Annotated in this window: 201 protein-coding genes, 2 tRNA genes, 3 pseudogenes and 1 riboswitch (1 of these 207 cut by a window edge); of the genes and pseudogenes, 97 read left to right on the top strand and 109 right to left on the bottom strand. The window is 64.9% G+C overall.

Annotated elements, in window-relative coordinates:
* Positions 1-85: 85 nt before the first annotated feature.
* Positions 86-1387 carry an SLC13 family permease gene (locus ASE58_RS06405; RefSeq protein ID WP_055818915.1) on the bottom strand — a complete coding sequence of 434 codons (1302 nt, stop codon included), beginning with the start codon at positions 1385-1387 and terminating at the stop codon, positions 86-88.
* A gap of 115 nt (positions 1388-1502) precedes the next feature.
* Between ASE58_RS06405 and ASE58_RS06400 the strand changes: the two genes are divergently transcribed.
* Positions 1503-2396 carry a hypothetical protein gene (locus ASE58_RS06400; protein ID WP_055818912.1) on the top strand — a complete coding sequence of 298 codons (894 nt, stop codon included), beginning with the start codon at positions 1503-1505 and terminating at the stop codon, positions 2394-2396.
* 11 nt (positions 2397-2407) lie between these two features.
* Here the strand turns inward: ASE58_RS06400 and ASE58_RS06395 are convergent, their stop codons facing one another.
* The 11 genes from ASE58_RS06395 to hsdR form a co-directional block, all read right to left on the bottom strand.
* Entirely contained in the window at positions 2408-3262 is an 855-nt protein-coding gene (locus tag ASE58_RS06395) for a serine hydrolase (protein ID WP_235513514.1), read from the bottom strand.
* A 371-nt stretch (positions 3263-3633) separates the two neighbouring features.
* Positions 3634-4374 carry an arsenical resistance protein ArsH gene (gene arsH, locus ASE58_RS06390; RefSeq protein ID WP_055818911.1) on the bottom strand — a complete coding sequence of 247 codons (741 nt, stop codon included), beginning with the start codon at positions 4372-4374 and terminating at the stop codon, positions 3634-3636.
* Positions 4374-5660 carry an arsenic transporter gene (locus ASE58_RS06385; protein WP_055818908.1) on the bottom strand — a complete coding sequence of 429 codons (1287 nt, stop codon included), beginning with the start codon at positions 5658-5660 and terminating at the stop codon, positions 4374-4376. Before ASE58_RS06385 ends, arsH begins: the two co-directional genes overlap by 1 nt.
* Positions 5660-6088: an arsenate reductase (glutaredoxin) gene (arsC, locus tag ASE58_RS06380; RefSeq protein WP_082467715.1), complete on the bottom strand. Its 429-nt coding sequence runs from the start codon at positions 6086-6088 to the stop codon at positions 5660-5662. The genes ASE58_RS06385 and arsC overlap by 1 nt, the downstream gene beginning before the upstream one ends.
* Positions 6089-6099: 11 nt before the next feature.
* Positions 6100-6432 carry an ArsR/SmtB family transcription factor gene (locus ASE58_RS06375; RefSeq protein WP_055818905.1) on the bottom strand — a complete coding sequence of 111 codons (333 nt, stop codon included), beginning with the start codon at positions 6430-6432 and terminating at the stop codon, positions 6100-6102.
* 727 nt (positions 6433-7159) lie between these two features.
* Positions 7160-8407: a type II toxin-antitoxin system HipA family toxin gene (locus ASE58_RS06370; RefSeq protein ID WP_055818902.1), complete on the bottom strand. Its 1248-nt coding sequence runs from the start codon at positions 8405-8407 to the stop codon at positions 7160-7162.
* Positions 8407-8730 carry a helix-turn-helix transcriptional regulator gene (locus ASE58_RS06365; RefSeq protein WP_055818899.1) on the bottom strand — a complete coding sequence of 108 codons (324 nt, stop codon included), beginning with the start codon at positions 8728-8730 and terminating at the stop codon, positions 8407-8409. Before ASE58_RS06365 ends, ASE58_RS06370 begins: the two co-directional genes overlap by 1 nt.
* Before the next feature lie 59 nt (positions 8731-8789).
* Positions 8790-9710: a restriction endonuclease gene (locus ASE58_RS06360; RefSeq protein WP_055764252.1), complete on the bottom strand. Its 921-nt coding sequence runs from the start codon at positions 9708-9710 to the stop codon at positions 8790-8792.
* A gap of 14 nt (positions 9711-9724) precedes the next feature.
* Positions 9725-11191, bottom strand: a complete 1467-nt coding sequence (locus ASE58_RS06355) for a restriction endonuclease subunit S (protein WP_055764249.1) — start codon at positions 11189-11191, stop codon at positions 9725-9727.
* Positions 11188-12669, bottom strand: coding sequence for a class I SAM-dependent DNA methyltransferase (locus tag ASE58_RS06350; RefSeq protein WP_055764246.1), 1482 nt, complete (start codon positions 12667-12669; stop codon positions 11188-11190). The genes ASE58_RS06355 and ASE58_RS06350 overlap by 4 nt, the downstream gene beginning before the upstream one ends.
* A gap of 33 nt (positions 12670-12702) precedes the next feature.
* Complete coding sequence (gene hsdR, locus ASE58_RS06345; RefSeq protein ID WP_200909302.1) at positions 12703-16104, bottom strand: type I restriction-modification system endonuclease; 3402 nt, start codon at positions 16102-16104, stop codon at positions 12703-12705.
* 218 nt (positions 16105-16322) lie between these two features.
* Here hsdR and ASE58_RS06340 point away from each other — a divergent pair, with 218 nt between their 5' ends.
* The 4 genes from ASE58_RS06340 (at position 16323) to ASE58_RS06325 (ending at position 18921) form a co-directional block, all read left to right on the top strand.
* The gene (locus ASE58_RS06340; RefSeq protein WP_055818894.1) at positions 16323-16694 is read left to right on the top strand and encodes a hypothetical protein; all 372 of its coding nucleotides are present in this window, start codon (positions 16323-16325) and stop codon (positions 16692-16694) included.
* A gap of 42 nt (positions 16695-16736) precedes the next feature.
* The gene (locus tag ASE58_RS06335) at positions 16737-17375 is read left to right on the top strand and encodes a hypothetical protein (RefSeq protein WP_055818891.1); all 639 of its coding nucleotides are present in this window, start codon (positions 16737-16739) and stop codon (positions 17373-17375) included.
* A 64-nt stretch (positions 17376-17439) separates the two neighbouring features.
* A complete protein-coding gene (locus ASE58_RS06330; protein WP_055818888.1) occupies positions 17440-18291 on the top strand; it encodes a hypothetical protein in 852 nt (283 codons plus the stop codon).
* 105 nt (positions 18292-18396) lie between these two features.
* Positions 18397-18921 (top strand): hypothetical protein, encoded by a 525-nt coding sequence (locus tag ASE58_RS06325; protein ID WP_156347640.1) that lies wholly within the window; start codon positions 18397-18399, stop codon positions 18919-18921.
* A gap of 1169 nt (positions 18922-20090) precedes the next feature.
* Here ASE58_RS06325 and ASE58_RS06320 read toward each other — a convergent pair.
* Positions 20091-20741: a BON domain-containing protein gene (locus ASE58_RS06320; RefSeq protein WP_055764229.1), complete on the bottom strand. Its 651-nt coding sequence runs from the start codon at positions 20739-20741 to the stop codon at positions 20091-20093.
* Positions 20742-21024: 283 nt separating this feature from the next.
* Between ASE58_RS06320 and ASE58_RS06315 the strand changes: the two genes are divergently transcribed.
* From ASE58_RS06315 to ASE58_RS06305, 3 genes are all read left to right on the top strand, one after another.
* A complete protein-coding gene (locus ASE58_RS06315; RefSeq protein ID WP_055764227.1) occupies positions 21025-21681 on the top strand; it encodes an NAD(P)H-dependent oxidoreductase in 657 nt (218 codons plus the stop codon).
* Between the two features lie 179 nt (positions 21682-21860).
* Positions 21861-22040 (top strand): hypothetical protein, encoded by a 180-nt coding sequence (locus tag ASE58_RS06310; protein WP_055764224.1) that lies wholly within the window; start codon positions 21861-21863, stop codon positions 22038-22040.
* A complete protein-coding gene (locus ASE58_RS06305; protein ID WP_055764221.1) occupies positions 22033-22395 on the top strand; it encodes a hypothetical protein in 363 nt (120 codons plus the stop codon). Before ASE58_RS06310 ends, ASE58_RS06305 begins: the two co-directional genes overlap by 8 nt.
* An 18-nt stretch (positions 22396-22413) precedes the next feature.
* Here the strand turns inward: ASE58_RS06305 and ASE58_RS06300 are convergent, their stop codons facing one another.
* From ASE58_RS06300 to ASE58_RS18430, 5 genes are all read right to left on the bottom strand, one after another.
* The gene (locus ASE58_RS06300) at positions 22414-22824 is read right to left on the bottom strand and encodes a low affinity iron permease family protein (protein WP_055764358.1); all 411 of its coding nucleotides are present in this window, start codon (positions 22822-22824) and stop codon (positions 22414-22416) included.
* Entirely contained in the window at positions 22817-23260 is a 444-nt protein-coding gene (locus ASE58_RS06295; protein WP_055764218.1) for a response regulator, read from the bottom strand. Before ASE58_RS06295 ends, ASE58_RS06300 begins: the two co-directional genes overlap by 8 nt.
* 78 nt (positions 23261-23338) lie before the next feature.
* Positions 23339-23971 carry a response regulator transcription factor gene (locus ASE58_RS06290; protein ID WP_055764215.1) on the bottom strand — a complete coding sequence of 211 codons (633 nt, stop codon included), beginning with the start codon at positions 23969-23971 and terminating at the stop codon, positions 23339-23341.
* Positions 23964-25517: a PAS domain-containing sensor histidine kinase gene (locus ASE58_RS06285; protein ID WP_235513513.1), complete on the bottom strand. Its 1554-nt coding sequence runs from the start codon at positions 25515-25517 to the stop codon at positions 23964-23966. The genes ASE58_RS06290 and ASE58_RS06285 overlap by 8 nt, the downstream gene beginning before the upstream one ends.
* A 123-nt stretch (positions 25518-25640) precedes the next feature.
* Positions 25641-25772 carry a hypothetical protein gene (locus ASE58_RS18430; RefSeq protein WP_268795059.1) on the bottom strand — a complete coding sequence of 44 codons (132 nt, stop codon included), beginning with the start codon at positions 25770-25772 and terminating at the stop codon, positions 25641-25643.
* A 253-nt stretch (positions 25773-26025) separates the two neighbouring features.
* Here ASE58_RS18430 and ASE58_RS06280 point away from each other — a divergent pair, with 253 nt between their 5' ends.
* The 4 genes from ASE58_RS06280 to ASE58_RS06270 all read left to right on the top strand — a co-directional run bounded on the left by ASE58_RS06280 (position 26026) and on the right by ASE58_RS06270 (position 30527).
* Positions 26026-26724 carry a VIT1/CCC1 transporter family protein gene (locus ASE58_RS06280; protein ID WP_055818882.1) on the top strand — a complete coding sequence of 233 codons (699 nt, stop codon included), beginning with the start codon at positions 26026-26028 and terminating at the stop codon, positions 26722-26724.
* 245 nt (positions 26725-26969) lie between these two features.
* The gene (locus ASE58_RS06275) at positions 26970-27884 is read left to right on the top strand and encodes a L,D-transpeptidase (RefSeq protein ID WP_055819581.1); all 915 of its coding nucleotides are present in this window, start codon (positions 26970-26972) and stop codon (positions 27882-27884) included.
* 56 nt (positions 27885-27940) lie between these two features.
* The gene (locus ASE58_RS18560; RefSeq protein WP_443024646.1) at positions 27941-28267 is read left to right on the top strand and encodes a cation-transporting P-type ATPase; all 327 of its coding nucleotides are present in this window, start codon (positions 27941-27943) and stop codon (positions 28265-28267) included.
* Complete coding sequence (locus ASE58_RS06270) at positions 28176-30527, top strand: cation-translocating P-type ATPase (protein ID WP_055818879.1); 2352 nt, start codon at positions 28176-28178, stop codon at positions 30525-30527. The genes ASE58_RS18560 and ASE58_RS06270 overlap by 92 nt, the downstream gene beginning before the upstream one ends.
* Here the strand turns inward: ASE58_RS06270 and ASE58_RS06265 are convergent, their stop codons facing one another.
* Both ASE58_RS06265 and ASE58_RS06260 read right to left on the bottom strand, forming a co-directional pair.
* Positions 30528-31811 carry a glycoside hydrolase family 130 protein gene (locus ASE58_RS06265; protein WP_082467711.1) on the bottom strand — a complete coding sequence of 428 codons (1284 nt, stop codon included), beginning with the start codon at positions 31809-31811 and terminating at the stop codon, positions 30528-30530. It lies immediately after the preceding gene.
* Between the two features lie 145 nt (positions 31812-31956).
* Positions 31957-32511 (bottom strand): GNAT family N-acetyltransferase, encoded by a 555-nt coding sequence (locus ASE58_RS06260; RefSeq protein ID WP_082457258.1) that lies wholly within the window; start codon positions 32509-32511, stop codon positions 31957-31959.
* 281 nt (positions 32512-32792) lie between these two features.
* Here ASE58_RS06260 and ASE58_RS17490 point away from each other — a divergent pair, with 281 nt between their 5' ends.
* The 3 genes from ASE58_RS17490 to ASE58_RS17485 all read left to right on the top strand — a co-directional run bounded on the left by ASE58_RS17490 (position 32793) and on the right by ASE58_RS17485 (position 35242).
* Positions 32793-33005 carry a BON domain-containing protein gene (locus ASE58_RS17490; RefSeq protein ID WP_082457251.1) on the top strand — a complete coding sequence of 71 codons (213 nt, stop codon included), beginning with the start codon at positions 32793-32795 and terminating at the stop codon, positions 33003-33005.
* Positions 33002-34135 carry an AI-2E family transporter gene (locus ASE58_RS06255; RefSeq protein WP_055818877.1) on the top strand — a complete coding sequence of 378 codons (1134 nt, stop codon included), beginning with the start codon at positions 33002-33004 and terminating at the stop codon, positions 34133-34135. Before ASE58_RS17490 ends, ASE58_RS06255 begins: the two co-directional genes overlap by 4 nt.
* Before the next feature lie 147 nt (positions 34136-34282).
* The gene (locus tag ASE58_RS17485) at positions 34283-35242 is read left to right on the top strand and encodes an L-lactate dehydrogenase (protein WP_082457249.1); all 960 of its coding nucleotides are present in this window, start codon (positions 34283-34285) and stop codon (positions 35240-35242) included.
* 501 nt (positions 35243-35743) lie between these two features.
* Here ASE58_RS17485 and ASE58_RS06250 read toward each other — a convergent pair.
* Positions 35744-37690, bottom strand: coding sequence for a site-specific integrase (locus ASE58_RS06250; protein ID WP_156347639.1), 1947 nt, complete (start codon positions 37688-37690; stop codon positions 35744-35746).
* 478 nt (positions 37691-38168) lie between these two features.
* On the opposite strand from ASE58_RS06250, the gene ASE58_RS17870 reads away from it, so the two are divergent.
* On the top strand, positions 38169-38345 hold the full coding sequence (locus ASE58_RS17870; RefSeq protein ID WP_156347638.1) for a hypothetical protein: 177 nt from the start codon (positions 38169-38171) through the stop codon (positions 38343-38345).
* 129 nt (positions 38346-38474) lie between these two features.
* Here ASE58_RS17870 and ASE58_RS17865 read toward each other — a convergent pair whose 3' ends face one another.
* Complete coding sequence (locus ASE58_RS17865; RefSeq protein ID WP_156347637.1) at positions 38475-38717, bottom strand: hypothetical protein; 243 nt, start codon at positions 38715-38717, stop codon at positions 38475-38477.
* A gap of 228 nt (positions 38718-38945) precedes the next feature.
* Between ASE58_RS17865 and ASE58_RS06245 the strand changes: the two genes are divergently transcribed.
* From ASE58_RS06245 to ASE58_RS06225, 5 genes are all read left to right on the top strand, one after another.
* Entirely contained in the window at positions 38946-40568 is a 1623-nt protein-coding gene (locus tag ASE58_RS06245; RefSeq protein WP_055818871.1) for a M28 family peptidase, read from the top strand.
* A 52-nt stretch (positions 40569-40620) separates the two neighbouring features.
* Positions 40621-41403, top strand: a complete 783-nt coding sequence (locus ASE58_RS06240; protein ID WP_082467703.1) for a DNA/RNA non-specific endonuclease — start codon at positions 40621-40623, stop codon at positions 41401-41403.
* Positions 41404-41705: 302 nt separating this feature from the next.
* Positions 41706-41888 carry a hypothetical protein gene (locus tag ASE58_RS06235; RefSeq protein ID WP_235513511.1) on the top strand — a complete coding sequence of 61 codons (183 nt, stop codon included), beginning with the start codon at positions 41706-41708 and terminating at the stop codon, positions 41886-41888.
* 85 nt (positions 41889-41973) lie between these two features.
* Positions 41974-42414 carry a MucR family transcriptional regulator gene (locus ASE58_RS06230; RefSeq protein ID WP_055818861.1) on the top strand — a complete coding sequence of 147 codons (441 nt, stop codon included), beginning with the start codon at positions 41974-41976 and terminating at the stop codon, positions 42412-42414.
* 217 nt (positions 42415-42631) lie between these two features.
* The gene (locus ASE58_RS06225) at positions 42632-43261 is read left to right on the top strand and encodes an SOS response-associated peptidase family protein (protein ID WP_055818860.1); all 630 of its coding nucleotides are present in this window, start codon (positions 42632-42634) and stop codon (positions 43259-43261) included.
* Between the two features lie 38 nt (positions 43262-43299).
* Here the strand turns inward: ASE58_RS06225 and ASE58_RS06220 are convergent, their stop codons facing one another.
* Positions 43300-44196: an SHOCT domain-containing protein gene (locus ASE58_RS06220; protein WP_235513510.1), complete on the bottom strand. Its 897-nt coding sequence runs from the start codon at positions 44194-44196 to the stop codon at positions 43300-43302.
* A gap of 171 nt (positions 44197-44367) precedes the next feature.
* Positions 44368-44562, bottom strand: a complete 195-nt coding sequence (locus ASE58_RS17480) for a hypothetical protein (protein ID WP_082467701.1) — start codon at positions 44560-44562, stop codon at positions 44368-44370.
* Positions 44563-44697: 135 nt separating this feature from the next.
* Here ASE58_RS17480 and ASE58_RS18490 point away from each other — a divergent pair, with 135 nt between their 5' ends.
* Genes ASE58_RS18490 through ASE58_RS18555 form a run of 3 tightly spaced genes read left to right on the top strand, consistent with a single transcriptional unit; the run spans position 44698 to position 45725 of the window.
* On the top strand, positions 44698-45264 hold the full coding sequence (locus ASE58_RS18490; protein ID WP_327196326.1) for a thermonuclease family protein: 567 nt from the start codon (positions 44698-44700) through the stop codon (positions 45262-45264).
* Positions 45265-45274: 10 nt separating this feature from the next.
* On the top strand, positions 45275-45550 hold the full coding sequence (locus ASE58_RS06215; RefSeq protein ID WP_055818857.1) for a hypothetical protein: 276 nt from the start codon (positions 45275-45277) through the stop codon (positions 45548-45550).
* Positions 45540-45725 (top strand): DUF6961 family protein, encoded by a 186-nt coding sequence (locus ASE58_RS18555; RefSeq protein WP_055818854.1) that lies wholly within the window; start codon positions 45540-45542, stop codon positions 45723-45725. Before ASE58_RS06215 ends, ASE58_RS18555 begins: the two co-directional genes overlap by 11 nt.
* A 94-nt stretch (positions 45726-45819) precedes the next feature.
* Here ASE58_RS18555 and ASE58_RS06205 read toward each other — a convergent pair whose 3' ends face one another.
* The 6 genes from ASE58_RS06205 to ASE58_RS06180 form a co-directional block, all read right to left on the bottom strand.
* Positions 45820-47088 (bottom strand): Y-family DNA polymerase, encoded by a 1269-nt coding sequence (locus ASE58_RS06205; protein WP_055818852.1) that lies wholly within the window; start codon positions 47086-47088, stop codon positions 45820-45822.
* Positions 47085-47510 carry a LexA family protein gene (locus tag ASE58_RS06200; protein ID WP_055818849.1) on the bottom strand — a complete coding sequence of 142 codons (426 nt, stop codon included), beginning with the start codon at positions 47508-47510 and terminating at the stop codon, positions 47085-47087. The genes ASE58_RS06205 and ASE58_RS06200 overlap by 4 nt, the downstream gene beginning before the upstream one ends.
* Before the next feature lie 822 nt (positions 47511-48332).
* Positions 48333-49157: a hypothetical protein gene (locus ASE58_RS06195; protein ID WP_055818846.1), complete on the bottom strand. Its 825-nt coding sequence runs from the start codon at positions 49155-49157 to the stop codon at positions 48333-48335.
* The gene (locus ASE58_RS06190) at positions 49154-49426 is read right to left on the bottom strand and encodes a hypothetical protein (protein WP_055818843.1); all 273 of its coding nucleotides are present in this window, start codon (positions 49424-49426) and stop codon (positions 49154-49156) included. Before ASE58_RS06190 ends, ASE58_RS06195 begins: the two co-directional genes overlap by 4 nt.
* A 760-nt stretch (positions 49427-50186) precedes the next feature.
* Positions 50187-50573 (bottom strand): DUF2958 domain-containing protein, encoded by a 387-nt coding sequence (locus tag ASE58_RS06185; protein WP_055818842.1) that lies wholly within the window; start codon positions 50571-50573, stop codon positions 50187-50189.
* Positions 50574-50584: 11 nt separating this feature from the next.
* Positions 50585-51646, bottom strand: coding sequence for a PGN_0703 family putative restriction endonuclease (locus tag ASE58_RS06180; RefSeq protein WP_327196332.1), 1062 nt, complete (start codon positions 51644-51646; stop codon positions 50585-50587).
* A gap of 554 nt (positions 51647-52200) precedes the next feature.
* Here ASE58_RS06180 and ASE58_RS06175 point away from each other — a divergent pair.
* The 8 genes from ASE58_RS06175 to ASE58_RS06150 all read left to right on the top strand — a co-directional run bounded on the left by ASE58_RS06175 (position 52201) and on the right by ASE58_RS06150 (position 63067).
* Entirely contained in the window at positions 52201-53190 is a 990-nt protein-coding gene (locus ASE58_RS06175; RefSeq protein WP_200909301.1) for a HamA C-terminal domain-containing protein, read from the top strand.
* Positions 53187-55811, top strand: coding sequence for a DEAD/DEAH box helicase (locus ASE58_RS06170; protein ID WP_055818835.1), 2625 nt, complete (start codon positions 53187-53189; stop codon positions 55809-55811). The genes ASE58_RS06175 and ASE58_RS06170 overlap by 4 nt, the downstream gene beginning before the upstream one ends.
* Before the next feature lie 13 nt (positions 55812-55824).
* Complete coding sequence (locus ASE58_RS06165) at positions 55825-56115, top strand: DCL family protein (protein ID WP_055818832.1); 291 nt, start codon at positions 55825-55827, stop codon at positions 56113-56115.
* Between the two features lie 292 nt (positions 56116-56407).
* The gene (locus tag ASE58_RS06160; RefSeq protein ID WP_055818828.1) at positions 56408-58483 is read left to right on the top strand and encodes an ATP-dependent nuclease; all 2076 of its coding nucleotides are present in this window, start codon (positions 56408-56410) and stop codon (positions 58481-58483) included.
* Positions 58476-60239: a UvrD-helicase domain-containing protein gene (locus tag ASE58_RS06155; RefSeq protein WP_055818826.1), complete on the top strand. Its 1764-nt coding sequence runs from the start codon at positions 58476-58478 to the stop codon at positions 60237-60239. The genes ASE58_RS06160 and ASE58_RS06155 overlap by 8 nt, the downstream gene beginning before the upstream one ends.
* Positions 60240-60441: 202 nt before the next feature.
* Positions 60442-60753: a hypothetical protein gene (locus tag ASE58_RS17860; protein ID WP_156347636.1), complete on the top strand. Its 312-nt coding sequence runs from the start codon at positions 60442-60444 to the stop codon at positions 60751-60753.
* Between the two features lie 183 nt (positions 60754-60936).
* Positions 60937-61167, top strand: a complete 231-nt coding sequence (locus tag ASE58_RS17855) for a hypothetical protein (protein WP_156347635.1) — start codon at positions 60937-60939, stop codon at positions 61165-61167.
* Between the two features lie 343 nt (positions 61168-61510).
* Positions 61511-63067: an MFS transporter gene (locus tag ASE58_RS06150; protein WP_156347661.1), complete on the top strand. Its 1557-nt coding sequence runs from the start codon at positions 61511-61513 to the stop codon at positions 63065-63067.
* A 365-nt stretch (positions 63068-63432) separates the two neighbouring features.
* Here ASE58_RS06150 and ASE58_RS06145 read toward each other — a convergent pair whose 3' ends face one another.
* Positions 63433-65439, bottom strand: coding sequence for a TonB-dependent receptor plug domain-containing protein (locus ASE58_RS06145; protein WP_055818822.1), 2007 nt, complete (start codon positions 65437-65439; stop codon positions 63433-63435).
* Between the two features lie 122 nt (positions 65440-65561).
* Here ASE58_RS06145 and ASE58_RS06140 point away from each other — a divergent pair, with 122 nt between their 5' ends.
* Together ASE58_RS06140 and ASE58_RS06135 are read left to right on the top strand one after the other, a co-directional pair.
* The gene (locus ASE58_RS06140) at positions 65562-65996 is read left to right on the top strand and encodes a MerR family transcriptional regulator (RefSeq protein WP_055818817.1); all 435 of its coding nucleotides are present in this window, start codon (positions 65562-65564) and stop codon (positions 65994-65996) included.
* Positions 65993-66604: a cation diffusion facilitator family transporter gene (locus ASE58_RS06135; protein ID WP_055818814.1), complete on the top strand. Its 612-nt coding sequence runs from the start codon at positions 65993-65995 to the stop codon at positions 66602-66604. Before ASE58_RS06140 ends, ASE58_RS06135 begins: the two co-directional genes overlap by 4 nt.
* Before the next feature lie 214 nt (positions 66605-66818).
* Here the strand turns inward: ASE58_RS06135 and ASE58_RS06130 are convergent, their stop codons facing one another.
* A complete protein-coding gene (locus ASE58_RS06130) occupies positions 66819-67226 on the bottom strand; it encodes a MerR family transcriptional regulator (RefSeq protein ID WP_055818810.1) in 408 nt (135 codons plus the stop codon).
* Between the two features lie 63 nt (positions 67227-67289).
* Here ASE58_RS06130 and ASE58_RS06125 point away from each other — a divergent pair, with 63 nt between their 5' ends.
* Positions 67290-68057, top strand: a complete 768-nt coding sequence (locus tag ASE58_RS06125) for a MauE/DoxX family redox-associated membrane protein (RefSeq protein ID WP_055818807.1) — start codon at positions 67290-67292, stop codon at positions 68055-68057.
* 425 nt (positions 68058-68482) lie between these two features.
* Positions 68483-68686, top strand: coding sequence for a hypothetical protein (locus ASE58_RS06120; protein WP_055818803.1), 204 nt, complete (start codon positions 68483-68485; stop codon positions 68684-68686).
* 36 nt (positions 68687-68722) lie between these two features.
* On the opposite strand, the gene ASE58_RS06115 is transcribed toward ASE58_RS06120, so the two are convergent.
* From ASE58_RS06115 to ASE58_RS06080, 8 genes are all read right to left on the bottom strand, one after another.
* Positions 68723-69154: a DUF411 domain-containing protein gene (locus ASE58_RS06115; RefSeq protein ID WP_055819568.1), complete on the bottom strand. Its 432-nt coding sequence runs from the start codon at positions 69152-69154 to the stop codon at positions 68723-68725.
* A 59-nt stretch (positions 69155-69213) separates the two neighbouring features.
* Positions 69214-69594: a DUF305 domain-containing protein gene (locus tag ASE58_RS06110; RefSeq protein ID WP_156347398.1), complete on the bottom strand. Its 381-nt coding sequence runs from the start codon at positions 69592-69594 to the stop codon at positions 69214-69216.
* Between the two features lie 96 nt (positions 69595-69690).
* On the bottom strand, positions 69691-70425 hold the full coding sequence (locus ASE58_RS06105) for a PepSY domain-containing protein (RefSeq protein WP_055818797.1): 735 nt from the start codon (positions 70423-70425) through the stop codon (positions 69691-69693).
* A complete protein-coding gene (locus ASE58_RS06100) occupies positions 70416-71570 on the bottom strand; it encodes a copper resistance protein B (protein WP_055818793.1) in 1155 nt (384 codons plus the stop codon). Before ASE58_RS06100 ends, ASE58_RS06105 begins: the two co-directional genes overlap by 10 nt.
* Positions 71567-73516 carry a copper resistance system multicopper oxidase gene (locus ASE58_RS06095; RefSeq protein WP_055818790.1) on the bottom strand — a complete coding sequence of 650 codons (1950 nt, stop codon included), beginning with the start codon at positions 73514-73516 and terminating at the stop codon, positions 71567-71569. The genes ASE58_RS06100 and ASE58_RS06095 overlap by 4 nt, the downstream gene beginning before the upstream one ends.
* A 66-nt stretch (positions 73517-73582) precedes the next feature.
* Positions 73583-74152, bottom strand: coding sequence for an RNA polymerase sigma factor (locus tag ASE58_RS06090; protein ID WP_055818787.1), 570 nt, complete (start codon positions 74150-74152; stop codon positions 73583-73585).
* Between the two features lie 10 nt (positions 74153-74162).
* Complete coding sequence (locus ASE58_RS06085; RefSeq protein ID WP_055818784.1) at positions 74163-74603, bottom strand: periplasmic heavy metal sensor; 441 nt, start codon at positions 74601-74603, stop codon at positions 74163-74165.
* Positions 74600-74866 (bottom strand): hypothetical protein, encoded by a 267-nt coding sequence (locus ASE58_RS06080; RefSeq protein ID WP_055819564.1) that lies wholly within the window; start codon positions 74864-74866, stop codon positions 74600-74602. Before ASE58_RS06080 ends, ASE58_RS06085 begins: the two co-directional genes overlap by 4 nt.
* 126 nt (positions 74867-74992) lie before the next feature.
* On the opposite strand from ASE58_RS06080, the gene copC reads away from it, so the two are divergent.
* Both copC and copD read left to right on the top strand, forming a co-directional pair.
* Positions 74993-75364, top strand: a complete 372-nt coding sequence (copC, locus tag ASE58_RS06075; protein ID WP_055818781.1) for a copper homeostasis periplasmic binding protein CopC — start codon at positions 74993-74995, stop codon at positions 75362-75364.
* A 19-nt stretch (positions 75365-75383) separates the two neighbouring features.
* Positions 75384-76289, top strand: coding sequence for a copper homeostasis membrane protein CopD (gene copD, locus ASE58_RS06070; RefSeq protein ID WP_055819560.1), 906 nt, complete (start codon positions 75384-75386; stop codon positions 76287-76289).
* A 215-nt stretch (positions 76290-76504) separates the two neighbouring features.
* Here copD and ASE58_RS06065 read toward each other — a convergent pair whose 3' ends face one another.
* The 15 genes from ASE58_RS06065 to ASE58_RS06015 all read right to left on the bottom strand — a co-directional run bounded on the left by ASE58_RS06065 (position 76505) and on the right by ASE58_RS06015 (position 95732).
* Entirely contained in the window at positions 76505-77965 is a 1461-nt protein-coding gene (locus tag ASE58_RS06065; protein ID WP_162233508.1) for a TIR domain-containing protein, read from the bottom strand.
* Between the two features lie 364 nt (positions 77966-78329).
* On the bottom strand, positions 78330-79688 hold the full coding sequence (locus tag ASE58_RS06060) for a PIN domain-containing protein (RefSeq protein WP_055818775.1): 1359 nt from the start codon (positions 79686-79688) through the stop codon (positions 78330-78332).
* Between the two features lie 307 nt (positions 79689-79995).
* Complete coding sequence (locus ASE58_RS17850) at positions 79996-80664, bottom strand: hypothetical protein (protein WP_156347634.1); 669 nt, start codon at positions 80662-80664, stop codon at positions 79996-79998.
* Positions 80664-81215 carry a hypothetical protein gene (locus ASE58_RS06055; RefSeq protein ID WP_055818772.1) on the bottom strand — a complete coding sequence of 184 codons (552 nt, stop codon included), beginning with the start codon at positions 81213-81215 and terminating at the stop codon, positions 80664-80666. Before ASE58_RS06055 ends, ASE58_RS17850 begins: the two co-directional genes overlap by 1 nt.
* 68 nt (positions 81216-81283) lie before the next feature.
* Positions 81284-82639, bottom strand: a complete 1356-nt coding sequence (locus ASE58_RS17465; protein WP_082467699.1) for a phospholipase effector Tle1 domain-containing protein — start codon at positions 82637-82639, stop codon at positions 81284-81286.
* Between the two features lie 195 nt (positions 82640-82834).
* A complete protein-coding gene (locus ASE58_RS17845) occupies positions 82835-83398 on the bottom strand; it encodes a hypothetical protein (RefSeq protein WP_156347633.1) in 564 nt (187 codons plus the stop codon).
* A gap of 382 nt (positions 83399-83780) precedes the next feature.
* Entirely contained in the window at positions 83781-84356 is a 576-nt protein-coding gene (locus tag ASE58_RS06045; RefSeq protein ID WP_156347632.1) for a hypothetical protein, read from the bottom strand.
* Positions 84357-84536: 180 nt separating this feature from the next.
* The gene (locus ASE58_RS06040; protein WP_055818763.1) at positions 84537-86276 is read right to left on the bottom strand and encodes a methyltransferase domain-containing protein; all 1740 of its coding nucleotides are present in this window, start codon (positions 86274-86276) and stop codon (positions 84537-84539) included.
* The gene (locus ASE58_RS06035; RefSeq protein ID WP_055818760.1) at positions 86276-87190 is read right to left on the bottom strand and encodes an HNH endonuclease; all 915 of its coding nucleotides are present in this window, start codon (positions 87188-87190) and stop codon (positions 86276-86278) included. The genes ASE58_RS06040 and ASE58_RS06035 overlap by 1 nt, the downstream gene beginning before the upstream one ends.
* A gap of 398 nt (positions 87191-87588) precedes the next feature.
* Positions 87589-88296, bottom strand: coding sequence for a hypothetical protein (locus ASE58_RS17840; protein ID WP_156347631.1), 708 nt, complete (start codon positions 88294-88296; stop codon positions 87589-87591).
* A gap of 189 nt (positions 88297-88485) precedes the next feature.
* Positions 88486-90075, bottom strand: a complete 1590-nt coding sequence (locus ASE58_RS17835) for a hypothetical protein (protein ID WP_156347630.1) — start codon at positions 90073-90075, stop codon at positions 88486-88488.
* A 20-nt stretch (positions 90076-90095) separates the two neighbouring features.
* Positions 90096-92246 carry an AAA family ATPase gene (locus tag ASE58_RS17460; RefSeq protein ID WP_082467697.1) on the bottom strand — a complete coding sequence of 717 codons (2151 nt, stop codon included), beginning with the start codon at positions 92244-92246 and terminating at the stop codon, positions 90096-90098.
* 10 nt (positions 92247-92256) lie between these two features.
* On the bottom strand, positions 92257-92730 hold the full coding sequence (locus ASE58_RS17830) for a hypothetical protein (protein ID WP_156347629.1): 474 nt from the start codon (positions 92728-92730) through the stop codon (positions 92257-92259).
* A gap of 210 nt (positions 92731-92940) precedes the next feature.
* Entirely contained in the window at positions 92941-94011 is a 1071-nt protein-coding gene (locus ASE58_RS17825) for a hypothetical protein (RefSeq protein ID WP_156347628.1), read from the bottom strand.
* A gap of 812 nt (positions 94012-94823) precedes the next feature.
* Positions 94824-95732: an ArdC family protein gene (locus ASE58_RS06015; protein ID WP_055819557.1), complete on the bottom strand. Its 909-nt coding sequence runs from the start codon at positions 95730-95732 to the stop codon at positions 94824-94826.
* Positions 95733-95873: 141 nt separating this feature from the next.
* Here ASE58_RS06015 and ASE58_RS06010 point away from each other — a divergent pair.
* Together ASE58_RS06010 and ASE58_RS06000 are read left to right on the top strand one after the other, a co-directional pair.
* A pseudogene (locus tag ASE58_RS06010) lies at positions 95874-96332 on the top strand (IS481 family transposase); the annotation flags it as partial.
* Between the two features lie 65 nt (positions 96333-96397).
* Positions 96398-97563 (top strand): IS3 family transposase gene (locus ASE58_RS06000; protein WP_156347626.1). Its coding sequence is split into 2 segments (ribosomal slippage): positions 96398-96650 and positions 96650-97563, totalling 1167 coding nucleotides; the frame shifts between segments, so codons are not numbered across the junction.
* 17 nt (positions 97564-97580) lie between these two features.
* Here ASE58_RS06000 and ASE58_RS05995 read toward each other — a convergent pair.
* The 4 genes and pseudogenes from ASE58_RS05995 to ASE58_RS05980 all read right to left on the bottom strand — a co-directional run.
* Positions 97581-97932 (bottom strand): annotated as a pseudogene (locus ASE58_RS05995) (transposase); the annotation flags it as partial.
* Positions 97933-97995: 63 nt separating this feature from the next.
* Complete coding sequence (locus ASE58_RS17455; RefSeq protein ID WP_162233506.1) at positions 97996-99507, bottom strand: site-specific integrase; 1512 nt, start codon at positions 99505-99507, stop codon at positions 97996-97998.
* Positions 99508-99540: 33 nt separating this feature from the next.
* Positions 99541-99708 (bottom strand): annotated as a pseudogene (locus ASE58_RS18550) (DUF6538 domain-containing protein); the annotation flags it as partial.
* Positions 99709-99811: 103 nt separating this feature from the next.
* A tRNA-Gln gene (locus ASE58_RS05980) sits at positions 99812-99886 on the bottom strand.
* Between the two features lie 137 nt (positions 99887-100023).
* On the opposite strand from ASE58_RS05980, the gene ASE58_RS05975 reads away from it, so the two are divergent.
* Positions 100024-100503 carry a pyridoxamine 5'-phosphate oxidase family protein gene (locus tag ASE58_RS05975; RefSeq protein WP_055818742.1) on the top strand — a complete coding sequence of 160 codons (480 nt, stop codon included), beginning with the start codon at positions 100024-100026 and terminating at the stop codon, positions 100501-100503.
* Between the two features lie 55 nt (positions 100504-100558).
* Here the strand turns inward: ASE58_RS05975 and ASE58_RS05970 are convergent, their stop codons facing one another.
* Entirely contained in the window at positions 100559-101791 is a 1233-nt protein-coding gene (locus ASE58_RS05970; RefSeq protein ID WP_055818739.1) for a polyhydroxyalkanoate depolymerase, read from the bottom strand.
* A gap of 217 nt (positions 101792-102008) precedes the next feature.
* On the opposite strand from ASE58_RS05970, the gene ASE58_RS05965 reads away from it, so the two are divergent.
* Positions 102009-103799, top strand: coding sequence for an ABC transporter transmembrane domain-containing protein (locus ASE58_RS05965; RefSeq protein ID WP_055818736.1), 1791 nt, complete (start codon positions 102009-102011; stop codon positions 103797-103799).
* A gap of 182 nt (positions 103800-103981) precedes the next feature.
* Here the strand turns inward: ASE58_RS05965 and ASE58_RS05960 are convergent, their stop codons facing one another.
* The 3 genes from ASE58_RS05960 to ASE58_RS05950 form a co-directional block, all read right to left on the bottom strand.
* Complete coding sequence (locus tag ASE58_RS05960) at positions 103982-105250, bottom strand: methyl-accepting chemotaxis protein (protein ID WP_156347625.1); 1269 nt, start codon at positions 105248-105250, stop codon at positions 103982-103984.
* Between the two features lie 97 nt (positions 105251-105347).
* A complete protein-coding gene (locus ASE58_RS05955) occupies positions 105348-106856 on the bottom strand; it encodes a DUF389 domain-containing protein (RefSeq protein WP_235513506.1) in 1509 nt (502 codons plus the stop codon).
* Complete coding sequence (locus ASE58_RS05950; RefSeq protein ID WP_055819551.1) at positions 106853-109087, bottom strand: ribonuclease R family protein; 2235 nt, start codon at positions 109085-109087, stop codon at positions 106853-106855. The genes ASE58_RS05955 and ASE58_RS05950 overlap by 4 nt, the downstream gene beginning before the upstream one ends.
* A 108-nt stretch (positions 109088-109195) precedes the next feature.
* Between ASE58_RS05950 and ASE58_RS05945 the strand changes: the two genes are divergently transcribed.
* Positions 109196-109651, top strand: a complete 456-nt coding sequence (locus tag ASE58_RS05945; protein WP_055818730.1) for a DUF3597 domain-containing protein — start codon at positions 109196-109198, stop codon at positions 109649-109651.
* 365 nt (positions 109652-110016) lie between these two features.
* Here ASE58_RS05945 and ASE58_RS05940 read toward each other — a convergent pair whose 3' ends face one another.
* A complete protein-coding gene (locus ASE58_RS05940) occupies positions 110017-111549 on the bottom strand; it encodes an aminoacyl--tRNA ligase-related protein (RefSeq protein WP_055818727.1) in 1533 nt (510 codons plus the stop codon).
* A 411-nt stretch (positions 111550-111960) separates the two neighbouring features.
* Here ASE58_RS05940 and ASE58_RS05935 point away from each other — a divergent pair, with 411 nt between their 5' ends.
* Positions 111961-113049, top strand: coding sequence for a helix-turn-helix transcriptional regulator (locus ASE58_RS05935; RefSeq protein ID WP_156347624.1), 1089 nt, complete (start codon positions 111961-111963; stop codon positions 113047-113049).
* A 48-nt stretch (positions 113050-113097) separates the two neighbouring features.
* On the opposite strand, the gene ASE58_RS05930 is transcribed toward ASE58_RS05935, so the two are convergent.
* Positions 113098-113307, bottom strand: a complete 210-nt coding sequence (locus ASE58_RS05930; protein ID WP_055818721.1) for a hypothetical protein — start codon at positions 113305-113307, stop codon at positions 113098-113100.
* 145 nt (positions 113308-113452) lie between these two features.
* Here ASE58_RS05930 and ASE58_RS05925 point away from each other — a divergent pair, with 145 nt between their 5' ends.
* The gene (locus tag ASE58_RS05925) at positions 113453-114349 is read left to right on the top strand and encodes a DMT family transporter (RefSeq protein ID WP_082457033.1); all 897 of its coding nucleotides are present in this window, start codon (positions 113453-113455) and stop codon (positions 114347-114349) included.
* On the opposite strand, the gene ASE58_RS05920 is transcribed toward ASE58_RS05925, so the two are convergent.
* Positions 114346-115200 carry a formate/nitrite transporter family protein gene (locus tag ASE58_RS05920; RefSeq protein WP_082467693.1) on the bottom strand — a complete coding sequence of 285 codons (855 nt, stop codon included), beginning with the start codon at positions 115198-115200 and terminating at the stop codon, positions 114346-114348. The genes ASE58_RS05925 and ASE58_RS05920 overlap by 4 nt on opposite strands.
* Before the next feature lie 84 nt (positions 115201-115284).
* Here ASE58_RS05920 and ASE58_RS05915 point away from each other — a divergent pair, with 84 nt between their 5' ends.
* Positions 115285-116298, top strand: coding sequence for an acyltransferase family protein (locus ASE58_RS05915; protein ID WP_055818715.1), 1014 nt, complete (start codon positions 115285-115287; stop codon positions 116296-116298).
* Positions 116299-116334: 36 nt separating this feature from the next.
* On the opposite strand, the gene gcvPB is transcribed toward ASE58_RS05915, so the two are convergent.
* From gcvPB to ASE58_RS05890, 5 genes are all read right to left on the bottom strand, one after another.
* Positions 116335-117909 carry an aminomethyl-transferring glycine dehydrogenase subunit GcvPB gene (gene gcvPB / locus ASE58_RS05910; protein ID WP_055759018.1) on the bottom strand — a complete coding sequence of 525 codons (1575 nt, stop codon included), beginning with the start codon at positions 117907-117909 and terminating at the stop codon, positions 116335-116337.
* Positions 117906-119264, bottom strand: a complete 1359-nt coding sequence (gcvPA, locus tag ASE58_RS05905; RefSeq protein ID WP_055818712.1) for an aminomethyl-transferring glycine dehydrogenase subunit GcvPA — start codon at positions 119262-119264, stop codon at positions 117906-117908. Before gcvPA ends, gcvPB begins: the two co-directional genes overlap by 4 nt.
* 189 nt (positions 119265-119453) lie before the next feature.
* Positions 119454-119825 carry a glycine cleavage system protein GcvH gene (gene gcvH / locus ASE58_RS05900; protein ID WP_055759012.1) on the bottom strand — a complete coding sequence of 124 codons (372 nt, stop codon included), beginning with the start codon at positions 119823-119825 and terminating at the stop codon, positions 119454-119456.
* An 11-nt stretch (positions 119826-119836) separates the two neighbouring features.
* Entirely contained in the window at positions 119837-121039 is a 1203-nt protein-coding gene (gene gcvT / locus ASE58_RS05895; protein WP_082457010.1) for a glycine cleavage system aminomethyltransferase GcvT, read from the bottom strand.
* A 172-nt stretch (positions 121040-121211) separates the two neighbouring features.
* Positions 121212-121300, bottom strand: a riboswitch (glycine riboswitch).
* 281 nt (positions 121301-121581) lie between these two features.
* Positions 121582-122232, bottom strand: coding sequence for a hypothetical protein (locus ASE58_RS05890; RefSeq protein WP_200909300.1), 651 nt, complete (start codon positions 122230-122232; stop codon positions 121582-121584).
* Between the two features lie 239 nt (positions 122233-122471).
* Between ASE58_RS05890 and ispH the strand changes: the two genes are divergently transcribed.
* Genes ispH through ASE58_RS05870 form a run of 4 tightly spaced genes read left to right on the top strand, consistent with a single transcriptional unit; the run spans position 122472 to position 125489 of the window.
* Positions 122472-123425: a 4-hydroxy-3-methylbut-2-enyl diphosphate reductase gene (gene ispH, locus ASE58_RS05885; protein WP_055759010.1), complete on the top strand. Its 954-nt coding sequence runs from the start codon at positions 122472-122474 to the stop codon at positions 123423-123425.
* Entirely contained in the window at positions 123425-124378 is a 954-nt protein-coding gene (thrB, locus tag ASE58_RS05880; RefSeq protein ID WP_055818709.1) for a homoserine kinase, read from the top strand. The genes ispH and thrB overlap by 1 nt, the downstream gene beginning before the upstream one ends.
* Positions 124375-124827 (top strand): ribonuclease HI, encoded by a 453-nt coding sequence (gene rnhA, locus ASE58_RS05875; protein WP_055818706.1) that lies wholly within the window; start codon positions 124375-124377, stop codon positions 124825-124827. The genes thrB and rnhA overlap by 4 nt, the downstream gene beginning before the upstream one ends.
* A complete protein-coding gene (locus tag ASE58_RS05870) occupies positions 124824-125489 on the top strand; it encodes a hypothetical protein (protein WP_055818703.1) in 666 nt (221 codons plus the stop codon). The genes rnhA and ASE58_RS05870 overlap by 4 nt, the downstream gene beginning before the upstream one ends.
* Before the next feature lie 328 nt (positions 125490-125817).
* Here ASE58_RS05870 and ASE58_RS17820 read toward each other — a convergent pair whose 3' ends face one another.
* The 4 genes from ASE58_RS17820 to ASE58_RS05855 all read right to left on the bottom strand — a co-directional run bounded on the left by ASE58_RS17820 (position 125818) and on the right by ASE58_RS05855 (position 129769).
* Positions 125818-126042: a hypothetical protein gene (locus ASE58_RS17820; RefSeq protein WP_156347623.1), complete on the bottom strand. Its 225-nt coding sequence runs from the start codon at positions 126040-126042 to the stop codon at positions 125818-125820.
* Between the two features lie 24 nt (positions 126043-126066).
* The gene (locus tag ASE58_RS05865; protein ID WP_055818700.1) at positions 126067-127644 is read right to left on the bottom strand and encodes an aldehyde dehydrogenase (NADP(+)); all 1578 of its coding nucleotides are present in this window, start codon (positions 127642-127644) and stop codon (positions 126067-126069) included.
* Between the two features lie 74 nt (positions 127645-127718).
* Positions 127719-128813: an NAD(P)/FAD-dependent oxidoreductase gene (locus tag ASE58_RS05860; RefSeq protein WP_055818697.1), complete on the bottom strand. Its 1095-nt coding sequence runs from the start codon at positions 128811-128813 to the stop codon at positions 127719-127721.
* Entirely contained in the window at positions 128810-129769 is a 960-nt protein-coding gene (locus tag ASE58_RS05855) for an alpha/beta fold hydrolase (protein ID WP_055818694.1), read from the bottom strand. The genes ASE58_RS05860 and ASE58_RS05855 overlap by 4 nt, the downstream gene beginning before the upstream one ends.
* A 47-nt stretch (positions 129770-129816) precedes the next feature.
* Between ASE58_RS05855 and ASE58_RS05850 the strand changes: the two genes are divergently transcribed.
* From ASE58_RS05850 to ASE58_RS05815, 8 genes are all read left to right on the top strand, one after another.
* Entirely contained in the window at positions 129817-130290 is a 474-nt protein-coding gene (locus tag ASE58_RS05850; protein WP_055818691.1) for an A24 family peptidase, read from the top strand.
* Positions 130291-130333: 43 nt separating this feature from the next.
* Positions 130334-131374 carry a Flp pilus assembly protein CpaB gene (gene cpaB, locus ASE58_RS05845; RefSeq protein ID WP_055818689.1) on the top strand — a complete coding sequence of 347 codons (1041 nt, stop codon included), beginning with the start codon at positions 130334-130336 and terminating at the stop codon, positions 131372-131374.
* Entirely contained in the window at positions 131374-133029 is a 1656-nt protein-coding gene (locus tag ASE58_RS05840; RefSeq protein ID WP_082467691.1) for a type II and III secretion system protein family protein, read from the top strand. The genes cpaB and ASE58_RS05840 overlap by 1 nt, the downstream gene beginning before the upstream one ends.
* An 11-nt stretch (positions 133030-133040) precedes the next feature.
* The gene (locus tag ASE58_RS05835; protein ID WP_055818681.1) at positions 133041-133700 is read left to right on the top strand and encodes a CpaD family pilus assembly protein; all 660 of its coding nucleotides are present in this window, start codon (positions 133041-133043) and stop codon (positions 133698-133700) included.
* Positions 133700-134995 carry an AAA family ATPase gene (locus ASE58_RS05830; RefSeq protein WP_055818680.1) on the top strand — a complete coding sequence of 432 codons (1296 nt, stop codon included), beginning with the start codon at positions 133700-133702 and terminating at the stop codon, positions 134993-134995. Before ASE58_RS05835 ends, ASE58_RS05830 begins: the two co-directional genes overlap by 1 nt.
* Before the next feature lie 17 nt (positions 134996-135012).
* Positions 135013-135990 carry a type II secretion system F family protein gene (locus ASE58_RS05825; protein ID WP_055818678.1) on the top strand — a complete coding sequence of 326 codons (978 nt, stop codon included), beginning with the start codon at positions 135013-135015 and terminating at the stop codon, positions 135988-135990.
* 4 nt (positions 135991-135994) lie between these two features.
* Positions 135995-136987 (top strand): type II secretion system F family protein, encoded by a 993-nt coding sequence (locus tag ASE58_RS05820; RefSeq protein ID WP_055818677.1) that lies wholly within the window; start codon positions 135995-135997, stop codon positions 136985-136987.
* Between the two features lie 87 nt (positions 136988-137074).
* Positions 137075-137617, top strand: a complete 543-nt coding sequence (locus ASE58_RS05815) for a hypothetical protein (RefSeq protein WP_055818674.1) — start codon at positions 137075-137077, stop codon at positions 137615-137617.
* A gap of 44 nt (positions 137618-137661) precedes the next feature.
* Here ASE58_RS05815 and ASE58_RS05810 read toward each other — a convergent pair whose 3' ends face one another.
* Positions 137662-138078, bottom strand: coding sequence for a winged helix-turn-helix transcriptional regulator (locus ASE58_RS05810; RefSeq protein ID WP_055818672.1), 417 nt, complete (start codon positions 138076-138078; stop codon positions 137662-137664).
* A gap of 50 nt (positions 138079-138128) precedes the next feature.
* Here ASE58_RS05810 and ASE58_RS05805 point away from each other — a divergent pair, with 50 nt between their 5' ends.
* Entirely contained in the window at positions 138129-138737 is a 609-nt protein-coding gene (locus ASE58_RS05805) for an NAD(P)-dependent oxidoreductase (protein WP_055818671.1), read from the top strand.
* A gap of 45 nt (positions 138738-138782) precedes the next feature.
* Here ASE58_RS05805 and ASE58_RS05800 read toward each other — a convergent pair whose 3' ends face one another.
* From ASE58_RS05800 to ASE58_RS05785, 4 genes are all read right to left on the bottom strand, one after another.
* The gene (locus tag ASE58_RS05800; protein WP_055818669.1) at positions 138783-138986 is read right to left on the bottom strand and encodes a hypothetical protein; all 204 of its coding nucleotides are present in this window, start codon (positions 138984-138986) and stop codon (positions 138783-138785) included.
* Complete coding sequence (gene ppdK / locus ASE58_RS05795) at positions 138983-141643, bottom strand: pyruvate, phosphate dikinase (RefSeq protein WP_055818667.1); 2661 nt, start codon at positions 141641-141643, stop codon at positions 138983-138985. The genes ASE58_RS05800 and ppdK overlap by 4 nt, the downstream gene beginning before the upstream one ends.
* 108 nt (positions 141644-141751) lie before the next feature.
* A complete protein-coding gene (gene glyS, locus ASE58_RS05790) occupies positions 141752-144028 on the bottom strand; it encodes a glycine--tRNA ligase subunit beta (RefSeq protein WP_055818665.1) in 2277 nt (758 codons plus the stop codon).
* Entirely contained in the window at positions 144025-144891 is an 867-nt protein-coding gene (locus ASE58_RS05785; RefSeq protein ID WP_055819546.1) for a glycine--tRNA ligase subunit alpha, read from the bottom strand. Before ASE58_RS05785 ends, glyS begins: the two co-directional genes overlap by 4 nt.
* Before the next feature lie 214 nt (positions 144892-145105).
* On the opposite strand from ASE58_RS05785, the gene ASE58_RS05780 reads away from it, so the two are divergent.
* The 9 genes from ASE58_RS05780 (at position 145106) to ASE58_RS05740 (ending at position 152390) form a co-directional block, all read left to right on the top strand.
* The gene (locus ASE58_RS05780) at positions 145106-145288 is read left to right on the top strand and encodes a hypothetical protein (RefSeq protein ID WP_055818663.1); all 183 of its coding nucleotides are present in this window, start codon (positions 145106-145108) and stop codon (positions 145286-145288) included.
* A 7-nt stretch (positions 145289-145295) separates the two neighbouring features.
* Positions 145296-145496: a helix-turn-helix transcriptional regulator gene (locus ASE58_RS05775; RefSeq protein ID WP_055758951.1), complete on the top strand. Its 201-nt coding sequence runs from the start codon at positions 145296-145298 to the stop codon at positions 145494-145496.
* Positions 145480-145926 (top strand): hypothetical protein, encoded by a 447-nt coding sequence (locus ASE58_RS18115; protein WP_055818661.1) that lies wholly within the window; start codon positions 145480-145482, stop codon positions 145924-145926. The genes ASE58_RS05775 and ASE58_RS18115 overlap by 17 nt, the downstream gene beginning before the upstream one ends.
* Positions 145923-146780: a TraB/GumN family protein gene (locus ASE58_RS05765; RefSeq protein ID WP_055818658.1), complete on the top strand. Its 858-nt coding sequence runs from the start codon at positions 145923-145925 to the stop codon at positions 146778-146780. Before ASE58_RS18115 ends, ASE58_RS05765 begins: the two co-directional genes overlap by 4 nt.
* A gap of 124 nt (positions 146781-146904) precedes the next feature.
* On the top strand, positions 146905-147591 hold the full coding sequence (locus ASE58_RS05760; RefSeq protein WP_055759351.1) for a 50S ribosomal protein L25/general stress protein Ctc: 687 nt from the start codon (positions 146905-146907) through the stop codon (positions 147589-147591).
* A gap of 385 nt (positions 147592-147976) precedes the next feature.
* Entirely contained in the window at positions 147977-148543 is a 567-nt protein-coding gene (pth, locus tag ASE58_RS05755) for an aminoacyl-tRNA hydrolase (RefSeq protein ID WP_055758940.1), read from the top strand.
* A gap of 92 nt (positions 148544-148635) precedes the next feature.
* Positions 148636-149499 (top strand): AraC family transcriptional regulator, encoded by an 864-nt coding sequence (locus ASE58_RS05750; protein WP_055758937.1) that lies wholly within the window; start codon positions 148636-148638, stop codon positions 149497-149499.
* A 106-nt stretch (positions 149500-149605) separates the two neighbouring features.
* On the top strand, positions 149606-151417 hold the full coding sequence (locus tag ASE58_RS05745; RefSeq protein WP_055818656.1) for a sensor domain-containing diguanylate cyclase: 1812 nt from the start codon (positions 149606-149608) through the stop codon (positions 151415-151417).
* Between the two features lie 67 nt (positions 151418-151484).
* A complete protein-coding gene (locus ASE58_RS05740; RefSeq protein ID WP_055818654.1) occupies positions 151485-152390 on the top strand; it encodes an alpha/beta hydrolase family esterase in 906 nt (301 codons plus the stop codon).
* Here the strand turns inward: ASE58_RS05740 and ASE58_RS05735 are convergent.
* Complete coding sequence (locus ASE58_RS05735) at positions 152387-152674, bottom strand: hypothetical protein (protein WP_055818652.1); 288 nt, start codon at positions 152672-152674, stop codon at positions 152387-152389. The genes ASE58_RS05740 and ASE58_RS05735 overlap by 4 nt on opposite strands.
* A gap of 74 nt (positions 152675-152748) precedes the next feature.
* On the opposite strand from ASE58_RS05735, the gene ASE58_RS05730 reads away from it, so the two are divergent.
* The 3 genes from ASE58_RS05730 to ASE58_RS05720 are packed head-to-tail and all read left to right on the top strand — an operon-like array spanning position 152749 to position 155009.
* Positions 152749-153333, top strand: coding sequence for a TIGR02466 family protein (locus tag ASE58_RS05730; RefSeq protein ID WP_055818650.1), 585 nt, complete (start codon positions 152749-152751; stop codon positions 153331-153333).
* 59 nt (positions 153334-153392) lie between these two features.
* On the top strand, positions 153393-154493 hold the full coding sequence (gene ychF / locus ASE58_RS05725) for a redox-regulated ATPase YchF (RefSeq protein WP_055818648.1): 1101 nt from the start codon (positions 153393-153395) through the stop codon (positions 154491-154493).
* 57 nt (positions 154494-154550) lie between these two features.
* Positions 154551-155009: a MaoC family dehydratase gene (locus ASE58_RS05720; RefSeq protein ID WP_055818645.1), complete on the top strand. Its 459-nt coding sequence runs from the start codon at positions 154551-154553 to the stop codon at positions 155007-155009.
* Positions 155010-155018: 9 nt separating this feature from the next.
* On the opposite strand, the gene ASE58_RS05715 is transcribed toward ASE58_RS05720, so the two are convergent.
* The 6 genes from ASE58_RS05715 to petA all read right to left on the bottom strand — a co-directional run bounded on the left by ASE58_RS05715 (position 155019) and on the right by petA (position 159831).
* Positions 155019-155771, bottom strand: a complete 753-nt coding sequence (locus ASE58_RS05715) for a hypothetical protein (RefSeq protein WP_055818643.1) — start codon at positions 155769-155771, stop codon at positions 155019-155021.
* A 179-nt stretch (positions 155772-155950) separates the two neighbouring features.
* Positions 155951-156367 (bottom strand): hypothetical protein, encoded by a 417-nt coding sequence (locus ASE58_RS05710; protein WP_055818641.1) that lies wholly within the window; start codon positions 156365-156367, stop codon positions 155951-155953.
* Between the two features lie 129 nt (positions 156368-156496).
* Positions 156497-157048, bottom strand: coding sequence for an adenine phosphoribosyltransferase (locus tag ASE58_RS05705; protein WP_235513503.1), 552 nt, complete (start codon positions 157046-157048; stop codon positions 156497-156499).
* The gene (locus tag ASE58_RS05700) at positions 157045-157914 is read right to left on the bottom strand and encodes a cytochrome c1 (RefSeq protein ID WP_055818638.1); all 870 of its coding nucleotides are present in this window, start codon (positions 157912-157914) and stop codon (positions 157045-157047) included. Before ASE58_RS05700 ends, ASE58_RS05705 begins: the two co-directional genes overlap by 4 nt.
* A gap of 10 nt (positions 157915-157924) precedes the next feature.
* On the bottom strand, positions 157925-159235 hold the full coding sequence (locus ASE58_RS05695; RefSeq protein ID WP_055758906.1) for a cytochrome b: 1311 nt from the start codon (positions 159233-159235) through the stop codon (positions 157925-157927).
* An 11-nt stretch (positions 159236-159246) separates the two neighbouring features.
* A complete protein-coding gene (petA, locus tag ASE58_RS05690) occupies positions 159247-159831 on the bottom strand; it encodes a ubiquinol-cytochrome c reductase iron-sulfur subunit (RefSeq protein WP_055758903.1) in 585 nt (194 codons plus the stop codon).
* Positions 159832-160081: 250 nt separating this feature from the next.
* On the opposite strand from petA, the gene ASE58_RS05685 reads away from it, so the two are divergent.
* Both ASE58_RS05685 and queA read left to right on the top strand, forming a co-directional pair.
* A complete protein-coding gene (locus ASE58_RS05685) occupies positions 160082-160777 on the top strand; it encodes a peptidylprolyl isomerase (protein ID WP_055819540.1) in 696 nt (231 codons plus the stop codon).
* Between the two features lie 18 nt (positions 160778-160795).
* On the top strand, positions 160796-161824 hold the full coding sequence (gene queA, locus ASE58_RS05680) for a tRNA preQ1(34) S-adenosylmethionine ribosyltransferase-isomerase QueA (RefSeq protein ID WP_055818637.1): 1029 nt from the start codon (positions 160796-160798) through the stop codon (positions 161822-161824).
* Here the strand turns inward: queA and ASE58_RS05675 are convergent.
* Both ASE58_RS05675 and ASE58_RS05670 read right to left on the bottom strand, forming a co-directional pair.
* Positions 161816-163114, bottom strand: a complete 1299-nt coding sequence (locus ASE58_RS05675; RefSeq protein ID WP_055818634.1) for a dicarboxylate/amino acid:cation symporter — start codon at positions 163112-163114, stop codon at positions 161816-161818. The genes queA and ASE58_RS05675 overlap by 9 nt on opposite strands.
* Positions 163115-163182: 68 nt before the next feature.
* Positions 163183-164559, bottom strand: a complete 1377-nt coding sequence (locus ASE58_RS05670) for an FAD/NAD(P)-binding protein (protein ID WP_055818632.1) — start codon at positions 164557-164559, stop codon at positions 163183-163185.
* 91 nt (positions 164560-164650) lie between these two features.
* Here ASE58_RS05670 and ASE58_RS05665 point away from each other — a divergent pair.
* The 4 genes from ASE58_RS05665 to infC all read left to right on the top strand — a co-directional run bounded on the left by ASE58_RS05665 (position 164651) and on the right by infC (position 168431).
* Positions 164651-164724: transfer RNA gene (locus ASE58_RS05665), tRNA-Gly, on the top strand.
* A 218-nt stretch (positions 164725-164942) separates the two neighbouring features.
* Positions 164943-165746 (top strand): hypothetical protein, encoded by an 804-nt coding sequence (locus ASE58_RS05660; protein ID WP_082467683.1) that lies wholly within the window; start codon positions 164943-164945, stop codon positions 165744-165746.
* 75 nt (positions 165747-165821) lie between these two features.
* Positions 165822-167834 (top strand): threonine--tRNA ligase, encoded by a 2013-nt coding sequence (gene thrS / locus ASE58_RS05655; protein ID WP_055818628.1) that lies wholly within the window; start codon positions 165822-165824, stop codon positions 167832-167834.
* A gap of 63 nt (positions 167835-167897) precedes the next feature.
* Complete coding sequence (gene infC / locus ASE58_RS05650) at positions 167898-168431, top strand: translation initiation factor IF-3 (protein ID WP_055758887.1); 534 nt, start codon at positions 167898-167900, stop codon at positions 168429-168431.
* 14 nt (positions 168432-168445) lie between these two features.
* Here the strand turns inward: infC and ASE58_RS18425 are convergent, their stop codons facing one another.
* From ASE58_RS18425 to ASE58_RS05630, 5 genes are all read right to left on the bottom strand, one after another.
* Positions 168446-168568, bottom strand: a complete 123-nt coding sequence (locus ASE58_RS18425) for a hypothetical protein (protein WP_268795058.1) — start codon at positions 168566-168568, stop codon at positions 168446-168448.
* Positions 168569-168603: 35 nt separating this feature from the next.
* The gene (locus tag ASE58_RS05645; RefSeq protein WP_235513502.1) at positions 168604-171300 is read right to left on the bottom strand and encodes a [protein-PII] uridylyltransferase; all 2697 of its coding nucleotides are present in this window, start codon (positions 171298-171300) and stop codon (positions 168604-168606) included.
* An 83-nt stretch (positions 171301-171383) separates the two neighbouring features.
* Positions 171384-171941: a nucleotide exchange factor GrpE gene (locus ASE58_RS05640; RefSeq protein WP_055818624.1), complete on the bottom strand. Its 558-nt coding sequence runs from the start codon at positions 171939-171941 to the stop codon at positions 171384-171386.
* Positions 171942-171957: 16 nt separating this feature from the next.
* A complete protein-coding gene (gene hrcA / locus ASE58_RS05635; RefSeq protein ID WP_055818622.1) occupies positions 171958-172995 on the bottom strand; it encodes a heat-inducible transcriptional repressor HrcA in 1038 nt (345 codons plus the stop codon).
* Between the two features lie 182 nt (positions 172996-173177).
* A complete protein-coding gene (locus ASE58_RS05630) occupies positions 173178-173684 on the bottom strand; it encodes a DUF6438 domain-containing protein (protein ID WP_082467788.1) in 507 nt (168 codons plus the stop codon).
* Between the two features lie 118 nt (positions 173685-173802).
* Between ASE58_RS05630 and rph the strand changes: the two genes are divergently transcribed.
* The 3 genes from rph (at position 173803) to ASE58_RS05615 (ending at position 175475) form a co-directional block, all read left to right on the top strand.
* On the top strand, positions 173803-174519 hold the full coding sequence (gene rph, locus ASE58_RS05625; RefSeq protein WP_055758866.1) for a ribonuclease PH: 717 nt from the start codon (positions 173803-173805) through the stop codon (positions 174517-174519).
* The gene (gene rdgB / locus ASE58_RS05620) at positions 174516-175145 is read left to right on the top strand and encodes an RdgB/HAM1 family non-canonical purine NTP pyrophosphatase (protein WP_055818619.1); all 630 of its coding nucleotides are present in this window, start codon (positions 174516-174518) and stop codon (positions 175143-175145) included. Before rph ends, rdgB begins: the two co-directional genes overlap by 4 nt.
* A gap of 114 nt (positions 175146-175259) precedes the next feature.
* Positions 175260-175475, top strand: a complete 216-nt coding sequence (locus ASE58_RS05615) for a hypothetical protein (RefSeq protein ID WP_055818616.1) — start codon at positions 175260-175262, stop codon at positions 175473-175475.
* Positions 175476-175479: 4 nt separating this feature from the next.
* Here the strand turns inward: ASE58_RS05615 and ASE58_RS05610 are convergent, their stop codons facing one another.
* A complete protein-coding gene (locus ASE58_RS05610; RefSeq protein WP_235513501.1) occupies positions 175480-176043 on the bottom strand; it encodes a CAP domain-containing protein in 564 nt (187 codons plus the stop codon).
* 20 nt (positions 176044-176063) lie between these two features.
* On the opposite strand from ASE58_RS05610, the gene hemW reads away from it, so the two are divergent.
* Positions 176064-177224, top strand: coding sequence for a radical SAM family heme chaperone HemW (gene hemW, locus ASE58_RS05605; RefSeq protein WP_055818612.1), 1161 nt, complete (start codon positions 176064-176066; stop codon positions 177222-177224).
* A 214-nt stretch (positions 177225-177438) separates the two neighbouring features.
* Complete coding sequence (locus tag ASE58_RS05600) at positions 177439-178434, top strand: N(4)-(beta-N-acetylglucosaminyl)-L-asparaginase (RefSeq protein WP_055818610.1); 996 nt, start codon at positions 177439-177441, stop codon at positions 178432-178434.
* Between the two features lie 62 nt (positions 178435-178496).
* Here the strand turns inward: ASE58_RS05600 and ASE58_RS05595 are convergent, their stop codons facing one another.
* The 6 genes from ASE58_RS05595 to ASE58_RS05570 form a co-directional block, all read right to left on the bottom strand.
* Complete coding sequence (locus ASE58_RS05595; protein WP_156347622.1) at positions 178497-181523, bottom strand: TonB-dependent receptor plug domain-containing protein; 3027 nt, start codon at positions 181521-181523, stop codon at positions 178497-178499.
* A 251-nt stretch (positions 181524-181774) separates the two neighbouring features.
* Positions 181775-183448 (bottom strand): N-acetylglucosamine-specific PTS transporter subunit IIBC, encoded by a 1674-nt coding sequence (gene nagE, locus ASE58_RS05590; protein WP_055818608.1) that lies wholly within the window; start codon positions 183446-183448, stop codon positions 181775-181777.
* Positions 183445-185949, bottom strand: coding sequence for a phosphoenolpyruvate--protein phosphotransferase (ptsP, locus tag ASE58_RS05585; protein WP_055818606.1), 2505 nt, complete (start codon positions 185947-185949; stop codon positions 183445-183447). Before ptsP ends, nagE begins: the two co-directional genes overlap by 4 nt.
* Before the next feature lie 62 nt (positions 185950-186011).
* Positions 186012-187139 carry an N-acetylglucosamine-6-phosphate deacetylase gene (gene nagA, locus ASE58_RS05580; RefSeq protein ID WP_055818603.1) on the bottom strand — a complete coding sequence of 376 codons (1128 nt, stop codon included), beginning with the start codon at positions 187137-187139 and terminating at the stop codon, positions 186012-186014.
* Positions 187136-188140: an SIS domain-containing protein gene (locus ASE58_RS05575; protein ID WP_235515898.1), complete on the bottom strand. Its 1005-nt coding sequence runs from the start codon at positions 188138-188140 to the stop codon at positions 187136-187138. Before ASE58_RS05575 ends, nagA begins: the two co-directional genes overlap by 4 nt.
* 85 nt (positions 188141-188225) lie before the next feature.
* Positions 188226-188936, bottom strand: a complete 711-nt coding sequence (locus ASE58_RS05570) for a GntR family transcriptional regulator (protein ID WP_443024645.1) — start codon at positions 188934-188936, stop codon at positions 188226-188228.
* A 505-nt stretch (positions 188937-189441) separates the two neighbouring features.
* Here ASE58_RS05570 and ASE58_RS05565 point away from each other — a divergent pair.
* The 7 genes from ASE58_RS05565 (at position 189442) to ASE58_RS05535 (ending at position 206369) form a co-directional block, all read left to right on the top strand.
* Complete coding sequence (locus tag ASE58_RS05565) at positions 189442-192204, top strand: TonB-dependent receptor (RefSeq protein ID WP_055758838.1); 2763 nt, start codon at positions 189442-189444, stop codon at positions 192202-192204.
* A 139-nt stretch (positions 192205-192343) separates the two neighbouring features.
* On the top strand, positions 192344-194632 hold the full coding sequence (locus ASE58_RS05560) for a beta-N-acetylhexosaminidase (protein WP_156347621.1): 2289 nt from the start codon (positions 192344-192346) through the stop codon (positions 194630-194632).
* On the top strand, positions 194629-197244 hold the full coding sequence (locus ASE58_RS05555) for a beta-mannosidase (RefSeq protein ID WP_055818594.1): 2616 nt from the start codon (positions 194629-194631) through the stop codon (positions 197242-197244). Before ASE58_RS05560 ends, ASE58_RS05555 begins: the two co-directional genes overlap by 4 nt.
* Complete coding sequence (locus tag ASE58_RS05550; RefSeq protein WP_055818592.1) at positions 197241-199823, top strand: glycoside hydrolase family 3 C-terminal domain-containing protein; 2583 nt, start codon at positions 197241-197243, stop codon at positions 199821-199823. Before ASE58_RS05555 ends, ASE58_RS05550 begins: the two co-directional genes overlap by 4 nt.
* Entirely contained in the window at positions 199820-202114 is a 2295-nt protein-coding gene (locus ASE58_RS05545) for a GH92 family glycosyl hydrolase (RefSeq protein WP_055818590.1), read from the top strand. The genes ASE58_RS05550 and ASE58_RS05545 overlap by 4 nt, the downstream gene beginning before the upstream one ends.
* Complete coding sequence (locus ASE58_RS05540) at positions 202111-204474, top strand: hypothetical protein (protein WP_055818588.1); 2364 nt, start codon at positions 202111-202113, stop codon at positions 204472-204474. The genes ASE58_RS05545 and ASE58_RS05540 overlap by 4 nt, the downstream gene beginning before the upstream one ends.
* A complete protein-coding gene (locus tag ASE58_RS05535) occupies positions 204471-206369 on the top strand; it encodes an alpha-L-fucosidase (RefSeq protein ID WP_055758818.1) in 1899 nt (632 codons plus the stop codon). Before ASE58_RS05540 ends, ASE58_RS05535 begins: the two co-directional genes overlap by 4 nt.
* Positions 206370-206444: 75 nt before the next feature.
* On the opposite strand, the gene galA is transcribed toward ASE58_RS05535, so the two are convergent.
* Together galA and ASE58_RS05525 are read right to left on the bottom strand one after the other, a co-directional pair.
* Positions 206445-209336, bottom strand: a complete 2892-nt coding sequence (galA, locus tag ASE58_RS05530) for a beta-galactosidase GalA (RefSeq protein WP_055759338.1) — start codon at positions 209334-209336, stop codon at positions 206445-206447.
* A 21-nt stretch (positions 209337-209357) separates the two neighbouring features.
* Entirely contained in the window at positions 209358-210101 is a 744-nt protein-coding gene (locus ASE58_RS05525) for a copper homeostasis protein CutC (RefSeq protein WP_055758815.1), read from the bottom strand.
* Between the two features lie 380 nt (positions 210102-210481).
* Here ASE58_RS05525 and rplJ point away from each other — a divergent pair, with 380 nt between their 5' ends.
* From rplJ to ASE58_RS05510, 3 genes are all read left to right on the top strand, one after another.
* Positions 210482-210997, top strand: coding sequence for a 50S ribosomal protein L10 (gene rplJ, locus ASE58_RS05520; protein WP_055758813.1), 516 nt, complete (start codon positions 210482-210484; stop codon positions 210995-210997).
* 48 nt (positions 210998-211045) lie between these two features.
* Positions 211046-211423, top strand: a complete 378-nt coding sequence (rplL, locus tag ASE58_RS05515) for a 50S ribosomal protein L7/L12 (protein WP_055758810.1) — start codon at positions 211046-211048, stop codon at positions 211421-211423.
* A 235-nt stretch (positions 211424-211658) separates the two neighbouring features.
* Positions 211659-212753, top strand: a complete 1095-nt coding sequence (locus ASE58_RS05510; protein WP_055818586.1) for a TonB family protein — start codon at positions 211659-211661, stop codon at positions 212751-212753.
* Between the two features lie 15 nt (positions 212754-212768).
* Here the strand turns inward: ASE58_RS05510 and ASE58_RS05505 are convergent, their stop codons facing one another.
* The 3 genes from ASE58_RS05505 to ASE58_RS05495 form a co-directional block, all read right to left on the bottom strand.
* Complete coding sequence (locus ASE58_RS05505) at positions 212769-212996, bottom strand: helix-turn-helix domain-containing protein (RefSeq protein ID WP_055818585.1); 228 nt, start codon at positions 212994-212996, stop codon at positions 212769-212771.
* Complete coding sequence (locus ASE58_RS05500; protein WP_055818583.1) at positions 212996-213517, bottom strand: DUF2975 domain-containing protein; 522 nt, start codon at positions 213515-213517, stop codon at positions 212996-212998. Before ASE58_RS05500 ends, ASE58_RS05505 begins: the two co-directional genes overlap by 1 nt.
* 66 nt (positions 213518-213583) lie before the next feature.
* Entirely contained in the window at positions 213584-214717 is a 1134-nt protein-coding gene (locus ASE58_RS05495; RefSeq protein WP_055818581.1) for a hypothetical protein, read from the bottom strand.
* A 325-nt stretch (positions 214718-215042) separates the two neighbouring features.
* Between ASE58_RS05495 and rpoB the strand changes: the two genes are divergently transcribed.
* The 4 genes from rpoB (at position 215043) to ASE58_RS05475 (ending at position 225647) form a co-directional block, all read left to right on the top strand.
* A complete protein-coding gene (rpoB, locus tag ASE58_RS05490) occupies positions 215043-219188 on the top strand; it encodes a DNA-directed RNA polymerase subunit beta (RefSeq protein ID WP_055818579.1) in 4146 nt (1381 codons plus the stop codon).
* A gap of 80 nt (positions 219189-219268) precedes the next feature.
* Positions 219269-223549, top strand: coding sequence for a DNA-directed RNA polymerase subunit beta' (gene rpoC / locus ASE58_RS05485; RefSeq protein ID WP_055758793.1), 4281 nt, complete (start codon positions 219269-219271; stop codon positions 223547-223549).
* A 190-nt stretch (positions 223550-223739) separates the two neighbouring features.
* Positions 223740-224813 (top strand): DUF5694 domain-containing protein, encoded by a 1074-nt coding sequence (locus ASE58_RS05480; RefSeq protein ID WP_055818577.1) that lies wholly within the window; start codon positions 223740-223742, stop codon positions 224811-224813.
* A 57-nt stretch (positions 224814-224870) separates the two neighbouring features.
* Entirely contained in the window at positions 224871-225647 is a 777-nt protein-coding gene (locus ASE58_RS05475) for a formate/nitrite transporter family protein (protein ID WP_055818575.1), read from the top strand.
* Positions 225648-226022: 375 nt separating this feature from the next.
* Here ASE58_RS05475 and ASE58_RS05470 read toward each other — a convergent pair whose 3' ends face one another.
* From ASE58_RS05470 to uvrB, 3 genes are all read right to left on the bottom strand, one after another.
* Entirely contained in the window at positions 226023-226544 is a 522-nt protein-coding gene (locus ASE58_RS05470) for a hypothetical protein (protein WP_055818573.1), read from the bottom strand.
* Entirely contained in the window at positions 226544-227068 is a 525-nt protein-coding gene (locus tag ASE58_RS05465; protein ID WP_055818571.1) for a hypothetical protein, read from the bottom strand. Before ASE58_RS05465 ends, ASE58_RS05470 begins: the two co-directional genes overlap by 1 nt.
* A 107-nt stretch (positions 227069-227175) precedes the next feature.
* Positions 227176-229380, bottom strand: a complete 2205-nt coding sequence (uvrB, locus tag ASE58_RS05460; protein WP_055818570.1) for an excinuclease ABC subunit UvrB — start codon at positions 229378-229380, stop codon at positions 227176-227178.
* 94 nt (positions 229381-229474) lie between these two features.
* On the opposite strand from uvrB, the gene ASE58_RS05455 reads away from it, so the two are divergent.
* Positions 229475-230686, top strand: partial view of an amidohydrolase gene (locus ASE58_RS05455; protein ID WP_055818569.1) — the 5' portion only. The gene runs 117 nt beyond the window's last position; only the first 1212 of its 1329 coding nucleotides appear in the window; it begins with the start codon at positions 229475-229477; its stop codon lies off the right edge, out of view.

Below are 230686 nucleotides of genomic sequence, written 5' to 3'. Positions count from 1 at the left end.
AGGGCGCGGACGATATAGACGAGAATGCGCATGGCAGGATTCCAAGGGGTGGCGCGGTCGATCGGCGACCGGGCCGCAGCATCGATCAGAACGGAAAGAAGACCGGGATCGTCACGATCGCAACGGCGAAGGTGATCAGGTTCAGGGGCAAGCCGACCTTCACAAAGTCCATGTAGCGATACCCGCCCATCTGGTAGACGATGACGTTGGTCTGGTATCCGAACGGCGTCGCGAACGCGGCGCTGCCCGCCATCATCACCGCGACCAGGAACGGGCGAGGGCTGACGCCGAGGCTCTCCGCCAGCGCGACCGCGATCGGCGTGACCAGAACGGCCACGGTCGCATTCGACAGCAGCTCGGTCAGCACCATTGTCACGCCGTACAGCACGATCAGCGCGGTCAGCGGTCCGAATTCCTGCATCGATCCCACCAGCGCCCCGGTCGCCGTCGCGGCGAGGCCGCTTTGCTCCATCGCCAGCCCGATCACGACCATGCCGGCGATCAGGATCAGGATCTGGGGCCGCAGCCCGCCATAGGCTTCGTCGGCGGTGATGACGCGCAGCAGGATCAGCAGCACGGCCCCGGCAAAGGCCGATGCGGCGATCGGTGCGATGCCCGTGGCGGCCACGGCGATCGCGCCGACGAATACGGCGAACGCGATCGCCGCCTTGACCGGTTGAAAGACGCGATGTTCCGCGAACAGCGTCGGATCGCCGACCTGGGCGTTCGGCACATCGACGTCGCGTCGGTCAGGAACCGGGCTGTCATCGGCGATGCTGCCGCGCATCAGCTTGCCGCTGAACAGGAACAGGTAGATCGCCCCCGCCAGCGCGATCGGCAGACCCACAGGGGTGATCTCGAAGATGCCGAAGCGCGGTTGCCCGGCATTGCGCGCCATGTCGTCGACCAGCAAATTGGTCGACGTTCCGATCAGGGTGCAGCAGCCAGTCAGCACCGTAATGTAGGACAACGGCATCAGATAACGTTTAGGCGGCAGTTTCAGGGCGGTCGCGACATCGCGCACGACCGGCGCACCCAGCACGACGATCGGCGTGCTGTTGAGGAAACAGGACGCGACCCCGATCGCACCCAGCATCAGCCAGATGCCGGCCGACCCCAGCCGCTTGCACATCCTGACCGCAGCCTCGATCGCGCGATCGAGCAGGCCCGATAGTTCGAGGGCATAAGCGATGACGAACAGCGAGGCGAGCGCGATGATCGCCGGACTGGCGAAGGCGCTCTGGACGTCGATCGGCCGCACGACGCCGGCAATGAGCAGGACGGCCGCACCGCTTAGCGCCACGACGTCCGAGCGTACCTTGTCCCAGATCAGCGCCGCGACGACCAGCACCAGCACCAGCAGCGTCAGCACCTGATCGAAGGTCACGCGGCTATCACCCGGGCAGAGGACATACCGCGATCGGGCAGCACGTCCGGGATTATATCGTCGGATGTCATGGCCTTGGGTATGCCAATTTGGCGGGCTTTGCTATCGATGCCGTATGAACGAGCCAACCTTGCGGAACAGCCGGCTTGCGCTGGCAGGCGGTCTGGCGATTGCCCTGGCGGTCGGCGGAACGGGGTTCCTGATCGGGCGGGGCACATCTCCGCGCGAGGTCGTGCCGCCCGCCGCTGCCCCGGTCGCGACGGCACCTGCGGTTGTCCAACCCGCGCCCTCGCTGCCCGACCCGCGCGATATCGTCAAAACCCGTGCCGACCTGATCGCACTGGCATCGCAGGCAGCGGATGCGCTTGCATCGGGCCGTCCCCTACCGAAGGCGGCTGCCGATCTGGCGGGGCAGCGGTTCGAATTGCGGCTTCCCTTCGGATGTCGCGGACCTTCCGATGCGGACAGCGACAGCCCGATGCGCTGGCGCTACGATGCTGAGGCCAGGGCGCTGCGGGTCCATGTCGCGCCGGTCATCTGGAGCGGGGCGGATCTGGGCGCGTCGGAGGATGGATCGGCGACCGGCATGATCGCGGAAGGGTTCTGGATTCCCCGCCCGTGGACGGCGAACGAAACCTGCCCGGCGGCGCAGGACAGCGCCGCACCCACCGGCGCCGATGCGGTCACCCTGCCAGGGCAGACATTGGCGGTCGCCCAATTTGCCGATGGTGCCGTGCAAGGGCTGCGCGACGGAAAGCCCTACGAGACCGTGGTGCGCGCGGCCCCGGACGAGGTGCCCGCCGATCAGGGCCTGCAGCTTCGCCTGCGCGGCAGGATCGGCGGAACGGCGGATCGATCGCCCGTGGCCTGTCGACAACCCGCCGGTCCCGAACAGCGCCCGATCTGCATCATCGCGGTGACGCTGGACGATGTAGCGATCGACAACCCGCGAACCGGCAAGACGCTGGCCACCTGGAGCGCTGACCGGGCCAGCCTGCCCGATCGATAGGGCGTCGCGGGTTACCGGTTGGCCGCGGCGATCACCGCCCGCGTGACATCGCCCATCAGCCGCATCCGCGCCGGAATGGGCTGGCGCGTGCTCGCGATCATCACGGCAAGCGCATAGCGATGCCCGTCCGGCGCCACGAGCAGACCGACGTCGTTATAGCCAGTCGACAATTTGCCGAGATCCTGCCCGGTCCCCGTCTTGTGGGCGAGCGTCCAGCCGGGACGCAGGCCGGACTTCAGGCGTAGCGGACCGGTCTTGCTGGCTCGCATCAGCGTCAGCAGCGATGCGGTCGACCGATCGCTCAGCAGCCGGCCCTGCGCCAGCAACGATAGTCCGAGCGTCACGCCATTGGCCGATGCGCCGTCCAGCGGCGCGTCGAGATAGCGGCGCAGCGCCTTGTCGCGCGCTGCATAGGACATCGCGGCGCGCGCTTGCAGGAACCCCCAGCCACCGGCCCATTCGGGACGCCATGCCAGTCCGGCGGTACGCGCCTGCAACTGCCGCTCACCGGGACCGAAGCAGACGCCGGCAACACCCTTGTCCTTCAACATCCGGTTGACGGCCGCAGGACCGCCGATCCGCCACAGGAGCACGTCGTTGGCGGTGTTGTCGCTGCGCGACATGGCGCCGCGCAGCAGATTGCCGACCGTCGTCTTGTAGCCCGTCTTTCCGACCAGCGTCCGGATCGGCTGGTGGAACAGGGTCAGGTCGGCGCGAGTGACGATCACCGGATCGGCAAGCGACAATCGCCCCTGATCGACCGCATCCATGACTCCGATGGCGACCCATAGCTTGCTAACGCTCTGCTGTGGACGCGGGGTGTCGCCCTGCCAGTCGACGACCCAGTTTTCGTCGATATCGCGCACGCTGATGCCCACCTGGCCCTCGAAACCTGCGCCCAGTGCTTGCACGGCGTTCAGCAGGTCCGCCGATGGCTGCGGCCGGGCGACGACCAACGGTGCTTCGGGAATGACAGATGCGGGAGTACGATTGGCGACCGGGACAGGAGGCGGCGGGGCGGCAGGTCGACCGGCAGGAACGCAGGCGGGCAGGACCGCCAGGACAGAAACTGCACTGGCGCAGCGAAACAACAATCGGATCGTCAACAGGGCTTCCCTTTTTCGGCCTTGTAACGAACTGACGATAAAGCGAAAACCTGCTCAAGCCGCCTTCGACGCAGCCGCCGCTCCGTCCAGCGCAGGGAAGGTTCGTTCCGTTCCGGTAGCAGCCGCCCGCATCAAGGTTTCGTGGCGATACTCGACAGGTCAGTGGCGGTGTCGATCACCGCGCCGGCTTCCTTTCGCTCCGAATAACGATCAACCAGCTGGGCGGTATGCGGGCGCAGCAGGACGGTGAAACGCACCAGTTCCTCCATCACGTCGACGATCCGGTCGTAATAGCTCGACGGCTTCATGCGCCCTGCATCATCGAACTCGGCGAACGCCTTGGCGACCGACGACTGGTTGGGGATCGTCACCATTCGCATCCAGCGGCCGAGAACGCGCAGCGTATTGACGCTGTTGAACGACTGCGATCCGGCCGACACCTGCATGACCGCCAGCGTGCGGCCCTGCGTCGGACGCATCCCGCCCATGTTGAGCGGCAAATGGTCGATTTGCAGCTTCATGATGCCGGTAATCTGGCCGTGGCGCTCGGGGCTGCACCACACCTGCCCCTCCGACCACATCGACAGCTCGCGCAGTTCGTGGACGGCCGGATGATCGTCGCCGGCGTGCTGGTCAGGGAGCGGCAGCGTAGCGGGATCGAAAATGCGCGTCTCACAGCCGAAGAAGCGGAGCAGCCGCGCCGCTTCCTCAATGCACAGGCGCGAATAGGATCGCTCACGAAGCGATCCATAGAGAAGCAGGATACGGGGCGGCGGATCGCCAGCACCCAGCCCAAGGGCGGGCCGATCGAGCACGTAACGCCGATCGAGTGCCGGCAGATGGTCAGGGTCGGTAAGGTCGCGCAGCGGCATCAGGCAATTCCAATTCGCAGCGCGAGCGCCGCCAGCGTGATGAGCAGGACAGGCACGGTCAGCGTGACCCCGACCCGGAAATAATAGCCCCATCCGATCCTGACGCCCTTCTGCCCCAGCACGTGCAGCCACAGCAGCGTCGCGAGCGAGCCGATCGGCGTCAGTTTGGGGCCGAGATCGCAGCCGATCACGTTGGCATAGATCATCGCTTCCCTGACAGCGCCGGTTGCGTGCGTAGCGTCGATCGACAGCGCGCCCACCAGCACGGTCGGCATATTGTTCATCACCGACGACAGAACGGCTGCGATCACGCCCGTTCCCAGCGCCGCGCCCCACACGCCGCCTTGCGCGGTCTGGTCGAGCAGCGTCGCCAGATGATCCGTCAGGCCAGCGTTTCGCAGGCCATAGACGACTAGGTACATGCCCAGCGAAAAGATCACGACCTGCCACGGCGCGCCGCGCACCACCTTACGTGTCTCGATCACATGGCCCCGCCCCGCAATCACCAGCAGCAGGATCGCACTGGCAGCAGCGACGGCGCTAACTGGCACACCGAGCGGTTCGAGTAGGAAGAAGCCCGCGAGCAGCAGCGCCAAGACAATCCATCCGGCGCGGAAGGTTGCGCCGTCGCGGATCGCGTCCGTCGGTGTGCGCAACGCGGCCACGTCATAGTCGGATGGAATGTCGCGCCGGAAGAACAGCAGCAGTGCGCTCATTGTCGCGGCGATCGACACCAGATCGACCGGCACCATTACGGCGGCATATTCAGCAAAGCCGAGCTTGAAGAAGTCGGCCGACACGATGTTGACGAGGTTCGAGACGACGAGCGGCAGGCTGGCGGTGTCGGCGATGAACCCCGCCGCCATGACGAACGCCAGCGTCGCCTTGTCCTTGAACCCCAGCGCCCGCAGCATGGCGATGACGATCGGCGTCAGGATCAGTGCCGCGCCGTCATTGGCGAAAAGCGCGGACACCGCCGCGCCGAGCAGCACGATCAGGACGAACAGCCGGCGACCATGCCCCCCGCCCCAGCGCGCGACATGCAATGCCGCCCATTCGAAGAACCCGGCCTCATCCAGCAACAGGCTGATGACGATGATCGCGACGAACGCGGCTGTCGCATTCCAGACGATGCCCCAAACCACCGGCACGTCGGACACGGTGACGACGCCTGCAAGGAGCGCCACGACGGCCCCGCCCATCGCGCTCCACCCGATGCCGAGGCCCTTGGGTTGCCAAATGACGAGTGTGATCGTCGCGACGAAGATCAGGACGGCAAGGAGCATCAGGCGACGCGCTGGCCCGATGCATCGACCACCTGTTCGCCGTCTTCCTTGGCGAACGCGGCGCGCTGGCCGCTCGGCAGCAGATCGAGGACGGCTTCGGACGGGCGGCACAGCTTCACGCCGAGCGGCGAGACGACCAGCGGCCGGTTGATGAGGATCGGATGCGCCATCATCGCATCGACCAGCGCGTCGTCTGACAGCGCCGTGTCGTCCAGGCCCAGTTCCGCATAGGGCGTGCCTTTCTCCCGCAACAGATCGCGCGACGTGATGCCGGCGCGGTCGATCAGCTCGACCAGCAGTGCGCGCGCGGGCGGCGTCTTCAGATACTCGACCACATGCGGCTCGATGCTGGCATTGCGGATCATGGCAAGGGTGTTGCGAGACGTGCCGCACTCGGGATTGTGGTAGATGACGATATCGACGGCCACGGGAGGTCCTTTCAGCGGCAGGGGGCGAGTTCGGCGATCAGCGGCGCACACAGTTCCGCGTTACCCGCGCAGCAGTCTTTGACGAGGAACAGCGTCAGCGCGCGCAGGCCGTCCAGATCGGCGCGATAGATGATTGACCGGCTATGGCGTTCGGAGCGGACCAGACCCGCGCGGGCGAGAATGCCGAGATGTGCCGACATGGTGTTTTGCGGCACGTCGAGCTGACGGGCGACCTCGCCAGCCGCCATCCCGGCGGGTTCGTGGCGGACCAGCAGGCGAAACACATCGAGACGCGTTCCCTGTGCTAGCGCGCCAAGCGCAGCGATAGCCGAATCGGTTTCCACATATCCAGCATAGTAGATATGCGAGCTAGAACTAGGGTTGATTTGTCTGCCGCAACCGGACCTGCGGCCGGGGCATGACGAACCTGGGCATGATAAAAATGATAGCCGTAAAGCCGGAAACCACCGGCGCCGCATCTGATTCCGTAGCCCACCGAAGCACAAATTACCCGAACGCCATTTGTGCCGGAGGTCAGCATCGCCGATGCCGGGTAGCAAGTCCTCCGTACTAAAAAAACCGAAAACCCGAATAGATATGGCGAACGCAGCATTATGTCCTAAGATTGCGCTTTTGCACAATATTATTTCAGGCATTTTCCCCGATAACCCTAATTTTGCCTCTCCCGTAGCGGTAAATCAGCTCGAAAGGACGCATAGTCTCATTAATTTAAGCCTAAAAATTTTGATATTTTTGTTATTTAGTGTTCTGTTGCTGGAATATAGTTACTTTATAGAGAGTTATTCGGGTTTTCGGGTAAATTTTGACCGCGACCTGTGAACTTTGCTAGGAAAAGGCTGCTTTCTCTAAAAAAACGCCGAAATTAGGGTTATCGGTTTTTTAGGCGCAATACCTACAATCTTACGCGCCCTGCAGCGCGTAAGGTTGTATGCGGCGTCGCCTTCGGCGCCCCTTGGATCGGCACTGCGCGCCGAGATGGCACCGCTCACGCGTTGCCAGCGCTAACGCGGGGGTCGCGGCTCCGCCGCCTCGAGCGGGGCGTGGTCGCCCCTACGCTTTGCGATAGTCCTGCAAGACATAGGGATTGAGGAACTGCCGCCCGCGCATTAGGTCGCGTCCGACAACGGAAAGGCCAGCCTCATCGCAGACGGCGTCATAGCGCTCACCGATAATGGCGATCTGGTGGTCGATGATGGCGTCGGCCGCCTCGCGGGTCAGCAAGAAAGCGCCAGCCGCGTCGAGGCAGAGCCCCAACTGACTGTCGCGGCGCGCGCCATGGATCAGCATCGCCTGGCCCGCCTCGCCGCCCGCGCGGGCTTGCGGACAGATGTCATAGGCTGGCGTCAACGACAGCGAACCGCCGCCCCAGAACGCCGCATGGTTGCGCGCGTGGTCGTCGGTGTTGCCGCACAACACGTTGAAGATCAGGCGGCCGAACAGCTCCCGCAACGTCTCGCGCGGTCTGGCGAAGCGGTGGCGGATGATCTCGGCCAGCACCTCATAACTGGCGTAGCGCGCCATCATCTCGTCGAGTTCGAGCAGCGTCAGCGCCGACACCATCGCTCGGCGCGACAATTCCTCGCCGACGGCCACGCGATCGAAGCGCTCGACCAGCAGCACGTCCTTGCCCTGCGCCTGCACCAGCCGTACTGGCGCGACGTTCAGTCCTGCCTCAGCAGCGAGCCGCATCGCAATATATTCCGCCTTCACGACATTATGGACGTCGCCAGCAGCGGGGAATTTGGCGACATATTTCGTCGTTCCGTCCGTCAGCAACGCCTTGGGTCGTGCGCCGCCCAGCGAACTGCCATGATGCAGTGCGCGGTCGAGTTCAGGCGTCAGCGGGATGCCGGCTTCGACCCGCTCGGCCGACTGGACCAGCTCCTCCAGCGTCGCGCCGATCGCAGCGCGCGGAGCATAGTCCGTCGCCGAGGCCTGAAAATCGAGCGCGCCGATCCGGTCGGACCCGGACTCGAGCAGATAGCTCAGCTCGTCGATGCGATCGACATCGCCATCCCGCGCCTGCCGCCCCAATAAACGGTTGAGGATGACCCGGCGTCCCCAGGCATCGGGCGCGGCATCGCGCAGGCTGCTAGGTATCGAAAGACCGGGCAACGGCGCGATTGCGCCCGGGACGAGGGGCAGTTCCGGCAGGTACAGCGGGACCGCGTCCTCGCGCGCAAGATAGCTGCGGCCATAGTTGAACGACAGCCGCTGCCCGTCGCGAAAGATACGGCCCGCCACGACCGGCTCGATGTGCCCAGGCAGCCAGACCCAGACGAACGCCTGGCCCGCCATCAGAAGTCGTCGTCCACGACGACCCGGCGGCTGTGAACAGCGGCGGGCAACAGTGCGAGCCGATCGGCCACGCGGTTAGCCTCGCGCGCCACTTCCCTTTCGTCGAGGCCGAACAGCGGCACCTTCAGAATCGCCGCCAGTTCGAACACGGTACCGATCGCACAACCCGGTTCCCCGCGTTCGACCCGCACGAGCAGGGATCTTGATATTCCCGCCCGACCGGCGAGGTCCGCTTGCGATAGGCGCTGCTCTGTTCGCGCCGCGCGTAGCGTATCGGCCATTAACTTGAGCGCATTTTCGGCATATCGCGACTGGGCTACCATTCCCAATATTTAGCATCAAATATGCGTCATATCTACTGATGTGTCGCATATTTGATCCATCACTCGTCCGCGAAGAAGTCTTCGTCCAGCCGCTTCACCACGATGGTGCGGCTCACGCGAACGCCGACGCCGTGTTCGATCATTAGTTCGGCGAGGCGCGCGCCGTCGATCAGGACCACGCGCTGCGGCAAATGGCGGACGAACTCGATCGCGGGGGCGCTGAAGCTGGAGGTGGTGACGAACACGCCCTTGGTCGCACCGAAGCCGACCAGGCTGCCGACGAAGCCCTGCACGTCGGGCCGCCCGACGCCGACATGCGGGGCATAGCGCTTCGCCTGGATATAGATGCGGTCGAGGCCCAAACGATCCTCGTCGATGACACCATCCACGCCGCCGTCGCCACTGCGGCCGAGGCTGAGCGCGGCACCCTCATGGCTGCCCCCATAGCCCATCGCCACCAGCAGATCGACGATCGTGCGTTCGAAAAAGGCCGGGCTCTGCGCCAGCACACGCTGTAGCAGTTCGGCCTTCAGTGCCGCGTGGAGGACGCCCTGCGCGGCGTCGATCTGCTCCTCGGGCGTGGCGGTCGCGGTGGCGGCGGCTTCGGCAACCTGTGCCTCGGCGGGCGAGGCCTGCGGGTCCCCGGCATAGAATTGCGCGAAGGCGGGATAGGTCTTCAGCGTCTCGACCGTGATCGTCGCCGGCTGGGTCGAGAGCAGCGCCTTTCCTTCTGCGCTGGCGACGAAGCGGCCGCGTTCGGGACTGTCGATCAATCCCGCCTTGGCCATGTAGAATTTCGCCCAGTGGATGCGGTTGTGCAGCACGCGCTGCCGCCCGCTGGGCAGCATCTCCTCGCGCTCCGCCTCGCTCAGCCCGAGCTGATCGGCGATCGCCACCGCCGCATCGGGCACGCGCGTGACGCTGGTGGCGGCGAGGCGCAGCACCGGCAGCATCAGCGTCTGATAATCGGGAATGGCCATGTTCTCCTCCCCGCTCAGCCCACAGCCTTGCGCGCACGCCCGCGCTTCGCCTTGGGCGCGGCGGCACGTTCGGCGCGGATGCGGTCGAGCAGTACGCTAGCCGGCTCGTCCTTCGGGTCCTGCGGCACCAGCTCGCCGCGAAACGCCTTGGCGAGGATCGCAGCTTCAAGCCGGTCGAGCAGCGCGCGGGCGCGGGCGGCTTCGGCTTCGAGGCGGTCGGCGCGGGCGAAGGTGGCGCGAAGCACCGTCGCAATCTGCCGTTGTTCAGCCAAGGGTGGGATTGGCAGCACCATTCGGCGGAAGGAATCCAAGCTGATTTTCTGTTGGGCCACACCTTTAGTTGCGGCTCTAATCTGCTCCTGCACACACGGAAAACGAAGGCAGAATAGGAGATAATCCGGTTCTGCGAGTTGGCTGTGCGCGCGGAGCTTGATGCAGTCCGCCGTAATGATCGCACGCGCGTCGCCGGTGAAAAGCGCCACATCGCCCGGCGGATCGCCCATTTTGGTCACAAGCAAGTCGCCGCTCTCGACCATATGCGCCTTTAATTTCTCAGCCTTTTCGCCGTTAACATATTTCGCGCCTAACTCGCCGAACTGTTGCGCCCTTACATCTCGCACAAAGACGAGACGCGTTCCCGACTCGCGGTAGTCTGCCTTGACCAAGTCGCTCCCGAACGGACCAATGCCGATCGAATGGGGCGCGTCGGCAGCTATTTCGTCCGGAGAGACTTGCGCCCATGTCTTTGGCAACGCAAAATTGAGGGAAATGCTAACGACCCGCCGGACAGGTTTAGGTCTCTTTGTCCTAAGATCCCTCACCGCATCAAGAGCGTCGGCAGCGCTTGACGTAGCAAGCTGTGCTTCCCTCCAAGACCCAGATAATGAACCGAACTGGGCAAGGCTCAACGCATTTTGCCGCAGGCTTTGAGCTAGCATCGGGATGCGATCAAGATCATCCCGTGCCCTTGCAAGACGGACAGCCAGACCGTCGACTTTCGCGACGATACGCCGTTGTTCGGCTGCGGGGGGCAGCGGAAAAGGTACTCGTTGCAGGGCCACCTGCGGCAGATGCTTGATCGTAGTCCCCGTGAAGAGGTGGGAAAGTCCATCTCTTGCAGCAAGATGGGTGAAAAGCGCGGCGATGTATTCGGCGTTCACTGCGTCAAGCGGCCGGACGCGATGAATCGCCTTTTGGAAAACCAGATCCCGCTCGCCCCCACGCCAAACAGCACACCGTCCCGGCTCGCCCCCCTCACACACGAACAGGTCGCCATCGCGAACCGCCAATTCGTCACGCTCCTCAGCCGTGACTCGCATCTCGAGTAAATCCGAGAGATCGAAGGCACCCCACCGCACATTGACGTTGCGAAGATAGGCGACGGGCTCACCCTTATTCTTGTTCGCGTCGAGCATCTTGCCGAGCTTCGTCGCGGAGACGTCGCCAACGGTCGTCTCAATCCACCCCGTCGGCAACGTCATTCCGCCGCCTCCACGATTACCGGCTCTTCAGTCTCGCTCCCCAATTCTGCCACCAGCGCGCCGATTTCCTCCAGCGCGGCCAGCAGATGACCCTCGATCGCCGCGGCGATGTCCTCGGGCGTGTCGAGGCCGTCTTCGGCGTCGGCGCTGGTGTCCTTGAGCCAGCTGATGTCGAGATTGTCGCCCCGCGCCTCCAGCGCGGCGCGGTCGAAGCGGCGGAAGCGGCCGGTTTCGCCTTCGTCGGTGCGCGCCGCGCGGCCATGCGGATCGTCGCCGAACGCCGCCACGAAGCCTGCGAAGTCGGCGCGCTTTAGCGGGTTGGTCTTGCCATAGGCGGGCGCGCCCGCGCGCATGTCGTAGATCCACACCGCCTGGGTCGCGTCCTCGGCCGGATCGGCTTCGGTCGATCGGGTGAAGAACAGGACGTTGGTCTTGACCCCCTGCGCATAGAAGATGCCGGTCGGCAGCCGCAGGATGGTGTGCAGGTCGCAGCGGTGCATCAGCATCCGCCGGAGCGCCTTGCCGCGCCCATCGTCGAACAGGACGTTATCAGGCACCACCACCGCCGCGCGGCCGCCGGGAGCGAGCGCGCGGATAATGTGCTCGACGAACGGCAACTGGTAGGAGGAGACGCGGTCGGTGATGGTCAGGTCGTCACGCGTCGGCGGCCCGCCCGCCGGGCCGAAAGGCGGGTTGCTCAGAATCAGGTCGGCGCGTTTGAACGCCGCCTCGCTGCCGCGCGGCGACAGCGTGTCGCCCAGCACCAGATCGGTCGGGTCGATCTTGTGGAGGTGCAGGTTCATCAGCAGCAGGCGGAAGGTGTCGGGGACGTTCTCGATGCCGCGAAACGCTTCGCGCAGCTGGAACGCCTGTTGCTTGGGCGACAGCTCGAAATAGTCGTCGGTGCCTTCGCGCATATGGCGGTCGGCGGCGATCAGGAAGCCGCCCGTGCCCGCCGCCGGGTCCTGAATCACCTCGCCCGGCTGCGGCTGCATCAGCGCGACCATCACGTCGATCAAGACGCGCGGGGTGAAATACTGCCCTGCCCCGCGCTTGGTCTCCTCCGCCATTTTCTGCAGCAGGCCTTCATAGGCGTCGCCGAACGCGTCACGCTCGGCGGAAAACCAGTGCAGCCCGTCGATCGCGTCGATCAGGCGGCGCAGATTGGCCGGCTCGCGCACGATGGTCGAGGCGTTCTGGAAGATGGCGACGACCGAACGGTCGGGGACCTTGGCGGGATCGCCCAGGTCGATCAGCGCGCGCTTATAGACGGTCAGCAGCTCCGCCTCGTTCGCCGCCTTCAGCCGAGACCAGCGATAGGCCTCGGGAATGCGGCTCTCGTCCTTTTGCTCCGACGCCATCTTCAGGAACAGCAGATAGGTCAGCTCGGTGACGTACTGCTGATAGGTGATGCCGTCCTTGCGGAGCATGGCGCAGAGCCGCCACAGCTTGTTCACCAGTTCGGCGGAGGGGTTCACGGGGCGTCGTCCTTTGTCGTCAATTGGGGCGGATCAGGCCGCCTGGTCGGTATCGCGGCTATCCCAGATGGCGACGTTCAGGTCCATCAGCACATCGCGCAGGTGGTGGTCGAACTCGCGGTCGATCGCGTCGAACCCGCCATTCTGGGCGAACAGCGGATCGGACAGGATCGCGGGATCGCCGACCGGCTGCTCCTTCAGTGCGCGGCCGATGCGTTGCAGCCAGCGGCGCTGGGTCGGCGTCCAGTCGCGGCTCGCCAGGATACGCTCGACCCCGCTCTCGACGCGGGTGGCATAGGGGACCAGCGGATCGCCCAGCGCCGCCTGCCGCACGAACCCGATGATGTGCGCGGCGATGTCGGCATTGCGGACGCGGCCATAGGCGGCGCGCAGATGGCTTTCGGAAAAGCCGTGCGCATCGAGCAGGACAGCGATTTCCTTCAGTTCGGCGCGGGTCAGGTCGCGCGGCCGCTGCGTCGCGGCGATCAACGCGGGCACGACGTTCATTTGGGACCGGACATAGGCCTCGAAACTCTCGATATAATCGGCCGGGCTGGCATGGTCGGGGAAGACATCCTCGACGCTGACCGGTTCGTCGTCATGGCCGGAGATGAAGACGCCGGGATCGGTTCGCTCGCGTGGCCCCTGGTCCAGAATGTCGATCAGCAAGGGATGCCGCTCGAACAGCGCCAGCGCCTCGGCGGGCGTCGCGTCGCGCAGGCGATTGGGCAAGGCGTCTGGCGACCCCAGCAACTGCTCGATCCGCTCCCGCGCAGATGAAGCGAGTCGAGGCAGCCGCTGGCGCAGCTTCACCACGATCTGGTCGCGGACGAAGGCCTGATCCTCCTGCGTAGCGCGCGCCAGATCACCCAGCAGCGTGGCAAAGCTCAGTGCCGGATCGACCACCACCGGCCGCATGTCGGTCACATCCTGAAGATCGGTGTAGATGTCGACCGCGTCGAAGATGCGGAAATGGGTCTTGCCGATCTCGTCGCATCGCCGGGTCGCCCGGCCGATCATCTGGTCGTAGAGGATACGGCTGTTCACCCGCCGCACGAAAACCAGGTTGGTGATCGCGGGCACGTCGATGCCGGTGGTCAGCAGATCGACGGTGACGACATATTTGGGGCGCGGGTCGTTCTTGAACGCCTTGATCCGCTCCAGCGGGCGATCGACCGTGCCGGTGATCTTTTCGACCAGCCCGCCGGGCAGCGCGCCATATTCCTCGGTCAACGCCTTGGCGAGTTCGTCGACCAGGATGTCGGCATGGTCGTTGCTGACCGCGAAGATCAGCGTCTTGCCCGGCTGGTCGGGCGGGCATTCCTGCGCCACCGCCTGCGCCACTGCACGGTTGAACGCCTGGGTTAACACCTTGCGATTGAACGCCGCGACCTCGAAATCGACTTGGTCGGGCAGCGTCATCAGCTCGATCTCGCCAGTCTGGCGGTCGACGATCTCTACCTCGTCGCCCGCGTCGAAGCGGATCCCGGTCTGGCTGAGCGCGGTGGTGATCCGGCGCGGCGGACGATGGTCGATCAGCCATCCGTCGATCACCGCCTGCCGATAGCCATAGCGATAGACCGGCAGGCCGAAGATCTGCGTCGTGTGCAGCGCGGGCGTCGCGGTCAACGCCACCGTCGCCGCGTCGAAATAGTCGAGCACCCGGCGATAGGCGGACAGATAATCGTCGAGATTGCGGAAGCCGAGATCCTCTTCGCGCAGCTCGGCGTCCAGCGTGTAGCCGCGATGGGCCTCGTCGACGATGATGAGGTCATAGGTGCCAGGCGTCGGGCGCGCTGCATCGGGATCGTCGAACAGGCGGCGGATCATCGCCTGCACGGTCGCGACCTGCACCCGGTCGACGGCTTCTGGCAGCTTCTTCTCTAGATCGGCAACGCCGAACACCTGGTCAAATTTCAGGAAGCCGCTGGTGTCGGTCACGCTCATGGCGTCAAGCGTCTGGCGACCCAGCGCGCTGCGATCGACCAGGAACAGGATGCGGCGGAAGCGATTGGCGCGCAGCAGCTCGTACATCAGCGCGATGGCGAGGCGCGTCTTGCCCGTGCCCGTGGCCATCGCGACCAGCATGTCGCGCCGACCGGCACGGATCGCGTCCTCGACCGCGGCGATCGCGTCGCGCTGATACGGGCGCAGGCCGGCGACCCCCAGTTCCTGATCGGCGACATGCGCACCGGCCGGGACGATCGCCTGTGCCAGCCGCTCCTCCAGATCGCGCGGACTGAACCATTCCGGGAGCGCACGCGGGACCGCGCCCGGCGTGCGTGCATCCCAGAACCAGATGCCCGATTTCGTCGCCAGTTGCTTCACATAAGCGCGCCCGTTGGTCGCAAACAGGAACGGGACGCGATAGCGGTGTTCGCCGTCCAACCACGGACCGCCGCCCGGCAATTCGTCGGGCGTCAGCGCGATATCCTGGGCATAACGCCGCGCCTGTCCCAACATGGCGGGGACGTCGGTCTTCTTTTTCTTCGCCTCAACGACACCGATGCAACGGCCGTCGATGAACAGCGCATAGTCGACCCGCCCCTTCTTCGTCGGCCATTCGGCGATCGCCATCGCCTCGCCATAAGCAGGCCGGGCACCGGCGGCGTGGGTCAGCGTCTCGCTGTCGACGGTCCAGCCGGCAGCGCGCAGTTTCGCGTCGATGAGAACGCGGGTGGCGTCCTCGTCCAGCTCCACCTTCTCTGCCGCGCGCGATGCCGCCGCGGACAGCAGTTGCATGTCTTGGGTCGGCGCCGCCTGTGCCTCGGCTCGGATCGCGGCCAGTTCTTCACGGGCCTTGGCCAGCGCAGCTTCGGTCTCTGCCGCATAGTTTTCCCAGAACGCGCGCTGCCGCTGCTGCTCGTCGATCGATGCCGCCAGTCGTTCCCGTTCCGCCTCGGCATCCTGCGCGCGCAACCGGGCCTGCGCCTCCGCGTCATGGCTGTCGGCAACCGCGTTGCGTAATCTGGCAAGTTGTTCGCGCAACGCGGCATCGGCGTCTGCTGGCGCAATCGGAGGCACGAACGGACCGGGATCGAAAGACGCCGCATTCCGATAGGTGCGATGGTACCAGACACCGATCGCGCTCGCGAACTTCAGCGCGTTCAGGGCATCGCTTGCGGACCCGCGGTCCTCATGGGCAGCGGCATTGCCCCAGCGCCTGATCTGGAACAGCAGGTCCGCAACCTGCTGCGGGAATATATTGCGAGCCTTTCCCTCGCGCAGCACCTCGTCGAAGGTCGCCGACGACGAAGACGACAGGCCATGGCGCGCTAGAACCTGTTTCGACAGCGCCTCGCCGAACAGTCGCAGTTTGAGCAATGCGGCCGGCGGATCGGAACGGAAATAGCTCTCCGCCAGTGCGCCCAGCCGCGCCAACTGGCCATCGCGGGCTGCCAGAAAACCGAAATTGCCGCCCTGCTCAATATCCACATCTGCTTGTTAGCACGGCCCGCATCGTCTTCAATCATTGACGAAATGGATAATCGCGCAGAGCAAGGCGGCGATGCGAGGTTCCGGTGCGCGCCAAATTTGAGCGATTACCGTATCGGCAGCATCGAAAAGAGCGCCGGTAGCGCTGAACTGGAGGGAAGGCGAAGCGAAGGTTCTGAAGAGAGGAAAATGAGAGTTGGCACCCGCCGGCTCTGCCCTTGATCGGGATCTTCACCGTCGACCGGCGCTGCCGGCCCTTCCCCACCATCCGTGATCCTCACCCCAACCGCTTCGCGCGGTTTCGGCTGAGGGTGCGCGCCTGGAGCACAGCACACATGCGTCCTATACCTATCATCGCCTTGGCGAGCGTGGCTCGCCTCGACGGCGGCCATCGTCTCAATACCAATCGGCGAATAAATGCCGACACGATCACCGCGGTCCAGCACATCATACGCCGCCTCACCCAAGTGATCCCCTTCGGCCAGAGCATCGCTACGGCCCTCCGCCCCTACTCCGCCGAGTGGCTGGTCGGATCCGATCACGCTGCCGTCCAGCTCCATATCGCGGACATGCTGCAAGCCGTCGATTGATCCAACCCGGCTGCATTGCGGCCAATCCAAAAGGAAAACACCATGTCTCTCATCGACCTGTCGATCGAGGCGCGAGGTTTCGCGCCCTCGTCGATCGCACTTGCCGTTCGTACCATCGGCGCCTGTCCCGCTGCCGGACACCGGCCAGATGCTCGCATCCTATGCGGGGTCGGCATGCTCACGGTTACCCCGGATAATGACGACTACCGCTTTGTCGGCGACGCTCGCTGCCTTGGCGAGGACGACACCGTCAACGACCTGATCAACTGGCTTGAGCAGCGCATTCCCGCGGACGGCGTTATTATCAGTTGGGACAATTGGGGCAGCGTTCCTCGCCGACTACAGGCGCTCGCGGATCTGACGCAGCATCCGCGGATCCTTTCCGCCGCTGGCGACACGGCCGGGCGGTGGCGCAACATGCCGCGCGGGCACACGTGGCATGTCCGTCAGGCGCGTGCGCCTCATATGCCGTGCATCTGCGGCCCGGGCACATCCGTCACCAAATGCGACGCGGCCATGCCGACCGTCCTGCTGCCGGATCCGGCAACCACCGCCGTGGAACTGATCAACGAGGCGGTGGCCGGGTGGCAGTGCTGGGCAAGATTGTTCGGCGATTTCGATGACGCCAGTCACCCTGCACAAGCCGCGCTTCGCGCCCTCGACCGCTGGCGCGCCAATTAGCCCGGTACCCGCTGACCTTTCCTTTCCTCGACACGCGGGCGCGACAGCCCGCCGGAGAACAACCATGCACCACGACCTGACCTCGCTCTGGAAGAGCAACACGCCCCGCTTCGTCGTCGTTCTCGATGCCGAACTCGCCTATGACCATGAAGCGCACGCGCGTTACCAGGCGGCCGAACGCTTCCTGCCCGCCGATGCCGCGCATCTTTCTCCACGCGAAATGCGTACCGATCCGCGCGTGACGCCGCGCTGGCCCTGCCACCGGATCACGACACTGAGCTGGCTGGTAATGACCGAGGCTGCGGACGGCCTGCGCCCGGTTCGGCTGGAAACGCGCGGTCTGCCGGAACAGGATGAAGCCGCTGTCCTGAAAGCCTTCTTCGCCGATATGGAACAGCTCGGCCGTGCCCAGCTAGTGACATGGGGCGGGTTCCACTCCGACCTGCCGCAGATCCTAATCGGGGCGATAGATGCCGGGCTGCGGTTGCCGGCAAGCCTAGCCGGCCTGCTGTCGCCATGGCGGCGTGATGTTTCCGGGCACGTCGATCTTTGCACCGAGATGTGCGGCGGGGCCGCACCAGCCCACCTCGCCGAGGTAGCCGCCCGGCTGGGCATTCCAGCGAAGCTGACCTGCCGGCCGGACCTTGTTTCCCAACTGATGCAGGACGGCAAATGGTCGGCGGTCCGCTCGGTCTGCGAGGGCGACGTGCTGGCCACAGCGGCGCTATTGATGCGCTGGCGCCATCTGACCGGCGGCACCACTTCCGTGCTGGAGGCGACGCGGCGGCTGACCGGCTTCGTCGCCGAGCACTGCACCCATCGGTCTTACGCTGCCGACTGGGGACACTTTGGCGACCGCGTGCTTCACGACGTCATCGCGACTGAAACCCTCAAGCGCGAACTGCTCGCTCCCTGAGCCCAGACCAGAACCTGACAGAGAAAATACGCTCATTGAAGGGCGGAAAACAAGAAGATCGGCGCGTGGCTCTGCCTGCGCCGATTACAATCAAAGGCAATGAATATGATCGAACGCACGCCTCAGCAGCAGGCAGCCAACCTCATTATCGCTACCGGCCATCTGTTGATCGGCTCATCCGGCCGGCAAACCGACCTCGGTGAGAATCTTGCGGTCATCGTCGGCCCATCGATCCACCCCGTCAATTTGCTCCATTGGACCAATTGGGTTCGCAATTCGCGCCGGAACATCATTTACATGTCCTTTCCAGAGGATTGTGATGGCGTTCCCAATGTCGCGCTGGTTTTCGTCGACGAGGACGACCGTGCCTTTGTCGCGGAACACTGCTGGCTCTGGCTGCCGCAAAGCGGCGGCCGTTGCTGGCTCATCCCTGATGGCGAGGGTTGGGGCGCATACCGGCTCGACGCCGACCTGAACCTTCGCCACCATCCACGCGCCCCGGCGCGTGGCGAAAAGGCGATGCGCGACGGCTGTATCCGGGCCTATCGGTGCTTCGCAGACATCCTCGATGAGCAGAACACGAGCAGCGTCGAACTACCGTTGCCGGAGCGACTGCGTACCGCAGCATAATACAATCATCAGCCTCGTTGGCCCGTAAGATGCGCCTACCAGCAACGCGGACGAGGCTGTTATGACGTCTGGCGGTCAAGTGGACGATATCATCTAGGTGTCAACCGTTTGATAGTCCGCTTACGACCAAAATTGGCCGTCCGCGTTCACTCCGGCAAATGTCTGGTTCCGACAGTAGCCGCCGTTCGCCCTGATCAAACCACGAGACCGGAACACGCCGAATGGACGACCGTCTGCGCCGCCTCCAAATGTTCGGCGGCGAACTGGCATGTCGGAACTTTTGTGGACGGCGAAATTGCCGCTATCAGGAAGGCCGGAAGCGGACGTTCGTTCAGCCTGAACTGATCGGTTGGCGTTGGTAAATCGCAACTGCAATTTAGCATGAAATTTCGGGAGTTTAGCCCACCCGCGCGCCATGAACCCGATCGCTGGTCGCGGACGATCGCGTGGATGGCGTCGGCTTCGCCAAGCCGCTAGATCGCGACGAGTGACCTACCGGTGCGACGCCAGACCTCATTTATTGAGCCCAAGGGCGCCTCCGCCCCGTTTGAATGTTTCGACAGTACGGCACGATCGTAAAGGTAGCCGAGCGCCAGGACCTACAGGCGTGGGCTTTGTTCGGGTGCGTGTGGCGCGTGGCACGAATGCTCACCTTCAAATCTTGAGCAGGCAGCGTTCAAGATGCCCATGTTTAACGTCCCCGCGAAGGCCGCAGATAATCGCGCGCAATGTCGTTGGACAGGTCGCTGCGATCCGTGGATCGTGACGCCAATGGTACCCTGCGAGCGCGCGGTGGCGGCGGTCCTCGAGAAGACGTGTACGTTTTAGGGCCGCGCCGACATTCGGCGCATCGCCGAGCCGGCGAGCATCAGCTGGCGCGGTGAAGCGCTGGGTGTCGGCGCGGCATATCACCGTGACAACGCTCTCCATGTTAAAGGACCCCACCGTCTGCCTCCGTTGCCGCAGCGCGAAACCCCAGCGCAAATGCGCTAAGTGACTGCGAATGCCACTGCGCGCAGCGGTTTCGTGCACTTGGTCTTGGCGCTGCCTGCTCGCTCAAAGCTCAACATTTGATTTGAACACGCTACATCCGGCACGACCGTTTCCGGGCCTTCTCATCCGCAACTATCCCGCCTTAGCAACGGGCCGGGCGGGATAGTCTGTGCTGATCAGGCGACGATCAGATCATTCTCGACGGATGTGGCACCAGGAGCCGCCCACGCCGTCGATGCAGCGGTTTTCCGCTCGGCCAAAGATCCGACGGTTCCGGTAAGCGTCACGCGGCCACCCTGCGCCCGGACATGCACGTTTTCCTCGTCGAAAAACCACGAGCGGTGAAGCGCATGCTGAATTTTGTCACTAAGTCGGCCGGTATCGACGTGGGACTTGATCGTGATCTGGTTGGAGATCCCTGCCACGCCCATGAGGTTGCGGAGCTCGCGTTCGGCCGCCTCTTTTTGATAGTGCCAGTCGACTTCGCCGGTGAGCGTCAGCCAACCCTTTTCTACTTTTACCTTCACGACGTCGCGCGGGGTTCGAGTGTCCCAGGCAAGCCGATCCACCGCGGCCTTTGCAATGTCGGCATCATCGCGGGTTATCAAAAATGGGAGCCGGACCTCGATTTCCTCTGCCACAGCCTTCACGCCCTTGACGCGCCCTGTTGCCATTTCGGCCGCATGCTTCTGTCCGTAGCTCTCGACATGTCCGGTCAGGGTGACCGTGCCGTTGTCCGCAGTTACACCGATATGTGCGGCGGTAATGCTCGGCTCCCACTTCAGTTCGGCAAGTACAGCCTTTTGCAGTTTATCGTCATGCGACATGATGTAGCTCCACAAACGAGTTCGTTCGGCATACTTGCCTAGTCTATCCTCTGGGTGACAGACTCGGAAACTACACAGAGCAGGCAAGAACGCCGGTCCTGTAGCCTAATTTGCACGGATTTTTCACCATTATATGCTAGGAATTACGTAGTTTCCGAGGATGCGTCCTAATGCCTATAGCGTATATTCCGGGTTTTGCTTAGCGGGATAGGAGCAGTAGTCCGGCGAGTATCCTACCGGCTCCCGCCGTCCTCCGCTGCTTCGCAAATGATCGGGCAATACGATGCGCATACAGGACAAGGCCGCAACGCAAACCGGGCGGCATGCTGTCATCCTGTGTACTCCCGATCCACACAGCTTTAACCGTGCGATCGCCGACTGCTATTGCGAAGAGGTTCACGCGGCCGGACAGGAAACTGTGCTGCGCGATCTGTATGCCATGCATTTCGATCCAGTACTGTATTCGAATGAGCGACCAACCCTTGCAACACTGGTGCTGGCAAAAGATGTGATCGCGGAAAAAAATATCCTGTGGGGATGCGACGTCTTCGTCCTGATTTATCCGATCTGGTTTGGTTCGGCTCCTGCCATGATGAAGGGGTATGTCGAGCGCGTATTCGGTGCCGGCGTAACGCCGGAAGACGTACGCCGTCAGGACAGAGGCACCCTGCTGGGTGGGAAAAGATTACTGAGCTTCACCACCTCGGCAATGTCGCAGTACTGGTTAAGTGAAGCAGGGCAGGATATTGCGCTGACAACGATTTTTGACGACTACATTGTGCATGCGTTCGGCATGCATGCGCGGGAACACAAGCGGTTCGGGCAAGTCACTAGCGAAATGGACCAAAAATCCGTAGAGCAGCATCTTGCGAGGGTTGCAAGACAGGCGCAGCGAACATGCGGGCAGGTCGCATCAGCCGTGAGAAAACCTACGCCCTAGGCACGTCCAAACGGCATACGATGTCGGTACTGCGCAATCTTAAGTGTTCCGATGCGGTGGCTCGTCACCTCTAGGTATATCCCGACCGTGTTGCCCCGACGCGCCAAGGCCTATCGAGATAGGCAGCCGTTCGAGGACGATCATTCCGATCGTCTGGCGCACCGAATCAGGAGATCGCGATGTACACGGACCCGGACGAAGCCGCCTATTGCATCACGCGGATCGCACGCTCTCGGGCGCTGGCGGCGGCGTCGATCGACAGCGGCGCGCGCGCTTCGCATGCCGGTATTGCCGATGCGTATATCAATCGACTGACGTCGCTGACCAGAACGCCGGTCCGGATCGTGTTCGATGTGTAAGTCTGGCGTACAGCCGACGGCTGCCGCGTTTCGCGCCGAAGCGCTCGCGCGTTGGGATAACGAGGGCGGGGCGTTGTCTTACGGCGTGACGGTCGTACCGCCCGTCGTCGACGCCAGCCATCACTTGTCCCATGATGAGCTGGTCCATTTGCGAAGTCGGGTGATCGCGCTGGAACAGGCAATGATCGCAATGATGGCCGGCGGCTCTGACGACCAGCGCGCCCTGATCCACGATATGGCTGCGTTCGTTCGTCCGCCGATGGATGCCGTGCAAGACCCGCTGATGATGCACGCTGCCGATCTGATGGATCATATGGCCGATCGGGCGACGCTCCTTGCCCGCGTTCTCGGCTGAACGGGCTTTAGACGGTCGTCAAAGGCGGCGTGTGAGATTGGCGAGACTGACGGCCGGTGAAACCCGGCCCGCGATATCGCCGCATTCCTGCTCCAGATCGGATCGCACTTTCTCTATCTCACGATCGGTCAGGTGTTCGATCCCGATGAACTGCGATCGGGCCGCGTCGACGGCCCTGATCAATTCATCCAGTTTGGCCTGCATGGCCGCTGCATCCCGGTTCTGTGAGTTCTGGATCAGGAAGACCATCAGGAACGTGACGATCGTCGTCGCTGTATTCACGACCAGCTGCCATGTGTCCGAATAGCCGAAGAGTGGCCCGGTAACCGACCAGAGGAGGATGATTCCGACCGCTGTCGCGAAGGCACCGGGTTGGCCGGCAAACCCGGCGATCCGCGTAGCGGCGACCGTGAAGAGGCGGTCAAGCATCGTCAGCATTCGAAGAAGAACCGGCGGGCCTGCGCGCAGGGGCGTCGCCATTGATCGATGCGGCGATTGCGATCAGCAGCGCGCGATCGCCGATGCCGCGCTGGAGCACGGTGTCGCCGTGACGTTCGGCCTCGGTCAGCACCGGGCTGCCGGGGGCAAGGCCGTCGAGCAGCAACGCCCTGCCGCGCCAGCCACTGGTCCGCATTTCGCGGAGGAGGGCAAGACCGTCGATAGCCTCCATTTCCATGTCGAGAATGATGCAGGGATAGTCCCGCGCGCGCGGATCGGCGAGCAGGGCGGCACAGGTGGCGTAAGACCGAACGGCATAGTCTTCGGAGCGGAGCATCAGCTGTCGGGCGTGACGAACCGCGGTGTCCCCATCGACGAGCGAAACGCCGGTCGCTCCCGGCGACGCGGCGCTGGTTTCATTCTGCATGCGAATATCCTTGGGTTTCTGCATGGATCGCATGCCGGTAAGGTCATGTCTGTACGTAGAAGACGAGGGCCCGGCCGGTTATCGCTCGGCTCCGTCGTCGCCGAGGCCCGCCGCGAACGCGATCCGCAGGACATCGGACAGACTACGCGCGGACAGCTTGTCCATCAGGTTGGCGCGATGAACCTCGACCGTCCGCGTGGCGATGCCAAGCTCGAACGCGATCAGCTTGTTTGGTCGTCCCAGTACCATGCCATCCAGAACATCGCGCTCGCGCGGCGTCAGCGCTGCCAGTCGAACGGTTGCTTCGGCGGCGGCGATCCGGCTGCGGTCGGTCCGTCCGGCGAGTCCCAGTGCTTCGTCGATCGCGGCCAGCAGCGCTGTCCGTTCGAACGGCTTTTCCAGAAACTCTATCGCGCCGGCCTTTACCGCGCGTACTGCAAGCGTCACGTCGCCATGGCCGGTCAGCATGATTACTGGAAGCGCGATACCCTGCCGGGAAAGCCTTGCCTGTACCTCCATTCCGTCGATCTCCGGCATGCGGACGTCGAGCAGCGCGCAGCCGCTAGTTTCGCGAGTAACGGAAGCAAGGAATTTCAGGCCGGACACATAGCTCTTGACGCTATAACCAGCCTTGCGGAGCAGGAAGCCGACCGACTGCCGGATCGCTTCGTCGTCGTCGACGATGTGGACGGTGCGGGCGGGATCAGACATCCTCGCGGCCTGCCAGCGGAACGCAGAAATGGAAGGCGGTTCCCGACCGGGCGCCCGCTTCCGCCCATATCCGGCCGCCATGCGCTTCGACAATCGTCCGGCAGATCGACAGGCCGAGACCCATGCCATCCTCCTTGGTCGTCGCGAAGGCTTCGAACAACCGGTCGCGAATGTCGGGGGACAGGCCGGTGCCCGTATCGGTCACGGTTACGCGCACCCAGCCATCGCGATCGGCCGCTGTCGCGATGATCAGTTCCTTGATGGGCGACGACACCATCGACTGAATCCCGTTGCGGATGAGGTTGACCAGCACCTGCTGGATCTGGACGCGGTCGACCAGCACCGTGTCGAGCCCCGCCGCGATCGGCATGGTCACATTGACCCCCGCCTCATGCGCGCCAAGCAGGGCAAGGCTGGTGGCTTCTTCCACCAGCATGTCGAGCCGTTCCGCCTTGAACCCGGTGTCGCCGCCATCGACGAATGCGCGCAGCCGGCGCACGATCGTGCCAGCACGAAGCGATTGCGCCGCCGCCTGGTCGAGGGCTTCGGCGATCTCGCCGAGCAGAACGTCGCCGGTATCGCCGATCATAAAGCGCATCGTTTCGAGATAAGCGGCGATGGCGGTCAGCGGCTGATTGATTTCATGCGCCAGCGTCGAGGCCATCGTCCCCATCGCGCTGACGCGGGAGACATGGATCAGTTCAGACTGCAGTTCCTGCATCCGCCGTGCGGTTTCGTGGCGGTGGGTCAGGTCGCGCACGAAGCCGGTGAAAATCCGCTCGCCCGCGATCACGGCCTCGCCAACGGCCAGTTCGATCGGAAAGGTGTCGCCGTTGGCACGTTGCGCCGTCGCGATGCGGACATTGCCGATATTGTGGGGAATGCCGGTCCGGAGATAGGTTCGTAGATGACCGTCATGCTCGCGTCTGTCAGCGGGCGGCATCAGCATGCTGACATTGCGTCCGATCACGTCTGCCTTGGCATAGCCGAACAGCCGTTCGGCAGTGGTGCTGAACGAGGATACGATGCCGCGTTCGTCCATCACGATCATGGCATCGGGAACGGTCGCGAGGATCGAGCGCAGATGATGTTCGCGCCGGACGACCGCCGCTTCCGACGCCTTCTGGTCGGTGACGTCGCGAATGACCTTGCCGAAGCCGCGCAGCTCGCCGGACTCGTTGCGAAGCGCGGTGATTGTCACGCTCGCAAGAAACTCCGACCCATCCTTCCGAAGCCGCCAGCTATCTTCCTCAATGCGGCCGAACGCCGCCGCCCGGATCAGGTCATCGGCCGGTTTTCCGACGGCGACATCGTCGGGGGTGTAGAAGATCGCGGAATCGACACCGATGATTTCCGCCTCGGTCCACCCCTTCATTCGCTCGGCACCGCGGTTCCAGATCGTCACCCGTCCGTGCGCGTCCAGCATGTAGATCGCATAGCCCATCGCCCCGTCGATCAGCAGGCCCAGTTCCTCGGCCACGACCGCATTCCTGCGGGCGACGGCGTCGGCATCCAGTACGCTGCCGCAGGGCAGAGCGTCGTTCACGACGGCGGCGCGGTCTGTTTGCGGGTACGAAAATCGATCACGGGACGGCTCCGATCGGGTCATAGCCCGAACCGTCGGCAACCCATGCCGGCTCAACGCATCGCGACGCGATCGGGCGCAATGTCAGGCCAGCGGCCGGAGCAGCGTCATGGTGATCTCGCCAGCAACGAGCATCGAGAGCACGCCACCTCCGATCGAAACCCGTCGGTTCATACTGGCGATTGGCTGCAGAAGGGCGTGGAATGCGTCGATCATGATCGTCGTCCTCGATGTCTGACGGTGGCCTGCTCCCTATTGCGGATCGATCCTATTGTGGTTTCACACATTGCCGGACGGGCGCGAAGACAATCACAGTACGGGGACCATCCCGCACGGTCCGCGTAGTTCCCGATGCTGGGGTCACTCTCGTCAACCGCTATGTCCGGCGTTTAGCAGCCGTATTGGCTGGTATTCAGATCGGGGTGGCAACCCATGTCGATGACCACGCCTACTTCGACAGAGATATTCGATGCCCGCTGACGCGCATCGCGAGGGGCATGTCGTCAACCGCATCGGATGGCTGCGTGCGGCGGTTCTTGGTGCCAATGACGGGATCGTTTCCACCGCGAGTCTCGTGCTCGGCGTCGCAGCCGCGAATGCGCGGACATCGAACATCGTGATCGCCGGAACTGCCGGACTGGTGGCGGGGGCGATGTCGATGGCCGCGGGCGAATATGTCTCTGTCAGTGCCCAGGCCGATACCGAAAATGCGGAGATCGGGCGGGAGCGGCGCGAGCTTGCCGTCGATCCGGTCGGTGAACTGGCCGAGCTCGCCGGGATCTATGTCGAAAGAGGCGTCGACCACGCGACGGCGGTCGCGGTCGCTACGCAATTGATGGCGCACGATGCATTGGGTGCGCATGCCCGCGACGAGCTGGACCTGACGGTGGGCGCCCGCGCCCGGCCGGTACAGGCAGCGCTGGCATCGGCCGCGAGTTTCACGGTAGGTGCCGCGATGCCGTTGCTGGCAGTCTTTGCGATGCCGGCCGATCGGTTGATCGCGGGGGTGGCAAGTTCGTCGCTGCTGTTCCTGGCGGTTCTGGGGGCGCTGGGGGCCAAGGCGGGGGACGCCGCGGTGTGGCGCGGCACCTGCCGCGTCACCTTCTGGGGGGCGTTCGCAATGGCGGTTACCGCCTTGATCGGCCATCTGATCGGCGGAACGGTGTGATCGCATTTCCCGGCGGAGGTGGTCGTCGCCAGCCCGGATCACAGCTGCGTAGTTGCCGATGCTGATACCGGCTCGTTCCGGTCGATAGGGTCCGTTCGCCGCTTGCACCCGACCCGTCGGGATCGCGCAGGGTCGGCCGTCAGCATCGGATACGACTTATGATGACCATCACTCGCGCGACCGACGTCCGAAGCCGCGACCGGTCCGGTGCGATCGGCAGGCAGGCGTTCGGACTGTTGCTCGCCATGCTGGCACCAGCCACAGCGTCTGCGCAGACCCCGCCGGTCATCGTCGCCGATGGCCGGATCGAGGCGCTGAAACCGGGCGAGTACCTTTGGGCACCCGGCATCGCGCCCGAGGGGCCGGTCACGATCATCGTCAGCCTCAAGACCCAGAAGGCCTATGTCTATCGCGACGGCGTGGCGATCGGCGTGTCGACGGTTTCCACGGGCGCTAAGGGGTTCGCGACGCCGACGGGGGTGTTCACGGTTCTCCAGAAGGACGCGGATCACGTGTCCAACCTGTACAAGGACGCTGCGATACCGTTCATGCAGCGGCTTACCTGGAGCGGGATCGCGATGCACGCCGGCAAACTGCCGGGCTATCCTGCGTCGCATGGTTGCATCCGAATGCCGATCGCTTTTGCAAAACTGTTGTTCGGAATTACCCCAATGGGCATCACCGTCGTCATCACAAACGACCCACTGGTTCCGGTGACGGTTCAGCCGCCTGCAATCTTGAAGCAAGGTGCTGCGGCGGGTGCCGCTGCCGCCTTTATCTGGATCCCAGCTAAGTCACTGACTGGTCCGGTGTCCATCGTCGTCAGCGGTCGTGACAAGCGGGTCGTCGTCCTGCGGAACGGCATCGAAATCGGTTCGAGTGCGATCCTGCTCGACGCGCCGATCGAACGTACCGCCGCCTTCACGCTTCAGTCGAGCGATGCCACAGGCGAGCATTGGCTGCGCCTGCCGTTGCCCGGCGAAACCCGCACCGGCGAGTTGACCGCCGAAGATCGGGACAAGGCGCACCTGCCCGCCGGTTTTCGTGAGGCACTGGCAACGGTCCTGACCCCCGGCGCGACGTTGCTGGTGACCCGTGAGACGCTGGCGAGCGCCGGGACCGGCACGGCGGTCACCATTATCGAGGCCGATCGCCCGTGATCTCGGCGAAGCCGCGTATCGAGGGCGATGCTGTGGTGCCGCCCGCGTGGCATGCGATGCCGATTGGCGAGGTCGAACGCCGCCTGGCGACGTCCACTGGCGGGCTGGCATCGGATGAGGCGGCGGAACGGTTACGGCGCGATGGTCCGAACGCACTGGCCCCGCCACCCACCCCTTCAACCATTCTGCGGTTCGTCCGGCAATTCAACAGCCCGCTCCATCTATCTGCTGATCGCGGCGGCAGGCGTATCGCTGGGTCTTGGCCACAGAACCGACGCGGGCTTCATCGGTGTGGTGCTGGTCATCAACGCGCTCATCGGCACCATTCAGGAAGGCAAGGCAGCCGGCAGTCTGGCTGCGCTGCAGACCATGATCGGGCATAGCGCGCCAGTAAGGCGCGGTGGCGCTGTATCGGTCATCGATACCCGCGACATCGTCGTCGGTGACAGGGTCGAGCTGGAAAGCGGAATGGCGGTCCCTGCCGACATCCGCTTGTCGCAAACTACCATGCTGCGCGTCGATCAATCGGCCTTCACCGGGGAATCTATCCCTGTGCCCAAGGACGATGGCGCCACCCTGCTCGAACGGACGTCGCCCGGCGATCGGACGACGATGCTGCTGGCAGGTACGATGGTCGCGGAAGGCAGGGGCAGCGGCATCGTCGTCGCGACCGCCGGCGACACTGCGCTCGGCGCGATCGATGCGTCGCTGCGCGATGCGAAGGCGACGCCTCCACCACTTGTCGTGCGCCTTGATCGGCTTGCGCGGCAGATCAGCATCGCCGCCATCGCGTTGATCGTGCCGTTTGCCATCGTTCTGCTGATGCAGGGGCGGCCGGGCGACCAGATCCTGCTGCTGGCGGTGGCGCTGGCGGTTTCGGCGATTCCGGAAGGGCTGTCGATCGCGGTCACCGTCGCGCTGGCGGCGGGTACGCGCCGGATGGCGGCGCGCAACGTCATCGTCCGTTCGCTGCCGGCGGTGGAGGGATTGGGCGCCTGCACGATCATCGCCAGCGACAAGACCGGCACGCTGACCCGCAACATCCTGTCAGCCGAGCGCGTCCTGCTGACGGACGGCCAGGATATCCGGCGGGCGGATTGGCCAGCGCATGCCAACGCGCTGGCCGCGATCCGTTATGCTGCCGCGCTGTGCAACGAAGCCTCGACCGGTCCCGACGGCGTGGCCGTTGGCGATACCGTCGACGTCGCGCTGCTCGGCTTCGCAGATGGCGGCGGCATCGATCTGCAGGCGCTGCGCGCGATCGTCAGGGTCGCTGCGTTGCCCTATGAGCCGGTCCGCAAATTCGCGACCGTCGTCGTCGATACGCCGCAGGGTCGGCGGCTGTTCGCGAAGGGGGCACTCGAAACCATCCAGACAATGTGTCGGCCGATCGATGCCGCCCTGACCACGCGCGCGCTTGCCATGGCGGAAGCAGGCTACCGGATTATCGCCGTCGCCGCTTCCGATGGATCGACGGCGGTCGACGCGACCGCGCCGGGCGCTCTCGTCCTGTTAGGCTGGATCGGGCTGATCGATCCGGTCCGGACCGAAGTGCCCGCCGCGATCGCACTTTGCGCTGCGGCAGGTGTCGGCGTCCGCATGGTGACAGGCGATCATCCTGCCACTGCACTTACGATCGCGCGCGGGCTGGGCCTTGCGGTCCGCAAGGATCAGGTCGTCACCGGTACGCAGATGAGAGAACTGGCGGGCGAGAATTTGGCATTGTCGAGAATGGTGCTCGCCGGCCGCGTGTTCGCAAGGATCGAGCCGGTCCAGAAGCTGGAGATCGTCCGGATCCTCAGCGCCAGCGGCGAACTGGTCGCGGTTACGGGCGACGGCGTCAACGACGCACCCGCATTGCAGGCTGCGCATATCGGCGTGGCGATGGGTCTGGCCGGGACCGATGTCGCACGCGGCGCGGCGGACCTAGTGCTGGCGGACGACAATTTCGCATCGATCGTGGCGGGGATCGAGGAAGGCCGGGTCACCTATGCCAATGTGCGGCGGATCGTCATCATCCTGCTGGCCACCGGTATGGCGGAGATCGGCATGTTCCTCGGCGCGGTTGCGTTCGGTTTGCCGATGCCGCTGACCGCCGTGCAGTTGCTGTGGCTCAACCTCGTCACCAACGGCGCGCAGGACGTGATGCTGGGTTTCGGTCGTGGCGAAGGCGATGAATTGTCACAACCACCGCGCAGGCCGGACGAACCCATCCTCGATCGCAGCGCGATCATGCTGATGATCCCGCCCGCGCTGGTGATGACCGGGTTCGCACTGTTCCTGGTTCAGGCCCTGCACCGCGACGGCCATCCGTTGGCCGAAATCCAGAACGCCGTCCTGCTCATGACGGTCCTGTTCCAGAACGTCTATGTGCTGTGCATGCGCAGCGAGCGGCGGTCCATCCTGCGCGAACCGATATTGTCCAATCCATGGCTGCTGCTGGGCATCGCCGTCGCGATCACGTTGCAACTGGCCGCGATGTTCTGGCCGCCCTTGGGCAGCATCCTCGGGACGGGACCGGTATCGGGGCGCACGCTGTGGTTCTGTCTCGGCGCGACGGTTTCGACGGTGGTCGTCACGGAAGCGACCAAGCGCGCCGTCGCTGGCGTCCGTCGGGAACACCCGGTTCGTTCCTCAGCGTGACTATTGCATCGCCGCGAGCAGCCGGTCGACCGGCATGGTTGCAAAGGTCGTGAAACTGTCGGCTACGGCGTAAGGCAGGATCAGCGTCCGGCCATGGAGGAGCGCGCCGCAGCTATAAGTGACGTTGGGGACACAACCCTTGCGCTCGGTCGGACCGGCCCGGATCAGCGGACGGGTTGTACGACGCAGCAACCGCGACGGATCTTCACGATCGAGCAGGCACGCGCCGATCGCATAATTGCGCATCGCCCCCACTCCGTGGGTCAGCACCAGCCAGCCCTCCGCAAGCTCGATCGGTGAACCACAATTGCCGATCTGGACGAACTCCCATGGCCATCGCGGTTCAATGATAGTCGTGCCGGTTGACCAGTCGTACAGGTCTTGCGACCAGACGAGGGAAATGGTTTCATTGTCGGCGCGACTGAGCATGGCATAGCGGCCGCCGATGCGTCGCGGGAACAACGCCATCCCCTTGCCGGCACCGGCCGCGCCGTGAAGGGTGTCGAGCGTGAAGGAGCGGAAGTCGGCCGTTCGCAACAGCTCCTGACGAATGCCCTGCGCACTATACGCGGTATAAGTGCCGATCCACGACAGCGTTCCGTCATCGTCGACAAAGCGCACGAGACGCAGGTCCTCGATCCCGTTGCGTTGCGCCGGGGTCGACGGAAAGATGACGATTTCCGACAGGGCGTATCCGTCCTCGCACTGCATCCGGACCCTTGCGCCCCGCACGCTGGCTAAGGCCGCATCCTCGACCTGCGGGACGATCGCCCGCGCGCCCTGCGGTTCGAGGACGATATTGCCATCAGCATCGCACACGCCGGTCCGGAACGCGATCGAGGAGACATGTCCTTCGCCAACCGCGCGTAGCGACAGGACGAAGCGTATCGAACCCGCCGCGATGCCCCACTGGTCAGGGTGCGGCACGATGCTGGGGTTGAAGAGGGCCGCTGCCTGATAACCATATTCCTGGCAGAAATAGGCACCGATCAGCAGTGTGCGCGCGTCGCCAACCGGTTGATCGAGGCCGATGATGCCCTGCACCTCGGCATAGCGCCGCGCGAACATCGCCTCGACCTGCGGCTGATGCCCGGCAAAGTCGCTGCTCAGCGTTTGTAGTTCGGCCGCGACGGTCGTATCATCAAGCGCCACGACCCGCGCCGCGATCCGCCGCGCCCGCGCATGTTCTTCGTCGGCGCCCGGCACATAGGGCCGGATGACGACGCGGGATGGATCGGGGCGCAGGACGATGTCGAGGCGATGAACGAACGCGGCATTGGACAATCGACGGCTACCTTGATGATCGGACCTGTCACGATGGCTGCCGGCATGGAAATGGCGCAGTGCTGCTCGCCAACGCGCGTATCGCGAGGGCCATGATGTCGTTCCCCAGCGTACGATAGGGCTGCATCGTCAGGCGCCCCCTGCGTCAAAGCACCATGCGCAGCACGATCAGCGTAGGATCGCCGGGACAGGGCGACGCCGACCAGCCCATGTCGCGTTCCAGTTCGATCGCCTGGTGATTGTCCCGGCTTTCGATGGATTCCAGGGTCGCGATGCCTTCGGATCGTGCGAACTGCACCACGTGCTCGACGAGCGTCCAGCTGATGCCGCGATGCTTGAAATCCGACCGGATCGCCACCGCCACCTCGGCATTGGTTCGCGTTTCGTCTGCGGCGATCATCGCCGTCGCGATGACCAGACCGGTACCGCTCTCGATCGCCAGAAAGTTTTCGACGCGGTGGTGATCGATCGTCACCAATGCCGTCAATTGGTCGTGTCCGACCTTTCGAACCGTACTGAGAAAGCGAAACCGCAGATCCTCACTGCTGACATGGGTGAAGAACTCCGCGAGGGCAGGTTCGTCGGCCGGTGCCGCCGGGCGGACATGGAAGCGATATCCGTCCCGCGCCGTCAGGTCAGCACTCCAGTCGGCGTCTGATGAGGGCGATGCAGATGGCCCCGCAGGGCGGGGGGTGGCCATGTCGATCACACAGGATCCTCAGATAGCAATTGCGGGCGATGGCTGTGCCGCGACACACCCTCGCCCCAGATTCTAGACGGCCGAACCCTGCTAACGCAGACTCGGGAAACACGTAGGAGCGGTAGGCGCCAGGTGTTCACAAACACCGTCCGCGCGCTGCGTCGTGTAGTCCCCATGGCCCTGCGTAGTTTCCGATTCTTTGCAAACGCACGCCACGCGCTAATTTAATAGGGTAAGGTGGAGTTCAACCCGCCGTTCACCTCCTTTTTCAGGAAGTCACGATGCCCCATGACCGCGCGCTTCAGAAGGCCGTTCTTACCGAACTCGAATGCGAACCTAGCGTAGATGCCGCGCACATTGGCGCGCCTGCCGTTGGCGGCGTCATGACGCTGTCCGGAACGGTATCGTCGATGGCGGATCGCGCTTTCGCCTGCCGCACGGCATGGAACGCAAAGGCGGTTTCGACAGTCCAAGATCTTCTTGCAGTCGCATGAAGATGAACGCTCCATCGGTTTTTAGCCGGTTGGAGCGTGGACGGCAGCTCCGCATTGCCCTGCCAAATTTTTCACTTGGTCTTGTCGCTGTCACGGTGACAGCGATGTTTATATGGTCGATCTGGGCATTCGCTGGCGCCATCCTCTGGAGTGTCGTCGCTGCGATCATGTTCTCGCCGCTGAATGATCGCCTGCTGAAGATTTTCCCAAGGGAACGAACCGTTGCTGCGATCCTTACGCTTCTCGTCATCATCGCAATGGGCGTTCTTCCAGGCGTAGCACTGTTCATGTTCCTGCTCGATCAGGCGGGATCGATGTATGCGGAAGTGCAGTCGGGAAAACTTGATATCCCGGCAATTTTCGAGCGAGTTCAAGCTGGGCTGCCCGATTGGATCATTGCGGCCATGCGCCGCACCGGCGTAACCGATCTGGCGTCGCTGCGGGAACAACTGTCGATCGGCCTCACGGCGAGGCTGCAGATGCTCGCGTTGCATGCGATGACCATTGGACAAGGCGTTGCCAGCTTCCTTCTGTCCTTGGCTACGATGCTCTATCTGACCTTTTTCCTGGTGCGCGACGGACGTTCGATGGCGACCGCAATCGCCAGCACCGTGCCCCTTGCCGTCGACGACCGCCGGATGCTCGCGGACAGGTTCGTCAGCGTGGTTCGGGCTACGGTAAAAGGCGGGGTGCTCGTCGGTGCGGCGCAGGGGTTCGTCGGAGGCGGCATCATGGCCTTGTTAGGGGTTCCCAATGCGCTGCTTTGGGCGGTGGTGATTGCGCTTTGCTCGTTGCTGCCCGCAGTGGGAACCGGGATCGTGTGGGTACCGGTTTCCATCTATCTCTTCGCAACGGACGGCATATGGCATGGCTTGATCATGGCCGTGTCCGGGTTGGTTATTATCGGCTCGGTGGACAATGTTCTGCGGCCGATCCTGATCGGGCGCGAAACCAATATCCCCGATTTCCTTGTGCTGGTGACGACCCTTGGCGGGTTGGTCGCCTTTGGATTCAACGGACTCCTGATCGGCCCCGTTCTTGCGGGGATATTCATCTCCTGCTGGGATCTGATCGGTTCAAAGACCGGCACATTTTATAATGGCAAGGGTCGGTGTACTGTTAATGTTTAGATCCATCCCAAATAGGCCATGTAAGCCTAGCGGGAATTGTGGATTCAATTTTGAGGAAATGATGATGAGAAGTTCCATTTTTTACGCTGCAGCAGGTTTACTTGGGGCAGGTTGCAAACAATTCCCGATCCTGCAATCGGTGATGCTGTGACGACACACGCGGCAACGCCATCTTCGAACAGGATCGCATTTATCGGCGCCGGCCATGTCGGTGCGACCGCGGCTTACGCGATGATGCTTCGTGCTCTGTTCCGCGAAATCGTTCTGATCGACAGCAATGAAGCCTTGGCCGAAGCCGAAGCTGCCGATATTACGGATGCGAATGCACTAGCGAGACCGGCGCGGATTTGGGCTGGGTCCTACGCGGACGCTGCCACGGCCGGGATTGCGGTCATAACCGCCGGGGCGGCATCACATGGCAGCGAAAGCCGCCTGTCACTGGCCTCTGCCAGTGCGGGGATCGTAATCGAGTGCGTACAGCGTCTGGCGCGTGCCGGGTTCTCCGGGGTTCTTGTCATCGCTTCAAACCCGGTCGACATCATGACCACGCTGGCGATCCGCCATGCTGGACTTCCCCGGCATCGGGTGATCGGGACCGGAACGCTTCTTGACACCAGTCGCCTCAAGCAGGTTTTGTCAGCGGCTCTTGATGTATCGGCCAGCGCCATCGAAGGGTATGTTCTCGGCGAGCACGGCGATAGCGAGGTTACCGTTTTTTCAAGCGTTCGGATCGGCGGGCAATCGATTCACGACTTTGATGAGGCTGCGAAAGCGTTGGATCTACCCGCGATCGGAGCGCAGGTCCGCGACGCGGCATACGGGATCGTTCGAGGCAAAGGCTTTACATCATTCGGTGTCGCAACCGCCATCGTGCGCATTTGCGAAGCCATTGTTCGCAACGAGCGATGCGTACTGCCTGTCAGTACATGGATCGATCAGCATTTTGGTCATAACGAACTATGCTCGAGTCTTCCGTGTATTATTGGTTCGGGCGGTATTGAACGCGTTATCGTACCGGTACTGAATGCAAACGAGGAAGATGCACTGTCTTCCTCAGCGCGAAAGCTCGGCGACGCACTTCGAGCGTTAGATGGGCTGGCAGGTTAGTACTTGGTAAAGATATCGGATAATATCAGAATCCAGACCTTGCTTTGCGTGATCCTGTTCGCTGCGCTGAAGCTGTCGATAATGTACTTGTGATGAACCATGCAGCCTTAGATTAGCCGTTATGCAGGTTGTTTGTTCCTGAGATATGACAATGACATATTTTGATTTTTACATGCCTTCTGTGCGAAGCGCATTGCCTTGAAATTTGGATGTTATAAGATGGAATAGTAAACCATGGTTGCTTAGAGGTCCTGTCGTGCAGAACTAACGAGTGGCGAAACCTCAAAAGTGCGGAGGCACATTCGGGTGTCCAATTGTGGGCGCATTCCGCCTATAGCAGGCAAGCTTATGTTCGCCGCAAGTGGATACTGAAAGCCCTAAGCTGCCAATGTCGGCTTTTGTCGGAATCCGTCACTTAACGAACCGGTTTGCAAGGACGGCTTTGTCCCAAAGACGGCTATTTCCACGCATACTACCCCGCTACCGGCCAACCGCGCAAAATTATCCACTGGCCTTCAAACGGGCCGGACGAGGCTGGCGGCTGGAGGCAGGTAGAAGACGCGTAGGCAGGGGCCGAAGGCGATTGGTGACCTTGGGGATTTGGTCTACCGCTTCCTTCAACCGGGTCAGCCGCGCCGCCTTCGAGTAACGACCGGCGGTTTCTCCGCTCATGGTATGGCCGACCAGATCGGCACGCGTTTCTAGAAAAACTTCACGGTGCTTCAGCTCCGTTGTGACCGTGTGACGGAAGGAGTGAATGGCCTGGCCCGGCTCGATGAAGTCCAGCTTCCGGGCAATCTTCATCCACCAGTTCTTGTAATAGACGTCGCCATAGCTCCGCTTGCCCGACGTGGTCCGAAGCTCGGGAAACAGCATCGTTTCACCCGCCGCGCGCAGCGCCTTGACATAGCCCGGCAGCCCGAGCCGGATCAGTTCGTCGGCGAATGGCACTAGTCGCACCGCTGCCCTGTTCTTGACACGCCCACCATTCTCGTCGGTGATCGTGAAGAACCAGATCCCGTTTTCCTCACCAATGTCGTCGAGCGTCAGCTGGCAGATTTCCTCTCGCCGGCAGCCGGTGTACCAGGCGATGGGCAGCACCCAAAAGCCCGCATCGTGCCAAATTTCGGCCCCCTGCTCGAGCCGACGCCGGAGCGATCGCGACCCGGTCCAGATCGGCAGACGAAACAGTTGCCGCCCTTCCTCCTCGGTATACGCGTCGCGCTGATCCCGCGCGTCGCGATCATCTTCATAAAGGAAGTCCGACCAGTCGATGGTGGCGACGCCGTCGACCTGCTTGCCGACCCAGGCCATCAATTCCTTCAGGAAGAGGAAGTGGCGGTTCGTGCTGGTCGACTGGAGCCCGATCGTCTTCGCGTCGCGCGTGCCGGCCTTGATCTCCGCCTCCGCCTCGCGACAGATTTCCTCGAGCGACATCGCGTCGTGGCGTCGCGACTTGTGGTGGCTGACGGGCAGGCGGGAGAAATGCTCGTTGAGCCGGACCACGTCCTCGCGTCCGACGAGGCGTATCGGGCGCGCGCCATAGCTCTTCTCAAGCAGGCGGGCCGCCGAAAGGAATTGCGTCCGCGTCTTCTCCGTCCAGCGGGCCCTGCGCCTCGCGTCACCGACGATCTTGGGATTGTCGGCGATGAACCGCTCCGCGGCCTGGCTCGGCGTCATCGATGCCCACGGCTCGGCCACCTCCGGCTCGCGCGGCGGAGGCGGAGCTGGAACGGTCGCCGCCGCGGCAGCAACAGCGGATAAAGGCATCGGCGCGGCCGGAACACGATCATCGGTCATGGCCGCCCACATCGTCGCCGGATCGACGAGGCGACGCCGATATTCCAGCGCGGCCGCCAGCCGCCCTTCCAGATTGACCTTCCGGGCGATGTCGAGATTATCCTCGGTCTCGACGACGCCCACCGTTCGAAGATCCTGAACGGCCCTGTCGTGCGACCGTTCACGCCAGTCCGGTCGATCGGCAAAGAAGTCGATCAGCGTTTCCTTCTGCTCGTCCGTCAGCCCGGGAAAACGCGTCTCGACATGTTGGCGGCTGCCCACATTCTCCGGGACGCCATGCACGACGAAATCCCTCAGCATCGCCTCATATATGCCGACGAGCCCCTCGATCATGAAAGTCGCGTCGGGTTCTGTACGCTGGTAGCCAACATGGACCTGCTCGAGATGATCGCGCATCCTCTCCATCGCTTTGCGGAAGATCCCGGCCTTCTGGACGGTTGTCAGACTTGCGGTTCTGCCGTCCTGGCCCAAGGTCATCTTCAGCGTCTCGCTCTTCGCGGTCATCGCGCACCCCATGCTGCGCGCTACCGCCTGGGCGGTCGTTCGAAGGCTGAGGCGTAGCGTAAAAGGCTTACCATCCTGAAAACGGACGGTACGGCGCCAGTAATAGACGGCGCCTCGGCGCTCGACGTTCTGGATCGCAGGCACGGCATCTCCACATGGAGCCGTCACACCCACCGGCCCAATCCGGTGGTTGCGACCAATTTTCTGCGGCTAAAACAATAACTTAGATAGCAGACTGGCTGGGGCGGCAGGAGCCTGAACCCAGATACTAAACCCCAGCGAAACTGCCATTCTTGGCGTTGGACCAGTGCCGATCGACATCGATTCTGTAGCAGCATGATGGTAGGAATGGTCAAGGCTCAATACACGCGCGCTAAGCGCCAAATTCGCCATCCCTCGCTAGGCCGAGCCCGACAGTGCGCCCTGTGAACAATTCGATGTTCCATGTTCGGTCTGAGGGGCGTTCACGCATGCTAGCGAAGGGGATTGGTAAGCCGGCCTGACGCAGAACCACCTTGGGTGCCTGAGCTCATCGCCTATGAAGTGGCAACAAGCCAATTTCGGCCATCTTGTGTCCGACTATGCGAACGATGCGTTTGGTGTGTCCAGACAGGAGCATCATATGACCGACCGCACCAAAGTAGACCATGATTTCGAATCTCCAATCGACCTTTCGATCCAACCAACAGGGAACGGCGTCGCCGATATGGAGCTTGCGAAACTACAGGCGGCCGTTGACGAGGGAGTTGAAGATCCATCAATTGTAACGCCTCTCCCCAACGACAGTGCTATCGATTGAGTTCGCCGGCATCCTGGCGGGAGCGCCTGTCAAATGGCGCTCCCGATCTGAGATTGGCTATGCATTTGTATAATTTGCAAGCGGTATCTCGCTGACCTTTGCCACCAGGTTATGGGCTGAAGCGATTAGCTAGTATCGCGATTTACTGGTGACCACCACGGTCCGGAAATACCGCGCGGCTTTACCGTAATCGGCACAGGAAATGGTGTAGGACATGCCCGCCGCGGCGGCCTTGTTGCCTGCAAGCAATAGCATGTTTCCTGAAATAGAAGATCCGCCCTTCACCATCGCTGGGCAAAGCCCCGAGCCATCAACCTGTGTTTTTCCGTCAAAGCCAAGCGTTGGCCGGCATTTTCTAGCGATCGGAAACACGGCGTCAGCGATAAAATATCTTCGGGCAGCGTTCCTTATGACGCATTAGGTACCTCGCTCGTCGGAAGCGTCTGCAGCTACTAACGCAAAACAGGCGGGTTTGAACAAGCATTGGTCAGATGGTCTATGGCCGGTTCGCTCTCGCAGCCGCTTGGCAGTGCGGACTAGCGCACATCTCGAACTGAGCACCGCTCGCCAATCGACGCCAACTGCCATAGGCTAGCGGTGATGAAAGCTGTTCTTGCGCTCGCCGCCCTCCCCCTCATCGCTGCCGCACCGGCACCCGATCCAGTATCCCCGGCTGCGCTGTCGGCCGATGTGAAGGTGCTCGCCAGCGATGCGTTCGGCGGTCGCGCGCCGGGTATGGAAGGCGAAACGAAGACGGTTGAGTGGCTGATCGCGCAGTTCAAGGCGATGGGGTTACAGCCCGGCGGACCGGACGGCAGCTGGACGCAGCCGGTGCCGCTGGTGCGCACGCGGATCGGAAAAGGCATGGTCCGCGCCAATGGCATCGACTGGACGGCGGGCAAGGACGTGTATCTGTCGACCGTGCGACCGGTCGCGCGAGCGGCCGTCCGGAACGCGCCGCTGGTCTTCGTCGGCTATGGCGTCCACGCGCCGGAGCGTAACTGGGACGATTTCAAGGGGGTCGACCTCAAGGGCAAGGTTGCAGTCTTTCTAGTCAACGATCCCGATTTCGAGGCAACTGGGACTGACGACGCGCGGGGCAAGTTTGGTGACCGCCGGATGACCTATTACGGGCGCTGGACATACAAGTTCGAAGAGGCGGCACGGCGCGGCGCGGTGGCGGCGCTGATCGTCCACGACACGCCGGGCGCCGGCTATGGTTGGGCGACGGTGACGGCGCCTGCGGGCGAAAACTACGATGTCGCCCGCCCGCCGGCGCCGCGCGTGATGCTGCAGGGCTGGATCGAAGGCGGTGCGGCGACGCGGCTGTTCGCTGCCGCAGGACAGGACCTTGCGCAATTGCGCAGGGCGGCCCGTCAGTCGAATTTCCGGCCGGTCGCGCTGAAGGGCGAAGGGTTTTCCGCCGATCTGCCTGTTGAGGTGACCCGAGCGACCAGCCGCAACGTCCTGGCGAAGCTACCGGGTCGCAGCCAACCGGGCGAGGTTGTCATGTACGGCGCGCATTGGGATGCCTATGGCGAAGGCGCGCCGGACGCACAGGGTCGTCGCATCCGACCCGGCGCAAACGACGATGCGCTGGGAACGGCCGGAGTCCTCGCGATCGCACGCGCCGCTGCCCGAGCTAAGCCGGCTACACGCACCCAAGTCTTCGCGCTGTGGACCGGCGAGGAGCGCGGACTGCTGGGGTCGGAAACGTACGCCGCCAACCCGGTCTATCCGGTGGCAAAGACAGTTGCGAACCTGACGCTCGACATTCTCCAGACGGCCGGCCCGGCGCGCGATGTGCTGCTGGTCGGTGTGGGACAGAACACGCTGGAGGACGCGCTGACTGCCGCTGCACGGACCCAGAACCGGGTTGTTACGCCGGAAGCCCTGCCCGAGCGGGGGCTATTCTACCGTGCCGATCACTTTTCATTGGCACGCCGGGGCGTCCCGACGCTGCTGCTGATGGCGATCAGTGGCGCGCCCGATCTGGTCGCAGGCGGTCGCGCTGCCGGACAGGTGTGGCTCGACGGTTATATGCGCTGCTATCACCAGACCTGCGACGCATGGTCGGCCGACTGGGACTTGCGTGGTGCCGCGGCAGATGTCGATCTAGTTCGCCAAATCGGCTTCGACTTAGCCAGTAGCAGTGCTTGGCCGATGTGGCGGAAGGGATCAGAATTTGCTGCGGTTCGAGCGAAGACCCGCGAGCTTCGATAGCACATCATACTGACCCAAGCCTTCGAGAAACACGCTTTGCGAAAGGGCATGTGTGAGGAAGCTTCTTTTCTCCCTAGTTGCATTCATGACGGTACCTACTCCTTTTGGTCCAGCAGCGTACGCGAAAGACGGCGGTGAACTACACACCTTCCATTGCCTGCACGGTTGCCCGATTGGTGCTGGAGATATCGACGACATCATCGTACGCGAAATCTACACGCTGGCGTCGAACGATCTGACGAAGATGGCGGACTGGGTCGCGTACCGCGTCACGCCGTCGTCGATCGGGCCGTCGGGCGAACGCAAATGGGCTGCCGACCCGTGGCTTACCCCGGAAGAGACACTCGAGCGCGAAGACTATGACGACGCGCCCGCGGCGCTGGGAATAGATCGCGGCCATCAAGCGCCCCTAGCGGGGCAGTCCGGAACGCCGTTCGCTGCCGATACGAACATCCTATCGAACATTACGCCTCAGGGCGCTGCGCTGAACCAGGGCGCATGGCAGCGATTGGAAGCGAGCGAAAACGATCTCGCTCTTCGGGAGAATATCGCCGTCTACGTCCTGACTGGACCGCTCTTCGAACGAGTTATGCCCCCTTTACCCAAGGCGGACGAGCGCCACCGCGTTCCTTCAGGATATTGGAAGGTAATCATGACGCAGGATGGCCGGTTAGCGAGCTTCATCATGGATACTGGCGCTGCGCGATCACTGAATTTCTGCGACGCTCGCACCCCGTTAGACGAGATAGAGTTGCGGTCACGCCTGGGGTTCTTTCCGCGGTTGACGAAGCGATCGTTCAAAGACCTCTCCGCAACACTGGGCTGTCAAAATTAACACTCGATGATAGCCCCCTCCCCGATCTGAACCGTGCGACAACCTCCCTTTCTTTATCGGCGGGACGCGTTCCCTGAGCTGGCAGCCATTATCATCCCCTCTGATCGCCAATTCCGACCAACGCGTTTGCTTAATTGATCCTGGCTATTGCGCGAAAAGAGTGACCGGTCCATGCGGCAGCACGGGAGTTAAACCGTCATGCATTGTGGATCGAAAGACTGCCGTGACGGCATGCACCTCTGCAACATTCCCAGCCGATACCCAATCTCATCCACTAGGATTGCGATATGCTCAGAGCCCGGATGAAACGTCTTGCTGGACATGGCGAGCGTGCCGAGCGGCGGATCAACGCCGTGGAGACTGCAATCATCACCTTAGACGATGACGATCTACTCGATCTTGCAGATATATTTGAAGCCCGACCCGATAATCCAATCAAGGAGATCGCGCGCGCAGAAATGCAAAAGCGCGCGATTAGTTTGTAGAAACTATCGTTAAGTTCGGGATTGAACGGCAGTCAAGCGCAGCGTATTTGTTGCAAACCCGGATTCAAATGCCGAGAGAATATTGATGACCGAAATGACGAAGACGATCGAACTCGCGACCGAACTGACAGTCGCCTGGCTCGAGAATGCCAACACCCGAGCGACGTCTGCCGACGTGCCAGCCTTTCTGCAGACGATGCATGACACGTTGTTGAAGCTCGAAGAACCAAACGCTGCTCAGGCAGAGCCCGAGGAAAAGGCTGAGAAGCACGCGCCTGCGGTATCGGTTCGCAAGTCTCTGGCATCGCCGGAATATATTCTGTCGATGATCGACGGCAAGCCATATCGGACCCTGCGTCGGCATCTATCCGGCCATGGCTTGACCCCCGAGCAGTACCGTGAGCGCTATAACCTCAAAGCCGACTACCCGATGGTAGCCCCGACCTACAGCGAAAGCCGGCGCGCGATGGCCAAGACGATTGGCTTGGGCCGCAAGCCGCGCAAGGCGCAGCCAAGCGACCAATAACCAGTAACCTCTTGCCGATCGGGCAAACGAGCCTGCGCGAAGTCGGCTCGCTTACGCTTCTTATTGCAGCCCAGGCATGGAGTGCCGTCCGGGTAACCGGCGGCACTCCTACGCCTCAGCCTCACGGCTCGAACGCACCGAACGGCGTTCACGCCTCTCGCAATTCTGCCGCTCAGCATGTCTCGTCGCTTCGGACGGTCGAGCCTATCTAAGACAAATGTGTAATCGAGCCCGCTTCGCAGGCGAACCTGCAGACTTGTTCGGATCGGCAGGAAAGCTGTTCCCCGAGCGTCCCCGCGACAACCGATTTGATCCGCAGGAACTGCGCCCTAAAGGTCGCTGCTACGTGATCCGCGAACAGGATGGCGAACGCGGCTGGGATATCATGTCGTGGGACGTGCTGGGCGGGCGTGCGACTTGGCCCATGACAAATGTGCGCAACCTAAAGTTACCGCAGTGGCGCAAGCTTGCGGAGGACCCGACAAATCGCTGCCTCGTCCCTCTAACCGAATTTTGCGAATGGACGCCGGACAAACACGACCTTGGCGACGGTAAGCCGGCGCTGAAGGGCGAGATGTGGTTTCGGGTGATCGATCAGCCGATATTCGCTGTAGCCGGGTTCTGGCAGGAGACTGCCGAAGGCAAAGGTTTCGCAATGGTCACATGCGACGCGAACGAACTGGTGAAACCGGTCCATCCCAAGGCTATGATCACGATCTTACGGCCGCAGGATATCGATACCTGGTTGCACGGCAGCTATGACGATGTGATCGCGTTGCAGCAGCCCTATGACGCGTCACACATGAAGGTTCGAGGGCCAGTTTTTCCTACACGGCATTTAGCGTGATGAGTCGGGTGACCGTACCCAACCCCCGACGCCGGTAACTATCTTGCGAGTAGCTTCGCCTTTTGCTGATCAAACTCGCTCTGCGTGATCAGGCCGTCGGCCTTTAACTTACCAAGCTTGGCCAACTCATCAGCCACTGACATTGTTGACGCCCCTGCTACCGCTACTGCCGCCGACGAAGAGACCGCCGGAGCCGCAGCGACTTGTTCGGTAATTTCCGGTCGATATGCGCGCGGAATGTTCAGCTTAGTGAGCGTTCCAGCGCGACTTACCTCGACAGGGTAGCTTGGCGCCTTCGCCGCCTTAACGAGCGCATCTAGCAGATCGTCACTTTCTTTAAAACGCTTACCCGCCACCGACGTGATCTCGTCCCCAAGCTGGATGCCGCCCCGGCTCGCTGCAGATCCAGGCTCAACAGACGTGACGCGCATGGTGAATGTCTTGCCGCCTGTTACCGGTTCAAGACCAGCACCGAGAAAGGCATGGTTTGGAAACGTCGTTCCCTTTGGCGCCTTTCCACCTGCGGCAGTCATAAAATTCATGGCGCCATTATGGAACGCAGGCCCGGAAAACTCTGTCCGCCTGACCTGTCCGAACGCCATTTGCAGTTCCATCCAGCCGGATGCTTGCACGCGCGAAACGCCAGCGACGGTCGCCACATTATACTTGAAAAAGCGCCGCGGAGGGGTCGAGTAGCTGTTCCCCATCAAGAGCGTACCCATCAGCGACTGCCCAAAATTCATCGGCGCTTCGCAGATAACCTCAGATGCTGTGGAAGATACGACGCTCCAGTGCGCATCGATGCACTTCGACGAAATCTTCCCGACAACATCCGACACGGGTTCAGCAAACATCGTTTCCGTGGCGCCTGACGGCGTCACAGCAAAAAATTCGTCCGCGAACGCCGGAGCAGCATTTAGAAGCGCGACCGCCATCGCGGAAGCTCGCAGCATATGCATTAGGTCTCATCCCCCCGTTACCTCCCGCCCCCGTGGGAAGTTGCGCATTGTTCCCACGGTAAGACCATCATCGGCAAGGGATAAATTTGACTGGGAGAGGTGGGCCGTCGGCTCCCCTCCCCAGCCGTTAAGGATGGTTTCAGTTCGTTACTTGATCGGTTTTGCGCCGGGCGTACCACATTTGGCGAACTTGCCCCTGGCATCCTTGCACTTCACCGGCTTCGCTGGCGCCGCGGCCGGGCATTTCACGAAGCGTCCCTTCGCGTCTTTACACGGCGCGGCAGACGCAGGAACGGCCGCGATCGAAGCGAGCGAGAACGCGAACACTATGGTTTTCAGCATGACATCCCTCCACAGCCCAACGGGGCGCTAAACCATACGCCTCCCCGCCCCCGCTCTTCAATTGTGCGTTTGGCATAGTAGCGCGGGAGCCTTCGCCTTAAACAAATGTCCATTGTCACGTGACACCCATCGGTCATGTCTATCGTCGCCCTCACCTGTGCCCTCATCGCCATTGATGGCGACACGCTCCGCTGCGGTGCAGAGCGTATCCGCCTGCTCGGCATTGACGCCCCTGAGATGCCTGGTCACTGCCAAGAGGGGAGAAATTGTGCGCCGGGCGATCCGGTCGCTTCCCGAAACGCGTTGGCGGAACGCGCCAAAGGTGATGCAACTATCGAACGTATCGGGCGTGACCTATACGACCGCACGCTCGCCCGCGTCCGGGTCAACGGCGTTGACCTGTCATGCTCGCAGCTCGCAAGCGGCCACGCCATCTACCGTGCCGACTGGGATCAGTTCGCCTTCATCGCGACAGACTGCCCCGGCGCCGCTGCCACGCCTGTGAGGCCGGTCGGCCGTACGTCGGGGCGGCCGTCCCTTCGCCAACCGCCTGCCACAAAGGCAATGGGCAACTGGAGCTACCGCAATTGTGGCGAGGCCCGGCGAGCAGGGGCTGCACCGCTACGCCGGGGCCAACCAGGCTATGGGACGCATATGGACGGCGATGGTGATGGCATCGCCTGCGAGCCAATCAGACGATAGATAGGTGCAGATGGCTGCTTTCGACGATTCGACCGATCCCACGCTTGGCGCGGCGTGCAACCGCCTCGCAGCGTTCTGCGAAGCGCTGCCGGCTGATGCTCTCATCGACCGAGCGTCGGGCCTGACAGAAGCCGATTTGGCGCTCATTCTGCGAAACCTGTACGCAACCCGGCAGCACGTTCCGCTTGAGGAGCTCACGCTCGAACAGGCTGCGGTTCGCACCGAAGAAACCTCACCGGCCCAAGCCGACACGCGCAGATCACCCTGGGCCCGTCATGACGGCTGACGAGGAACGATGGAGCGAAGCGCTTTTGGCGCTTCGCCTCTACGGAGCTGCTACCCCTGCCTGGATCGCGGAACGGATCGGCGCTCTAGCCTTAGCTGGTGACGAAGCCGGGATCGCTCGGTTCAAGGATATGGCTGCCCGTGTCGACGCTCTGCGAGACGGCACGAGGCAATGAAGCCACAACGGCAGCTACGGTTCTACGTCGAGGTGACCCTGGTCAGCTGCTTGATGGCAGCTACGCTGCTTTCCAACCTGTGGAACGTCTTACGCTAGGCACGAACAGTCGGCACCTCCTCGAGCCGCGTCGTCCATGCTGGTGACCGCATATCAGACCGCAACCGCCACTGCCGACGAAAGCCCTGGGACGCGGTAACGGCGGTGAACTTCCCAAATCGACCATTGACCTCGTCAATCGCTGCCATGAGCCTACTGCGGGGCGCGGTGTCGCCTTCGAACAGGGTACGGGGACGCTGCTCGGCAGGTAGTAGGTCGTCCAGCAATACACCCGCCTTGGTATAGGCATAGCCGTCGCGCCACGCCCGTTCGGCACAGCGCCTCGCGGCGGCAATGAGTTCAAGACTGTCACTGGTCATGGGATGCAGTGAGGTTGACCTCGACCCGGCATATTGCGGCCGGTCGGGCTTGTGCCGATTGGTATGGAAAAAGACGGTGAAGCGGCCTGCGACAAGCCCGTGCTGACGCAGCTTCTCGCCCGCGCGCATAGCATATTGCGACAGCGCGCCCATCATCCCGTCAAAGTCATGGAGCGGCGTTCCAAATGAACGAGTGACTGCCATACCCTTGCGGGTCGGCTCGACCGTCTCAACAGCATCCGCCGGGATACCTTGTAGTTCAGCGACCAGTCGCTCGAGCACAACTGTACCAACGCCGCGCGCCTGCTTGAGCGGCATGTCGCGCAGCGCCGCGGCCGTCGTGATCCCTAGATCTGCGAGCTTCCGCGCGGTGGCACCGCCAACACCCCATATGTCGTCCGTGGGGAAGGTCGACAGGACCACTTCACGGACGCCCGCATCGCGCAGGTCTGCGACACCGCCAAATTCCGGTCGTCGCTTAGCAGCGGCATTTGCGAGCTTTGCCAGCGTTTTGGTCGGCGCAATCCCAACGCAGGTCGGGATCGTCGTCCATCGCCACACCCGTTGCCGCAACGCATGCGCGTGCGCCACCAGATCGCGCTCCTCGAACCCGGCGAAGTCGAGAAATATCTCATCAATCGAGTAAATTTCGAAATCACGTACGAACGCTAGGCATGCGGCCACCACCCGCCGCTGCATATCGCCGTACAGCGTATAGTTTGACGACCGAACCTTGATCCCGTGCTGGCGGATCAGGTCACGCAAGTGATGGGCCGGGTCTCCCATCTTAATGCCAAGAGCTTTGGCTTCAGCCGATCGCGCGATGGCGCAGCCGTCGTTGTTCGACAGCACGATCACAGGCACGCCCACAAGGCTGGAATCAAACGCCCTTTCACACGAGACATAATAGTTGTTGCAGTCGATGAGCGCGATTGGCGACGTCACGACACCTTCCGGGCGACGCCGACCACCACGCCCCAAATCTCGACATATTCGTCGACAAGGATATGCGGAAAATCAGGGGATTCAGGCACCAACCAATGGCGTCCATCAAGGTATTTGAGGCGTTTGAGCGTTCGATCACCGTGGACCAATGCCACTACGATTGCGCCTGTCCGCGGGCGTTTGGCCCGGTTCACGACGATTAAATCCCCATCGTTGATACCAGCGCCGGCCATTGAGCCACCTTCAACACGCATGATGTAGGACGCGGCTGGATGCTCGACCAAATAGGCGCCGAGATCGATCGGCTCTTCCATGTCATCCTGTGCGGGGGATGGAAAACCGGCCGGTGTGCGGACGAGAAAACACGGGATCGAATGGGGGATCAGCTCATATGCAACGTCGTAAAGCTGTACCGTACCCATAGCGCCTGTCCCGAATCACCAAGGCGGTCCATGTAGCGCCGTCTAGAACATAAAGTGAACACGCAAAATCGTACGGTTAGCGCGCGATAGGCCAGATCGACGGTCACGGAGGACTTACCTCCGCCCATGCACGCGTGCGTACGTGCGTACGTGCATCGTCACCGTTGCAGATCGAATGCTCTGACGCCGGCTGCCAGTTCCCTTTTGGGGACCTGTCTAAACGGGCGGATTGCAAATCGCCGTTAGCATGAAACACTGCTCAATGCGGTTGTCCTACCGTGGCCGACGGACGGGTAGCACTCCCTTGCAGTCTGTCGGCCCACCCTGGCCGCGAACAATGGTCTCCGGCGTCTTCTCAGTAATGATTTGAATACGTTCGACGTGTAACTTGGGCAGGTTGCCGCTCTGCGGTTGTCGGTTGTCCTATGGCACGACAGGGCGGCGGCACGCTTCTCCCAGGAGCGCCGAACCTCGCCCCCTAGCTCTCCAGCCGGCGGGCGAGGTTCGATCTTCTCTTGGTAGAAACAGGCCGATCTGCCGTCGCTTCCGTATTCGGATACGGGCTATCAATGCGCGTGCGGTCTTCCTGTGACGGCAGTGAATGCGGGTAGCGGAGCGCGGATACTCAGGCGCCAATTACGCCTGAGCGACCGCCAAGCGCCAGCAAATGCAACTGCATTGCATATGGGCACTGACAACGACGTGGCCCCAGCCGCAACCCGTTTCGCTGACCAAATTTGCCAGGGCCATATCGCGGCGAAGCTGCGCGAGCGAATGGCACCGGCGCAGGTAGATTTACCTACCGGAGCCCTATCCCCCAATTCATTCCTGACGGAGGCAAATCTCTGCTTCACTATTGGTCCAGCAATCGCCCTTCCGGACGCCCGTGCCGAGCGGACGGCTCGCATCCGCTCCGCCCCGTTCACCGTTCCAACTGCCGGTTGCCGCACCGCCCTGAACATCGACCTGCGCTGAGAACCCGCTTCCATCGGTCGTATCATAGACGGTGAAGCTTCCGGCAGGTTCACCGACGAAATAGCAGACACCATCCATGATACGGCGTCCGCCAATCGCTACGCGGCAGGTCGCCTCGATCATAGACGATGCTTCTACCTGCGCGGGCTGCTCTTCCTCGTCGGCTGGAGCTTCGTCTTCGACGAACTCCCCGTTCCGACAGCGCTTCACTTGATATTGGACGAGCGGGTCGCCGCTATCGGCGTCGGTGATATTCCAAGTCCCTACATCCCCTGTCTCGAACGACAGCGTCTGCCCTGGCTGAACCGAGCCCAATGCGCTGCTGAAGTCACTCTCGTCGACAACCACGTTCAGGTTGAGCACGCGCTTCGAGCTGTTTTGCAGCAGCCCTTTCGCGCCCTCGCAGAACACGTTGCCGTTCGGCCCCTGTCCCAAATCCTCCCATGCAGGCGGATTGGCACGAAGCTTATCGGTGATGAGAAAATCCGGTGAGGTAGCCTCGACCACCGCCGGCGTTGCCACCGCGATCGGCGTCGCTTGATTGGTCAAAGCCTCGACGCTGTTGCCGTCAGCCTCATCGCTTCCGCCCATGGTGTAGGCGGCCAAACCGAGCCCAAGAAGCAAGCAGATGGCGACGAACAGCAGCCCGGCCTGGACATGCCGGCCCTTCACAGGCTGCCCCGATCGCGGTCAGCGGCACGGTTCAGCGCGTCGGCAATATCCGCCAGCCGATCATGAATCGAGATGAACGTCGCAGTGACGCCCAACCCAAGGATGGTAGTCACCGCAACCCCAACCGCGATTGCGATATAGGTGATGCGCTGTGGTGCGGTGGCAAGCGGCCCGAACATCAAGGCAGTACCAAGCCAGACGCCGCCGATGAGGCCAAACGCCAACACCAGCAAAATGAGCCATCGATAAAGATCGACAAGAAAGCGCATTACATTGTTCCCCTGTTCTGATGCCAAGCGCAGCCGCCGGCTAGGGCAAGCGGACGCAACGCGTTCCGCATGATCCGCCCATCGTGCCGACAATTTGAATGCGTCCGATCTGCGCCGCCCCTCATGTCCGTTCGGGGCGGCGGCCAAAGCCGGATGTTGGAAACACTGGCACTGCTCAGCGCGCATGCGCCTTTACCGGCAAGCCGGCTGGACATGCGCGCATGCCACCCGGCCGAGAAGCTCGACCAGGTGCAGCACAAAGAGGTTTCCACGCCCCGCTCTCGAGTGTCGCGAGAGCGCATCAACCCTAAGCGCCTGAGTGACGCCGATGCAAGTTGAATACAGAGCGACAGTGGTAACCGTTACGTCAATGGCGGTCCCTCAAACCGCTTTCTAAAGGTCCTTCCACCATGGACAGGGCGTGGTGTTCAGATGATCGAAGCGAACGCCATAGTCCCGGGGAGCCCATCTATCGGCCCGCTCTGCGGGCTGCCGGAGGACCCGATAATCACTGCCTCGGATCGCATCCGGCTCCGGATCAAGTAATGCCCTACCCCCTCGGATCTCTCGGATCGTTGCCCATCCACACGAACCCCGCCCCGTCCAAAAGCTAACTCTCTGGCCAACCACAAAGATGGGGGCTTTATCCACGCGGACTGATCCATTTCACCTGGCGCACAGCGCCCACGGGCTTGCTGGTAGGTAGCGCTCTCACCAATCAACCATCATCCGTCCACCCACGCGTGGTTTTCACACAACTTTACGGGTCGTCCGCTGAATCCCGCGTTCGAGCGGATAGGCCAAGCAGCGGCACAATCTTCCCAGCCGCGCGAGCTTCACCCAGGTACGCCGACAGTGGTCCGGCGGGCTCGAAGCCCTGATCTAGTTCGACTGGCAAACCCAACGAGCCGCGCAAAGCGGCAAGTTCGCGCAAATCGACGTAGCCAAGCTCAGGAAAGCCCAAGCCTAAATCGCACAATCCGAACGCGCGGTCGGCATCGACAGGATCAACCTCGGTCAGCAACCAGGTCGCTTGAGCATCCGGCGTGAAGAGCTTCACAACAGGCGCAACGTCGCCATCACCCCCAAACGCTGCATGCTTCCCGTTCTCCTTCAGCCGCTCCCACGCCGCTGCGGGTATAAACATTGGCCGCGGCATCAGCGAACGTGCCGCACAATTTTGAGCGGCGCTGACTTTCGTTCTTTGCGTGCAGGCCATTTTGAAACACGTGCCTGAACCGCGGCTCGAACCAATTCATCGATCCGCTGCCAATTGAGGTACCGCTCGAAGAGCGCGGCAGCAGCTTCCCCTGCCCCAGCCCGTTCCATTGCAGCGACAAAGGCGTCCAGCGTGACGTTCACGAACGGAACTTGTCCCGGCACGTTCGGCGTCAGAAACGCGCGATAGAGCTCTGCTTGTCGCTGCACTCGAACGTTTGCTGCTGGCGCCACATTGACGAACACGGCTGAAGGCCAATCGCCGCGCATTACGGACGCCTGTGCCAAAAGGTGTTCGCGAAACAGCTGCTGCAAAGGGTTGACCCGCAGAGCGACATGATAGGAGTCTTTGAACAACCCCGAAGCCTCGGCGAGATCGTCGTACCGGCCTATCTCACACGGTGCGCTGTCGTACAGCCCTTCGGTGTATTTGAACTCCATTGCGATCACACCGCGATCATAAAGATGCTGGCTCCCGGCTGGCCGACGAAAGTACACGACACAATCGTGCGCACTGTTATCCGCGGTCAGCGACGGGTCGCGGCGTCCCAGACTGTGCTCGAAACGGATTGCAGCTACCTGACCGACGTCCTGATCCGGCAGCAAGTTTCGAAAGACGCGGGTCGCGATGTCCAAGTTCGCTGCGAGCGTCAGCATCACCTGCAAGCATAGCGTCGTACTAGATAGGCCATTGGACAGCACCCGCGTCGACGGCATAAACGCCCCCGGTTCACGATAGGCGATAACATGCTGTGCCATCGCTGCGAGTTCGGGCGTTAAGAAATTTCGGCCAGCTGCAGCCGCCGCTGGACTTAGTCGTGATCCGAGCCGTCTCGTACGGCCGTCAGGGCGCTGATGAACACCAGTCGGAATTTTTCGATCGCGCAACCACAGCGCTTGCAGAAGACGCGCGCAAGCTTTCAACCTGTCGTCGTTGTGCTCGTGTACATGATATCGCTTTAACACTTCGATGGGCACGATTGGGAGCGGTGACTCCGACATTGCGGAGGAAGATGACAGTAGCTTCATCGAGTATCCTCTTCAGATCCCCACAGCGGGGCAGTCAAAGAGAATTCATCGAATGCCAAAATAAAAATACATCGCTCAAAGGAAACAAAGTCATCTGAGGGTAGAACGGGGGCACTCCAATGACCAAATCTGGTGGAAACCGGCCTGTCCGTTTTTGGCCGGCGAGACGGCTAAGCCGACGTTCGTTCAGGCCGAGTTACGTCAGCCTGACCGTCGTTGCTAGAAATGGAGTGGACGCCGTACGACTGCATCGAAGTGCATTATGAGGCGGCAGTATCACCAAGGAAGGCGTCATAGGCAGGCTCGGCCGGCCGGAAGCGAGGGCCGCGCAACTATCGATGCGACAGAGCCGGAATGACTGGGGCGTTTCACCGTACAAGAGCATCCTGCTGATCACCTAATTCGGCCCACCAGCATCCTACGTCAACAGCCTAACTGCCTATGTCGACGTCTTGGCTTGCACCCGCGACGGAAGCTCGTCACCTTGCTTAGCCTATTAGCTATGCTAATCGTGTAGATACAACGAGTTGGTCATCCTTGAACAGGGTTGTAAATCTGGGGGAATCGATCTGTCGACGATCACTGCGACCGATCTCGAAGCCGCGTTGACGGGAGATCCGGAGGCGCTCGACGTCCATCTCACTTTGATCGAGCGGGATGTGATCGTGACCGGACAGTCGGTGAAGGTGCACTGCCATTGTCTGGCGATTGACGGAAACGGACGGGTCCAGCTAAGACGGCTGGCCGAATTTATGCGGAATGCGGCGGCCATCTACGCCCTGCCGCGCTCCAAGATTGCAGAGGCAAAAGCACGCGATGCGCGGTTCAACAGCACCGAGGCGGTCGCCGAGCTGGTGGAGCGGGCGAAGCGGTCGTTCACGGACCTCGCCACGACCGGTGAGGGCGGCGAGATGCTCCTGTATCTCCTCGCAGAGCGCTTCCTCAAGCTCCCGCAAATCCTCTGCAAGATGGACCTCAAGACCGATAGCCGCGTGCACTACCACGGTGCCGACGGCGTGTACGCCGGAATCACGTCGGAAGGCGTGCTCAAGCTCTACTGGGGGGAGTCGAAGGTCTACGCGACCCCGGCCGCGGCGATCTCTTCGTGCCTCGACTCCCTGGCACCGTACCTCATCGAACCCGACCACGAAGGGTCGGAACGCGAACGCGACCTCCTGCTCCTCAGCGACAAGGCCGATCTCACCGACGAGCGCCTGACCAGTGCACTCAGGAAGTACTTCGACCGCTCCTCGCCGATGTCCAACCGAGTGCGGTACTGCGGCGTCGCGCTAGTCGGATTCGGCGTGCCGTTCTATCCGGCGGAGGGGGCGTCCGCGCTTGCCGACGAGATTGCCAAGGCGGCGAAGACGGCGCTCGTCGAATGGGTCGGCAAGGTCGGTGAAGGGGTGGTCAAGAACAAGCTCGAGACCTTGGAGATCGAGTTCTTCTGCGTGCCGCTGCCATCGTCCCAAGGCTTTCGGGACATCTTCCTCGAAGTGATGGGCCTCGCGAAGTGAGCCTGGCCGACCTGCAGGCCTGGCTGCTCAAGGAAGGGGTCGGAGACGAGATCGCGGCACTGACCCGGATGACGGTGCGATCCGAATTCAGCGGCCTCGCCGTAGACGACGGTCCCGGTCCCGAAGACTTCGACTGGCAGAGGTTGATACTCGCCGGCAGCATCCTCGCAAGGTCGGAACGGCGGGGCGATCAGGAGGCTGCCCTCCGGATCGCCGTGTCCGCCGTCTCCATGGTCGAGGACGCGCAGGTCCGGGACGGAGGCGCCGTGCTTCTCGGCAAACTCTCGAACTTCCGATCGGTTGACCTGGCGGTCGATCGCGGGCTCATCGCCGGGAGGTTGGACGAACGTCTCGGCCTGTCGTTGCGCATCGAGGCGCAGCGCCGGGAAATGGACCGGTCGGTGCTGGTAGAGACCACCGGACGATGGATCGAGGTAAACGAGTTCCAGCAGCGTTTCTGGACCGGAGCATCGACTTCGGCATGGCTCTCCGCCTCCGCCCCCACGGCGTCGGGCAAGACCTTCCTCGTCTTGCAGTGGCTCGTCGATCAGATGGGGACAGGCGGTTCAACGATCGCCGTCTACCTCGCGCCGACCCGAGCGCTCGTCTCGGAGATCGAGTCGAACCTCGAAACCATGCTCAAGGGCCGCCCCGGCATCGTGGTGTCGTCACTGCCGCTCAGGACGAAGTTCGACGCCGCCCGCTCTGGAGGCTCGCGCCTCATCCTGGTGCTCACGCAGGAGCGCATGCACCTGCTCGCGAACGTCCTCGGCGGCGACTTCTCGGTCGATCTGATGATTGTCGACGAAGCCCACAAGATCGGCGACGACGGGCGGGGCGTCATCCTCCAGGACGCCGTGGAGCGCGCCACGCGGCTCAATCCGCGCCTGAAGCTGATCTTCATAAGTCCAGCGACGCAGAACCCCGGCGAACTGCTCGCCGACGCGCCGCCCGACGTCCAGACCGTCGCCGTCGACAGCGACGCGCCGACGGTTCTGCAGAACCTGATCCTCGCCAGGCAGGAGAAGGGGAAGCCGCGGCGCTACGCACTCGCCGTCAGGCGTGGCGACGCGGAGGTCGAGGTCGGCGTTCTCCAGCTTCCGAGCACGCCCGCGACCTTCTCGAAACGATTGGCGTTTGTCGCCGCCGCGGCAACGGGTGCGCGGGGCGGAACCCTCGTCTACGCCAACGGCGCCGCCGAGGCCGAGGACATCGCCGACTTCATCAGCCAGCTGCAGCCCGAGGCGGATCTCGGGGACGTCCATCCGGAGCTCGCCGCGCTGGCTGACCTCGCGCGGAAGGGGGTCCACCCGCAGTTCCGTCTGGCTCCGCTGGTCGAGCAGGGCGTGGCCTTCCATTTCGGCAACATGCCCTCGCTGCTGCGGCTTGAGATCGAACGCCTCTTCAGGTCCGGCAGGATCCGCTTCCTAGTGTGCACATCCACACTCGTCGAAGGCGTGAACCTATCGTGCAGGACGATCGTGGTACGCGGACCCCGGAAGGGCAAGGGCAACCCAATGGAGCCCCACGACTTCTGGAACCTGGCCGGTAGGGCTGGGCGGTGGGGCGACGAGTTCCAGGGCAACATCGTCTGTCTCGATCCGGAGAACGTAACGGCATGGCCGAGCGGTGTGCCGCTGCGCGCCCGCTACCCGATCCGCCGCGAGAGCGATGCCGTCCTCGACACAGGACATGGCCTCATCAACTATCTTACCGCGCGCCTGGAAGGCAGTCCCGGCGAGCTCGACGGCGTGGAGGAGTTCGAGCAAGTGGGAGCGTATCTGCTGACGACGTTCATGCGGCTGGGATCGATCGCGAAGGCTGACTTCGCCAAGCGTCACGATCCCGCGTTCATAGCGAAGCTGGACGGGGTGCTCGAGACAATCGCCACCGCCATCGAGATCGAACCAGCGCTCGCGTCGAGGCACTCGGGCGTGAGCCCGATAGGCATGCAGCGCCTGCTGGAGACCTTTAGACGCTATCCGGGCGAACCAGAGAACCTCGCGCCGGTGGACGTTGCCAGCGACGACTGCATGGACCGCTTCATCACGATCATGCGCAGGATCAACGCGAGCCTGTTTCCGGCTTTCACCCCGGACAAGAGGGTCGCGCTCTATGCAATCATCGTGCTGCAATGGCTGGAGGGCAAGTCTCTCGCGAGGATTATCCGCCGCAACATCGCGTGGCATGAGGATGTCGGTAAGGACTACCAGCTACCGGCCCTAATCCGGGACACGATGGCGCTGGTCGAGCAGATCGCCCGTTTCCGCGCGCCGAAGTACCTGTCGGCATACGTAGACGTGCTCCATCTCCACTACCTCGAGATCGGTCGCGAGGACCTAATCGACCACAACATGGACATTGGCACCCAGCTCGAGTTCGGCGTGTCGTCACGTACGCTGATCTCGCTGATGGAGTTGGGCCTGTCGCGCATGACCGCGGTCGCGCTCTACGAGAAGATCGCCAGAGACGACCTCGACCAGACGCAGGCGCTTAAGTGGATGGCCGATCGCTCGGACCGGCTCGACGGCATGGACCTGCCTGTGGTGATCGTGCGGGAGCTTCGGGAAAGGCTAACCCTCGATGACGGCGTGGAACCCTCCAATCAGACAACAACATGAAAGGTATGACCACATGGGTGTGAAGAAGTCCGTAAGCTACGGCGATCTGCACTTCGAGACGCAGACCGCCGCGCGAGCCCACCTCAAAGCTATGCTCAACCGCTACGACCCGGGCGACCGGGTCAGTGCCGCCGACGGCGTCGTCCTGACCGCCGCGCTCGCGCTGCATCCGGAGGCCGACGATAAGATCGGGGCAGGCATCAAGAATTTCAGCGTGCGTACCGCCGACTTCGCCACCAAATGCTTTTGGGTCAACCGACTGGACGGCTCTACCGTCCGATTCTCGTATACAGCCTGTGTCTGATCATATTCTTAGTAGCGTCGGCTGCTTTGTTAGACATGAGCGAGGCTCGACTCGTCGGTTAGCCGACAGGAACGAATGGCCGGATGGGGCAGCTCGAGAGAAGCCGCGAATGACCACTCCTGGGTCGATCACGATAGGCGAGCGAATGTTTTTCCCTTCAATGGATCGACGCTCGGAGGACCCAGCTTAAACCATCGACATGTCGAGGATGTCCTCGGCTGTAAACCGGGTATGCCGAGTGCACTGGCAAGTCTATTAAGTGTTTCGGCGACGGAATGCCTGGGGGATGAGAATGCGGATAGTGAAGGCCAGGATCGAGAATTTCCGACTTCTCCGTAATGTAGAATTTGGGTTCGAGGCACGCACGACGCTGATCGTCGGGCGGAACAATAGCGGGAAGACGTCAATCGCAGAGCTGTTCCGGCGGATCTTGTCCGGCGGCAGTCTGGCATTACGGCTTGAGGACTTCTCGCTGGGGTGCCACGAGAGCTTTTGGCAGGCGCTGCAGGCCTACCGCGCCGACCCGCAGTCCGCCGACGCTTGGGAGCAGCTGCCTTCGATCCGGCTGGTCCTCGACATCGAGTACGACACGGACGCTCTGGATCTCGGGCCGCTGGGCAACTGCATCATCGACCTCAACGACGACTGCCACGAGGCTCGCCTGGAGTTTCGGTTCGGCCCAAAGGCTACGGCACCCGAGACGTTTTTTGCTGACCATTTGGTCCCGCTGGAGGATGCGGCGAACGACCGCTCCCGTTTCTTCCGGGATCTCGGCCAACGGCTCCCCACCGCCTATGTGGGAACGCTGGAGGCCGTTGATCCGAACGATGCCACCAACCGCAAGTCGCTCGAGACCAAGTTGCTTACTACGCTGGTCGGGGTGGGCTTTATCAACGCCCAACGCGGTCTCGACGACGACACCATTCGTGAGCGTGATGTTTTGGGTAAGGTCGTCGAGGTGCTGTTCCAGTCGGCCCTGACTGATGACATCAATCCCGAAAGACGGACGACCGCAGAGCAGCTCAAGGAAGTGGTGGAGGCGATCCAAGGCGACGTACACAATAGCTTCAACTCGGGTCTGACCTCGCTGCTGCCGACGTTCGACCTGTTCGGATATCCCGGGTTGTCGGATCCCGGACTCGTGACTGAGACGAGCTTCGACGTAAACAAGCTTCTCAAAGACCACACGAAAGTCAGGTATCGGGGCGTCAACGGTATGACGCTCCCTGAGACCTACAGCGGTCTTGGGACCAGGAACCTCGTCTACATGCTCCTGCAGCTGTTGAGCTTCTTTCGAGAATATCAGGCAATGCCGACCTCATCCGGCGTCCACCTCATCTTCATCGAGGAGCCGGAGGCGCACCTCCACCCTCAGATGCAGGAGGTTTTCATCCGTCAGCTTGAGCGGGTCACGGCCGCGTTCGTGGCGCAGCTGAACGCCGACCAACCGTGGCCGGTGCAGTTCGTCGTGACGACGCACTCCCCACACATGGCGAACGAAGCAAGGTTCGAGAGTCTCCGCTACTTTCTCTCCGTCGCCGATGGCGAGGGAGTGCGCCGTTCGCTCGTCAAGGATTTGCGTCAGGGCATGGCGGGTGCCGAGCCGGCGGTGCGCGAATTTCTCCACCAGTATCTTACGCTCTCGCGTTGTGACCTGTTCTTCGCCGATAAGGCGATCCTGATTGAGGGCACGTCGGAGCGGCTCCTGCTTCCGTCCATGATCCGAAAGACTGACGAGACGGCGGCCGGGCAGCCGCAGCTCAGCAGTCAATACCTGACAGTCATGGAGGTCGGCGGCGCGTACGCGCACCGGTTCTACGATCTTCTCAATTTCCTCGAGCTGCGCACGCTCGTCATCACCGACATCGACTCCGTGGCTCCCAATGCCAACAATAAGCGTGTCGCGGTCTTGGTGGCGCAGGGGGCCTTCACTAGTAATGCGTGTATCAAGGACTGGTTCGCGCCCGATGTCTCGCCTGCGCAGCTTCTGGCGAAGACAGCTGACGAGAAGACAAGCGGCGGCAGGCGTCTGGCCTATCAGATCCCGGAACAGGATGGCGGCCCCTCCGCCCGGAGCTTCGAGGACGCGTTCATCCTGGCGAACCCGGATCTGTTCGAACTCGGCGGGGGGGATCGAGCGGCGCTCGCCTACGAGCATGCGGCCGAGCAGAAAAAGTCTAGCTTCGCCCTCGAGCACGCTATCGAAAGCACAGCTTGGAGAACGCCCAGATATATCGCCGAGGGTTTGCGGTGGCTCGCCGCGGGGAATCCCGCTCCGGTTCTTCCGCCCGACGTGGTGGCGGCGGAGCTGGTCGCTGAGGTGATCGGCATAGAAGTTGCCGACTACGGACAGCCGGCCCATGGCTGATGGGGAGAGCCCGGCTGACGCTGCCGGCCGCGCCGCGTTGGAGCAAGTTTTTGCATGCTTTGACGAAGGGCGTAGCTTTCGTCTCGAGGCCGGTGCCGGTGCGGGCAAGACCTACTCGCTGGAGAAGGCCCTCCGCCGGCTGCTGGCACTGCGCGGTTCTGAGCTCATGCGCAACCGGCAGCAGATCGGCTGCATTACCTTCACGAACGTCGCGAAGGACGAGATCGCGTCCCGCGTCCAAGCGCATCCCGCTGTGCGGCCGGAGACGATCCACGGCTTCTGCTGGTCGCTGTTGCAGGACTTTCAGCCAGAGATTCGCGCATTAGTACCGACGCTCGAAGGCTGGGCCGACCGGCTCGCCGAGGCGGATGTCGCCGAAATTGGTGTCCGGACCATCCAATACGAATTCGGCTATCCTAGGGTGACCGAAGCGGAATTGACACTGCGGCACGAGGACGTGCTCACGCTCATGACCGCACTACTCGCCCGGCCCAAGTTCCGGGCCGTGATGACCGCGCGCTTTCCGGTTCTCCTTATAGATGAGTATCAGGATACGGACGCTGGCTTCGTGAACGCTCTGAAGCAGCACTTCCTCGACACCGGAACCGGCCCGGTCGTCGGACTCTTCGGTGACCACTGGCAGAAGATCTATGGCGACGGATGCGGAGCGGTTGAGCACGCCGCGCTCCAAGTCATAGACAAGAACGCGAACTTCCGGTCGGTAGAACCCATCGTTTCGGTGCTAAACCGCATGAGGCCTGCGCTTCCGCAGATCCCGAGCGACGCCGACGCGCCGGGCGAGGCGCGGCTTTTCCATACCAACGCTTGGCCGGGGCAGCGGCGCACGGGTCAGGGGGGCGGGCACTGGACTGGAGATACGAGCGCCGAGGCGGCCCGCGCCTACTTCGACCATCTCAAGGGCAGGCTCATCGGCGAAGGCTGGGATTTTGCGGTCGAGCGGACGAAGATCTTGATGCTCAGCCATAGCGTCCTCGCACGGGAGCAGGGCTATCCGACGATCCAGCAGATCTACGGTCAATTCAACGACCCGTGGCTGAAGAAGGAAGATCCGCACATCAAGTTCCTCGCGGATCAGGTGGAGCCCGCATGCGCCGCCTTCCAAGCGCAGCGCTACGGCGAGATGTTCGGATGCCTCGACGCCGGTCACCCAAGCATCCGCCGTCATAAAGACAAGGCGGCGTGGTCCCAATCTTTCCAAGAACTCATCGAGCTCAGGCATAGCGGGACCATTGGACAGGTGATCGACTTCATGCGGGCGCAGGAGCACATGCGCGTTCCCGAAGCGGTTATCGATCGCGAAAATCGGCTTGCTGCAGTGGGAGATGTTCCTACGGAAAACGAGCCGCGTAGGGTGACCCAGCTACGGAGGCTCCGCGACGTTTCCTATGCGGAGCTGATGGCGGTGGATGCCTTCATTGACGGCCACACGCCGTTCGCGACAAAGCACGGGGTTAAGGGAGCTGAGTTCGAGAACGTCCTCGTTATCGTCGGTCGCGGTTGGAACAAGTATAACTTCGGTCAAATGTTGGAATGGCTAGATCAGGGACCTCCTGGAGACAAGACGGCCTCCTTTGAGAGCAATCGTAACCTTTTCTACGTGGCCTGCTCGCGTCCGAAGCGGAGGCTGGCGCTCCTGTTTACGCAGGTGCTAAGCCAGGCTGCCTTGGCAAAGGTTCTTGACTTGTTCGGCACGGAAAATGTTATCGCTCTGCCCGCTGACCCATCCGTCGCGTGATCGACTGGTTCCCACCCCTTCCGCGCTATTCGCTCTGATAATCTAGGCCGTCGCCCGCTGCAAACTTCGACATGAACGGCTGTCCGAAGTCGGGAAGCGGCCAGGCGCCTTTGAACGTCTGGTTGTGGGTCTCCTCGGCGGAAGGGCAAGGCGTCTGCCCTCGCCCACTTGCAGACATTGGCTAACCGGCTAGCCTAGTCGCATGCCTGCCGCATCGCCGCCAATCCCCGCTAGATTACCCGCTTCGTTTCAAGCCGAAGAAAGGAGCTTCATTAAGCAGGCGGTTGAGCGGTTCTATGGCTCAGATGCTATCGTGCGCAACTATGGGCCTGACCCGGACCGATTAGACCTCCACGTCGAGACCGATGTCGACCCTAGCATGGAAAGATATGACTGCCTTGGGGTGCTGTTAACCCGCATTGATCGCGATCGGGTTAGCCTCGAAGTGACAAAGCGCGGCACCAAGGTGCGGGGAAACGCGAAGCTGGCCTACCGCCAGGGCATCATCCTTTGACGAACGCTTTCGCCCAATACCAGACGTTCGGCACCAACCTAGCGTCGCCATATTGCAGACGCTTATTCAGCCAGTAAGTTGACCTCGGCCCTGACGCTGTCGGAGCGGGCGCACCGGGTAATCGAAGCGTTTGGCGGGTTCGAGTCCCGCTCATGGGTCCCTTTAATAAATCAAGGATGACGAGTGAGGCTGCCGATACGAAACAAGAGCGATCGGCCACTAACGATCTTTATTGAGCCGATTTGCGACCAATTCGAGGTTCCGGTTGGTGGAGAAGCGATCGTGACGCTCGAAGACGGGCATCCTCACTCGTTCGATTGGTTCGACGACGCTTGGTTGTCGATTTGGAACGAAGGGCGTCAACCCGCAGCCGTCGAGATCAGACCGACGCACGCTTCAATCAATGGCGGTTGAGCGGCGGCTTTCGTTGAAACGCATCCAGAAGCTGCCAGTCCGCTTCCCTCCCATGCCGGACAACCGGTCGGCCAGCTCGGCTGAGTATGCTCCAAATTGCGAAATGAACGAATGGCAGAAGCTGGGGCGCGGGTAGGGCATCCGGAATGACCGGATGTGGGTCTCGTAAGTCGACGGTTCCGGCAATTGCACCGTGAGCCGGACGCTTAGGTTTGGCGATCCGTTCGCTCGAAAGCCGCCATTCGGCAGGCCATCAGCCGGATCAGTGCCCCGGCAGCGGGTGCTCGGCTTGCAGCAGGCGAACCGTGCGGCGTATGCCACCGCTCCTGGTGGGGGTGAATGGATGGCGAACGGCAGAAGAAGCCGCGGAAACTCGGTTGTCGGAGAGCGCTGGCCGCTCTTCTGGACAGGCTGTGCGGCAATCAGCGTTGGGGTTGCCCTTCACTTACCGATGCTCGCGATGGCCCATACGATGGGCAATCACCTGTCGGGTATGCCTATGGACGGATGGATGTACATGGGCATGGCGCTGATCGGCATCGGCGTGCCGGCTGCTATATTTGGCGCTTTACCCAAGAAACGGCCTGATCACAGGCCAGGCGCTGGCGCCGCATTTGAAGCGCCCGATGATACCCCTCTGACGCGCTCGCATGCGGCCGTTCTGCTGGTGCTTACCCTCGGCCTGATTATCGACACGATGAAGCCAGCAACGCTCGGCTTTGTGCTTCCCGGTATGCGTGGGGAGTACGGTCTTGCAAAGTCTACCGTTGCTCTGCTGCCGTTCGTTGCCCTAACCGGAACCACGGTCGGCTCGTTCCTGTGGGGGTGGCTTGCAGACATTTACGGTCGGCGCGTGTCGATCCTGTTGTCCACGATCCTGTTCGTCTCGACCTCCATCTGCGGAGCTATGCCTTCCTACAGCTGGAACCTAGTTATGTGCTTTCTGATGGGGTGCTCGGCTGGCGGCATGCTGCCTGTCGTCTACACGCTGTTGGCTGAGATCATGCCTCCGCGGCACAGAAGTTGGGTCCTTGTGCTGGTTGGCGGTACGGGACTGGTCGGCGGCTACCTGGCAGCTAGCGGTGCCGCGCATCTGTTCGAGCCTCTGTTCGGCTGGCGTAGCTTGTGGCTGCAGGGCTTTCCCACCGGTTTGTTGCTGCTTGCGATGGCAAGGTGGATTCCGGAATCGCCGCGCTTTCTGATGGAACGTGGCATGAACGCGGAGCTGGCTGACATGGCTCTCAAGTTCGGCATCGTCAGGCGTGCTCCACAAGCAGCGCCAGCGGACGCTGGCAGCGCAGCGGCTCACCACCGCGAGTTGACCATCGCCCTGGTGATCACGGCCCTGTCTTGGAGCTTCGTCAACTTCGGCTTGCTGCTATGGCTGCCTTCCGATCTCCAGGATCGAGGCTTTAGTGCTGAGATTGCGAGCGGCATCATCGCCAGCTCAGCACTCGTTGCCCTGCCCACGATCATGATCGCGGCCTTCCTTTACAGCCGGTGGAGCAGCAAGCGCACCCTGATCGGCACTGTGCTTCTCACACTTGCCGGGCTTGCTGGAGCCCTACTGCCGGCGCCTACGCTGGCTTGGCCACCACTGCTGATCGCTGTGATCGCGCTGCTGGTGGTTGGCACAAACGGATTGATCGCCGTGCTACTTCCCTATGCAGCCGAAAACTACGCGTTACGCGTCCGTGGACGTGCCACCGGGCTGATCGCGGGCAGTAGCAAATTTGGTGGCGTTGCTGTCCAGCTAGGAGCCTTCGCTGGGCTGATCCCGACGATGGGGGGCGCGGCAGTTGCGCTGATCATACCAATGACGCTGTCAGCGGTACTGATCGGACGCTCAGGTAGAGAGACGCGCGACCGCAGCTTACGTGAGCTAGAAGCGGAGGCTTAGCTGCCGGCAGAACATAGGCCGTGCGGAGCGTCGCCTATCGGCGCTTCCCTCTTTGAAAGCGCACTGTCTGCTATCCTGACCCGCTGCGCCGGTGCCTGATTTGGGCCTACTTAGCTGCCGTTCAACCCGATTAACGAATGGCTGCAATTGGGAGGCAGGAAAGGGAGCTCGAACGTCCGTTTGTAGGTCCTCGCGGCCGGAAGCTGCCGGGCGGCTTGCGACCCAAAGGCAGACGTAGCCGCGGCATGTTGCCGGTTTCGGAAACTGACATTCTGAACCGGGGTTCTGACACACGCAAACCCTCGGAATACCGTGGTCGAGTCTGCAGCGTCAAAACCGACCGGTTTTGACACCGGTAGCTCGGGTCAGTTCCGGCCAAAGCGGAGCCGGACGCCGCCGTTCAACACGAATCCCTCGGTCGGAGCCCACACGTCCACGGTCCAGCGCCCATCCGACCCCCGGGTCGGACGTAGGATCGGGTCGTATTTGGTCTGTCGGACGCCAAGGATGTTTTCGGCATTGAGGAACAGGCTGGCGCGGCCAAGGATGATCTCGCCCAACACGCCTAGCTCCACATAGGGACGGCTGCGGTCGCGGTAGGGATTGTCCTCCAACCGCTGCCGTCCGGTATAGTAAGCCTCGAAGCCGAGTCGGCCCTTGCCCTCCGCTTCCCATATCGCGGTCACGCCCGCGGTGTCGCGCGGGGTGCGCTCAATCCGCTGCCGTCCTCCCACCGAGCTTGGCTCGGTCGCGTCGATGTGGACGTAGCTGCCGGTGATGCTGAACGCATCCCAGCGCTGCCGCACCAGCAGCTCGACGCCGCTAGTGCGCGTGATGCCGTTCACGGAGACGAGCCGGACGCTTGCCGGCCCGGTCGAGTCAAGCCGCAAGGCGTTGTCGACACGCGACGCGAACAGCGAAGCGTTCACCTCGGTCCGGCCGCGCACATAGCCTATGTCGAGCGAGGCGGTGTCCGCCACCTCGGCCTTCAAACCTGCCAGCGGCTCCAGCCGCGACAGCCCGGCGTCCTCGATCTCGTCCACGAACGGCGTAGGCGCGAAGAAGCCGCGCCCGACTGACGCGCGCACCGTCCAACGGTCGGGCCGCCAGAGCAGCGACACGCGCGGGGAAAGCCGGGTGCCGTAATCGCTGTGGAAGTCGGCCCGTGCGCTGCCGGCAATCGTCACGTCGGGGCGAAGGTCATGCTCCACCTGCCCGAACACACCGGGCGCGGTGTAGGTGTAGTCGAACGCGGCAAACGTCTCGTTGCGGTAATCATCGACCTGGAAGGCGACGCCCGCCACCCAGCTCGTCGCCCCTGCCCGATCGCCAATCGACGCTTCGCCGAACGCGGTGCGGTGCCGGTCGTCCTCCACCACATCGCCGAACCTGTGCCGGTGATCCTGCGTCACGCCGGACGCGCGCACCCGCAAGATGCCAAGGCCGTCGATCGGCTTCTCGGCGACAAGCCCGGCGTCCAGTCTCGTGCTGTCCTGGTCCTGCTGGAACGGTCGCCCGTCCGGCACGGTGCGCCCGGGTAGGGTGCCGCCGTCGCGGTTCTCCCTCATCGCGCCGATCGTGAGCAGCGCACTCGTGCCGTCCGCCCCTTTGAAAAACAGGCGCGGGCGCACCGTGAACCGCTCGAAGCCGGGCATGTCCGCCCAACCGTCGCCGTCCAAGTCTTGGGCGCGCTGGCGATGCGCACCGCCGGTGATCGACGCCCCGAACCCGCCTCCCAGCGGCGTTGACGCGTAGCCGGTCGCGTCTTGGCCGTTGCGGGTGGTGGCGTTCAACAGCGCCTCGGCCACCGGCTCATCACTCGGGCGACGCGAGACGAGATTGATGACGCCGCCTAGCGCGGACGGGCCGTAAAGGGCTGACGCCGCGCCCTTAATGACCTCCACCTGACCCAAGTCGGTCGGCGGTATCTGCAACAGGCCGATGCCGGCGGCCTGGCCGCCGTAGAGCGGAAGCCCGTCCGATAGGATTTGCGTGTAGCGACCCTCCAGCCCCCGTACCCGGACATTCGCCGCGCCAAGCCCGGGAGAAGTGACCTGCACCCTCAAGCCGCCGGTTTCAGCGACGATCATGCTGATGTTACCGGGGACCATGAGGTTCTTCTCCTCGATCTCCTCCCGGTCGATCACCTCCACCCGGATCGCCTCGTCCTGCACGCGGCGGCCGGAACGAGTCCCCTGAACAATAATCTCCTCGCCTTCCTCCTCCTCGGGCGCTTCGGCCTCGATCTGAGCCAGCTGCGTCTCCTGGGCGCGCGTCGGGCTCGCGATGCCGATCGCCAGCACCGCTGCGGCGCTGGCAAGGAACAGGTGAGTTGAAGCCGGTCGGCTTGGCGCGTTGTTCTTGAAGGTCATGCAGGTTCGTCGTTGCTCACTCTGGCGGGCTCATTGTTCGCTGCGGATGCCGCGACCATCGGCTCGACCGAATCGGGATAACGACCTATATATGCAGCCTGTAGCCGCTACAGGGTCAAGGCATGGAACAGGCGCTCACTATCGGAAAGCTCGCCAAGGCGGCCGACACCAAGGTCGAAACCGTGCGCTGGTATGAGAAGGAAGGACTCATCGACGCGCCCGCGCGGACGGAGGGCAACTATCGCTCCTACACGCCGCGCGACCTTTCCCGGCTCACCTTCATCCGGCGCGCGCGAGACCTAGGGTTCTCGCTCGACCAAGTGCGCGCCCTACTCGACTTGGCGAGCGATCCCGGCCGCGACTGCGGTTCGATAGACGAACTCGCCACCGGGCACCTGGCCGCGATCGACCGCAAGATCGCAGACCTGTCCGCGTTGCGGCGCGAGTTGGCGGCGCTTCTGACCTCGTGCCGGGGCGGCACCATGTCCGAGTGCAGCATCCTTGAAGCGTTCAGCCCGGCATCAATCCGATCCGCGCCCGCCGGAGCGGTGACGTGAGCGACGATTGCGGCTGCACGGGCGATCAGGACCGTGCCAAGGTCGATCCAGCCTACCGCCGCGCACTATGGATCGTCGTCATCCTTAATGTCGGCTTCGGCTTCGCCGAACTCGTCGGCGGCTTCTGGACGGGCTCGCAGGCGCTCAAGGCGGACTCGCTCGATTTTCTCGGCGACGGCTCCATCACGTTCGTCGGCCTGCTGGCACTAGGATGGAGCGCGCGGGCGCGCTCGCGCGTCGCGCTCGTCCAGGGGCTGTTCCTAGGGGCGCTCGGGCTAGGCGTGATCGGAACGGCGATCGTCCGCGCGCTCGACGCCGAACCGCCGGAAGCGTTGTTCATGGGCGGCATCGGCGTGGCGGCACTGGTCGTCAACGTGGCCGCGGCGCTCGTCCTGGCGCGGTTTCGCAAAGCTGGCGACGCTCAGGCGCGCGCCATCTGGCTATTCTCGCGCAACGACGCCCTCAACAACGTGGCCGTGATCGTCGCGGCCGGCCTAGTGGCGTGGACCGGCAGTGGCTGGCCGGACCTCGTGGTCGCCGGCGTCATCGCGGTCGTATTTCTACAATCGGCCTGGGAGATCGTGCGCGACGCGCGACGAGAACGGTAGTGTCAAAACCGAACGAGGCTGTTGAAAAAGTAGCTCCGGCGCGGAAGAGGCGTTGGTCCGAGCAATATTCTTCTTGTATCGCCCCGACCGTCGCAACCTCTTGTGCAAAAGAGGCGACCTGCAAGCAATCATATTACGCGCGAGGTGGCCGCACTGCCTGCTCGCCGAGTTTTTCAACAGTCTCGACCGGTTTTGACACCTATGTTCAACAAGGTCAGCCCTGCTCGAACGCGGTCAGTATAGGGCATGGACCTGTCGAGCCGGACCCGCACTCCTGCGCGAGCCGGAGAAGCGAGGCGCGCACCCGCTTAAGGTCCACGATCTTCTCATCCAATGCCGCAATGCGTTCGGTCGCAAGCTCGCGGGCGCGGGCGCGATCGTCGGTCGCGTCCAGCGCTAGCAGCTCGCCGATCTGTTCAAGCGTGAATCCGGCTGCCTGAGCTGATCGAATGAAGCGGAGCCGGCGCACGTCCTGCACCCCATAGCGCCGGACGCCACCCGCGATCCCGGCCCCGTTCGGCCGGTCGGGCGTGTCGAGCAAGCCGCGGCGCTGGTAGTAACGTACCGTCTCGACGCCCACGCCGCCCTCTCGCGCCAGCCCCGCAATCGTGATGCTCGCCATGTCTTGACTCCGGACTATGGTACGGACCCTATATAGGTGGGGCGAGCAAGCTGGAGAAGCGACATGGCGACCGCCCCCGTCAAACAGGCGACGATCTACCGGATGGTGATGTCTGAACACACCTGCCCCTATGGACTGAAGGCGAAAGACCTTCTGCGTCGCCAAGGCTATGCGGTCGATGACCACTGGCTGACGACGCGCGACGAAACGGATGCCTTCAAAGCAAAGCACGGGGTCAAGACCACGCCGCAAACCTTCATCGGTGGCGAGCGGGTAGGCGGCTATGACGATCTGCGCCGCTTTTTCGGCAAGACCGTCCGCGACCCCAAGGCGCTTACCTATCGACCGGTGATCGCGCTGTTCACGATGACGGCGCTGATGGCGCTCGCCGCCAGCTACGCGGTGCTGGGCACGCCGTTCACAATTCGCGCGATCGAATGGTTCATCGCCTTCTCGATGTGTGTGCTGGCGCTGCTCAAGCTCCAGAACATCGAGAGCTTTTCGAGCATGTTCCTCAACTACGATCTGCTCGCCAAGCGCTGGGTGCCCTACTCCTATATCTACCCGTTCGCGGAAGGCGGAGCGGGCGTGCTGATGATCGCGGGCGCGCTTACCTGGCTGTCGGTGCCGGTCGCGCTGTTCATCGGCTCGATCGGGGCGGTGTCGGTGTTCAAGGCCGTCTATATCGACAAGCGTGAGCTGAAGTGCGCGTGCGTGGGCGGGGACAGCAACGTGCCCCTAGGCTTCATCTCGCTCACCGAAAACGTGATGATGGTGGCGATGGCGCTGTGGATGGCCGCCGCCGCGATCGGCATCGCCGGGGCGCACTGACGCTCGTTGACATTGGATCGGAGAGAGTGCCGATAGCCGGGATGACGAAGGGAGCACCAGCCTTAGCCCGAGCGCTTCGCGCGACCGTCCTGGTCGTGCTCGCGGCGCTGCTGCTAGTGCGTCTCGGCCCGTTTTGCGAAACGGCGGCGCAAGCCGCACCGATCGCGTCGGCGATGGTCGGGTGCGATGGCGATGGCACGCCAGCGCCCGTTAAAAAGGCTCCGCTATCGAGCTGCGCCACGCCTTGCACGGCCGTTCCCGGCGAAGCCCTGGTGCGGGTCGAGCCGATCGCCAACCATCCGGTCGCGCCTTGGCCTGCTCTACTGACCGGGCTGGCCGGTTCTCCGATCCCGCCGGCGACACCGCCTCCTCGAACCGTGTGACGCTTCAACAACCTCACATATTTGATCGATGGGGATTTTCTGATGACCAAGCTGAAACTGATCGGTGCCGCACTGGCGCTCGCCCTCCCAACCGCGGCGTTCGCGGCCGGCTCCTGCTGCGCCGACATGGCGTGCTGCAAGGAGGGGGCGGACTGCTGCAAGGACGGCAAAGGGGACTGCTGCGCGGACATGAAGAAGGGCGGCGACCACGCCGGCCACGACATGCCGGGCGCGCCCAAGAAGTAAGTCGGCGGGGGGAGGCGTTCGCGCCTCCCCTTCGTCTCAATGGCGCGCGAAAACCCTGCGCCCGTTCGGCCCGAACGCGACGACCTCGAAAGACTGCGCCGCTCGTCCCGGCACTTCCATTCCGGGTGATCCAAGCGGCATTCCGGCGACCGCTAGACCGCTGACACCCTTTGGACGCTGCGCGAGCGCGCGCTTCATATCGGCGATCGGGACATGACCCTCGAAGGTCATCCCGTCGATTATCGCGGTGTGACAGGATGCAAGGTCGGCGGGGACGCTGCGTGCCTTCATCATTGCGGGACGGTTCGCATCGTCAACAATCCGCACCGTGCGGCCGAACTGCGCCTTCACGATCTTCGCCCATTCGCCGCAACACCCGCATCCGGGGTCGCGATGCACGAGGATCGCATCGGCCGCGACGGCGACGGAGGGGACGCCCAGCGCGAGGGCGGCAAACAGGTAGCGCATATTGGTCATGGTCGATGCCTGGTTGGCGGCCCCGCCCGGTTGGGAGCGGGGCCATGCATTTATTGAGCGGGCTTGCCCATCTTGCGAAGCATAGCGTTCAACATGGCGATCTCGCGATTCTGGCTGGCGATGGCCTTCTGCGCCTCGCGGCGAACCTCGGCATTCTGTGTGCTACGAAGCGCGATCTGCGACATTTCCACCGCGCCACGATGATGCTCGATCATCTTGCGCGTCCACGTTTCGCCGGCGTCGGCCCCCATCGCCGCCATCATCTTCTCGTGCATTTTCATCTCGGCCGGACCGTAGGGGTTGGCTGCGGTCGCTGGCATCGCATGGTTCATGCCGGCCATGTTGCCGTGGTTCATGCCCTGGTGGTTCGCCTGCTGTGCAAGAGCCGGGGTCGCCAGCGCGGCGACGAGGAAAAGGGGTGCGAGTTTCATCATCAATCTCCTGGGGTGCGAGGTGTTAAATGCCTCTCACGTCAATTACGCGGCGCGAGCACCTACCCCTCATGTCGGACGCGATTGGCTGCTGGGTCAGCTTCCCGGCGATCTGCGGCGTCGCCGTACGGGCCAGCGCATCCACAGGAGAACCGCGCCGCCTATCCACAACGCCAGCCCCCCGATCGCGAAAGCGAGCAGCCAAGGCGTGTTAAAGTCCTCGTGGTTCTTCCAGTCCATGATGTGGAGACCCCAGAAAAAATCGTAAAGCCGCCAGGTGCCTGTCCTGACAGCGGTGATCCGTCCTGTGTCACTGGCGACAAAGACGCGGGTGTTGTTGGGGTCGTCAAACGCGATCCGCCATGCGGGGAGCGCGCCACGATATTCGGGTGCGGCACGCTCGATCCGCTCCACGCGAGCAACCAGTCGACCTTCCCCTCGCCAAGCAGCGCGTGCCACGGCCTCGGCCTGGGCGGCGCTAGCAGCCGGCAGGAGCACCCCCGTGGTCGCATCGGCAAGCCGGGTGCCCTTGGCCGTTGACAGCTCGGCGACGGGACGCCCGAGCAACATGCGATAGGTGAGCGATGTGACGGGCGTTCCGACGCTCCTCGTCAGGTCCGCTGGCGACGCCAAGGCCATGCCCGCCGGTATAGGGGCGACGGTCTTCCGATCAACGAGGTGATCGCCATGCACCTTGTCGATCGGCAGGAAGCTCATCACCGTCCCACTGGTGAACCAGAGGAGGAGCTGGATGCCGATAATGATCGCGAGCCACTTATGCGTCTTGCTCGCTAGCTGGTGAAGCCTCGCGCGCCGGCCCCTCAGAACCACGTCCGAACGCCGACAACAAAGCTGGGTCCGCCAACGCCCTCGCCATCGGCGCGCGCGAAGCGGGCGCTGTCGCCTAGACGGCGATCGTAGGAGACGCCGATATAGGGCGCGAACTCGCGCTTGATCTCGTAACGAAGGCGAAGCCCCAGCTCGATGTCGCTCAGGCCCGAACCGATACCGTTCTCCGGCACGTCCTGCGCCGCGAAATTAAGCTCGGCGCGCGGTTGCAGGACAAGTCGCTGGGTGATGCGTTGGTCATAGTAGCCCTCAAGCCGTCCCAGCACGTCGCCCTTGTCGGACAGAAACAGCGCGCCCTCCACGTCGAACCAATAGGGTGCCAGTCCCTCGAATCCGAGCGTGGCGTAGGTGCGCGAGGGGTTCGGCTTGAAGTCATAGCGAATGCCGGCCTGGAGATTGAAATAGGGGCCGATCGCGCGGCTGTAGAGCGCCTGCACCTCGGCATCGTCAACGCTGCGCCCGAACTCGCCTTCACCCTCGGTCTTGACGGTCAGCCGGTTGATGTCGCCCCCGAACCACGCTTCGCCATCCCAGCGAAAGCTGTCGCGCCCGTCGCGTATCTGCACCTCGGCCAAGTTGAAATTGACCTGCCAGAAAGTGCTGCCGCCATGCTCGCCGCGAAGAATGGCGCGGGCATCGGCCATCTCCTGCGGCGAATAAACGCGATCGGCATAATTCGGCTTGGGCGCGGCCGGGGCGGGTGCGTTGCCGGGGGGAAGGGCGGTTCCCCCCGTTCCCATATCGTGGCTCATCCCGCCCGCCATGCCGCTCATGTCATGGCCCGCGTGAGGATTGGCCGGCGTCGCTACCGCCGCGCTATCGGGCATGACGTGCCCGGCATGGGGATCTGCCTGGGTCGGGGCGTCAGGCATCGTCATTCCGGGCATGGTGTGGCCCGCGTGCGGGTCGGCCGCCGCGGCCGGAGCTGGCGACGGCTTTTTTGGTGCGGGCTTTGCTTTCGTGCGAGCGGGGGGGCGCGGCTTGGCGGTTGGCTTCGCCTGGGGCTTCGCTGCCGGCTTCGCCGGCATGGTCATCCCCGGCATGTTGTGCATCGAGTGATCCTGCGCGGTGACGGGGGTCGCAAGCGCGATCGGGGCCGCGGCGACGAGTAGGGATAGCGCCTTCATGCCGCGTCTCCCCCGCGTGGTCGGACGGTCACGATCTGCATCATGCCGGCGTGCATGTGGTAAAGCATGTGGCAGTGGAACGCCCAATCGCCGACGGCATCGGCGGTGAGGTCGAACGTCGCGGTCCCGCCCGGCTGCACCATGACGGTGTGCTTGCGAGGCGCGAACTCGCCATGCCCCGTCACCAGCTCGAAAAAATGGCCGTGAAGGTGGATCGGGTGGCCCATCATCGTGTCATTGACGAGTGTGACCCGCACCCGCTCGCCTTCAAGAAACGGGATCGGGTCTTTGACCTCCGACAGCTTCTCGCCGTCGAACGCCCACATATAGCGTTCCATGTTGCCGGTGAGGTGGATTTGCATCGCGCGATCTGGCGCGCGCACGTCGGGGTTGCGATCGACGGCCATCAGGTCGCGATAGACCAGCACCTTGTGCCCGACATTCTCCAGCCCCTGGCCCGGCTCGCCCATACGGTCCATCGGCATTGGGGATATGGTCTGCACGGTCGGCGTCTTCTTGACCCCCGGCGCATTCGAGAAGTCGCGCATCGAGTGATTCATGCCGCCCGCGCCGTGGTCCATACCAGCCATCTGCCCACCAGCGTCGCCCTGCATGGTCCCGTGGTCCATCCCGGCCATGCCGCTTGCGGCTGCTCCCTCGGCGGGCATCGTATGCCCCATAGCGGCGTGATCGACGGCTGCACCCGCCTGGGAAGCGCCACCCTGGTTCATGCCCGCCATCGCGCCAGTCGCCGCACCCGTCGCGGGCATGGAATGGCCCATCGCGGCATGATCCATGCCGGCCATCGAACCGCCGCTCATGTCCATGCCGCCCATGCCCATGTCCTTCATGCTGGCGAGCGGGCGCTTGCGAAGCGGCGGGACCGCTGCGGCCATGCCCTCGCGGGGCGCGAGCGTGGCGCGTGCCATGCCGGAGCGATCGACGCTCTCGCCGACGAGCGTGTAGGCACGATCGTCGGTCGGGGTGACGATCACGTCGTAGGTTTCGGCGACGCCGATCTGGAACTCGTCGAACGTCACCGGCCGGACATTCAGCCCGTCGCACGCCACCACGGTCATTTTCAGGCCGGGGATGCGGACATTGAAGGTGGTCATGGCGGAAGCGTTGATGACGCGGAGCCGCACCCGCTCGCCGGGGCGGAACAGCCCCGTCCAGTTATCCTTCGGGCCGTGCCCGTTGACGAGATAGGTATAGGTCGAGCCGGTCACGTCGGCGACGTCGGTCGGGTCCATCCGCATCTTGCCCCACTCGGCACGCTCCTTCGCAGACTGGCCGTCGCCGCGTAGCAGCCCGCCAAGCGTCTGCTTCTGATAGTTGAAATAGCCGCCCTGCATCTTGAGCTTGCGGAAGATGACGTGCGGGTGAAGCTGGCTGTGGTCGGACAGCATGATGACGTGCTCGCGGTCGGACGCGATCGGGTCCTCGCCGGCCGGATCAATCACCAGCGGGCCGTAATGTCCCAACTGCTCCTGCAAACCGGAATGGCTGTGATACCAGTAGGTGCCGGCCTGCTTGACCGGAAACTCGTAGGTGAAGCTCTTGCCCGGATCGACACCGGGGAAGCTGATGCCGGGAACGCCGTCCATCTGGAATGGCAGGATCAGCCCATGCCAGTGGATAGAGGTCTGCTCGTCGGGCAGCGCGTTGGTGAGGGTCAGCCGGGCATTCTGCCCTTCGCGCAACCGGATCAGCGGTGCGGGCGCGGTGCCGTTGATGCCGATCGCGTGACTCTCGCGCCCGTCGATCATCATCATCTGGTGCGCGACGCGAAGAGTGATGTCGTCGCCTGAGACGGTCGGCATCGGCTTGACGATGCCGCCGGAAGTCGTCTGTGCCCATGCCGGCATATAGGCCGATAAAGCGAGTCCGCCCCCCGCGAGGGTAGCGCCGCGCAAAAGCTGGCGACGGTCGATGGTCCGGGTCATGGGCTTCCTGGTCGATTGAACGCGTTGGTATGGTCAACGATGATACGCGGGCCTGATCGCTACCCCTTACCTCGCGTCCAGCTTTTCCCGCAGCTTCGCGCGGGCGCGGTAAAGCCGGGTTTCGACTGCCTTTTCGCTAATGGACAGGACGGCCGCGGTGTCGGCCTGGCTAAGCCCCTCGATGGTGTGGAGCACCAAGGGTTCCTTCAACGTCGCCGGCAGCTCGGCGATGGCGCGGCGAACCCGGTCCAGCTCCTGCCGGTCGCCCGCGGCGTCATCGACCGCCACGCCGGTATCGACGACAGCCTCGGCGTCCGCCCCGATCGGGACCGCGAACGACAGGAACCGCCGCACCTTTCGTTTGCGGGTCCAGTCGCGGCATTTATTGAGCGCGATCGCCGATAACCACGTCCGCATCGGACGCGCGCCATCATAGTGGCCGATCGCTCGATACGCGGCGACGAACGTCTCCTGGGACAAGTCCAGCGCCTCGTCAGCATCGCCGACGCACCCTCGGGACAGCCGAAAGATCGCCTGCCCGTGGCGGCGCATGATCTCGGCGAACGCGGCCTGCCGCCCCGCTAGGCTGAGCGTCGCCAGCTCTCCATCGGAAAGAGAGGTCCAGTCGAGGCTCACCGCCCCGATCTCAACGGGCGTCGTCGGTGAGCGCCTTCACCACCGCCCGGTCAAACTGCGCGGTCTGGTCGGGTCGCAAGAGCTGCCGCATCGCGAAAATATGTGCGAGCGTCGCCTTTTGCAGCTCGCCCATCGCGGTGTGGCTCCGATCGACCGCTGCGGCGACACGGGGGCCGTTGCCATGCTCGGCCTCGATCGCCTCGGCGAGCCGCGCATTGTCGGCCCGCAATTCCAGCTCCAGCGCACGGCGTTCGACCGCGAACCGCTGCTCCAGCTCTTTCAGTCGAGCCTCCTGGTTCGTGTCGAGTGCGAGCCGATGATGCAGCACGTCGTGCAGCTCCGCGCCGGGCTGAGCCGGGGCAGGCAAAAGCGCGCGCCCGACGAATACGCCGCCGATCGCGGCGACAAACGCCGCGATCACGCACAAAATCAGCCGCGCGCGCGCGCTCATTGCGCCCCGACTAGCAAGGTCGAGGGCGCGAACGGGGAGTGCGCCCCTAGCGGGGATATCGAGGCCGCAGCGCTGGGCGATGCCGGGAAGCCCGCCCCGATCACGCCGATCGCGAGCGCCGCGACCATGATCGCGCCTATGCCAAGTCCAGCCTGAGTGGCGCGAGGCGTCGCGATCTGCGCGAGAACCCGCGCCTCCAGCCCGTCCAGTTCAGGCACCGGCGCTCGCGCGAGCCTGGTCAGCGCCTCGTCAAGATCGTTCATGTCGTTCACCTCCGCTCCCCTTACTCCATGTTACGCGGGATCGCCCGCTACCCCTCACGGCGCATGGTGAGGGGTGGGCGGCCTAGGCGCGTAGATGGGTGTAGCCCCCTTTTTGGAGAGTGTTCCATGCGTCGTGTGTTTGTTCCTGCCGCTGCTGCCCTTCTCGTCGTCGCGGGTGCCGCGAACGCGCATCCCAAGCTCGTCTCCGCAACCCCCGCACCGAACGCGACGGTTGCCGCACCCGCTCGCGTCACGCTGCGATTCAGCGAGAGGCTGATGCCGAAGTTCTCGGGTGCGGACATGATGATGACGGGGATGAACGGCATGAAGCACGCGCCCATGAAGGTCGCGAGCGCCGCCACGGTCGCGGCCGATGGCCGTACGCTGGTCATCGCGCCGAAGTCGCCGCTTGGTACCGGCACCTATAGCGTCGCCTGGCACGTCGTATCGGCCGATACGCACCGGATCACCGGAAACTACGCTTTCGCGGTGAAGTAAGGTGGGTGCCGACTGGCCGATGATCGGCGTCCGCTTCGCGCTCAACGGCGTTTTGGGCGGCCTGTTCGGCCTGTCGGCATTCAGCCTTTATGGTCTGCGCGCTGGCGAGCGCACCAGTGCGCTCGCGCTCCGCCCTTGGCTGGTGGCGAGTGCGGTGCTCGGCCCCCTGCTCTCGGCCGTCGCGCTCGCGCTGCTTGCTGCTGCGATGATGGGAACGCCACCCTGGCCGGTCGATCGCGATGCGATCGGGATGCTGCTCGATCAGCCGGGGATCGGAACGGCGTGGAAGCTGCGGGTGGCCGCGCTCGCCGTGGCGGCGCTGGCGGCGCTATTCACGGCTCGGCGCGGGCTTTGGCTGGTGGTGGTCGCGCTCGCCTCGGGCGCGTCGCTGGCGACGCTCGCCTGGACCGGGCATGGCGCGATGAATGAGGGAACGGTGGGCTGGGTGCATCTGGCCGCCGACATTCTCCACCTGGTCGCGGCGGGGGCCTGGACTGGTGCGCTGCTTGGATTGGTCTTGCTGGTGGCGCGGCCCGCGCGCCGGGTCGATGCCACGCACCTCGCGCTCTCGTACCGTGCTCTCCACGGGTTCGGCACGGTCGGGACGATCGTTGTCACCACGCTGGTCGTCACCGGCCTCATCAACGCTTGGCTGCTGGTTGGCCCCGGCAACGTCCGGGCGCTAGGGACGACGCTCTATGGTCAGCTCCTACTCGCCAAGCTGGCGCTGTTCGCCCTCATGCTGGGTCTTGCCGCGCTAAATCGCTTTCGCCTGACGCCGCGGTTCGAGGCGTCGATCGCCGCGAGCGATCATCGCGGCGCGCTTGGCGCGTTGCGCCGAAGCTTGGGTGCCGAGACGGGATGCATAATTGCTATTCTTGCGCTGGTAGCATGGCTTGGGACCCTTGAACCGCTCGCCCCCTAAGTGTCACAACCGAACGGTTGTGACACCACGTGCCGGCGGCTTTCGACCATTCCAATCCTGAAAGCTGACTGGCAGGAAAGTCCCCAATCTCGGCCATTCCCAAGTGCCAGTGGGACGCGCTCAGGCGGTCGGTTCGCTCACATTAATGAGCGGCCGGTATTCGGCAGCGAGAAGGGGCGCGTGAATGGCCGGAATTGGGTCGATTTGCTGTGATATCATCGCCTGACTGCAATCTGCTCTAACCCAAGAAGGGAGCCGATGCTCGGGCCAGGGTAAACGCGGTCCCAGAGGCGCTGCCCAACGACCGGTGCGAGCCGCTCTTTGAACATCGCGACTGTCACGCCTCCAAACAGAGCTTCACTAACGTGCTCGAAGTATTTTTGGCTCTCCATACGTGCGAAGATCTCGAGTGCAGAACCCCGACGCCCCGAGTAGATTAGGGTATGCGGGAACCACATTCCGCCGATCTCGTCCTTTAAAACGAACGCTCGCGCGTGGAGGAGGAGGTCAGCCTCCATCATGCGGCTTAAGTTCAGCCAGCCAAACGAGTAGTGCTGATTGATGAAGTCGGCTTGCCAGTCAGCCCGGCTGTCACCCGTTAGCTGGTTACGGAATCTCAGATACTCAACATACTGATTGAATTCGGTGTAATCCTTAGTGCTTCGTCCGCCCCCGCTGTTAGGGTCATCGAAGTAATAGGCATACTCAAGGGCGCGCTTAATGAGGTCGATCCGACGTTCCACAATTAGTGAGGCTACAAAGCCTAGGAATGCTTCGTAGGCCACCACCTTGTTGGCTTCGAACGCAACTGGCGTGTACGAGGTAGAGCTTCGATCGCGCTCCGTCGTCGCTAGTATCTGCTCTAACAGCGTGAGCAGGTCGTCGAACGCTGACGCGCCGCTCCGCGCCACAGACCTCGTGATTGTGTGGAATTGCTGAACGTAGGGCCGCATCGCATCGGCGGATTGTACGATAGCATTGTTGAAGCCGAGGTCGTTGGTCCGTTGGCTCGACGTGTCTGGCCGGAGGGTGACCAATTGCTCCACTAATCCCGCCCCAAAGTCACGAACCAGCCCCGGAGCACCGGCGCTATCGCGATCTAGGGCTTCCTTGGCTCGCCTGAAACGCGACTCTGTTGCGAGTGGCTTGGCGTCATCAGTGCTCAGGAAAGTAGGTTTCTTGCCCAGCTTGGGCCGTTGATGGAGAGGGGCGTCGTTGATCCAGCGGGTCAGCTCCTCGTAGGCCTCCTCCTCACGATCTGGATCGCTGAAATCGATAAAGATGCGTCCGCCATAGAACGTGGGCACGTACGCCTTGCCCTCGCTATCAACCTCAGTAACGAGGGCCGCGTACTTGCTCTGATCAGCTTTTTGATAAATTTCTGGCGTGAGAATCTGCGTCTCCGTACCTACCCCGCCGGCACGGCTGTCCGCCTTCTCCTTGTAGGTTCGGTCGCAGATGATGAGCACCTTTTTGACGCTCGGGTTGGTTATTGATTGCTCCATAAAATGAATGGGGTCGCCGCCCGGCCTCAGGTCCCACTCGTCCAGGATCGTGTAGGTACCATCCTCGGTAATGCGCTCAGCAAGGCGACGAACCCATGCCTTATGGTCGGGTGACGACCAAGCGTATGAGATGAATGCTTTGGTCTGATCTTCCGCGTCCCGTTCGGCCAAATTCACCTCCGCTCAACATGGGCTATGGAGTGTTCTTACTTCCTAGGTCCAAAAGCCCTTCGTCCTGAGTGCCAATTACGCTGGCGCGTTCCACCGTTCGGCTGGCCCAAGAACATATATGAACCGACGACCGGTTTCGAGAGGCGGCGACAGCACCTTGAACGTCCGCTTGCTTCGTAGACTGTCGTTAGGGTGAGCGAAACGCTCTCGGCGGCAACGGCTCGCCGTACTCAATATCGAACCTACGAATAGCTGCCAGGTCGCCGGCGCCGGCGCGACACAATCGATCCGATCGCCTAACCGACCCAATCACCTCCCGAGCCCTGACGAGAGACGATCGAGCAACTGCGATACCTCGACCGGGCTAGTCCAATCCAGCACTCTCGAGTTCGGCAAGGACCGCTTCGGGCAGTAGGTGGGAAATGGAAGCGTCCGACCACTTCACAGACCTCTGTTCGATGCGGATTGTTAGCCGGGAAACCGTCTGCGCCATGTCGTTGCCGCTCGCCGCGACTTCGAAAGATCCATCGCACTGATGCTTCCTCGGCAACAGCCCAATGCTATCCCGGTAGATGCGTTCGGGGCGGAAATCCTCGCAGCCATAGGTTCCCGCGTCTCCGCCAAAGGATGGCCGGTCGTGCCACCGCATCTCAACGGGGCTGAAGTGGTGCGCCGCTGTGGGTATTAAGGAGTGGGACGATATAGAGCGCATCAGCTGTTCCTGCTGATCTAACGGCCTTTCGGGCGGATCGGGCAGAGCCGCAGACCCAACGGCGGACTCGATGTCGCTGTCACTGGCCAGAAGCCCGAATTCATTGGATGAAACGCCCACGACCAATTGCATAATTGACACACGGCCAACGTTCTCAACCTCGAAACCTAAGCGCGGCAGCGACGCGATCCTGGCAACTCGTTCATGAAGTGATGCGAAGTAGCTTTCGACGGAAGTCCGATAGGTTCCGTAGCCCTCGTTGTACGTTTCAATTTGGTATTCGCTGATGCCACGTAAGCTGCTGCCAAAAGCAAGAGACCGCAGGGAATTCATACGGAGGCTGTGGGGCGGATTATCGTCGAGTACGCGCTTGACCAGTCTGTCCTGAACGATGGCACTTAACGGCAAGAGGATGGGAGAGACGTGGAGTACAACGCCGTCGACCGCATCGGGGAACGCGATCCGGACGCTAGGACGGCGATCGAGCGCTGCCTTTAAATCGCGCTCGACTTGCGAGAGCCTGCGCTTCTCGTCGGTCTGCTCCTCTGGCAGAAGCCAGGACGCAGGCGGAGTATGAGCCTTCAGACCCGCGTCCTTCGCGCTAAGGCGCGGACCGCTGTCATGCGATAGGAGTTCGGCGCTGGCCTCGGCGGCCGCGATGACGAGGCGGTCGTCGTTCGTCGTCTCGTCGAGGTCGGGATATCGGCTCCAATCGGGTCGTCGACGTGGCGCGATTGTGAGCGTGATTAGTAAAGGCCGCTCCTTCAGCACAAGCGTTCGCCCCTCTCCTCCCCCTGCCTCGTCGATTATCGCTAGTGCTCGCCGGGAACGATCCCGCAGGCGCGTCCGATTGCTGACCTTGAACCGATCGAGTTCCTCAATCACCGGTCGCGCCACCATTATCGCGACGTGATCGGCATCGGGCAGTAGCTCGCGCCAAGGCAAATCGGCCAAGTCGCGAAGCTGGATGAAGGCGTTTGTGTCGACGAAAATCGTCCTAGTGACCGTCATCGTGCGATGATGTCCATCGACCAGTAATTGCGCAAGCGTCTTGGCAGACCGCCGCACCTTGCGGCGTGCGCAGAGCGCTTGAGCCGGCAGGCGGCACGCGTGCGACCGACATATTCAACGGTCTGATGAAGAGGCTCTAACCCAGTTTGATGAACGCTCCTAACTAACTCGAAACAAATTTTACCAGATGATCGACGCATTTTTCGATTTCCCACGATCAAACCAGGTCATACGCGCTCGGCCGGAAATTTCATGCTCATCATAGCTAATATGTCAGCCTACGGCGGCACATTTTTCTACCGCCTTCTCATGCGGCTTTGAAGTTGCGGAAAAGCTTCTCAAAGGAACCACGAAGCCGGACCTCAAGCGCCGGAGTCATTGGCGAAAGGCCAATCTCATATTCTTTGTTATGCCGTGAGAAGAGCCGGTCGACAGATCCCGTATTTTGGGTAGATACGAAAAACCGTCCCTTGGTGTAGATATCATCGATCAGACCCAAGAATGACCGGCCAAGATTCACCCCTAGACTGCTACTCAGATAGTATTTGCACTCTATAGCAAGCAAAACCTTGCTGGATCTCGGATGTACGCTTTCTCGACGGCAGGTGTCAGCCTCGTCCTTGAACACGATGGCAACGTCACACTCGTGATTTACTCTTGATTTGCCCGATACATAAATCCCGATATGGGCCTCGAGCGTCGGACGTCCCGGGAAATGCAACTCGGCGTGGCAATAATCGTGTGCCACGGAGAAGATCGAGGATGGCGACGTCCGGAACCAAAAGCTTGTTGCCGGTTGACCTCGCCGATCGAGCAGACGAATAGTTGCCCCCTCCTGGCGAGCTGCTTCAAGCACGAGCGACCATATATAGCACTCGTAAAGGTCGGCGCCGTCGGATGACGCCGACAGGTTCGCGCTGGTTGCAGAACCAAGGGCGTTAGCGATCTCGGCCCATAAGCCGGGGCGGAGTGGCATCAGGCGATCTCCTCGACTTCAGTAAGGCGATCGCGAATGCCGGTCTCGCGCGATAATTCGTCCAGAACCCTTGAAAGCGAGATGACGGCCTCAGCTGCTTGGTCGATCGTTGCACGATCCAGTTGCAACGCTGGTTCGCCAACCTCGCCCGTCGGCGCCAGGGAGATCGTCGTAGGGCTGTCTTTAGCCTCATCAACGCGATACCGCTCGACCGTCTCCAGGAAACGAGCCGCCATCATCGGCGGCGCGACGAACGACAATCCAAGTGCTTCAAGTAACAGGTCGAGCTGTTCGGTAGGACGATAATCTTTCTTACCGACGAACTCCCCAGTCGAGCTAGTGCGCGCGCGCGGCACGCCTGCAAGTTCGTCCAGCCCAGGGCTTTCGGCAACCTTGAGCTTGCGGTCGATCGGACGGCCGGCCTCGATCTCCGCGCGCCATTGCTGCAGGAAGTCAGCGATCGCGTCGCGGCCGGGCTCCAATGACTCCTGCGAAAGGGCCTTTTCGATCGAAGCGATTACTTGGGTCGCCTCTTCGTCACTGATTGCCATGTCCCTCCCCCCTTCTCACGTTTATGGACGTCAACTAAGTTAGGCCTTTCGCTAGAGCCTCAACCATTTCAAACGGCTCTGACTGCTGGAGCTGGAGGAATCCTAATCTCTTGCCCCGGAAATATTTCATCCGGATCATCGAGCGTATCTCGGTTAGCGTCAAAAATGACCGGCCAAAGCTTCGCCGAGCCATAATGCTTATGGGCATAGCGACTAAGGGTATCGGACGGCGCTACTTTCTCGATAGCGATCACGTCGGTAGGCGGTTCGAATGACCATGCACCAAGACTGTCCAACTCAGCTGCAACGTGCTGCAACGTACCCGGCCGATAGAGTTTACCGCCGAGCTTGGCCGCTGGAGTTTGCCACCGGCGCTGCGCTGCTTGCGCGACCTGCCACAGGTGGCGCGGTCCTTCTCGATCGTTTTTCAGCAGCTGCGTAGCGCTCCACTCCGGCTTGGTCTCATTAACCAGTGGTGCCAGGGGGTCCGGTCGGAACCCATGAATTCTGGTGCCTTGGGCAGTATCGAGCTTAAGGCCCGCTTTCTTGGCGCCCGCCAATACCCAAGCCAAAGCATCATCGGATAGACCGCGGATATCGCCCCCGCCCCCAACCGACCCGTGAACGCCTGGAAACCACTTCTCCTGGTAGGGCGCGTTCGGATCGGAGGGCTCGACACCAGCCGCACGATTAAGATCTGTAAGATCGCCAAATGGCACGACAGGAAAAAGCTCTCGGCGTTCATCGATAGCGACAGCATGGCGTGCGCTCTCGACAAAGGCATCGAGGCTCGGGTCGTGGAAATCATACTCACGATTAAGCCATCCGCTAAAGGGTAAGCGGTCGGGCACGCCAAGCGCTCCGACAGTGTCCCAAACGCCAAGATAGCTGACGCGAAGTTGCGGTGCGCTTCCAGCGGCATAGCCCTCAACATTTGCGCAGCGCCACGTGTCATCAGCGCCGCCGATGCAAACTGCCCCGGAGTACCGCGCACGAAAGTCTCGCAACGCAGCGTCGGCATCGTCATCGCCCTTCTGACGATGTTCGTACAGGTCCAACGCTTCATCGATCCGGCCGACATGAAGCCGCTGCAACGGTCCGACATGGCGAATGAAACCGACGAACGTCCGCGCGCTATACGCACCGCGCGAGAAGCCAAAGACGTAGATTTGATCGCCAGGATCATAGTTGAAGATTAGAAAGCGGTAGGCCTCGCGGACATTGTCGATCAGGCCGGTACCAAACATTCCCCCACGGAATTGGTCGAGGTCCCCGGTTCCTACGCCTTCGTCGTAATGGATGATCTGCGGCACACCATCGCGACCGATGCGCTCGATGCTCGCAGCGGTCAGAACAACGTTCGTTGCGCGCCCCGGCTCCAGCTTGTTCCAGGTACCGTCGAAACAGAAAACAAGCCGCTTCATATGATCCCCCTGCCCTAAGGACCAATGTGTTCAATAAAACCCTGTCATACCAGCGGTTTTCGTAGCGAACCGCATCCGATCCGGCGCCATTCCCACCGAACCGGCTCTACCGTCCAAGACGCATTTCAAAAGCCCAGGGCAGGCATCCTTCGAGAGCTAAACGCCCAGTTTAGCGACGTGCATGCAAGGGTGAGCTTAGCGCACGCCTTTCGCCAGCCGATCCAATACAGCGTGGGTGTGAGTCCGGCTACGAAAGGCTCGCACCCCTTCAACAATTAGAAGAAGAGCCGCAACAACGACGGCGGTACCGACAATTTTGAAGACCAGCGGGGTATCTGAAACAACGAAGCCCACGCCCAATGCGGTCATAATCACGATGAAGACAAGCCGTGGCGCCCAACCATCAGTTGACCGCGGTACCGATCGGAAGGCAATTCCTCGCGTCTGGTTCAACCAGTCGACGACTAGAAACGGCCCTTGTGGGATCGGCTGGCAAATCGCGCGCACAACATCGCCCTCCACTAGCGCAATATAATCGGCGCTGACTAGTTTTAGTGTGTAGCCTGCCACCTCCAGCAGCATCACGAACTCTCGTGCGGTGTTCACGAATGTATGGGTCTCGGTGTGATGATGCTCTCCGGGTGCCGCAGCAGGATGTGTGGAACTGTGCTCGGAGATGCTTATGTCGGTGGTTCGATGCGATCCGAGAATGCGCGTCACCGGACCCTGGATGACTTTGAAGCCGTAGCGGTCGTTCACATCCGTGCTCCTTGCCCTAGCCCATTGCGCACTGGCGCGTAGCAGTAGCCAACCGTTTGGAAAATGACGCTTGGCTCTCAATCGTTACAAAGCGCAACGCAGATGCCGGCGGACAAATACTCCTAAGCAACCTGAACAGTCCGTGAGAGCGACCATCCTGATTACATCCACGATGGATCATGTCTGGCCGCATCAGCCCGACAATCGGCGTAAGGCTGCAAGCCGCGGAGGGACGCGAGATGCCCGGAGCGGCGCGTTGCGGACCGAACGCACCACCGCCAATCGAGTAGCGCCCCGACGCGCCGACCCATCAAACGTACGAGATCAGATTTCACCACTCGCCGATACCTACGCCAATTGGCGCTATGGGATTGTCGTGATCTTAGCAGCCGTCGATCGTGTTCGGCCCATCCTGCCCAACGCGCGGCGGCAGGCCACCCTCCCGGGTTAAGGCAACGTCCGCGTTGCAATAGCGTCGCCGGGTATTGAACGCGCGAACCTTTCGAAACTCATAGGGTGTCCCGACCCCGTCCTCATTACGAACGAGCGCGTAAATCTGGATTACGGTAGCGGCGGGGTCGGGCACGCTGTCGACGATCTTCCGATCGGCCACGAAGGCGAAAGTCGTCGCCCGACCACCGTAACGCCCTTTCGCAAAGCGTACCGCGCGGATCATGTCCTCACCGACATGCGGCTGGTCGGTAAACCGATCGAGTCCATCGACCGTCGCAACCGAACCCCCGACACGAACCGTAAAGATGTCATACCCCCAAGCATTGCCGTTCTCGCGCCAATCGAGGGTAATACTGCCGCTCCGGCCGTCCCCCGCGATATTCGGGATTTGGTTGGTTCCTGAGCGAAGCCGGATCGGTACGAACTGGGGTGCCGCACTCTGCGCGATGGTGATGGCCGGCACCGTAGCAAAGACAACTGCCGCAACAATAGACTTGATCCGCACCCTATCCCCCTGCCCCTCAATCCCACCGACTACCACTAAGCAGCTGGATGTCAGCCGCCAAGAGAACAGTACATGGTCGAACAAATATCCCGTACCTGGCTGAACCATTCCTCCAGGCCCAAAGCCACGCGTCGACGCTCGTCACGGTACCTCCGCAGACGAACCTCCACCGACATAGCGTCATCCTCGAAGTATCGTTGGCGTCCACTGTGCGAGCTGCTGATCCTGCGCCAAGCGCAGTCGTCGCCAATCCAACGCATCGTACACGTCTGCGCCGCTGGCATTGCGGTTCAAGGGTAGTGCTGCCGCCGCCTCACGCATGAAGCGAGCCCGTAGCGCGTCGTCCTCGAAATACGCCATGTTCCACCAATCGATGATCCGGTCCTTTGCGTTCGCCATGGCAAGTGCGGAAGGCAGGCGATCGCGCTTCTGACGCTGGTTCACTTGCGTATGCGCGGGCATCAGGTTCCAAAGATCACTACAGGGCCAAGCCGACCATGGCAGGCAGTGGTCGATGTCCAGGGTCTGCTGCGATAGCCCCCTCCCCGTCCACACGCAGGAAACGGCGTTACCCTGATCGAATAGTCGTTTGGCGACAGTGCGCCCGAGCGTTGTCGTTCGCACCGGTTCGGCCCAGGCCAATGCTGCTTCTGCCGCACCAGGCGCGATTGCCCGTCCCATGCGGTCGGCGTAGGTCCGTATGAGCCGCGCCCACTCCGCGATCAGCATAGGCTCGATCCAGGCACCGAAGCGCGACATCGCGCGCCACAAATGGCCAGGAATCTCGATCGAGCCCCAGTGACGTAGCGTATCCAGGTCCAGAATTGTAGCGGATGCGCCGCCGCGCCGCCCCGGCGTGATATGAAACACGGGTGCATCGCTATTAGAATACCGCGTAAAATGCGCCGGCATTTTTGCGATGATATAGGCTGCGCGAGAAATTGCAGACGCAACCGCAACCGCCTGCTCACCACCAAAAGTAGCCCCAACGCGCAGGTCGATCGGCGCCGTCCCAGATGCGAGAAGCGATACGAAGCCGTCTCTGACAAAGCCCAACCGCTCGACACCAATGTTGCCGGGCAGTTGCGGAAGCTGCGCTCGCACGAGCGGCAGATACATTCGCAACCAGTTGAGTGCGACAAGCCCCAAGGGGACTTCGACCGCATCACGACCGTCTTGCACTGGATGGGCAGCCGCTGGCGCATACTCTGCAATGCGCGCGACCGCTCGGAGCAAGCCGAGTTTATAAGTCGAGGATTTCCCGTCTGACAGTACGATGCCGCGGACCAGAGGAAGCGCGCCGGTACCATCGTCCGGCATGCGCAGCGCCATAATGTCCCACGACACCTCAGCCCGCCCGCCCTGATCAGCAGACGCAGCAACGCGCAGCACCTCAAGTCCCTGCACCCGCGCCAGGCCCTCAATCTCAGCAGTAGACGTCGGATGCATCTGCAACGCAGCTGGCGCGGTGCCGTGTCGCAGCGTCAGAACCAGAACGCCGCCCGGCTTCATCAACGTAGCGAGTTTACGAAAGGCCCGCGGACGGTCTGCAGGAACGACATGCTGCCATACGGCTGACAGCAGCACCAAATCATAGGCCAGGCCTAAGCTATGCACGTGATCCAACGTGGGCAGCGCGTCGGCGACCCAACGAATGCCAGCCTGCGGGTGCCGATCCTGCGCGATCCGACGCATCGTGACAGACGGCTCAGCTGCGACCACATCATAGCCAAGCGAGGTTAGGAATGCGGCATCTCGGCCGGTGCCAGCGCCCACGTCCAGGGCCAACCTACCGGAAGCACCTGATGGTATCAGCGGAAGGATCTCAGCAAGCATTCGCTCCGTCGAGACCGTCTCATATCGCTCGGCCAATTGCTCAGCACAACCATCATAGACACCGACGACATCGCGGTAGGACATCAAGCGTCGAGACCAGCAAACCGGGCGCGGTGCCGCGCAACATAATCAGGGCGCGGATGATGTCGTCGATTGGAGGGTAGATGAATGCGCTCGCCTGGTGGCGGAAAGAGTTGGATCAGCTCGGACGGCACCCTGTTGTGCGACACCAGCAAACGACAGTCATCATCCAGACTGATGAGATGACGATCGAAGAGCCAATGCGCCGTCGCTGAAAGGGCAATGCCATTCTGCACGGCGTCGGGCCCGCCCTCCGCCACACTCCAGATGTGCGCTGCCTGGGCCTCGGCCTTACCGCCGCCGTTTATCATTCTCAGCCCCGTGACAGCACAACGGTTGTCGTAGGCATCCAGGACGTGTCCACGAAAAGCTGCGCTACGCACCTTCCGGTTAACGAGGAGCTGCGCAACACGTCGCTCTTGCGCTGGCATAGCCAGTAGCGCGGCCGTGTCCCCGTCAAGGTGCCGGTGGTCGAGCTCCAGCCTGATCGCTCGCGCCGGGTCCAGCGTGCGGGACAACCCCTTGCCGACAATCGCGGCGAAGTCGACTTCGTCTAGCCCGCGTACGGATTGGCCACGAAGCGCGCGGCCAGCCATGGAGGCGCTACCCAGCTCGCGCAATAGACGTTCCGCGAAGCGTCCGTCCTGGTCGCGATAGGGCACAGGATGATCGAACTCCAAGAAGTCGACGATCCGCGCGTAGAACAAGCTGGCGTCGGCGGGGTCAGGGTCGATGCTTTGCACCCGTCCGGCAGCGACATAGGCTTTCCGACCGCCCCCTGATCCGGTTTCGCGATAAACGATCCAGTCGCCGAGGCAGGCTTGTGCTGCGGGCAGGTACTTCCGAGGGAAATGATAGCGCTCTGCGATAAGGTCGTCGTAACGCGAGACACCACTGATTTCGAAAACGCCCTTCATAAAGCAATGGTGCCGGGATCAACCGCTTAGGGCAATGCGCAAACGCCTGCCCTCGCCCACGGATCGGAATGTAGGCTGCGGCAGCAAACTAAGGGCGCTGCTGTAACCGATATTACACAGTCTTATATAGAACATCCCGATTACACATTCGGGCGAGCTTCCTAAGAGACATATAATAGAATATGTATTGCTATATTGATATAGTAAAGGTAGTAGGTAGGGGGTGTGTAGGGAGAGGTATAGGGGTAGGCAGAGAGGGAGGGGAAGGGGGAGGGGGTTAGGCACATATAGCAACTCGATGCAGGTCGTTGACAGGTCATATTGACGCACATCCCCCAGCGTTTCACTCCCCTCCCCGCTTCAAATTTAGCTAATGCCCTAGAATTACCTTTTTGCGGCTAAAATTGGCCAGCGTCGCCTAAGTAAACTTCTGGCCAGCAACGCCGGTGCATATTGGCCAGCCGATGCACTTCAGCATGATCGATATAATCATGCGGCGATACGAACCAATCACTACCAGGATCATCTAAAGAGGCGCTTGACGGCAACAAGGGCTCAACTGTCGCGCGCGAAACCCACCACCCGCAATGACTAGCGTGCGCGACCACACCATTCTGTACGATCAGCGACTGCAACGGACTGACGCAAGCGGCAGCATGCCTTACATGCATATCGAACTGCGGAGGGGGCATCAGTGACCGCAGGTCGGCGTGAAACTGCGCCATCGCCCGAGCAGAAGCCAAAGCACTCGCCTGAATACGGGACGCTCTCGCAATCTCAGGCGTTATCGGCGTATCGAGATAGGGAATGGGCAGCACTGCATCAGCTGGCACGGAAAATTCGGCACCTGGATCATATAATCGTCGCCCAAACCCCAACGTTGTAGCAAGCTGTGCGCGAGAGACCCAGCAGCCTCGGCCAAGATCAGTATGACATAAGAGCGTATTGGATCTAATTGCTTCCAATGCCAACGCGTAGGTGCCCTCCGGCAACATCCGGCAATTAACATTCATGTTGATTGGATGGTCTTTTTTCAGGCCGATTGCCCGCATTCCTACGACGTCCAACTGCATGCTTCCCTCCAAGACATACAGTTGTGCCGCCATCACCACTCTCCCAGTTGAATCGTCACTTCACGCTGGGCCACATGCCGAGATAATCAAAGCAGAGATCATTCAAAAAAATAAATATACCTTGACCGTAGCCCGGATAGCAACGAACGGAACAATCATTGATCAAAACGGCAAAGCTTTTTCTATACCGCCTGTGGCCATTTTGCGTATTACTCAGCAATATTAACCGTCTGCCATACTGCTGACTATCATCTCAACGACATCATCTCCCGATTTTGCAACATCCTCAATCGCAGAATCACCTTCTATAACAATAACCTTGTCCATTTCTCTAGTTGCACTTGCCATTTTGCGGCAACGAAAAATGCCAATGATACGATTCTCCCCATTCGAGTAGCGGATCATTACCATATCGCGTTCGGCTGAAACCAAAACCTCAACGCGTTTATTTTCAGCTAACCCAATTAGTTTTTTCCAGTCGCACGGCGTTACTGCAAAGCATAGCGCACCAGTATCAGTATCAGTATCAGTATTGTTTGAATTTATCTCGATTGGAACATAGGTTACACCCTCGAAAAGCTCACCCTCGTGCTCACCCTGGCAAATCATTCGCAGATGGGGGTGAGAGCCTCGGAGAACTTCAAGGTGAACGTCCCCTCCTTCGAGAGCTTGCATAAAGCCGACGCTGGGAAGCAACTCATCACTCTTCGCCGCAAAGCAAAAGCCATTTTTCCGGATCGCCTGCACTAATTCGGCAGGGTCGATCATATCCGGGGACTCTTTAGCGAAGCTCAGCGTCGCAACACCATTCCGCAAGAAATAATGATGATCATGCAGGGAAATCTCGGCATTACCGCCCATTCGTATAAGGGTATGACCAAGAGGCTTAACAAGCGCATCGCCGATGACAATGTCATGTGCAGTAAGACGCTCGTCTTCGGACATCGCCAATCCAGCCTCGACATTTGCAGCAAGCATTCCGTTCTTCAGAACGACGCTTGCAGCGCTCAGCTCCAGCGAATGCAGCCACTGCAGCGCGACAGCCAACACCGGGCAATCCAACATCTGGGTCGGCCCATTCGCCGCAAGCGATGTTAGCGAACGCTCAGCTACTTCCAGGGGACGAACATCGAGACGCAGCTTGGCGTTGTCATACACGATCTCGATCAGTGATCTTGAAGCGTTATAGTGAAAATATATTGGGCGATCAGGCTGCACTTCCTGCCCCCACCCCACCAGTCGCGGCACACCGCGAGTACGGTCAAACAGCATATCCAGGACGTAAAACGGAACCTCGAAGGCCACCGGCTTCGCTTCTGCCGGAATCCCATCGACGGATACGGGAGCAAATACTTCGCATTCGATACCGTCAACGCGGTTACACACCGTAAGTAGGTCTGACGTTAGAGTGACCCGACACCATTGCAGCTTTTCCCTGCGGCGCTGATCAACACGCCTACCACGCTCGTCCAACCCTTCTTCAAGCTTACCGCGTAGGCGACTTAGAACAAAACTATCGCGGTTTGGAAGATGTATACTCGCTATCATATCATGAATTACATTCATCGGGATACTGAAAACTATTCCGGGAAGAAACTCATTGGCGTATCCCAGTTTCTTTGATAGCATCCGGTTGAGACCGCCATGGAGTCCAGCAGCCTCTTCCCTGATCAAAGAAACCGTTGCTCGATAATTTTCGAAAAACTCCGTTAGACTTCGCATGCCGAGAGCACACTGACTCTCATCTGGTAGTTCATATGAACCATCACTCCGGCGAGCGATACTAGTGCGCTCATTTATACGGATGACCATATTCCTGACCTCCTTTCTGTTTAGATTTCAGCAGCAGGCCACAATGATCCAGCCTTCGGCCGTTCAATCGGATCGACCAAACAACGTGCATGTTGTTTACCCTCAAGGTGATCAATGATTGCAAGGGTGAGAGGGTCGCGGGTCAAGGAGCGGCGTTCGTTCAATATAGCTTGCAGGTCTTCGCGCGCATCCTGGACAATGGCCCGCTGGCGATGTTCACGCAGTTCCCATCCGCTCGCAAGCTGATCCCATCGGTTGCTTCGCCATGCCGACACATGCCCCATCCCCGCCAAGGTCATCTCGTCCCGTACCTTCGGTCCAATGCTATTAGACTTATGCAGGCGGGGCCCCATGATTTGGCCAAGCATGCGCCGATCGCGTTCGAGGACGCCTAAGCGGTCAATCAGTGCAGCCTGTTGGACATAGGCTTTTGGATTTATGCTGCTCCAAATATGGCGCCGTAACAGCCGCCACTGTCGATCAATCGCATTCCTGGGATCGGTCGCTACCCGGATATCAATCAGTGCATCCTGTGGGGGCAGGCCGCGTTCTCGAACTGCTCGTTGAAGCCACTTCGCAAGCCAATCTCTCGCCTCCAATTCGTGGGAAGCTGGAGAATGGAAGATCATAGTACCTATGACCGACTGATCCGTTGCGCGGTCAAGCAGGGTCAGTCGATGCACGCCGGTCGAGCCGCTTGCCGCCGCCCCCCAAGCTCTCAAGCGCTGCCCTAGCTCACGCCCAACGCTTGTGAGCAACCACGCAGCGACCTTTTCCTGGCCGTTGCGTACCTTGCCAAAATCGATCGTGAAGGTTGCGTTGAACGTGACTCCGTAAACTTGCGTCAGGAAGGTCGCTGCTTCATACGCCTCGCGTGCTTGAGCCGTTGTGAGGAACAGACGATCCGCATCCTGCGAGCCAGAAACACCCGGTGAGCGCACCCGCGCCCGGAACGCACCCTTCGAACGATACTGTTCATCGGATCGAGGCACTGCTGAAATTGCAGCAACCGAGTCCTGCGAGGCGGCCGCTGCAGCACACACATCGACGAACTTAATGGCAAACGCCTGGAACGCTTCGTTCGTTTCCGGAGGAACGTTGATCCAGTGTTCCAACAAATCATCAAGGTACTCGCCCGCGGGCTTTCCAACAATTCGCGCGTGCCGTTCTACCCTCCCCTCAAGTGCTTTGAGTTCCGCTGCATCATATAGCAATGCGTCGAGGCGTGCGGCCGGCACAATTTTTGGGCCAATTACGAACTTCTTTAGATGCAGGAGAACACGTTGGACGGACTTGAAGCTCAGCGGTCCCTTACCATCAGAAGCGCAACCAGCATCGAGTACGGCAGGCAAGTCAGCGTCAAAAGCTGCAATCAAAAATTTTACCACACCACCTGATTGGCTTTCGAACAAGGTTCGACGTGTCAGTTCAGCAGTTACCCTACCCGCTTCACCGGCAACGTCCCGGAGCTGGCGCAGCCACGTAGATGCTCGCCGGAAATTCCTCGCTTGCTCCGCGACAAGATTCAAAGCGTCTTCATCGGCACTTATGCTTTCCTGAAGACAAATACGGTGAAGATATGAAAGCCGTTCCAGAGCCGTCGGCGCTCGAAGGCGGATCACGCGACACCGCGCTTGGAATGCTTCGGTAAGATGGTTTGCGTTCGTTAGAGCAAATATGAAAACGACATGCTTCGTTTCATCCTCCAGCACCTTTAGGAGGGCATCCTGCGCGTACGTCGATAGCTGCTGACTCTCGTCGTAGAAGACAATGTGCTTACGGTATCCCGGCGGAAGAGAACGAATGTCGTTCTCCAAAAGCTCGTTCACCTCCTCCTTTGATCCGTCTCGTCCAGCCGCATTTCGTTCGTGATACGCGCGGTGATAGCCTCGAGTGTCGATCGCCCGACAGATTGCGCATGCATTGCATGGCACGGAGTCAATCATAGCCGTGCAACCGAGAAGCTTGGCGGCGTAGCGCGCTAGGGTCGTTTTCCCAATTCCTGATTCACCGACGAATATGAAATGAGGACGTTGCGCATTCGCAGCGGCTTTCTGGACCTGCCTAAGCGCTTCGTCCTGCCCGATGAAACTGTCGGCCGTGAGCGGCTGCCATAAGGCGACGGGTAACGCATCGCCCGATATAGACCTTTCGGATGGAAAGGGGTTCATGATCCGCCCCTTAGTTGTGGCTAAGCCGGACGGTTGCAAACTCACCGGAGTTGTCACCGCCTACGCGTGTCACATCGGACTTCCGAACGCTGCAGAGTGCATCGCCATTCGACATCGGCCATTTTGCCGGGGTCTCGAACGCGCCCATTCTGCCTGATGCGTCACAAACTATTGTTTCTAAATGATTATTTTGCCGAAAAGCTGTCGAACGTCGAAGCTTCAACTCGTCTGATCGCAAGCCGAAATTACGGTCATGCGGATAGAAAGTGTATTTCAGCCTTCTTATCCTCAACGTGTTTGCGTCGATTGCTGGAGGCGAGCTTTGGATCTTTCCGAGGGAGGGGCGATCGCTATCCGCAGGATCGAGATTCGCTTCCCGCGAAACGTCGCAGGGCTTCGCTAAAGGGAGCCCGACTTTGTGATGGCCTTCTTCCGCCGATCGAACATCACGACCAAGATCCGGAAGGCTACGGTCGTTCGCCATATGGCTGCCCCCCGCGCCCGACCAATGCACTTGTTCAGGGGGTTTACTCGATGGACGACTGCCGTGATCAAGGTGTTTGGATAGCGGAAGGCGAGCAACGTTACGCGTCCACTCGGACGGCATGCGGGGTATGTTCATCTGTCAATTTCCTCAGCCGCGACGTTGTCGACCGAGGAAGGGTGGATCAGTGAAATTCCGACAGGAAGGGCGTTATTTGTCCCTACTTGTTCCCGGCTTTCGGCCGCGCCGCGGTCGATGCTGCCGCACCAGCTGGCGGATCTGACGGACCGTCACGTTAGACCCTTTCGACACTTCGAGCAACGCATCGTTGCTCATTTCCTTTTGCCACTCACGCGGCAGTTCATCATAAAACCGTTGCAATTGAGCGATGCTTAATTTTAAATCCTCTACCGTTAACGCCTCTGGCCGTGCCCACCGTTCCAGTTCTCCGTTCAAAATACGAATACTATAGGGAGTAACTCGTCGAGCTACGGAGAGGTCAACGTGCTCCGCTCCTTCCTGTGCTCTAGACTCGCTCATGTGGTTCTGGTCATCATGCGCATCGCAAAACGCATCGAGTTTCAAACGCCCGTTGATTGGAAAACCCACATCCTGGGCCACCACTACGGACCACGAATTAACCTCATCCGCTAGGCGGTTTTCATTCTCACGATTTGAACGGCCAACCTCATCACTGAGATTTTCTTCCGCGACTAAGCTAGTATCAGTGTCATTCGACGCCTCCTCTTCCTCCAGTGGATCAGGCAGCTCTATAGATCGGTCATTGCCGTTTTCTGCTGTTCCTGCTTTTGCAGCCGACACAAGGATCGGAAATCCGTCGGGCAATCCGGTAGGCGCTCCAAGTAAAATTTGAGGAATGCGGGCCCCGAACTTCGATCCAACCGAGAAGCTCGAAATATAGTTACCAACAGCGGTGTAATTTAGGCTCCCGTCGTCGTTCACCCAGAATTTCTTTGCGATCGACCGCACTTCCCTACCATCGCTCGATACTGCGTACGATTTGAGAGATCCGTCCGCCAGATGCCTCAACAGCGACCGATTAACCTTATAGCTGAGTAGCTCGTCCCACCCATATGGCTCATTGTCATAGTGAACTGTATAGAAATTTTTTACGTAAGGTGTTATTTCAAGACTTTTCATTCTTGAGATTTCACTCTCGACAAGATCGCCCATTAACACAGAATTATGCTCGTCAACTCGTGCGTTCACTTGCCTGAAGTAACGATGTCGTACCATCACCGGCTCATCCAAAGAGGTCAACGTATGTCCATATCATATTGGTATTGGCTAGGTACACAATCCCACTTCGCGGCGTGATTGCTACAGTATGGCCGTAATCAATCAACACGCCTCAGCAGGCTATATTGGTAGGACACCCTTCAGTAGCGGAAGCTTCTCCAAAGCGTCGCAATACCCCATAAATTCGCAGGCAAATGGCTTTTGGCATTGCGACCCCGTACTCGTTACTACCTCAGCACCTTCAACGGCTTGACGGGCCGCAGCGGCGACAGCGCTACGCGTCCTCACATACCTTTTTATGATGCGACTTACGTCGGCATCGACAAACTGGACCTGCTGACCGCAAAATGATGCCAGTCGTACAGATTGGGCAAGGTGGCGAATGATCGCTTTGGAAATCTGCACTCCACAGCCCTGCATGACCCATAACTGCGTTGCCAGGTCCGCAAGGTGATAGGACTTTACCCGTCGCGTCGCCTTGACCTCGATCGCGCGCCAGTAAGCGCCTTCCCCCGGTTCGAGAATGTCGACCCGGACAAGAACCCCCTCGTACTCGAACGTTGCCTCGAAAATGGCTTGGCGCGGTTGTCGCCGCATTAGCTTAGCAGTCCGCTCAATAGCCGCCTGCATATCCGGCTCCCCGGACACCATCACCCCGTCCGGTATGACCGCGGTCGCTTGCCGGCCTACCTCGTGCCCAAACCGAAACCGCTCGAGGGTATCGGAGCTTAATTTTCCAGCTTCTCTGCGGTGGATCTGGAGCCACAATCGGCGAGGACAATGTTCAAAGGCGGCAATCTTTGACTTCGATAACCGCACACTCCTAGGGCTAATCATACTGCCGCCCCGTAAGAAGTAACGACAGGCAGCGGCCGCTCCCCAGATCCGTGCGCCAGACCGCCCAGCTGAATTAGATAATCGGCAGCCTCTTGCGCTTTGCCTGCCGCTGTGAAGATCGCACGTGGGTCTGCGCGAAGAACCCGAAGCCATGACGCAATGTAGGGCGCATGATCGGTTCTAGGCTCCGATGGGAGACCTAACTTGGCGCCTATAAACGCCGCGCCCAGCTCGGCGACAAGCTCCTCCATCGCATAGGCCGCCGATCCGAAGCGTCCCGAAAGATCGCGGTTCAGGCGCGGCTCCGCGCCGGCCCAATGCGTCAGTTCGTGTGCCAGTACCGAGTAATACGCTTTCGCGGAAACGAACCGTCCGAACGACGGCATGGAGATGCTATCATCCTGCGGGTCGTAAAAGGCGACGTCACTGCCATCCCAAATTCGCGCGGGCTGGGCCGCGAAAAACTGCTCTGCCGCCGCTATGCGCTCGCAGTCAGATAACTCCTCATGGATGAGCGGGTCAGCGTTCGTTTGTGCGATGTTAAACACCCAAAACGACCGGGCTAACACTCTCGCAGACGCGTCAGTTGAAGCGCTGTCGTCGCCAGTGGTTTGCGCGGCTGGCTTCCAAAGCAGGACGGTCGTGGCTCGCTCCCCCTGGCGTACCTGGAAGCCCTGCGCGGCCCATTGACGATACGTCGCCCATCTCCCTGAAGCGAAGCCACGCTGCCTTGCCGCGAGCCAAAGAAGCAGAATGTTTATTCCACGATACGGGCGACCACTGATACCGTTCGCTGGGACACTGGTCGAAGCCGTCTTGTGCCATGGCATGACGCATGTCCCGACACCTTCCTCAATAGCATCGATGATCTTGGCGGTAACCTCACCATACAGGGATCTGGTCATGATAAACCTCAACTTCAGAGAAGTGAGTTTCACCTGGTCCGCAACAATAGATACATATGATGCTATAATGGAAAACCCGGCTAGGTGTTTGATCCCAAGGTTTGATGGTGCGATCCTTTCGTTGGATTGGAAGGAAGCCGTATGGGACAGGTACGTCACGGGAGCGCCACGACCACGCACGCCGTCCGAGCAGCAATACAGCGATCGCAAGCTTCGCTCGCGACGCTGAGCCGGGAGCTGGGGATCAACCCCAAGACCGTGGCGAAGTGGCGCAAGAGGACAACCATCGAGGATCTGAAGACCGGGCCGAAGGCCCCTCGTTCAACGACCCTGTCCGAAGCGGAGGAGGCAATGGTTGTGGCGTTCCGACGGCACACACTGCTGCCGCTCGACGATTGCCTCTACACCTTGCAGCCGTCGATCCCGCACCTGACCCGGTCAGCGCTGCACCGCTGCCTGCAACGGCACGGCATCTCCCGCCTGCCGGATATTGAGGGGAGCAAGCCAAAGCGTCAGCGCTTCAAGCGCTACCCGATCGGCTTCTTTCATATCGATATCGCCGAGGTGCAGACCGCCGAAGGCAAACTGTACCTGTTCGTCGTGACGTGACCCCCGTTTTTTCCTCCAGTTGGAGCTAGAGTCCGACCCCGGAAAGGGACGGACAGATGAAGCGGAAGCAGTTTTCGGAAGAGCAGATCATCGGCATCCTGAAGGAGGCCGAGGCTGGTGCGGTGGTGACGGATCTGTGCCGGCGGCACGGGATGTCGAGCGCGACCTATTACGCCTGGAAAGCCAAGTTCGGCGGCTTGGAGGTGTCCGATGCGAAGCGGCTGCGGGCGCTCGAGGAGGAGAACGCCCGGCTCAAGCGACTGCTCGCGGACACGATGCTGGACAACGCAGGTCTGAAGGACCTGCTGGCAAAAAAATGGTGACGCCCGCCGCGAAGCGGGAAGCGGTCGCGCATCTCCAGACGGCGCTGGGGATGAGCGAGCGGCGGGCGTGTGCTGTCGTCGGGGCGGATCGCACGAGCATGCGGTATCGCTCAAGCCGGGCAGATGATGGCGACCTTCGGTCGCGTCTGCGCGAGCTGGCGCAGCAGCGCCGACGGTTCGGCTATCGGCGGTTGCACATCCTGCTGCGGCGGGAGGGCATCACGATCAACCGCAAGAAGACACAGCGGCTTTACCGCGAGGAAGGTCTGACAGTCCGTCGCCGGAAGGGACGAAAGCGCGCCGTCGGCGCGCGGGCACCTGCGCCGGTGCTGGCGCTACCCAACCAGCGCTGGAGCCTGGACTTCGTTCATGATCAGATGGCCACGGGGCGGCGGTTCCGTATCCTCAACATCGTCGACGACGTGACCCGGGAGTGTTTGCGGGCGGTGCTCGACACGTCAATCTCGGGCAAGCGGGTGGTGCGCGAGCTGGGCGACCTGATCGCCGAGCGTGGCGCGCCCAAGATGATCGTCAGCGACAATGGCACCGAGTTGACCTCAAACGCGGTGCTGGCGTGGTCGGGCGATGCCGACGTCGAGTGGCACTATATCGCTCCGGGCAAACCGACGCAGAACGGGTTCGTCGAGAGCTTCAACGGTCGCATGCGCGACGAGCTACTCAATGAGACGCTGTTCTTTACGGTCCGCCAGGCGCGCACGATCCTCGCCCGCTGGGTCGAGGACTACAACACAGAGCGGCCACACTCCTCGCTCGGCTACGCCACACCGGCCGCCTTCGCCGCAGAACTCGAAAAGCAACGGTCGGGTTTAAACCTGACCGTTGCTTCACCCGCGCTCCTGCGCGACAACAACGGTCGGTCTCTGGTCGCAGCTGGATGAAAGGCGGGGGTCACGTCAGTGTTCATGCCGCCGTTCGTGCGGCCGATCAGGCGACCAAGATCCCCTTTTTAACTCGCAGGCTCGATGCCGTGCGGTGTGCCTTCAGGTAAGTCGCGTCGATCATAACCGTCTTTGGCACGGCCTCCGCTGACGCCAGACCCTCCAACATGCGCAGAACGACGCCTCGCTCGCCCCACCGCTTCCAGCGATTGTAGAGCGTCTTGTGCGGGCCATAGTCCCTCGGCGCATCACACCAGCGCAGCCCGTTGCGATTGACGAAGACAATCCCACTCAGAACCCGCCGATCATTAACCCGTGGCTTGCCAGACGCGCCATCTGCTCATCCGTCAGCCAGTATAGCTCGCTCATCCACGGTCTCCTCACGGAGCTGAATCAGATCGCCACGCTCGCATTAATGGGTCCTGACCCTAGTTAAACCGCCTTCACATAGAGGTGGGAAACGTCCACGCCAATGTCTATCTTGTTAATCGCTTGCTCTAGATTTCTGATCGTTAGCCCCTTGGTATATCGGGCGGTTTCGCCAACGGTGGCATGCCCTGTCACTTCATCGATCGTGGGCTCGTCGACGCCGGCTTGCCGCATGAAGGTCGTGGCGCTGTGCCGAAATGAGTGGAAATCTCGGCCCGGCACAAACAATTTCACCTCTTGGCGATAGCGGGTGAACCACTTGGAATAGTTGTGACCCAGCCGGTTGTCCGCACCGCCAGGCTGAAGGTTCGGAAACAGCATCTGGTCTTTTGCGCTGCGACGCTCTTCAACATAATGCAGCAGGCCCATCTGGATCAGTTGGACATGTATCGGTACGCGGCGCACAGCGTTAGCATTCTTGAGCTGCTGGCCATCTCTAGCATTTAGGTCAAAGACCCAAACGCCCTCTTCCTGCCGGACATCCTGCAAACGCAATTGGCAAATCTCTTCCTGGCGCATTCCTGACAACAAGGCAATCAAAGGCAGCCAGAACTTCTCGTCGCGCAATACAAGGTCGCCCGGTTTTGATCGCCGATGCGGCGATTGACAACCGGACCACAAAGGCGTCGCAAGCAAAGCGGCAAGCTGTTCGCGGCTCCAATGTTCCCGCTGATCGCGAGCACGCTTATTGCCAGGAAATTTCCAGTCTGCGAAAATGTTAACTGCTACTTCGCCCCGCTCAAGTGCAGCCGTCCAAAGGGCAGCTAGGGCATTAAAGTGACGCTGGATCGTTCGTGGCGACAAACGCTCCACGCTACGATCACTGGTTTCCGCTACAATCTCCGCGGCGGTTTTGCCACGGTACTCAGCCGCCTTACCGTAGTTTCCGGGTAGATCACTCAACAAGTTCTTGAACGCTGCAGCGTCAGTGCGAGCGAAGCTTGCAAGAGGACGGTCGCCGAAAAACTCTAAGAACAATGCATATGTTTTGCGGGCTTGGAGTGCGGTTTGCTTCTCCCAAACACCACGTCGCAATTGAGTCTCGCGAAAACGGTCAGCTTCTACAGAGAACGGCTCACCGACGGTTGATGACGGTTGGGGTTGTGGTTGGGCTGTATGTGAATGAGCGGCAGGCCGCTCAGCCAAAGCCGCAATTAACAGCTTGTCCCGTGGTTCATAGTTGAAGTCGCCCTCTGAGCGCGCCCGCAGTGTTTCTGCGATCTCAATGCCTGCGCGCAACAATGCCTGGCCAGCCCTTCGCGCGCTAAGCTTTTCAACGGAGACATCCTGCCCAAAGCGACGAGCAAGCATGACAGCGGTTATCTGGCGCACTGAGCCGAAAGCATTGCTCGCAAGGTCGATCCTGCTGCGCTCGGCTAGCTGCCGGTACTGTTCGGCTCGGTGCTCGCGAAAAGCATCAGGGCCATCACTCATGAGACGCTGGTTGTCGTCCTGGCGCAGGATTTCCGCGTAGAAGTCTTTCACCAGCCCCGCGATGTCCTCATCGCTCAGCATCGGATCACACTCCATGACACAGAACAGTTCCTCCGACCGCAGATAGAGGCAGCGAGACAGCGTTCGCGCGAAGCCTGCTTCGTGCGTGTGAAGGCTGCATGTCAACTCAGAGCGGCCCAGACGCTCCCGTAGTGTCAGCGGAACGGCACGACGAAAGTGGTACACACCACCGCGCCTGACCGTATTCGGGATGCCTCCCATAGCCTCAAAGCTCCGGCTTTGTAGCAGGGCTCTGTAGCAAAACCCCACCAACGTTCCGGTACCGCCCGCAAAACCATGCAGAATCAGTTGCTTGGAGGAAAGTTGGCTGGGGCGGCAGGATTCGAACCTACGAATGCCGGTACCAAAAACCGGTGCCTTACCGCTTGGCGACGCCCCAGCGACCGCGGCTTGCGCGGTGGAGGGACGCACTAGGGGGAACTGCCGGGATTCGCAATGGGGTTTGCGTCCGTTGGGGGTGGGAAACCTGACGCCGCTGGGTCGTTGGGGCAGGGCATAGCCCAGGAAGGAATATCCATGTCGACCAAGAGCCCAGACGAAATCCGCGACGCCATGTGGAAGGCGATGGCGGCCAGCCCGTACGTGATGCTGGGCCTGACCGGGAAGGACCAGCACAGCGAGCCGATGTACGCCGTGCTGGACGAGGACGCGCACAGCGAATTCTGGTTCTATACCAAGCGGGACAATCGCGCCGCGTCGGGTGGCCCGGCGATGGTGCAGTTCGTGGCCAAGGGCCATGACCTGTTCGCCTGCATCCGCGGCACGTTGACCGAGGAAACCGATCCGGCGATCATCGACAAATACTGGTCGAAGCCGGTCGAGGCATGGTTCGAACATGGCCGGCAGGACCCGGCGCTGATGATGCTGCGCTTCGACCTCGACAATGCCGAGGTGTGGGACACCGATCAGTCGCTGCTCGGCAAGCTGAAGATGTTCACCGGCCAGACCATCCGCAGCAGCGACGAAGCGGGCAGCCACGCGGTCGTCGACGTCTGAACGCAACAAGGGCGGGGGTTTGCGCCCCCGCCCTTTCCGTGTTGTCGCCAGCCGATCAGCCGTTGTGGGTGGCGATCCATTCCTCCAGCACCGGCGCGATGCGGGTCCGCCATTTCGACCCGTTGAAGATGCCGTAATGGCCGACTTCGGGCGCCATGTGATACTGCTTCATCGCATCGGGCAGCGCCGTCGCCAGCGTCAGCGCGGCGCGGGTCTGTCCCACGCCCGAGATATCGTCACGCTCGCCCTCGATCGCCAGGATCGCGGTGTCAGTGATCGCGCCCGGATCGACCGCGCGACCGCGATGCTTCATCGTGCCTTCGGGTAGCGCGTGGGTCTGGAACACCAGATCGATCGTCTGGAGATAGAATTCGGCGGTCATGTCGCACACCGCGCGATATTCGTCGTAGAAGCGCTGGGTCGATCCGGCACCCTCGCCATCGCCCTGCACCAGATGCTTGAACATCTCGTAATGCGAAATCATGTGGCTGCCCAGATTCATGCTCATGAACCCGGCGAGCTGCAGGAAGCCCGGATAGACGCGGCGGCCCGCCCCCGGATAGGTCATCGGCACGGTCGCGATGACATTCTGTTCAAACCACGCATGCGGACGCTGCGTCGCCAGCGTGTTGACGGCGGTCGGTGCCTCGCGCGTGTCGATCGGCCCGCCCATCATGGTCAGCGTGCGCGGACGGTTGGGATGCTGGTCCGCCCCCATCAGCGCGGTCGCGGCATAGACCGGGACCGAGGGCTGGCACACCGCCAGCACATGCGCGCGGGCGTCGCCCGTCTCACCGATCTTTTCGAGGAAGGCGACGACATAATCGATATAGTCGTCGAGGTCGAAGCGACCATCCGCGACCGGCACCAGCTTCGCATCGCGCCAGTCGGTGATGTAGACATCGGCGAAGGGCAGCATCCGTTCGACCGTGCCGCGCAACAGCGTCGCATAATGGCCGCTCATCGGCGCGACGATCAGCAGCTTCGGGCCGTTTTCCACCCCTTCGCGGACAAAGCGCTTGAGCTGTCCGAACGGGCGGCGCAGCACGATTTCCTCGCGCACCGCCACCGGCTGGCCATTGATCGTCGTGCCGGTCAGCCCGAACCCCGGCTTGCCGCGCGGCGCGGCGGCGTGGGCGAAGACCTGCAACGCCGATCCCAGCACCGGACCCCCGCCGAAATAGGCGAACGGGTTGCTGGGGTTCTGCAACAGCCCCGCCCCGAAATTCGCCATCGCGCTGGCACCCGCCAACAACGAGCGTTGCCATTCATATGCGTCGTACAACATGGGCATCCCCGGACCTTCTCTGACGGGAACTACCCGTACCAGTGAAAATATAGCGATTCGTTGCCATCGGCAACGCTTCGAACGTCGTACGCCAAACCTGTCCGTGCGCTGAAAGCGCAACTGCGGACACACCCTCGCGTCCTTCGATACGTTCAAGCAACGAACGCGGTCGGAGGTTCCCTTTGCGGTCGCTCGCCGCACAGGCTAGGCAGCGCGCATGGCCGACACGCCCCCCGCTCCTGCCCCTGGCCCCGATCGCGCAAAGATGCTGCCGGCACTCCGGCTCGTCTGGCGCTTCACCTTTCGCTACAAGCTGCAACTGATCGGCGCGCTGGTATCGCTGGTCACCGCCGCGGTCGCGACATTGTGGATTCCGCGCACCTTTCAGAAGGTCGTCGACAACGGGTTCGCCGAAGGGGCGAGCGTCGATGGCATCGCGGTCTATTTCGAAGGGCTGCTGGGCGTCGTCGTCGTGCTGGCGATCGCGACCGCCGGGCGATTCTATTTCGTGTCATGGCTGGGCGAGCGCACCGTCGCTGACCTGCGCATGGCGGTGCATCGCAACCTGCTGACCCTTTCGCCCGGCTGGTTCGAGGAGAACCGCCCGTCGGAAATCGCGTCGCGCCTGACCGCCGACACCGCGATCGTCGAGGGGATCGTCAGCACCACGGTATCGGTTGCGCTGCGCAACCTGCTGGTCGGGGTCGGCGGGGTGATCTATCTGTTCAGCCTGCAACCCAAGCTGACACTCTACCTGATCGTCGGCATCCCGGTGATCGTGTTCCCGATCATGTGGCTGGGCGGGCGGGTGCGCAAATTGTCGCGATCCAGCCAGGACCGGATTGCCGATATCGGGTCGGTCGCGTCGGAAACGCTGGGCGCGATGAAGATCGTGCAGGCATTCGGACAGGAGGGGCGCGAGGGCGACCGGTTCGAAGCCGCCGTCGATCGCGGCTTCGCCACCGCCAAGAAGCGGTTCGCGACGCGCGCGATCATGACCGCGTTCGTCATCGGCATGTTGTTCGCCGCGATCACGCTCATCATGTGGGATGCGGTCAGCGACGTCGCGGCGGGGCGGACGACCGGCGGCGCGATCACCGCGTTCGTGCTGACCGCCGCGCTGGTCACCGGATCGTTCGGCGCGCTGACCGAAGTCTATGGCGACCTGCTGCGCGCATCGGGTGCCGCCGGGCGGCTGGCCGACCTGTTGGCGCAGCGCCCGACCATCGCCGCGCCGGCAAACCCGGTGGCGTTGCCTGACCCTGCGCGCGGCGCGGTGGCGTTCGACGGCGTGACCTTCCATTATCCGACCCGGCCCGAAGTCGCCGCGCTCAGCGACTTCACGCTGGCTGTGACGCCGGGGGAAACGGTAGCGGTCGTCGGCCCGTCGGGTGCGGGCAAGTCGACCCTGTTCCAGCTGATCCAGCGCTTCTACGACCCCGAAGCCGGGCATATCGCAGTCGATGGCGTCGATGTTCGCGATGCCGATCCGGCGGTGGTGCGCGCACGTATCGCGATGGTCCCGCAGGAAACGGTAATCTTCGCCGCGTCGGCCCGCGACAATCTGCGCTATGGCCGCTGGGACGCGACCGACGAGCAGCTGTGGGCTGCCGCCGATGCCGCCAATGCCAGCGCGTTCCTGCGCGAATTGCCGCAGGGGCTGGACACCTATCTGGGCGAGGGCGGTGCGCGGTTGTCGGGTGGACAGCGGCAGCGGGTAGCGATCGCCCGCGCGCTGCTGCGCGACGCCCCGATCCTGCTGCTGGACGAAGCGACCTCGGCGCTGGATGCGGAGAGTGAGCGGCTGGTGCAGGATGCGCTCGACCGGCTGATGGCGAACCGCACCACGCTGGTCATCGCCCACCGGCTGGCAACGGTGCGCGCGGCGTCGCGGATCATCGTGATGGAACAGGGCCGGATCGTCGAGAGCGGGCGCCATGCCGAACTGATCGTGCAGGGCGGGTTGTACGCACGGCTGGCGAACCTGCAGTTTCACGAGGCGGGTTGAGGGAGACGGACGTCAGGGCGTCACCCCGGGCTTGACCCGGGGTCGCGCTTTCTTTCCGGCGGTCGAGAAGAAGCGGGACCCCGGATCAAGTCCGGGGTGACGGTGGGTTTGGTGGTCGGCCTCCCCTCCCCCTTCGGTTCGAGCAGCTACGAGCAAACGGAGTGGACGGGAGGAGTCCCCCCTCACGCCACCGCCGATACCAGTTCGCTCGCCCGGCCCTGCAACTGCCGGCTAAGGCCCGACAGCCCGTCGACCAGCCGGGCAAGCATGCCTGCGCGGTCGCCGATGCTGTCCGCCGCCGTGGCGATGGCCCCGACACGGGCGTCGATATCGGCGCCTGCCCCGCGCGCCTCCTCGACCCGATCGGCAATCGCCTGAGTCGTCGTGCGCTCGGCGGCGACCGCCGTGCCGATCGTCGTGGTGATCCGCCCGATCGCGGCGATGGCGTTCTGCACCGCGCTCTGCCCCTGCCCGACATCGCCCAGCAGCGCGTGCACCGCATCGACCCGGCGCGCGATATCGCCCGCCGCCGCCTCGGTCTGGCGCGCCAGCATCTTCACCTCGCCCGCGACGACCGCAAAGCCGGTGCCCGCCGATCCGGCGCGCGCCGCCTCGATCCCTGCATTCAGCGCCAGCAGGTTGGTTTGTTTCGCCAGCCCGCGGATCAGCGCCAGCATCTCCTCGATCGTGGTGGCGACGTCGGAGAGCGAGCGGACCTGCGTACCGGTGCGCTCGACTACCGCGCTCGCCTGTTCGCGCAGGCGCAGCGCCTCGTCCGCATCGCGGGTGATGCGTTCGATCGACAGTGCCAGCGCGCGGCCGCGTTGTTCGAGGTCGACCATGCCGACCGCCGTCTGGTGCGCGGCGGCGGCGACCGACGCGGCGCTGCCATGGGTCGCGGTGGCACGCTGGTCCAGCTCGCTCGCAACCCGGTCGATTGCGGTGCAGGCGGTGGCGATATCGCCCGCCAGCGCACTGATCCCGGCTTCGAACGTATTAGCGGCGGCGTGGACCCGCTGCGACCGGGCCTCGGCCAGCGCCGATGCATCGCCGTGCCAGCGGCTGGCCATGCGCAGCAGCTGCACCGGGTCGAGTAGCGCGAAGAACACCCCCCGCTGCACCAGCACCACGCCATTGTCGCCATGCATCGCCAGCAGGTCGGGCAGCGGCGTGTCGTGATCGGCGATGGTCGCGGGACGGATCAGCCCGGCGGTGCCGCTACTGAAGCTGGGGTTGCGCAGCAGTGCGTGGCCATAGGGATTGAACAGCAGTTCGCGGACATCGACCTCGCGCAGCACCCCGACGGGTTGCCGCCGGTCGTCGAGCACGACCAGCAGCCGCAGGTCGTGGTGCCGCCGAAACCGGTCGACGACCGCCGTCAGCGTCGCATCCTGCGCGATCGTCAGGTGATCGGCCATCACGGCAGGGTCGAGGCGGAGGTGGGAAACCATCGGCCGCGAGGGTTAGGGGCGGGAGGGTAAACCAGCGGCTAACCGGGCGTGACACCTGCATTACAGTTATAATTTATCGCCGTAACAATCGGCGATCTCAGCGGGCGGCGGGGGCCGGCGACGGCTCCCATGCCAGCGAGAGATTTCCCGGCGCCGGCCCGGCCACCGCCCGGCCGCCGCGCGCGCCGATCCCCTCGACCAGCGCGGTACGCTGCACGGTCGCCCCGCCGCGCACCACGATCCCCCGCGCCAGCCGCGCCGACAGCCAGGCCGCATCGTCCAGCGCCCGGCCGTCGGCCACGCCACCAGCATAGGCGATCTGCGGCGGGACATCGCCCGCGACCGGCGGCACGACCTCCACCTGCCAGCCCGGCGCGGCGGCACGGGCCCGCGCCTCGATCGCGCGATAGCCGCTGGGCGGCAGGCCGGGCAGTTCGGCGGCGACTGCGCGGACGCTGCGACTGGCGTCGTCGACCTGCATCGCATCGGCCGCCGCGCCGGTCACCAGCGCGACCTGTGCCATGATCCGCTCGCGCACCGGGCCAAAGGTCGCGCCGGGGCGTTCGTTGACCTTCGCGATCTGCTGCGCCTCGGTCGCCTGCTGGTCCATCGAGCTGCGAATCTGGTCGACATGCAGGTCCAGCCGCCGCCCCAGTCGCTCACCCAGCCCTGCGGCGAGTGCGCCGTCCGCCTTCGGGTCGAGCTTCGGCGTCAGCACCACCGCCCGCACCCGCACGGCGCTCCGGTCATAGGTGATCTCCAGCTGGCTGAGGCGCGCTTCATCGGGAAAGCGCGACAGGATGGCGCTGCGCACCTGACGCTGTGCCACCGATTCGAACGCGATCTGGCGCAGCGCGGCGGCCAGCGGGACCGCCAGTGCCAGCATCGCGCCGACGAACAGCACGACCTGGAACGTCGTGTTGCGCGGCGTCAAATGCCGGCCGAACCCATAGATGCGCGCCATCGCGGCAGCGGTCAGCGCGATGGTGATCAGGTTGGTGAAGAACAGCAGCAACGCGCCGCCCGCCACGGTCGCATTATGGGTAGCGATGCCGAAGCCGACGACGCAGAGCGGCGGCATCAGCGCGATGGCGATGGCGACGCCGACTACGGTCGCCCCCCTGCCCCGGATCAGCGCATAGGCCCCGGCGATGGCGGAGAGGAACGCAACCAGCAGGTCGAACAGCGTCGGGCGGGTGCGCCCGGCAATCTCGGTCGTGATCGTCTGGATCGGCGACAGCGCGACCAGCGCGGCGGACAGTCCCACCGCCAGCCCCGCGCCGATCGCCAGCGCGATCAGCGATTTGCGGATATCGGGCACGTCCAGCACCGCGATGCCGAAGCCCAAACCGATGATCGGCATCATCAGCGGCGATATCAGCATCGCCCCGATCAGCACCGCGACCGACGGCATCAACAGCCCGAGCAACGACAGCGCCATCGACAGCACGATCATCAACCCATAGCGCGCCGACCAGCCCGATTCCTCGGCCACCTGCCGCAGCACCGCGTCATGGTCGACCGATCCGATGACGTTGATCCGCCACCACCGGCGGAACCGCCCGCGCCGGCTGCGCGGGGTCATGTCCCGCACCGCCACGGTCATCGCTTGCGCCCGTTGTGCCTGATATTCGCCGGGCGACCACGCCGCTTCAGCACGCGCGGCGGCGGTCCCTTGCGCCGGTCGCTCCCCGCCGATCCCTTGCCATCAGGCAGTTCGAAGCGCAGCGCGCCCGACACCGGGTTCGCCTCCGCCAGCCGCAATTGCAGCCGTTGCCCGGCGGCGAACGTCTCGCCGCTCTGGTCACCGATCAGCGACTGCGAGCTTTCGTCGAAGCGGAAATATTCCGTGCCAAGGTCGCGCGCCGGGACAAGGCCGTCACCGCCCACGCCATCAATCGTCGCAAAGAAGCCGAACGACGCCACGCCGGTGATCCGCGCGTCCATCACCGTGCCGACATGTTCGGCCAGATAGGCGGCGACATAGCGGTCGACGGTTTCCCGCTCCGCCTCCATCGCGCGACGTTCGAGGCCGCTGATCGCCTCTCCCACGCGCTCCATGTTCGCCGCATCCTCGGCCGGGAGCGCGCCTTCGCCCAGGCCATAGCTGCCGACCAGCGAACGGTGGACGATCAGGTCGGCATAGCGGCGGATCGGCGAGGTGAAGTGGGCATAGCTGCCCAGCCCCAGCCCGAAATGGCCATGGTTCTGCGGGCCGTAAAAGGCCTGCGTCTGGGTGCGCAGGATCTGCTCCATCACCTGCGGCCGGAAATCGGCCTCACCGATCCGTGCGAGAATATGGTTGAACGTCGCCGGGCGGACGACCTGCCCCAGCGCGAACGGCACGTCGAAGGTTTCGAGATAATCCTTCAGCGCCACCAGCTTTTCGCGCGTCGGCGGTTCGTGGACACGGTACATGACCGGGGCCTTCTTCGCCTCCAGCGCCTTCGCCGCCGCGACGTTGGCGGCGATCATGTAATCCTCGATCAGCCGCATCGAATCCAGCCGCTCGCGCGGCGCGACCGACAGGATGCGCCCCTTGTCATCCAGCACGATCCGCCGTTCGGGCAGGTCGAGGTCGAGCGGCTCGCGCTTGGCCCGCGCCTTCGCCAGCGCCGCCCAGCATTGCCACAGGGGCTTCAGCGCATGGTCGACCAGTTCGGCCGGAACCGGCGCGCCCTCCACGCCATCGATCGCGGCCTGCGCGTGTTCATAGGCGATGTTCGCCACGACACGGATTACCGCGCGGGTAAAGCGCCACGCCTTGAGCGTGCCGTCCTTCGCGATGGTCAGGTGACAGACCAGCGCCGCGCGGTCCTGCCCGGCCTTCAGCGAACACACGTCCGCCGATAGGATTTCGGGCAGCATCGGCACCACCCGATCGGGGAAATACACGCTGTTGCCGCGCGACCGCGCCGATTTGTCGAGCTCGGAGCCGGGGCGGACATAGAAGGATACGTCGGCGATGGCGACGATCGCCTGCCAGCCGCCGTCGTTATCGGCGCTGTCGTCGGCCTTTGCCCAGACGGCATCGTCATGGTCGCGCGCGTCGATCGGGTCGATCGCGACGATCGGCAGGTGGCGCAGGTCCTCGCGGTCCTTGACCGGATAGCCCGCGACCTTGAGCGCCTCGGCCAGCACGTCCTCCGAAAACACGTCGGGAATGCCGTGCTTGTAGATCGCGATCAGCGAGAAGCTGCGCGCCTCGAACGGATCGCCCAGCCGTTCGACCACCCGCGCGGTAATGCGGGGCGGCCGGCCGGCCATCTCGGCCAGCACCAGGTCGCCGGGTGCCGCTCCGCCGGCATCCGACACCGGCACCTCGCGCCGCTCCTTCTTGTCGACGCCTTGCAGCCAGAGCTTGTCACCCTCGGCGCGCAGCACGCCCAACACCGCTTCGGCCGCACGGTCGAGCTTCTTCATCGGGTAGGCGGCCCAGCCGGCACCCGCCTCTTCGGTCCGGGCAAGGATGCGGTCGCCGATGCCCAGCGCACTGCGCCGGCTGCGCTCGCGCACCCGGACCTTGGGCGGCGGCGTCGCCGCTTCCCAGCGTTCGGGCACTGCCCACACATTGCCGCCGTCATCGACATCGGCGACGCGCAGCACCGTCACCTTGGGCAACCCACCCATCTTGTGAAAGGCGCGGCCGGGCGCGCTGTCGATCAGCCCCTCATCGGCCATGTCCTTCAGCAGCGCCTTCAACGAAATCTTCTGCTGCGCCGACAGGCCGAAGGCGCGGGCGATCTCGCGCTTGCCCGCCGGGGTGTCCGACGACTGGATGAAATCGAGAATCTGCTCACGCGTGGGCAGGCCGGGCGGCGTTTTGGTGCGTACCATCGGCCATGACATATAGCGCCCTGCCCGTCAGACCAATGGCGTATCGTCGGGGAGCCGATCCGGTTTCCGCCCGTTCAGAGCGTCAGACACTTCCGAAGGGAGACGACCATGGGCATTTTCGAACGCATCAAGACGCAGATTTTCGGCAAGGACGGCGGGCCGTTCGGCGACAATTATTTCGGGCACAAGAAGGACGCCCCGGCCCCGCAGCCGACGCCCACGCCCGCACCGGCGCAGCAGGCCCCGGCACCCGCCCCGGCCGCTCCTGCACCAGTTGCGCCCGCTGCACCGGCCGCGCCGCAGCCGGTCGACCCGATGACCGCAATCGAGCGCATCGCCCAGCAAAAGGGCAATCCCCCGCTCAACTGGCGCACGTCGATCGTCGACCTGATGAAGCTGCTCGACCTCGATTCCAGCCTCGACAACCGCAAGGAGCTGGCGACCGAACTGGGCTATACCGGCGCCAAGGACGGTAGTGCCGAGATGAATATCTGGCTGCACCGCGCGGTATTGCAGGAACTTGGCAAGGCCGGTGGGCAGGTTCCGGGCAGTTTGAAGGATTGAGGGTAGTCGGGCCGCTCCATCGTGGCCGTACCCCGGCGGAGGCTGGGGTGCGGTTGCTGGGCGCTTCGTTGTAGGTCACTCACGTTACCTAACTGGACCCCGGCCTTCGCCGGGGGCGATGTGAGTAGGGTGGGAGTATCCTGAGCGTACCCCCGCGTAGGCGGGGGTCCAGGGTCGCGGGCGTTGCCGCTTGTGGCTCTGGATCCCCGCCTCCGCGGGGATACGAACTGCACCGCGGTCGGTAACCAGGCCCTTCCCCCACTCGTCACCCCGGGCTTGACCCGGGGTCCCGCTTCTTATCGACGGCCGCGTAAAAAGCGGGACCCCGGATCAAGTCCGGGATGACGTTGCGCTCGGGGTGAGGGTCAGTACGCCCGCCCGATCAGCACCCGCTCGACCGCTGGTGCGCCGGTGAACACGCACGGGCCGTCGTCGCAGCCGGTCTGCCCCAGCGGCGCGTTGCGGATGGTGAGCTTCAGCCCCTTCAACCGCTGCACCACCGCCTCCAGCGCGTCTCCGGTGGGTTTCGACCAGCGAACATCGACCCAGCCGGGGTTCTTCCCGCCTGACGCGAAATGCGCCTCGACCCCGGCCCAGTCATCGACTGGTACGATTTGCGACCGCAACCGTTCGGTCGACTGCGCCAGCAACGTCGCCTGAATATCGGCCAGCATCTCGCCGACCTGCCCCGTGAAATCGTCCTTCGCGACGATCGTGCTGTCGAGCTTGCCGTCGGCCCGGTACAGCCGGTCGCGCCGCACGACCGAGACGTTGCCGCCGGCCATGTCGCGCCCGCCGACCTCGATGATGACCGGCGCGCCCTTCTTGACCCAGCCCCAGCGCTTCGTCGCGGCCTTGGCAGGCTTCAGGTCGAGCAGCGCGCGCACCGGTTCGCCCAGCGCCGACTGCTTGGCCAGCGTCGCCTGCAACGCGCGGCAATAGGCGATCAGCGGTTCGTCCTCGGGCGCGTCGCGCAGCATCGGCACGATCACCACCTGCCACGGCGCGATCGCGGGCGGGACGCGCAGGCCGTCATCGTCGCCATGGACCATGATGACCCCGCCGATCATCCGCGTCGACACGCCCCAGCTGGTCGTGTTTGCGTGTTCGAACTGCCCTTCGGCATTCTGGAACCGGATGTTTTGCGCATGGGCAAAGTTGGTACCGAGGAAGTGCGAGGTGCCGGCCTGCAACGCCTTGCCGTCCTGCATCATCGCTTCGATGCTGTAGGTCGCGACCGCGCCGGGGAAGCGTTCATTCTCTGGCTTCTCGCCGGCGATCACGTGCAGGCCGAGACAGGTTTCGGCGAACTCGCGATACACTTCGAGCATCTTGAGCGTTTCTTCGCGTGCCTCCTGCGCGGTGGCATGAGCGGTATGCCCTTCCTGCCACAGGAACTCGGCGGTGCGCAGGAACATGCGGGTACGCATTTCCCAGCGGACGACGTTCGCCCACTGGTTGATGAGCACCGGCAGGTCGCGCCACGACTGGACCCAGCGCGAAAAGGCGGTACCGATCACCGTCTCGCTGGTCGGCCGCACGACCAGCGGCTCCTCCAGCTTGGCTTCGGGGTCGGGGGTCAGCCCGCCCTTGCCATCCGACACCAGCCGGTGATGGGTGACGACCGCCATTTCCTTGGCAAAGCCGTCGACATGCTCCGCTTCCTTTTCGAAATAGGAGAGCGGGATGAACAGCGGGAAATAGCAGTTCTCGTGCCCCGTCGCCTTGATCCGGTCGTCGAGCAGGCGCTGGATGCGTTCCCAGATGCCATAACCCCAGGGGCGGATGACCATGCACCCGCGCACCCCGGATTCCTCGGCCAGATCGGCCTCGGTGATGACGGCTTGATACCAGGCGGCGAAATCCTGTTCGCGCGTGACGTTGAGAGCGTGCTTCATGGGCACGCGTTAGCGGGAAACGGGGCGGTTCGCCAAGCGGGGATGCAACCGGTCGTCCGCCGGGTCAGGACGACAGCACGAACCACAGGATCGACCACGGCACGACGATGATGACGCCATAGCCCAACAGCACGCTCCGCGGCCGCCAGGGCCCGGTTCACCGGGGATCGTCTACCGTATTTCGGCCCGACTTGCGATTCCCGGCAAGTCGTTCGCCTGTATCTAGCGAAAGCGTATGGTCGTATTCATACGCTTTGCAAGACCGGGTGGTCTCGATCGGAAACTGCTGCCCCATCTCGATTGTCTTTTCATCGCAAGATGCCGTTCTATCCGGGGATAGTTCGAACTTATGACTTGCGGCATACCCAAATGAGGTATGGCCTGTTAATATTCGCTGCCTATAATCCTGTAATGATCGATACCGGCCTGCTAGACAGGATTTACGCAGCGGCAGCCCTGCCTGGGCGGATGCCCGTGTTGCTGCACGAAATCGCGACCTGCCATGGGGCCAGGGGCGCGTTGCTGTTCGAATCGCGTAGCGCGAACGACGGCATCTCCGTGTCGCCGGGGGTCGAGCATCTTTTCGAACGCTATGTCGCCGAAGGGTACATGGCCTTGAATGAACGCGGCACACCGATGTTTCTGGAACATGCGCCGCAATTCCGCACCGACAGCGACTTTCGCACGCCCGAGGAACAGCGGGCGATGCCGGTCTACCGCGACCTGTTGATCCCGCTGGGGTTCGCGGTGGGTGCCGGCACCGTGATCCAGGGAACCGGCGATGACATGATCGGCCTTACCCTTGAAGGATTTGCCGACGATGCGGCCGCCCGGCAACAACTGCCCCGGCTCGACCGGTTGCGACCGCATATCGCCCGCGCGACCAGCCTGGCCACGCGGATGATGTGTTTCCAGTCGGAGGCGGCGGTCGACGCGCTGGGCCTGGTCGGCACCGCCGCGGCGATCATCGGCGCCAACAACCGGCTACGCGCGATGAACGCCCCGTTCGGGACGCGGATGGAGGACCGGTGCTTCGAATGCGGCGGCCGACTGCGTTTTCGGTCGCCGGCGGTCGCGGCACGGGTGGAAGCGGCGGTCGACGAGGCACTTCGCGGCGGACAGCCCGCGGCGACGCTGCTGACATCGGGCGTCGACGCCGCCGAACCGCTGGCACTGCATGTCATCCCGCTGCGTACCGCCGCACGGGAGCGGTTCGAATCCGATGGTATCCTGTTGATCGTCGCCGATCCGCGCAATGCCGTCACCCCGAAAGCCAGCCTGCTGCGGCTGATGTTCGACCTGACCCCGGGGGAATCGATGCTCGCGGCCGAACTGGCGGCGGGACATTCGCTGCGCAATGCCGCCGCGCGGCGCGGGGTCGCCTATTCGACCGCGCGGGTCTATCTGCGCCAGATCTTTGCGAAGACCGGTTGCCACCGACAGGCGGAACTGGCCACACTGCTGACATCGACCTTGATCGCGGCACAGCCCCCAGGCTGACCTGCACCGCCGTGGAAAAGGCGTTACACGTTGACCGGGAACACCTGCCTACTGCGCCGTCGTCCCGGCGATCGCGACTTCGGCCATGCGCCCACGCCGCCGCTCCAGCATCTGCCGCTCGGACAGCGATTTGCCGATCGTCACCCGCTCGGGCGATCGGGCGTCGATCTCGCGCTGGGCGTAACCGGCCGTTACCGCCCCGCCCAGGGCGACCATGCCGAAAATGCCTGCCGCGACGTAACCGGAACGCTTGTTCATTCGACCGTCTCCATCGATACCCTGCCCTCACCGGAGAACCGAACCACGTTTCGCGCAAAAGGCTCCGGACGATGCTGCTGCGCCGGTTCTTTCCAATATCGATCGATCGGTTGTGCGTCGCGGTACCGCGTTCTACAGCATGGCCATGCCCGGCGACCGTATCCTCAGGGGGTTGGCGCTCCGCCTGCTCGCAATCTTCTTCCTGTCCACCATGTCCGCCCTGGTGAAACTGGCGGAGACGCGCGGCGCGTCGCTGCCCGAGACCATGTTCTATCGCCAGCTCTGCGCGCTGCCGATCGTGTTGGGCTTCGTCGCGGCGGGGCCGGGGCTGCGATCGCTGCGGACCACGCGGTTCAAGAAGCACCTGACGCGTTCGATGATCGGGCTGGTCGGCATGGTCTTCACCTTTGGCGCGGTGCTGCTGCTGCCGCTTGCCGAAGCGACGACGTTCCAGTTCACCGTGCCGATCTTTGCCACGCTGCTGGGCGCGCTGGTGCTGCGCGAGCCTACGGGCTGGCAGCGGTGGAGCGCGGTGCTGCTGGGCTTTGTCGGGGTGCTGGTCGTCGCACAGCCGGGCAGCAGCCATGTGCCGCTGTTCGGTGCGTTCGTGGGATTGATGGCGGCGCTGTTCGTCGCGCTGGTCGCGATTGCGCTGCGCCAGTTGCGCGAGGAGCCGGCGGGGACGACGGTGTTCTGGTTCTCCACGCTCACCCTGCCGTTCATCGCCACCGCCTATGCCTTCGACATCCGCTCGCATGACTGGCTGACGTGGCTGAACCTGATCGCGATCGGCATGGTCGGCGGCATGGGACAGATCGCCCTGACCGCCGCGTCGCGCGCCGCGCCGGTCGCGGTGGTGGTGCCGATGGACTATTCGGGGCTGCTATGGGCGACCATTTATGGCTGGCTGTTGTTCGGCGTGCTGCCGACGCCGATGACCTGGGCCGGCGCGCCGATCATTATCGCCAGCGGGCTGTTCATCGTGTGGCGCGAACATCGATTGGGCCGGCAGAAGGTGCGGTCGATGGTCGAGGAGGATTAGCGTTCCTCGATCTCGGTGCGGACCTGGGCATGGGCAAGCAGCGCGAACAGCACGCTGCCGCCGACGATATTGCCGAACAGCACCGGAAAGAAGAACGCCAGCGCCCCGCCCGCCCCCAGATCGCCATGGAGCAGCAGCACCCACATCTCCGCCGATCCGGCGACGACATGGGCAAAGCCGCCCAGATCGATCAGGCCGGCCAGCAGCACGATCAGCGTGACCTTCTGCCCCTCGACGCTGGGCAGCGTCCACACCACGCTCGCCAGCAGGATGCCCGACGGGATACCGGCAAGGAACCCGTGCATCTCGACATGCTTCGTCACCACGCCGCTCACCTCGACCAACGCGGCCGCCTGTTCCGCACCCAACCCGCCGAACATCGCGAACCCGGCAAAGGCCAGCGTACCGATCAGGTTGGCGAACAGCACGATACCCCATAGGCGCAGCGTCCGCGCGAGGTTGCGCCCCGACGGATCGGTCGCGAGCGGCAGGACCGCCGACAGCGTGCTTTCGGTGAACAGCTGCATCCGCCCGAGGATCACGACGACGAAGCCGATCGAATAGCCGAGCGATTGCAGCAGCGGCGTCCATGCCCCCGGCGGAACCGCGGTTTCCATCAACGCCTTGCCCAGCAGCGACAGCCCGATGACGATCCCGGCGGTGATGCCCGACCACATCAGCGATGCGGCGGGCCGGTCGAGTTCCTCGATCCCCTGCCGCCGGACGACTTCGTGAACGACCAGCGCGGAGGCAGCACGGCGGTCGTCGACCACCTCCTCCTGTTCGGGATCGAGCGCGACCTTGCGCTCTTCTTCGGTCGCCGCGTCGGCGGGAGGAGATGTTTCGGCCATGTACCAAAGGCAACCGGCCGCATCCGACAAGGTTCCGCCTGACCGTTAACGCCGCTTTGACCCGTGCCGGTGCATCGTCGGCGGATGGTTCGAACCGATCCCTGCCCGCCCCCCGCCGACCGGCTGCGCGAACTGGACGCCCTGCGCGGGCTAGCGGCGCTGGCGGTCGTGTTCTACCACTACAGCTACTTCATCCAGTTCATGGTGCCGGGCGCCACGCTGCCCCGCCTGCAGGTGAGTTGGGGCGATGACGGGGTGAAGCTGTTCTTCGCCATCTCCGCCTTTGCCATGCTGGCGACGATCGAGCGGACGCCGACGCTGTGGGCATTCGCACGCGCCCGCGCGCGACGGTTGCTGCCGGAATATTGGCTGGCGATGGCGCTGACCGGCATCGTCGCATGGCTGTTCGGGCCAGCGCGGCTGGCCGTCAGCCCGGTGGAATGGCTGGCGAACCTGCCGTTGATGCAGAAGCTGACCGGTGTGCCGATGGTCGATGGCGTCTATTGGACGCTGAACGTGGAGGTCCTCTTCTACGCCCTGATCGCGCTGGCGTGGGCGACCGGCGCGCTGCGGTCGATCGACCGGCTGGTGCTGGGGTGGCTGGCGGTTCGGCTGATCTGCTGGCTGCTGCCGACCCCGGCGTGGCTGCAATTCATCCTGCTGACCGATCATGCGGTCTGGTTTTCGGTCGGGCTGATCGCCTATCCCGTGTGGCGCGGCACGGCGCGCTGGGAGGATCAGCGGCTGCTGGCGGCGGCGATCCTGGGCGTCGAGGCGTTCACCGCCAGCTTCCATGCCACGTTGCTGGTGGTCGGGATGATGGCGCTGTTCTTCGGCATCGCGATGGGCCGGGTCGGGGGGCTGCGCCATCCCGTGCTGCTGTGGCTCGGCGCGATCTCCTACCCGCTCTACCTCGTCCACGCCGTGATCGGCTATGCGATCATCACCCGGCTGCAGGCGGCGGGAGTCAATGCCGATCTCGCGCAACTGGTCGCGCTTACGGCGATGATGGTGCTGGCAGTGGCGGTCGGAAAGGCGGGCGATGCGTGGCGCAACCGGCGGCACGCCGCACCGCGCCTGCGCCGGGCGACCACGTAACGCCCCGCCCGGCACACCGGGCGGGGGCAACGGTCGTTATTCGGCCGCTTCCGCCACCGGCGCGACGCTGTCCTTCCACGCCAGCACGGGCTTGCGCGCCGCCAGCGTTTCGTCGAGGCGACGGCGCGGGGCGAAGTGCGGCGCGGACTTCAGCGCCTGATCCCCCGCCTTGGCACGTTCGCCGACCGACTTCAGCGCGCCGATGAACTGGTCGAGCGCGGCCTTGCTCTCGGTCTCGGTCGGTTCGACCAGCATCGCGCCGTGGACGACCAGCGGGAAGTACACCGTCATCGGGTGATAGCCCTCGTCGATCAGCCCCTTGGCCACGTCCAGCGTCGAGAAACCCTCCGCCAGGTTCGCATCGCTGAACAGCGCCTCGTGCATGCACGGCCCGCTGCCGCCGAACGGCGCGTCAAGCGTGTCGTCGAGGCTGCGCAGGACGTAGTTGGCGTTCAGTACCGCGTCTTCGGCAACTTGTTTCAGGCCGTCGGCGCCGTGGCTGAGGATATAGCTCAGCGCGCGGGTGAACATGCCCATCTGGCCGTGGAAGGCGACCATCCGGCCGAAGCTGTCGGCATGGTGCTCGCCCGCGGTTTCCTCTTCGACCAGTACGAAGCGGCCGTCCTGCTGCTCGACGAAGGGCAGCGGGGCGAAGGGGGTCAGCGCCTTCGAGAACACCACCGGACCCGACCCCGGACCGCCGCCGCCATGCGGGGTCGAAAAGGTCTTGTGCAGGTTGATGTGCATCGCATCGACGCCGAGGTCGCCGGGGCGCACCCGCCCGACGATCGCGTTGAAGTTCGCGCCGTCGCAATAGACGTATCCACCGGCCGCATGCACCGCGTCGGAGATTTCCTTGAGGTCGCGTTCGAACAGCCCGCAGGTGTTCGGGTTGGTAATCATCACGCCCGCGACATCGGGACCAAGCCGGTCCTTCAGCGCCTGCGTATCGATGCGCCCTTCGGCGGTGGCGGGGATTGCCTTCACGGTGAAGCCGGCGAATGCCGCCGTCGCCGGGTTGGTGCCGTGCGCCGATTCAGGGACCAGGATGACCTTGCGATGGCCCTCGCCGCGCTTTTCCAGCGCCGCCTTGATCGCCAGGATGCCGCACAGCTCGCCATGCGCGCCGGCCTTCGGGCTCATCGCAACCGAGTCCATGTTGGTCAGCGTGACCAGCCAGTGCGCGAGCTGATGGATCACCTCCAGCGCGCCCTGCACGGTATCGATCGGGCCCAGCGGATGGAGATCGGCGAAGCCCGGCAGGCGCGCCATCCGCTCATTCAGGCGCGGATTATGCTTCATCGTGCAGCTGCCCAGCGGGAACAGCCCCAGGTCGATGGCATAGTTCTGCCGCGACAGGCGGGTGTAATGGCGCACCGCTTCCGGTTCCGACAGGCCGGGCAGGCCGATCGCGCCCTTGCGGGCATGGTTGCCCAGACGCGAGGCGACCTTGGGCGCGTCGTCGATGTCGACACCGGTGGTCTCGTCCGACCCGATCTCGAAGATCAGCGCCTCTTCGAGCATCAGCGCGCGATTGCCGGTGAAGGTCGTCCGCGCCGCTTGCGAGGCATCGCCCATTTCCGGACGCCAGCCGCTCTGGTTCACGCTCATGCCAGTACCTCCGTCAGCGCCGCTGCCAGCGCCTCGATATCTTCCTCGGTCACGGTTTCGGTGACCGCCACGACCAGTCCGTTGCCGAGCGCATCTTCACCCGGATACAGCCGGCCGAGCGACACACCCGCCAGCACGCCGCGTTCGGCGAGTTCGCGCACCACCGGCCGTGCTTCGGTCGGCAGCTTCAGCGTGAATTCGTTGAAGAAGCTGTCGTTGACCAGCTCGACGCCCGGCACCTGCGCCAGCCGGTCGGCGGCGGCGCACGCCTTGGCATGGTTGACTTGCGCAAGCTTGCGCAGCCCCTTTTCGCCCAGCAGCGTCAGGTGGATCGAGAAGGCGAGCGCACACAGCCCCGAATTGGTGCAGATGTTCGACGTCGCCTTTTCCCGGCGGATATGCTGTTCGCGGGTCGAGAGCGTCAGCACGAAGCCGCGCTTGCCCTCGGCATCGACCGTCTCGCCGCACAGCCGGCCGGGCATCTGCCGCACCAGCTTTTCCGAGCAGGCGAACAGCCCGACATAGGGGCCGCCGAACTGCAGCCCGACGCCGAGCGACTGGCCCTCACCCACCACGATGTCCGCGCCCAGATTGCCCGGTGCCTCGATCGCGCCCAGCGCCACCGGCTCGGTCACGACCGCGATCAGCAGCGCCTTGGCCGCGTGCGCTGCATCGGCGATGCGGCGCAGGTCGGGGATGCGGCCGAGGATGTCGGGATATTGCACGACGACGCACGACGTGTCGGCGTCGATGCCCGCGATCACCGCGTCGTCGTCGGTCGCGGCGTCGAGCACCGGCAGCGCAGTCGTCAGCACGTCGCCGGTGTACTTCGCCATGGTCTTCGCGACCGAGACGTAGTGCGGATGCACGCCGCCCGAGAACACCGCCTTCGCCTTGCGCGTCACGCGGCGCGCCATGGTCACGGCTTCCCAGCACGCGGTCGAGCCGTCGTACATCGATGCGTTCGCCACGTCGCAGCCCAGCAGCCGGGCGACCTGGCTCTGGAATTCGAACAGCATCTGCAGCGTGCCCTGCGCGATTTCGGGCTGATACGGCGTATAGGCCGTCAGATACTCGCCGCGCTGGATCAGGTGATCGACGCTGGCCGGCACATGGTGGCGATACGCGCCGCAGCCGAGGAAGAACGGCACCGCCCCCGCCGCGACATTCTTCGCCGCCAGTACCGACAGATGCCGCTCGACCGCCAGTTCGCTGGCATGGTTCGGCAGTCCGGGCACCGGCCCGTCGAGCCGGGCGGATTCGGGAACGTCGACGAACAGGTCGTCGATGCTGTCGGCACCGATCACGGACAGCATGTCCGCGCGGTCGGTCGGGGTCAGGGGAAGATAGCGCATGATGGTCCTTGTTGGTCCGCTTCGGGGCGGCGGGCCGGATGTGCCGACCACCCCGTTCGTCCTGAGTAGCCATTGAGCTTGTCGAAAGGGCGTATCGAAGGACCGTTTGTGGCCCGGTGCTTCGATACGGGTCTTCGACTTCGCTCAGCCCCTACTCAGCACGAACGGGGGCGGGTGATCGCAGGTCGCTTACAGCCGCGCGATGTACGCGGCGTACTTCTCTTCATCCATCAGCTCGCCCAGCTCGCTGTCGTCGCGCAGCGTCAGCTTGAAGAACCAGCCATCGCCCTCCGGGTCCTCGTTGACCAGCGCCGGGTTGTCGGTCAGCGCGGCATTGCCCTCGATCACCGTGCCCGATGCCGGGGTGTAGACGTCCGAGGCGGCCTTCACCGATTCGACCACGGCGGCATCGTCGCCCTTGGTCAGTTCACGGCCGTCGGCAGGCACGTCGACGAACACGATGTCGCCCAGCTGCCCGGCGGCATATTCAGTGATGCCGACCGTCGCGACTTCACCGTCGACTTCGATCCATTCATGTTCCTGGGTGAAAAAACGGCTCATGGGTCTTTCCTTCAGCGGACGTAACGATGGGGGACGAACGGCATGGGGACGACCCGTGCCGTGTGCAGCTTGCCGCGCTGGCGCAGGGTCAGCGACCCGCCTTCCGCCAGCGCCGGCGGGCAATAGGCCATGGCGATCGGTGCCTGAACGCTGGGCGCGAACCCGCCCGAGGTGACGTGCCCGACGACGTTGCCGTCGACATCGACCACTTCGGCCCCTTCGCGCACCGGCTGACGCCCGTCGACGATCAGGCCGATCCGCTTGAGCGCAGGGCCGGCGGTGCGTTCGGCGAGGATGCGTTCCGCACCGGGGAAGCCGCCCTCTTCGCGGCGACGCTTCGACAGCGCGAAGCCGAGATCGGCGGCGACCGGCGTCGTGTCGGGGCTGAGGTCATGGCCGTAGAGCGGCAGCCCGGCTTCGAGGCGCAGCGAGTCGCGCGCGCCCAGACCGATCGGCTTCACTTCGGGTTCGGCGCAGATCGCATCGGCAAAGGCGGTGGCGGCATCCTCGGGCAGTGAGATTTCATACCCGTCCTCGCCGGTATAGCCCGACCGGCTGACCCACAGCGCATGGCCCTGCCAATCGAACGCGCCGGCGGTCATGAAGGTCAGCGCGGCGACGCCCGGCAGGATGCGATCGAGCGCATCGACCGCCTTCGGCCCCTGCACCGCCAGCAGCGCGCGGTCGTCGAGATGGTTGAGCGTGATCTCGTCGGCCAGATGCTCGCGCAGATGGCCGATATCGTCATATTTCGTCGCGCCGTTGACGACCATGTAGAAGGCGTCTTCGGCGATTTCCCCGTCCATCGGGAACGGCACGCCCGGCTCTGCCGCATCCAGCCGCGTGACCATCAGGTCGTCGAGGATGCCGCCCTGTTCGTCCAGCAGCAGCGAGTAGCGAATCTTGGTCGGCTTCAGGATGCGCAGATCGCCCGGCAGCAGCGTCTCCAGCGCGGCGGTCGCGTCCGCCCCGTGGATCAGCAGCTGGCCCATATGGCTGACGTCGAACAGCCCGGCGCTCTCGCGCGTCCACAGATGCTCGGCCATGATGCCTTCATACTGGACCGGCATCAGGTAGCCCGCGAACGGAACCATGCGGCCACCCTTTGCACGGTGCCAGCCGTCGAGCGGCAGGATTTGCGGCGGCAGCTCCTCGACCGGATCGGTGCCGTCGGCGCGCAGTTCGTGGGCGGGTTCGGGGGCAATGTCGCTCATGGGCCACGTCCTTCGTGATGGGGTAAACGACGGACGCGCGGGCACAGCATGCCTGACGACCATCGCCCCCTCTGTCACGGTACCTGAGAGCTTTCGCTAAGGGCGGTTGCGCCCTTGCTTACCCCTTCGGTGGTCCGACCGTTTCGGCCGCGACGCTTTCCAGAGTATCTTCCTGCCCTGCGCGGTCCCTGTTGCCTGAGAGATTCCGGGGCGGTTGCTCCTTCGGCGGCGGATACTTCCGCACTCTCCCGCGCATGGCGTCGGCTGCAAGCCTGTGATGGCCGAAGCTCTGGCTTGGGCGTGGGGATTAGTCAATCGGGAAAGCGGGTTTGCGGCCGCCGCTCCAACAACTCCCGTCATCCCGGCGCAGGCCGGGATGCAGAAAGAACCTGCCCCAAGCCAGTGCACACTTCGTCATTCCCGCGAAGGCGGGAATCCATAGCCACCACGGCAGCGACTCCTGCCAAAACGTCAGCGTTTATGGGTTCCCGCCTTCGCGGGAACGACGAGGGGGTTGCTCCGGCCGCTCTGCCTCGAACAGCTTACCGCGTGACGTTATACTTCAGCTGCGCATCGGTCAGCTGGAAGCCGACCAGCGCCTCGAACGTCGCGGACAGCACCGCCTGGCGCACGGCTGGGTCCGACAGCGGATCGATCGCTGCGTCCTGGTCTCCAGGCTTGCGACGGCGGTTGATCTGGTCGCGGGTTTCCTGTGGCAGCGTGGCGGCGGCGCGGTCGACGATCGCGCTCCCCTGCCCCTGTGCCGAGGCGCGGGCCTCACCGGCGGCGAAGTTCAGCGTCACCTGCCCCACCCGCTTCGACACGACCTGCGTACCGCCGCGCACGACCGATACGAAATAGGGCAGCGTCACAGTGCGCGCGGCGTCGGTGCGGATGCGGCGCGCCTGCACGTCGAAGCTGATCGTGCTGTTGATCGTGTCGGTCCCCTCGACACAGTTTGCGCGGACGTTGGTCAACGTGGCCACGACGTCGATCGCCTTTGCATCGGTGCTGCCGGCCGGGTCGAACAGCGTGATGTCGCCGGTGCCCGCCGGCACGCCCGCCACCGGGCACGCGGAACGCACCGCCGAAATGCCGACGCCCTGCGTCACGTCCAGCTCGCCAGTGCGCTTGCACCCCGACAGGGCGACCAGGGCGAGGGTGGCGACGGCGGCGGTTTTGCGGAGGGTCACGGAAATCTGTACCTTATGCACGGGTGCGGCGATGCCGCGCCTCCTGAATAGCCACGCTTCATAGGAACCGGCTCTCGCACGCGCAAGCAATCGCGTCTTTTTAGGGATTGCGGTACCGGCCCGCTCCCCCACCCGGCCACCCAACAGCGTATCCTGAATGGGTGGCCGGGTGGGGGAGCGGGCCGGTGCCGCCTGCCGCACCTTGGCGTGTCCCCCAACAAGCTGTAAGCGCGAACCCCATGACCGAGAGCCAGCGCCCCGCCATCGAATTGCTCATCGCCGCCCCGCGCGGCTTCTGTGCCGGGGTCGACCGCGCGATCCAGATCGTCGAGCTGGCGATCCAGAAGCATGGCGCGCCGGTCTATGTCCGCCACGAAATCGTCCACAACAAGTTCGTGGTCGATTCGCTGCGGGCCAAGGGCGCGATCTTCGTCGAGGAGCTGGATCAGGTGCCCGACGGCGTGCCGGTCGTCTTCTCCGCACACGGCGTGCCCAAGTCGGTGCCCGCGGCGGCCAGCCAGCGCGGCCTCGACTATCTCGACGCGACCTGCCCGCTGGTGTCGAAGGTCCATCGCCAGGCCGAACGGCTGGTCGCGAGCGGCCGCCACATCCTGTTCGTCGGCCATGCCGGTCATCCCGAAGTCATCGGTACGTTCGGCCAGGTGCCCGAGGGGCAGATGACGCTGATCGAAACGGTCGAGGATGTGGCGGCGCTGAACCCCGCCGATCCCGACAACCTCGCCTTCCTGACGCAGACCACGCTGTCGGTCGACGACACCCGCGCCATCGTCGAGGCGACGATCGCCCGTTTCCCGACGATCGTCGCGCCCAAGGCCGACGACATCTGCTATGCGACCTCCAACCGCCAGAATGCGGTGAAGGCGATCGCGCAAAGCTGCGACATGATGCTGGTGATCGGTGCGCCCAATTCGTCGAACTCGGTGCGGCTGGTCGAAGTGGCCGAGCGCGAAGGCACGTCGGCCAAGCTGATCCAGCGCGCCGCCGAACTCGACTTCGCATGGCTGGAGGGGGTCGGCACGCTCGGCATCACTGCCGGCGCGTCGGCGCCCGAAGTGCTGGTGCGCGAGCTGGTCGACCGCATCGCCACCCGCTTCGACGTGACCGAGCGCGAGGTCGAGATGACGCGCGAGACGATCGCGTTCAAGCTGCCGCGTGGCCTCGAAGCCGCGTAATGGCGGTCTATACGCAGGTGTCGGCGGAGGCGCTCGCGCGCTTCCTGTCTGCTTACGACCATGGCGAACTGGTATCGGCCAAGGGGATCGCCGAGGGGGTCGAGAACAGCAACTATCTGGTCGACACCACGACCGGCCGGTTCATCCTGACGCTGTATGAAAAGCGGGTCGACCTTGCCGACCTGCCGTTCTTCTTCGCGATGACCGATGCACTTGCCCGTGCTGGCAACCCGGTGCCGCGCGCGCTGCCCGACCGGGCGGGACAGGTGATCCAGACGCTGGAGGGTCGCCCCGCATGCCTGATCGAGTTTCTGTCGGGCGTATCGGTCAGCCATCCGACGGTCGAACAGGCGCATGCGGCGGGTGCCGCGCTGGGCGCGCTGCATCGTGGTCTGCGCGATTTCGCACCGACCCGCGCCAATTCGATGGGTGTTGCGGCATGGCCGAAGCTGTTCGCCGACTGCGCCGATCAGCTCGATTCGATCCAGCCGGGCCTGCGTGCCCGGGTCGGCGATGCGCTGGACACGGTGGTCGCGGCATGGCCCACCGACCTGCCGACCGGCGCGATCCATGCCGACCTGTTCCCCGACAATGTCCTGATGCTCGGCGAGCGCGTGACCGGGCTGATCGACTTCTATTTCGCCTGCACCGACATCATCGCCTATGACGTTGCGATCACCCATTCGGCGTGGAGCTTCGATGCGAAGGGCGTGGCGCTCGACCCGGCGATCGGACGGGCGCTGCTGGCGGGATACGCCACGCAGGCAACGCTGAGCGAGGCCGAGGTCGCCGCGCTGCCGTTGCTGGCGAAGGGCGCGTGCATCCGGTTCCTGCTGACCCGCGCGTGGGACTGGATCAACACGCCCGCCGATGCGCTGGTGACGCGCAAGGACCCGCTCGCCTATCTCCGCCGGCTCGACTGGTATGACGCGAACCCGACCGCCTTCGCATGACCGAGACCGCTGAACTCCCCCGCGTGGAAATCGCGACCGATGGCGCGTGCAAGGGCAATCCCGGCCCCGGCGGCTGGGGCGCGGTGCTGCGCGCCGCCGATGGCCGCGAACGCGAATTGTCAGGTGGTGAAAAAGTCTCGACCAACAACCGCATGGAGCTGATGGCCGCGATCGAGGGCCTGCGCGCACTCAAGCGCCCGTGCCGGGTAATCCTGTCGACCGACAGCCGCTATGTGATGGATGGCCTGACCAAGTGGATCAAGGGCTGGCAGAAGAACGGGTGGAAGACCGCCGCGCGCCAGCCGGTCAAGAATGCCGAGCTGTGGCAGGACCTGCTCGCCGCCGCCAAGCCGCACCGGATCGAATGGATCTGGGTCAAGGGCCATGCCGGCCATCCCGATAACGAGCGGGCCGACAAGCTCGCCAGCGATGCAGCGTTGAACCAATGATCCCACGCATCCTGATCGACACCGCGCAGGTCCCCGGCGATGACGTCGAACTGCGCCTCGTCCAGCGCGGCGACGATTTCATGATCGTCCTCGACCGCAACGAATTGATGAGCAGCCGCATGTCGGCATCGGAAGAGGCGCTGGCCGATCTCGGCTGTGCGCACCTGACCGGGCGCAGGCAAGCCCGCGTGCTGATCGGCGGGCTGGGCATGGGCTTTACGCTCCGCCGCGCGCTGAAGATTTTGCCGGCCGATGCCGAGGTGGTGGTCGCCGAACTGGTGCCGAAGATCGTTGAATGGGCGCGCGAGCCGTTGGCGCATATCTTCGATGGCTGCCTCGATGATCCACGCGTGCGGATCGTGGTCGGCGATGTCGCGCGGGCGATCGAACAGGGCGGCTGGGACGCGGTGCTGCTGGATGTCGACAATGGCCCGGACGGGCTGACCCATGCCGGGAACGACAAGCTGTATTCGTCGCGCGGGCTTCAGGTGACGCAGCGGGCGCTGCGCTCGGGCGGGGTGCTGGCGATCTGGTCCGCCTATGCCGACGCGGTGTTCACCCGGCGGCTGAAGGATTGCGGCTATCTGGTCGACGAACAGGTCGTGCGGGCGCGCGGGACCAAGGGCGCGCGGCATGTGATCTGGTTGGCCGGGCGGCGGTAGGGGTTCCCTTCCCTTCCTTTGTCCGTTCGGTTCGAGCCTGTCGAGAACGGGGTTGCCTCAAACGACCCGTTCTCGACGGACGCTTCTCGACAAGCTCGAAGCTGCTCGAACCGAACGGGGTGGGTGGGGAGAGGGAGGAACTGCTCGAACTGAACGGGGTGGGTGAGGGATGGGTAGGGAAACCGCCCCAACCGTTCGTCCTGAGTAGCCATTGAGCCTGTCGAAATGGCGTATCGAAGGACCGTGGCAGCGGATGCTTCGATACGGGCCTTCGACAAGCTCAGTCCCTACTCAGCACGAACGGGGGGGCATTCCAGCGCGTACGCCCTCACTCATCCGTCCGAATCTTCACCTTGTTCGGCAAATCCTTGCCCTTGGTCCGCCGCGACGGCACCTGCACCGGGTTCTTCTTCTTCCAGTCCCCCCAGCGCTTCGGGCCTTCGGGGGTATCGATGATCGTATCGTCGTCCATCACAGCATCCAAAACGAAAAGCGGCGGCGGATCAACGACCCGCCGCCTCCTTATGTCCTTGCGCACGGTGCCGGCCCGCATCCGCGCTAGCGGATCAAACGGCTATCAGCCGAGCGTCCACGCTCCGTCGATCCGCGCCAGCGCGCCCTGCTGGTTCCCTTCGCGCAGGGCTTCGGGGAGCAGCGCTTCCGGGAAGTCCTGATACGACACCGGCCGCAGGAAGCGGTCGATGGCGAGCGTGCCGACCGAGGTCGTGCGCCCGTCCGACGTCGCCGGGAACGGCCCGCCATGGACCATCGCATGGCCCACTTCGACGCCGGTCGGCCAGCCGTTGCACAGGATGCGGCCGACGGTGCGTTCCAGCACCGGGATCAGCTTGCGCGCGTCGTCGTAATCGCCCTCGTCGATCTGCAGCGTCGCGGTCAGCTGTCCTTCCAGCTTGCTCAGCACCTCGACCAGTTCGTCGGCGTCCGTGCACTTCACGACGACCGACGACATGCCGAACACTTCGTGCGCATGCGCCGGGTCGGCGATGAAGTCCTTGCCCGACACGGCGAAGATCGCCGCACGACCGCGCGTCGGGCCTTCCGGTTCGGCGCCTTCACCGACCAGCGTCACGGCGGGGCTGGACGCGAGCTTTGCGCGGCCTTCCTCGAACGCCTTGTGGATGCCGTCGGTCAGCATGACCTGCGCCGGGGTGCCGAGCAGCGCTTCACCGGCCGTGTCGAGGAACGCGTCGAGCTCCGGCCCGGCAATGCCAAGGACGAGGCCCGGATTGGTGCAGAACTGGCCCGCACCCATGCTGAGCGACCCGACATACTGCTTCGCCAGCGCCTCGCCGCGGTTCTTGAGCGCTTCGGGCATCAGCACGACCGGGTTGATCGACGACATTTCGGCATAGACCGGGATCGGCTGCGCACGGTCCTGCGCGACCTTCATCAGTGCGGTGCCGCCGGCACGCGATCCGGTGAAGCCCACCGCCTGGATACGCGGATCGGCGACCAGCGCAGTGCCGATCGTCTGGCCCGCGCCCGACACCATCGAGAACACGCCGTCGGGCATGCCGGTCTTTTCCGCCGCCTTGATGATCGCCGAGGCGACCAGTTCGGCGGTGCCCGGATGCGCCTGGTGCGCCTTCACGATAACGGTGCAGCCCGCCGCCAGCGCCGAGGCGGTGTCGCCACCGGCGGTCGAGAAGGCGAGCGGGAAGTTCGACGCGCCGAACACGACGACCGGGCCGACCGGCACGGTGCGCAGGCGCAGGTCGGGCTTGGGCACCGGCGCGCGGGCCGGATCGGCATGGTCGATGCGCAGCTGCTGCCACGCGCCGTCGCGCACTTCCTTGGCGAACAGGCGCAGCTGACCGCAGGTACGGCCGCGCTCGCCGGTCAGGCGCGCGGTCGGCAGGCCGGTTTCACGGCTGCCGCGCTCGATCAGCGCATCGCCCAGCCCCTCGATCTCGTCAGCGATCGCGTCGAGGAAGCCGGCGCGCTGTTCGAGCGGCAGCGCGGCATAGATCGGGAAGGCGGCAGCGGCGCGGGCACACGCTTCCTCGGCATCTTCCTTCGTGCCCTTCGAAAAACCTTCGCCGAACAGTGCGCCGGTTGCGGGGTCATAGGCCTGGAACTGGTCGTCGCGGGCGACGCGCTTCGAACCCAGGAACAGTTCGCCGGTGATCGTCATGTGCATCCTCTTTGCGCAAAAGTGTTGGCGCCCAGATAGGTACTGATAGCGCTAACGTAAATGGGTGTCGCAAATTACTCCGACAATCTATGCGGCGAATAGACGGTCGCGTCGACCCCTTGCGGCACTTTCCCGACGCCCAGCAGTGCGGCGCAGAGTTGCGCGGCGGCGGGCGCGGTCTGGATGCCGAAGCCGCCCTGCCCCGCACACCAGAAGAACCCCGGGACGTGCGGGTCGAAGCCATAGACCGGCAGGCGGTCGGGCGCGAAGCTGCGCAGGCCCGCCCAGCGCCGCTCGACCGCCTCGACCCGCCAGTCGACCGCCGCCTCGAACCGGTCGATGGCCAGCGCGACGTCGATCTCCTCGGGTGCGACGTCGTGCGGCCGGTCGGGCGTTTCGTCATGCGGGGTCAGCCAGAGGCGACCGCCGGGCTCGGGCTTGAAGTAGAACCCGCCCGCCGCATCCAGCACCAGCGGCAGGTCGGCGGGTGCCGGCGGGTCGACCCGGACCTGCACCACCGTCCGGCGATAGGGGCGGATGCCCTGCGGCGCGGCGCCGAGCAGCGCGGCAACGTCATCGGCCCACGCCCCGGCGGCGTTGACCACCACATCGGCGGCGATGATTTCACCCGCCGCCGTCTTCAACATCCACCGCCCGTCGGTACGCTGCGCACCAGTCACCCGCGCGTCGCAGCGCAGATCGACCCCGCCGCGCCGCGCCTTTGCCAGATAGGCGGCGTGGAGCGCGCCGACATCGATATCGGCGCAGCCCGGCGACCACAGCGCGTGCCACTGCCCCCGCAGCCCGTCGATCACGCCATGCGGGTCGCGCCAGGCGATCGGCACGCCGGTCGCGGCGAACTCCGCCGCCATCGCCGCCAGCACGCCAGCGTCGCGCGCCAGCAGCAGTTCGCCGCGCGTGCGCAGGAATCCGCGGGGCGCGAATTCCGGCGGCGGCGCGTGGAGGAACGGGCCCGATGCGGTGGTCAGCGGCTGGACCAGCGGCCCGCCATAGGTTTCCGACCAGAACGCCGCCGACCGCCCGGTCGCATGGAAGCCCGGCTGCGACTCGGCTTCGATCAGGATCACGTCGTCGGTCGCGGCCAGTTCGGCGGCAAGGCTCGCCCCGCCCATCCCCGCGCCGATAATCGCCACCCGCCTGCGCGTCATGCGTGCGCCCGGTGCGGCGCGGGCGCGCGGGCGTCGAGGAACGCGTCGATCGCCGCGATCGCCCGCGACCGGATCGGGTCGATCTCCCGCAGGATTTCATGCGCCGATTCCGGCCCGAAGCGCAGCAGCTCGATATCGGGCAGGCGTCCGGCGACCTCTACCGCGGCGCGCGGATCGACCAGTGCGTCGGCATCGGCGACCAGCATCTGGATCGGTACGCGGACGTGCCCAAGTGCCGGGTCGGTGCGCAGTTCGCGGGTCGAGCGGAACGCATCGATCACCCAGCGCCAGCTGGGCGGCCCGGTGCGCAGCGCCGCATCGGTCCCCTGCCACCACAGCTCGTCCGAATAGCGTGCCGGGTCGTGCGTCAGCAGCGCCTCGCGCGGGCGGACGGTGTGCGGGCGCTCGTTCCCCTTCCATGCCGGGCGCAGCGGGCTGCCCATCGCGGCCAGCACCCGCGCCATCCGTTCGCCGAAGCGCGGGCCGATCGGCGAGCGTAGCCCCAGCATCGGCGCGACCAGCACGCACGCCGCCGGATCGACCCGCCGTTCGACCACGCCGCGCAGCGCCAGATGCCCGCCCATCGAATGGCCGATCAGCACGCGCGGCCCCTCGGCCGTCCACTGGTTCCAGAAGGCGGTCAGGTCGTCCAGATAGGTTTCGAACCGGTCGATATCGCCGCAATCGCCCGCCGGGGTGCAGCGGCCCGACCCGCCCTGCCCGCGCCAGTCGAACGCGGTGATGCTCCATCCGCGCACATGCCAATGGGCGAAGGCTTCCAGATATTTCTCGAACATGTCGCCGCGCCCGGTCTGGAACAACAGGCTGCCGCGCGGGCGGACATTGGCGGGCGCCGCCCAGTCGAACCGGCGGTGCGACCAGCCGTCGGGCGCCTGCCACCGGGTGATGGTGGCGGCGGCGGGAATCGCACGGCGGTATAGGGCGTGGGCAGCCATGGATCCGGTTACGGTTTCGAAACCCCTTACGTCTAGGGCTTAACGACATGGGGGATATCGTCGTTCCTTGGCTGGCGCTCGCGCTGCTGCTGTTGCTGGTCATCGCCGGTATCGAGGATGCACGAACCCGCGAAATCGCAAATTGGAAAAATGCGGCGATCGCGCTGCTGGCGCTGCCGTGGTGGTGGGCCAATGGCCTTAGCGGCATCGACATCGCGTGGCAGGTCGGCGTGGCCGGAATCGTCTTTGCCCTGTTCCTCGCCGCCTTTGCCGCCGGGCAGATGGGCGGCGGCGATGTGAAGATGATTGCCGCGCTCGCGCTATGGCTGCCGCCGGGGGCGGTGCTGTCGATGCTGGTCGTGATGTCGCTGCTGGGCGGGGTGCTGACGCTGTTGTTCCTCGCCGATCGCTGGCGGCGGCGCGCGGCACAGGTGGCGGAGATTCCGTACGGCATCGCCATCGCCATCGCCGGGATGCTCGCCATCGCGAACCCGTTCTTAACCCATTTCGGTGATGCTTAACGGCGAATCAACCGGCCAGACGAATTGAAAGGCCACCGACGTCATGGATTCTCGCAAACTGTTCCTGCTGCTTGGGGCGCTGATGGTCGCGGGGCTGACCGCGTTCATGGCCCGCAGCCTGATGGCCGGCGCCTCCGCACCGATGGCAACCGCCGCCCCCGCCGCCGCGCCGATCGACGGCCCGCGCGTGCTGGTGGCGACCAAGGCGCTGCCGGTCGGGACGATCATCGACGCGACCGCATTGCGGTTCCAGCCTTGGCCCAAGGAACTGGTCGAGAACGCCTATTTCCTCGAATCCATGCCCGAATCGCGCAACATGGTCGGCACGGTCGTTCGCTTCGCGATCCCCGCCGGACAGCCGATCACGCAGGGCGCGCTGGTGAAGCCGGGCGACCGGGGCTTCCTTGCCGCGGCACTCGGGCCGGGGATGCGCGCGGTGACCGTGCCGGTATCGGCGCAGAGCGCGGTGGCGGGCTTCGTGTTCCCCGGTGACCGGGTGGACCTGGTCCTGACGCAGAACGTGCCGGGCGGTGGCGACGGTGCCCCGCTGAAGGCGGCGGAGACGTTCCTGCGCAACCTGCGCGTGCTGGCGACCGACCAGCGCACCGACAAGAATACCGATGACCAGGGCAAGACGCTGGTATCGACCTATTCGACGGTCACCGTCGAGGCGACGCCACGCATCGCCGAAAAGATCGCGGTCGCGCAGACCGTCGGTACGCTGTCGCTGTCGCTGCGCTCGATCGCCGACAATGGAGCGGAACTGGAAGAAGCGATCGCCAGCGGCGACGTGCAACTGCCCGCGAATGGCGATCCGAAGGCGGAAAAGGCAGCGCTGGCCCGCGTGTCCAGCCGCCCGATCGACGGCGGGTCGACCTTTTCCACCGGCGCCGACGTGTCGCGGTTCCAGCGCAGCTCGGTGCCGGGCAAGGCCGGCATGATGGCCGATGGCGGCGCCGCCCCCGCTTCGTCCCCGACGATGACACCCGGCGGGCCGACGACGCCCGCCGCACCGGCCGGGCCGGTCGTGCGGATCACCCGCGGCAATGACGTGACCGCCGTGCCGGTCGGAGGAACCAAATAATGCCTGGCATGAACCTGCTCCACCGGTCGCTGGCCGCGACCCTCTCGGTCGCGCTGGTCGCCGGATCGGCACTGCCCGCCGCCGCGATCGCCGCCCCCGGCACCGCCGCCGTCCGCGCGGCGCGGGTCGGCACGCCGACCGGCACGATGCGTCCGACGACCGACGTGATGCTGTCGATCGGCCAGGGCGAACTGGTCACGCTGCCCTCCAGCGTCGTCGACGTGTGGGTATCGAACCCGACCGTTGCCGACGTCTATGTCGGCAATCCGCGCCAGATCCACCTGTTCGGCAAGGCCGATGGCGAAGCGACCATTTTCGCCACCAATGCCAGCGGTGCCGTCGTCTATTCAGCGAACGTCCGCGTAGGCCAGAACCTGACCTCGCTCGACCGGATGCTGAAGGCGGCGATGCCGGAAGCCGATATCCGCGTGACCACGGTCGGGCAGATCGCGGTCATCAACGGCACGATCGCTTCCCCCGCCGACAGCGCGCAGGCCGAACGGCTGGTCACCGCGCTGCTCAATCCGGGCGTCGCGGTCGGCGACCCCAATGTCGCGCTGAAGGTCGGCATCGTGAACCGGCTGAAGCTCGCCACCCCGCTGCAGGTCAACCTGCAGGTCCGCATCGCCGAGGTCAGCCGCAACTTCGTCAAGAATATCGGCGTGAACATGACGTCGCGCGATCCGTCGGGCGGCATCCTGTTCGGCATCGCACAGGGGCGGCAGGGCACGATCACCACCATCCCCGGATCGGCGACCGATACCAATTTCCTGACGACCGGCGGGCGTCCCGGCGGTACGCTGTTCGGTTTCCCGACCAAGGGCACCAACGGCACGACGCTGAACCTTGCGGGCAAGCTGCTCGGCCTCGAACTGCTCGGCGCGCTGGATCTTGGCGAACGGATCGGACAAGTGACCACGCTCGCCAATCCGAACCTGACCGCCCTGTCGGGCGAAACCGGATCGTTCCTGGCGGGCGGCGAAATCCCGATTCCCGTCAGCCAGGGATTCGGCGCGGTGTCGGTGCAGTACAAGCAATATGGCGTCAGCCTCGCCTATACCCCGACCGTGCTGGCCGATGGCCGTATTTCCCTGCGGGTACGCCCCGAAGTGTCGCAGCTGTCGGCGGCGGGCGCGGTGCAGATCGATGGCACCACCATCCCCGCGCTCACCACCCGCCGCGCCGAAACGACGGTCGAACTGGGGTCGGGGCAGAGCATGATGATCGGCGGCCTGCTGTCGAACAGCCACGACAATTCAATCGACAAGGCACCGGGCCTGGGCGACCTGCCGGTGCTGGGGTCGCTGTTCCGGTCGAACGCGTTCACCCGCAACGAAACCGAACTGGTCATCGTCATCACCCCGTATCTGGTGAAGCCGGTCGACAGCCAGTCGCGCATCGCGCTGCCGACCGACGCCTATTCCAGCCCCGGCGACGTCGAGCGCGTGTTGATGGGCCAGTTGTCGGGCCAGCGCAAACCCGATCCCCGGCCGGTGCCGACGATGGCGCCGCAGCTGCCGGCACGGCCGACGATCGGCCTGACCGCACCGGCCCCGGTAGAACCGCAGGCCACAGCGCCCGCCCCCGCCGCGCCGCCGCCGCGCAAGGGCGGTCGCGCCGCCCAGCCCGTCGCCCCCGGTTTCAGCATTCAGTGAGGCACGCCCCGATGACCCTTTTCCGTATCCTCGCGCTCGGCACGACGATCGCGGTCGCCGGCTGCACCGGCACGCCCAATCGCGGCGTCGAATCGGTCCATCAACCGGTGGTCAGCCGCTCCGCCTATTCGTTCGACGTAGCGACCGGTTCCGCCGGGCTGGCACCGGGCGAGCGCGCCCGGCTGGCCGGCTGGCTGGAAGCGATGCACCTGCGCTACGGCGACGAGATCGGCGTGGACGATGCCGGCAGCGGTGACGACGCGGTGCGTGGCGACATCGCCGCCGAAGCCGCGCGCGTCGGCCTGCTGCTCGCCGATGCCGTGCCGCCGACGCCGGGTGCGCTGGCCCCCGGCACCGTCCGCGTCGTCGTGTCGCGGATGGTCGCGAGCGTGCCGGGATGCCCCGACAATTCGCGCACCTACCAGCCCAATTTCGGGGCGCACACCTCGTCCGATTTCGGCTGCGCGATCAATTCCAACCTGGCGGCGATGGTCGCCCGGCCCGGCGACATGGTGCTGGGCCGCGGCAATGCCGACACAACCGACACGATGGTCAACAGCAAGGCGGTCGGCGCGCTGCGCCGCGCCGCGCCCAGCGGCAATGGCGGGCAGGTTTCGAACTCGGCCGGCAGCGTCGGCGGCGGCGGTTCGAGCGGGGGGAGCAGCAAGTAATGAACGCCCCCTTCACCCTGGCCAAATCGACCCAGCGCGATGCGTTCATCGCGTTCGTCTGCGACGAGAATTCGGCGGAAACGCTGCGCGGCGTCGCCACCGATCATGGCTGGCCGGTCGAAAAGATCATGAAGGGCGGGCTGCGCAACGCGGTGCAGACGCTCTCCGTTTCGGCCAGCCCGCATGTCCTGTTCGTCGACCTGTCGGAATCGGGCGATCCGCTGAACGATATCAACGGTCTTGCCGAAGTGTGCGAGCCGGGAACGATCGTGATCGCGATGGGGCAGGTCAACGACGTGCGCCTGTACCGCGACCTGCTGTCCAGCGGCATCCACGACTATCTGTTGAAGCCGCTCAACCCCGACATGGTGCGCGAATCGATCGCGCAGGCCCATGCGCTGCTCCACGCGCCCAAGGCGGCGGAGGCGAGTGCCGAGCGGCCGCACTGCGCGGTCGCGATCATCGGGACGCGCGGCGGCGCGGGCGCATCGACCATCGCCACCTCGCTCGCATGGCTGAGCGGCGAACAGGAAAAGCGCAGCACCGCGCTGCTCGACCTCGACGTCCATTTCGGCACGGGCGCGCTCGGCCTCGACCTCGAACCCGGTCGCGGATTGACCGACGCGATCGAAAATCCCAGCCGCATCGACGGGCTGTTCATCGAACGCGCGATGGTGCGCGCCGGCGAACGGCTGTCGGTCCTGTCGGCCGAGGCCCCGATCAACGCGCCGATCCAGACCGACGGCACCGCCTTCTACCAGTTGCAGGAGGAGATGCGCGCCGCGTTCGAATGCACCATCGTCGACCTGCCGCGCAGCATGTTGGTGAATTACCCGCATCTGGTGGAGGAGGTGCAGACGGCGGTGATCGTCACCGAACTGACCCTCGCCTCCGCACGCGACACGATCCGGCTGTTGTCGTGGTTCCGCTCCAACGCGTCGCACGTCACGGTCGTGCTGGTAGGCAACAAGGTGCAGCCGGCGGCGAACCAGGAAATCACCCGCAAGGATTTCGAAGGCTCGATCGAACGCAAGCTCGATTTCCTGATCCCGTGGGACGGCAAACTGGCGGCACAGGCGGCCAAGCTCGGCAAGCCGCTGGCGGAAGCGGGCAAGGGCAATCGCGCGCTCAGCCCCCTGCTCGACCTGTCGCGGCATCTGTGCCGGCTGAACGATGCCGGCGACGATGACGACGCAAAGGCCGCGGGCAAGGGCAAGGGCAAGGGCGGGACCTCGCTGGTCGGCAAGCTCGCCGGGCTGCGTTCGCGCCTGCCCGCGCTGGCCAAGAAGAAATAGGCGCGGGCAGCTCGGCGATGGACATGCTCCCCCTCCTGCTGCTGGCGGTCGGCGCGGCGATGACGCTGGTGCTGCTGGTCCTGGCCCTGTCGGGGCCGTCGGGCGACCGTGCGCGCAGCCGCCGCCTGCTGGCGGTACGCGAACGCCATGCCGCCGCCGCCAGCGCGACGGCGATGGAGGCGCAGATGCGCCGCATCGGCAACCGCGGCACGACCAAGGGGGATCGCGCCGCCGCCCGGTTGCTGCCCAATGTCGAACAGCTGAAGCTGCGCCTGCAAAAGACCGGCCGCAGCTGGACGCTGGCGCAATATGGCAAGGTGTCGCTCGGCATCATTGTCGGCGTCTTTGCCCTGTTGATGCTGCGCGGCTTTCCGATGATCCTCGCCCTGCTGCTGGCGTTGGTCGCGGGCATGGGCCTGCCGCATTTCGCGGTCGGCTGGGTCATCAAGAAACGGATCGCCCGCTTTACCGCCAAATTCCCCGATGCGATCGAACTGCTGGTGCGGGGCCTGCGCTCCGGCCTGCCGATCACCGAGACGATGACCGTCGTCGGACAGGAAGTCGACGGCCCGGTGGGCGAGGAATTCCGCCTGGTCAGCGACCGGATGAAGATCGGCCGCTCGCTCGACGCCGCGTTGCAGGAAACCGGCGACCGGCTGGGCACGCCCGAATTTCAGTTCTTCATCATCACCATCGCCATCCAGCGCGAAACCGGCGGCAACCTTGCCGAAACGCTCGCCAACCTGGCCGATGTGTTGCGCAAGCGGTCGCAGATGAAGCTGAAGATCAAGGCGATGTCGTCGGAATCCAAGGCATCGGCCTATATCGTCGGATCGCTGCCCTTCATCGTGTTCGGCATGATCTGGGTCATCAACGACACCTATATGCAGAATTTCTTCGTCGATCCGCGGCTGATGATCGCCGGGCTCGGCGGGGCACTGTGGATGGCGATCGGCGCGTTCATCATGGCCAAGATGGTCAATTTCGAGATCTGATGCGATGGTAACCGCCCCCAATCCCACGCTGCTCGGCTTCGATATGGTCAATGTCGCGACGGCGCTGTCGGCCATCGCCGTCCTGTCGATCATGCTGGCTATCTATGTCGCGACCACCACCCGCGACCCGATGACCCGCCGGGTCAAGGCGCTGAACGACCGCCGCGAACAGCTGAAGGCCGGCATCACCGCGTCGACCAGCAAGCGGCGCGCGAAGCTGGTGCAGAAGAACGACGCGACCGACCGCATCCGCGAGCTGTTGTCGTCGATGAAGGTCCTGCAGGATTCGCAGCTGAAGGCCGCACAGCTCAAGCTGATGCAGGCGGGTATCCGGTCGAAGGACTGGGCGGTCGCGGTCATCTTCGGACGGCTGGTCCTGCCGATCGTGTTCGGGCTGCCGATGCTCTACATCGTCTATGGCACCGACACCTTCGCCGACTGGTCGCCACTGAAGGCCTATGGCTTGGTCGCCGGCACCTTCATCCTCAGCTACAAGGCGCCCGACCTTTACCTCAAGAACAAGATCACCAAGCGGACCGACGCGATCCGCAAGGGGTTGCCCGATGCGCTCGACCTGCTGGTGATCTGCGCCGAAGCCGGCCTGACCGTCGACGCCGCCTTTGGCCGCGTCGCACGCGAACTGGGTCGGGCCTATCCCGAACTGGGCGAGGAATTCTCGCTGACCGCGATCGAGCTGGGCTTCCTGACCGAACGGCGCCAGGCGTTCGAGAATCTGGCGATGCGCATCAACCTCGACGCGGTGAAGGGCGTGGTGACGACCATGATCCAGACCGAGAAATACGGCACGCCGCTCGCCTCGGCGCTGCGCGTGCTCTCGGCCGAATTCCGCAACGAACGCATGATGCGAGCCGAGGAAAAGGCCGCGCGCCTGCCCGCGATCATGACCGTGCCGCTGATCCTGTTCATCCTGCCGACGCTGTTCGTCGTCATCCTCGGCCCGGCGGCCTGCAGCATCAGCGACGCGTTCGCAAAATAGCCCGTCGCCCCTTGGCCGGGACAGGCGGGGAACGCCGTCTGCCCCCGTCCGTTATTGCCCCGTAATCACTTTCAAGGGGCCTGCACGATGCTGTTCCAGACGCCGACCCAGTTTGCGGTCCTCGCTCTCGTCCTGTTGGCCGGTTGGCTCTTCGGCCTCGCCTCTTCCTCGGGCGGCAAGAAGTGGAAGCAGCGCTATCGCGACGAGGAAGCCGCGCACAAGGCATATCGCGCCGAAGTCGCCGCCGACCTGAAGACCCGCGAAGAACATCTGCGCGAAGTCGAGGCGGAGCGCGACCGGCTGGCCAAGGAGCGCAGCACCGCGGCGACGACCACCGCAGCAGCCGCAGCGACCGGTGCCGCGGCCACCAGCAGCAGCGGCGGCTTCTTCGGTTGGGGTGGCGACAATCTTTCGCGCATCCGCGGCATCGACGCCGACCTAGAACGCGCTCTCGGCCAGCGCGGGATCAAGACCTACCGCGCGATCGAAGGACTGAGCGAAGCCGACGAACGCGCGCTGGAGGACGAACTCCGCCTGCGTCCGGGCACGATCGACGCGGAACACTGGCGCGAACAGGCCGCGATGCTGCGCGCCGGTCATGACGACGATCATCGCAGCCGTTGGGGGTAAAGCAGTCGGGACGGGTTCGGCGCCGCCGCCGGACCCGTCATCTCCTATTCGACGCGTTGGGCGTCGAACCGCGATTGCGCCGCTGCAACCGCCGGGTACCGCCGTTCCGCCCAACGGATCATCATCGTCAGCGCCTCGATCAGTTCCGTCCCCAGCGGGGTAATGCTGTAGCGTACTTCGACCGGCATGGTCGGAACTACCGCCCGTTCGACCAGCCCGTCGCGTTCCAGCGCGCGCAGCGTCTGGCTCAGCACCTTCTGCGACACGCCCGCGATCCGACGGCGCAGCGCGTTGAAGCGCATCGGCCCCTCCCCCAGCAGCAACAGCGCCAGCACGCTCCATTTGTCGCCGATCCGGTCGAGCAACTGCCGTGTCGGACAATCGGCGGCGTAGACGTCGCCGGGGCGAGAGGCGGTATCCTGGGCGAAACCGGGTATCGCGAAAGTGCCGTCTTGCGTCATAGGTATCCCTATAGCACCTGGTATCCATTGGAAACCAGTGGAGATATCCCATGATCGTTGCGGTACTCGGCGCCAGTGGCAATGCGGGTTCGGAAATCACCCGCGAACTCGCGCGGCGGGGACATCACGTCCGCGCCATCGCCCGCCATCCCGAAAAAATTCCGTCCGGCGACGGGATCACCCGGCTCGCGGGCGATGCGCAACATTCCGGGGCATTGGCGCAGCTGATCGGCGGGGTCGATGCAGTCGTCAGCGCGCTGCATTTCGATGTCACCGCCGATACCCTGCTCGCCGCGTTGCGCACGGCAGGCGTCGAACGGCTGCTGGTGACCGGCGGCGCGGCCAGCCTGGAGGTGGCACCGGGGCTGCGGCTGATCGATTCGCCCGAATTTCCCGCCGAATGGCGGGCGTTCGCGATGGGCGGCATCGCGTTCCTCGACGCGTTGCGCGGGGTCGACGATATCGACTGGACGTTCTTTTCACCCGCCGCGCTGATCGAACCCGGCCCGCGCACCGGCCAGTACCGGATCGGCACCGATACGCTGGTCACCGACGATGCCGGGGTCAGCCGGATCAGCTTTGCCGACTATGCCATCGCGATGGTCGACGAGCTGGAGGCGCATCGCCACCCCCGCGCCCGCTTCACCGCCGCCTATTGACGCGGTGCCGCCCGCAGCGATGCGGGCGGCACCCCCGTCATCGGTTCAGAACGTCACCCATTCCGTCCCGCCGGGGAACACCACGTCCTCGACCTTGTCGCCGATCTTGGTCACCGCCAGCAGCAGCGCGACGATCACGAGCAGGTCGAACGCGATCACCGCGCCCCACACGAAGGCCGGGTGGAACGGACCCACCCGGTCATAGCCGTCGCGCGTCACGCGCGGGCGGTCGCTGAACACCGCCTTCACTTCGCGAGCGCCGCCTGCGCCGCCGCCAGCCGGGCGATCGGCACGCGGTACGGGCTGGCCGAGACATAATCGAGCCCGACCTTTTCACAGAAGGCGATCGACGCCGGATCGCCACCATGTTCGCCGCAGATGCCGAGCTTGATGTCGGGGCGCGTCTTGCGACCGCGCTCGGCGGCCAGTTCGATCAACTCGCCCACGCCCTCGACATCGATTGAGACGAACGGGTCGCGCGCGTAGATGCCCTTTTCGACATAGGCGCCCAGGAACCGGCTGGCATCGTCGCGGCTGACGCCCAGCGTCGTCTGGGTCAGATCGTTGGTGCCGAACGAGAAGAACTGCCCGGCTTCGGCGATCTCGCCCGCCTTCAGCGCGGCGCGCGGCAGTTCGATCATCGTGCCGACCAGATACTCGATCCGCCGGCCCTTGTCGGCGAACACCGCCTCAGCCGCCTTGTCGACGACCGTCTTCATCAGCTCCAGCTCGCGCTTGGTGCCGACCAGCGGGATCATCACTTCGGGGATCGGCGCTTCACCCGACTTTTCCGCAACGATCACCGCCGCTTCGAAGATCGCGCGTGCCTGCATCTCGTAGATTTCGGGGTAGGTCACGCCGAGGCGACATCCGCGATGGCCGAGCATCGGGTTGAATTCGTGCAGTTCGGCGGCACGGCGCTTGAGCTGGTCGACGGCGATGCCGGCGGCCTGCGCGACTTCGGCGAACTCCGCTTCCTGATGCGGCAGGAATTCGTGCAGCGGCGGGTCGAGCAGGCGGATGGTGCAGGGCAGCCCGACCATCACCTCGAAGATCTCGACGAAATCGCTGCGCTGTTCGGGCAGCAGCCGCTCCAGCGCCGCACGGCGGCCTGCTTCGTCTTCGGCCAGGATCATCTGGCGCACGGCGGTGATGCGCGACTGTTCGAAGAACATGTGCTCGGTACGGCACAGCCCGATGCCTTCCGCGCCGAAATCGCGCGCGGTGCGGCAATCGAGCGGGGTTTCGGCGTTGGTGCGTATCTTCAGGCGACGGACGCCATCGGCCCATTCCATCAGCGTGCCGAAATCGCCGGCCAGCTCGGGCTGCACCGTTGCGACGGCACCGGCCATCACCTCGCCGGTCGCGCCGTCGATGGTGACGATATCGCCCTCGCGGATTTCGCGGCCGGCGACCTTCATCACACCCGCCTTCGCATCGATCGAGATCGACCCCGCACCCGACACGCACGGCCGGCCCATGCCGCGCGCCACGACCGCCGCGTGGCTGGTCATGCCGCCGCGTGCGGTCAGGATGCCGCGCGCCGCGTGCATGCCGTGGATATCCTCCGGCGAGGTTTCGGTGCGGATCAGGATCACCGCATCGCCCGCGTTCGAGCGGCGCTCGGCGGTGTCGCTGTCGAACACCGCGATGCCGCTGGCGGCCCCCGGCGATGCCGGCAGCCCCTTGGTCAGCACGTCGCGCTTGGCCTCAGGGTCCAGCGTCGGGTGGAGCAGCTGGTCCAATGCCTGCGGATCGACGCGCAGGATCGCTTCCTCGCGGCTGATGAGGCCCTCTTCGGCCATGTCGACCGCGATCTTCAGCGCGGCCTTGGCGGTGCGCTTGCCCGAGCGGGTCTGCAGCATCCACAGCTTGCCCTGCTGCACCGTGAATTCGATGTCCTGCATGTCGCGGTAATGCCGCTCCAGCCGGTCGAATACGGCGGCCAGTTCGCCATAGGCGTCGGGCATCGCCTCTTCCATCGACAGCGGCTTGGCATTCGCCGCCGCGCGCGCCGCGGTGGTCAGGTATTGCGGCGTGCGGATGCCCGCCACCACGTCCTCGCCCTGCGCATTGATGAGGAATTCGCCATAATAGGCGTTCTGCCCGGTCGACGGATCGCGGGTGAAGGCGACACCGGTGGCCGACGTGTCGCCCATATTGCCGAACACCATCGCCTGCACGTTGACCGCCGTGCCCCAGTCGCCCGGAATGTCGTTCAACCGGCGATAGACCTTGGCCCGGTCCGCCTGCCACGACCCGAACACCGCCCCGATCGCGCCCCACAGCTGGTCATGCACGTCCTGCGGGAACGGCTTGCCCCACAGTTCGACCACGATGTCCTTGTACTGCGCGACCAGCGCGCGCCAGTCGTCGGCGGTCAGGTCGGTGTCGAGATAATAGCCGCGATCTTCCTTCGCGATCTCCAGCGCTTCCTCGAACCGGCCATGATCGAGTTCGAGCACGACGTCCGAATACATCTGGATGAAGCGGCGATAGCTGTCCCATGCGAAGCGCGCATCGTCCGACACGTTCGCCAGCCCCTCGACCGTCTGGTCGTTAAGGCCAAGGTTCAGCACCGTGTCCATCATGCCGGGCATCGACACCCGCGCGCCCGAGCGCACCGACACCAGCAGCGGATCGGCATGGTCGCCGAAGCGCTTGCCAGTGATCCCCTCGATATGGGCGATGCCGGTGGCAACTTCCTCGCGCACGCTGTCGGGAAAGGTCTGCCCCTCCTCGTAATAGCGGGTGCACATCGTCGTCGCGATGGTGAAGCCGGGCGGTACCGGCAAGCCGATCGACGCCATTTCGGCAAGGTTCGCGCCCTTGCCGCCCAACAGGGTCTTGTCGCCCGACCCCCCGTCCGAAACCCCGCCGCCGAACCGATAGACATACTGCGTCATGCTCGTTCCCCTTCCATCCGGGGCCGCAGGGCCACGGGGTTTGGTAGTGCCAGCGGGCGACGAATCACCCCCCGTTCCAACCCCCGTTAAACGGGTTAAACCGATAGGTCAGCCCTCGATTTTCGAAAAATCGGCAACCCGGTGCACCGCGTCGCGGACCCGTGCCAGCAAGGCGAGCCGCGCGGCGCGCTTGTGCGGGTCGGCATCGTTGACCGTGACGTCGGTGAAGAAGGCGTCGATCGGCGCGCGCAGGGTGGCGAGTGCGGCCATCGCCCCGGCGAAATCCTCCGCCGCGATCGCCCGTTCCGCCTGCGGCTCGGCCGCATCGAGCGCGGCGATCAGCGCCGCTTCGGCCGGCTCGCGGTCATAGTCGCGCGCCTCGCGATTGGTCCGCGCCAATTCGGCGACTACGGGCGCAAAATCCGGGTCCTCGACCATGGCGAGGGGGTCTTCCTCGCCGGTTTCCGCGATATGCTTGCTGGTGACCGGCGCTTCCTTCTTCAGGATGTTGGCGGCGCGCTTGTAGCCGGCGAGCAGGTTCGTGCCGTCCTCGGTCGTGACGAAGGCTTGGAGGGCATGGACGCGGGCGAGCAGGCGGACGAGATCGTCCTCACCGCCGAGCGCGAACACGGCGTCGATCAGGTCGTGGCGGACGCCGGCCTCGCGTTGTTGCACCTTCAGCCGGTCGGCGAAAAAATCGAGGAGGTGCGGGATGAAATCGCGCGATGCGTCTTCCTCAAATTTGTCGAATTCGTCGATGAAGCTGTACGATATGACTCTATCAAAAGCGGCCGCTAGGTTGAGACGGAGGTGGTTCTCCTGAACCAACCTTGCCGATGCAATCACGGCGCGACGCAGCGCAAACGGATCGCGCGAACCGGTCGGAACCTGCTTCGCCCAAAAAAACATAGCCAGCGTGTCCAGCTTGTCCGCCAGCGCCACCGCCACCGTCACCGGCGCAGTCGGAACGTCATCCCCCTGCCCGACCGGCTTGTAGTGGTCGCGCACCGCCTCGGCGACTTGCTGCGGCTCGCCCTGTGCAGCGGCATAATAGCCGCCCATCAGCCCCTGCAATTCGGGGAATTCGCCGACCATGCCGGTGACCAGATCTGCCTTCGCCAGATGTGCGGCACGCTCCGCCATGTCGGCGAGCTGCTCCCTCTCCCCTTCAGGGGAGAGGGCCGGGGAGAGGGGGCTGTCGGCAGGAGCCGAGGTGGCAGTGGACACCCCCTCTCCCAACCCTCTCCCCTGAAGGGGAGAGGGCTTGACGACGCCACTTTCCACCAGCCATCGCGCGAGCTTTGCCACCCGCCCGACCTTGTCGGCGACAGTGCCCAGCTTCTCGTGAAACACGATCTTGTCGAGCTTCGGACGCAAGTCCTCCAGCCGCGTCTTCAGATCGGTTTCGTAGAAGAACTTCGCATCCGACAGCCGGGCCGCCAGCACCTTGGCGTTGCCCGCGACGATCCGCTCGCCGCCGTCCGCCGCGTCGATGTTGGCGGTGCAGACGAACGCATTCGCCAACTGCCCCGCGCCGTCGCGGCACACAAAGTACTTCTGGTTCACCCGCGCGGTCAGCTGGATGACCTCTGGCGGCACCGCCAAGAACGCTTCGTCGAAGCGGCCGAGCAGCGGCACCGGCCATTCGGTGAGGCCGGCATTCTCCGCCAGCAGCCCTTCATCCTCGACCAGCGTCAGGCCCGCGCCCTGCGCCGCCATCTTGGCGCCGACGGCGATGATTGCCGCGCGCTCGTTCTGGTCGACGATGACATGGGCGTCGCGCAGCGTCTCGACATAGCTGTCCGCCGACGTGATCGTTACCGGGCCGTCGTGATGGAAGCGATGCCCCATCGTTTCCGCACCGCTGGTCACGCCAGCCACTTCGCAACGGACGACCGCGCCACCGAACAGCGCGACGATGCCCTGCAACGGCCGTACCCAACGCGGGCTTTCCGGGCTGAGCGACGCCGTGCCCCAGCGCATCGACTTGGGCCACGGGAATGCGCGCACGATCGCGGGGATCGCGGTGGCGAGAACCGTCGCCGTCTCGCGCCCCGGCACCTCGGTCACCGCGAACAGCACGCCGTCACGCTCGGTCAAATCCTCGCGCGTCAGGCCGGTCTTGCGCAGGAACCCCTCCAGCGCCTGTGGCGGGGCGGAGGCGCGCGGCCCCTTCACTTCCTCGCGCACCGGCTCGGTGGCTTCCGGCAGGTCATGCGCGATCAGCGTCAGGCGGCGCGGTGTCGCATAGGTGGTGATCCGCGGCGCGGCGATCCCCGCTTTGGCCAGTTCGCCGACAAACAGCCTGGCCAGATCCTCACGCGCCTTGGCCTGCATCCGCGCGGGGATTTCCTCGCTACGCAGTTCGAGCAGAAAATCGGTCATGCCACCCACCCCGGATACTTCGCTTGCCACGCGGGCGTCTGCGTCTCGATGAACTTCGCGCACGATGCCTTCGCCAGATCGCGCACGCGGCCGATATAGGCCTGCCGCTCGGCGACGGAGATCACGCCGCGCGCATTCAGCAGGTTGAAGACATGGCTCGCCTCGATCGCCTGTTCATAGGCGGCGATCGGCACGTCGTTGGCCAGCGCATTCTCGCACTCGGCCGCCGCCTTCTTGAACAGGTCGAACAGGCCGTCGGTGTCGGCGACCTCGAAATTCCATTTCGACATCTGTTTCTCGTTTTCGAGGAACACGTCGCCGTACGTCACGCCGGAGTCGTTGAACGCCAGGTCGTACACGCTGTCCTTGTCCTGGATATACATTGCCAGCCGTTCGAGGCCGTAGGTCAGCTCGCCCGCGACCGGCTTGCAGTCGAAGCCGCCCATCTGCTGGAAATAGGTGAACTGGGTGACTTCCATTCCGTCGCACCACACTTCCCAGCCAAGGCCCCACGCGCCCAGCGTCGGCGATTCCCAGTCGTCCTCGACGAAGCGGATGTCGTGCTGGTTGAAATCGATCCCGATCGCGGCCAGCGACCCCAGATACAGCTCCTGCAAATTCGGCGGCGAGGGCTTCAGGATCACCTGATACTGGTAATAATGCTGCAACCGGTTCGGGTTCTCGCCATAGCGTCCGTCGGTCGGCCGGCGCGAAGGCTGGACGAAGGCGGCATTCCACGGCTCCGGCCCCAGCGCGCGCAGCGTCGTCGCCGGGTGGAACGTCCCCGCCCCCATGCGCATGTCATAGGGTTGCAGGATGACGCAGCCCTTGTCGCTCCAATAATCGTGGAGCGTCAGGATCATTTTCTGGAAGCTGAGCGGGGCGGACATGGTTTCGCCTTTGAATACGGGAATGCCCCGCGCCTAGCCGGATCGCCGCGCGCCGGTCAAGCGAACCGCGTGTCAGGGAAGCCCGACTTCGTGTCAGGTAGTATTGACACAATAGCCAAATCGAGCGATAGATAGTCAGGTAAACACGACACAATGTCGCCTGTCATTGACATGGAAGGCCAACGCGATGCCCCGCCCCGACACCAACCGCCAGACGCTGCTCGTGATCGCGCTGTGCGCTGCCGTCGCGGCGATGGCGGCCGGCCGATCCGACCGGGCGGCGGCGCCCGACGTGCAGGCCGCCACGACCAGCGGCATCGCCTTTGCGGCGCGGCTGGGCGATGCGGCGGTATCGCTGTCCTGGCGGTGAGCGGCCTGTGAAGAACCGGCTGAAGATCCTGCGCGCGGAACGCGACTGGAGCCAGGCGGAACTGGCCGGGCGGCTCGACGTGTCGAGGCAGGCGGTAAACGCGATCGAGACGGGCAAGCACGATCCGTCGCTCCCGCTCGCCTTCCGCATGAGCCGATTGTTCGACCTGCCGATCGAAGCGATTTTCGAGGATGATGTCGATGGTTGAGGACTGGGGCACCGCCCGCGAACGACAGCGCAAGCGGAGGCGGTGGAAATGGGTGGCGATCGCGATCGTCGCGGTGGCGGTGGCACCGATCCTCGCCACCTTCATCATGGGCGTGATCGAAGGCCATACTTCGGTGGCGACGCCGGATCGTGCGATCCGCACGCGAGCCCATGCCAGCTACATCGCCACCGCCATCGCCATGCTGGCCGCGGTGACGATCAACTATCGCATCTGGCGCGCCGCCGACGAAGTGGAGCGCCGACAGATGACCGATGCGCTGGCGCTGGGTGGGATCGTCGCGCTGGTGACACTGCCGATCCTGTCGCTGGCGGCGGTTCCGCTCGGCTTCGACAATCCGGGGATGATCGGCTGGGGGCTGGCCATCGCCGCGCTGGTCACCCTGCGCATCGTCCAGCGCCTGCGCGGATGATCGCGCGGGTCATCGCCACGCTGCTCGGCTGGCTGTCGCTGGCCAGCCCGGTCGCGGCACCGGCGGCGCTCGCCCCGGCGCTGTGGGTCGCGCGGGATGGCGATGCGACGGTGTGGCTGTTCGGCACGGTGCATCAGCTGCGGTCGGGCACGCCGTGGCTGAGCGGCGCGGTGGCCGACGCCTTTTCCGCCAGCGACACGCTGGTCCTCGAAATCGTGGAGCCCACGCCGGACGAAATGGCCGCGGCGGTGGTGCAGGTCACGCCGCCCCGCCCCGTGCCCTTGCCGTCCGAACTCGACCGCCGGCTGCGCAGGCGGGCGGCCGAGCTGGGCTTTCCCCGCAACGCCTTCGACGCGACCGCCCCGTGGTTCGCCGCGACGGTCCTCGCCGCCCAGCCGCTTGCGCAAGCCGGCTATACCAGCACCCCCGCGCCCGAAACGCTGCTGACGACGCTTGCCGGGCGGACGGGCAAGCCGGTCACCGCGTTCGAGACGCTGGGCCAGCAACTCGGCATCTTCGCCGCCCTGCCGCAAGGTGCTCAGCGCATGATGCTGGACCGCACCCTCGCCGATCGTGATCCGGTACCGGCGATGGACCACGTCGTCGCCACCTGGGGCCGGGGCGACATGGCGACGCTCGACCGGTTGCTGGGTGAGGACATGGACGAAGCCGGGCCGGCGGTACGCACGGCCCTGCTCGACAAGCGCAACGCCGCCTGGGCGGAGCGGATCGCCGAGTGGATGCGTCAGCCGGGTGAGCGATTCGTCGCGGTCGGTGCCGGACACCTGATCGGGCCGGGCAGCGTGCAGGAACGGTTGCGCGCGCGGGGGGTGGCGGTAACGCGGGTGCGCTAGCCCCCCCCCCAAACCTTGCCTTTCGCTACGAACTACCCTATGCGCCCGCGCTTGTTCGTGCCGGGGTCATCCCTGGAGGCCCGGCCGCGCAAGACTGATACACCAAGCATTCAAGGAAGACATGATGAGCGACACGCTGAATCTGTCGGCCGAGACGCGCGATCGGGCAGGCAAGGGAGCCTCCCGTGCCCTGCGTCGCGATGGCCGCGTCCCCGCCGTGATCTATGGCAACAAGCAGGACCCGGAGGGCATTCACCTGAACGCCCGCGAACTCATGAAGGCGCTGATGACCGGCCACTTCATGAATTCGGTCATCATGGTCGACGTCGGCGGCAAGAAGGTCCGCACGCTGGCCAAGGACGTGGCGTTCGACGTCGTAACCGACCAGCCGATCCATGTCGACTTCCTGCGCATCGCCAAGAACGCGACCGTGACCGTCGCCGTGCCGGTGTCGTTCGTCAACGAAGACGACGCCCCCGGCATCAAGCGGGACGGCGGCGTGCTGAACGTCGTGGCGCATGAGATCGAACTGACCGTCGAAGCGTCGAACATCCCGACCGAGATCGTCGTCGACCTGACCGGCCGCGAAGTCGGTGACTCGATCCACCTGTCGGACGTCAAGCTGCCGAACGGCGCCGAAACGGCCGCCGATGCGGAAACCGTCACCGTCGCGACGATCACCCAGCCGACCGTGCTGACCGCGGAAGACGAAGCGCTCGACGCCGAAGTCGCGGAGGCGCAGGCTGCCGAGGCGGAAGCCGAAGCCGCCGCCGAGGAAGAAGCCGAAGGCGAGGACAAGGCCGAGGGCTGATCCGCCCCGCCTTGTGCTGCCTGAGGGGGAGCGGGATGGCGATGCCGTCCCGCTCCCCTTTGCGTTTCGGGGGCACGTTGTTCCGGCGCACCACCGTCATCGTGGCATAGGCCGGGATTCACGGACACGGCCAGCCCGCGGCTCCATTGCGACGATCCGACACAAAGGATTCCGGCCTCCGCTGGAACGACGAACGCCTCCTGTCGTCACCCCGGGCTTAACCCGGGGGCCCGCTTCTTCTGCGACGCCCGGCAAGAAAGCGGGACCCCGGATCAAGTCCGGGGTGACGAAGCGCTTGACGATCCGGCGCACCCCGAACCCGGCGCGTGACCAACCCGCCCGCACCAGCTACAGCCCCACGTCAGCCACCCCAAAGGACCCGCCAATGCAGCTCTGGACCGGCCTGGGAAATCCCGGCCCGCAATATGCGATGCATCGCCACAATATCGGCTTCATGGCCGTCGATGCGATCGCCGAGGTCCATGGCTTTGCCGCCCCGAAGCGCGCGTTCCAGGGCTGGGTACAGGAAGGGCGCGTGGGCACGCAGAAGGTGCTGCTGCTCAAACCCGGCACCTATATGAACGAAAGCGGTCGATCGGTGGGTGAGGCGATGCGCTTCTACAAGCTCGCCCCCGCCGACGTGACCATGTTCCACGACGAACTCGATCTTGCGCCGTTCAAGCTGAAGGTGAAGGTCGGCGGCGGCCATGCCGGGCATAACGGCCTGCGCTCGACCGATGCGCATATCGGCCCCGACTTTCGCCGCATCCGGCTGGGCATCGGCCATCCGGGGCATAAGGACCGGGTGACGCCCTATGTGCTGGGCAATTTCGCCAAGGCCGAGCTGGACGACCTGACCGACCTGCTGGGCGCGGTTGCCGCCGAAGCGCCGTGGCTGGCGGCGAACGACGACGTGCGCTTCATGAACGAGGTCGCGCGGCGGATGGGGTGAAGCCCCGTAGAGTGCCCCCGACTTCCGCAAGATCGGTCGAGCGCCCCGCCCCTTCCCGTGCGCATACCACCCGTGCCACACAAGGAACGGACATGACGGCGAGCCGCACACCCTATCACGACCGGATGCAGCGCGCGCTTGACCATATCGACCGGCATCTGGGCGACGAACTCGACCTCGCCAGCATCAGCGCGGTCGCGGCCTTTTCCAAATATCATTTCCATCGCCAGTTCGTCGCGACCTTCGGTCTGACCGTCCAACGCTATGTCCAGCTTGCCCGGTTGCAGCGCGCATCGCACCGCCTTGCCTTTCACGGGCAGCGCGTGACCGATGTCGCACTGGATGCCGGGTATGACGCACCCGACGCCTTTGCCCGCGCCTTTCGCCGGCAGTTCGGGCAATCGCCGTCATCCTTCCGTTCCGCGCCCGACTGGGCACCGTGGCGTGCGGCGCTCCTGCCGCTGGATCATGCGAGGAACCGATCGATGCCGACCTACGACGTCACCATCCGCCACGTGCCCGACACCCGCGTCGCGATCCTGCCCCATGTCGGCGACATGGACAGCATCGGCGACACCATCCGCCGCTTCATCGCGTGGCGGCGCGCCAACCGGCTGTCCCCGACGGACGCGGCGACCTTCAACCTGTTTCACAGCGATCCGCACGCCATCGCCGCCAGCCCGGCTCGCATCGACCTGTGCGTCGCCACCGATCGCGACGTTCCGCTCGCGGACGGCATGACGATCGGCGTCATTCCCGGCGGTCGCTGCGCGGTGGTGCGGGTGATCGGGCGCGCCGACGATCTCGAAGCGCCGGCGCTCCACCTCTATCGCGACTGGCTGCCCGACAGCGGGGAAGAGCCGCGCGACTTCCCACTCTTCTGTCAGCGGGTTCGGTTCTTTCCGGAGGTGGCGGAACGCGACGCGATCACCGACCTGTTCCTGCCGCTAAGGTAAAAATCCTCGAACAGCGCGCAGAAACCATCGCGCCGACGGGACGAATGGAGCCCGGCGGACAATCAAAGGTAAAGAAGCCTTAATGATTGCGGATCAAGGTGTTGCGATGGTTCGATCCGCAAAATTCCCGGCGCAGTGGGTGCGTTCCGCGGCCTGTTCCACGATCACGGGGTCCATCTATTTCCTTGCGGCCGTAACGTCGCTCACGCTGACGCTCGGCCAGGATGGCATCGCGACCTTGTGGCCGCCCAGCGGGATTCTGCTCGCGGTCCTGCTGCTGGCGCCGCGCCACCGGATTGCGTGGCATGTCGCCGCCGCCGCGATCGGCGCGGTCGCCGCCAATCTGGTCGTCGGGGCCTCGCCGCTCACCGCGCTGGTCTTCGCCATCGGCAATATCGGGGAATCGACGCTGGCGACATGGCTGTTGCGACGCCGCGACCGGCCCGGCGCTTCGTTCCTCGACCAGCGTGACCTGCTGCGTTTCGGCGGGGCCACGATCGCCGGCACGATGTTCAGCGCGACGGTCGCCACGACGACGCTCAGCGCCCCGCTGGACCGGCTGGCCATGTTCTGGCTGTCGTGGTGCTCGACCGACCTGCTGGGCATCTACATCGTCGCGCCGGTCATCCTGATCTTTGGCCAGGCGCTGCACCGCCCCCGCGCCTGGGCGGTGCCCCGGTCGCTGCCGAAGACGCTGATGGTGTTCGCAGCGATCGCGGCCGTGTCGGCGGCGACCTTTACCCAGTCATCCTATCCGCCGCTGTTCGCACCGATGCTGGCGGTGCTGCTGGCGGTGTTCTGGATCGGCCCGGTCGGTGCGGCCGGCGGGGTGCTGATCGTCGCCATCATCTCGACCATCGCCATGGCGACCGGCACCGGGCCGATCGCGCAGGACGATATCGGGCCGCTGGAACGCAGCCTGTTGCTGCAATGCTATCTGCTGACGACCTTTGCCGCGTCGCTGCCGATCGCCACGCTGCTGGCTGCGCGCGACCGGTTGCTGGCGCGGCTCGCCGAAAAGATGCGCCTGCTCGAACTGGCCGAAAGCGCGGCGGAGGTCGGCCACTGGCGGCTCGACACCGGCCGGGAGCGTGTCACATGGTCGCAGGAGGTGTTCCGCATCCACGGCGTTCCCGCCGCGGTGCCGCCGACCTTTGCCTCCGCGCTGGAAGCCTATCATCCCGACGACCGGGCGATGGTGACCGGGCATATCGGACAGGCGATCGCGGATCGCTCCAGCTTCGAATTCCGCGCACGGATCATCCGGCCCGATGGCGAGGTCCGCCACGTCTTTTCCCGCGGGGAAATCGACCGGGTGAACGATGACGGATCGCTCTGCCTGTTCGGGATCATCCAGGACGTGACGGTGCAGGTTGCCCACGAAACGCTGCTCGACAACGCGCGAAAGCACGCGGAGGAAGCCGCCCGCCTTGCCACGATCATGGCCGAAACCGACCAGCTGACCGGCATCGCCAATCGCCGCCGGACGATGGCCGCGCTGGAACAAGCGGTGTCGACGGCGGACGCCCACGATGCCCCGGTATCGATCGCAATCTTCGACATCGATCATTTCAAACAGGTCAACGACCGGCACGGCCACGCGGTCGGCGATCAGGTGCTGCAGCGGGTGGCGCATGCCGCCGCCGCCGAACTGCGCAAGACCGACGTGATCGGGCGCTTCGGCGGCGAGGAATTCGTGCTCGTGCTGCCCGATGCCGCCGCCGATACCGCGTTGCGGGTCGCCGAACGGGTTCGCGGCGCGATCGAGGCGACAGGCCAGCATCCGCAAGTGACGGTCAGCATCGGCGTCGCCGAACGCCTGCCCGGCGAAACGCGCGAATCGCTGCTGCGCCGCGCCGATCAGGCGCTGTACGTCGCCAAGCATGCGGGCCGCAACACGCTGCGCCTCGCCGCCTGACCGGTGGGCGGGGACGAGCTACTACCGCCCTTGCCTGCCGCCCCGACCCACCGGTACACCCCCGGCCATGTCCCGGTTCCTCGCATCGCTCGCCTGCCTGATCCTCCCGATGCTGGGCGCGACGGCGCATGCCGCCGCCCGCTGCACCGCCAGTCCATCGGGCACGGCACAGACGATTGCGATCGACGACGGGCGGCGTTCGGTGTTGCTGCACCTCCCACCGGGCTTCGACCCGACGCGTCCTGCGCCGCTGGTGATCCTGCTCCACGGCAGCGGTGGCACCGGCGCGGCGATGCTGCGCGACTCGAAGCTGGCCGAGGCGGCGGATCGGCACGGCTTCATCGTCGCCGCGCCCGATGCCGGCATCGCCCATGACAAGGGCTTTGTGTGGAACATCCCCGGCGTGCCCACCGTCGCCGGCACGATCCCTGGCCCCGACGCGCCGAACGACGTGGCCTTTATCGGCACCCTGATCGACCAGCTTGCCGTACAGGGCTGTATCGATCCGGCGCGGGTCTATGCCACCGGCCTGTCGGGCGGCGGCCGGATGACCTCGTGGCTCGGCTGCGTCGCCGCCGACCGCTTCGCCGCGATCGCGCCCGTCGTCGGCCTGCGCGCGGGCAACCCGCTGGCCAGCGACCCCGCCCGACCCGACCCGGCAACCTGCCGCCCGTCGCGGCCGCTGCCGGTGATCGCCTTTGCCGGCGACGCCGACACCACCAACCCGATCCAGGGCGGCGGCGCGAAATACTGGTCCTACACCATGCACGCCGCGGAAATCCGCTGGGCCGCGCTCAACGGCTGCACCGCCGCGCCCACCACCCGCTGGGTCGCACCGAACGTCTATGAGGAACGCTATACCGGCTGCCGCGATGGTGCCGACGTGGCCGGGCGGATCACGGTCGGCGGCGGGCACAGCTGGGTTGTCGACAATGATGCGCTCTGGGCATTCCTCGCCAAGCACCGCCGCTAAGGCCAGTCGAGAAATCCGGCGTCCCGGCGGCCTTTGCGCCGATACCACCGCAGGCTGAATCGATGCAGCAGGACGAGTGTGGCAAGCGGCATCAGGAACAGCGGCAGCGCCACCCATCGGCCGTCACATTCAAACCACAAGCCGAGCAGGCATGGCAAAACCGGCAGTAGCAGCCGCATTTCGAACCGGAATCGATGCAAATCCGCATCGGATCGTAACGTCGGCCCGGCATCAGGCGGCGGTCTGTTGCGGACTTTCTCCATCAGGCGCTCGGACCATTTCATCGGGGCAGCATGGCGGGAATGGCTACTGATCGCCACCCCTTCCCAAAGCGCGCCGGATCGGCCAAGCCGCACGCATGACCGTCCGCACCCTCTTCCCGACCCATCTCTACGAAGCCGACCTCGCCGATGCCGCGCTGGTCGATGACCTCGACGCGTCGGTGCGCGCGCTGGCGGAGGAGGACATGGCCGGACGCCGCTGGTCGAAGGAGCATGGCTATCGCGGCTATACCTCCTATGCGTCCCTGAACGACCTTCCCTTACGCGATCCGGTCTTCGCCGACCTGAAGCGCGTGCTCGACCGCCATGTTGCGAAGTTTGCCGCCGCGTGCGGCATGGACCTGGCGGGACGCAAGCTGAAGCTCGACAGCCTGTGGGTGAACCTGCTGAAGCCCGGCGGCGGGCATTCGGGGCACCTGCATCCGCACAGCGTGGTGTCGGGCACCGTCTATGTCGCGGTGCCGGAGGGGGCCGGCGGCATCCGGTTCGAGGACCCGCGCCTCCCCATGTTGATGGCCGCCCCCACCCGCCTCGGCACCTTTGAAACGGTCGCGCCACAGCCGGGCACACTGCTGCTGTGGGAAAGCTGGCTGCGGCACGAAGTCATGCCCCATGCCGGCAAGGGCGAACGGATCAGCGTCAGCTTCAACTATCGCTGGTAGCAAACCGGCGCGCCAGGCGCTAAGGGGCAGGCTTTCCATCATCACCGGGATTGCGCCAAGTGGGTTTTCGCTGCGGTATCGTCGGGCTGCCGAATGTCGGCAAGTCCACCCTGTTCAACGCGCTGACGCAGACTCAGGCGGCACAGGCGGCCAATTATCCCTTCTGCACGATCGAGCCGAACGTCGGTAACGTCGCCGTGCCCGACCCCCGGCTGGATTCGCTGGCCGAGATCGCCAGTTCGGCCAAGAAGATCGAGACGCAGCTGGCCTTCGTCGACATCGCCGGCCTGGTGCGCGGCGCGTCGAAGGGCGAGGGCCTCGGCAACCAGTTCCTCGGCAATATCCGCGAGGTGGACGCGATCGTCCATGTCCTGCGCTGTTTCGAGAATGACGACATCCAGCATGTCGACGACCGCGTCGATCCGATCGCCGATGCCGATACGGTCGAGACCGAGCTGATGCTGTCCGACCTCGAATCGCTCGAAAAGCGGGTGCCCAACTTGGCGAAGAAGGGTCAGCAGGGCGACAAGGAGGCCAAGATCGCCGCCGTCGTGCTCAGCCGCGCGCTCGACCTGCTGCGCGAAGGCAAGCCTGCCCGCCTGACCGAGATCAAGGACGAGGAAGAGGAGCGCCATTTCGCGCAGGCCCAGCTGCTGACCGCCAAGCCGGTCCTCTATGTCTGCAACGTCAACGAAGAGGATGCGGCGGAAGGCAACGAGCTGTCGGCCAAGGTTTTTGCCAAGGCGAAGGCAGAGGGCGCGCAGGCGGTCGTCGTATCGGCCGCGATCGAGGCGGAAATCGCCACGATGGACCCGGCCGACCGGGCCGAATTCCTGTCCGACCTGGGCCTGAAGGAAACCGGCCTCGCCCGCGTGATCCGCGCCGGCTATTCGCTGCTCCGGCTGCTCACCTTCTTCACCGTCGGGCCGAAGGAGGCGCGCGCCTGGACCGTGTCGGTCGGGGCGAAGGCACCGCAGGCGGCTGGCGAAATCCACAGCGATTTCGAACGCGGCTTCATCCGGGCCGAAACCATCGCCTTTGCCGATTACGTCGCCTGCAAGGGCGAAAGCGGCGCGCGCGACGCGGGCAAGCTGCGCGCGGAAGGCAAGGAATATGTCGTGCAGGACGGCGACGTGATGCTGTTCCGCTTCAACGTCTGATCCATTCGCGACACGTTGCCACTTGCCGCCGGCCAGTTTCGGGTTGAAACTGGCCGCATGCGCTATTTCGAAGACATCGCCGTCGGCGATACCGCCCGCTTCGGTTCCTATCCCGTGACGCGGGACGCCGTGCTCGACTTCGCGCGGCAATATGATCCGCAGCCGTTCCACCTGTCCGACGAAGCCGCCGCCCAGACCCATTTCGGGCGGCTGGCGGCCAGCGGCTGGCACAGCTGCGCGATGACGATGGCGATGCTGGTCGAACAGTGGAAGGTCGATCCCGTCGCCAGCCTGGGCGCGGCGGGGATCGACGAACTCCATTGGCGACGCCCGGTCTTTCCGGGCGACACGCTACGCTGCGAAACCGAAGTCCTGTCGACACGCCCCTCGTCCAGCCGCCCCGAAATGGGCAGCGTCGCCAGCCGGGTGACGGTGTACAATCAGGACGATCAGGTCGTGATGACCTTCATTTCGCAAGCCCTGATCGCTACGCGCGCCGCCACCCCGCCCGCCTGAACGGACGCGTTACTCCGCGCGGGGCCTGCGGCGATCCGGTCCCCGCCCTTCGGGTCCGCGGAATCGGCCGCCGCCGGGACGAATGCCTTCGGGCCGGTCGAACCCGCGTACGGCTCCGGCGGACGGCGCGTCCGGCCGCGGTGCCCTGACCGATGGGTTGTCGCCACGCGGCACGTTGCGGAAACCGGGGCGCCCGTCGAAGCCCGGACGACGGTCCGGAGCGCCATCGGGGCGTCCGCGCCAGTCGCCGCGCGGCACATTTTCGAACCCGCGCCGGTCGTCGAAGCCCGGCCGCCGGTTCCCGCGCCACCCATCCGGACGACCCGGCAACGGCGACTGGGTGCTGCCCCGCGGGACATTCTCGAAACCGGGTCGTCCGTCGAAGCCGGGGCGCCGGTCGTTCCAACCCGGCCGGTCCCAGCCGTCCCAGCGCGGCCGTCCATCGCCCCGCCCGCCGCGCCACTGGCCGCGCCGCTGCTCCCAGTAATAACGCTGGCGGTCGTTCCAGCGGAACGGACGGCGATAGCGGTCATAGACGTAATAGCCGGAACCCGGATAATAATAGTCGCCGAACCACCCCCAATAAGGGTCGCCGAACCCGCCGGCATAATCGTCATAATAGCCGCCATAGCTGCCGCCATAATAGCCGGGCGAGGCATAGCCGACACTGACCCCGCTATAGCCATAATCGCCATAGGCGCAGGCGGAGACACCCGCCCCCGCCGCCAGCGTCAAGATGATCGCGCGCATCCGATGCAACATGGGTTTGCTCCCACAGGCGACGGGCATGGGCACGACGCCGGTTATGATCGAAAACAACAGCCGGCACGGGTCGCCGGTTCCTGTCCGACAGGCACCATCGGCCGTGCCGGCTGAATTGGGGATGTACCACCTGCGCCATCTGGTCTTCCGGCAACCGCCGATATTGTTGGCGTGTGTCCCTAAGGACGAGTCCCCGGGATAACCCGACAACGCATATCCGTCCGACTATGGCCTGCGCCCGGCGGCGGCCGGTGCAGGACGCTCCACTCCCCGGACTGCTGAACGAACTGCGCACGGCAAGATAGTCGGTCGGTTGCAACCTCCCCCAACACCCATCGCGGTCCACCCTCACGCCACAGGTTGAAGGAACAGCGCTGCCCCGCACGGGTCGTGGTGCAGTCGAGCGCCTGAATGTGGAGGCGGGGCGCAGGGCTTTCGTAATGCCCCGCATCGTACCACGACGCGGCCAGCCGGTTGCCATTGCCGATCATCGCATTGCGTTGCAGATCGTCCCAGATGGCCGCGCGTAACTGCCCGGCCAGCGGCTCATCGGGAATGGAAAAGGCCGCCAAGGCGTACAAGGTCAGGGCGATCATGCGATCAGCGCGGCTGTGCAGACCGATATCGGACGTCTCGCGTCAGGCCAGTGCCGCCTTGGCATCTCCCCGACGGAGGAAAATGGCCCGGGGGATTCCGATGGCAGTGGCTGCCACGACCGGTGCCGTTCAATGCCCCGGAAACGCCACCAGCGCCGACACCGCGATCCCATCCGCCCGCAACGCCTCCGCACCGCCAAGATCGGGCAGGTCGATCGCAAAAGCCGCCTGTTCGACCGTCGCCCCGGCCTTGCGCAACAACCGTACCGCTGCGCGCGCGGTGCCGCCGGTTGCGATCAGGTCGTCGACCAGCAGGACCCGCGCGCCGGGCGTGCAGGCATCGGCATGGATCGCGATCCGGTCGGTGCCATATTCCAGCGCATAATCCTCGGCGATGGTCGCGCCGGGCAGCTTGCCGTCCTTGCGGATCAGCACGACACCGGCGCCCAATGCCAACGCGACGGCGGGGGCAAAGACGAAGCCCCGCGCCTCGATCCCCGCCACCAGATCGATCTGACCGGTGACGCTCTCGACCATCCCGTCGACCGCCAGCCGCAGCCCTTCAGGGTCGAGGATCAGCGTCGTGATGTCACGAAACTGGATGCCGGGCTTGGGGAAGTCCGGAATGGTACGGATGCGTCGGGCGATCGCTTCGCGCCCGACGCCATCCGCGCCGCTCAATGCTTCATGCCCCGCCAGATGTTGCGATAGGCACCGAACGCCAGCGCGGTGAAGATCAGCAGGAAGATTACCGCCGCCGCACCCGCCGCATGGCGCGTTTCCAGCTTCGGCTCGGCGGTCCAAGTCAGGAACGCCGCGACGTCCTTCGCCATTTGGTCCTTCGTCGCGCGGGTGCCGTCCTGATACTGGACCTGATCGTCGGCAGTCAGCGGCGGCGCCATGGCAAGGTTCAGCGTGGCGAAATACGGATTGTAGTGCAGCCCGTTCGGCGTCTTCGCGTCGGGGAATTCCTTCAGCAGTTCCGCCGGCTGCGCGCGATATCCGGTCAGTAGCGAATAGACATAGTTCGGGCCATCGTCGCGCGCCTTGGTCATCAGCGACAGGTCGGGCGGCACCGCATTGTTGTTGGCGGCACGCGCGGCGACGTCGTTGGCGAACACCAGCGGGAAGCGGTCGGACGGCAGGTTCTTGCGCGTCGCCGGTTCGCCCGTCTCCGGGTTCACGCTCGGCTGTTCGATCTGCCAGTCGGTGGCGATGGTCTTTACCTGACCCTCGTCATAGCCCAGCGCCTCCAGGTCGCGGAACGACACCAGCCGGATCGAGTGGCAGGCCGAGCAGACTTCCTTGTAGACCTGGAACCCACGCTGCAGCTGCTGCTTGTCGAACGTGCCGAACAGGCCCGCCGATTGCAGCCCGGCGTCGCGGCGCTCCTTGATATGGAATTCATGCTCGGCCGAATGGACCGGCGTGTCGTTGATCATGCCGCTGACGGTCGAAAAGATACCGAGCAGTAGCGCGAACAGGAAGCCTGCCCCGACGACGAGGTTCAGGTTGCGGGCGAGAAAGCGGGAAGCGAAGGAGAGCATCGTTGTTCCCTTACTCGGCCGCGGCCGGGGTGGCGTGACCATGGGCGGCGCTCTGCGCGGGCGAGGTGCCGCCCTCGCCCTTCAGCACCGCTTCGGTGATCGAATTGGGCAGGGGACGCGGACGCTCCATCGCCGATACGATCGGCAGCACGACCAGGAAGTGCGCGAAATAATATCCCGCCGCGATCTGGCTGAGCAGCACCGTCACCGGCGTCGCCTCCGCCCCGCCGAGATAGCCAAGCACCAGCACGTCGATCAGCAGCACGATCAGGAAGATGCGATAGGTCGGGCGGTAATTGGCCGACTTGACCGGCGACTTGTCCAGCCACGGCAGGAAGAACAGCAGCAGGATCGAGCCGAACATGGCCAGCACGCCCCACAGCTTCGCCGGGAAAATGAAGTCGACGGTGAACGCCTTCAGGATCGCGTAGAACGGCAGGAAATACCATTCGGGCACGATATGCGCGGGCGTGGAGAGCGGGTTGGCCGGGATGTAATTGTCCGGATGGCCCAGCAGGTTCGGCGCAAAGAAGATCAGCGACGCGAACACGATCAGGAATACGCCCAGCCCGAACCCGTCCTTCGCGGTGTAGTAGGGGTGGAACGGCACGGTATCCTGCGGCCCCTTCACCTCCACGCCGGTCGGGTTGTTCGACCCCGGAATGTGCAGCGCCCAGATGTGCAGGATGATGACGCCCGCGATCACGAACGGCATCAGATAGTGGAGCGAGAAGAAGCGGTTCAGCGCGGCATTGTCCGGCGCATAACCGCCCAGCAGCCACACGCGGATCGTCTCACCCACCCCCGGTATCGCCGAGAAGAAGCCGGTGATGACCTGCGCGCCCCAGAAGCTCATCTGCCCCCACGGGAGCACATAGCCCATGAACGCGGTCGCCATCATCAGCAGGAAGATGACGACGCCCAGCAGCCACACCATCTCGCGCGGGGCCTTGTACGACCCGTAATAGATACCGCGAGAGATATGGGTGTAGACGACGATGAAGAACATCGACGCGCCATTGGCGTGGGCATAGCGCAGGAACCAGCCCGACGGCACGTCGCGCATGATGCGTTCGACCGAATCGAACGCGACCGCGCCATTGGCCGCATAATGCATCGCCAGCACGATGCCGGTGATGATCTGCACCGCCAGCGCCGCGCCTGCCAGCACGCCGAAATTCCAGAAATAGTTGAGGTTGCGCGGCACCGGATAGCCGGCGCCGACCGCGTTATAAACCAACCGGGGAAGCGGCAGCTTCTCGTCCAGCCACCGCATCAGCGGCTGTTTCGGTTCGTAATGCTTGGCCCAGGGGAAGCTCATCGTCTCTCTCCTCAGCCAACCGTCACGACGGTGTCGGACGTGAAGGTATATTCGGGAACGTGCAGGTTCTGCGGCGCTGGGCCCGACCGGATGCGTCCGGCGGTGTCATAGGCAGAGCCATGGCACGGGCAGAAATATCCGCCGAACGGCCCCTTGTTCTCACCCTCGCCCGCGCCCAGCGGCACGCAGCCCAGATGCGTGCAGACGCCCAGCGTGATGAGCCAGTTCGCCTTGCCCGTCTTGGTGCGTTCCGCCAGCGTCTGCGGATCGCGCAGCGTGCTGACCGGCACGGCATTCGCCTCGGCGATTTCCTTGGGCGTCAGGTTGCGCACGAACAGCGGCTGCTTGCGAAACGTCGCCTTGATCGCCTGTCCCGGCTCGATCGACGACAGGTCGATCTCGGTCGTGGACAGCGCCAGCGTATCGGCGGCGGGTGACATCTGGTTGATGAGCGGCAGCGCGATCACGCCTGCGCCGACCCCGGCAAATGCCACCGCGCCGATCGACAGATAGTCGCGCCTGCGGGGATTTTCCGGCCCACCGTCGAGCGCAGTCGCGCCGCCTGCGGGTACGTGCTGATCTTCGTCAGTCGCCATTCAACAGCCCTTGTCGTCGGGCGCGTTTCACGCCCTGCCCCTCTCCGGTCGCCTTCGTGGAAGCGACGCCGGACCGATCGGTTTTCCGTCCAGTCGCACGGGTGATAGCCGGGCGTTCGGCCGTTTGCCAATCCCTTTTGCCGTTTCGGGACGGAACGGCGCCGTCATGTTCAGATTGGCGCAAGCGATCACATGGTCTATGCGGCTCGCCTCATGCCTTTTTGGTTTCCTCGCGCGTTTCGGGAAGTTCATGCGTCGTCTTGCCCTTTTGCTCGCTGTCATCGCCTCGTTCTTTGCCCTGCCGGCGCTTGCGCAGGTGATCGACGTGCCCGGCCGCGAACCGCCGCCCGCCACCACCGACACCCGCAACCTGTGGATCCTCGACCTGTCGACCGGCGGGCGGGTCACCATCTGGCTGCGTCCCGATGTCGCGCCCAAGATGGTCGCGCGGATCAAGACGCTGACCCGCGAGAAATTCTATGACGGCCTCGCCTTTCACCGGGTGATCGACGGCTTCATGGCGCAGGGCGGCGATCCCGACGGCGACGGCACCGGCGGTTCGAAGCTGCCGAACGTAGAAAAGGAGTTCAACTACCTCCCCCATGTCCGCGGCGCGGTGGCGGCGGCACGCGCCAATGACGAGAACAGCGCGAACAGCCAGTTCTACATCATGTTCGCCCCCAAATTCTCGCTCGACAAGAAATACACCGTGTTCGGCCGCGTGATCGAGGGCATGCAATATGTCGATGCGATCGAACGTGGCGAGCCGCCGGCGAACCCGTCGCGCATCATCCACGCCTATATCGCCAGCGACAATCCGCCGCCGTACCAGGCTGCAGCCCCGGTCGCCCTACCCGAGACCGTCGCCCCGCTGCCGGCGACGATGCCGCGCAAGCCTGCGCCCGCGCCGGCGGCCAAGCGTCCGCAGCCGACCCGCGCCCGCTAATCCCAAGTCGTTCGATCGATGCACGTCGACCTGTTCGACTTCGAACTGCCGACCGACCGCATCGCGCTGCGCCCCGCCGCGCCGCGCGATGCCGCGCGGATGCTGGTACTGGACGGCGACGCGACACTGGATCGCGGCGTCCGCGACCTGCCGTCGTGCCTGCGCCCCGGCGACCTGCTGGTCTTCAACGACACGCGGGTGATCCCGGCACAGCTGGAGGGCAAGCGCGGCGATGCGACGATCGGCGCGACGCTGCACAAGCGCGAGGGGCCGCGCCGCTGGCGGGCGTTCGTGCGCAACGGGCGACGGCTGCGCGATGGCGACACCATCGATTTCGGCGCGGGCGTCACCGCGACGGCCGGTGACAAGGGTGCGGACGGCAGCTTCGCGCTGGACTTTGCCGGCGCCGAACCGGTCGAGTTGCTGCTGGAGCGTGCCGGGCGCATGCCGCTGCCCCCCTATATCGCATCGAAGCGCGGCGGCGCCGACGCGCGCGATGCCGAGGATTACCAGACGCTGTTCGCGCGCGAAGCCGGCGCGGTCGCCGCGCCGACCGCCGCGCTGCACTTCACGCCCGAACTGATGGCGGCGCTGGAGGCGGCGGGGATCGGCCATGCCACGTTGACGCTGCATGTCGGCGCGGGCACCTTCCTGCCGGTCAAGGCCGACGACACCGACGACCACCGGATGCACGCCGAATGGGGGCGGATCGACGCCGCCACCGCCGACCGGCTGAACGCGGTGCGCGCCGCCGGCGGCCGGGTGATCGCGGTCGGCACCACCAGCCTGCGCCTGATCGAAAGCGCTGCCGACGATGCCGGACAGGTGCAGCCGTTCGAGGGCGACACCGCGATCTTCATCACGCCGGGCTACCGCTTTCGCGGCATCGATGGGCTGATGACCAATTTCCACCTGCCCAGATCGACACTGTTCATGCTGGTATCGGCGCTGATGGGGCGTGAGCGGATGCTGGCCGCCTATGCCCATGCCATCGCCGAGGAATATCGCTTCTATTCCTATGGCGACGCCTCGCTGCTGCTACCCTAGCGCCACTTCCGCCGGAGCGTCGGCGGGGGCGGCCAGCAGCCCCTCGCGCTTCGCGACGATCACCGGCACCAGCATCTGCCCGGCGACATTGACGGCGGTGCGCCCCATGTCGAGGATGGGGTCGATCGCCAGCAGCAACCCCGCCCCCTCCAGCGGCAGGCCGAGCGTGGTCAGCGTCAGCGTCAGCATGACGGTCGCCCCGGTCAGCCCGGCGGTCGCCGCCGACCCCAGCACCGACACCATCACGATCAGCGCATAATCGGCCGCCCCCAGCGGCAGGCCGAAGAATTGCGCGACGAAGATCGCCGACACCGCCGGATAGATGGCGGCACACCCGTCCATCTTGGTCGTCGATCCAAGCGGCACGGCAAAGGCGGCATAGGCGGCGGGCACGCCCAGCGCCTGCTCGGTCCGCTCCTGCGTCACCGGCAACGTGCCGACCGACGACCGGGTGACGAAGCCCAGCTGGATCGCCGGCCACGCGCGACGAAAGAACCATAGGGGCGAAATCCGATGCAGTGCCAGCAGCGCCGGATAGACGATGAACAGCACAATCCCCAGCCCGATATACACCGTCGCTGCAAACGCGCCCAGCGACGACAGCGTGCCCCAGCCATAGCGCACGATCGCATCGCCGATCAGCGCCGCCGACCCGATCGGCGTCAGCGCGATGACCCAGCGCAGCAGCCGCCGCAGGATCATCAGCGCGGACGTGTTGAAGGCGAGGAACGGCTCCCCCGCCGTCCCGCCCCGCACCGCCGCCGCGCCCACCGCGATGGCGACGACGATGATCTGCAGCACGTTGAAGCCGAGCGTCGTGGTCGCCCCGCCATCGGCGATCTTGGTCGATGCGGTCAGGCCGAGCAGGTTGGCCGGCACCAGCCCTTTAAGGAAATCGAGCCAGGTGCCGACCGTGCCGGGCTGCGCTGCGCTGGCCAGCGGGGCCGCGCTGTGCAGGCCGGGCTGCAGCGTCAGCGCGAGCACGATCCCGATCGACACCGCGATCAGCGCGGTGATCGCGAACCACAACAAGGTCTGCCCGACCAGCCGCGCGGCATTGGGCAGGTCGCGCAGCGCCGCGATCGACCCGACGATGGCGGTGAACACCAGAGCCGGGACCAGCACCTTCAACAGCTGCACGAAAATCTGTCCGACCGTGTGCAGCACGGTGCCGATCGCGCCATCGGCTCCGCCGACGGCTGCGGCGATCAGGCCCAGCGCGACGCCTGCGACCATGCCGATCGCGACCTGAATGCCGAAGGACGGCAGGATTTTACGGGTTTTTTGCATGTGCGAACATTTCGGGTGGCGGGCCAGCCTCCACAACGAAGCATTTCTACGAACGGCCCAATGCGGCGTTACAGCCCCTCGCCACCCACCCAGTGCGCATTGGACAGGTAACGGGCGACGTCCCACACCTGTCGCCGCAGGTCAGGCACCGCGACGATTTCCCAGAACGCGCCGCGCGTCATCGGCCCGATCGCGAACAGGCGATCGTCGCTCGCGCCATCGGCATGCAGCACCCGTCCGCTGCTTTCGACATCAATGCCCAGATGCTCGCTGTCGGGGCGGATGCGCCCATCCGCGACCAGCGCCGACAGCAACGGATCGTCGGTGCGGGCCACATCGCCCTGCGGCCCGATGCAGGAAATCACGCGCGTCGCGTGCATCGGGCGCGGTGCATCCTCCCCGCGCGGCCGCCACGCGACCTCCACCCCGCCATCGACGCGTCGCGCATCGCAGCTCTTGCCCGCCAGCAGGGTCAGCCGCCCGCTCGCCACCATCGCATCGATCCGGTCGGCGACGGCGGGGGCGAGGCGATGGCGGTGAATGTCCCACCAAGGCCGCAAATGGCGCAGGAAGCGGCGACGCTCGACCGGATCGGCCGCCGCCCATATCCCTTGCGTGAAGGGCCGCAATTCGTCGATGGCGCTGCGCCAGCCGATCGCCGCCGCCCGTGCCCGCACCGACCGCACCAACGCGGACAGCGGCGGGCGCGGACGTTCGGTCAGCGGCTGTGCGGCCGGGGTCGCGGAGGCATGGCGATGCGGCAGCAGCCCGCGCCGCGACAGTGCGACGATCTGCCCGCCAAACCCCTGCGCCTCCAGCGTCAGCATGACATCGACCATCGTCAGCCCGGTGCCGATCAACAACACCCGATCGTCATCGCCCAGACCAGCGGTCGCGCCTGCTGCCCAGGGATTGCCGACATAGGCCGGATCGTCCGCGATCCCGCCCAGCCCCGGCGGCACCTGCGGCGCGAGATTGCCGACCGCCAGCACCACCGCATCCGCCGCCACCCGGCCGCCGTCCTTCAGCAGGACGGTCGCGCCATCGATACCGACCGCCTCGCCATCGACCACGGTCAGCCGCCCCGGCGCTGCGCACTGCGCCGCCGCCAGCGTCTCGCGCAGATAGACGCCATACAGCGCGCGCGGCACGAAATCGCCCGGCCCGGCCGTTTCGTCCCGCCCGGCCAGCCATGCCACGAAATGGTCGGGCCGGTCGGGAAACGCGCTCATGTTCGCGGCGCGCACGTTCAGCAGGTGATCGCTCTGCTGCGTGCCATAGGCGACGCCCAGCCCGGCTGCATCGCCCCGCTCGATCAGCGTCGCCGTCGGCCCGTCATGGCGCAGCAGGTTGATCGCCAGCAGCGTGCCGGAAAATCCCGCGCCGATGATCGCGACATGGCGGATCGTGCCGGGCACGGCGTCGGAAACGATAGGGTGCGTCATGCCACCCTCGATACCCACAGCCGCAGCCGGTGGGAAGTTGCACCACCCGCTTGCACCCGCCCGTTCCTTTGGGTAAGGGCGACATTCCCGAGCGGGTGTAGCTCAATGGTAGAGCAGAAGCTTCCCAAGCTTACGACGAGGGTTCGATTCCCTTCACCCGCTCCAGCAGTCTCGCTGAAATAGCGAGGCTATTTCAGCGAGACTGGACGGCCGGCACCGCCAGCGGTGACCGACGGCATGGCTTTGCCATGCCGCGAACTCTCGAGTCTCTCGATGCCGCTCCTCCCTTTTGGGCTAAAGCGGCGGTTCGCTCCACTCTTCTGATATCGCCAGCCATCGTCTTTCCCATCGCGCTTGCGTGCGCGCTGCGCTAGGGGCGGTGCGTGGCGTCGACAGTGTATCAGGAACGGTTCTCCGCGCGTCGCCCGGTACCCTTGCCGCGTCGCATCGCCACGCTGGCATTGGTGGTTGCGATCCATGTCGCGATCTTGTGGCTGTTGCTGCGCATCGCACCGACGATCATGTCCCCGCCGCCCGGCGAGAAATCGCCGCTGGTCGTCGACATGCTTCCCGCCGATCAGGTCGCGCCCGCCGCCACGCCCGCAAAACAGGTCCAGCGCAAGGCCGCCGCCGGTAGCGCCAGTACCACGACACCGGTCACCCCCGTCGCGCCACCGCCCGACATACCCCCGCCGCCGCCGGTACCGGTCACGCCGTCGAACGATGTCTGGTCGAAGGTCATTCCGATGACCGGGCGCGACTTCGCCCGCGCCGCGATCACGCCCGGCACCCGCAGCGCCAGCGAGGGCACCGGACGCAGCGACGCGACAGGCGACAGCGGCGATGGCGATGCGGACAGCGATGCCGGCGGCGGCAGCGGCGGTGGCGAGCGGCTCTACGCCGCCGACTGGCATCGCCGCCCGACCCATGCCGAACTCTCGACCTACCTCCCCCGCCACGCCCAGCCCGGCTGGGGCGAGGTCGCGTGCCGCACGATCCCGAACAACCAGGTGACCGATTGCCGCGAGATCGGCCAGTCGGCGCGCGGATCGGGGCTGGCGGGCGCGGTGCGGCAGGCGGCGTGGCAGTTCCGCATCCTGCCACCGCGCGTCGGCGGTAAGCCGCTGATCGGCAGCTGGGTGCGCATCCGCATCACCTATACCGATGCCGGCGCGGCGGTGGAGTAAGCCCCATCCTTGCCCTCGCCCCGCCCAGCGGCTAACCGACGGGCGTTTATCCTCCGACATTCCAGGTGTTCCTTCATGTCCGCAATGTTCCGCATCACCCTTCCCGACGGTGCCGTCCGTGAGGTGATGCCGGGCACTACCCCGGCCGACATCGCCGCCGCGATCTCGCCGGGTCTGCGCAAGGCGGCGATTGCCGCGCGGGTCGACGGGCAGGTGCGCGACCTGAACCGCCCGTTCGAGGGCGATTCGTCGCTGGCGCTGGTGACGGCCAAGGACGAGGCCGACGCGCTGGAACTCCACCGCCACGATTTTGCCCACGTCCTCGCCGAAGCAGTGCAGACGCTGTATCCGGGTACGCAGATCACCTTCGGCCCGGCGACCGACGACGGCTTCTATTACGACTTCGCGCCCGCCCCCGGCCGTGGCATGTTCACCGAAGAGGACCTCCCGCTGATCGAGGCGGAGATGCGCAAGATCATCGCGAAGGGCGAGAAGTTCGAGCGTGAGGTCGTCACCCGCCAGCAGCTGATCGACCGCTGGACCACGCAGGGTGAGACGTTCAAGGCCGAGTGGGCCGCCGAACTGCCCGAGGGCGAGGAACTGACGATCTATCGCCAGGGCCAGTGGCTCGACATGTGCCGGGGGCCGCACCTCGAATCGACGGCGAAGCTCGACCCGCAGGCGTTCAAGCTGACCCGCGTGTCGGGTGCCTATTGGCGCGGCGACCAGAAGAACGCGATGCTCAGCCGCATCTACGGCACCGGCTGGCTGTCGAAAAAGCAGCTCGACGCGCACCTGACCCGGCTGGAGGAAGCGGCCAAGCGCGACCACCGCAAGCTCGGCCAGGAGATGGACCTGTTCCACCTCCAGCCCGAAGCGCAGGGCTCGGTCTTCTGGCACCCCAAGGGCTATATGATGTGGCGGCAGCTGGAGGCGTATATGCGCCGCCGGCTCGACGCGACCGACTATCAGGAAGTGAAGACGCCGCAGCTGATGGACGCGCGGCAGTGGGAACAGTCGGGCCACTGGGGCAAGTATCGCGAGAACATGTTCGTCGTACCCGACGAAATCCCCAATACCGAGGATGAAGGCGCGATCATCAGCGGCGATGCCGACATGATGGCGCTGAAGCCGATGAACTGCCCGGCGCACGTCCTGATCTTTCGCCAGGGGATCAAGTCGTATCGCGACCTGCCCATCCGCATGGCCGAATTCGGCTGCTGCCACCGCAACGAACCGCATGGCGCGCTGCACGGCATCATGCGCGTGCGCCAGTTCACGCAGGACGACGCGCATATCTTCTGCCGCGAGGATCAGCTGATCGAGGAAGTCCGCGACTTCTGCGAACTGCTCGATTCGGTGTATCACGATCTGGGCTTCACCGATTACGCCGTGAAGCTGGCGCTGCGCCCCGACAAGCGCTTTGGGTCGGACGACATGTGGGACAAGGCCGAAAGCGAGCTGCGCGAGGCGGTGCTGTCGTCGAACCTGTCGCAGGACATCAAGGACAAGTTCGAGGAACTGCCGGGCGAAGGGGCGTTCTATGCCCCCAAGCTCGAATTCCACCTGACCGATGCGATCGGGCGGACGTGGCAGGTCGGCACGATTCAGTCGGATCGCGTACTGCCCGAACGACTCGACGCGACCTATGTTGGGGAAGACGGCAACCGCCACCGCCCGGTGATGCTGCATCGCGCGATTCTTGGCACGTTCGAACGCTTCCTCGGCATCCTGATCGAACATCATGCGGGCCGCATGCCGATGTGGCTGTCGCCGGTGCAGGCGGTCGTCGCGACGATCGTGTCCGACGCCGACGACTATGCCAACGAGGTCATGGCCGCGCTGAAATCCGCAGGAATCCGCGTCGAAACCGACCTGCGCAACGAAAAGATCAACTACAAGGTGCGCGAGCATTCGCTGGCGAAGGTCCCGGCGCTGGTCGTGGTCGGCAAGCGCGAGGCGGAGGAGCGCACCGTCGCGCTGCGCCGGCTGGGCAGCCAGGGACAGCAGGTCATCGCCCTCGACGAACTGGTCACGATGCTGAAGGCGGAAGCCCTCGCACCCGATCTTGCGCGGAACCTTTCGTAATCGCGCAAGATTGACTATATAGAACTTTCGATAACTACAGGAGCAGCACCTATCCGTCCGCCCATGATGCGTCGCCCCAATGCGCCGCCGCCGATGAACGGCCCCCGATTCAATGAGTTCATCCAGAGCCCCAAGGTCCGTGTGATCGACCATGAGGGTGAGAATCTGGGTGTGATGTTCACGCGCGAAGCCATGGCGCAGGCGCAGGAGGTCGGACTCGATCTGGTCGAGGTGTCGCCGAACGCCGACCCGCCGGTCGCGAAGTTCCTCGACGTCGGCAAGTTCAAGTACGAGGCGCAGAAGAAGGCGAACCTCGCCCGCAAGACCCAGAAGACGCAGGAGATCAAGGAGATCAAAATGCGTCCGAACATCGACGATCATGACTATGATACGAAGATGAAGAAGGTCGAGCAGTTCATCACCGAAGGCGACAAGGTGAAGGTTACGATGCGCTTCCGCGGTCGTGAGCTGAGCCATGGCCAGCTCGGCATGGCGGTGTTGCAGCGGGTTGCCGAAGCGACGCAGGAAATCGCCAAGGTCGAAGCCTATCCGCGCATGGAAGGCCGCCAGATGCTGATGGTGTTGTCGCCGAAGTAATCCGGGGCGCCGACCTATTGGTTTGAAGAGCCGCCATGTTCCGTCTTGACCATGGCGGCTTTTTCATATCCGCGCGGCGACCACGCCGGATTCAGACGGAAAGCGTCGGCGCGATCTTCGGGGAGCAGCAGGCCCATGCGGGGATGCTGGCTACTCCGCCAGATCGCCAGGATCAGGCGAAACCCGCGAATTCCTTGCCCGCCGCTGCGTCGAGCAGCCGCCGCTCCAGCGATTTCAGCCGCAATTGGCCGGTGATCCGGTCGCCGGTCAGGTCGGTGACGTAGAAAGTGTCGACGGCGCGCTCGCCATAGGTCGCGACATGCGCCGAATGTAGCGTCACCTTCGACTGGAACAGCGCCTGCGCCAGATGGTGGAGTAGCGCCGGACGGTCACGGGCGTTGACCTCGATCACGGTGAAGCGGTTCGACGCGGCATTGTCGATCAGCACGTTCGGCTCGATCGGGAAGGCCTCTGCGCGGGGACGCGACAGCGGCTTGGCGGCCAGCCGGTCGTTCAGCTTCATCCGGTTGGCCAGCGCATCGGCGATCGCGGTCTTCAACCGCTGCAACTGCCCCGCTTCGTCGAACGGCCCGCCCAGCGGATTCTGCACCAGGAAATTGTCGAGCGCCATGCCGGTGCGCGTCGTGTGGATGCGTGCGTCGATGATGTTGCCGCCCGCGGCATGGATCGCCCCGGCGATGCGATAGAACAGCCCCGGATGGTCGGCGGCGTGGACCGTGACCAGCGTCGCGCCGCGATCCTCGTCCACGCTGGTTTCGATCGTCAGGCGGGTGTCGGCCGACTGGTCGACGACGCGCGCATTGGCGGCGATCACGTCGTCCGGCTCGGCAATCCAATAGGCCGGCGGCAGGTGCCGGACATAGGCGGCGAGCGTTTCCTTGTCCCAGCCCAGCGCCGCACGCAGCGTCGCCTGCTTCTCGGCGATGCGCTCGTCCCGGCCGCGCTGCTTGTGGCCCAGCCGAAGGACCTCCTCGGCGGTTTCGAACAGGGTGGTCAGCAACTGCCGCTTCCACCCGTTCCACGTCCCCGGCCCGACCGCGCGAATGTCGACGACGGTCAGCACCAGCAGCATGCGCAGCCGCTGCGGCGATTGCACGACGCTGGTGAAGTCGAGGATCGTCTTGAAATCGCTGAGATCCCGCTTGAACGCGGTGGCCGACATCAACAGGTGATAGCGGACCAGCCACGCGACCGTTTCGGTCTCGGCCGGGGTCAGGCCGAGGCGCGGGCACAGCCGCTCGGCGACCTCCGCGCCCAGGATCGAATGGTCGCCGCCACGCCCCTTGGCGATGTCGTGGCACAGCACCGCGACATAGAGCGCGCGCCGCTGGACGATACCGCCGAACAGCGCGGTCGCCAGCGGATGTTCTTCGCGACAGATGCCGCGTTCGACCTGCGACAACAGGCCGATCATGCGGATGGTATGCTCGTCCACCGTATAATGATGGTACATGTCGAACTGCATCTGCGCGACGATGCGGCCGAAATCGGGAATGAACCGGCCGAATACGCCGCATTCGTTCATCCAGCGCAGCACCAGTTCGGGATCGCGCGGGGACGTCAGCACGTCGAGGAACAGCTGGTTGGCACGCGGGTGCGAGCGGACATGCGCCGCCAGCCGCGCGTCGCGCGACGCCGCGCGCATCGCCAGCGGATGGATTTCGAGGCCGTGGAGATCGGCCAGCGCAAAGATTTCGATCAGGCGAACCGGATCGTCGGCGAAGAAGTCATCCTTGGGCAGCGCGAGGCGTCCCCGGTCCAGCACGAAACCGTTCAGCCGGCGCGGACGCCGCCGCAGCCGGGGAAAGCCGAACCGGCTGCCCCGCGCGGCATAGGTTTCGTCGAGGTGGCTGAGGAACATGCCGGTCAGGTCGCCGACCCGCTTCGCCTGCAGGAAATAATATTGCATGAAGCGTTCGACGCGCGACTTGCCGACCCGGTCGCTGTACCGCATCCGCGTCGCGATCTCGGTCTGCACGTCGAAGGTCAGCCGCTCCTCGGCCCGCCCGGTGATGAGGTGGAGGTGGCAGCGCACCGCCCACAGGAAATCCTCGGCGCGGTTGAACTTGCGCAGTTCGGGCGCGCTCAACAGGCCGGCAGGCACCAGATCGGCGGCACGGCGGACATTGTACGCATATTTCCCGATCCAGAAGAGCGCGTGGAGGTCACGCAGGCCCCCCTTCCCCTCCTTCACATTGGGTTCGACGACGTAGCGCGTGTCGCCCAGCTTCTTGTGCCGCGCATCGCGTTCGGCCAGCTTTTCGGCGATGAAGGTCCGCGCGGTTCCTTCCTGTACCTCGCTCTTGAAGCGCTGCGCCGCCTCGGCATAGAGCGCGGTGTCGCCCCAGACATAGCGCGCCTCGACCAGCGCGGTGCGCACCGTCACGTCGCCCTTCGCCTGACGCACCATTTCGTCGAGCGAGCGCGACGAATGGCCGACCTTCAGCCCCAGGTCCCACAGCGCATAGAGCGTCGATTCGATGACCTGTTCGGACCAGGGCGTCTGCTTCCACGGGGTCAGCACGCCGATATCGACGTCGGAATGCGGCGCCATCTCGCCCCGACCATAGCCACCGACCGCGATCAGCGTCATGCGTTCGGCGGCGGTCGGATTGTGGTTGGGGTGCACGCGCTCGACGATGAAGCCGGTCAGCGCGACGAGGACCGCATCGGTCAGATAGGCATAGGCCGCCGCCGTCTCCAGCCCGTGGCTGGGGTTGGCGCGCAACCGCCGCTCGATCTCGCCCCGCCCGCGCGCCATGACGTCGCGCAGCACGGCGGTCGCGGCGCGGCGCAATGCCACGCCGTCCCGACCGTCGCCGGACAGGGCACGCAGCGACGTCGCCACCGCGCCGCGATCGACGATCGCCTCGGGATGGACGATCCGCTCGAACCGCGGCGGGGTGGCGAGGTCGGGCTGAACCGCGTCGTTCAGGCCCCGCCCTCCGGCGCCTTGGCCACGCCGACCAGCGCCGGGCGGAGCAGCCGGTCGCGGATCATATAGCCGGTCTGGATTTCCTGCACGACCGTGCCGGGCTTCGCATCGCTCGACGGGACTTCGAACATCGCCTGATGCTTGTTGGGGTCGAGCGCTTCACCGACCGACACCATCTTGGTGATGCCGTGGCGGCCGAACACGCTCTCCAGTTCGCGGCCGGTCGCCTCCAGGCCGGTGATCAGCCCCTTCATCCGGTCGTCGCCGCGCAATTCATCGGGGATCGCCGACAGCGCGCGCGACAGATTGTCGGCAACCGACAGGATGTCGCGCGAAAACGCGGTCGCGGCATAGGCGCGGGCGTCGGCCACTTCCTTTTCGGCGCGGCGGCGGACGTTCTGCAGGTCGGCGCGGGCATACAGTACCTCGGCCTGCGCATCGGCCAGCTTCGCCTCCAGTTCGGCGTGGCGGTCCGCTTCGGCGACTTCGGGGGCGGCCTCTGCGGTGGCTTCGCGCAGGTCGTTCGTATCGTCGTTGGCGGGGATGTCGTTCATTCCAGTCTCTTCTTTGTCAGCCCAGCAGTCGGGCCAGCGTTGCTGCGGTGAAATCCACCATGGGCACGACGCGCGCATAGTTCAACCGGACAGGCCCGATCACGCCGACGACGCCGACCACGCGCCCGTCCAGCGCGCGAACCGGCTTGGCGATGACCGACGATCCGGTCAATGCGAATAACTTGTTCTCCGACCCGATGAAGATGCGCGCGGCATCGCCATCCTGCGCCGATTCGAGCAGCCGGGCGATTTCCTCCTTGCCCTCCAGCTCGTCGAGCAATTGCCGTACGCGGTCGAGGTCGTGGCTGGCCGCATAGTCGATCAGCCGCGCCTGCCCCCGCACGATCAGCACCGGGCGATGGTCGCCATCCTCGCTCCACATCACCAGCCCGCGTTCGACCAGCGCACGGGCAGCGACGTCCAGCTCGGCGCGTTCCTGTCCGATTTCGCGCAGGATGCGGTCGCGCGCTTCGCTCAAGGTCAGGCCCGACAGCCGCGCGGTCAGGTAATTGCCCGCCTCCACCAGTGCTGCGGCCCCGGCGCCGGGCGTTTCCAGCACGCGATTCTCGACCGATCCATCGGCCCCGACCAGCACCGCCAGCGCGCGGGTGCCAGACAGCGGCACGAACGACACCTGCCTGAGCACCGGCTCGCGCTTGGGCACCAGCACCACGCCCGCACTCGCGGACAGGCCTGACAGCGCAGCGGCAGTGCCGGCCAGCGCCTCCTCGACCGGGCCGGCGCTGTCGGCCTGTGCGGCGATGGTCGCGCGTTCCTGCGCCGAAGGCTCCATCGCGTGCATCATGCCGTCGACGAACAGCCGCAGGCCCGTCTCGGTCGGCATCCGCCCCGCGCTGACATGCGGCGCGGCGAGCAGGCCCGCTTCCTCCAGGTCCTGCATGACGCCCCGGATCGATGCGGGCGAGAGGTTCAGGCCGGACAATTGCGCGATGGTGCGCGACCCGACCGGCGTGCCGGTCGACAGATAGGAATCGACCACGATCCGGAACACGTCGCGGGCGCGGTCGGTCAGTTCGTGGATCGGTTGGGCCATGACGGGAATGTAGAAGCGTTGAAGCGCTCGGGAAAGCCTATCCTCCCCGGCACGGGGAGGGGGACCGCCGCGAAGCGGTGGTGGAGGGGGATAGCCTCGCAACGCAACGATTCCGTATGCGGACACCCCCCTCCACCATTCGCTGCGCGAACGGTCCCCCTCCCCGCGGAGCGGGGAGGAGCTTAGGGGGCCTCGATGAACTGGCGGATCGGCAGCTCGTTCGGGGCCGAGCGCAGTGCCTCGTTCATCGCCTGATCGTGCATCCGGCAGCCATAATAGAGCGAGAGGTGCTGCGCCGCGCCCGAGATTTCGTTCCAGCGGATGTCGACCGAAGGCATGTCGGTCGCTACCTGCCCGCATCCCGGCTGTCCCGGCTGGATCAGCTGCTCGCCCTGCGGCCGATAGGGCTGCAGCTTAGCGGCAAAGGCACGATACTGGGCCGGGGTCGCGCGAAAGCTGCGGATGCCGACGACCTTGGTGAACTGCCGCCCTTCGAACACGCCCGACCCGTCGGGCTGGACGGTGACGCGGTAGACCGGACAGGTCCCGAAACAACGCGACGTCTCGTAGCTGATCGTCTCGCTCTCGATCGCGACCGGCGGGGCCTGGGTGGTCGTGTTCCCCACCGCCATCACGCATCCGCCCAGCATCGGCAGCATCGGCAGCATCGCTAACGCCATCTTCTTCATCATCGGCTCCCTGTTGTCGTTGGTTGTTTCGGCCCCGTATTCCTTTGGGCGTACCGCGCGGCGTCTGGCGCGTCGATGAACGGGCGGCTAGTGCATAGGCAAATTTCAGGAGATTCCCATGCGCCCATCCGGCCGCACCCCCGACGAAATGCGCCCCATCACGATCGAGACGAACTTCACCCGCCATGCGGAGGGTTCGTGCCTGATCGGGTTCGGCGATACCAAGGTGCTGGTCACCGCCTCGCTCGAAGAGCGCCTGCCGCCATGGCTGCGTGGCAAGGGCGAAGGCTGGGTCACCGCCGAGTACGGCATGCTGCCGCGCGCCACCCACACCCGCAGCAGCCGGGAAGCGGCCAAGGGCAAGCAGTCGGGCCGTACCCAGGAAATCCAGCGGCTGATCGGGCGCTCGCTGCGCGCCGTGGTCGACCTGAAGGCGCTGGGCGAGCGGCAGATCACGCTCGACTGCGACGTGATCCAGGCCGATGGCGGCACCCGCACCGCGTCGATCTCCGGCGCATGGGTGGCGCTGCGCCTCGCGGTCGACGGGCTGATGCGTGAAGGCAAGCTGGAGGTCGATCCGATCAGCCGGCAGGTCGCCGCCGTCAGCTGCGGCATTCATCAGGGCACGCCGGTACTCGACCTCGACTATATCGAGGATTCGGCCGCCGATGCCGATGCCAATTTCGTCCTGACCAGCGACAACAATATCGCCGAGGTCCAGGCTACCGCCGAAGGCGCATGCTATGACGAGGAGGCGCTGCTGCGCCTGCTGCGCCTCGCCCGCATCGGCTGCGGCCGCATCTTCGCCGAACAGCTGCGGGCGACCGGTCGATGAGCGGCGAGGGCAAGGAACCGCAGGCGATCCGCAAGCTGGAACCGGGTAAGCTGGTCATCGCCAGCCATAATCCGGGCAAGATCCGCGAGATCGCGGCGCTGCTCGGGCCGTACGGCGTCACCCCGATTTCGGCCGGCGAACTCGACCTGCCCGAGCCGGAAGAAACCGGCACGACCTTCGTCGCCAATGCCGAGCTGAAGGCGTTGCAGGCCGCCGACCTGTCGGGCCTGCCTGCGCTGGCCGACGACAGCGGCCTGTGCGTCGAGGCGCTGAACGGCGACCCCGGCATCTTCTCGGCGCGCTGGGCCGGGCCGTCGAAGGACTTCGGCGCGGCGATGCAGCTGGTCGAGGAGCGGATGCAGGCGACCGGCCCGGATCATAGCCGCGCCGCGCACTTCGTCTGCGCGCTGGCGCTCGCCTGGCCCGACGGCCATGTCGAATGGTTCGAAGGCCGCGTCGACGGACAGCTGGTCTGGCCGCCGCGCGGGGAACACGGCTTCGGCTACGACCCGATGTTCGTTCAGGACGGCATGGACCAGAGCTATGGCGAGATCGATCCCGACCACAAGCATGCGATCAGCCACCGCGCCGATGCGTTCGCGCAGCTGGTGGAGGCGGTGTTCTGAACTGAACGTTTTTCCGTCACCCTGGACTTGATCCGGGGTGACGATCAGGTCGGGCGTACCAAGCGGAACGCCCGCCCGCGTCCGGGCATTGGGCGTTCCGAAAGGAATTGCCCCATGTCCGACGCGCTGACCGAAACCCGCCACCGCGAGATCGCGGTCGAGCATCTCCTGTTCTGGACGATGCGCTACGTCGAGCAACAGCATCCGGGCCTGCTCGATTCCCTCGAAGCGAGCCTCGACAAGCTGGGCGATCCGTCGCCGGCCGGTGACAAGGATGACAACGCCGTCCGCCATATCGCCGCCAAGATGATCGCCGGCGCGCGCGGCTGATCGATCAGAAGGCGCGCTGCCCCGGATAATTGCCGGCGGGCACATAGCGGCAGACGATATAATCGTCCTTCGCGTTGCTCGCCTCGGCACAGCCGAAGCGCTGGGTCGTACGCCACATGATCTGGGTATAGTGCCCGACATCCTCGAACCGGCCGGTGCGCGACACCGCCGGCAGGATACCGGGCACATAGTCGCGCTTTTCGGCGACCCAATGCCCCACCATCTCGGCATAGCGATAGGCGCCGCGCGTGCCGGTCCACAGGTTTTCGCCCTGCTCCGGCACGCCGCGCGGCTGGGGGGAATGTTCGAAGCGGCGGTTCTGTGCCAGCGTGTCGACATAGCGTTGCGCATCGCGAACAAGCGCCGGGTCCCACGCCAGCGCCGGCAAATTCGCCTGCGCCCGCGCCGCGCGGTGCCCCGCCTCCATCGCCTGCCGCAACTTCGCGCTCCCGCGCGGCGCATTTCCTTCGAACGCACGCGGTTCGACCACACGCTCGGGCACATGGGCCGGCCCGGCGGAACAGGCACCCAGCAGCAACGCCGCCATCAGCATTTGTATCGCTCGCATCGCCCCCATATGGGACGGCGATGCAGCCCGACCAAGCACCCGCCCCCGATCCTCTGGCGCTCTACGTCCATTGGCCGTTCTGCGTGTCGAAATGTCCCTATTGCGACTTCAACAGCCATGTGCGCGATCAGGTGGATCAGGCCGCGTGGCTGCACGCGCTGCTGGCCGACCTGGCGCATGAGGCTGCCGCCCTGCCCGGCCGGCGGCTGGCATCGATCTTCTTCGGTGGCGGCACGCCGTCGCTGATGCCGCCCGCGACCGTCGCCGCGATCATCGAGGCGGCGTCCCGCCAATGGCCCCCGACCGAGAATATCGAGATCACGCTGGAGGCGAACCCGTCCTCGGTGGAAGCCGCGCGCTTTGCCGACATCGCCGCCGCCGGGGTCAATCGCGTGTCGCTGGGCGTACAGGCGTTGCACGACGACGCGCTCGCCTTCCTCGAACGCGCGCATGGCGTGGAGGAGGCACTGGCCGCGCTAGACGTCGCACAGCGCCATTTCGCGCGGGTCAGCTTCGACCTGATCTATGCCCGGCCCGGCCAGTCGCTGGCTGCATGGGAGACGGAACTCACCCGCGCGCTGTCGTTCGGGACCGAACATCTGTCGCTCTACCAATTGACCATCGAACCCGGCACCCGCTTTGCCACGCTGGCAGCGAAGGGGCAGCTCACCCTGCCCGATGCCGACCTGTCCGCCGACCTGTTCGAAACGACGCAGGTGCTGACCCGTACCGCCGGGCTGCCGCTGTATGAGGTGTCGAACCATGCCCGGCCGGGCGCGGAGAGCCGCCACAACCTGACCTACTGGCGCTATCGCGACTATGCCGGCATCGGTCCCGGCGCGCATGGCCGCCGCGCCGGGCTGGCGACCGTCCGCCGCAAGAAGCCCGAAAACTGGATCGCCGCCGTGGAGCGCAACGGCCATGGCATCGAGCGTGAGGATGCCCTGACCCCCGACGAACGCGTGACCGAAGCGCTGGTGATGGGTCTCAGGATGCGCGAGGGCGTCGACCTTGCCCGCATCGCGACGCTGGGCCTGCGCCCGATCGATGCGGTCGTACGCGCGGATGCGGTTGCCCTGCTTGCGCGACAGGGATTGCTGGTGCGCGACGGAACCTGGTTGGCGCTGACCCCGGCGGGCATTCCGGTGCTCGACGCGGTGCTGCGCGAGATCGCGATCTGATCGTCCTCTCGAAACGTGCCCATGGCACGTCTGCGGCACCGGCCCGCTCCCCATCCCCGCCACCCAGTCACAATACCGATGGGTGGCGGGGAGGGGGAGCGGGCCGGTACCGCCGCGAAACTCGCTTACCGCGAGTTTCCAGACGAAGCCTGATCCCCTTGCCCCTTTGTCGGCGAGTGCGCACAACCGCGCATCACCAGTAAAAGGGGCACCCATGCCGACCATCACCCGCCGCACCGCCATTGCCGGCCTCGCCGCCGCGACCGGTGCCGCCAGCCTGCCCGCGCAACCCCGCGCCGCGTCCACCCTGCGCGTCGCGTCCACCTGGGATTTCGGCGCCGCCGCCAATGATGCCGCCGTCGCCCGCTTCCGCGCCGGCGGTAGCCTGATCGACGCGCTGGAGGCCGGGGCGAAGGTGCCCGAGGCCGACCTGTCGAACCATTCGGTCGGCAAGGGCGGCTATCCCGACCGCGACGGGCGGGTGACGCTGGACGCGGTCATCATGGACGACAAGGGCCATGTCGGCGCGGTCGCCGCGATGGAGGATATCGCCCACCCGATCTCGGTCGCGCGCGCGGTGATGGAGCGGACCCCACACACCTTCCTCGTCGGCGACGGCGCGCGGCAATTCGCGCTGGAATCGGGCTTCACGGCGGAAAAGCTGCTGACGCCCGAGGCCGAAGCCGAATGGCGCAAATGGCTCAAGACCTCGAAATACGCCCCCGTCGCCAATAGCGAGAATGCGCGCGCGACGCTGGGCGGGCCGCTCGACCATGACACGATCGGCATGATCGCCCGCGCGCCGCATGGCGATCTGGCGGGTGCCTGCACCACGTCGGGCATGGCGTTCAAGCTGCACGGCCGCGTCGGCGACTCCCCGCAGGTCGGCAGCGGCCTGTTCGTCGAAGCCGGCGTCGGTGCCGCCACGGCCACCGGCCTTGGCGAAGAGGTCACCCGGATCGCCGGGACCGCCCGCGTCGTGTCCTCGCTTCGAGCGGGCATGACGCCGATGAACGCCTGCCGCGAGGCGGTCGAACACATCGAAAAGCTGCGCGGGAAGGCGCTGGACGGGGTGCAGGTCGGCTTCCTCGCGATGGACCGGAACGGACAGGTCGGCGCCTTCGCGATCCTGCCGGGCTTCACCTATGCCGTGACCGGCGACGACGGCCGCAGCACCATCGTCAAATCCGCCAGCCTGCGCCGCGCCTGACACGGAAAAGCCCGCCCCCCCGGTTGGAGGAGCGGGCCTTTCCTGCCGTTGGAAGATGCGCGTCAGAAGTTGACGGTCGCACCGATCGCGATCTGCCGGCCGAGCGAATCATAGCGCGCCGGGATCGTGTTGTTGCGTGCCAGCGAGACGTCGTACGAGCTCGGGAACAACGGCGGCACCTTGTCCAGCAGGTTGTTGGCTGCAAAGCGGAGCGTGAAATCCCGCCCGACCGCGAACGTCGCCGCCAGATCGAAATAGCTCGCCGGGTCGAAGCGATAGAAGGTCTTTCGCGCGTCCTGCGGCGTGCCGCCGACGGCCGGATCGCCCGAATTCTTCGCATGGGTCAACGACCCGACATAGCGCCAGTTGAACGACAGCGACGCGACCTTGTCCGGCGTGGTGTAGGTGGTGCGCAACCCATGCGTCCACTTGGGAAGCAGCTGCCCACAGCCATTGCCGAACAGCCCCGAACAATTCCGTTCGTCGCGGATTGGCGATTCCTGATTGCCGGCAAGGGTCGTCAACGTCCCGTTGAAAATCCAGTCGACCGTGCCGAAGCGATCGATCGGCAGGACATACTGGCCCTGGAGATCCCAGCCATGCGCCTTGGTCTTGTAGGTGTTGGTTGTACCCTGCTGGATATACCCCGACGTCGGATTGCTGGTCGCCGGGCTGTAGAGGATGCCGGTCGTGGGTGCGCGGACGATCTTGTCGCAGAAATACGGATCGCCGCCCGACGTCAGGCAGCCTTCCTGCCAGTAGCTGTAATCTTGGTACCCGATCGAATCATCGATATCGATTAGGAAGCGGTCGACCGAGAAGGTCAGCCCCGGCAGGAAGCGCGGCTTCAGCACGACGCCGAACGTCTTGGTGAAGGCTGTTTCCGGATCGACCGTGAAGCCGCCCGTGAACACCGTGCACTGGTTGTTCGGGCAGTTCAGCGTCGGGCTGCCGTACAGTGCGTCCGGCAGGCCGGTCGCACGGCACACGTCGATCGATGCGCGCGGCGCGACGTTGCGCGTAATCGTGCGGGTCGGGTCGGTGGGATCAGGCACCTGGATCGTCGTCGTCGCGCAGAAGTCGTTCTGCGAACCGCCCTGCACGCCATATTCGCGCTGTGTCGCCTGGCGGATTTCAATCACCGTCGGCGCGCGCTGCGCCTTGTTGAACGCGCCGCGGAAGGTGAAGTCCGCGACCGGAGCCCACAACGCCTCGATCTTGTAGGTGCCGAACGTCTGGGGGTTTGTGTCGTACTTCGACACGCGATAGCCGGCATTGACCTGCAGGAGATGCGTCCACGACTGTTTCTCGACGATCGGAACCTGCACTTCGACATTGGCTTCCTTCACGCTCTGGCGGAGCTGGAAGTCGTTGCCGCCATTCTGCTCGCGGAAGACAGCGTCCGCCGTGTTGAGGAACCGGTCCTTGCGATATTCGGCACCCACCGCAAACGCGACACCCTGATCGGCCCAAGGCGACGTGATGCCGTATTTGCCGAGATCGCCCGACAGGTTGGCCACGACGTCGAACAACTGGGTGACGTTGCCCTGCGTCCCGTCCCGCCCGCTGAACAGGTAGTTGTAGAGCGCGGCGTTGTTGTTGTTCGCCGTGAAGGCATCGAACGGTACGCAGGACGCATCGGTCCCGTTCACCACCGACTGGCAGGTCGGCGTTCCGTTCACGTTGACCACGTTCAGCGACCGGTTGATCTTCGCGAATTCGGGGAACGGACCATAGGTCACGTCCTGCTGGCTACGCGAATAGACGCCGGCAACGTCATAGCTCCATGCGTCGGCGAAGGTACCGCGCACCCCGGCAACGCCGCGGAACCCCTGGTTGATATACGTGTCGCGCGAATAGGGCAGCGCATTGAAGCGATACCGGACCTCGATCGGCAGCAGCGTCGCGGTACCCGCCGCAGTGCCGCAGATCGCCGCCTGCTGCGCCGCCGACATCAGCGGATTGTCGCAGTTCACGCTGAACGGCGTGGAGCCGTAGGAGGTAAAGCTGAATACGCGCGCCGGAAAGCGATTGAACGATTCGTCGCGGAACCACAGGCCGTTACCATAGATTTCGACCGCGTCGGACAGCTTCAGCGAAACGAACCCGCCGGCGTTTACCCGCTCGCTTTCACGCTGGTAGGAATAGCCATCGAACGGATTGGCCTGAATGCCGACACCGAACGGGACGAAGCTCTTGGTCCCGTTGGGATTGTTGGAATATACCCGCCCCGACTGCGCACCGCCGCGCGGTGACAGATAGCCGAACTGGGTATAGGTCGACGTCGAACAGCTGATCTGCCCATCGATACCGGCCTCGACGATCTGGCACGCCGAACTGGCCCGTGAGTCGTACGGCACCACATCGGCCGACCGGTAATTGACGAAACCCATCACGCTCAGGGCATCACCGAACAGCTTGGTCCCGGCCGACAGCGTCAAATCCTTGCGTGCGCCGTCGTTGGTCAGGCCACGCGCCACCGGGAAACCGGCCGCCCGTGCGTATGGGCTGACCAGCGTGTCCTTGTTGTCGTGGTTGTAGAAATTGTAATTGGCGTTGAGGTTGATGCCGTCGAGGTCCTTGCGCAGGATGAAGTTGACGACACCGGCCACCGCGTCCGAACCATAGACCGACGATGCGCCACCCGACAGAACGTCGATCCGCTCGATCAGCGCGGTCGGAATCATGCCCGCATCGACGCCGTTTGACGTACCAAGCCGCAAGCCGTCGACAAGGGTCAGCGTACGTTCGAAGCCGAGGCTGCGCAGCTTGATGCGCTGACGGCCGTCCGAATCCTGGTAATTCTGCTGCGCGTCGGGCGCGATCTGCGGCAGGCGGTTCAAAACGTCCTCGACGTTGACCGCCGCCTGCTGCCGGATTTCCTCTGACGTGACCGATTGGATCGGCGCCGCCGACGTCGCATTCGGACGACGAATACGCGTACCGGTGACGACAAGCATGTCGTCGTTGCTGGTCGAAGCAGTCTGCGTGTCGGCCGGCGCCTCCACCGGCACGACCTGCGCATGGGCGGTGCCCGCCAGCATGGTCGCAAGACACGATGTCGTCAGCAGCTTGGTGATCGATTGCATGAACGTCCCCCTTGTGGTGCCGCGCGGCCCGTCGGGGTTGGCCCTGCACGATGCGGGTGGCCGGGCGACCCTGTTCGCCCTCCCCCGCATCGCGGCCGAACCACCGACGGTGCTTCCACGCGCTTTATTTCACCTGCGAGACATTCTTTCGCCAGCGACCAGCCGCGTCAATATCAGCTGAAACCAGTTTTCATCCCTGCAAACGATATTGCGCTGCGGTGCGCTATTTGCGCAACACACCGCCAGCGTTGTCAGACCAGCACATGCACCACGCTCGGCGCGACCTGCCGCGCGGCGCGCACGCCGGGCAGCGTTGTCGGGTCGATCGTGCCCGGCGTGCGCAGCTCGATGCGAATCCGCCCGGCCAGCGCCTGCACCTGCACGATCGCCGTCGCGCCGCCCAGTGCCGCCAGCAGATCGGGTGACAGGTCGACGGCCGCATCGGTCGCGACCGTTTCCGTCGCGGCAACCACGGCCACCGGACCGCCGGCTCCGGCCGCACGGATTTCCTCGGCCACCTGGTCGGCGATCGGGCCGACGATGACCTGCACCGCGCGATCCGACGGACGGATCACCCCCATCGCGCCCAGCGCCTTCAGCGCGGCTTCATCGACCAGCGCCTGATCCGCGACGACCAGGCGCAGGCGCGTGGTGCATGCCCCGATGCTGACGAGGTTCGCACTGCCGCCCAGCGCCGCAAGGAACGCCCGCCCCCGCTCGCCCGCCGCGACCGGCGCACCGCCCATCGGCGCGACACTGGCGTCGCGGCCCGGCGTCTTCAGGTCGAACCGCACGATGAAGAAACGGAACACCCCGTAATAGACCGCGAAATAGACGAGGCCGATGGGCAGCAGCAGCAGCGGCTTGGTCGCCTTCCCATAGTTCAGCACATAGTCGAACAGCCCGGCCGAGAAGCCGAAACCCAACCGCACGCCCAGCGCGTCCATCACCGCCATCGACACGCCGGTCAGCACCGCATGGATCGCGTAGAGCACGGGCGCGAGGAACATGAACGAGAACTCGATCGGTTCGGTCACACCGGTCAGGAAGCTGGTGAGCGCAAGGCTGAGGAGCATGCCGCCCACCGCCTTGCGCCGGTCGGGCAAGGCGGATCGATACATGGCCAGGCACGCGGCGGGCAGGCCGAACATCATGACGGGGAAATACCCGGCCATGAACGCGCCCGCGGTCGGATCGCCGGCAAAGAAGCGTCGCAGATCGCCGGTCGTGCCGTTGAAATCGCCCAGCACGAACCACGCGACATTGTTCAGGATATGGTGCAGCCCGGTCACCAGCAGCAGCCGGTTGAGCAGGCCGAAGCCGAACAGCCCGAAGCTGCCCGATGCCACCAGCGCGCGGCTGGTCAGGTCGAGCGCGCTGCTGATCCCGGCAAAGCTCAGCCCCAGCACCATGGCGATGCCGACGCCCGCCAGCCCGCTGACGATCGGCACGAAACGGCGCCCGCCGAAGAAGGCGAGATATTCCGGCACCTTGATCGTTGCGAACCGGTTGTAGAAACTGCCGCCGATCAGGCCGGAGACGATGCCGATCGGCACATCGAGCTTGCCGAACGCCTTTGCCTTCCACGCGGCCGACAGGATGGCGGCGGTGGCGTCGTTGAACCCTTGCGTCACGTCGGTCGGCACGGTCAGGAACACCGGCCCGCCATTCTTGACGACCAGATAGCAGACGACCCCGGCCAGGCACGCCGCGCCATTGCCGTCGCGGGCGATACCGCACGCGACGCCGATGGCGAACAGCAGCCCAAGATTGTTGAACAGCGCATCGCCCGCCGCCGCCAGCAGGCCGATATCGAGCAGGTCGGGCTGGCCCAGCCGCAACAACAGCCCCGCCACCGGCAGGACCGCGATCGGCAGCATCAGCGCGCGGCCGATCGGTTGCAGCGCTTCGACGATCGACTTCATGCGGGGAGCTCCTGAAGGAATTCGCGGGCAAGCGCGCGGACCTCGCGCGGGGAGGATGCCGCCAGCGCGCGGATGGCGAGCGTGTGGCAGGCGGCGGTGTCGAGACGCCGGACCAGCGCCTTCAATTCGGGTACGAAGCGCGGCGACGCCGACAATTCGGTGATGCCCAGGCCGACCAGCAGCGGGATCGCCAGTCGATCGGACGCCAGCCCGCCGCACACGCCGACCCAGCGCTTGTGCCGCTTCGCGCCGTCAGTCGTATGCGCGATCAGTTGGAGCACCGCAGGATGCAGGCCATCGACCCCGCCGGCCACCGCCGGATTGCCGCGATCCATTGCCAGCGCATATTGCGTCAGGTCGTTGGTCCCGATCGACAGGAAATCGGCGTGCGCCGCCAGCGTCGCCGACGTGACCGCCGCCGCCGGGGTTTCGACCATGATGCCGACCTCGACCCGCTCGGCAATCCCCATCTCGCCGCGCAACCGGTCGACGACCGCGCGGACGGCGGTGATTTCCTCGACGCTGGCGACCATCGGCACCATGATCCGGCACTGCCCGACCGGCTGGACCGACAGGATGGCGCGCAGCTGCGCCTCAAGGATGTCCGGCATGGCGAGCGCAACGCGGATGCCGCGCAGGCCCAGCGCCGGATTCTCCTCCGGTGCGATCGGCAGGTAGGACGCCGGCTTGTCGCCACCGACATCGAGCAGGCGAACGATCAACGGCCGCCCCTCCAGCGTGCGCGCGATATCGCCGTACAGCGCGGCCTGTTCGGCGACGTCGGGGGCAGTATCCCGTTCGAGGAACAGGAATTCGGTGCGCAGCAGCCCCGACCCTTCCGCGCCGTTCGCCATGGCGGCGACCGCATCGTCGAGCGAACCGAGATTGGCGAACGCTTCGATCCGCACGCCATCGGTGGTGACGCAATGCTCCGCCGCCTGCGCCAGCGCGGCGGCACGCTCGGCGGCGCGGCGTTCGATGCCGCCGCGCGCCTGCGTCAGCGTCGCCTCGTCAGGCGCGACATGGATTACGCCGCTATCGGCGTCGAGGATCAGGGTCGTGCCGTCCTCGACGTGCGTCAGCGGCGCGCCGACCGCGACCAGCGCGGGCAGGCCCATCGTCGCGGCGAGGATCGCAACGTGCGAGGTCGGGCCACCGCGCTCGACCAGCAACCCCGCCACACAGGCAGGATCGAGCGCCATCACCTGCGACGGCAACAGGTCGTCGGCAAGCAGGATGGTGCCGGGCGCAAAGGTCATCGCATCATCGGCCGCGCCGGTCAGTTCGCGCAGCACCTGCCGTTCGAGGTCGAGTAGATCGTCGGCACGCTCGGCCAGCCGCGCATCGCCCAGCAACCGCAGCGTCGCCGCCTGCGCCCGCGTCGCCTGTCGCCAGGCATGGCCGGCATCGCGCCCGGCCCCCACGGCGCGGTCGGCCGCCTCGCGTAATTCAGGATCGTCGAGGAACGCGATATGCGCCGCACGGATCGCAGCACCCGCACCGCTGCCGTCCTGCGACGCCAGCCGGTCGCGCACCGCCGCCAGCGCGCTGTCGAGCCGCGCGGCTTCGACGCCCGCGCCCTGCCCGTCGACCGGCACCGGAATATCGGCGACGCGCAGCCAGCGCGCGGTGCCGATTGCAAAGCCCGGCGCGGCGAGCGTGCCGGCCAGCTGCCCCTCGGCCAGTTCGACCGGCTGCACCGGCGGCGGCGCGGCGATCGGTGCGGCGGGAGCATGGGCGACGCCCTCGCCCATGCCGCCTTCGATCAGCGCGACCAGCGCGTCGACCGCCTGCGCCGCATCGGGGCCGCTCGCGCTGACGCGGATCGTGTCGCCGAAGCGGATGCCGAGGCCCAGCAGCCCGACCGCACCCGACGTCCTCGCCTCGCCCCCGTTCTTCGCCAGCCAGCTGGTCGCGGTGAAGCCGCGCGCAACCTCGCCGATGCGCGCCGCCGGGCGGGCATGGATACCATGCGCCAGCGGGACACGGACGTCCTTGACGACCCGCTCGCCCGACGCGTCCGGCGCAGCGACTGCCGCGTCCAGCGGCTCCAGCGTCAGCAAGGCATCGCCCACCGCGACCACCCGGCCACCGCTGCGATCGGTGATGCGGAACCGGTCGCCATTGGTGACGATGATCGGCGTCATCAGCGAAGGTACTGCCTGCACCAGCGCGTCGAGGTCGAAATCGATCAGCGGCTGGCCGCGCGTCACCGTGTCACCCACCGCGACCCTTGCGGTAAAGCCGCTGCCGCCCAGCTGCACCGTATCGATGCCGACATGCATCAGCAGCTCGACCCCGCCCTCGCCACGCAGGGTGATGGCATGGCCGCCGGCGTGCAGCGTCAGCACCTGTCCGTCGCATGGCGCGTGCAGCGTCGTGCCGAGCGGATCGATCGCCGCGCCGTCGCCCAGCATCCGCCCGGCAAACACCGCATCGGGCACATCGTCGAGCGCGGCCGCCCAACCGTGAAGCGGCGCGGTCAGCTGGATGGCGGTCATCAATGCCCCCTTGGGTAAGTTGGCCCGTCCGCGCCTCCATGGCACGGGCCGGGCCGGATCTGTCAGACGATGCGGTTGCCCGCGATCCACGTACCGCGCACGGTCAGGTCGGCGGCAAGCCACACGAAATCGGCGTTGTGGCCGACATCGATGCTGCCGATGCGGTGCGACAGGCGCAGGAACGCAGCCGGATTGGCCGACGCCATCGCCACCGCATCCTCGAACGCGACGCCCAGCGCGACCGTGTTCGCGACCGCCGTCGCCATGTCGAGGTCGCAGCCGGCCAGCGTACCGTTGTCGTCGACGCATACGCCGTTCTCGACATGGATCGGCTGGCCGTTCAGCACGAATTCCTTGCTGGCCGCGCCGACGGTCGGCATCGCATCGGTCACCAGCATGAACCGATCGACCGGCCGCGACTTCAGCGCGACGCGGATCGCAGCCGGATGCAGATGCGCCCCGTCGACGATCAATCCGGCATAGACGCCCTGGTCCTCCAGCACCGCGCCGACGACACCCGGCTCACGGTGCTTCAGCGGCGACATGGCGTTGTAGAGGTGCGTGACACCCCGCGCACCGGCATCGATCGCGGCGCGCGCCTGTTCGTACGTCGCGTCGCTATGGCCGATGCTGACGATCACGCCGGCTGCGACCAGCCGCTCGATCGACGCGACGTCGTTGCGCTCGGGCGCCATCGTCACCATCACCACGCCCTTGCGCGGCGACGTCAGCAGGTTGATCGCGGCATCGTCCAGCGCGCGGAAATGTTTGTCGTCGTGGATGCCCTTGCGCACCGGATTCAGGAACGGCCCCTCGACATGGATGCCGACCACGCCGGGCACGCCCGCCTCGATCGCGGCATCCACCGCGTCCAGCCCGGCGGCAACCACCTCCAGCGAATCGCTGATCAGCGTCGGCAGATAGGCAGTGGTGCCGTACTGCGCATGGGCGGCACCGATCGCGCGGATGCCCTCGACGGTCGGATGGTCGTTGAACAGGACGCCGCCGCCGCCATTGACCTGCGTGTCGACATAACCCGGCACCAGCCACCCGCCGTCTAGGTCGATGACCTCGGCGTCGTCCCCGGCATGAAATTCGACGATGACGCCGTTTTCGACCCGGAACGCGCAGCTGTCCTGCGTGCAATGATCGGCCAGGACGCGCCCGCCGCGAAAGACAAAGTTGCTCATCGCGTTTCCGTCACCTTACGCAGATGCGGCGGCTGATCGGGGTTCAGCCCGCGCCGCAGCGACACCGTGTTGACCATGCGATAGAAGCTTTGGATCATCAGGATCGGTTCGATCGCGGCATGGCTGCGGATCGCCGGCGGATGGCTGTCGTCGCTCGCCGCATCGGCCAGATGCACCGCCGCGCCACGCCCGGCGAACTCCGCCGCCGCCGCACGCACGTCATCGCCGGCATCGTCCGAGGTGGCGAAGCCCAGCAGGGGAAAGCCGTTGTTGATGATCGCCATCGGGCCGTGGCGGACCTCGGCGCTGCTGAACGCCTCGGCATGCAGCGCCGAGGTTTCCTTCATCTTCAGCGCCGCTTCCTGCGCCACGCCGAAGCTGTAGCCGCGCCCGATCACGAACAGGTTGCGCGCCTCCACCAACGTATCGGCGACCGGCGTCCAGTCGAGATCGAACGCCGCCTCCAGCTGCGCGGGCAGGCCGTCGAGCGCGGCGAGCAGCTCGGCATCCTGGCTCCAGTGCGCGGCGATGGCGGCGAGGCCGGCGAGCGAGGCGATGAACGACTTGGTGGCCGCAACCGACGTTTCCGCCCCCGCCGACAGCGGCAGCACGGTGTCGGCCAGCGCGGCGAGCGGCGAATCCTCGACATTCACCAGCGCCACGACGCGCGCGCCCGCCGCCTTGTAGCTTTCGACCGTGCGCAGCAGATCGGGGCTGCGACCCGACTGCGACACCGCGATCACCAGCGCGTTCATCCGCTCCATCCGCGTCGCATAGACCGACGCGACCGACGGCGCGGCGCTCGCGACCGGTACGCCGCACAGCGTCTCGACCAGATATTTGCCATAGGTCGCGGCATGGTCCGACGATCCGCGCGCGCAGGTGACAACCAGCGCCGGCGGATCGGCCCGCAGCGATTCACCCAGCGCGGCGAGCGTCGCGGCGTTGCGCGACAGGAACCGTGCGACCGATGCGGCCCCTTCCCCGGCTTCCCGGTGCATGGCGGTATCTTGGGCAGCAACCGGCTTTTGCACGGCTTCGGCTATGGACGTCATGAACCCCCTCTTGGTCCCGGCCAGCGCCGGATCAGCTTGCGTTCAGTTCGGCAACGACGTCGTAGGCGTCGCCGCGATAATAGGATTGGGTGAATTCGACGGTATCGCCATCGGGCAGGAAGCCGCGCCGTTCGATGAACAGACCGGCATGGCCGACCTCGACGCCCAGCCGCCTCGCCTGTTCGGCGGGAAAGGCCATCGCCCGCAGCCGTTGCAGCGCGCGCACCGGGCGACAGCCGGTCACTTCCAGCGCCGCATAGAGCGAGTCGCCGACCGCATCGACATTGGGCAGGCAATGGCCGGCGATCGCCGAATATTCGACCGCCATCGGCACGTCGTCGGCAAAGCGCATCCGCTGGAACCGATAGACCGGCGTGCCCGGCGACAGGCCCAGCGACATCGATTCCTCGGGCGTTACCAGCCCGGCGGACTTCGCCACCCACGCGCTGCTCGGCACCCGACCGCGCGCCACCATGTCTTCGGAAAAGGACGACAGTTTCGAAAAGCTCTTGTCGACCCGCGCCGCGACGAAAGTGCCAGCACCCCGACGGCGCACCACCAGCCCCTCGTTCGCCAGCCCCTCGATCGCCTTGCGCACGGTAATGCGCGACACCGCGTATTCGGTGGCCAGGTCGCGTTCGGGCGGGATCGCGTCGTCCTGCTGCAGGATGCGCCGCTCGATCGCGGCACGCACCAGCTGCTGCAGCTGGACGTACAGCGGCGCATGGGCATCGCCACGCAATTGCCCGACGCGTTCGGAAAAGGCCCCGCCGACAGGCTGGACCGAAGAACGATCGACGGAAGGGGCGGACGATACGGACACCGGGTCTGGATAGGTGCCTTTTTGGTATTAATCAATGCGGATTCGACTAGCCGAAATGCGGCTTTTCCACCGCTTGCCCGCTACCGATGTTGCGATTGGACCGCCCCGGATTTGCGCTTTGGCCTTAGATTAATCGATTACACGACCGGCAGCGGCGGTGCCGATTGCGTAATTTAATTACGTATATAGCTTATAAATTGCACCGAACAACCGATATTGGCCTGTTCTGGCTACAATTTTCTCACCAGTGCATGATGTTTTCATTTTTATGTAGATTTTATGATCGCGATTGGTCACATTGCACTCGACCAAAACGAGCCTGCATGGTGCCAATTTAGTACCAATGCTGGACGCATGTCGTCTCGCCCGTCGCGGCCACATTCGGGGGGGCGCATTTCGCGCCCGGATATAAGGGGTAGGGTCCATGGCATTTTCGCGTTTCGCTTATCTAGCTTCCACCGCGCTGGTGGCGCTCGCCACGCCGGCGTTCGCGCAGGAGGCACCGACCACCACGCCGCCATCGTCGAACGACACCGCGACCGGCGGCGACGACATCGTGGTCACCGGCATCCGCGGATCGCTGCGTAACGCGATCAACGTCAAGAAGCAGGCCAACGCCGTCGTCGACGTGATTTCGGCGGAAGACATCGGCAAGTTCCCCGATCGCAACGTCGCCGAGTCGCTGTCGCACATCCCCGGCGTGTCGATCGACCGCCGCTTCGGCGAAGGTGAAAAGGTCGCGATCCTCGGCACCGATCCGGCGCTGAACCGCATGCTGCTCGATGGCCACGCGCTGGCGTCGGCCGACTGGGGTGGCAACGACAACGATCCGTCGAGCCGTACCTTCAACTATTCGCTGCTGGCCCCCGAGCTGGTCGACCGCCTCGAAGTGTACAAGTCGCCCGAACCGCGCATCGAGGAAGGCAGCCTTGGCGGTACCGTCATCGTTCGCACCCGCCGCCCGCTCGATCTTGCGGCGAACTCGGTCTTCGCCTCGGCCGGCTATTCGTACAACGACCGCGCCGACAAGGGTAACATTCGCGGATCGGGCCTCTACAGCTGGCGCAACGCTGCCGAGACGTTCGGTTTCCTGGTCGCTGCAACCTATGACAAGCAGAACCTGACCCGCGCCGGCGTCGAATTCTTCGGCTATCAGAGCGGTGCCGATTTCTTCCAGAAGAACGCCGATGGTTCGGTGCGTCGCGACGCGTCGGGCCAGGGCATCCTGCTGAACCCGAACGCCACGATTTCCGGCGGCAGCAAGAACGATCTGATCGGTGCGGTCGCGCCGTTCGGCATCAACTACGCCTATTTTCAGCAGACCCGCGAGCGCGCCAGCGTGTCGGGCACCGTGCAGTTCCGCCCGGTCGAGAACCTGACCTTCTCGCTCAACGGCCTGCACATCGACGGCAAGTACAACAACTACAGCCAGTCGATGTACACGATCCCGGTCGCCTGGACCGGCAGCGTGCTGCAGTCGGCGACAGTCAACAACGGTGTCGTCACCGCCGCCAGCTTCGGTGCCGCACCGAATCAGAGTGCACAGCTCGACACGCTGGTGCGTCGCACCTCGCTCAAGACCGACAACATCAACCTGTTCGCCGATTGGGAAGGCGACAACGGCGCCAAGGTGTCGTTCGCCGGCGGCTGGTCGAAGGCGACCGGCGGGCGCAATCCCGAATATCTGTTCAACGTGCAGACCAAGCTGCCGTTCAGCTATTCGTTCACCCCGGAATCGGCCGAGGTCAATTTCGTCGGCGACCTGACCAACCCGGCAAACTATTTCACCAACCCGAACAACAACCCGGCGCAGATCGAAGGCCGTCCGGTCATCGTCAACGGCGCGCAGCTCAACGCGGCCCAGATCGGCGGTCTCGATTACAGCGTCACGACCGACCGCGACATCTACGCCGGTTACGATGCGACGATCCCCGTCTCGTTCGGTCCATTCACCGAAGTGATGCTCGGCAGCCGCGTGACCGAGCACGTCAACCGGGTCGATGCGCGTGGCATCAACACCTACCTGACCACGTCGCGCCTCGGGTCGCAGCTAGGCGTCGACACTACCTCGACCCCCGACGGCACCTTCTCGGGCAGCGGCGGCAGCGGCAATGCGACCAAGTATCTGAACCTGTCCGAACAGGCGGTGATCGACATCCTGGCCGGTGCGATCAACAGCCCGCTGGTCAACAAGATCGGCGCGTCGACGAAGGTCAAGGAAACGGTCGCGGCATCGTACGTCCAGGCAAATTTCGACCAGGGCGGCTGGCGCGGCAACATCGGTGGTCGCCTCGTCTACACGCAGGACGTGTCGAACTACGCCACCACGCTCAGCAACACGGTGAACCCGCAGCCGGTGCCGACGACCACGGCGACCGATTATCTGAAGTTCCTGCCCAGCGTGAACGTCGCCTATTCCTTCTCGCCGCAGTTCATCGTGCGCGGCGCGGTGGCAAAGGTGATCTCGCGTCCTCGTTATCAGGATCTGGCGGCGGCGACCTCGCTCAACGACATCACGCTCGATGGCGGCGGCGGCAACCCGAACCTGAAGCCCTACGAATCGGTCAACTACGAACTGACCGCCGAATGGTATCCGCGTGCGGGCACGCTGGTCGCCGGCGAACTGTTCCGCCGCGAAATCAGCAACTACATCATCAACACCCGCACCAATCAGGTGTTCTTCAACTCGCTGCAGAACCGCCTGACGACCTATAACGTCAACCAGCCGATCAACGGCGGCAAGGCCACGGTCAACGGCGCACTGATTTCGGGGCAGAGCGAAATCTGGGGCGGGTTCGGCATCCAGGCGAATTATTCGTATCAGGAAAGCTCGACCTCCTCGGTCGATACCACCGGTGCAGAACTGAACCTGCCGTACCTGTCGAAGCACACCGTGAACGTGATCCCGTATTTCGAAAGCGGGATTTTCCAGACGCGGCTGAGCTACAACTACCGCTCGAGCTATTTCCGCACGATCGGTCGCCTGAACTCGCGCGAAATGGTCGCACCGTACAGCCAGCTCGACCTTTCGGCATCGGTCAACCTGACGCCGAAGATCACGCTGACCGTCAACGCGCAGAACCTGCTCGACGAAACCTACTATCAGTACAACGCGACCCGCGATCGTCCGACCGCCTTCTACAAGAACGGCCGTACCTTCGCAGCCAGCGTGGCCTTCCGCCTATAACGGGGCCGGTGATCCGGGGGGTGCGGCCCGTGCCCCCCGTTTCATCCGAAGGCCCCGGCTTTGCCGGGGCCTTTTTTCGTTCGGGCCGCTAGACGTTTCGGTACGGTCGAATCGACCGGCCATCCAAGGGGAGTATCGCGTGAAGCATCGTCTGACCTGGGCCGCCCTCGCCGCCGCCACCGCGATCGTTGCCCCGGCAGCGGCACAGACCGCCCCGCTCCTCCCCCTGCCCGCACGGATGACCCCGGCCAGCGGATCGATCACCATCGCGAACGGGGCCGGCATCGTCGCGCCCGCGGCGGACAAGGGCGCCGCGACCGCCGCGCGCCTGCTGGCCGACCGGGTGAAGGTCGATCGCGGGCTGACCCTGACGCCCGGCGCTACGGGCAACATCCGTTTCGTGCGCGATGCTGCGATCACCGGCGACGAAGCGTACCGCCTGACGGTCACTTCCCAAGGCATCACCATCGCCGCCAGTGGCGACCGCGGCCTGATCTGGGGCGCGATGACGCTGGCGCAGCTGCTCAGCCCCGACACCGCGTTCGGCAAGCCGGTGCGCGTCGCTGCGACGACTATCGACGACGCGCCCCGCTTCCGCTGGCGCGGGCTGATGGTCGACGTCACCCGCTCGTTCCAGCCGATCGACACGCTCTATCCGGTCATCGACACCATGGCCGCGCAGAAGCTGAACACGCTGCACATGCACCTGTCGGATGACCAAGGATGGCGCGTCGAGATCAAGCGCTACCCGAAGCTGACCGAGATCGGCGGCTTCCGCGAGCCTCCGGTCGCCGGCGGCGCTCCGGGGCCGAAGGTCGGCGGCTTCTATACGCAGGACGAACTGCGCAAGCTGGTCGCCTATGCGGCGGAACGCGGCATCACCATCGTACCCGAAATCGACATGCCCGGCCATGCGCAGGCGGCGGTCGCGGCCTATCCGGAGGAGGTCGGCGTGCTCGGCGACCGGCCGCCGGTCGGCCATGACTGGGGGGTCAATCCGTGGCTCTTCTCGCCCTCGCCCCGCAGCATGACCTTCATCAAGAACGTGCTGGACGAGCTGATCGACATCTTCCCCGGCCAGTTCATCCATGTCGGCGGCGACGAGGCGGTGAAGGACCAGTGGCAGCGCTCGCCCGAGGTGCAGGCGCAGATGGAGGCGCTGGGCCTCAAGACCGAGAACCAGATGCAGGGCTGGATGATCTCCGAACTTGGCAAGCATCTGGCGAGCAAGGGCCGCCGCCTGATCGGCTGGGACGAAATCCTCGAAGGCGACGTCCCGACCAGCGCGACCGTCATGTCATGGCGCGGCGAGGCAGGCGCGGTCGAGGCGGCGAACAAGGGCCATGACGTCGTCATGTCGCCCGCCCCCAACCTGTATCTCGACAATATTCAGTCGACCGCCGGCGACGAACCGCCCGGCCGCATCGGACTGCAGACGCTGGAGATGGTCTATGGCTATGAACCCGTCCGCCCCGGCGTGACGGCGGAGGCCGCCGCGCATGTGCTGGGCGCGCAGGGCAATGCATGGTCCGAATATCTGGCGACCGCGAAGCAGAAGGAGCACGCGACCTTCCCGCGCCTGTCCGCCATCGCCGAATTCACGTGGAGCCCGCGCGACAAGCGCGACTGGAAGGGGTTCGTCGACCGCCTCCAGCCGCAGATGCTGCGCTATGAACGACAGGGGATCGCGGCGGCCGACGCGGCGTTCGCGGTCACCTATGCGCTCGACGGTTCCAAGGGCGACGTGCTGCGTGGCAGGTCGCCCAAGCTGGCGTTGACCACCCAGACCGGCGCGGGCACGATCCGCTACACCACCGACGGCAGCCAGCCGACCGCCCGGTCGCGCAGCTATGCCGCGCCGATCGCGCTGAAGCCGGGGCAGACGATCACCGCCGCCGCTTTTGCGAAGGACGGCCATGCCCTCGCCAAACCGCGCGCGTTCGACGCGAGCCGCCCGGCGCTGCTACGCGCGACCGGCACGGCGGACATGGTGGCCTGTCCCAAGGGCGCGCTGGGGCTGCGCGTGCCACTGGTGTCGGGCCAGTCGGGCGATGCCCCGGCGTACAACGTCAACATCTTCGACACCTGCACCCAGGCGCCGAAAATGCCATTGGACGTCGCGCAGGCGTTCACGGTGACCGTCGCCCGCCTGCCGCGCCATTACGGCTTGGCGCACGACTACACCGCGCTGCGCGAGCATTTCGCGGTGACGCAGCATGGCGAGCTGGTGATGCGCACCGGTGGCTGTGACGGCACGATCGCCGCGACCTTTCCGCTGCCCGATCCGAACACCGCGCCCAACCGGTTCACGTTCAAGGGAACGTTCGCGAAGCAGCCGGGCGATGCGGACGTCTGCCTGCAATTCACCTCCCCGCTATCCGACCCGTTCTACACCGTCGACACGCTGCAACTGGAAGACGCGAAGTGAAGAAGCCTGCCCTGTTCCTGCTCCTCGCCGCCGCTCCAGCCGCCCTGTGGGCCGCGCCGCGCGAGACGGTGACCCTCGACAAGGGGTGGCAAGTACGGCTCGCCCCCGGTGACACGGCGGCGAAGGACCATCCCAAGGCCGCGCGCTGGTTGCCCGCCAAGGTGCCGGGCACGGTCCAGACCGACCTGATCGCGGCCAAGGTGACGCCCGATCCGTTCATCGGCCTCAATGAAGCGACCATCCAGTGGGTCGGGCGCAGCGACTGGGAATATAAGGGCACGCTGAACGCCTCCCCCGCCCTGCTCGCGCGCGGGCATGTCGACCTGGTGTTCGACGGGCTGGACACCTTTGCCGAGGTGTTCGTCAACGGCCAGAAGCTGCTCGCCGCCGACAATGCGCACCGCCGCTGGCGCGCGGATGCCAAGCCGCTGCTGAAGGCCGGCGCGAACGAGATTCGTATCGCCTTCAAATCGCCCTTGGGCGTGCTGAAGCCGATGGTCGCGAAACTCGAAAACCCGCTGCCCGGCGAATATGATTCGACCGCGGGCGACGAGCCGGAAGCGCGGCAGACCTCGCCCTATATCCGTAAGCCCAAATACCATTACGGCTGGGACTGGGGTCCCCGCATCCTCAATGTCGGCCCCAATGGTGCGGTGAAGGTCGATGCGTGGGATGAAGTGCGCATCGATACGCTGCGGGTGCAGCAGGAGGCGGTGACCCCGGCCGAGGCGCGCCTGTCCGCCGACGTCACCCTGATCGCCGATCGCGCCGCGACGGTGCAGGTCGACGCGATCGTCACTTCGCCCGACGGGACCAAGGTCCGCGCCACCCGCACCGTCGCGGTCACGGCCGGCGAAAACCGGGTGAGCGTGCCGGTCGCCATCGCCAATCCGCAGCTCTGGTACCCCGCCGGCTATGGCGAGCAGCCGCTCTACACCGTCGCGACCGAAACCCGGCTGGGCGGCGAACTGGTCGATACGCAGCAGCGTGTCACCGGCGTCCGCACCGTCGAACTGGTCCGGACCAAGGACGCGATCGGTCGCGGCTTCCTGTTCCGGATCAACGGGATTCCGGTGTTCGCCAAGGGCGCGAACCTGATCCCGTTCGACAGCTTCGGCCCGCGCGTCACCAACGCGTATATGGCAAAGATCATGGGCGACGCGCAGGCGGCAAACATGAACATGATCCGCATCTGGGGCGGCGGCATGTACCTGCCCGACAGCTTCTTCGACACCGCCGACCGGCTGGGCCTGATGATCTGGTCCGACTTCATGTTCGGTGGCGCGATCACCCCCTATGACCCCGATTATCGCGAAACGGTCAAGATCGAGGCCGAGGAACAGGTCGACCGGGTGCAGGCGCATCCCTCGATCGTGCTGTGGTCGGGCAATAACGAAGTGCTGTCGGGCTGGGAGGGCTGGAGCGACCGCACCGCCTTCAAGAAGCGCGTCGGTGCCGATGAGCAGGAGCGTATCGGGGTCGGCATGGCGATCCTGTTCGACCGGGTACTGCGCGATGCCGCCGAACGGCGCGACGCCGACGTGCCCTATTGGCCCGGATCGCCCAGCGCCAATTACGAGGGCAAGCCCGATCAGGACGGCAATGGCGACCGCCATTACTGGGACGTGTGGGGCGGCAAGAAGCCCGCCACCGCCTATCTCGACAGCTGCCCGCGCTTCATGTCGGAATATGGGCTGCAGGCGATGCCCGACATGGCGACCCTCGCGAAATTCGCGAAACCAGCCGACTATGCCGTCGATTCCCCGGTGATGACCGCGCACCAGAAATTCCTGAAGGGTGCCGGGCAACAGCGTCTGCTCGACTATATCCGCCTGCGCTACCGCGAGCCGCGCGATTTCGCCGACTTCGTGTATCTGTCGCAGGTCATGCAGGCCGACGGCATCCAGCTCGGCGCACTGCACCACCGCGCCTGCCGCCCGGTCACCAGCGGCTCGCTCTACTGGCAGTTGAACGATGTGTGGCCCGGCGCGTCGTGGTCGAGCATCGACTATTATGGTCGGTGGAAGGCGCTGCACTTCGCCGCCCGCCGCTTCTACGCCCCGCTCGCCGTCTCCGCCGCGCGCAAGGCGGACGGGCCGACCGACATCACCCTGATCTCCGACCGCACCGTGCCGGTCACTGCCCTGTGGCGGATGCGGACGATGGACGTCGATGGCAAGGTGACCATGGCGCATGAAGCCGCGATCCAGCTGCCCGCGCTGTCCGCGACCAAGGTCGCGACGCTGACCGATGCCGACCTGTTCAAGGGCGCCGATCCGAAGCGCAGCGTGACCGTGGTCGAACTGGTCGTCGACGGCGCGGTGGCGTCGCGTGCGCTGGTGACGGCACTGCCGGAAAAGACGATGACGCTGCCCGATCCGGGCCTCACCACCCGCTGGTCGACGGTCGAAGGCAAGCCGGCACTGACCATCACCACGCAGCGCCTGGCCCGTGCGCTGTGGATCGGCTTCGGCACCTTGGACGTGCAGGCGTCGGACAACTTCCTCGACCTGCTGCCGGGCGAAAGCGTCACGGTAACGATCGAGGGCAAGGCATCGGCCGGTGCGCTGAAGAAGGCACTGCGCCTGCAAACGCTGGGGGCCGCCAAGTGAGCATCCTCCTCGCCCTCCTCGCCGGTGCAGCGGAACCCGACCCGCAGATCGCCGCGACCATCGCGGCGATGACCCCGGCGGAAAAGGCGGCACAGCTGCAAAGCACCGCCCCGGCGCAGGGCGACGTCCTTCCCGCCTACGATTATTGGAACGAGGCGCTGCACGGTCTGGCCCGCAACGGCGTCGCCACCGTCTTTCCGCAGGCGATCGGGCTGGCGGCGACATGGGACGCGCCGCTGATGGAGCGGATCGGCACCGTCGTCTCGACCGAGGCGCGCGCCAAATACAATGCGCTGCCGGGCAAGAACCGGCGGCGCTATGAGGGGCTGACCATCTGGTCGCCCAACATCAACATCTTCCGCGATCCGCGCTGGGGCCGGGGCATGGAAACCTATGGCGAGGACCCGGTGCTAACCGGCGCGCTGGCGGTCGGCTATGTGCGTGGCCTGCAAGGGCCGGACCCGCTGCAACCCCGCGTCATTGCCACGCCCAAGCATCTGGTCGCGCATAGCGGGCCGGAGGCGGGCCGCGACGCGTTCAGCGTGCAGACCGCGCCCTATGACATGGAGGCGACCTACCTCCCCGCCTTCCGCCGCGCACTGACCGAGGGGAAGGCCCAGTCCGTAATGTGCGCCTATAACGGCGTTCACGGCGTGCCGGTGTGTGCCGCCGGCTGGCTCCTGAACGACCGCATCCGCCGCGACTGGGGCTGGAACGGGCTGGTCGTGTCCGACTGCGACGCGATCGGCAACATCGCGCATTATCAGCGCTATGCGCTCGACAACGCCGCTGGCTCCGCTGCGGCGATCAATGCCGGCATGGACCTCAATTGCGGCTCGGCCTACGCCGCGCTGCCCCGCGCGCTGGAACGCGGCCTGACGACGCAGGCCGTGGTCGACCGCGCACTCACCCGCACCTTCGAAGCGCGCAAGCGGCTGGGCGACGCGTTCGGCGCAAAGAGCCGCTGGGACACGATCCCCGCCACCGCACTCCACACCCCCGCCAACCGCGCACTCGCGCTGGAGGCGGCCGCCAAGTCGCTGGTCCTGCTCCAGAACAACGGCGTCCTACCGCTGAAACGCGGTGCCCGGATCGCGGTCGTCGGCCCCAATGCCGACAGCCTCGACGTGCTGGAGGCAAACTACAACGGCACCGCCGCCGACCCGGTAACCCCGCTGAAAGGGCTCACCAACCGCTTCGCCGTGACCTATGCGCAAGGGGCGACGCTGGCAGAGGGCGTCCCCCTGCCCGTGCCCCAGACCGCGTTCGGCGCGGGGCTGAAGACCGAGTTCTTCGCCGATCCGGCGATGACCGGCACGCCCGTCGTCACCCGCACCGACCGCATCATCGATTTCAACTGGGCGCGCACCAGCCCGGCGGCGAACCTGCCCGTGAACCGCTACGGCGTCCGCTGGACCGGCACGCTGACCCCGCCGGGGCCGGGCCGCTACACGCTGCGCATCGACATCAACCGTTGCTGGGACAAATGTTCGGGCCGCGACGCGGTGAAGCTGTGGGTCGATGGCAAGGACGTGCTGAGCGCCACCGGCACCGCCGCCGTCGAGGGAGCGGCCAACGACAGCAAGTCGGAGCGGATGGAGGCAGTACTCGACTTCGCCGACGCCAGCCCCAAATCCTTCCGCCTCGACCTCACCCATGCCAGCACCGACGACAGCATCCGCCTGACCTGGATCGCCCCTGCCGACCCGCAGCGGGCGCAGGCCGTCGCCGCCGCGCAAAATGCCGATGCGGTCGTGGCGTTCGTCGGCCTCTCCCCCGCCGTCGAGGGCGAGGCGCTACGCCTCGAAGTCGCCGGCTTCTCCGGCGGCGACCGCACCGACATCGCGCTGCCGGCCGCACAGCAGCAACTGCTCGAAGCGGTCAAGGCATCCGGCAAGCCGCTCATCGTCGTTCTCCTTTCGGGCAGTGCCGTCGCGATGGAATGGGCGAAGCAACACGCCGACGCGATCATCGCCGGCTGGTATCCGGGCGAGGTCGGCGGCACCGCCATCGCCGATCTGCTCGACGGCACGACCAATCCGTCGGGTCGCCTGCCGGTGACCTTCTACGCCAAGACCAGCGACCTGCCCGCCTTCGTCGACTACAACATGAAGGGGCGCACCTATCGCTATTTCGACGGGACGCCGCTGTGGGGCTTCGGCCATGGCCTCAGCTACACAAGCTATGCCTATGGCGATGCGAAGGCACCGACGACGCTGACCGCCGGCCAGCCGCTGACCGTCACCGCCCGCGTCACCAACACCGGCAAGCGTGCCGGTGAAGAGGTCGCGCAAGCCTATCTGATCGCGCCCGCCGACGTAAACAAGGTCGGCGCATGGAACGATCCCGTGCTGCGCCACAGCCTCGTCGCCTTCCAGCGGGTCGCGCTGAAGCCGGGTCAGGGCAAGATCGTGACCTTCACCCTCGACCCGCGCCTGCTCAGCACCGTCGCGCTCGACGGCACCCGCGCGGTGCGGCCGGGCAGCTATCGCCTGTTCGTGGGCGGCGGCCAGCCGGGTGACACGCCCGGTCAGGAAATCGCGTTCACCATCAGGGGCACGCAGGAGTTGCCGAAATGACCATGCTCTCCCGCCGCGCCCTGCTCGGCAGCAGCGCCGGCCTTGCGGTCGCGACCGCCCTGCCGGCCACGACCGTCACCCCGCCTGCCACCCGCCCCGACCTGTTCGTCGGCACCGGCGGCGACGGCCATACCTTTCCCGGCGCGACCATGCCGTTCGGGATGGTGCAGCTCTCCCCCGACACCGACACCGCGCGCTGGGCGACCTGTTCGGGCTATCACAAGGGTGACAGCTCGATCCTGGGCTTCAGCCACACGCACCTGTCGGGCACCGGCATCGGCGACATGCTCGACGTGCTGGTCGTCCCGACGCGGGGTCCGGTGCTGCTTGACGGCGGCCCGCTGGAGGATCCCGACAAGGGCTATCGCCAGCGCTACGGGCAAGAGGTCGCCGATCCCGGCTATTACGCCGTCACGCTCGAAAGCGGTGTCCGCTCCGAACTGACCGTGACCGAGCGTACCGGCATCCAGCGCCACCGCTTTCCCGCCGGGCCGGCGCACATCCTGATCGACATGTCGCACCTCGTCATGGAGGGGCCGAACCAGTCACCCTATATCGACGACGCCGCGCTGACGCTGGAGGCCGACGGCACGCTGACCGGCACCCGCCGCGTATTCCGCTGGGCCAAGGGGCGGCGGATCTTCTTTGCGATGCAGCTGTCGCGCAAACCCGACCGGATCGAGTTCTTCGGCGACAGCGACGCGCCGGCCGGCGCAAAGGGCGTTGCGGCCAAGCGGGTCAAGGCGGTCCTGCACTATACCGACGCCGGCGCTGCGCCGATCGTGATCCGCACCGGCATCTCGGCGGTCGACCTGAACGGCGCCAAGGCGAACCTGGCCGCCGAAGCAAAGCATTGGGATTTCGACCGCTATGCCCGCGCCGCGCGTTCGGCATGGGCGCGCGAACTCGACCTGATCCGCTTCGACGGCGGCACCGAAGTACAGCGCACCGTCGCCGCATCGGCCCTCTATCACGCCTCGATCGGCCCGACGCTCTTCTCCGACGTCGACGGCCGCTATGTCGGGCTGGACCGCCAGACGCATACCATACCGAAGGGCGAAGCGGCCTACAGCGCCTATTCGCTGTGGGACACCTACCGCGCCTTCCATCCCTTGCAGACGCTGATCCGCCCGGCGCGGACGCAACAATTCACCCGCGACCTGATCCGCCAGACCCAGCAAAGCCCGTTCGGCCCGCCCGTCTGGCCGCTGCAGGGCGTCGAGACCGGCTGCATGATCGGCTGGCACGCGGTGCCGGTGATGGCGGAGGCACGCGCCAAGGGCGTCGTCGCCGACTATGCCGCCGCATGGGGGGGCGTGAAGAAGCGCTCGTTCGACTGGACCACGCCGAACCTCGACAACAGCATCGGCGTGCAGGCCTATGACGAACTCGGCTATGCGCCTGCCGACCGCATCTTCGAAAGCGTGTCGAAGACGCTGGAATTCGCGTATGACGACTATGCCGGCGCGTTCATCGCCGATGCCGCGGGCGATGCCGCCAGCGCGGCGCGGTTGCGGAAACGGTCGGGCAACTGGCGCAACGTGTTCGACGCGAAACTGGGCTTCGCGCGCGCTCGGCTTGCCGATGGCAGCTGGGCCGAACCCTTTGCCCCGAACGGCATCGGCCATTCGAAGAAGTGGCGCGACTATACCGAGAGCAACAGCTGGCAGGCGACCTTCCTCAACCAGCACGACGTCCCCGGCCTGATCGCGGCGATGGGCGGCGATGCGGCGTTCGAAGCGAAGCTGGACGGCCTGTTCACCGCCTCGTCCGAACTGCCCGCCGACGCGCCGCCCGACATTTCCGGGCTGGTCGGGCAATATGCCCACGGCAACGAACCCAGCCACCACGTCGCCTATCTCTACGCCTATTGCGGCGCGCCCTATAAGACGCAGGCGATGGTCCGCCGGCTGCTGACCGAAATGTACCACGACCGCCCCGACGGCATCATCGGCAACGACGACTGCGGGCAGATGAGCGCGTGGTATCTGCTGTCGGCATTGGGCTTCTATCCGGTCGATCCGGTCAGCGCGACCTATGTGCTGGGCTCCCCCCTGTTCGACCGTGCGACGGTGCAGGTCGGTGGCGGCCGCACGCTGGTGGTCGAGGCACGCGGCAACGCCCCCGACCGCCCCTATGTCCGCAGCGTGACGTGGAACGGGCGGCCGTGGACCAAGAGCTGGATCGCGCATGCCGATCTGGTGAAGGGCGGTCGGCTGGTGTTCGACATGGCGGCGACCCCGAACAAGGCGTTCGGCCGTGCGCCCGGGGATCGGCCGGGCAGGCGGTGATCCTCGCCACCCTCCTCGCCACCGCCGCGCCGGTCGTCGTGCCGCTGGACGCCGCGTGCGTCGTCGGGAGCGACCCGGCGGCGCAGGTGCTGCGCGAACGGCTGGCGGAGCGGGGTGCGGCGTGCCCTCGCCCGTCATCCAAACCCCAGCCGTACCCCCGCGCAGGCGGGGGTCGAGAGCCAGGCAAAACCAACGGTCGTGAGTCCCACCCTGGATCCCCGCCTGCGCGGCGATACGGAGCATGCGCGGAAGTCACCATCCGCTTCCTGCCGGCAAAGCTCGCCCCCGAAGCCTTCGCGATCGACACCACCACCTGCACCATCACCATCCGCGCCGCCACCACCCGCGCGCGCCTGTTCGCCGCCGGCTATCTGCTACGCCACCTCGACAACCTTACCCTCACCGCCCCGCCCCATGTCGCCGAAGCCCCGGTGATGGCGATCCGCGGGACCCAGATCGGCTACCGCGCCAAGAACAACAGCTACGACGCCTGGGACCTGCCCATGCTGACGCGCCGGATCGAGGATTTCGCGCTGCTGGGCGGCAACCGCATCCAGTTCATCGCGCCGGTATCGGACGACGACGCCACCTCGCCGCTCTCCCCGCTACCCGCCACCGAAACGCTGATCGCGGTCGCACAGGCGACGCACCGGCTGGGGATCGACGTCGCACTCTTCTATCCCCTGCTGCGCGATTACCAGAAGCCCGGCAGCGCCGATGCCGAAGTCGCCGACTTCACCACGCTGGCCGCAAAGCTCCCCGCGCTCGACGCGCTCTACATTCCCGGCGGCGATCCCGGCCATACCGCGCCCGACCGGCTGTTCCCGGTCGCGGAACGCATCACGGCGGCCCTGCGACAGCGTTTCGCGAAGGCCGAAGTCCTGCTGTCGACGCAGGGGTTCGACGCCGCCGACCTCGACGCCTTCCACGCGCAACTGGCAAGGAACCCGCGCTGGCTGACCGCACTCTTCGTCGGGCCGCAGACGCGCGACAGTATCGCCGAGCATCGTCGCCGCATCGCCGGCCGCTACCCACTCGAAACCTATCCCGACACCGCGCACACGATGCACGCGCAATTCCCGATCCCCGACTGGCACCCCGCCTTCGCACTGACGCAGGGCCGCGAGCCGGTGAACCCGCGCCCCGCCGCGACCCAGCGCATCTTCGCATACCTCGCCCCGGCCACGCGTGGCTTCGTGACCTATAGCGAGGGGGTGAACGACGACTGGAACGTGACCCAGTGGTTCCGCCTCGGCTGGAACCCGGCCACGCCCTTGGCCGAGATCGCCGACGACTATGCCCGGATGTTCGTCGGCGACCGGGCCTTTGCCGCCGTGCCGGCCGCACTGGAGGGCAATTGGCGCGGCGATCCGTCGGCCAATGCCGGGATCGATGCGACGCTGGCGCTGGTGAACGGTATCCGCCCGGCGCGCTGGGCCGACTGGCGGATCGACCTCTATCGCTACCGCGCGACCTATGACGCGCTGGTCCGCCACCGCCTGATCGCGGCCAAGGCTACGCAGGCCGAGGCGCTCTACACGCTGCGACAGGCGCCCGCGACCGGTGCGGAGGCCGCCGCCGTCGCCGCGCGCTTCGCCTATGCCCGCCCCGAACCGGCGATCGTCGCGCCGCTGCGCACCGACCTGACCGCCATCGCCGACCGGCTGTGGGACCGCGCGCGGATGCAGCTGTCGGTGCCGCGCCATGGCGCGTCGAACTGGGAACGCGGCGCAAACCTCGACCGTGCCGATATTCAGTTGAACGACCGCACCGCCGTCGAAGCCGACATTGCCGCCGCGCTGCCCCATCCCGACGCCGCCGCCCGGCTGGCCGTGATCGGCGATCCGTGGCGCACCCGCGACATGGCGCTGTACGACGATCTGGGCGACCCGACCGCCGAACCGCATCTGGTGCGTGGGGCCGGCTTCGATGCCGATCCGCAGTCGCTCGACAGCGCGATCGACGGCGTCGCCGATCATTACCCCGATCAAGGCTGGCGCATGGCGGACCTGAGCTATGCCGAGGGGCTATACGAAACCCCGGTGCGGCTGCGCTATACGGGGCTGGAGCGGAACCGCCGCTACCGCCTGGTCGCGCGCTGGGCGGGCGAGGATTACGCGTTGCCGATGCGACTGACCGGTAACGGTGTCGAACTCCACCCCTTCCGCCCGCGCAGCGGCGACCGCGATACGGTCGAGACCGCCATTCCGCAGAGCCTCACTGCCAGCGGTACGCTGACCCTCGAATGGCATCGCCCCGCCGGCATCGGCGGCGGCGGGCGCGGTCATCAGATCGCGCAGGCCTGGCTGATCCCCGAACCCCTGTCTCCCGAATCAAACGCACCCGGAGTATCGCAATGACCCTTTCCCGCCGCAGCCTGATGGGCAGCAGCCTGATCGCCGGTGCCGCCGCCTGCGCCCCGCGCGCCGCGATCACCCCGGCCCCGACCGCGCTGCCCGCACCATGGGGGGCGACGCCCTCGCCGCGCCAGCTGAAATGGCATGACCATCGTCAGTACGGCTTCATCCATTTCTCGATCAACACCTTCACCGACAAGGAATGGGGGTACGGCGACGAAGACCCCAAGCTGTTCAACCCGACCGATTTCGACCCCGACCAGATCGTCGCGGCGGCAAAGGCCGGCGGCCTTACCGGCCTGATCCTGACCGCCAAGCATCATGACGGCTTCTGCCTGTGGCCGACGATGCTGACCGAACATTGCATCCGCAATTCGCCCTATAAAGGGGGCAAAGGCGACATTGTCGGCGAACTGGAGGCGGCATGCCGGCGCGGCGGGATCAACTTCGGCGTGTATCTGTCACCCTGGGACCGCAATCGCGCGGACTATGGCGCGCCCAGCTACATCACCTATTACCGCGCGCAGCTTACCGAATTGTGCACCCGCTATGGCAAGCTGTTCGAGGTGTGGTTCGACGGAGCGAACGGTGGCGACGGCTATTATGGCGGCGCGCGCGAGACGCGGAAAATCGATGCGGTTCAATATTATAACTGGCCGTCGATCATCGCGCTGGTCCACCAGCTGCAACCCGATGCCTGCACCTTCGATCCCCTGGGTGCCGACATTCGCTGGGTCGGCAACGAGGACGGCCATGCCGCCGACCCCTGCTGGCCGACCATGCCGAACCACCCCTATGACCAGGCCGAAGGTAACACCGGCGTGCGCGGTGCGCCGCTGTGGTGGCCGGCGGAGACCAACGTCTCGATCCGGCCGGGCTGGTTCTACCACGCCGACGAGGACGCCCAGGTTAAAAACCCCAGCAAAATCATGGAGATGTACGATCAGTCGGTCGGCCATGGCACGACCTTCCACCTCAACCTGCCCCCCGACCGCCGCGGCCGCATCCACGACCGCGACGTCGCCAGCCTGACCGCCTTCGGCAACGCCCTGCGCGCAACCTTCGCCAACGATCTGGCGGCCGGCGCGGTCGTCACCGCCAGCGCCGACACCGGCAGCACCGCCCGCAACGTCAACGACGGCAATCTCGACACCTTCTGGCTCGCCCCAGCGGATGCGAAGGATGCGAGCATCATCCTCGACCTGCCGCCGGGCCGCAGCTTCGACACGGTACGGTTGCAGGAATGGCTGCCGCTGGGTCTCCGTGTCACCCGCTTCGCCATCGACGTATCGGACGGCGGCGACCAGTGGACCACGGTCGCCGAAAAGGACATGGTCGGCCCGCAGCGCCTCGTGCGCCTCCCCGCCCCGATCGCGCCGCGCCGCGTCCGCTTCCGCACCGTCGCCGCCGAAGCCGGCCCGGCGATCCGCGAATTCGCGCTGTTCCGCTCGGTCGCCCCCATCGACCTGCCGCCGCTGAAGGTCAGCGATCCGAGCATCGTCGACCGTGCAGGGTGGAAGGTGACCGCCGCCAGCGCTCCCGGCGGCGAAGCCCTGCTCGACGCATCCCCGCGCACCGCGTGGACCAGCCCCGCGCCCGCGTCGCTGACCATCGACATGGGTCGCGCGGAAAAGCTCGCCGGCTTCACCCTGACCCCGACGCGGCACATCGACCCGAACGCCGCGCCGCCGATGAAATATCGCGTGGAAACCAGCGTCGACGGCAAGACGTGGAAGCCGGGTGGCGAAGGCGAATTCCCCAACATCAACTATGCCCGCGCGACCCAGCGCCTGCCGTTCACCGCCGCGCGCTCGGCCCGCTATCTGCGCTTCGCCTTCCCGCAGCCGGCGGTGCCTGCCCCGGCGATCGCCGTCGCGGAAATCGGCGCGTTCCGATAGGGCAGCTAGCTCCCCCCGTTTGCTTCGAGCGCAGGTTCGAGCCGAACGGGGGGAGGGGTAAGGGGATGTCGCCCCCTACCCCTTCGGCGCCAGCCGAACCGCCCCGGTAATCCCCGACCGCGCGCCCGGTACCGCCTCGATCAGCACCGCCACCACCTTAGCCCCGGCGGGCACCGGCACCACCAGCGGCCCGGCGTCGGGGTCGGTCTTCGCTCCGGCCTGCCGACCGTCGATATAGACGCTCGCCCGCCCCTCGACCTGCGCAAAGCTGACCATGCCGCCCTCCGCCATCACCCGCCGCCGTTCGGGCAGCGTGGCGCGGTACAGGCGGAACGACGGCCCGGCTTCGGGCGCGGCGGCGCTGCCGCTGCGGGTGAAGTCCCAGCTGTTATTGTCGTTGACCGGCGGCGTCAGGCCCGGATCGGGCGCGGTCGCGAACGATTTCGACCGTCGCCAGCCGAGGATGAACGCGCCCGGTGGCGTCACCGCAACCTGCGCGCGCGGCGTGGCCGCCACCCGGTCGATCACCAGTCGCGCCGGGCGCAGGCCCTCGGCGCTTGCCGCGATCGTCACCTTGCCGCGCCCCTCGCCCGCCTGCACGATCATCTGCGCGAGGCCGTTGAACAGCGACCGCGCAGGGGCCTTCTCGCTCTCATGGCTGTTGGGATCGCCATTGCCGACCCCGATCAGCGTCGCGCCGTCGACCGTGAAGCGGGTCATGCGGTTTGCGGTCGGAACGTGCCGCCCCTTCGCATCGACCGCATCGATCGTCACCGGCACGACATCCTCGCCATCGCCCAGCATTGCGGTACGCGCCGGGGTCAGCCGCAGCGCGACCGCGGGTCCCGCCGTTTCATGCACCGCGCGCGCGACCTCTCGCCCACCCTTCAACGCGATCGCCTCCAGCTTGCCCGGCGCATAGGGGACGGTGAACGCGTTGCCCATGATCCGGTCGACCGCCTGTTCGCCGACCATTCGCCCGTTCAGCACGACGCGGACCCGCTCGGCGTTGCTGGTGACGAGCAACTCGACCGGTTGCCCCTCCTTGCCCGGCCACGTCCAGTGCGGCGCAATGCCGACCACCGGCTCGCTATCGATCCAGTGCGCGCGGTGAATATCATAGGCGGTCTTGGGGAATCCGCACAGGTCGAGGATGCCGAAGAAGCTGGCGATGGTCGGCCAGGTGAACGGCGTCGGCTCGCCATGATAATCGAACCCGGTCCACACGAACCCGCCCGCGATGAAGCGGCGCTTCGCGATCTCGGCCCAGGCGTTCCGGTGGGTGGCACCCCACGGCGCCGCCTCGGTATCCATCGACGACATCACATGCGCCGCCTTGTCGGTCGCATAGGCCCCGCGCGTCATGAACGCGCTGGTATCCTCCGACGACGTGCTGGGCTTGCCCGGGTTCAGCGCGTGGAACTTGTCGTAATCGCCCTGATAGTAATTGAACCCCATCACATCGACGACGCTCGACACGTTCTGGGGATCGTAGAAGCTGCCGTTCATCGCCGCCGTCACCGGGCGGCTGTCGTCCAGCGCGTGGACATGGGCGGCCATCCGCCGGACCATCTCGACGCCGGCTTCGGTGCCCTGCATCGGTTCCTCGTTGAAGACCGACCACAGGATGATGCTGGGATGGTTGCGATGCGCGCGGACCAGCCATTCCAGTTGCGCCATATTCTCCGGCGCAGGATTGAAGATGCGGTTCTCGTCCATGACGACGAACCCCATCCGGTCACACAGTTGGTAGAAGGCGTCGGCCTGCGCATTGTGCGAACAGCGGATGGCGTTGACGCCGGTGTCCTTCATCCGTTGCAACCGCCACGCCAGCAGCGCGTCTGGCACCGCCACGCCGACCCCGGCATGGTCCTGATGCAGGCACACGCCCTTCAGCTTTACCGGTCGTTCGTTGAGGAGGAAGCCGGTTTGCGCATCGAAGCGTATCGTGCGGAACCCGATGGCGATGCGGCGTTCGTCGCCCCCGCCCGGCGCATCGGTGGCGACGCGGACGGTGTAGAGCGTCGGCGTCTCGATCGACCAGCGCTGCGGATCGGCGACGGGGAGCGACAGCGCCACCTGCCCCTCGCCTAGCGGCGACAATTCCGCCTGCCCCCGCGCGCTGCCGACCACCTTGCCGGCGGGGTCGAGCAGGTCGACCATCACGGTCGCCGTCGCTGCCGTCCGCGCGATGCTCTCCAGCGCGACCGTGACCGGCACCTGCCAGCGCCCGTCGCTGCCGAGGCGCGGATCGCAATGCACGCCATCGGTCGCAATCGATACCGGCGACCGCTTCGCCAGCCAGACGTGGCGATACAGGCCCGCGCCTTCATACCACCACCCCTCCATCGCGGTCGCATCGACCCGGATCGCGATGACGTTCAGCTCGTCGCCGAACCGCGCGAACGGGGTCAGGTCTACGGTGATCGCGTTGTAGCCCGAGAAATTGCGCGCTACGACGCTGCCGTTGATCCAGATTGTCGCGGCAGTCGCGATCGCGCCGAAATGCAGCTCGAGCTTCCTGCCGCGATCCTCGGGCGCAAGCCGCAGCGTGCGGCGATACCAGCCGATCCCGCGCGGGCGGTATCCTTGCGCGACATTCGCCGTCTCGACAAAGCCCTGCGCCGATGCCCAGTCATGCGGCACGCTGACCGCTGCCCAGTCGGTGTCGTCATAGTCCATCGCCGCCGCGCCGCGCGCATTGCCCGCCTTGGCATTGGTGTAGGTCTCGTCATGCGTCGTCGGCAGCGGGGCGGCAATGTCGCCTTCGTGGAACAGCCAGCCGTTTGCCAGCAGGATGCGCGACGGGTCCTCGACCGGCAGCCGTTCGGGCAGGCCGGGGCGCGGCGACAGGCCGTGGAGCAGCCCGCTCGGTTCGGCCCGCGCAGCGTGCGCCGGCAGGGGCAGCGCACCTGCCGCCAGCGTGCCGGCAGTTCCGGCAAGAAGGGTCCGGCGATCGATCGGCATCATGGTCCTATATCCCTCTTGTCAGGCGTCGATCGCGGCGCGCAGCGCGCGCACGACGGTTGCATCGGTTCGCGCGAGGCCCGGCCCGGCAAAGCCCAGCGCGATCACGCGCGGATCGTCCTGCACCACGGCCACGCTGGCCGAGGCATGGATTTCCCCCGCCCCGGTCTGCGCCAGCAAGGCCGCGGTATTCTCGGGACGGACGCCCGATCCTGGCATCACCACGATCCGCCCCGCCGCCCGTTCATGCATCGCCCGGATCACCCCGACCCCATCGACCGCGCGGGTGGCCCCGCCCGAGGTCAGGATGCGGTGGAACCCCAGCGCCACCGCCGGTTCGACCACCGCGACCGGATCGACCAGCAGGTCGACCGCACGGTGCAGCGTCAGGTCGATATCGGCGCGCAGGCCCCGCACCGCCGCCAGCCACCGTGCCGTCGCCTCGCCATCGATCGCGCCGTCCCGCACCGCCCCGAAGACGAGGCCATCGACCCCGGCCGCGATTAGTGCGCGGGCATCGGCGATGGCGGTGTCCAGTTCGGGTGCGTCATAGGCAAAATCCCCCGCGCGCGGCCGGACCATCGCATGGACACGTACGCCCGCCGCCCGCGCCCGCTCGACCACCAGCGCCACCAGTCCCGGCGGCGGCGTCAACCCGCCGACCGACAGCGCCCCGCACAGTTCGATCCGATCCGCGCCGCCTGTGATCGCCGCATCGGCCCCGGCGGCACTGTCGATACAGATTTCCAACGTCGTGCGCGGCATGGTCCCTCCAGATTTATCTGACTAATGAAGCGTGCACGGCCAAGGTCAAGCCGGTTCGCACGCTTGACTCCCCCCGGCCACCGGCGTAAGCGCGCGGCCAGCCGTCGCATGGGGATTCGTCCCGCGTGCGACGTCCGTCCGAGACAGCAGGTGCGGGTTCCCCGCTTAATGTCCTGCCGAGACGGGGAATGTGTTATTCCGCCTGTGCGTGCCGAGGCACGTCGGGCCGGCCATGAAGCGACCGCTGCTTATTGCACGGCTCCGCATGGCGACCATGCCCCTCACGGACTTTCGCCCCGGTCGTCGCACCCTGCGACGGGCGGATTGTTCGCGGGCGTTTGCCGGTTCTGCCGGGACACGCCCCAGTAAAGGAGAACGGCATGGATCGCACTCAGAAGAGTGAAGCCGTCGCCGAGCTGAACCGCACCTTCAACGAGGTCGGCGTGGTGGTCGTCACCCGCAACCTCGGCATGACCGTCGCCCAGTCGACGAATCTGCGCAACAAGATGCGGGAAGCCGGCGCGAGCTACAAGGTCTCGAAGAACCGTCTTGCCCGGATCGCAGCCGAAGGCACGCCGTACGCGGTGTTGTCGGACCTGCTGACCGGCCCGACGGCGCTGGCGACGTCGACCGATCCCGTCGCTGCGGCGCGGGTCATCAACGACTTCGCCAAGACGAACGACAAGCTCGAGATCGTCGGCGGCGCGATGGGCGGCCAGATCCTCGACGCGGACGGCGTGAAGGCTCTTGCCTCGCTGCCCTCGCTCGACGAACTGCGCGCCAAGCTGGTCGGCCTCATCGTTGCCCCGGCAACGAAGATCGCCACCATCACGCAGGCACCCGCGGCCCAGATCGCGCGCGTGCTGTCGGCATATGCGGAGAAGGAAGCAGCCTGAAGGCACGCTTCCGACCAACACAACCCTATCTGATTTACGGAGAATATCATGGCTGACCTGAACGCAATCGTCGAACAGCTGAGCGCGCTGACCGTCCTCGAAGCAGCCGAGCTGTCGAAGCTGCTCGAAGAGAAGTGGGGCGTTTCGGCCGCTGCTGCCGTTGCAGCCGCTCCGGCCGCTGGCGGCGGCGCCGCTGCCCCAGCTGCTGAAGAGCAGACCGAGTTCGACGTGATCCTCACCGGCGACGGTGGCAAGAAGATCAACGTCATCAAGGAAGTCCGCGCCATCACCGGTCTCGGCCTGACCGAAGCCAAGGCGCTCGTCGAAGGCGCGCCGAAGGCCGTCAAGGAAGGCGTGAACAAGGACGAAGCCGCCAAGATCAAGGCGCAGCTCGAAGGCGCCGGCGCAACCGTCGAAGTCAAGTAAGCCGCAGGTGGGACGGCGGATCTACGATCCGCCATCTCCACCAAGGCCGGCCGGCGGGCCGCAAGGCCCGACCGACGGGATGGAATTCACTTCCATCCCGGCTCGACCAGAAAAAGGGGGCAGTCCACACCGGACTGTCCCCTTTTTTCATGCCCGCTCGCGAAACCCGTCCCCGGCCGGACGACCGCAGCCGCCTTACTTGCACCCGTCACGAAGTGCGGCCATCCTGCGCGCCATGTCGATCCCTTCGCTCGCGCTGCTTCTGGCGGCAAGTAACGTGCCCCTACCGATCCAGGCGACGGACCTACCCACGCAGCAACTGGCGCGGTGGACGCCGGGGCCGGTTCGATGTGGCGATATCGTGGTCGATGCGGTCCATCTGTCCGCCGTTCCGCCTGCGCTGCGCTGGGGTGCCGGCGATGTCCGCCCGGTAACGCTGCGGTTTCGGATCGATGCCAGCGGGCGTCCGCTTTCGATCCGGACCGACGGGGCGTCGTATGTTCCGAACAGCGAGGAGATTGCCCCGGCCCTTGCCGCATCGACCTTTACGCCCGGCACGCCCCGGACGGATTGCCGCGTCGACTATCAGCAGCAGATGCTCCCGTTGGCTAAGGCCGATCCCGCCGATCTGATGGCTTATTCGCTGGTCCCCACCAATGGCCCGTTGCCGCGTGAGGGATGGGAGCGGATCAGTCCCGCCGACAGCGATTGCCTGCGCCAGCCGCGACCGGCGGCCCTGCTTCGCGCCTATCCCGATTTCCGCAAGGTCGCGGGCAGACCGGGCGAACGGCAATGGTCGATGACCAGCTATGATCTGGATAAGAAGGGTCGCCCCGTCGCCGTGCGGACGATTGGCGGGACCGCTGACCCCACGCTCGATACCGCCGCGCGCAAGGCCGCTGCCGGTTCCCGCTTTGTCGAAGGCAAGCGCCAGGGCTGCTTCTATCCCTATTGGCGCGACGCCTTGCGATTGGCAGCGCCACCTGCGCCCGACGAAGCCCAATTCGGCGCGACGCCGCTCTGCCCGGCGGCAGGATGGGCACAGCCCCCGCGTCTGACCTATCCCCCGGCGTGGAATCGTCGTCGGATCGAAGGATGGGCGGTGGTGCAGTTCGACGTCGCACCCTGGGGTGAGATCGGGAACACCCGCGTGCTGGCCAGCGAACCGGCCGAGGCTTTCGGGCAGCAGGCGATGCAGGTTGTCCGATCGGCGCGGCGCTCGGCATCGCCGACCGGCGCGAGCGGTTGCATCGAACGCGTCCGCTTCGCGATCCGCCCGGATGACGGAGCCGCCGTCGAGCATGCCGAGGAAGGCCCGCCACCGCAGTAATCGCGGGCCGGCGCGTCAGTCGTCGCCCTCATCCTGCGCACCGGCCGCATGGACCAGAATGTCGCCCGGCTGGCATTCCAGTACGCGACAGATGGCGTCGAGGGTCGTGAACCGGATCGCACGCGCCTTGCCGGTCTTCAGGATCGACAGGTTGGCGAGCGTGATATCCACCGCCTGCGCCAGTTCGGTCAGCGTCATGCGCCGGGCCTGCAATACTTCGTCGAGGCGGACCAGCACCGCCATCAGACCGTCCCTTCCAGGTCTTCGCGGAGCGCTGCCCCTTCGGCGAACACGCGGGCAAGGATGAAGGCGACCAGCACCGACAGCCAGCCACCGATCGAGATCGACGATCCATCGACCCGCACCCCCAGCCCATCGAAGCTCGGCACGATCAGGAGCAGCGGCACATCGAGCAACTGAATCGCAAGCAGTGCCCACCCGATGGCCCGCACCCGCCGCGCATTGGGCGACGCGAACGTCTCGCCGGCCAGCACGGTACCGATGATCGCGATCAGGCGCGAAAAGATGATGTGCGCGGGCACCGACGCGACGACACCCAGCAGCAGCAGGGCACGAATGCCGCTGACGACCCGTACGACGTCGACCGCCGGATATTTCGCCGCGATCCGCGCCGCCAGCGGAGCGTGGAACGGAAAACTCGCCAGCGTCCCCAACAGGAAGGCGATGGCAAAGGCGATGTTCAGGACCAACAGGACGCGCAACACCACGACGGTAAATCGCAATATCCGGTCACGCCGCGCCATGCCGCCCCCTCTCCGTTACCACGAGACTATCGCGTTTATCGATTATCGGCAAGCAGTGCACGCAGATCAGGTCCGGCGGACCTGGCCGTGCAACCGCACTTCCAGCCGGTCGATCATCCGGTCGCCGCGATCGGCGAAGATCGGGGCCAGCTTCCCTTGTGGCGCGGCCGGGCCGACCATGAAGGCGGCGGTGGTGCGCGATTCGCGGCCATCCTCCCAGCGATAGCGCGCATCGATCGCGATCAACGGCACGAAGAAGGCGCGGTCGTTCGCTTCGACGATGTTCACCGCCACGCGCGGCAGGGTCATCGTCGCCTCCAGATGGCGACGCTCCCCCGCCCCCAGCGGGAACGGCTCCAGCCCGCGCTTGTCGGCGTCGGAGAAGAAGGTGGCGATCTGCTCATCCTGCCGGGCGTTGGCAGTAATCAGCAGCGTCGCAATGCGGACCTCGGCGACCGGGGTCGATGCCGGATTGCCGACGGTCAGGTCGAAATCAAGCAGCGCGCGGTCGCCCTCCAGCCCGACCTTGAGCGGGGCAAGCTGGAATTCGAGGAACGGCCCCGGCGTCGGCGCGACCGGCGCGGGGGGCGGTGCGGGCGGCGTTACCGGGGCGACCGGCGGACGCACCGGCTTCGGCGCAGGGACGACCGGCGGCGCAGGCTCCAGCGGCGCCGGGACATATTGCACTTCGGCCGGACGGCGACGGGCGAGCGCGTACGCAATGCCGCTGGCAACCGCGATCCCGCCTAGGAACCATACCCACCACGGCAACGCATCGTCGCCGGCCGGGGCGGGCGCGATCGCGGCCGGGGTCGCGGTTGCGACCGGCGAGGGGGTCGCGGATGGGGCGGGCGTCGGTTCGGGCAGGACCGGCGGCCCGACATAGGTCGGCTCGGCCGCCGGCACCGCTTCGGGCTGGACGCGCGGAGTCGGGGTCGGGGTCGGACGCGGCGGGACCGGGGTCGCTGTGGCACGCGGGGCCGGCGTGGCGGTCGCACGGGGCACCGGCGCGATAACGCGCGGCGTTGGCGCAGGCGTCACCCGCGGGGTCGGCGTCGCGCTCGGCGTCGGCGACGGAGTCGGCACCGGCTGCGGCGTGATGTCGTAGATCGGGATCGACCCGCCGGGCGACGTCTGCTGCGCGGCGGCGGGCACGGCGAGGATCGCGACGAGAGCCGCGAGCGGAAGCTGGAACTGCATGACGCCCCTCAACCGGGGTTTTTGCATCCGCGTCAGCCTGTCGCGGGCCAATATACGACGAAGCGAGCCATCGGCGCGCCCAACCGAAACGCACGACGCGCCGCGTTGACAGCCCCTGCCCCGGCTTATATAGGACCGGCTTGCTTCAGGACCGGGAAAGAATGCGTCGTCGCGCAACGCATTGCATGCATAGGCCTGTCGCCATTCCAGGACGCTCGAACAGCTGCGGCCCAATGTGGGTGACGCGGCTTTCGTCGTCCTGTTCGCACGCCAGCCCGGTGGCCACCGGGCACGAGATTTGACTGTAAGCGAGGCCCACGACCCCATGGCGACCAAGGCAACCGCAACCGGCACGCACAAGCGCCGCATCCGCAAGGTGTTCGGCGACATCCACGAAGTGGTGCAGATGCCGAACCTGATCGAAGTCCAGCGCGAGAGCTATGAACAGTTCCTGCGGTCGGACCCGTCGATCGGCTATGTCTCGGGCCTCGAAAAGACGCTGCGCTCGGTCTTCCCGATCCGCGACTTCGCCGGCACCGCCGAGCTGGATTTCGTGACGTACGAACTGGAAGACCCCAAGTTCGACGTGGAAGAATGCCGTCAGCGCGGCATCACCTATGCGGCGCCGATGCGCGTTACCCTCCGCCTGATCGTGTTCGAGGTCGACGCCGATACCGAGGCCCGGTCGGTCCTCGATATCAAGGAGCAGGACGTGTACATGGGCGACATGCCGCTCATGACCGAGAACGGCACCTTCTTTATCAACGGCACCGAACGCGTCATCGTGTCGCAGATGCACCGCTCGCCGGGCGTGCTGTTCGACCATGACCGCGGCAAGACCCACGCCAGCGGCAAGTATCTCTTCGCTGCCCGCGTGATCCCGTACCGCGGGTCGTGGCTCGATTTCGAATTCGACGCCAAGGACATCGTGAACGTCCGCATCGACCGCAAGCGCAAGCTGCCGGTCACGTCGCTGCTGTATGCGCTGGGCATGACCGGCGAGGACATCCTCAACCACTTCTACAACCGCGTGACCTTCGTCCGTGGCGAAGGCGGCTGGCGCATCCCGTACGCGCCGGAAAACTGGCGTGGCCAGAAGCCGTCGTTCGATATCGTCGATGCGAACACCGGCGAAGTCGTGTTTCCGGCCGGCACCAAGATTTCGCCGCGTCTGGCGAACAAGGCGGGCAAGGACGGCCTGACCGACCTGCTGATCCCGACCGAGGAAATCTTCGGTCGCTACAGCGCCTATGACCTCATCAACGAAACCACCGGCCAGATTTACATCGAAGCCGGCGACGAGGTTTCGCCCGAGAATCTGGAACTGCTGGACCAGGCCGGCATCGAGCGCATCGAACTGCTCGACATCGATCACGTGTCGACTGGTCCGTGGATTCGAAACACGCTGAACGTCGACAAGGCCGAGGAGCGCGAACAGGCGCTCAGCGACATCTACCGCGTGATGCGCCCCGGCGAGCCGCCGACGCTGGAAACCGCCGAAGCGCTGTTCGCCGGCCTGTTCTTCGATCCGGAGCGCTACGACCTGTCGGCCGTGGGCCGCGTGAAGCTGAACATGCGCCTCGACCTCGACGCGCCGGACACGGTGACCACGCTGCGCAGCGAGGACATCCTGTCGGTCGTCAAGACGCTGGTCGACCTGAAGGACGGCAAGGGCGAAGTCGACGACATCGACAACCTCGGCAACCGTCGCGTGCGTTCGGTCGGCGAGCTGCTGGAAAACCAGTATCGCGTCGGGCTGCTGCGCATGGAGCGTGCGGTCAAGGAGCGCATGTCGTCGGTCGATGTGTCGACGGTCATGCCGAACGACCTCATCAACGCGAAACCCGCCGTGGCCGCGGTGCGTGAATTCTTCGGCTCGTCGCAGCTGTCGCAGTTCATGGACCAGACCAACCCGCTGTCGGAAGTCACCCACAAGCGTCGCGTTTCGGCCCTCGGGCCGGGCGGTCTGACCCGTGAGCGCGCCGGCTTCGAAGTCCGCGACGTTCACCCGACGCACTATGGCCGTATCTGTCCGATCGAAACGCCGGAAGGCCCGAACATCGGTCTGATCAACAGCCTCGCGACGTTCAGCCGCGTCAACAAGTACGGCTTCATCGAAACCCCCTATCGTCGCATCATCGACGGCAAGGTATCGAACGAGGTCGTGTACCTGTCGGCAATGGAAGAGCAGAAGCACACCGTCGCACAGGCGTCGGCCGCGCTGAACGAAGACGGCAGCTTCGCCGAGGAACTGGTGTCGGCCCGTCAGGCCGGCGAATTCCTGATGGCGCTGCCCGAAAACGTCACGCTGATGGACGTCAGCCCCAAGCAGCTCGTGTCGGTTGCCGCCTCGCTCATTCCATTCCTGGAAAACGATGACGCCAACCGCGCGCTGATGGGCTCGAACATGCAGCGCCAGGCCGTGCCGCTGGTGAAGGCGGAAGCGCCGTTCGTCGGCACCGGCATGGAAGAGACCGTGGCGCGCGATTCGGGCGCGGCGATCTCGGCCAAGCGCGCCGGCGTGGTCGATCAGGTCGATGCGGCCCGCATCGTCATCCGCGCGACCGGTGAGGTCGATGCGGCGGAGAGCGGCGTCGACATCTACACGTTGATGAAGTTCCAGCGTTCGAACCAGTCGACCTGCATCAACCAGCGCCCGCTGGTGAAGGTGGGCGATGTGGTCCGTGCCGGCGAAGTCATCGCCGACGGCCCGTCGACCGAGTTCGGCGAGCTGGCGCTGGGCCGCAACGCCCTCGTCGCGTTCATGCCGTGGAACGGGTACAACTACGAGGATTCGATCCTCATCAGCGAGCGGATCGTGAAGGACGACGTGTTCACGTCGATCCACATCGACGAGTTCGAAGTGATGGCCCGCGACACGAAGCTCGGGCCGGAGGACATCACCCGCGACATTCCGAACGTGGGTGAAGAAGCGCTGCGCAACCTCGACGAGGCGGGCATCGTGTACATCGGTGCCGAGGTCGAGCCGGGCGACATCCTCGCCGGCAAGATCACGCCGAAGGGCGAATCGCCGATGACGCCGGAGGAAAAGCTCCTGCGTGCGATCTTCGGTGAAAAGGCCAGCGACGTGCGCGACACCTCGCTCCGCCTGCCGCCGGGCGTGTCGGGTACGGTCGTCGACGTCCGCGTCTTCAACCGTCACGGCATCGACAAGGACGAGCGCGCGATGGCGATCGAGCGCGAGGAGATCGAGCGCCTGAAGAAGGACTCGGACGACGAGCGCGGCATCCTCAACCGTGCCACCTGGTCGCGCCTGCGCGAAATGCTCGAAGGGCAGACCGCGACGGCCGCGCCCAAGGGCGTGAAGAAGGGCGTGGTCATCGACCGCGACCTGCTCGACAGCGTGGAAAAGCACGAGTGGTGGCGCTTCGCCGTCGCCGACGACACCGCGCAGTCGAACCTCGAAGCGATCAAGGCGCAGTATGACGAGGCGGTGAAGCGTATCACCGACAAGTTCCACGATCGCCGCGAGAAGCTGGAGCGTGGTGACGAGCTGCCGCCGGGCGTGCTGAAGATGGTCAAGGTGTTCGTCGCGGTGAAGCGCAAGCTGCAGCCGGGCGACAAGATGGCCGGCCGTCACGGCAACAAGGGCGTCATCTCGCGCATCCTGCCGCAGGAGGACATGCCGTTCCTCGAGGACGGTACCCCGGTCGACCTGGTGCTGAACCCGCTGGGCGTGCCGTCGCGCATGAACGTCGGTCAGATCTTCGAAACGCACCTTGGCTGGGCGGCGCGCAACCTGGGCATGCAGGTTGCACGGTCGCTGCGCGACTGGCGCGAGGCGAACCCCGATGCGGTCGGCGGCGAAATGCCGGCGGCGGTCAAGGATCGCCTGAAGGAGATCTATGGCGATCACTATGCCGAGGACCTCGACACCCGCTCGAACGAGCAGCTGGCCGAGCTGGTCCAGAACATCAGCACGGGCGTGCCGATGGGGACCCCGGTGTTCGACGGCGCGCGCGAAAGCGACGTGTCGGACATGCTGGAACTGGCCGGGCTGCACAGCTCGGGTCAGTCGGTGCTGTTCGACGGGCGTACCGGCGATCAGTTCGACCGGATGGTCACCGTCGGCATCATCTACATGCTGAAGCTGCACCACCTGGTCGACGACAAGATCCACGCGCGTTCGATCGGGCCGTACTCGCTCGTTACCCAGCAGCCGCTGGGTGGTAAGGCGCAGTTCGGTGGCCAGCGCTTCGGGGAAATGGAAGTGTGGGCGCTCCAGGCGTACGGCGCTGCCTACACGCTCCAGGAAATGCTCACGGTGAAGTCCGACGACGTGGTCGGCCGCACCAAGGTCTATGAAGCGATCGTCAAGGGCGACGACACCTTCGAGGCCGGCATCCCCGAGAGCTTCAACGTGCTGGTCAAGGAAATGCGTTCGCTCGGCCTCAACATCGAGTTGAGCAGCATCGAAGAGAACGACGGCCTGGCCGAGGCGGCGGAGTAATGGATGGGCGTCGCGTCCGGTAACGACGCGGCGCTCCCTTCCCGCCCCTGACGATTTTCCCTCTCCGTGAGGAAAGCAAAATGAACGAACTGACCAATTTCGCGAACCCGGTGGCCAAGCCGGAGACCTTCGACCAGATCCAGATCGGCATCGCCTCGCCGGAGCGTATCCGCTCGTGGTCGTTCGGCGAGATCAAGAAGCCCGAGACGATCAACTATCGCACGTTCAAGCCGGAACGTGACGGCCTGTTCTGCGCGCGCATCTTCGGTCCGATCAAGGATTACGAGTGCCTGTGCGGCAAGTACAAGCGCATGAAGTACAAGGGCATCGTCTGCGAAAAGTGCGGTGTTGAGGTCACGGTGTCGAAGGTCCGCCGTGAGCGGATGGGCCATATCGAACTGGCCGCTCCGGTCGCGCACATCTGGTTCCTGAAGTCGCTGCCGTCGCGCATCGGCCTGCTGCTCGACATGCAGCTCAAGCAGCTCGAGCGCGTGCTGTACTTCGAATCGTACATCGTCATCGAGCCGGGCCTGACCGCGCTGGAGAAGTATCAGCTCCTCACCGAGGACGAGCTGCTCGACGCGCAGGACCAGTATGGCGAGGACGCGTTCTCGGCCGGGATCGGTGCCGAAGCGGTCAAGCAGATGCTGATCGACCTCGACCTCGAGGGCGAAAAGCGTGACCTGCTCGAAGAGCTGGCCGTTACCAAGTCGGAACTGAAGCCCAAGAAGATCATCAAGCGGCTGAAGGTCGTCGAGAGCTTCCTGGAATCGGGCAACCGTCCCGAATGGATGATCCTCGACGTCGTACCGGTCATCCCGCCCGAACTGCGCCCGCTGGTGCCACTCGACGGCGGCCGTTTCGCGACGTCGGATCTGAACGACCTGTACCGCCGCGTCATCAACCGCAACAACCGCCTGAAGCGCCTCATGGAACTGCGTGCGCCGGACATCATCGTCCGCAACGAAAAGCGCATGTTGCAGGAAGCGGTCGACGCGCTGTTCGACAACGGCCGTCGCGGCCGTACGATCACGGGTGCCAACAAGCGCCCGCTGAAGTCGCTGTCCGACATGCTGAAGGGCAAGCAGGGCCGCTTCCGTCAGAACCTGCTCGGCAAGCGCGTCGACTATTCGGGTCGTTCGGTCATCGTGACCGGCCCGGAACTCAAGCTGCACCAGTGCGGCCTGCCGAAGAAGATGGCGCTCGAACTGTTCAAGCCGTTCATCTATGCGCGCCTCGACGCCAAGGGCCTGAGCATGACGCTCAAGCAGGCGAAGAAGTGGGTCGAAAAGGAGCGCAAGGAAGTCTGGGACATCCTCGACGAAGTCATTCGCGAGCACCCGGTCATGCTGAACCGCGCGCCGACCCTCCACCGTCTGGGCATCCAGGCGTTCGAGCCGGTGCTGATCGAGGGCAAGGCGATCCAGCTGCACCCGCTGGTCTGCTCGGCATTCAACGCCGACTTCGACGGCGACCAGATGGCCGTCCACGTTCCGCTGTCGCTCGAAGCGCAGCTGGAAGCGCGCGTCCTGATGATGTCGACCAACAACATCCTGTCGCCCGCCAACGGCAAGCCGATCATCGTGCCGTCGCAGGACATGGTGCTGGGTCTTTACTATCTGTCGATGGAAAAGACGAACGAGCCGGGCGAAGGCATGCTGCTGGGCGACATGGCGGAGGTGCATCAGGCACTGCACGCCGGTGCCGTCACGCTGCACACAAAGATCGTCAGCCGCGTTCCGCAGACCGACGAGCAGGGCAACCAGTATCTCAAGCGCTATGAGACCACGCCGGGTCGCATGCTGCTGGGCGAAACCCTGCCGAAGAGCCACAAGGTGCCGTTCGAAACGGTCAACCGCCTGCTGACCAAGAAGGACGTCGGCGACGTCATCGACGAGGTGTATCGCCACACCGGTCAGAAGGAGACCGTGCTGTTCGCCGATGCGATCATGGCGCTGGGCTTCCGTCACGCGTTCAAGGCCGGCATCTCGTTCGGCAAGGACGACATGCTGATCGCGCCGGACAAGGACAAGCTGGTCGACGAAACGCGCGACCAGGTGAAGGACTTCGAGCAGCAGTATCAGGACGGCCTGATCACGCAGCAGGAGAAGTACAACAAGGTGATCGACGCCTGGAGCCGTTGCGGCGATCAGGTCGCGACCAGCATGATGGACGAAATCAAGGCGGTTCGCCGCTACGAGGACGGTCCGGACAAGGGTCGCGAAAAGCCGATCAACTCGATCTACATGATGGCCCACTCGGGTGCCCGTGGTTCGCAGGCACAGATCAAGCAGCTGGCCGGCATGCGCGGGCTGATGGCCAAGCCGTCGGGCGAGATCATCGAAACGCCGATCATCTCGAACTTCAAGGAAGGCCTGACCGTCCTTGAATACTTCAACTCGACCCACGGCGCCCGCAAGGGCCTGGCGGATACGGCGCTCAAGACGGCGAACTCGGGCTACCTGACCCGCCGTCTGGTCGACGTGTCGCAGGATTGCGTCGTCATCATGGACGATTGCGGTACCCAGCGCGCGCTGGAAATGCGCTCGATCATCGAAGGCGGCGCGACCATCGCGTCGCTGGGCGAGCGCATCCTCGGCCGGACCACCGCAGAGGACGTGATGGACCCGAAGACCGGCGAAGTCGTGTTCCCGACCGGAACGCTGCTCGACGAAGCCATGGTGGCCAAGATCGAATCACTGGGTCTCCAGGCGATGAAGATCCGTTCGCCGCTGGTCTGCGAAGCCAAGGTCGGCGTCTGTGGCACCTGCTACGGCCGTGACCTGGCGCGCGGTACCCCGGTGAACATCGGCGAAGCGGTCGGCGTCATCGCGGCGCAGTCGATCGGTGAGCCGGGCACGCAGCTGACCATGCGTACCTTCCATATCGGTGGTGCGGCGCAGCTGAACGAACAGTCGAACCTCGAAGCGCCGGTCGACGGCACGGTCGAGTTCCGCGACCTGCGCCTGATCGAAGATCAGCGTGGTAGGCGCGTGGTGCTCAGCCGCTCGGGCGAAATCGCGATCGTCGACATGGACGGCCGCGACCTGTCGGTCCACCGCATCCCCTACGGTGCGTACGTGCTGTTCGACGATGGCCACATCGTTTCGCAGGGCGACCGCATGGCGGAATGGGACCCGTTCACCGCGCCGCTCATCACCGAAACCGGCGGTACGGTGAAGTTCATCGATCTGATCGAGAACAAGACCGTCACCGAGCGCGTCGACGAAGCGACCGGTATCGCCCAGCGCGAGATCATCGAATATCGCGCGACGACCAAGTCGAAGGAAGATCTGCGTCCGCGCATGACCCTGCTCGATGCGAACTCGGGCGAGGCCGCGCGCTACATGCTGGCACCGGGGGCAACCCTGTCGGTCGAGGACGGCGCACAGGTGCAGGCGGGTGACGTTCTCGCCCGTGTCGCCCGTGAATCGGCCAAGACCCGCGACATCACCGGCGGTCTGCCGCGTGTCGCCGAGCTGTTCGAGGCACGTATCCCGAAGGAGGCGGCGATCATCGCCAAGGTCTCGGGCCGCGTGATCTTCGGCAAGGATTACAAGGCGAAGCGCAAGATCGGCATCCAGCCCGAGGATGGCGGCGATGTCGTCGAGTACCTGATCCCGAAGTCGAAGGTCATCGACGTTCAGGAAGGCGACTATGTCAAGCGCGGCGACAACCTGATCGGTGGTTCGCCGAACCCGCACGACATTCTGGAAACGCTCGGCATCGAGCCGCTGGCCGAATATCTGGTCAGCGAAATCCAGGGCGTCTATCGACTGCAGGGCGTGAAGATCAACGACAAGCACATCGAGACGATCGTTCGTCAGATGTTGCAGAAGGTTGAGATCACCGACGGTGGCGACACCACCCTGCTGGCCGGCGAACAGCTCGACCGTGACGAGATGGACGAAGCCAACGCGAAGCTCGACGCAGGGCTCGCCCCCGCGCAGGGCAAGCCGGTGCTGCTCGGCATCACCAAGGCGTCGCTGCAGACCCGCAGCTTCATCTCGGCCGCATCGTTCCAGGAAACGACCCGCGTCCTCACCGAAGCATCGGTGCAGGGCAAGATCGACAGCCTGAACGGCCTGAAGGAAAACGTCATCGTCGGCCGCCTGATCCCGGCGGGCACCGGTGCCGGCATGAACCGCCTGCGCGTCGCGGCATCGTCGCGTGATGCGGCACTGCGGGTGCAGCAGAAGGCACTGTCGGGCTTCATCGCGCCGCATTCGGCCGAGGAAGAACATGCCGCCGAACTGGCCCGTTCGCCCCGCGACGGCCAGGGCGCCAATGACCCGCTGGCCGATGTCGTGCCCTCGGGCACCGGCACCGACGCCGATGCGGGCGAGTATCTGAACGACTGATCGTTCGGGTCTTCGCTGAACTGACGAGCCGCCGTCCGGGCAACCGGGCGGCGGTTTCGTTTTTGGGGGACGGTGCTCCCCCCTCCTGGTCACTCCCGGATCAAGTCCGGACTGACGACGGAAGTAGGCGCGGTGCCGCCTTCCCTACCCGCCACTCACCCCCTACCCTACCGCAAACCAAGGGGGACCCATGCGCCGCATCCTGCTCACACTCCTGCTGCTCGCCGCGCCGGCAGCGGCCCAGACCTATCGCCCGCCCTTCGATCCATCGGCGCACAAGGGACCGCGATCGGGGCCGGCAAACGAGGTCGCGGTCCTTGGATCGACCCACCTCTTGCAACTGCCAAAGAGCTTCCGCCCCGAAGCGCTCGGCCCGCTGCTCGACAAGCTGGCCGCGTGGAAGCCACAGGCGATCGCGATCGAGGCATTGTCGGGGGCGCAGTGCGACGAGCTGCGCCGCTACCCCCATCGCTATGCCGATACCGTGTCGTCCTACTGCCCGGACACCACCGCCGCCCGTAGCGCGACCGGGCTGGACGTGCCGGCGGCCACCGCCGCGTTCGACAAGATGCTCGCCGACTGGCCGACCGCCCCTGCCCCCGCGCAACGCCGCCGCCTGTCGGCGACCTTCCTCGCTGCCGGGGAGGAAGCCTCCGCGCTGGTCCAGTGGTTGCGCCTGCCTGCCGCCGAACGCCGCGCGGGCGACGGGCTGGATGCAGCCTTGGTCGAACACCTGACCAAGCTGGAAACCAGGCGCGACGAAAGCCTGATGATCGCCGCGCGCCTTGCCGCCCGGCTGGGGCTGGAGCGGGTCTATGCGATGGACGATCACAGCGCCGACCGGATGATGGCGAAGGCCGACGAGGCTCCGTATGGCGCGGCGATCCAGAAGGCGTGGGATAATCCCGCCGGGGCGAAACGACGCGTCCTCAGCGAGGCGGCCGCGCGCGATCTGGCAACCGGACCCGGCCTGCTGACGCTGTATCGCGCCTATAACGCGCCCGACATCGCACCGATCATCTACGCCAGCGACTTCGGCGCCGCGCTGGAGGAGCCGTCACCGCAGCGGTTCGGGCGGCAATATGTCGGCTATTGGGAAACCCGCAACCTGCGCATGGCGGCGAATATCCGCGACATGCTGGGCGAACGGCCGGGCCGGCGCGCGCTGGTCGTGGTCGGGGTGTCGCACAAACCGTATCTCGACGCCTATCTCCACCAGATGCACGATGTCCGCGTGGTCGACATGGTGCCGATCCTGCGCTGACCCGGAGCCGCCGGCGCGGCCGGTCGTTATCTCTCCGAAACAGGGAGAGGACATGCCATGGCGCAGGACGATGTGACCGCCGACACGCTGGCCGACAGCGTGGACGACGCCATGCTGGCCAAGACCAGCCCGCCGATCGGCGCGATGGTGCTGCTGGGCATCGCGGCGGGCGCGCAGATCGGTTTCGGCGCGATCGGCTATCTGGTGGCCCAGGCCGGGATGGTGCCCGGCGGGGCGACGCAATTGCTGTCGGGCATCGCCTTTTCGGTCGGGCTGATGCTGGTGATGGTGACCGGCACGCAGCTGTTCACAGGTAACACGATGCTGGTCCTGCCCGCCGCCCAGCACCGCTTGGGCATTGGGGAGACACTGCGCGACTGGAGCATCGTGTGGGTCGCCAATCTGGTCGGCAGCCTGGTCGTCGTCGCGTTGTTCGTGGCATCGGGCGCGCCGCATGCGATCGACGGCGCGGTCGCACAAGCCGCGCTCAAGACGGCGCATACCAAGCTTGCGAAGGACTGGATCGAATTGCTGGCGTCCGGCGTGCTGGCCAACATGCTCGTGTGCCTTGCCGTCTGGATGGCGACCGGGGCCAAGACCGTTGCAGGCAAGATCGCCGCAGTCATCGGTCCTGTCGCGTTGTTCGTCGCGGCCGGGTTCGAACATTCGGTGGCGAACATGACGCTGCTGCCGATCGCATGGGGGCTGGACCCGGCGGCGGTGCCGGTCGAGGCGCTGCTCGGCAATCTGCTGCTGGTGACGGCGGGCAATATCGTCGGCGGTTCGCTGGTCGCGATCACGCTGGCGGCGGGGCACCGGGTGCTGGCGAAATAAGCGCGGCCGCCAAGACGGCATGCCCCGAATATGAAAGAGGCCGCCAGGGTCTCTCGACGCCTGACGACCTCAAGCATGGTCAGCGGCCGGAAGTTCCAGCCCGGGAGACCATGCGAGCCGCTTGCATGGGGTCACGGCGTTGACTGGGGGAGAATACCCCCCGCACGCGACCGACCTGCGTTAGCGGCGCGTCTCCCGAACGAACTGAACCGAACCCACTGCTGAACCATGAGACATCGGATCACCTCCTTTCGCTAGTTAAAGCCGTTACGCACCGACCGGTGCGCACGCAGAAGGTGGGCCATCCGACGGCCACGTACAAGACTTGTAATGCGTACGGTTCCGGCCATACTCCGCGGCCCGGCCCCGCCCGAGTCAGCGGCCCGCCGGACGACAGCCGCGCACGACCCGGCCGATCGCCGGATCACCCGGAATGCGCAGCACCGGCCCCTTTCCGGTAGCCACACCGATCACGTCCGCACGCATAAGGGCGTCGAGGAAGGTCTGTCCGGTCGACACCGGCGTTTCCAACGCGCCGTCGACCACCTGCGCCGGAAAGGTCGCGGCGGCATCGTCGGTGAACAGCGCGATCGATGCGCCCTCCGCAACCCCGCGCGACAACAGGATGTGGCGGGCGGGACGGTCGCACCGAAGGGCAAAGGCGATTCGCCCGTCGGCGGTGTAAAGCGCGGCGTCGCGTTTCCCCGACCAACTCCCCGTGAGCGGCATCGCGCCATCGAGCTCGGGCGTCGGCAACTGGCCGGGCTTTCGCAGACGCGGGGAGGGCACAGGCGTGGGCGACGGAGTCGGCGTGACGCCCGGCGCCGGCGCGGGTGGCGGCGGTTCGCTCGAACACCCCGCCAGCGCCAGCAGCAGGACCAGCGCCCGCCCCCGCATCAGCGGCGGCAATCCTCGGTCACACGCAGGACCTCGGCCCAGGCGGGCAGCACCAGCCGGCCGACCGGGGCCCCTTCGACCACGAACCGCCCGCGGCTGAACCCGATCGCATCGAGCAGCCGGTCGCTGGCGGGCAGCGCCACGCCGACCCCACCCGCCATCGGCTGGAGGGTCAGCGTCCGCTGCGTGCTGGTGGTGCGCACCGTGACGCTGCCCGCGCTCGGGCGCGCACTGGCAAACAACATCGTCACCTGCCCGGCGGCACGGTCGCAGGTCAGCGTTGCCAGCGGCGCGGCACCGCGCACGCCATAGGTCGCCGCCGATCCGCCGCCGACCCCACGGTATTGCCAGTCGCCCGGCGTACGCGGCAGGTCGCGCCAATCGGCGACCGGTGCCACGGGATTCGGGCGGGTCGGCACCGGACGTTGCGCGGGAGCCGGCACCTCTTCGGTCGCGGGCGGCGCACCGGGTGGTACACACCCGGCCAGCAGGATGACGGTGGCGAGGGGGAACAGGATACGCATGCCGCCCTTATGGGCGATGCGGACGGCAGCCTCAACCGAGGATCGGGCCCGTCCAACGCTCTGATCGTCCCCTTCGTCATTCCGGCGAAGGCGGGAGGTCGGCCTGCCTACCGCCCCCGCGCCCCGCCGCCGGCCATCCGCATCGCCTTCTGCTTGCCATAGCGCGTCTTGCGCGTGCCGGGCTTGCCCTCGTTCGAGCGGCCCATGATCGGCGCCTTGTGCTCGCTCGCCGGCAGGCCCAGCTCCTCGTTTTCGAGGCTCCGGATTTCGTCGCGCAGCCGCCCGGCGGTCTCGAACTCCAAGTTCGCCGCCGCCTCGCGCATCTGCTTTTCGAGGCTTTCGATATACGACCGCAGGTTGTGGCCGACCATGTGGCGCGGGCCGTCCTCGTCGATCTCGACGGTCACCTGATCGCGCGACGCGACGTCGGCGATGATGTCGCCGATCTGGCGCTTGATCGTCGTCGGCGTGATGCCGTGCGCTTCGTTATATTCGCGCTGCTTCTCGCGGCGACGGTCGGTTTCGGCGATCGCGCGCTCCATGCTGCCGGTCATGCGGTCGGCATAGAGGATCACCCGCCCGTCGACGTTGCGCGCCGCGCGGCCGATCGTCTGGATCAGCGAGGTTTCGCTGCGCAGGAACCCTTCCTTGTCGGCATCGAGGATCGCGACCAGCCCACATTCGGGAATGTCCAACCCTTCGCGCAGCAGGTTGATGCCGACCAGCACATCATAGACGCCCATGCGCAGGTCGCGAATCAGCTCGATGCGCTCCAGTGTCTCGACGTCCGAGTGCATGTAGCGGACCTTGAGGCCGGCTTCGTGCATGAACTCGGTCAAATCCTCGGCCATGCGCTTGGTCAGCGTGGTGACCAGCGTGCGATAGCCGTTCTTTGCCGTCTCCTTCGCCTCGTGGATCAGGTCGTCGACCTGTTCCTCGACCGGCCGGATCGTGATCGGCGGGTCGATCAGCCCGGTCGGACGAATGACCTGTTCGCTGAACACGCCGCCGGTCTGCTCCATCTCCCACGATCCGGGCGTCGCCGACACGCACACCGTCTGCGGGCGCATCGCGTCCCATTCGTTGAAGCGCAGCGGCCGGTTGTCGATCGCCGAAGGCAGACGGAAACCGTACTCGGCCAGCGTGATCTTGCGGCGATGGTCACCACGCGACATGCCGTTGATCTGGCCGATCGTCTGGTGGCTTTCATCGACGAACAGCAACGCGTTTTCGGGCAGATATTCGAACAGCGTGGGCGGCGGTTCGCCGGGCAGGCGCCCGGTCAGGAAGCGGCTGTAATTCTCGATCCCCGCGCACGAGCCAGTGGCGGCGATCATCTCGAGATCGAAATTGGTGCGCTGTTCCAGCCGCTGCGCCTCCAGCAGCTTGCCCTCCATCACCAGTTCCTTCAGCCGCTCGGCCAGCTCGTGCTTGATCGCCTCGCCCGCCTGTTTCAGCGTCGGCCCCGGCGTCACATAGTGCGAGTTCGCATAGACGCGGATCGAATTGAGGTTCGCGATCTTCTTGCCCGTCAGCGGATCGAACTCAGTAATCTCCTCGATATCGTCACCGAAAAAGGTGATGCGCCACGCGCTGTCCTCATAGTGCGACGGGAACAGCTCGAGGCTGTCGCCGCGCACCCGGAAATTGCCGCGCTGAAACGCCATGTCGTTGCGCTTGTACTGCAACGCGACCAGCTTGCGCACGATCTCGCGCTGGTCGACGACATCGCCTTTCTTGAGATCGAAAATCATCGCCGAATAGGTTTCGACCGACCCGATACCGTACAGGCACGACACCGATGCGACGATGATGACGTCATCGCGCTCCAGCAGCGACCGGGTGGCCGAATGCCGCATCCGGTCGATCGCCTCGTTGGTCGAGCTTTCCTTCTCGATATAGGTGTCCGACCGCGGCACATAGGCCTCGGGCTGGTAATAATCATAATAGCTGACGAAATATTCGACGGCATTGTCGGGAAAGAACGACTTCATTTCGCCGTACAACTGCGCGGCGAGGATCTTGTTGGGCGCGAGGATCAGCGCGGGGCGCTGCAATTCCTCGATGGTCTTGGCCATGGTGAACGTCTTGCCCGAGCCGGTGACGCCCAGCAGCACCTGATCCTTTTCCCCCGCCCTGGCCGCCGCGACCAGTTCGCGGATCGCGGTCGGCTGGTCGCCGGCGGGTTCGTAATCGGACTTGATGACGAAGCGTTTGCCCGCATCCACCTTCGCCGGGCGCGCCGGGCGGTGGGGTACGAAGGTCTGTCCGGTTTCAGGTTCGGACAGGTCGGTGCGGATCATGATCGCCATGCGTGCGAATATGGGTGATGCGGAACGGGACGGCAACATCGACCCTCGACACTTCTGCGAAAGCCGATAGCTTGGGGGCCAAAGGGGACATTCGATGCGCATACTGATCGCCACCGCCGCCTGCCTGCTGGCCGCGACGCCGGCCATGGCCGAACCCGACTGGGCGCCCGCCGTCCGCGCCGATTACGGCGCGTCGCTGGGCCAGATGTGGGACTGGTTCCACCGCAACCCCGAATTGTCGTTCAAGGAGGTGAAGACCGCCGAACGCATGGCGACCGAACTGCGCAAGGTGCCCGGCATGCAGGTCACCACCGGCGTCGGCGGGACGGGAGTCGTCGGCGTGCTGAAGAACGGCGCGGGTCCGACCGTGCTGGTCCGCGCCGACATGGACGGCCTGCCGGTCGAGGAAAAGTCGGGCCTGCCCAATGCCAGCAAGGTGCGCCAGGTCGGCGTCGATGGCGTCGAAGCGCCGGTGATGCACGCCTGCGGCCACGACACCCACATCACCGCGATGGTCGGTACCGCCCGCCGGCTGGCGGCGCTGAAGGACCGGTGGAAGGGCACGATCGTCTTCATCGTCCAGCCGGCCGAGGAACGCGTCGGCGGAGCGAAGGCGATGATCGCCGACGGGCTCTACACCCGCTTCCCCAAGCCCGATTACGCGCTCGCCTTCCACGTCGCCGCCGGCCTGCCCGCCGGCATGGTGTCAGCGTCGGAGGGCATCCAGTATTCGTCGTCGGACTCGGTCGACATCGACGTCCCCGGCATCGGCGCGCATGGCGCCAGCCCGCATGCGGGCAAGGACCCGGTGTACATGGCGTCGCAGCTGGTGATCGCGCTACAGGGCCTCATCAGCCGCGAACGCCAGCCGCTCGACCCCGGCGTCATCACCGTCGGATCGTTCCATGCCGGTCTCAAGCACAACATCATCAGCGACATGGCCAAGTTGCAGGTTACCGTCCGCGCCAATGACGAAGCGACGCGCAAGCAGCTGCTCGACGGCATTCAGCGTGTGACGACCGGCATCGGCACGCTGAACGGGATGCCCGCCGACAAGATGCCGACCGCCAAGGTGATCGAGGGCACGCCGACCACGATCAACGACGCCCCCCTCGCCCGCCGCCTGAACGCGGTGATGGCGACGACGCTGGGGCCGAAGAATGTCGTACCGTTCGAACAGACCGGCATGGGCGCGGAGGACTTCGCCTACCTCGTCCAGCCCGATAGCAAGGTAAAAGGCTATTATTTCGCGGTCGGCGGCACGCCGATGGCGGATATCGTCGCAGCGAAAAATGGCGGCCCGGCG

The organism is Sphingomonas sp. Leaf9, assembly GCF_001421355.1.
Classification (GTDB): Bacteria; Pseudomonadota; Alphaproteobacteria; order Sphingomonadales; family Sphingomonadaceae; genus Sphingomonas.
This window is presented reverse-complemented; position numbering and strand designations above follow the sequence as displayed.

Coding starts and splice junctions, on each gene's coding strand:
- ASE58_RS06145 (WP_055818822.1), bottom strand. CDS start 65,439: ATGACCTTCAAGAACAACGCGCCAAGCCGACCGGCTTCAACTCACCTG.
- ASE58_RS05545 (WP_055818590.1), top strand. CDS start 199,820: ATGACCATGCTCTCCCGCCGCGCCCTGCTCGGCAGCAGCGCCGGCCTT.
- glyS (WP_055818665.1), bottom strand. CDS start 144,028: ATGACCGATTTTCTGCTCGAACTGCGTAGCGAGGAAATCCCCGCGCGG.
- ASE58_RS06280 (WP_055818882.1), top strand. CDS start 26,026: ATGCCCGCTGACGCGCATCGCGAGGGGCATGTCGTCAACCGCATCGGA.
- ASE58_RS05965 (WP_055818736.1), top strand. CDS start 102,009: ATGGCCGACACGCCCCCCGCTCCTGCCCCTGGCCCCGATCGCGCAAAG.
- ASE58_RS17840 (WP_156347631.1), bottom strand. CDS start 88,296: ATGGCGGCACAACTGTATGTCTTGGAGGGAAGCATGCAGTTGGACGTC.
- ASE58_RS18490 (WP_327196326.1), top strand. CDS start 44,698: ATGTCTATCGTCGCCCTCACCTGTGCCCTCATCGCCATTGATGGCGAC.
- ASE58_RS06305 (WP_055764221.1), top strand. CDS start 22,033: ATGTGTAAGTCTGGCGTACAGCCGACGGCTGCCGCGTTTCGCGCCGAA.
- ASE58_RS05720 (WP_055818645.1), top strand. CDS start 154,551: ATGCGCTATTTCGAAGACATCGCCGTCGGCGATACCGCCCGCTTCGGT.
- ASE58_RS05810 (WP_055818672.1), bottom strand. CDS start 138,078: ATGACGCAAGACGGCACTTTCGCGATACCCGGTTTCGCCCAGGATACC.
- ASE58_RS06325 (WP_156347640.1), top strand. CDS start 18,397: ATGATCGAACGCACGCCTCAGCAGCAGGCAGCCAACCTCATTATCGCT.
- ASE58_RS18425 (WP_268795058.1), bottom strand. CDS start 168,568: ATGGGCCTGCTGCTCCCCGAAGATCGCGCCGACGCTTTCCGTCTGAAT.
- ASE58_RS06190 (WP_055818843.1), bottom strand. CDS start 49,426: ATGCGCTTTCTTGTCGATCTTTATCGATGGCTCATTTTGCTGGTGTTG.
- ASE58_RS05935 (WP_156347624.1), top strand. CDS start 111,961: ATGATCGATACCGGCCTGCTAGACAGGATTTACGCAGCGGCAGCCCTG.
- ASE58_RS06260 (WP_082457258.1), bottom strand. CDS start 32,511: ATGGCCACCCCCCGCCCTGCGGGGCCATCTGCATCGCCCTCATCAGAC.
- ASE58_RS05505 (WP_055818585.1), bottom strand. CDS start 212,996: ATGGCGGTGCTGGTCCGCCTCGACGAAGTATTGCAGGCCCGGCGCATG.
- ASE58_RS05820 (WP_055818677.1), top strand. CDS start 135,995: ATGGTAACCGCCCCCAATCCCACGCTGCTCGGCTTCGATATGGTCAAT.
- ispH (WP_055759010.1), top strand. CDS start 122,472: ATGACCGAGAGCCAGCGCCCCGCCATCGAATTGCTCATCGCCGCCCCG.
- ASE58_RS06085 (WP_055818784.1), bottom strand. CDS start 74,603: ATGAGCGCGCGCGCGCGGCTGATTTTGTGCGTGATCGCGGCGTTTGTC.
- ASE58_RS05765 (WP_055818658.1), top strand. CDS start 145,923: ATGATCGCGCGGGTCATCGCCACGCTGCTCGGCTGGCTGTCGCTGGCC.
- ASE58_RS06220 (WP_235513510.1), bottom strand. CDS start 44,196: ATGGCGGTCGCGCTTCTAAATGCTGCTCCGGCGTTCGCGGACGAATTT.
- ASE58_RS06115 (WP_055819568.1), bottom strand. CDS start 69,154: ATGCGCTACCTGTTTGCCGCCCTCGCGCTGGGCGTCCCCTCCGTCGCC.
- ASE58_RS05565 (WP_055758838.1), top strand. CDS start 189,442: ATGGCATTTTCGCGTTTCGCTTATCTAGCTTCCACCGCGCTGGTGGCG.
- ASE58_RS06245 (WP_055818871.1), top strand. CDS start 38,946: ATGAAAGCTGTTCTTGCGCTCGCCGCCCTCCCCCTCATCGCTGCCGCA.
- queA (WP_055818637.1), top strand. CDS start 160,796: ATGCACGTCGACCTGTTCGACTTCGAACTGCCGACCGACCGCATCGCG.
- ASE58_RS06225 (WP_055818860.1), top strand. CDS start 42,632: ATGTGTAATCGAGCCCGCTTCGCAGGCGAACCTGCAGACTTGTTCGGA.
- ASE58_RS06055 (WP_055818772.1), bottom strand. CDS start 81,215: ATGGCAATCAGTGACGAAGAGGCGACCCAAGTAATCGCTTCGATCGAA.
- ASE58_RS05925 (WP_082457033.1), top strand. CDS start 113,453: ATGCCCGGCGACCGTATCCTCAGGGGGTTGGCGCTCCGCCTGCTCGCA.
- ASE58_RS05855 (WP_055818694.1), bottom strand. CDS start 129,769: ATGGCTGCCCACGCCCTATACCGCCGTGCGATTCCCGCCGCCGCCACC.
- ASE58_RS05760 (WP_055759351.1), top strand. CDS start 146,905: ATGAGCGACACGCTGAATCTGTCGGCCGAGACGCGCGATCGGGCAGGC.
- rpoB (WP_055818579.1), top strand. CDS start 215,043: ATGGCGACCAAGGCAACCGCAACCGGCACGCACAAGCGCCGCATCCGC.
- ASE58_RS06360 (WP_055764252.1), bottom strand. CDS start 9,710: ATGGCCATTCCCGATTATCAGACGCTGATGCTGCCGGTGCTGCGCCTC.
- ASE58_RS05975 (WP_055818742.1), top strand. CDS start 100,024: ATGTCGACCAAGAGCCCAGACGAAATCCGCGACGCCATGTGGAAGGCG.
- ASE58_RS18430 (WP_268795059.1), bottom strand. CDS start 25,772: ATGATCGACGCATTCCACGCCCTTCTGCAGCCAATCGCCAGTATGAAC.
- ASE58_RS05870 (WP_055818703.1), top strand. CDS start 124,824: ATGATCCCACGCATCCTGATCGACACCGCGCAGGTCCCCGGCGATGAC.
- ASE58_RS06200 (WP_055818849.1), bottom strand. CDS start 47,510: ATGGGTACGGTACAGCTTTACGACGTTGCATATGAGCTGATCCCCCAT.
- rplJ (WP_055758813.1), top strand. CDS start 210,482: ATGGATCGCACTCAGAAGAGTGAAGCCGTCGCCGAGCTGAACCGCACC.
- ASE58_RS06150 (WP_156347661.1), top strand. CDS start 61,511: ATGGCGAACGGCAGAAGAAGCCGCGGAAACTCGGTTGTCGGAGAGCGC.
- ASE58_RS05960 (WP_156347625.1), bottom strand. CDS start 105,250: ATGGTTTCCCACCTCCGCCTCGACCCTGCCGTGATGGCCGATCACCTG.
- ASE58_RS05785 (WP_055819546.1), bottom strand. CDS start 144,891: ATGATCCTGACGCTCCACGATTATTGGAGCGACAAGGGCTGCGTCATC.
- ASE58_RS06180 (WP_327196332.1), bottom strand. CDS start 51,646: ATGTCGGAGTCACCGCTCCCAATCGTGCCCATCGAAGTGTTAAAGCGA.
- rph (WP_055758866.1), top strand. CDS start 173,803: ATGCGCCCATCCGGCCGCACCCCCGACGAAATGCGCCCCATCACGATC.
- rpoC (WP_055758793.1), top strand. CDS start 219,269: ATGAACGAACTGACCAATTTCGCGAACCCGGTGGCCAAGCCGGAGACC.
- arsH (WP_055818911.1), bottom strand. CDS start 4,374: ATGCCGCTGCGCGACCTTACCGACCCTGACCATCTGCCGGCACTCGAT.
- ASE58_RS05750 (WP_055758937.1), top strand. CDS start 148,636: ATGACGGCGAGCCGCACACCCTATCACGACCGGATGCAGCGCGCGCTT.
- hrcA (WP_055818622.1), bottom strand. CDS start 172,995: ATGGCCCAACCGATCCACGAACTGACCGACCGCGCCCGCGACGTGTTC.
- ASE58_RS18115 (WP_055818661.1), top strand. CDS start 145,480: ATGATGTCGATGGTTGAGGACTGGGGCACCGCCCGCGAACGACAGCGC.
- ASE58_RS05930 (WP_055818721.1), bottom strand. CDS start 113,307: ATGAACAAGCGTTCCGGTTACGTCGCGGCAGGCATTTTCGGCATGGTC.
- ASE58_RS05860 (WP_055818697.1), bottom strand. CDS start 128,813: ATGACGCGCAGGCGGGTGGCGATTATCGGCGCGGGGATGGGCGGGGCG.
- ASE58_RS06095 (WP_055818790.1), bottom strand. CDS start 73,516: ATGACCCGGACCATCGACCGTCGCCAGCTTTTGCGCGGCGCTACCCTC.
- ASE58_RS05700 (WP_055818638.1), bottom strand. CDS start 157,914: ATGCTCTCCTTCGCTTCCCGCTTTCTCGCCCGCAACCTGAACCTCGTC.
- ASE58_RS05735 (WP_055818652.1), bottom strand. CDS start 152,674: ATGAAATGGTCCGAGCGCCTGATGGAGAAAGTCCGCAACAGACCGCCG.
- ASE58_RS17455 (WP_162233506.1), bottom strand. CDS start 99,507: ATGCTGAGCGATGAGGACATCGCGGGGCTGGTGAAAGACTTCTACGCG.
- ASE58_RS18560 (WP_443024646.1), top strand. CDS start 27,941: ATGCCGATTGGCGAGGTCGAACGCCGCCTGGCGACGTCCACTGGCGGG.
- ASE58_RS05465 (WP_055818571.1), bottom strand. CDS start 227,068: ATGCGTATCCTGTTCCCCCTCGCCACCGTCATCCTGCTGGCCGGGTGT.
- ASE58_RS06365 (WP_055818899.1), bottom strand. CDS start 8,730: ATGGTAGCCCAGTCGCGATATGCCGAAAATGCGCTCAAGTTAATGGCC.
- ASE58_RS17850 (WP_156347634.1), bottom strand. CDS start 80,664: ATGCCACTCCGCCCCGGCTTATGGGCCGAGATCGCTAACGCCCTTGGT.
- ASE58_RS05830 (WP_055818680.1), top strand. CDS start 133,700: ATGAACGCCCCCTTCACCCTGGCCAAATCGACCCAGCGCGATGCGTTC.
- nagA (WP_055818603.1), bottom strand. CDS start 187,139: ATGAGCAACTTTGTCTTTCGCGGCGGGCGCGTCCTGGCCGATCATTGC.
- ASE58_RS05525 (WP_055758815.1), bottom strand. CDS start 210,101: ATGCCGCGCACGACGTTGGAAATCTGTATCGACAGTGCCGCCGGGGCC.
- ASE58_RS06355 (WP_055764249.1), bottom strand. CDS start 11,191: ATGACGTTGCCGACGGGGTGGATTGAGACGACCGTTGGCGACGTCTCC.
- ASE58_RS05500 (WP_055818583.1), bottom strand. CDS start 213,517: ATGGCGCGGCGTGACCGGATATTGCGATTTACCGTCGTGGTGTTGCGC.
- ASE58_RS05670 (WP_055818632.1), bottom strand. CDS start 164,559: ATGACGCACCCTATCGTTTCCGACGCCGTGCCCGGCACGATCCGCCAT.
- ASE58_RS06320 (WP_055764229.1), bottom strand. CDS start 20,741: ATGTCGCATGACGATAAACTGCAAAAGGCTGTACTTGCCGAACTGAAG.
- ASE58_RS05495 (WP_055818581.1), bottom strand. CDS start 214,717: ATGCAGTTCCAGCTTCCGCTCGCGGCTCTCGTCGCGATCCTCGCCGTG.
- ASE58_RS06125 (WP_055818807.1), top strand. CDS start 67,290: ATGGCGACCGCCCCCGTCAAACAGGCGACGATCTACCGGATGGTGATG.
- ASE58_RS06130 (WP_055818810.1), bottom strand. CDS start 67,226: ATGGCGAGCATCACGATTGCGGGGCTGGCGCGAGAGGGCGGCGTGGGC.
- ASE58_RS05850 (WP_055818691.1), top strand. CDS start 129,817: ATGGGGGATATCGTCGTTCCTTGGCTGGCGCTCGCGCTGCTGCTGTTG.
- ASE58_RS06040 (WP_055818763.1), bottom strand. CDS start 86,276: ATGTCCTACCGCGATGTCGTCGGTGTCTATGATGGTTGTGCTGAGCAA.
- ASE58_RS17860 (WP_156347636.1), top strand. CDS start 60,442: ATGCCTGCCGCATCGCCGCCAATCCCCGCTAGATTACCCGCTTCGTTT.
- ASE58_RS06110 (WP_156347398.1), bottom strand. CDS start 69,594: ATGAAACTCGCACCCCTTTTCCTCGTCGCCGCGCTGGCGACCCCGGCT.
- ASE58_RS05840 (WP_082467691.1), top strand. CDS start 131,374: ATGCCTGGCATGAACCTGCTCCACCGGTCGCTGGCCGCGACCCTCTCG.
- ASE58_RS17830 (WP_156347629.1), bottom strand. CDS start 92,730: ATGGCGAACGACCGTAGCCTTCCGGATCTTGGTCGTGATGTTCGATCG.
- ASE58_RS05595 (WP_156347622.1), bottom strand. CDS start 181,523: ATGCAATCGATCACCAAGCTGCTGACGACATCGTGTCTTGCGACCATG.
- gcvH (WP_055759012.1), bottom strand. CDS start 119,825: ATGAGCCGTTTTTTCACCCAGGAACATGAATGGATCGAAGTCGACGGT.
- ASE58_RS05685 (WP_055819540.1), top strand. CDS start 160,082: ATGCGTCGTCTTGCCCTTTTGCTCGCTGTCATCGCCTCGTTCTTTGCC.
- ASE58_RS05675 (WP_055818634.1), bottom strand. CDS start 163,114: ATGCAAAAAACCCGTAAAATCCTGCCGTCCTTCGGCATTCAGGTCGCG.
- ASE58_RS05825 (WP_055818678.1), top strand. CDS start 135,013: ATGGACATGCTCCCCCTCCTGCTGCTGGCGGTCGGCGCGGCGATGACG.
- ASE58_RS06330 (WP_055818888.1), top strand. CDS start 17,440: ATGCACCACGACCTGACCTCGCTCTGGAAGAGCAACACGCCCCGCTTC.
- ASE58_RS06235 (WP_235513511.1), top strand. CDS start 41,706: ATGAAACGTCTTGCTGGACATGGCGAGCGTGCCGAGCGGCGGATCAAC.
- ppdK (WP_055818667.1), bottom strand. CDS start 141,643: ATGACGCAGTATGTCTATCGGTTCGGCGGCGGGGTTTCGGACGGGGGG.
- ASE58_RS06290 (WP_055764215.1), bottom strand. CDS start 23,971: ATGTCTGATCCCGCCCGCACCGTCCACATCGTCGACGACGACGAAGCG.
- ASE58_RS05740 (WP_055818654.1), top strand. CDS start 151,485: ATGTCCCGGTTCCTCGCATCGCTCGCCTGCCTGATCCTCCCGATGCTG.
- ASE58_RS18555 (WP_055818854.1), top strand. CDS start 45,540: ATGACGGCTGACGAGGAACGATGGAGCGAAGCGCTTTTGGCGCTTCGC.
- ASE58_RS06165 (WP_055818832.1), top strand. CDS start 55,825: ATGGGTGTGAAGAAGTCCGTAAGCTACGGCGATCTGCACTTCGAGACG.
- ASE58_RS05745 (WP_055818656.1), top strand. CDS start 149,606: ATGGTTCGATCCGCAAAATTCCCGGCGCAGTGGGTGCGTTCCGCGGCC.
- ASE58_RS06370 (WP_055818902.1), bottom strand. CDS start 8,407: ATGGCGGGCCAGGCGTTCGTCTGGGTCTGGCTGCCTGGGCACATCGAG.
- pth (WP_055758940.1), top strand. CDS start 147,977: ATGCAGCTCTGGACCGGCCTGGGAAATCCCGGCCCGCAATATGCGATG.
- ASE58_RS05630 (WP_082467788.1), bottom strand. CDS start 173,684: ATGAAGAAGATGGCGTTAGCGATGCTGCCGATGCTGCCGATGCTGGGC.
- ASE58_RS06310 (WP_055764224.1), top strand. CDS start 21,861: ATGTACACGGACCCGGACGAAGCCGCCTATTGCATCACGCGGATCGCA.
- gcvPB (WP_055759018.1), bottom strand. CDS start 117,909: ATGAGCGTGAACCAGAGCGGCTGGCGTCCGGAAATGGGCGATGCCTCG.
- ASE58_RS05695 (WP_055758906.1), bottom strand. CDS start 159,235: ATGAGCTTCCCCTGGGCCAAGCATTACGAACCGAAACAGCCGCTGATG.
- ASE58_RS05805 (WP_055818671.1), top strand. CDS start 138,129: ATGATCGTTGCGGTACTCGGCGCCAGTGGCAATGCGGGTTCGGAAATC.
- ASE58_RS05610 (WP_235513501.1), bottom strand. CDS start 176,043: ATGCGAGCGATACAAATGCTGATGGCGGCGTTGCTGCTGGGTGCCTGT.
- ASE58_RS05865 (WP_055818700.1), bottom strand. CDS start 127,644: ATGACGATCACCGGCGAACTGTTCCTGGGTTCGAAGCGCGTCGCCCGC.
- ASE58_RS05950 (WP_055819551.1), bottom strand. CDS start 109,087: ATGGTACGCACCAAAACGCCGCCCGGCCTGCCCACGCGTGAGCAGATT.
- gcvPA (WP_055818712.1), bottom strand. CDS start 119,264: ATGCGCTATCTTCCCCTGACCCCGACCGACCGCGCGGACATGCTGTCC.
- ASE58_RS17870 (WP_156347638.1), top strand. CDS start 38,169: ATGACCGACCGCACCAAAGTAGACCATGATTTCGAATCTCCAATCGAC.
- ASE58_RS06140 (WP_055818817.1), top strand. CDS start 65,562: ATGGAACAGGCGCTCACTATCGGAAAGCTCGCCAAGGCGGCCGACACC.
- ASE58_RS06255 (WP_055818877.1), top strand. CDS start 33,002: ATGAAGATGAACGCTCCATCGGTTTTTAGCCGGTTGGAGCGTGGACGG.
- ASE58_RS17460 (WP_082467697.1), bottom strand. CDS start 92,246: ATGAACCCCTTTCCATCCGAAAGGTCTATATCGGGCGATGCGTTACCC.
- rdgB (WP_055818619.1), top strand. CDS start 174,516: ATGAGCGGCGAGGGCAAGGAACCGCAGGCGATCCGCAAGCTGGAACCG.
- ASE58_RS05715 (WP_055818643.1), bottom strand. CDS start 155,771: ATGTTGCATCGGATGCGCGCGATCATCTTGACGCTGGCGGCGGGGGCG.
- galA (WP_055759338.1), bottom strand. CDS start 209,336: ATGCCGATCGATCGCCGGACCCTTCTTGCCGGAACTGCCGGCACGCTG.
- ASE58_RS06230 (WP_055818861.1), top strand. CDS start 41,974: ATGACCGAAATGACGAAGACGATCGAACTCGCGACCGAACTGACAGTC.
- thrS (WP_055818628.1), top strand. CDS start 165,822: ATGTCCGCAATGTTCCGCATCACCCTTCCCGACGGTGCCGTCCGTGAG.
- thrB (WP_055818709.1), top strand. CDS start 123,425: ATGGCGGTCTATACGCAGGTGTCGGCGGAGGCGCTCGCGCGCTTCCTG.
- ASE58_RS05600 (WP_055818610.1), top strand. CDS start 177,439: ATGCCGACCATCACCCGCCGCACCGCCATTGCCGGCCTCGCCGCCGCG.
- ASE58_RS06015 (WP_055819557.1), bottom strand. CDS start 95,732: ATGACCAGATCCCTGTATGGTGAGGTTACCGCCAAGATCATCGATGCT.
- infC (WP_055758887.1), top strand. CDS start 167,898: ATGATGCGTCGCCCCAATGCGCCGCCGCCGATGAACGGCCCCCGATTC.
- ASE58_RS17465 (WP_082467699.1), bottom strand. CDS start 82,639: ATGAAGCGGCTTGTTTTCTGTTTCGACGGTACCTGGAACAAGCTGGAG.
- gcvT (WP_082457010.1), bottom strand. CDS start 121,039: ATGAGCGACATTGCCCCCGAACCCGCCCACGAACTGCGCGCCGACGGC.
- ASE58_RS06215 (WP_055818857.1), top strand. CDS start 45,275: ATGGCTGCTTTCGACGATTCGACCGATCCCACGCTTGGCGCGGCGTGC.
- ASE58_RS06120 (WP_055818803.1), top strand. CDS start 68,483: ATGACCAAGCTGAAACTGATCGGTGCCGCACTGGCGCTCGCCCTCCCA.
- ASE58_RS05575 (WP_235515898.1), bottom strand. CDS start 188,140: ATGCACCGGGAAGCCGGGGAAGGGGCCGCATCGGTCGCACGGTTCCTG.
- petA (WP_055758903.1), bottom strand. CDS start 159,831: ATGGCGACTGACGAAGATCAGCACGTACCCGCAGGCGGCGCGACTGCG.
- ASE58_RS05940 (WP_055818727.1), bottom strand. CDS start 111,549: ATGAAGCACGCTCTCAACGTCACGCGCGAACAGGATTTCGCCGCCTGG.
- ASE58_RS17490 (WP_082457251.1), top strand. CDS start 32,793: ATGCCCCATGACCGCGCGCTTCAGAAGGCCGTTCTTACCGAACTCGAA.
- ASE58_RS06060 (WP_055818775.1), bottom strand. CDS start 79,688: ATGACGGTCACTAGGACGATTTTCGTCGACACAAACGCCTTCATCCAG.
- ASE58_RS06080 (WP_055819564.1), bottom strand. CDS start 74,866: ATGAACGATCTTGACGAGGCGCTGACCAGGCTCGCGCGAGCGCCGGTG.
- ASE58_RS17835 (WP_156347630.1), bottom strand. CDS start 90,075: ATGGTCATCCGTATAAATGAGCGCACTAGTATCGCTCGCCGGAGTGAT.
- ASE58_RS05970 (WP_055818739.1), bottom strand. CDS start 101,791: ATGTTGTACGACGCATATGAATGGCAACGCTCGTTGTTGGCGGGTGCC.
- ASE58_RS05915 (WP_055818715.1), top strand. CDS start 115,285: ATGGTTCGAACCGATCCCTGCCCGCCCCCCGCCGACCGGCTGCGCGAA.
- ASE58_RS17480 (WP_082467701.1), bottom strand. CDS start 44,562: ATGCTGAAAACCATAGTGTTCGCGTTCTCGCTCGCTTCGATCGCGGCC.
- ASE58_RS05535 (WP_055758818.1), top strand. CDS start 204,471: ATGACCCTTTCCCGCCGCAGCCTGATGGGCAGCAGCCTGATCGCCGGT.
- ASE58_RS06155 (WP_055818826.1), top strand. CDS start 58,476: ATGGCTGATGGGGAGAGCCCGGCTGACGCTGCCGGCCGCGCCGCGTTG.
- hemW (WP_055818612.1), top strand. CDS start 176,064: ATGCAGCCCGACCAAGCACCCGCCCCCGATCCTCTGGCGCTCTACGTC.
- ASE58_RS05480 (WP_055818577.1), top strand. CDS start 223,740: ATGCGCCGCATCCTGCTCACACTCCTGCTGCTCGCCGCGCCGGCAGCG.
- ASE58_RS05955 (WP_235513506.1), bottom strand. CDS start 106,856: ATGACCGTGGCGGTGCGGGACATGACCCCGCGCAGCCGGCGCGGGCGG.
- ASE58_RS05710 (WP_055818641.1), bottom strand. CDS start 156,367: ATGATCGCCCTGACCTTGTACGCCTTGGCGGCCTTTTCCATTCCCGAT.
- ASE58_RS05640 (WP_055818624.1), bottom strand. CDS start 171,941: ATGAACGACATCCCCGCCAACGACGATACGAACGACCTGCGCGAAGCC.
- nagE (WP_055818608.1), bottom strand. CDS start 183,448: ATGAAGTCGATCGTCGAAGCGCTGCAACCGATCGGCCGCGCGCTGATG.
- ASE58_RS06100 (WP_055818793.1), bottom strand. CDS start 71,570: ATGAAGGCGCTATCCCTACTCGTCGCCGCGGCCCCGATCGCGCTTGCG.
- ASE58_RS06185 (WP_055818842.1), bottom strand. CDS start 50,573: ATGTTTATACCCGCAGCGGCGTGGGAGCGGCTGAAGGAGAACGGGAAG.
- ASE58_RS06385 (WP_055818908.1), bottom strand. CDS start 5,660: ATGCTCCTTGCCGTCCTGATCTTCGTCGCGACGATCACACTCGTCATT.
- ASE58_RS06295 (WP_055764218.1), bottom strand. CDS start 23,260: ATGCAGAATGAAACCAGCGCCGCGTCGCCGGGAGCGACCGGCGTTTCG.
- ASE58_RS05835 (WP_055818681.1), top strand. CDS start 133,041: ATGACCCTTTTCCGTATCCTCGCGCTCGGCACGACGATCGCGGTCGCC.
- ASE58_RS06335 (WP_055818891.1), top strand. CDS start 16,737: ATGTCTCTCATCGACCTGTCGATCGAGGCGCGAGGTTTCGCGCCCTCG.
- rplL (WP_055758810.1), top strand. CDS start 211,046: ATGGCTGACCTGAACGCAATCGTCGAACAGCTGAGCGCGCTGACCGTC.
- ASE58_RS05730 (WP_055818650.1), top strand. CDS start 152,749: ATGACCGTCCGCACCCTCTTCCCGACCCATCTCTACGAAGCCGACCTC.
- ASE58_RS05475 (WP_055818575.1), top strand. CDS start 224,871: ATGGCGCAGGACGATGTGACCGCCGACACGCTGGCCGACAGCGTGGAC.
- copC (WP_055818781.1), top strand. CDS start 74,993: ATGCGTCGTGTGTTTGTTCCTGCCGCTGCTGCCCTTCTCGTCGTCGCG.
- uvrB (WP_055818570.1), bottom strand. CDS start 229,380: ATGGCGATCATGATCCGCACCGACCTGTCCGAACCTGAAACCGGACAG.
- ASE58_RS06275 (WP_055819581.1), top strand. CDS start 26,970: ATGCTGGCACCAGCCACAGCGTCTGCGCAGACCCCGCCGGTCATCGTC.
- ASE58_RS17820 (WP_156347623.1), bottom strand. CDS start 126,042: ATGCGGGCCGGCACCGTGCGCAAGGACATAAGGAGGCGGCGGGTCGTT.
- ASE58_RS06035 (WP_055818760.1), bottom strand. CDS start 87,190: ATGAAGGGCGTTTTCGAAATCAGTGGTGTCTCGCGTTACGACGACCTT.
- ASE58_RS05920 (WP_082467693.1), bottom strand. CDS start 115,200: ATGGCCGAAACATCTCCTCCCGCCGACGCGGCGACCGAAGAAGAGCGC.
- rnhA (WP_055818706.1), top strand. CDS start 124,375: ATGACCGAGACCGCTGAACTCCCCCGCGTGGAAATCGCGACCGATGGC.
- ASE58_RS06160 (WP_055818828.1), top strand. CDS start 56,408: ATGCGGATAGTGAAGGCCAGGATCGAGAATTTCCGACTTCTCCGTAAT.
- cpaB (WP_055818689.1), top strand. CDS start 130,334: ATGGATTCTCGCAAACTGTTCCTGCTGCTTGGGGCGCTGATGGTCGCG.
- copD (WP_055819560.1), top strand. CDS start 75,384: ATGATCGGCGTCCGCTTCGCGCTCAACGGCGTTTTGGGCGGCCTGTTC.
- ASE58_RS05945 (WP_055818730.1), top strand. CDS start 109,196: ATGGGCATTTTCGAACGCATCAAGACGCAGATTTTCGGCAAGGACGGC.
- ASE58_RS05510 (WP_055818586.1), top strand. CDS start 211,659: ATGTCGATCCCTTCGCTCGCGCTGCTTCTGGCGGCAAGTAACGTGCCC.
- ASE58_RS05780 (WP_055818663.1), top strand. CDS start 145,106: ATGCCCCGCCCCGACACCAACCGCCAGACGCTGCTCGTGATCGCGCTG.
- ASE58_RS05470 (WP_055818573.1), bottom strand. CDS start 226,544: ATGCGGGGGCGGGCGCTGGTCCTGCTGCTGGCGCTGGCGGGGTGTTCG.
- ASE58_RS06400 (WP_055818912.1), top strand. CDS start 1,503: ATGAACGAGCCAACCTTGCGGAACAGCCGGCTTGCGCTGGCAGGCGGT.
- ptsP (WP_055818606.1), bottom strand. CDS start 185,949: ATGACCGCCATCCAGCTGACCGCGCCGCTTCACGGTTGGGCGGCCGCG.
- ASE58_RS06300 (WP_055764358.1), bottom strand. CDS start 22,824: ATGCTTGACCGCCTCTTCACGGTCGCCGCTACGCGGATCGCCGGGTTT.
- ASE58_RS05815 (WP_055818674.1), top strand. CDS start 137,075: ATGCTGTTCCAGACGCCGACCCAGTTTGCGGTCCTCGCTCTCGTCCTG.
- ASE58_RS06315 (WP_055764227.1), top strand. CDS start 21,025: ATGCGCATACAGGACAAGGCCGCAACGCAAACCGGGCGGCATGCTGTC.
- ASE58_RS05615 (WP_055818616.1), top strand. CDS start 175,260: ATGTCCGACGCGCTGACCGAAACCCGCCACCGCGAGATCGCGGTCGAG.